Here is a 226,670-nt window from a genome sequence, read left to right on the forward strand (position 1 = left end):
CCTCGTCGTCCGCGCGACGTTCTCCCACACCACGGTCCTGCCCGAGTGGCGCGCGGGCATCAAGATCGAGAACCACCTCGGGCACCCCGCCTTCGGCATCGACAGCCGACAGCTCGAGACCCGTCACGACCCCCTGCGCGGGACCGCGACCGTCGAGTGGCACCTGCACGACCTGCGGCTCGGCGGCGGCCAGTACTTCGTGCACGTCTTCCTGGCGAAGCCGAACGGGGAGCACATCGTCATCCAGCGCGAGGCGGCGCGCTTCGTCGTCGTCGACGAGGACACGCAGTCCGGGATCGCCTGGACGCGGACCACCGAGCGCCAGGTCAGCTGAGGTGCGGGCACTCCCCGTGCTCGTCGACGCCACCTCGATCCCGCCGAACCGCGGCGGCGTCGCCCGCTACATCGCCGGGCTGCTGCAGGGCCTCGCCGAGCTGGACGTCCGTGTCGACGTGGTCGTCAAGCCGGGCGACCTCGCCTGGTTGCGCGGGATCGCACCCGGACACCGCTACCACGCGGCACCGCGGTGGACCGCCTCCCGCCCGCTGCGCCTCGTGTGGGAGCAGACGCTGCTGCCGGTGACGGCGCGTCGCGTCGGCGCCGAGGTCCTGCACAGCCCGCACTACACGTTCCCGGTGACCCGGGCCTCCCGGACGGTCGTCACCCTGCACGACGCGACGTTCTTCTCGGACCCGGCCGCGCACTCGCGCCTGAAGGTGCTGTTCTTCCGGACCTGGACCCGTCTCGCACGGCGACTGGCCCGACGGACGGTCGCGCCGAGCGCGGCCACCGTCGCCGAGCTCGACCGGTTGGCGGGTCGGTCCGCGCGTCCCACGGTCGTGGCCCACCTCGGGGTCGACCGCACGCTCTTCCGGGTGCCGACGGCCGCGGAGACGGCCGCCTTCCGTGCGGAGCACGCGCTCTGCGACGACGCGTGGATCGCCTTCCTCGGCACGGTCGAACCGCGCAAGCGGGTGCCGGAGCTCATCGCCGCGCACCGCGCGCTCACCGCACGGGCCGCCGACGGTGGCGGCGCGGCGGTGCCGGCGCTGCTGGTCGCCGGCGGACTCGGCTGGGACGAAGACGCACGCGCCGAGCTCACCGCCGCGGGTGACGTCCCCGGTGCCCCGGTCCGCTACCTCGGGTACCTGCCGGTCGAGGAGCTCCGCGCGTTCCTCGGGGGCGCGCGCGTCGTGGTCTACCCGAGCACCGCGGAGGGCTTCGGCCTGCCGGTGCTCGAGGCGATGGCCTCGGGCGCGGACGTCCTCACCACCCGTCGACTGGCGATCCCCGAGGTCGGCGGCGACGCCGTGACCTACACCGAACCGGACGCCGGCCCGATCGCGGACGCCCTCGCGGCGCTGCTCGCCGAGGCGCCGGAGGTCCGCGCCGAGCGGGTCGCACGCGCCGAGGCCCGCGCCGCGACCTTCACGTGGGCCGCGTGCGCCGAGCGCCACCTGGAGGTCTTCGCATGAGCACGGACACGCACCCCGCGCGGGTCGCCGTCGTCACGGTCACGTACGAGTCGGTCGACGTCCTCCCCCCGTTCCTCGCGTCGGTGCCGGCCGCCAGCGGACGCGACGTCGAGGTCGTCGTCGCGGACAACGACTCCACGACCGCCGACGAGCTCCGCGCGGTCACCGAGGCCGCCGGTGCCCGGTTCGTCGCCGTCGGTGCGAACCTCGGCTACGGTGCGGCCGTCAACCGGGCCGTCGCCACCCTCGCCCCCGAGGTGCGCTGGGTGCTCGTGTCGAACCCGGACGTCGTGCTCGAACCGTCCGCCCTCGACCGGATGGTCGCGACGGCGGAGTCCGACCCGACGATCGGCGCCGTCGGCCCGAAGCTGCTGGAGACGGACGGGCAGGTGTACCCGTCGGCGCGGCTCGTGCCGTCCCTCCGCACCGGTCTCGGGCACGCCGTGTTCGCGAACGTCTGGCAGGACAACCCGTGGACGAGGCGGTACCGGCAGGACGGCGACCACACCGGCCGCCGTGACGCGGGCTGGCTCTCGGGCGCGTGCGTGCTCGTCCGCCGCGACGTGTTCGACCGCCTCGGCGGGTTCGACGAGGGCTTCTTCATGTACTTCGAGGACGTGGACCTCGGCTGGCGGATCGGCCGGAGCGGCTACCGGAACGTGTACGAACCGGCCGCCGTCGCCACACACGTCGGTGGGACCGCGACCCAAGGGTCCTCGGACCGGATGCGCCGTGCGCACCACGAGAGCGCCTACCGCTTCCTCGCGCAGAAGTACTCGGCGTGGTGGCTCTGGCCGCTCCGCGTCGCGCTCCGGGTGGCGCTCACCGTCCGCGCCCGCGCCACGCACACGCGCTGAACCCCGATAACCTCTCAGGGAGCATCCCCACCCGAACCGGAGCGCACCCCATGATCCTCGCCGTCACCCTGATGGTCCGCGATGAAGCGGACGTCATCACCGCCTGGCTCGACCACCACGTCGCACAGGGCTTCGACGTCTTCGTCATCACCGACAACGGGTCGGTGGACGGCACGGCCGAGCTGCTCGCCGCCTTCGCCGAGCGGGACGACGTCACGGTGGACCTGCGACACGACCCGGTGCACCGGAAGCAGCAGGGCGTCGTCGTCACGACGATGGCGCGCGAGGCCGCATCGGTCCACGGCGCGGACTGGGTCGTCAACGCCGACGCGGACGAGTTCATCGTGCCGGTCGACCGGACGCGGACGGTCCGGCAGGTCTTCGAGGAGCTCGACCCGGTGGTCGGCGCGTTCTTCGTGCCCGTCGTCAACCTCACCGGCGCGATGGCCTCGTCCGGTGCCGGCCTCGAGCGTCTCCACTGGCGGGACGAGCGCTCCGTCGACGAGCTGCGTGCCGCCGGCCTGGTCGCTCCCCCGACCCCGAACACCGTCCACGTCGGCGACCCGGGCGTCACCGTCGTGCAGGGCAACCACCGGGCGAGCGTCGCGAACGGCGCACCCGTGCCGGCCGGGCTCGAGCTCGAGGTCCTGCACCTGCCGTGGCGGTCCTGGGCGCAGTACGAACACCGCGTCGACGTGAGCGGTCGGAGCTACGAGGCGAACCCGGACCTGACCCCGAGCCCCCGGCACCACGGCATGCGCGACTACCGGCGGCTGCAGGAGGGGGTGCTGCAGGCCGTGTTCTCGCTCCGCTTCGTCACCGACGAGGACGCCGCGACCGGCCCCTTCACCCGCGACGACACGATCGCCGAGGTGCTGCGTCGGGCCGGCTCGACAGCGCTCGACACCCCGGCCGAGCCCCTCGTCCCGGCCGACGAGCTCCACGAGCTGCAGGCCCTCGGGCGTGCGGTCGCGTCACGCGACCAGCGGATCGACGAGCTCGAGGACACCGTGCGCGCGGCCGAGGCGACCGCGACGACGCTGCGGGAGACCGTGCAGTTCGAGCGGGAGCGCGCCGAAGCCGCCCGGGCCGAGACGGCGGCGTTCCGCCAGCGCCGGATCGTGCAGGTGGCCGACCGGGCCGCCGGTCTGGCGCGCCGGGTCCGCTCGCGCTGACGTCGGACAGCGCCCGGGCCGAGCCCGGCTCGATGCGGGCCGGACCGGGTCAGGTCGTCCGGTGCTGCCGGTACTGCCGGACGGCGTCCACCAGCGTCTCCGCTCGCCGGCGGAAGGAGTGCTCGGTCCCGATCCGCGCACCGCGCTCGGCGCGTTCGTCGTCGGAGGCCGTGTCCCGCCGACCCAACAGCGTCCGCAGTTCGGCGACGCCGCGGTAGGGCAGGACCGCCCCGCCGAACAGCTCCTCGACGCCGGGCACAGGGTCCGTCACGACGAGCGCACCCGACGCGGCGGCGTCGAACAGCCGGTTCGACAGGAAGCCGTCCCGTGCCATGTCGTCCCAGTGGTCGTTGAGGACCACCCGGGCGCTCCGGTACAGGGCCGGCAGGTCCTCGTTCGGCACGAACGTCCCGCGGTGCACCCCCTCCGGCACCAGGCCGGCCCAGCCCTCGCCCCACACGGCCAGGTCCGCCCCCGCCTGCAGGGCGTCCGAGACGACCGGCCGGAACACCTGCCGGGTCTTGCCGACGAACACGGTGTCCAGGCCGGCGTACGCGTCCTCGGCGGCACCGGGGTGGAAGCGGGCCGGATCGGTCGCCTGCAGGAGCGGGGCCACCGGCAGGCCGGTCGCCGCCTCGGTCCGCTCGGCCCACACGGGCCCGGCCGCGAACCGCAGGTCGTACCGGGCGAGTTCCGCGGGCGTCACGAGGTCGGGGTGCGAGATGACCCAGAGCACGTTGGTGGCCGAGGGGTGCACCGGGGTGTCGTCGAGCCCGCGCAGCGTCAGGGTGACGTCGTCCAGGTGCTCCGACAGCGGACGGGCGTGCGACTCGCGGTGGTCCACCACGACCTCCTGCCCGAGGGACCGCAGGGCCGCGGCCAGGTCGCGCGCGAAGAACGTGTCCCCCCAGTCGTCGCCGCGCGGGCCGGGGTGTGCGGCGATCCGGACCGACCACCGGAGCCGCTCGCCGCGCTCACGCGCCGTCAGGCGCGACGGGCCACGTTCGGCTCGGAGGACCGGTTCGCGGAGGGCCACCGGTGCCGCGGCGGGGTCGGCGGCCACGGTGCCCACGGCGAGCTCGAGCGCGGCGAGCACCCGCTCGGCGCTGTCGTCGCCGCGGTCCCGCCACACCGCCAGGGCGTCCGCGCCGTCGGTGTCGATGCGCCGCTCACGGACGGTCCCGGTGCGGTAGACGCGACCGAGCGGGAGCACGACGCACGTGCCGCCGGCGGCGTCGGCGGTGTCCCGGGTCAGTCGGGCGACCGCGGTGCGGGTGTCGACGGTCCGGACCGGAAGCGCGAGGTGCGCTGTGCGTGCCGCGAAGCAGGGCTCGTCGCCGGCGAACACCGCGACACCGTCGGGGAGCCGCTCGGCGTCCTCCGCCGGGTGCCCACGCAGCAGGGCGGCCACCGGGGCGGTGCCCTGCACCAGCGCCGCGCCCGCACTCGCCACCACGTCGTCGGGGGTGCGGACGACGGGGACGGCGACGACGGCCTCCCGGTCGGATGGGACGGTGCCTCCCGCTCCCGCCGGCGCGACGGCGGCGACCAGTGCGGCGGCGGCGCCGTCCGGCAGCGCGATCGACGCGTCCTGCACGAGCACCAGCGGGGCGCGCAGCAGCGGCCGGGCGGCGGCGACCGCGCCGCCCCAGGTCGCCGCGACGGTGTCCCGGGACACGGTCCAGCCGTCGCCCGCCGTGACCGGCGGGTACGTGCTCGTGGGCCCGGCGTGGACGTCGTACACGGTGACGACGACGCGAGCTGCCCCCGCCGCTGTCAGCGCCCGCACGGTCGGCACGTGGGCGCCGTCCCGGTACGCACCCTCGGCCACCGTGACGACGGCGTCGAACGCTCCGGACGGGCCCGGCTCGACGACGGGCGACGCCGTCTCGAGTGACGTGTCGACCGGGAGGCGCGGCCCGGTCCCGTCGGACGGCCCCGCGTCCACAGCGCGCGCGTCCGACGTCGGCCGGACACCGGCCAGGGTGCGCCGGAGCCGGTCACGCAGCGCCACGGTCAGCCGCGGAGCAGGTTCTGCAGGTAGACGCCGTAGCCGCTCTTCGCGAGCGGAGCGGCGAGCGCCGCGAGGGCGTCGTCGTCGATCCACCCGTTGCGCCAGGCGATCTCCTCGATGCACCCGATCTTGTGGCCCTGGCGATCCTCGATGACCTTGACGTACTCGGACGCCTGCATCATCGACTCGAAGGTGCCGGTGTCGAGCCACGCGGTGCCGCGGTCGAGGACCTCGACGCCGAGCGTGCCCGCCTCGAGGTAGCGCTCGTTGACGGTGGAGATCTCGAGCTCGCCGCGGGCGCTCGGTTCGATGGTCTTCGCGATCTCGACCACGTCGTTGTCGTAGAAGTACAGGCCCGGGACGGCGTAGTTCGACTTCGGTTCGGCCGGCTTCTCCTCGATCGAGACGGCGGTGAAGTCGTCGTCGAACTCGACCACGCCGTACGCGGTCGGGTCGGCCACGTGGTACGCGAAGATCGTCGCGCCCTGCACGGTGTTGTTCTTCTGCAGGCTCGTGCCGAGGCCGGTGCCGTGGAAGATGTTGTCGCCGAGGACCAGGGCGACGCTGTCGTCCCCGATGAACTCCTCACCGATGACGAACGCCTGCGCGAGGCCGTCCGGGGAGGGCTGCACGGCGTACTGGATGTCCATGCCGAGCGCCGACCCGTCACCGAGCAACGCCCGGAACTGGTCGTTGTACTCCGGCGTCGTGATGACGAGGACCTCGCGGATGCCGGCCATCATGAGGGTCGACAGCGGGTAGTAGACCATCGGCTTGTCGTAGATCGGCATGAGCTGCTTGCTGATGCCCTTGGTGATCGGCCAGAGACGCGTGCCGGATCCCCCGGCGAGGATGATGCCCTTCATCGGCTGCCCCTCCTAGTTCTTCGTCCGGAGCGACTCGGTGTAGGCGATGCACTCCTCGTACGTCGGGAGGAGCCCCTGCTCCGCGGCCTGCTCGAGGGTCGGAGCGCTCGTGTCCTTCTCGGACAGGACCGGCTCGCCGATGCCGTCCGGCAGCTCCAGGCCCACCGTGGGGTCGAGGATGCTGATGCCCTTCTCGCGCTCGGGGTCGTAGTGCGCGCTGACCAGGTAGTTCACCGTGCTCTGGTCCTCCAGCGCGACGATGGCGTGGCCGAGTCCCTCGGACAGGTAGACGGCACGGCGGTCGACGTCGTCGATCCGGACCGCGTCCCACTGCCCGAACGTCGGGGAGCCGACGCGGATGTCGACGATGTAGTCGATGAACGCGCCGCGGACGGCGGTGACGTACTTCGCCTGGCTCGGTGCGACGAGGGCGTAGTGGATGCCGCGGGCGACGCCCTTCGACGAGATCGACATGTTCACCTGCCGCAGGTCGAGCGGGTGTCCGACCGTCTCCTCGAGCACGTCGGCGCGGTAGGCCTCGAGGAAGGCACCTCTGGCGTCGCCGTGCTGGACGGGCGTGAACTCCCACGCGCCGGGGATCTTCAGTTCGCGGATCTGCACCGCTGCAGCCTAGCAAGGGGCAGGTCCGCCGCGGGGAGCGCCCCCGCACGCCGTGCGGACGCCTCGCCCCGGCGACTCAGGACAGACCGAGCGCAGCCCGCCAGGCGCGTTCGCCGGGCTGGTCGACCCCGACCGTGCGCTCCGTCAGGACGTACCGGCGAGCGCGCGCCACCCGGTCGTCGGCCTCGCGGATGGCGGTGCGCAGGGCCTCCCGCCACGCCGCCGGGTCGTCGCCGGCGAGCAGGCCGCCGTGCCGGTCCGCGCCGCGGTAGGACGGCCGGTCGGACCCGACGAAGGGCAGCCCGAGCATCGTGTACTCGAGGAACTTGAGGTCGCTCTTCGCGTCGTTGAACCGGTCCTCGGTGAGCGGGGCGACCCCGGCGGACCAGCGTCCGGCGTGCGCGCGGAGGAACGCGACGAAGTCCGGGTAGTGGGTGGCGTCGCCCGGCAACGGCAGGCGGTCGAACCAGGTCGCGTCGTCCCCGGTCACGCCCACGACCTCGAGCCGGACCGGACGGCCATCGTCGTCCGTCGCCTCCGCGAAGACCGGGCGCAGCAGGTCGAGGTCGCCGCCGTGCGTGGCGCTCCCCATGTAGAGCACGCGACGGGTCCCGCCGGTGTCACGGGCGCGCGCCTCGTGCGCGTCGGCGTCCCAGAGGCCGGGTTGCACACCGTTCGGCACGACCACCGCGTCGACGCCCTCCGCGGCGAGCACCCGCCGGAGCGGCTCGGTGGACACCACGACCGCATCGGCGGACCGCACCACGCGGTCGACGGCGGCGAGGCGGTCGGGGTCGTACTCGGCCTGCGCCAACCGGGCACGGGCCTCCGGGGTGAAGAAGTCGTCGTCGACCTCCGCGACGACCCGGGTGCCCTCCCGCGCTGCGCGGGCGAGGGCGGCGTCGAGCGCGGCGAGCGGGAACGCGTCGCGCTGCACCAGGAGCACGTCGAGGTGCGCGGTGTCGGAGCCGTCCGCCCAGCGCACCGGGTCCACCTGCGCGACCCGTGCAGCGCCGGAGGCGGCGAGTGCGGTCATCCTGCCGGTCACGCGGACGTGCGCGGAAGCGGGGTGCACGCCACCTGCGCCGTGCACGACGAAGCCGACGAGCGGCGGGGTCGGAGCGGACGGGGTCGGAGCGGACGGGGTCGGGGTGGTCCGCCCCAGGAGACGGGCGACGGTCGACCGGAGGGCTGCCATGGCCCCATCGTGGCACGCGGGCACATGAGGCTGCATAGACTTGGCAGTCTGTGCGCCCACGTAGGATGGTCGCCGACTTCCCACACCCGGATCACCGCGCCGGCCGACGACACCAGGGACCCACCGACTCGTGAAACTGTTCGTCCAGATCCCCTGCCTCAACGAGGAGCAGACGCTCCCCTCGGTCCTCGAGACGATCCCGACCTCGATCCCGGGCATCGACGAGATCGAGGTCCTGATCATCGACGACGGTTCGACCGACCGCACGGTCGAGGTCGCGAAGGCGCACGGCGTCCGGCACTTCGTCCGGCACACCACCAACATGGGCCTCGCACGCTCGTTCCGCGACGGCGTCGACTACGCGCTCCTGCACGGTGCGGACATCGTCGTGAACACCGATGGTGACAACCAGTACCCGCAGGCGCACATCACCGAGCTCGTGCAGCCGATCCTGCGCGGCGAGGCCGACATCGTCATCGGTGACCGGCAGACCCGCACCATCGAGCACTTCTCCGGCTTCAAGAAGGCCATGCAGCAGTTCGGCTCCTGGGTCGCCAGCCGGGCCGCGGGCCTCGACCTGCCGGACGCCGCGAGCGGGTTCCGCGCGTACTCGAAGTACTCGCTCATCCGGCTCAACATCGTCACGCGCTTCAGCTACTGCATGGAGACCATCGTCCAGGCGGGCTACAAGCGCCTGGCGATCGCCAGCATCCCGATCACGACCAACGCGAAGACCCGCGAATCGCGGTTGTTCAAGAACATCTGGCAGCACATGTTCCAGTCCGGGTCGGCGATCGCCCGCGTGTACCTCATGTACCGCCCGATGGCCCTGTTCGCCTGGGTCAGCGCGATCTTCGGCGTCGCCGGGCTCATCCCCTTCGTCCGGTACCTGGTGCTCCTCTGGACCGACAGCGGCGGCAACCACCTGCAGTCGCTCATCCTCGGCATGGTGCTGATGATCAGCGCCCTGCTCTCGATCACCATCGGTGTGGTCGCGGACCTGACCCGGTTGAACCGGACGCTCGCCGAGGAGCAGCTCGACCTGCAGAAACTCGCGCGGTACGGGGACTGAGCGCCTCCTCCCCGGCGGCACGCCTCCCCCACTAGACTGCTGGCCGACCGCCGTCGGCTCCTCCGCCGACGCCCATCGGCCACCGAAAAGGAAACCAGCGTGAAGATCCTCGTCACCGGAGGGGCCGGCTTCATCGGCTCCAACTTCGTCCGTCGGACCCTGGAGGACGCCTACCCGGGTCTCGAAGGCGCCGAGGTCGTCGTCTACGACGCCCTGACCTACTCGGGCAACCTGGAGAACCTCGCCCCGGTGGCCGACTCCCCCCGCTACACCTTCGTGCAAGGCGACATCCGCGACGCCGCGAAGCTCGACGAGGTCGTCCCGACGGTCGACGCCATCGTGCACTTCGCCGCCGAGTCGCACGTCGACCGGTCGGTCCGCGACTCCGGGATCTTCGTCGAGACGAACGTCGTCGGCACCCAGCGCCTGCTCGACGCGGCCCTGCGCCACGGCACCGAGCGCTTCGTGCACGTCTCGACCGACGAGGTCTACGGCTCGATCAGCGAGGGCTCCTGGGCCGAGGACCGTCCGCTCGAGCCGAACTCGCCGTACTCGGCGTCGAAGGCCGGCAGCGACCTCCTCGCCCGCAGCTACCACCGCACGCACGGGCTGAACCTGTCGATCACGCGCTGCTCGAACAACTACGGCCCGTACCACTTCCCCGAGAAGGTCATCCCGCTCTTCGTCACGAACCTCATCGACGACCGGCACGTGCCGCTCTACGGCGAGGGCGACAACGTCCGTGACTGGCTGCACGTCGACGACCACACGCGCGGCATCGCGATGGTCCTGACCCGCGGTCGCGCGGGCGAGATCTACAACATCGGCGGCGGCACCGAACTCACGAACAAGGAGCTCACGCAGCTCCTCCTCGACGCCACCGGCAAGGACTGGTCCTACGTCGACCGCGTCGCCGACCGTCTCGGGCACGACCTGCGCTACTCGGTCGACATCTCGAAGATCCAGGCCGAGCTCGGCTACGAGCCGCAGGTGCCGTTCGAGCAGGGTCTGGCCGACGTGGTGCAGTGGTACCGCGACAACCGCGCCTGGTGGGAGCCGCTCAAGGAGCGCGCGGCCATCGCATGACCCGGTACCTGATCACCGGGGCGGCCGGCATGCTCGGCCAGGACCTGCAGCAGGCGCTCGCCGGTCGTGACGTCACCGCGCTGTCCCGGGCCGACCTCGACATCACCGACCAGGACGCAGTGGCCGCCGCCGTCGCCGGACACGACGTCGTCGTCAACGCCGCCGCGTACACCAAGGTCGACGACGCCGAGTCGCACGAGGACGACGCCGCCGCGGTGAACGCGCGGGGGCCGGCGGTGCTCGCCGACGCCGCGGTCGCTGCCGGTGCCCGGCTCGTGCACGTGTCGACCGACTACGTGTTCGACGGCAACGGGACGTCGCCCTACCGCGAGGACGAGCCGACCGATCCGATCGGCGCCTACGGCCGCACGAAGGCCGCCGGCGAGGCAGCGGTCCGCCGCATCGCTCCCGACTCGTCCATGGTCATCCGGGCCGCCTGGCTCTACGGTGCCGGCGGTCCGAACTTCGCGAAGACCATGATCCGGCTCGCCGGGTCGCACGAGACCGTGAGCGTCGTCACCGACCAGGTCGGGCAGCCGACCTGGACCGGCGACCTCGCCCGTCAGATCGTCGCGATGCTCGACGCCGAGGTCCCCGCGGGGATCTACCACGGCACGAACGGCGGGCAGGCGTCCTGGTACGACTTCACCCGTGCGATCTTCACCGAGGTCGGCCTGGACCCGGAACGCGTCCGGCCGACGGACAGCTCCGCGTTCGTGCGGCCCGCGCCGCGACCGGCGTACAGCGTGCTCGGGCACGACGCCTGGGCGCGGGTCGGGGTCCCGGCGATGCGGGACTGGCGGGAGGCCCTGCACGCGGCCGCCGAGGCCGGTGTCCTGACGGCCTGACGGCACACCACCGCGACACACACGAGCGGGGCGCCCGACCGACAGGTCGGGCGCCCCGCTCGTGTGCTGTGGTGCGCGGAGCGGTCGGGCGGACGCCGACCCGGCCGCGCACTCGCGGCGACCGGCGCTCCTCGACGTTCCCGGGCCTCCCGGCCGGCTGTCGGGTCGTCCGTCAGCCCGCGACGCGGAAGGTCATGTCCGCACGGACCTGCCGACCGTTGTCCGCGATGAACTGCAGTCGGGTCGTGCCCGCACGGGTCGGTGTCCCGGTGATCGTCTGCGACGCCGAGTCCCAGGTCAGCCCGGCCGGCAGCGGCTTCGAGAACGCCGTGACGATCGCGGGGAACGGGCTCTCCGCCTGCAGCTGGACCGATGCCGGCTCCCCGACCCGCAGGGACACGGTCGACGGGACGTCGAGCTGCGGCGGCAGCTTGACCTCGACGTTGCGGGTGTAGTTCAGCGTGTTGTCGTAGCTCGCGGCGGTGGTCAGGGTGCACTTCACGCCGTTGTCGCCCGGGTAGTAGAGCCCGACGCGCTTCGTGCAGCTGTTCGTCTCGATGCCCGGCTGGGTCCCGGACGTGATGGTGACCGGCACCGCGTCGTCCCCGTCGACCCACTCCGAGTACTCGGACGCGGCCAGGACTGTGTCCTCGATGACCATGCCGTTGATGCCCGCGCGGGTGAAGTCGGTGTCGGACAGCCGGGCACCCGTCAGGTCGGCCTTCGTCAGGTCGGCCTCGCGGAAGCGTGTGCCGGTCAGGTCGGCGCCGGTCAGGTCCGCGCCGTACAGGATGGCGCCGCTCAGGTCGGCGCCGCTCAGGTCCGCGCCCGACAGGTCGGCCAGGCGCAGGTCCACCCCGGCCAGGTCCTGACCGGCCAGGTCGTCGCCAGCGCACTCGCTGTGCTCGCTCGTGGACGCGCCGGGCACGATGCGGCAGGCGCCCACGGTGTGCACGCTCGGTGCCGACAGGAACTCGTACGCGACGGCCAGCACGACGAGCAGGACGACGACGAGCGCGATCGACCAGTGCAGGCGCGTCAACCGTGGTCGGACGGACCCGGTCCGGGTGGTGGAGCCGTCGCCGGCCTCCGGTGCGATCGCGTCGCTCAGGTCGGGCCCGGGGGGCATCGGTCGGTCGTCGGTCATGAGGACACCCCCGTCAGGAAACCGGGCAACAGGTGGAGGGCCATCGGCGTGTACCAGGACTCGCCCCGCGCGTAGGTGAAGAAGGCCACGGGTCCCGCGTACGTGACGAGCACGACGACGGCGAGGACCGCTGCCGGCACCGCGACCGTCCGGCGCAACCCCGGGGGCAGGGTCCGCCAGAGCGCGACCGCCGCGAGCACCGCGAACGCGAAGACGAGCGGCAGCACCGGGATGAGGTAGCGGCCGGAGAAGGCGTACTCGTTGTCCAGCCGCAAGAACGTCCGCAGGTTGAACAGGAACATCGCGACCACGTAGCTGCCGGCGACGACCATGCCCCAGATCAACGCCCGGGTACGCACGAGCGACCGGAAGGACACCAGGGTCGCGATCACGGCGATGACGAACGTGAGGGCGCCGGCGACCTGCACCCACGTCTCGACCTGCCAGGTCGTGTTCCGGCCCCGGTAGAAGAACATGCTCTGGAAGTAGGCGCTGATCCAGCTGCCCACGAACTCGAACACGTCGAACGGGGTCTGCGGCACCTGGTCGGCGATCGCCAGGTCGTGCGTCCGCTCCGCCCAGTAGTTGCGGCGGTAGATGTCGAAGGACAGGCACTCCTGGTGCGTGTGCAGCTTCGGGCAGGACGGGTTGAACTGGCCGTACAGCAGCAGGTTGCCGCCGATCCGTTCGACGAGCACCGCCATCGTCACGACGAAGAGCGCGGACCAGAGCGCCGAGGTCACCGGGTGCTCGACGAACGCCCGCCGGAACCGCTGCAGGGGGTGGGCGAAGGTCCGGAGCCCGTCGCGCTGCACGACGAGGACGACCGCCACCGCGACCGCGACGAGCACGAACGGAACGAACGTGTACTTGACGACGATCGCGGTCGCGCCGAACACGAGTGCCCGGAACAGGTCGGCGTACCCCTGTGCGCTCGACCGGATGAGCCGCGCGCAGTACAGCAGACAGAGGAAGAACAGCGTGTTCGCCGGGGTGTCGTAGGTGACGGCGGCGGCCTGCCACTCGTAGCGGCCGGTCCCGGCGAGCAGGAGGACGACGAGGGTGGCGACCCAGAGGGACATGCCCATCGAGCGGACCAGGCGGTGCACCACGAGGAGCCCGGCGGCTGCGATCAGGACGTTGAGGAAGCGGAGGGCCACGACGATGACGGAGTAGGGCGCGCCGACGTCGAGCATCGCCTTCACCGGGAAGCTCGTCACGTAGTAGTAGACGTAGCTCGGGAAGCGCTCGATTTCCCCCATCGACAGCAGCTGCGCGGGTGCGTCGGTGATGACCGGCCCGGCCCAGACGCTGCGGCCCGCGTAGTACAGGATGTTCGCGATGTGCCGGTTCTCGTCCGGGGCGATGGTGCCGACGTACGGCACGTGCCCGACGCCGTCGACGACCGGCATGTGGATCGCCACCGACAGCACCGCCCCGACGACGACGAAGAGTGCGATGGTGACGCGGGTCGTCCAGGAGTTCTCGAGGAGCCGGACGAGCCGGTTGACGTCGGTCAGGCCGCGGAGGTGCCGCGGTGCGATCGTGGTTGTCAAGGGTCCCCTTCAGTCCGTTCAACTCTAACGAACGACACGTCGTCGGCAGAACCGGGCCGAGGAGGTCGCTCCGGTCCGGCTGGTAGGGTCGGGGTCCGTTCACCAGCACCACGAGGAGCCGCCCATGCCCACACTCCGCGTGATCGTGGACCAGGTGATCGCACCGGTCCCCGGCGGGATCGGCCGCTACGCGGAGGAACTCACCCGGCAGCTCGTCGCCACCGCGCCGGACGGTTGCGACGTCGAGGCCGTCGTCTCCGCGGCGTCCGGAGCGGAGCTCCAGCGGCTCCGCACACTGCTCCCGGGTCTGAGCGGGCTGCAGCGGCTCGCCCTCCCCCGACGGGAACTCGCACTGGCCTGGCAGGCGGGTCTCGCCCACGGCGCCTCCGCCGGCATGGTGCACGCCCCGAGCGTCCTGGCACCCCTGGTCAAGCACGACCGGTTCCAGGACCTCGGCCACCAGACCGTCGTCACGGTGCACGACACCGTGCCCTGGACGCACCCGGAGACGCTCACCCCGCGCGGCGTGCACTTCCACAAGGCCATGGTGAAGCGGGCGTGGCGGCACGCCGACGCGGTCGTGGTCCCCACGCACGCGGTCGCGGCCGACCTCAACGCCATCCACCGGTTCGACGACCGGATCCGGGTCATCGGCGGCGCACCGGGCGGACGGCTCACGGTCCCCGTCGACGCGGACCTGCGGGCGGAACGCCTCGGCCTGCCCGAACGCTACGTCCTCGCCGTCGGGACACTCGAGCCGCGCAAGGGCCTCGCGTACCTGATCGAGGCGATGGCGCACCCCGACGCGCCCACCGACGTCCCGCTCGTGATCGCCGGCCCCGACGGCTGGGGCGACGTCGACGTGCACGGCACCGCCGAGCGGGTGGGTCTGGCTCCCGAGCGCGTCAAGGTGCTCGGGCGGGTGGACGACGCCGACCTCGCCGTCGCGTACGACCGCGCGTCGGTGTTCGTGTTCCCGAGCCTCGCCGAGGGCTTCGGGCTGCCCGTGGTCGAGGCGATGAGCTTCGGCACCCCGGTCGTGCACTCCGACGACGCGGCCGTGCGCGAGGTCGCCGCCGACGCGGGCGTCACCGTCGCCCGGAACGCGCTCGAGAGCTACCCGGAACGACTCGCGCAGGCGGTGTACCAGGTGGTCAAGGACCCGACCCTCGCCGCCCGGCTCGCGGTGGCCGGCCCGGACCGTGCCCGGATGTTCACCTGGCAGGACTCCGCCAACGAGGTCTGGCAGCTGCACGCCGACCTGTGACCGCACCGGGCACGCCGGCACGCGCGGTCGCCCGGCGTGGTGCTCGGGTCACGGGACGGCATCGCTTCCGTCGACGGCCGTGTCGGGTTCCCGGACGGCGCCGACCGGCTGCCATCATCGCTGGCATGAGCCGATCTCGTCGCACCCCGGTCCTCCTCACCTCGTTGACGCTCGCCGTCGGGCTGACGACCGTGCTGACCGCGTGCGCCGGTCCGGACCAGCCCGCGCCGACGCGGTCGGCGAGTGCGACCAGCACGCGGACCGCGACGCCGACCAGCACCCCCTCCGCCTCGGCCCCGACCGCCCCCGCGCCGACGACCGGGGGCGACGGCGCGTCCGCGGCGCCGGAAACCGGTGGCACCGCGCCCTCGACCGGTACGGGCGACGGCGGCGGTCAGAGCGACGGCAGCGGCCAGGGCACGGGCAACGGGAGCGGTGTCGACACCCCGGTCAGCGTGGACTGGTCGACGGTGACGGCCCAGGGCATCGCCGCGGCGGGCGGCGGCACCGTGGTCTCCCTCGCCGGCTCGGGTGACCAGTGGACCGTCCTGGTCGCGGGTCCGGACGGGTCGCTGACCCAGTCGGTCGTCTCCGCGACGCTGGGTCGCGTGACCTCGGGCCCGTTCCCCAAGGACGCCGACGCTGCCACGAAGGCCGCCAACGTCGCACGGACGGCGAACCTGCAGACCCGGGCGGACGCCGCCGCGGAAGCGGCGACCGGTGCCGTCGCGGGGAGCACCCTGAGCTCGCTCACGCTCGCGGGCACGGCGGCGGCGCCCTCGTGGACCGCCACGGTCAGCGCGTCCGGCACCACGAGCACCGTCCGCGTCGACGGCAGGACGGGCGCCGCCAGCGTCGGCTGACGCCGGGACACCACCGGGAGGCGCGCCCACCGTCGAGCGCACCGCCCCACTGTCGCCGGCCCAGCACGCGCCGCGCCGGACGTGCGCGGCGCGCGGACGTGCGGCGGGCCTCCCGTCCGGCTCCCGCTCCCCGGCGGACGCCGGTCCTGGCCGCTGGCCGCGGCGAGCACCCCGGACGACGGACACGCCCGGTACCATCGCTGCCGGAACGGCGGCGATCAGGGCCGCCACGACCGCAGCGACGACGCTGCGTCCTGGGGAGGACGACATGGGAACTCGACCACGCTTCCGTCGACGGTCCACGCTCGGGTTGACGCTCGTCTGTGCGTCGGCACTGGTCGGCGGGCAGGTGCTCGTGCCGGGCCTCGGCGCCGGCGCCGAGGCCGCCGGTGCGGCGACCGCGCCGGCCACGGCGACCACCGTCGCCGCCACCACGGGCCGGCCCGACCCGTCACTCGCGACGATGGACGCCGTCGGCGACCACGCGATGGGTGCGAGCATCGCAGCGCACGCGGCCCAGACCGGTGACGCCGCCGGCCGGGCCACGACCGTGCCGCAGGGGACGGTCGCACCCGAGTCGACGACCGCGGCCGGCGGCCCGCCCCCGGGCAAGGTGCAGGGCATGGACGTCAGCGCGTGGCAGCCCGACGTCGACTTCCGCGCCGCCTACCGCAACGGCGCGCGGTTCGCCTACGTGAAGGCGACCGAGGGCGTCACCTACCAGAGCCGGACGTACGTGCAGCAGTACGAAGCGGCGCGCGCAGCGGGGCTCGTCCGCGGCGGCTACGTCTACGCGCAGCCGAGCCAGGCCAGTGGGCGCGCGACCGCCGAGTTCTTCTTCAAGTCCATGGGCCAGTGGAACCCGGACGGGTGGACGCTGCCCCCGTTGCTCGACATCGAGTACGGCAGTGCCGCGCAGGGCACCTGCTACGGCCTGAGCTGGGAGCGGATGCGCACCTGGATCCGGAGCTTCTCGGACACCGTGCACCAGCGGACCGGTCGCTACCCGGCGATCTACACCACCACCGACTGGTGGAAGCAGTGCACCAACAACAGCATCCGGTTCGCCTCGAACCCACTGTTCGTCGCGATCTACCCCGTGCACGACTTCACCTCGCCGGGCACGCTCGGCCGGAGCTGGAAGCGGTGGACGTTCTGGCAGTGGGCCGCGAGCGGGGTGTTCCCCGGCGACCAGGACGTCTACTGGTCGTCGATGTCGAACCTGCGCGCGTTCGCCGCCAAGCGGGAGTGAAGGCGGGCCGCGCTGCGCCGCCGCCGCCGGCTCAGAGTGCGTCGCGCAGCGCCTGCGCCTTCCGCTCGACGACCTGCTCGAGGTCGGCCGCGTGCTCGCGCAGGGCTGCCGCGACCGCTGGGTCCGTGGAGCCTATGATCCGTGCGGCGAAGAGCCCCGCGTTGGCGGCACCGTTGATCGCCATCGTCGCGACGGGGATGCCCGCCGGCATCTGCACGATCGACAGCAGCGAGTCGAGACCGTCGAGACGAGCGAGCTGCACCGGCACGCCGATGACCGGCAGCGTGGTGACCGAGGCCACCATGCCCGGGAGGTGCGCGGCGCCCCCGGCCCCGGCGATGACGACCTGGATCCCGCGGTCGGCGGCCTCCCGTCCGAAGCGGATCATCTTGTCGGGCGTGCGGTGTGCGGAGACCACGTCGGCCTCGAAGGGGATGCCGAGCGCGTCGAGGGTCTCGGCGGCTGCGCGCATGGTGGGCCAGTCGGAGTCCGAGCCCATGATGATCGAGACGAGCGGTGCGGCGGTGGTGTCGGTCACCCGTCGAGCCTAGCCGCGCGGCTCCCCTGCCAGCGGCATCGTCTCCGCCGGGCGGTGAGCGGTCTGCGGTGCGCGCGGTCAGCGGACCCGGACCGTGTGGCAGCACGGTCTGCGGTCCGCGCGGTCAGCGGACCCGGACCGTGTGGCAGCCGAGCGACCGGTCGCCACCGGCCCCGATGCCCGTCACCGTGACGCAGACCGAGCGCCGCCCGGTCACGGCCGGCACCACGGCCGAGAAGCCGTGCGCCGTCCCGACGCCGTAGGAGCGGTCGACGTCCGCGCGCTCCGCGTCCGCGGTCACCGTGACGGCGGGACGACCCGAGACCCGGACGACGACCGCGGTGGCGCGGTCGGTCCGCTCCCGGTCGAAGGCCCAGCCGGAGACGGTGACCCTGCGGTGGCTCGCGGACACGACCTGCTCGAGCCGTGCGCGGGGCGCACTCGCGGCCACCACCACCCGCGTGCAGGTCCCCGTCGTGTCCGCGCCCGGGCCGACGTTGGTCGCACGGGCGCAGACCGTGTGCGTGCCGGCGCCCGCCGGGACGACGGCGTCGAAGCCGTGCGCGGTGCCGAGTCCCGCGAACGCCATCACGTCCGGGCGGGACCGGTCCGCGGCCACACTGCGGACGGCCTTCCCGCCGACGAGCAGTGCGGTCTGCACCGGGCTCGTCGGGTCGTCGGCGTCGGCGGCCCACCCCCGGACGCGGATGCCGCCCGCCACGACCGTCGCGGACTCGAGCACGACCGCGGGGTCGTGCCCGGTGACGCTCACCGTCTGGCACCCGAGCCGGGTGGTGACCCCCGCGACGGAGGTGGTGCTGACGCAGACCTCGTGACTCCCCGCAGCGGCGGGGAGCGTCAGGTCGTAGCCGTGGTCGGCGCCGACGCCGTAGGAGTCCGCGACGTCCTGCCGTGGCCGGTCGGCCGTCGTCGTGCCGGCGGTGGACCCGTCGACCCACACCCGGACGGGCAGCGGCGTCGTCGACGCCGTCTGGTCCGCCGCCCAGCCCGAGACACGGACGGTGGAGACACCACCGTCGACGCGGTCGACCGTCCCGATGGCGCTGGACGTCGTGGCGGTCGCGAGCGCGGCGTTCGCCACCAGGGCCTGTGCGTACGCGGAGTACCACTTGCCCGCTGCCGGTCCGCCGTTGCACGTGCCGTCGCTCGCGCCGGGTGTCTTCACCCAGAGCAGCGCGTCGAGTGCGGTGCCGTCCGTGACCACCCGCGGTGCGGTGCCCAGGCCGGCGCCCGGCGCGTTGCACCAGGTGCCGCGCCAGCCCTGCCCGTTCCGCGACGTGTCGATCACGTAGTGCGCGCCGCCGGTGAGCGCCGACACCTTCTGCGCGTACGCCTGCTCCTGCGCCGTCGGGTAGTAGTTGGCGACGTTGGTCGAGAACCCGCGCGCGTCCTGCACACCGGCCCGCTGCAGTCGCGCGGCCATCGTCGTCGGGGGCACCCAGTTCGAGTTGCCGGCGTCGAGGTAGGCGGGAACACCCGCCGCGGTGAAGGCGGCGACCGTGCGGGAGAGGATCCGGTAGCGCTGCTCGTCGAGCGTGGAGGTGCACGCCGCGTTGCTCAGCATCGCCAGCGAGTCCGGCTCGACGACCACCGCGGCCCGCTTGCCGGCCAGTCGGGCGACGATCTGGTCGACCCAGCCGTCGTACGAGCGCTCGTCGAAGCCACCCGCCGAGTAGCCGCCGCAGTCCCGGTCCGGGATCGCGTACACGACGAAGACCGCGGTCGTGCCGTTCGCCGCGGCGCCGGCGGTGGCGGTGTCGATCGTCTTCGTGAGCACCGAGCCCGTCGACCACTCGCCCAGCCAGGTCGCCACCGGGTACTGCGCGATGGTCGCCGCGGCGCGGGCACCGGCCGGGTCGGTGGTCTGCAGTGCGGTCGCGGCCTTCGCCGCCTCGCTCGTCGGGGAGCGGTACTGTCCGGCGCCGTAGAGCTGTGTCGACGTGGCCGTGCGCACGTCACGTGTCGCCGAGACCGCGGGGTCGGCCGGGACGACGGCGCCGACGAGCGACACGGCGGCCATGGCGGCGGCGGCGCCGACGACCAGGCGCGGGACGGAGGAGACGCGACGGAGGGTGCGGCGGGACACGGTGGGCTCCAGGACGGCGGACACGGACCGTCTCATCGCACCACTCCGGCCGGCACCTGACGAGTTCCCAGACCGGGTGCCACCCGCGCGGGTGACGTCGACGCGGGCGGCCCGCGAGTTCCCGTCCGACCGTCAGTCGTCGAAGTGCGCCGCGGCCGCCCGGGCCCGGTACACGACGTCGTCGACGTCCTGTCCGACGACCGTCACGTGGCCGACCTTGCGCCCCGGACGCGGGTCCTTGCCGTAGAAGTGGTACTTCGCCTCGGGGAACGCCTCGAGCGCCGCCGGGTAGCGAGCGGCCAGGTCACCGTCGGCGGGACCACCGAGCACGTTCACCATGACCGCGGCCGGCGCGTGCATCCCCGTCGCACCGAGCGGCAGGTCGAGGACCGCGCGGAGGTGCTGTTCGAACTGGCTGGTCGTCGCGCCGTCGATCGACCAGTGGCCGGTGTTGTGCGGCCGCATGGCGAGCTCGTTGACCAGGATCCGCTCGTCGTCGGTCTGGAACAGCTCGACCGCCAGCACACCGGTGACGCCGAGTTCCTCGGCGATCCGGACCGCGAGCGACTCGGCCTCGTCCGCGAGCCGCCCGGCACTCGCCGGTGCCGGCGCGATGACCTCCGCGCACACGCCGTCGCGCTGCACGGTCTCGACGAGCGGCCAGGCGACGACCTGCCCGGAGGGGCGCCGGGCGACGGACTGCGCGAGTTCCCGGGTGAACGGTACGAGCTCCTCGACGAGCAGGGCCTGCTCGGAGGCCGACTCGGCCACGGCGAGGAACCAGTCGTCGACGTCCGACGGGTCGTGGACCACCCGGACGCCCTTGCCGTCGTAGCCGCCGCGCGGCGTCTTCACGACCGCACGGCCGCCGTGCTCGTCGAGGAACGTGCGGAGCTCGGCCGCGTCGTGCACGACGGCCCAGTCCGGGACGGGCACGCCGAGGGCGGTCAGCCGGGTGCGCATCACGATCTTGTCCTGCGCCACCGCGAGCGCGTCCGGCCCCGGGTGCACAGCGACACCGGCGTCGACGAGCGTGCGGAGGACGTCCTGCGGCACGTGCTCGTGGTCGAAGGTCAGGACGTCGACGTCCCGCGCGAACGCGAGCACGGTCGCCGCATCACGGTGGTCGCCCTCCGCGGTGGCAGCGATCGCGGCGGACATGCCGGGACCCTCCGCGAGCACCCGGATGTCCAGACCGAGTTCGACGGCCGCGGGGACCATCATCCGGGCGAGCTGCCCTCCACCGACGACTCCGACGCGCAACGCCATCCTGTGTGTTCCTTCCGCCGTTCCCCGCGTGCTCCGGAGACCCGCTCGACTACACTCCTCCGAGGCCGATCGTCGATCCGCCTCGTCCCGACCCCGCTGGTCGGCCAGCGACAACTCTACGGACCAGGAGACCCCGTGCGCCGACTCATCGCACAGCTCGCGCGCTTCGGCGTCGTCGGAGCGGTCGGCTTCGTCGTCGACTTCTCGGTGTTCAACCTCCTCCGCGCCACCGTCCTCTCCCCCGAGCACGTCCACTCCGGGCCGTTCTGGGCGAAGGTCGTCTCCACGGCCGTCGCGATCGTCGTGAACTGGGTCGGCAACCGCTACTGGACGTTCCGGCACCAGCGCCGTTCGGTGGCCGCACGCGAGGGCGTCGAGTTCGTGATCGTCTCCCTCGGCGGCATGGTGATCTCGCTCGGCTGCCTCGGCGTCTCCCACTACGTGCTCGGCTTCACCTCGGCGCTCGCGGACAACGTCTCGGGCAACGTCATCGGACTCGCGCTCGGCACGGTGTTCCGCTTCTGGCTCTACAAGGTCTGGGTATACCACCCCGACCGCGTCGAGCAGGAGACCGCGCGACGCAGCACGGCCGGCACCGAGCCGGAGCGCGAACGGATGTCGGTCCGGGAGGGCTGACCGCCCGGCCAGGGCCCCATCGCGACGGTCCGCGTCGTGCTCTTCCGGCAGCCCCGAGGCGGCCGGACCGTAGGATGGCCCGGTGCTGACGACGACCGGACGCCGAGCCGACCACCCGCCCGCGACCCGGGCGGAACGGATCGCCGTGGCCGTCGTGACGGTGACCTTCGGCCTCTGGCTGCTCGTCTGGGCCCTCGTCGTCCCGGTCTTCCAGGCACCGGACGAGACCGCCCACATCGACGCGACCGTGCACCTGGCGATCGGCGATCCGTGGGTCGCGCCCGGCGAGATGCACGTCCTCAACGCCGTGCAGGCCGCCGCCGCACAGCAGGCGACCCTGCCGAAGTCCGAGTGGTCTGACTTCGCGGAACTGCTCGGCGGCGCTCCGGGCGAGTCGAGCACCGTGGACCAGATGACGCAGCACCCCCCGACCGCCTACCTCGTCGGTGCCGTCGTCCTCAAGGCGCTGCACTTCGCCGACCTCCGCTGGGACCACGCCGTCCTCGCCCTCCGGCTGGTGGACGTGGCCGCGGTGACCCTGCTGCCGCTGCTGACCTGGGCCTCCGTCCGTCGGCTCACCCGGTCCCCGCGGGCCGCGCTGATCGGTGCGCTCGCGCTCTTCGCCACCCCGCAGCTCGCCTCGATCGCGTCCTCCGTCTCGAACGACGCCCCGGTGATGCTGTTCGCCGGCGTCGTCGTCTGGCTGTCCGTGCGGCTGCTCACGGGCGACCTGGGGTGGCGCACGACGGTCGCGCTCGGCGTCACGCTCGGCGCCCTCATCTGGATCAAGGGGACGGGCCTGCCCGCGGTCCCCTTCGTGGCGCTGGTCGCGCTCGTCGCCGGTGCCGGGGCGCTGACGCTGCGTCGCCGAGTGCTCCGCACCGTCGTCACCGTCGGCGTCGCGGGTCTCATCGGGGCGTGGTGGTGGCTGCACAACATCGTCACGTACGGACGCGTGCAGCCGAACGGCTACACCGCCATGCGACCGCCCAAGGACTTCCCGCCCGGCGAGCACCCGACCCTCGCGCACTTCCTCGACGTCAGCTGGGGCACGCTCGCCAGGACCTTCTGGGGCAGCCCCGGGATCAAGGCGCAGGTGAGCATCGGTGACCTGCTGACGAGTCTGCTGACGCTGGTCGCGCTGGTCGTCGTCCTCGCCTTCGCCTTCCGACGCGCCCCCGACCGGCGCACCGTGCTGGTGCTCGCCGTGTTCCCGGCGCTCCTCATCGGCATCCAGACGTACACGAGCGCCCACGCCTACCTGACCACGACCGAGGTCGCCGCAACCCAGGGACGCTACTACTTCCCGGCGATCGTCTGCCTCGTGGCCCTCAGTGCGGTGGCCTGGCGCCGCCTCGCGCCCCGCGGTCGCGCGGGCGACGGCCTGGCGGTCGGGCTCGCGGTGGTGCTGCCCGGCATCGGGCTCTACGGCCTCGGCGTCGTCGCGAGCTGGTTCTGGAACGCCGCTCGGTCCCCCCCTGACCGCCGCCGGCGTCGCCCGGTACGAGGCGCTCGGCCCGGTGCCACCGGCGCTCGTCGCGGTCGTGCTGCTGCTCGTCGTGGCGGGTCTCGTCGCGACGGTGGTCGCGGTCGTCCGGACGGGAGGCCCGACCCGCCTCCCCGACGCCGCCGAGCGCACGACGACGGTCGTCTAGACCGACGCTCCGCCGAGCGCCCGGCACGGAGCCCGCCGCCGAGCACCCGGCACCGAGCACCCGGAGCGGAGCGGAACTGCTGACCGGGGTCGCCCGACGCGGCGCCGCTCAGTGGCCGGGCGCCGGCTCCACGTCGGCGGGTCCGACCTCGTCCTCGTGGCGTCGCCGCGCGAACCACGTCGGGACCGCCGCCGTCAGCAGGAACAGTGCGTCGACCGCGAGGCTCCAGACACGGGTGACGACCACGACCACGAGCGCGATCGGCACCGGCATGACGAGGCCGAGCAGCAGCGCCTGGACGCCCTCGCGGACGCCGAGCCCGCCCGGGGCGAACACCGCGAGCATACTGATGGCCGACGCCATGCTCGCGGCACCGATGACGAACGCGGCGTCGCGCACGTCGAGTCCCGGGTAGACCGCGAGCGTGATGAAGTAGTACGCCGTGCCGGACAGCACCGCGCCGGCCACGTAAAGACCGGCGCCACCGAGGACGGTCCCCAGGTTCGGCGCGACATCGGCGTCGAGCGGCGGACGGCGGAGGATCCGCAGTGCCGTGCTGATGAGGAAGACGAACACCTTCGGGACGAGGCACACGACGCACCCGACGAAGGCGACGACCATCAGCACGATGATCCACGGGTCCAGCTCGTGCGTCCTCGGGTCGATGAGCAGCAGGACGAGCGCGAGCGCGAGCGTGGCCGCGATCTGCAGTGCGCCCTCGAGCAGGCCGCTGACCCCGAGACGGGCGCGCGAGACGCCGTGCTTCGACGCGAAGTACACCTTGCCGATGATCCAGGTCGCGGCGCCCGGGATGTAGCGACCCATCCAGGACTTCGCGTAGACGAACGTCAGCGCGACGCCGCTGCCCTGCAGACCGGTGGCACCGAGCCGACGGAGCAGGAAGAACCAGATCCCGACGCCCCAGTAGCGGAAGCCGAGGCTGATCGCCGTCGCGACCGCGACCCACCACCAGTTCCACCGGATGCCGGCGAGCTGGCCCCAGTCGACACTGCGGACGTAGAGGAACAGGAAGAGCGCGAGCAGGACGTAGAAGACGATCGGGGCCGCGCGCCGCAGGACCTTCTTGGTCGTCGGACTCACGCGCCGCCCCCGGTGCCGCGCGCGAAGTCGGCGTGCAGCGCGTCGGTCATCCGGGTCACTCCGGCGGCGAGGTCGGTGACGACCCGGTCACGGTGCTCGTCGAGGTCCTCGAGCGACGCGACGACGTCGGCGACGAACGTCGGCGTGAGGGCGTCCTCGATCGGGCGGGCGTAGCGCTGCTGGCCGATCTGCTCGAAGAACAGCCGGCCCTTGTCGACGTAGTAGAGGACCGTGGCGGGCACGCCGGCGATGGTCGCGACGATCGCCGAGTGCAGACGGCTGGCGATGAACAGGCGGCTCCGCGACATCAGGCCCGCGTACTCGGCGGGCGAGAAGTCGTCCGCCTCGACGACGAACGTCCGGTCGCCGTGCCGCATGCCGGCGATGACCTCGCGGGCGAAGGCGGCGTCGCCCTCGGACGCCTCCATGTGCATCGGGTAGAACACGACGTCCGCGTCCCAGCGTTCCACGACGGTGTCGACGAGCTCGGCGAGTGCGGCACGGTAGGTCAGGAGGTCCGCCGACTCCTCCTGGGATCGGCGGAGGGCCTTCGGGATGAAGCGGAACGGGATCCAGCCGCTGCGCTTGTAGTGGAACCAGCGACGCACGCCGATGCCGACCGACCCGTCGAGGCGCTCTGCGGTGAGACCCGTGGCGCGTTCGAGGCGCGCGAGGACGTCGGCGTCGGGAGCGGTGACGGTGCCCACCACGGCCGGGTCGAAGGACGAGATGACCGGCGTCCGCACGCCCCAGGACAGCAGCTTGTCGCGCGACTCCTCGTCGCGCACGATGAACACCTCGGTCAGGTCGACGGTCGCGCGGATGAGCCGCTTGCTGATCGACGCCGTGGTCGGGCCGATGCCCTGGAAGGCGCCGACGACGTGCCGGTTGACCAGGCGCACGAGCAGGAACTTGAGCAGCCAGTACACGAGGCCGAGCTTGTTCGTGTAGTCCTTGAGGATCTCGCCGCCGCCCCACAGGACGACGTCGGCGGTGCGCGCGGCCCGCAGCAGCAGGAAGAGGTCGCCGATGCCCGTGCTGTACGGCGAGATCGGCAGGAAGCGGATGCCGAACCAGGCGCGGTCGCGGTCCGGGTACTGCGAGAGCGACACGATCTCCGCGCCGGGCCAGCGGCGCCGGGCGAGTTCGATGTTCCCGGCGAGGATCGCCCGGTCGCCTCGGTTGTGGGGCGAATCGCTATTGTGGATGAGTACGCGCACGGGTCTCCTGCTCCGGATCCGGCCGCGCCGCACACCGGTCGCGCCGCGGGCCTCCAGCAGGGTACCAACCCGACCAGGGCCGCCCGACCGCGATCGTCCGACGACCGGGAGGTCCCCCCTTGTCCGAACCCGCCCGCCCGGCCACCGCTCGGCCGCGCCTGCTCGTGCTCGCCTCGACGTTCCCGTCGCACCCCGACGACGGCGTCCCCGCGTTCGTGCTCGACCTCGCCCGACAGGAGGCCGTCGAGTTCGACACCGCCGTGCTCACACCGCGCGTCGCGGGTGCCGCCCGCGCCGAGACCGTCGACGGCGTCCGGGTCCGCCGGTTCGCCTACTTCCCGCGACGGTTCGAGGACCTCGCGGACGGCGCGATCCTCGACAACCTCAAGGCCGACCGGAAGCGTGTCCTGCAGGTCCCGGCGCTCGTGGCCGCGCAGTGGCTCGCGGTCCGTCGTGCCGTCCGCGCCGGGAAGCCCGACGTCATCCACGCGCACTGGGCGATCCCGCAGGCCTTCGTCGCGGCGCTCGCGGCCCCGGGCGTCCCCCTCGTCGTCACCACCCACGGCGGGGACGTCTACGCGCTTCGCGCCGCCCCGCTCGTCCGGCTCAAGCAGTGGGTGTTCGGGCGCTCCGCCCACGTCACGACGGTCAACGACGAGATGCGCGAGCGTCTGACGGAGTGGGGCGTGCCGGAGGACCGGTCGAGCGTGATCCCGATGGGCGTCGACCTCGGACCGGCCCGCGCCGCCCGCGAGCAGGCGACCCGCCGACCGGGGCACGTGGTGGCGGTCGGTCGTCTCGTCGAGAAGAAGGGCTTCGGGAACCTCATCGAGGCCCTCCGGGGCGTCGAGGACGTCCCGTGGTCGCTCACCGTCGTCGGTGACGGGCCGTGGCGGGAGCGCCTGGAACGGCAGGCCGCCGGTCTGCCGGTGACCTTCCTCGGGCAGCGCGGCAAGTCGGAGGTGCTCGCCACGCTCGCATCGGCGACCGTGGTCGCACTGCCCTCCGTCGCCGCCGCGAACGGCGACCAGGAGGGACTGCCGGTGACGCTGCTCGAGGCCGCCGCGGTCGGGGCCGCGATCGTCGCGAGCGACCTGCCCGGCATCCGTGAGGTCGTCCGGGACGACCGGTCCGGGCTGCTCGTGGCCCCCGGCGACGTCGACGCCCTGCGGGCCGCGCTCGTCCGGGAGTTGACCGACGACGAGGCACGGACGCGCCACGGGGCAGGCGCTGCCACTGCCGCCGCCGAGTACGCGACGGAGCGGATCGGCGCACGCTACCGCGACGTGCTCCGCTCGGCGCTCCGTGGCGGTCGGCGCTCCGGCTGACCCGGACGTCCTCGGCTGCGGGGCCACCCGACGGTGGTCCCGCAGCCGGTGACCGGTGCTGCGGTCAGCGCCCCATGCCGCGGTAGGTGAAGCCGGCGGCGCGCCAGGCCTCGCGGTCCAGGCAGTTCCGACCGTCGACGACGACCGGCGAGGACACGAGGGCCGCCACCGCCGTCGGGTCGAGTTCGCGGAACTCGTTCCACTCGGTCAGCACGAGCACCAGGTCGGCACCGGTGAGGGCGTCCGTGGCGGTCTCGGCGTAGTCGAGCTCGGGGTGCACGCGGCGTGCGGTGACCACGGCCTCCGGGTCGTACGAGGCGACCGTCGCCCCGAGGTCGCGCAGGCGTGCGGCGATGTCGAGGGCCGGCGAGTCGCGGACGTCGTCGGAGTTCGGCTTGAACGCGAGGCCGAGGACCGCGATCCGCTTGCCCGCGACGGCACCGCCGAGCAGCTCCTGCGCGAGCTCGACGACGTGCGCGCGACGACGGAGGTTCGTGGCGTCGACGTCGGCCAGGAACGCCAGCGACTCGCCGACCCCGAGCTCGTCGGCCCGGGCCTGGAACGCACGGATGTCCTTCGGCAGGCACCCACCGCCGAAGCCGAGGCCGGCGTTCAGGAACTTGCGGCCGATGCGGGCGTCGTGTCCGATGGCGTCGGCGAGCGCCGTGACGTCCGCGCCGACGACCTCGGCGATCTCGGCCATCGAGTTGATGAAGGAGATCTTCGTCGCGAGGAACGCGTTCGCGCTGATCTTCACGAGCTCCGCGGTCGCCAGGTCGACGACCAGGCGCGGGGTGCCGTCGGCGAGGGCCGTGGCGTAGACCTCGTCGAGCGCGGCGACCGCGCGCTGGCCGTCCTCGCCCTCCGGGACGCCGTACACGAAGCGGTCCGGCGTGATGGTGTCCTGCACGGCGAAGCCCTCGCGGAGGAACTCGGGGTTCCAGACGAGCGTGGCACCGGGGACGGCCGCGGTCAGGTCGGCGCCGAGTCGGGCGGCCGTGCCGACGGGCACCGTGGACTTGCCGACGACGAACTCGCCGGCGGAGACGAACGGCGTGAGCGAGGCCATCGCCGCGTCCACGTAGCGGAGGTCGGCGGCGCCGGTCGGGCCCTGCGGGGTGCCGACGGCGAGGAAGTGCACCTGGGCCCCGGCCACCTCGGCCATGTCGGTGGTGAACCGGATGCGCCCGGACGCGATCGCTTCGCCGAGGATCTCGGGCAGTCCCGGCTCGAAGAACGGTGCCTCACCGGCGGCGAGCCGTTCGATCTTCTCCGGGTCGACGTCGACGGCGACGACGTCGTGTCCGAGCTTGGCCATGGAGGCGGCATGCACGGCACCGAGGTAGCCGCAGCCGATGACAGAGATACGCACGCCACGACGCTACCGGTTCCCGGGCCGGTCCACGTGACGGTGGTCCGCGCGGCCGGCCACCCGACCCACGGAGCACTCACGCGTCGCGCGGTGCGGTGCCCCTGACGATGTCGTCCCAGTCCGGTTCCCGGTGCCGACGACGGGCTTCGTGCGCCTCGACGAGGTCGTGCAGCACCGCGACCACGAGGTCGGCGTGCGGGACGTCGGCGAGCACGAGCGCGGGGTCGTCCCCCGGGAACACGAGTACGTCCCCGGACCGGAACAGGCCCTGCGCACCACGGCGTCGCACGGTCACGTCGTACCCGCGGGAGTGCAGGAGCTCACGTCTCGTGCGCGTCCCGAGACCCTGCACGACGACGAGTCGCCTCGTGGTGACGACGTACCGCTGCGACAGCCAGCGCAGGAGCGGGACGACCCCGCCGAGCACGACGAGCGCGAGGGCCACCACGGCGACCACCACGTTCAGCCAGGCCAGCTCGGCCCGGAACACCCCGAAGCCGAACCCGCCGGCCGCGGCCGCGAGCACCACCGTCACCGCCGGACGGACGAGCCGTCGGGCGTGCGGTCGGAGCCGCGCCACGACCAGCTCGGGCGGCGGTTCGTCGGTCATGCCGTCATGCATAGCGCAGGTGGGTGACGTCCCCCACCGCGACGCCCCTGGGCACGCCGCTCCGGTCCCGGATCGTGATGCGCCCGTCGTCGTCGACACCGGTGGCGTCCGCCTCGACCGTCGAGCCGTCGGGCAACTCGAGCCGCACCTGCTGGCCCACGGTCCCGCAGACCGCCCGCACGTGGGAGCGGACCGCCTCGGCCGCCGCCCCGCCGGCGGCGAGCCCCGACACCGCGTCCTGGAGGCCCGTCCAGAGGTCCGCCAGGACCGTGTCGGCGAGCACTGCGGCCGGCTCGGTCGCGCCGGCGACCAGCAGGGAGGTCGCCGTCGGGGTGGGCAGGGCCTCCACCGGGATCGTCGTGTTCACGCCGACGCCGACGACGACGGACCCGTCGGACGCCACCTGGCAGAGGACGCCGGACACCTTGCGGCCGTCGACGAGGACGTCGTTCGGCCACTTCACCAGGACCCGCTGCCCGGTCGACCGAACCGGCTCGTCCGGCTGCCCCTGCTCCGGTGCCCGACCGGCGAGGACCTCGGCGACCGCGTCCCGGACCGCGGCGCCGGCCACGAGCGGCAACCACCCGCGGTCGCGGGGTTCGAGTCCCGCCCGCACGAGCACGCTGGCGGCGAGGGTCTGCCCCGCCGGTGCCACCCAGGAGCGGTCGAGTCGGCCCCGCCCCGCGGTCTGGTCGAGCGTGACGACGACACTGCCGTCCGCGAGGCCGGGTGCGTCACGGAGCAGGTCGGCGTTCGTCGAACCCGTCGTCGCGTGCACCACGAACGTCGCTCCGGCCGCTTCGACGAGGGCACGGGCACGGGGGAACGAGGGCGCGACCGGTGTGGACATGCACGCAAACCTACGGCGCGGAACCGTGGGGGTCCTCCAACGGATGCGGTCGGGACCGCCGGTAGGGTGAGCGGGTGACCACAGGAGACACCCCCGATCTCTCGACGACCGCCGGCCGTCTGGCCGACCTCCGCGACCGGTACCACGAAGCCGTGACCGCCGCTGGCGAGGCCGCGATCGCGAAGCAGCACGCCAAGGGCAAGATGACCGCCAGGGAGCGCATCGCGCAGCTCCTCGACGAGAACTCCTTCGTCGAGCTCGACGAGTTCGTCCGCCACCGCACCTTCGCGTTCGGGATGGAGTCGAAGCGCCCCTACGGAGACGCGGTCGTCACCGGACACGGCACGATCCACGGCCGTCAGGTCGCGGTCTACGCGCAGGACTTCACCGTCTTCGGCGGATCCCTCGGCGAGGTCGCCGGCGAGAAGATCGTCAAGGTGATGGAGCACGCCCTGAAGACCGGCGTGCCGATCATCGGCATCCTCGACTCCGGCGGCGCCCGCATCCAGGAGGGCGTGGTCGCGCTCGGCAAGTACGGCGAGATCTTCCGGCTCAACACCGCGGCCTCCGGGGTCATCCCGCAGATCTCCATCGTGATGGGGCCCGCGGCCGGCGGAGCGGTCTACTCCCCCGCCCTCACCGACTTCGTGATCATGGTCGACAAGACGAGCCACATGTTCGTCACCGGGCCCGACGTGATCAAGACCGTCACGGGCGAGGACGTCGGCTTCGAGGAGCTCGGCGGCGCCCAGACGCACAACGCCGTCTCCGGTGTCGCGCACTACCTGGCCGAGGACGAGACCGACGCGCTCGACTACGCGAGGTCGCTCATCGGCTTCCTGCCGGACAACAACCTGTCGGACCCGCCGAGCTACGACGTCGCACCGGAACTCGAGACGACCGACGCCGACCGCGAGCTCGACGTCGTCATCCCCGACTCGACGAACCAGCCCTACGACGTCACCACGATCATCGAGCACGTCGTCGACGACGGCGAGTTCCTCGAGGTGCAGCCCCTCTTCGCGCCGAACATCATGATCGGCTTCGGCCGCGTCGAGGGTCGTACCGTCGGCATCATCGCGAACCAGCCCCAGGCCATGGCCGGCACGCTGAACATCGACGCCGGCGAGAAGGCCGCGCGCTTCGTCCGCTTCTGCGACGCGTTCGGGATCCCGATCCTCACCCTCGTCGACGTGCCCGGCTACCTGCCCGGCACCGACCAGGAGTGGACCGGCGTGATCCGCCGTGGCGCGAAGCTGCTCTACGCGTACGCCGAGGCGACCGTGCCGCTCGTCACGGTCATCACCCGCAAGGCCTACGGCGGCGCCTACATCGTCATGGGCTCGAAGCAGCTCGGTGCCGACATCAACCTCGCGTGGCCGACCGCCGAGATCGCCGTCATGGGCGGTCAGGGCGCGGTGAACATCCTGTACCGCAGCGAGATCAAGCGGGCGGAGGAGGCCGGCGAGGACGTCGCCGCGGTCCGGACGAAGCTCGCGAACGAGTACACCTACAACGTCGCGTCGCCGTACCTGGCTGCCGAGCGCGGTGAGCTCGACGGCATCATCCAGCCGCACGCCACCCGGGTCTCGGTCATCAAGGCGCTCCGGGCGTTGCGGGGCAAGCGGGCGAGCCTGCCGCCGAAGAAGCACGGGAACATCCCGCTGTGACCGCGCGTCACGCTGCCGCCGTCCCCGCTGACGCCCCCGCGTCGGTCGCGGACGTCCGGGTCGTCGCAGGTGACCCGACGCCGGAGGAGCTCGCCGCCGTCATCGCGGTGCTGCAACGCCAGGCCGACGAGGCCGCGGCCGCCGGGCGCGCTCGCGCCGAGGACTCGCCGCGGTCGGGGTGGGACGCCTCCGCCCGCGGCATGCGCGTCCCTCTGCACCAGGGCACGTGGAGTCGGTCACTCCGCTGACCCGCGTGTACCCCGAGTGCAGCCGGTCGACAGCTGTCGCCCAGGTGCGCGTCCCGTCGGGGTCAGCGGCGGCGACACACCGTTCCGTCTCCCCTCACTCGGGGGACGTATGGGCCGCCGATCCGCGCAGATCCGCGCAATTGTCCCCCGAAATGACGACTGACACCCCGCGGCGGTGCGGGCAGGATTGTCCCTGTTCGGTGTTCTTCGATGAAGTGCATCGGCGGTCGGTGGCCGACTAGGGTACGAAGCCACCACCGTGACGAGTCAGGGCGATATTCGGGTTGTCGCTCTGACTCGGGTCGCGAACGGGCCGGTCGGTAGCTCCGACCGGCCCGTTCCCGTTTCCGGCACCCCGTGCAGCAGTGTGGGCGCGCCTGCGGCAGTGCTGCGCCCGCGGTAGTGCGCCCCCGCACCTGCGGCAGTGCCGACACGAGCCCGCGGCGGTACGGCTACGCGCCGCTCGCGGTCACCGGCGCCGCCCGCGGGATCTCCAGCCAGAGCGCCACCGAGTCGTCGTCCTCGTCGTCGTCCTCGTCCGCCGCGCCCAGGGCCGCCGACTCGCTCTCCGCCGCGTCGAGACGCAGCCCGACCACCGTCACGGCTTCGTCGGCGCCGTCCGGGACGGTCCGCACGATCACGTTGTCCGCCTGGGCAGCGAACGCACGCCGCAGTGCGTCCGCGAGTTCGGCATGCACGCGCGCCAGCTCGGTCGCGTCGAGGTCGTCGAGACCGCCGTCGTCGTGCAGCTGGACGACCGCGCCCCGGCGACGGAGGCGCATCACCTCGCCCCGGACGCCGTCGGACAGCAGGGAGCGTCCACGGATCTCGTCCCGGATCGCCTGCTCGAGGTGCAAGCTCTCCGCGCGCTCGTCCGCGTCGAGGTCGCCGCAGGTGTCGATGATGCGCTGCAGCATCGGCAGCGCCATCCGGGTGGTCTGCCCGAGGCGCACCTGACGCTCCGACACGTGCGCGTCCTGCGCCGCCTGCCAGTCGACCGTCTCCTGCTCGGCCCGGACGAAGTCCCGGGTGATCCGGTTGGCGTGGTTCATCGCGATCGCGAAGCCGGTCGCGACCGACAGCCAGATGACGCTACCGAGTGCGCCGAGCTCGCCGAGCGCACCGGGCCCGGCCCACGCGACCGAGTGCACGGTGCAGAACAGCACTCCGGCCCAGGCGAACGGGCCACGCTGCCGGACGGCGAGCACGACCATGAGCGTGCCGACCGCCGCGATCCACCACGTCGAGTAGGTCGGTGCGACGCTGAGGTCGACCGCCGGCGCACAGACGACGGGCATGACGATCGCGGTGGCGAGCGCGAAGCACGCGACCCACACCGGCAACACCGATCCGCGCACGAACAGCGCGAGTGCGGTGGCCGCGGCGTAGAGGACCATGCACGACACGACACGGGCAGCGTCGGCGGGGTCGGTGGGCAGCGTGGACACGGCGAGCACCAGGTGCACGAGCGAGAACAACGCGGCGAGCCCGGTCGCGCTGCCGGCCGTGACCGACGCCCTCACCGGAGTCCCTCCGTCCCGAGGGCCGGCTGCGGCGCGGGCCACCGGAGCACGACACGCGTCCCGGACCCCGGCGCCGACAGGACCTCGGCGACGCCGTCTGCCGCCGCCATCCGCTCGATGATCGACCGCCGGACGCCGAGTCGCTCGGCGGGGACCGTCCGCTGGTCGAACCCGGCACCGTCGTCGGCCACCTCGACCCGGACCCTGCCGCCCGCGGCGTCGATCGTCACCCACCGGTGCGCGTCCGTCCCCGCATGCTGGACGCTGTTGACCGCTGCCTGCAGTGCGGCGGACGCGAGGGCGTCGGCGGCGGAGGTCGGCACGGCGGGTCCGTCGGACGGGACGCTGCGTACCTCGACGGGAGCGGCGAGCGTGGTCACCGAGGTGACGATCCGGTCCCGGAGTGCGGAGAACGGCACCGCCGGGTCCTCCCCCGGGCCGTCCGCGGCCGCGGCGGCGAGGTGGTCGATCGCGTTGCGTGCCATCCGGGCCGCGAGTGTCTTCGCCTCGGGCGTGTCCGCCCGGGCTGCGGACAGCAGGGTCGTGAGCACGCTGTCGTGCACGATCGCGTCGACCTGGACGCGCTCGACCTCGGTGGCGTGCTCGCGGATCGCCCGCGAGTAGCGGCGCACCGCGGTCGCCTGGGCGACGTCCACGGCCGCGGCGGCCCGGCGCAGCACCACGATGAGCACGAGCGCCGCGGTGCCGAGGACGGCGGTGTACACGCCGTCGAGCAGCGCGCGCTGGAGGCCGACCGCCCCACCCGCCGGCGACAACCGCAGCACGATGTACACGATCGGGACGAGCGCGTTGTAGACGGCCGCCCGCCAGGTGGCGAAGCTGAGGGACGCGGCGATGGTGCCGACGTTGCAGAGCCACCACGGCCACGGGATCTCGGCCGCGGAGAGCGGTTCACGGACGGTCAGCGGGAAGGTCACCAGCGCGACGAAGAACAGCAGCGCGCAGAGGATCTGCGCGGGCTGCGCCCACCGCTGCGCGAACGCCGAGGCGCCGACCGCCAGGAGCGACAGCCCGACCACGATGGTCGTCGCCGGCGCCCAGAACGCATCGAGCAACGGCAGCTGCTTGAACAGCGACGGTGTGTTCACCGCGCCGAACCCGATCGCCGCGATCGCCATGAGGATCGTGAACGCCCGGTCCAGGGACGCCTGCGTGATCGTGGCGCGCACGGACCGGGACGGGTCCGCCATGGTGGAGGTCGACGTGACGACCGCCTCGGCCGTCACGAGGACCGCCGGGCGCAGACGTCGTCAGCGGCCATCGCCGTCGGGGTCGATGCCGGAGTCGAGCCCCGGCAGGATCCCGTCCTCCACCGCACGACGGAGGAGGTCGACCTTGGTCGGGGCCGGACGGCCGACCTCGACGTACTTCACGCGGATGCGGTCGAGGTACTCCCGCGCGGTCGAGTACCCGATGCCGAGCTGCTGGGCCGCGAGCTTGAGCGGCAGCCCCGATGCGTACAGGTGCAGGATCTCCCGCTCACGTCGGCCGAGCTGCGCCTTCGCGAAGTCCCGGTCGGCGTCGATCGCGCTCGCCCATTCGAGGTTGTTGAGGACGTCGCCACGAGCGACGGTCGCCACGGCCGCCATCACGGTCTTCGTGGCGGAGGACTTCGGGATGACGCCGGCGGCCCCTGCCGCCAGTGCCTCGCGCACGTTCGCGACGCGGTCGGCGATGCTGTGCACGAGGACGGCGGAGCCGGTGCCCTGCACGCCCTTGACGTTCTCGGTCACCGTCGAGCCGTCACCGAGCGACAGGTCGAGGACGACGACGTCGACCTCGCGTCCGCCGAGCTGTGCGATGTACTCCGGGACGCTCGCGGCGGTGAGGACCACCTCGAACCCCTCGTTCTGGCAGGCGGCCTGGATGCCCAGTCGGACCGACTCGTGGTCGTCCACGACCGCGACCCGGACCGGTCGTGTCCCGAGACCGGCAGTCCCTGTCGTGCCGGTCGATGTGCTGGTGGTGTCTCCCACGGTTGCCTCTCGTTGTGACGACGCACCGGGCCCTGTCCCGACGGCCGTCCAGACACCAAGGATACCCAGGTCAGGGTCAGCTTCGTACCCCGCGACGGAAGTGCCGGGCCGGATGCGCCGACCGGCTCAGGCGACCGGCACCAGACGGGCCACGGCCTCCAGGTGGTGGGTGTGCGGGAAGAGGTCGAAGGCGCGCAGGGCCTCCAGTCGGTAGCCGAGGTCGGCGAAGGTGGCCACGTCCCGTGCCAGTGCGACCGGGTCGCAGGCGACGTAGACGACCTGGGCCGGCTGCAGCGCCGCGACGGACACCACGACGTCCCGACCGGCACCGGCTCGGGGCGGGTCGAGCACCACGGTGCCGGCGCGGAAGCGGTCACGCTCCGGACGCGAGGCGTGCTCGACCGTGCGGGCCAACCAACGATCGACCCGGCCGGTCTCGGCACGGGCACCGATCCACTCGGCGAGGTTCTCCTGCGCGTGCTCCGTCGCCCGGGTCGCGCTCTCGACGCTCGTGACCCGGGCACGCGGCCCGGCGAGGTCGGCGAGCGCGGCGGCGAGGAGGCCGACGCCGCCGTACAGGTCGAGGTGCTGGCCCTCCGGGTCCAGGCGCGCGGGGTCGACCAGGTCGTGCACGGCGGCGGTGAGGACGGCGGGCGCCGCCCGGTGCACCTGCCAGAAGCCGGTGTCGTCCACGGCGAAGGTCCGGTCGCCGACGACCTCGTGCACGACGGTCGGGCGCTGGGCGTCGACCACGAGCCGGGCTCCCTCGGAGCCGCTCGGGCTGAGGACGTCGACGACCTCCGCCCCCGGCATCGAGCCGCGGGCGATCGGTGCGGACGCCTGCACGGCAGCGGTCGCGAGCGGCAGCGAGGTGACCGGGACGACGGTGTGCGACCGCGCAGCGAAGGGGCCGGGCGTGCCGTCGGCGTCGACGTGCAGCCGGATGCGGGTGCGCCACCCGAGGCCGTCCGCCTCGTCGTCGCCGGGCGCCGACTCCACGACGACGGGCGTGCCGAGCAGGTCGTCGAGGTCGACCCGGGCGAACCGCGAGAACGAGTCGACGAGGACGTCCCGCTTCAGGGTCCGCTGGTGGGCCAGGGCGATGTGCCCGAACTCGGCGCCGCCCGGGCGGACGGCGGGGTCACGGTCCAGGGCCGCCTCCGGCCAGACGTGGTCGACGCGGTGCTCGCTCGGCTCGAGGACCTCGACCGTGTCAGCGCGCCAGAACGACTTCTTCCGGTCCTCGGACACACGGGCGACGACCCGCTCCCCGGGGACGGCGTCCGTGACGAACACCACGCGTCCCTCGTGCCGTGCCACCGAGATGCCGCCGTGGGCGATCCCGGTGACGTCGAGTTCGAGCAGTGTGCCGACGGATTCACCCATGGTTCGATGTTCCCATGCGTCTGTACCTCGCGAGCACCTCCCCCGCCCGTCGTGCGCTCCTGGCGCAGTCCGGGATCGAGCCGGTGCTCGTGTCGCCGGGCGTCGACGAGGACGCGGTGGGCGCCGCGGAACGGGAACGGCTCGGGCGGGACCTGACCGGGCCGGAGCTCGTGGCGCTGCTCGCGGTCGCCAAGGCAACGGCGGTCGCCGACGGCTCGGTGACGGTCGACGACGGCGCTCCGCTCGACGGCGTCGTCTTCGGCGGCGACTCGGCGTTCGAGGTCGACGGGCGGCTGTACGGCAAGCCGCACGACCCGGAGGTCGCCCGGGAGCGCTGGCGACAGATGCTCGCCGCCGGTGGCGGGACGCTGTGGAGCGGCCACTGCGTCATCGACCGGCGGGCCGGCAGCGGACCGGCCGTGTCGGGGCCGGGAGGCGCGGGGCGGGCGGATGACGAGCCTCCCGTCCGATCCGCAGCACCGGCGCGGACCGGGTCCGGGACGTCGGCGTCGACCGACGCGGTCCCGTCGCTGGGCGCCGTCGCGCCCGGCGGGTCGGCACTCGTCGTCGACGGCGACCGCGTGGTCGCGGTCGACAGCGCCGTCCTCACCTTCGCCGACGACATGTCCCCGGCGGAGATCGACGCCTACGTCGCCACGGGCGAGCCCCTCGAGGTGGCCGGCGCGTTCACGATCGACGGCCGGGCGGCCGCCTACATCACGCGGATCGACGGGACTCCGTCCGCGGTCGTCGGACTCTCGCTCCCCGTGCTCCGGTCGATGCTCCTCCGGGGCTTCGGGCTCGCCTGGCACGACCTCTGGGCGCTGTAGACATCCACCTGCATCCCGAGGGGTTTCTTGTGGATGCCGGTCAAAACACGACCTCGGCACACGAATACGCTGATGTTCCATGCCCCGCATCAGCAAGGTCCTCATCGCGAACCGCGGCGAGATCGCCGTCCGCATCATCCGCGCGGCCCGCGACGCGGGCAAGGCCTCGGTCGCGGTCTACGCCGACCAGGACCGTGACGCCCTGCACGCACGCCTCGCCGACGAGGCCTACGCGCTGAACGGCACCACGAGCGCCGACACCTACCTGGTCATCGAGAAGATCATCTCGGTCGCCCGCCGCTCCGGTGCCGACGCCGTCCACCCGGGCTACGGCTTCCTCGCCGAGAACGCCGACTTCGCCCGTGCGGTCATCGACGCCGGACTCACCTGGATCGGCCCGTCGCCCGAGTCGATCGAGCGCCTCGGCGACAAGGTCTCCGCGCGGCACGTCGCCGAGAAGGTCGGGGCGCCGCTCGCCCCCGGCACCATCGAGCCGGTGCAGGACGTGTCCGAGGTCTTCGACTTCGTCGACCAGGTCGGCCTGCCCGTGGCGATCAAGGCCGCCTTCGGTGGCGGTGGGCGAGGCCTCAAGGTCGTGCGCGACCGTGCCTCCGTCGAGGAGCTCTTCGAGTCCGCGACGCGCGAGGCCATCGCCGCGTTCGGTCGCGGCGAGTGCTTCGTCGAGAAGTACCTCGACAAGCCGCGCCACGTCGAGACCCAGTGCCTCGCCGACGAGCACGGCAACGTCGTCGTCGTGTCGACGCGTGACTGCTCGCTGCAGCGTCGGCACCAGAAGCTCGTCGAGGAGGCCCCGGCGCCGTACCTGACGGACTCCCAGCAGGAGCGGCTGTACGCGTCGTCGAAGGCGATCCTCCGCGAGGTCGGCTACGTCGGCGCGGGCACGTGCGAGTTCCTCATCGGCGCCGACGGCACGGTGTCGTTCCTCGAGGTGAACACCCGTCTCCAGGTCGAGCACTGCGTGTCCGAGGAGGTCACCGGCATCGACCTCGTCCGCGAGCAGTTCCGCATCGCCGAGGGCGGCACGCTCGACTACGCCGACCCGACCCCGCGCGGGCACTCGTTCGAGTTCCGCATCAACGGGGAGGACCCGGGCCGCAACTTCTTCCCCGCGCCGGGTCCGGTGCACGTCTTCAACGCCCCGTCGGGCCCCGGCGTCCGGGTCGACTCCGGCGTGGTGTCGGGCGACGTCGTCTCCGGCTCGTTCGACTCGATGCTCGCGAAGCTCATCGTGACCGGCGCCACCCGCGCCGAGGCCCTCGAGCGCTCCCGCCGCGCCCTCGCCGAGTTCGAGGTCGCCGGGCTCCCCACCGTCATCCCGTTCCACCGCGCGGTCGTCAGCGACCCGGCCTTCGCGACCGACGACGCCACGCCGTTCTCGATCTACACGCAGTGGATCGAGACCGACTTCGTCAACGAGATCCCGGCCTGGAGCGGTGAACCCGAGGAGCTCCCGGTCCCCGGCGAGCGTGACAGCGTGGTCGTCGAGGTGCAGGGCAAGCGCATCGAGGTCACGATGCCGTCGATCGTCGGTGGCTCCGGTGGCGCCCGTCGTCCGTCCGGCCCCTCCGCGCCGCCCAAGCGCCGGTCCTCGGCGGTCAAGGGTGGACGCGCGGCGTCTGGTTCCTCGGTCGCGTCGCCGATGCAGGCCACCGTCGTGAAGCTCGCGGTCGCCGAGGGCGACACCGTCGTCAAGGGCGACCTGCTCGTCGTGCTCGAGGCCATGAAGATGGAGCAGCCCGTCCAGGCGCACAAGGACGGCGTCGTCACGGGGTTGAACGCCCCCGTGGGCCAGACGGTCTCCTCCGGGCACGTCCTGCTCGAGCTCGCGTAGCGCGGGCCGCGCGGCGTGCCCCGCGGCGCCGATCGGACCCGCACAACACGAACCGCCCCGAACCACGGCCATCCGTGGTTCGGGGCGGTCTTCGTTGTGCGGCGCCGATCCGCGCTGGGACCCCGCGGTGCCGCTGCCGTCGTTCACCGGATCGTCCGGAACCGTCGCTCCTCCAGCGGGAGGCCGAGGCCCACGAGCAGTGCCCGCAGCAGGCTCGTGTCCTGCGTCTCCGCCCAGCCGAACCGCCCGACCCGCCGCACCTCCGGGACGAGTCGGAGTCGGTCCTCGCGACGCTTCTCCTGGACGAGGACGTCCTCGGCGGTGAGGCCGGCAGCGCGCAGCGCCGGGTCCCAGTACTTCGCCGCGCCGTCGAACTCGAGGACGATGCCCTGGTCGGGGAACCAGAAGTCGACCCGCGCGACGAAACCCGCTCGGTCCTGGAAGTCGACCTGGAGTCGCGGCCGTGGTGCCCCGACCTCGTCCAGCGCCACCCGGGCGATCGACTCCCCCACCGATCCAGTGCGCTGGTCCGCGAACGCGATCGCGAACCGCGCACGGTCCCGGCCGTGGACAGCGGACCGGGAGCTGAGTTCCGCTTGGAGTGCCGCGCGGTCGGTGCCACGTTGCAACGCGACGTCGAGCACGGGGACGGAGCGCCGGAGTTCCTGCGTCAGCGCGATGTCCACGACCGTGGTCAGCAGGTCCGTGACCGCCCGACCGGACGGGGTCCGGACGACGCGTGTCGCCCGCCCCTTCCCGGGGTGCTTCCGCAGCAGTCGGAGCGACTGGGCGGTCTCGCGGTGCGGGTCGATGACGTCGACCACCTCGGGCAGTTCCCCGCTCCAGGGCAGTCCGTGCAGAGCGACGGCCGAGACGTGGGACACGACGAGCCGCTGCGCGATCCGGTCGTCGATCGCGTCGATCCGGGCGAGGTGGCGGGTCCGGGGGTCGGCCGCTCGCCACCGCTCGGCCTCGACGTACCTGCCGGGAGCGAGCCGGACGAGGACGCCTCGGTCGGCAGCCGCGACGAGGTCGGCTCCTCGTCGACCGGTGGGGTCGGCAGTGCCACCCCTGATGATGTGGAGTCGTTGCATCCCTGCAGCCTCGTGCGCTGCCCGTCCGGCGACGATCGACTCCACCCACCCTGTGGACACCAGCGGGGAAGCCGCCCGTCGTGGAGGACGAGCCCGGTTCCGGTCGCACCGACACAACGAGAACCCGCTCGAACCATCGGATCCAGTGGTTCGAGCGGGTTCTCGTTGTGCGCGTGCGCCGCGTGCCGGTTCACCCGCACCGCGCGCGTGCGCGGTGCGGAGCGCGCTACGACACGAGGGGGCGGACCGCCGCCGCCAGGCGGTCGGTCAGGGCGCCGGCCTCGGCCGACGTGTCCGCGACGGTGTCGATGTAGACCTTCACCTTGGGCTCCGTGCCGCTCGGGCGGACGATGACCCGCGCCCCGCCCTCCAGGTCGAAGCGCAGGATGTCGGACGGCGGGAAGCCCTCGACGCCGTCCAGGAAGTCGGTCACCGAGGTGATCGTGATGCCGCCGAGTTCCGTCGGCGTGGACGATCGCAGGGAGGCCATGATCTCCCCGATGCGCGACAGGTCGTCGACGCGGGTCGAGACCTGCCCGGAGGAGAACGCCCCGAACCGCTCGGCGAACGCGTCGAGCTGGTCGGCGATGGTCTTCCCGTCGGCAGCGAGTTCGGTCGCGAGCGACAGCAGTTCGAGTGCGGCGGAGATGCCGTCCTTGTCGCGCACGACCTGCGGGTCGACGAGGTACCCCAGAGCTTCCTCGTAACCGAACAGCAGGTCGGGGACGCGGGAGACCCACTTGAACCCGGTGAGGGTGTCGCGGTACCCGAGGCCGTGCTGTTCGGCGACGCGGGACAGCGCCGGCGAGCTGACGATCGAGGCGGCGAGGACCCCGGTCGAGCCGGCGGCGGCAGCACGGGCCGCGGCACGCCAGCCGAGGAGCCAGCCGACCTCGTTGCCGGAGAGTCGACGGTAGGAGCCGGCACCGTCGGGGATCGCGAGCGCCAGGCGGTCGGCGTCCGGGTCGTTGGCGATGACGAGGTCCGCTCCGAGTTCGGCACCGCGCGCGATCGACAGGTCCATCGCGCCCGGCTCCTCCGGGTTCGGGAAGGACACCGTCGGGAACGCCCCGTCCGGCTCGATCTGCTCGGGCACCACCGCGGGCTCACGGAAACCGGCACGCGTGAACACGGCCCGGGCCGTCTCCCACCCGACGCCGTGCATGGCCGTGTAGACGACGGAGGGCTGCGCCTCGACCGCGAGGAGCGGGGCCGGCACGGTCGCGGCCGTGGCGTCGACGTACGCCTGCACGAGGGTCTGGTCCGCGACGGTGTAGTCCGTCGCCCGGTCGAGCGACCGGATGTCCCCCGCGGCGACGACGTCGATCGCGGCGGCGATCTCGGCGTCGACCGGCGGCACGATCTGCGAGCCCGCGTCCGCACCGCCGAGGTACACCTTGTAGCCGTTGTCCCGCGGCGGGTTGTGGCTGGCCGTGACCATGACACCGGCACCGACGTCGAGGTGCCGGACGGCGAACGCGACGAGCGGCGTCGGCAGCGCGCTCGGGAGCAGCGTGACGTCGAGCCCGAGGCCGCGCATGACCTCGGCGGAGTCCCGCGCGAAGACGTCCGAGTTGACGCGACCGTCGTACCCGATCACGACGCTGCGGTCACGGCCGGAGTCGATGAGGAAGCGGGCGAGACCGGCGGCCGCCTGCGTGACGACGACTCGGTTCATCCGCAGCGGACCGGCACCGAGTTCGGCGCGGAGACCGGCGGTCCCGAACTGCAGCCGACCGGCGAACCGTGCTGTCAGTTCGTCCGTGTCCGCCGCGTCGACCAGCTCCTGCAGTTCCGCGCGGGTCTCCTGGTCGGGGTCCTGTTCGATCCACGCACGGGCGGTCGTCAGCACGTCCGGCGCACCCCCGTCGCCCAGGTCGCCACCGTTCCCCAGGTCGCCACCGTTCCCCAGGTCGCCACCGTTCCCCAGGTCGCCACCGTCGACGAGGTCGCCGTCCGCGAGGGCACCGTCGCTCGGGCCGTCGTAGGGGGTCACAGTGCGGCCACCACGCGGGCGAGCAGGTCCGCGATCACGGGCTCGGCCTGCTTGCCCGCCTCGAGCACCTCGGTGTGCGACAGCGGGGTCTTCTGGATGCCCGCGGCGAGGTTCGTGATGAGCGAGAAGCCGAGGACCTCCATGCCGGCCTGCCGGGCGGCGATGGCCTCGAGCGCGGTCGACATGCCCACGATGTGGCCGCCGATCGCCTTGGCCATCTGGACCTCGGCCGGGGTCTCGTAGTGCGGCCCGCGGAACTGCGTGTAGACGCCCTCGTCGAGAGAGGGGTCGACCGACTTCGCCACCGCGCGGAGACGGGCCGAGTACAGGTCCGTCAGGTCGATGAACGTCGCGCCCTCGAGCGGGCTGTCGGCGGTGAGGTTGATGTGGTCGCTGATGAGGACCGGCGTGCCGGGCGTCCAGGTCTCCTTGATGCCACCGGCGCCGTTCGTGAGCACCATGACCGAGGCACCCGTCGCGGCGGCGGTGCGGACGCTGTGCACGACCCGACGGACGCCGTGGCCCTCGTAGTAGTGCGTGCGGGCGCCGATGACGAGCGCGTGCCGGCCGTCGGCGAGCCGGATGGAGCGGACGGTGCCGGAGTGTCCGGGCACGGCCGAGGCGCTGAAGCCGGGGACGTCCGCCGCGGGGATCTCGGACACGGTCTTCCCGAGGAGGTCGGCGGCCTTCCCCCAGCCGGAGCCGAGCGTCAGGGCGACGTCGTGCCGCTCGATGCCGGACCGGGACGCGATGACGGCTGCGGCGTCACGGGCCACGTCGAAGGGGTCCACGGCGGGGTCGTTCAGGGGGTTGTCGGTGCTGACCATGCGCCGATCGTACCGGCCCGACCCCTACCCGAGCGCCCTGTCCACAGCCGCCGTGATCTCGCTCTGGTCGAAGTGGTTCCGGATCACGATGACCTCGGCGTACGTCGTCCCGATGGTCTCGACGAACTCCTGGCTCGTCAGGATGACGTTGGCGTCGTCGGCGACCTGCCGCACGGAGGCGACGTCCGCCGCGACCACCTCGGCCGTCAGTCCGAGCGAGGCGAGCGCCTTCTCCGCGTTGACCTTGAGGATGGCGCTCGCGCCGATGCCGGCACCGCAGATGGTCACGATCTTCATGCCGTCGTCACTCCCATGATGGCCCGGACCTCGTCGGCCGTGGCGGCGGCAGCGAGCCGTCCGGTGACCGAGGGGTCGTTGAACAGGTTGGCGATCGCGCCGATCGACTCGAGGTGTGTGCCGACCTCCGCGACGGCGAGCCCGAGCACGACCGACACCGGGTCGTTGTGCGGGTGCCCGAACACCACCGGCGACGCCAGCGTGACGACCGCCAGGCCGTCCCGCAGGACGCTCGACCCCGGCCGGGCGTGCGCGAACGCGAGCCCCGGCGAGATGACGATGTACGGCCCGTGCTCCTCGACCATGGCGGTCATGGCGTCGGTGTACGCCTCGGTGGTCGCTCCCGATGCGACGAGGGCGCCGCCGACCGCCCGCAGCGCGTCCCGCCACGAGGACGCGGACGCCCCGAGCACGACGGCCGGGTCCGGCAGTGGCGGCAGCCCCATCGGATCAGGCCTCCGCGTACCCGGCGGTGATCGCGGCGATGATCTCCTCGCGGTCCTCGAGCGGCAGGAACGACCCGAGCGCCGCGTTGATCTGGAACGCGGCGAGGTCGTCGAGGTCGTAGCCGAACGTGCCGGCGAGCAGCGCCAGCTCCTTCGACAGCGAGGTGTTGCTCATCAGGCGGTTGTCGGTGTTCACCGTGACGCGGAAGCCGAGCTGGTACAGGACGTCGATCGGGTGGTCGGCCAGGTCGTCGCCCCACGCGGCGACCGCACCGGTCTGCAGGTTCGACGACGGGGAGACCTCGAGCGGGATCTCGCGGTCCCGCACCCAGGACGCGACCTCGCCGAGCGTGGCGAGCATGGACCCGTCACCGCCGTCGGTCAGGGTGACGTCCTCGAACACGCGCACGCCGTGCCCGAGGCGGAGGGCGCGACCGTCGACGAGCGCCGACCGGATGGAGGCGAGGCCGTCGGCCTCGCCAGCGTGCACCGTCACGGGGAAGAGCTCGGAGGCGAGGTACTCGAACGCCGCCCGGTGGTTCGAGGCAGGGAAGCCCGCCTCGGCCCCGGCGATGTCGAAGCCGACGACGCCGCGGTCGCGGTGGCGCACGGCGAGTTCGGCGATCTCCATCGACCGGTCGGCGTGCCGCATCGCCGTGACGAGCTGCCCGATGCGGATCGACCCGCCGGCGGCGTCGACCGCCTCCTCGATGCCGGCCTGCACGGCCTCCACCGTCTCGTCGAGGGTGAGCCCCCGCTGCAGGTGCTGCTCGGGGGCCCAGCGGATCTCCCCGTAGACGACGCCGTCCGCGACGAGGTCCTCGACGAACTCGCGGGCGACGCGGGTGAGCCCGGCGGCGGTCTGCATGACGGCGGTGGTCACGTCGAAGGTCTTCAGGTACTCGACCAGGGAGCCCGAGTTCGACTGGTCCGCGAACCAGGTGGCGAGTTCGGCCGGGTCCGTGGTCGGGAGGTCGACCCCGTCGGTCGCCGCGAGCTCGATGACGGTGGCCGGACGGAGTCCGCCGTCCAGGTGGTCGTGCAGCGAGACTTTCGGCAGGTCGTTGATGACCGCTCCGGCGTCGGGCAGGCGGTAGGTCGTGGCGGCGTCGCTCATGCGTCCAAGGCTACCGGTCGCGGACGCGCCACCGCAGTCGCGGACCCACGGGACCGTGGACGACGGACCACCGCGTCCCCACGGTGGACGAGACGGACGGGAGGCCCGTCACAGCACGTGTGGCGGGCCTCCCGTCCGGCTGCTGGTCGCGTCGTTACTGGATCCGCTCGCGCACGATCGGACCGCGCTCCGGCGCGGAGTCCCCGATCGACCAGGCGCCCTCGAGCGACTCGAGCGCGCGCTCGAACCGCGCGGGCTCGTCGGTGTGCAGCGTCCACAGGGGCTGGCCGGCCGTGACGGTGTCACCCGGCTTGACGTGCAGCTCGATGCCGGCACCGGCCTGCACCGGGTCCTGTGCGCGGGCACGACCGGCACCGAGGCGCCAGGCCGCGATGCCGAAGGGCAGGGCCTCCTGCGTGGCGAGGACACCGGACTCGGTCGCGGTGACGACGTGGGTCTCCGCGGCGACCGGCAGCGCGGCCGAGGCGTCGCCGCCCTGGGCCTCGATCATCCGGCGCCACGTGTCCATCGCGCGGCCGTCGGCCAGTGCCGCCGCGGGGTCGGCGTCGGGCTGCCCCGCCAGACGCAGCATCTCGGCCGCCAGCGCGACCGTGAGCTCGACGACGTCCGCAGGGCCGCCACCGGCGAGGACCTCGACGGACTCGCGGACCTCGAGGGCGTTGCCGATCGTCAGGCCGAGCGGGACCTCCATGTCGGTGAGGAGCGCCGAGGTGGCGACGCCCGCGTCCTTGCCGAGGTCGACCATCGTCTGTGCGAGGAGCTTCGACTGCTCGAAGTCCTCCATGAAGGCGCCGGAGCCGAACTTCACGTCGAGGACGAGCGCCGCGGTGCCCTCGGCGATCTTCTTCGACATGATGCTCGACGCGATGAGCGGGATGCACTCGACCGTGCCGGTGATGTCCCGCAGGGCGTAGAGCTTCTTGTCGGCCGGGGCCAGGCCCGAGCCGGCGGCGCAGATGACGGCGCCGACCTGGTCGAGGATCTCCGTCATGCGCTCGTTTGAGATCGCGGCCTGCCAGCCCGGGATCGACTCGAGCTTGTCGAGGGTGCCGCCCGTGTGCCCGAGGCCGCGCCCGGACAGCTGCGGGACCGCGACGCCGAACGTCGCGACGAGGGGCGCGAGCGGCAGCGTGATCTTGTCGCCGACGCCGCCGGTGGAGTGCTTGTCGACCGTGGTCTTGCCGAGCGAGCCGAACGACATCCGCTCCCCCGACGCGATCATCGCGAGGGTGAGGTCCTTGATCTCCCGACGCTCCATGCCGTTCAGGAAGACCGCCATCGCGAACGCGGCCATCTGCTCGTCCCCGACGTAGCCGCGCGTGTAGGCGTCGACCAGCCAGTCGATCTCCGGCGTGGAGAGGGCGCCGTGCGAGCGCTTCGTGCGGATGAGGTCGACGGTGTCGAAGGGCTCGACTGCCATGGTCAGTGCTCCTGCTGGTAGGTGACGAGGGTCCGGGGGCCGAAGGCGTCCGGCAGGACCTCGTCGATGGTGCGGATGCCCGAGACGGTCTCGAGGAGCATGCCCTCGGCCGAGTGTTCGAACAGCAGTTGCCGGCAGCGGCCGCACGGCATGAGGGTCGCCCCGTCGCCGTCCACGCAGGTGAACGCGACGAGCTTGCCGCCGCCGGTCATGAAGAGCTGCGACACGAGCGAGCACTCGGCACAGAGGGTCACACCGTACGAGGCGTTCTCGACGTTGCAGCCGGACACGATCCGGCCGTCGTCGGTGAGTGCCGCGGCACCCACCGGGAAGGACGAGTACGGCACGTAGGCGCGGCCCATCGCGGTGGTGGCGGCCTCGCGGAGCGCGTCCCAGTCGACGTCGCCGTCGGCGGCCGCCGCCGTGCTCCCGTCGATCCGTGCGTCCGGGTCGGCCGGGAGGGTCGTGGCCGGGTCCGTCCAGGCCGGCTCGCCGGTCGCGGGGTCGGTCCCCACCCCGTCGTGTCCCGCAGCGTTCGTGTCTGTCATGTGCCGTGCCTCCCGGCTAGTTCTTGATGTACGGCTTGCCGGCGGCCGCCGGTCCCCGCGACTGCCCGACCAGACCGGCGACCGCAAAGATCGTGACGACGTAGGGCAGCATGAGCAGGAACTCGCTCGGCACCGGCGAGTTGATCGCGCCGAGGGTGTTCTGCAGGTTCGAGGCGAACCCGAACAGGAGCGCCGCGAGCGTGGCCCGGATCGGGTCCCACCGCCCGAAGATGACGGCGGCCAGGGCGATGTAGCCCGCACCGTCCGTCATGTCCTTCGTGAACGGTCCGACCGCGTCGAGTGTGAAGTACGCACCACCCAGGCCGGCGATCGCACCGGCGATCGAGACGTTCCAGAACCGCGTCCCGGTGACGTTGATGCCGACCGTGTCCGCCGCTTCCGGGTGCTCCCCGACCGCGCGGAGCCGCAGACCCCAGCGGGTCTTGAACAGGGCGAACGTCACGACGGCGACCGCGATGTACGCCAGGTACACGATGACGGTCTGCTCGAACAGCACCGGGCCGATCACCGGGATCTGGTGCAGGACGGGGATCTCGAAGCGCGGGAAGGTGACGCCGACGTTCAGGCGCTCCTCGTCCGGCGACAGCACCTGCGAGTACAGGAAGCCGGTGAGCCCGGAGATGAACGCGTTGATGACGACGCCGACGATGACCTGGTCGACGAGGTACTTGATGCTGAACGCCGCGAGGACGAACGACACGAGCACACCGGCGACGAGGGCGCCGACGAGACCGACCCACGCGGACCCGGTCAGCGACGCGATGAGCGCCGAGGTGAAGGCACCGGCGAGGAACTGCCCCTCGATGGCGATGTTGACGACACCGACCCGCTCGGAGATCACGCCGCCGAGCGCACCGAACACGAGCGGGACGCTCAGGCCGATCGCACCGACGAGCAGGCCGGGCAGCGGGACCGTCTTGTCCGCGGCCGCCCACGTGAGGAAGCCGATGACGAACACGACGGCGAACACGCTCGTCAGCCACAGCGGCACCGGACGGTACCGGCCGACCAGGACGAACGAGACGGCCGTGAGGAGCGACAGGACCACGACGACGACGACGCCGGTCGCGAGCGCGGGCAGGCCGACGTCCGGCAGCTGGACGAAGTCGCCGGCGTTGGCGAGCCGGAACGTGGTCGTGCCACCCCGGCCGACGCCGAGGAACAGCACGGCGGCGAGCACCGAGAAGACGACGAAGGCGACGGGCGCCTTCCAGCTCCTCGTGGTCTCGACGGGGCGGTCCGGGACGGGTGACGCCGGGACGGCGGTGGGGCTGAGGGTGCTCACGCGGCGACCGCCTTCCGCTTGGTGCTCTGCTTGGTGCGACGACGGGCGCCGGGCTGCGGGATCCGGAAGATCGCGCGCACGAGCGGCGGGGCCGCGATGAACAGGACGATGAGGGCCTGGATGACGTCGACGATGTCGATCGGGATCCCGTTGGCGGCCTGCATGGCGTAGCCGCCGTTCTTCAGCACGCCGAACAGGATCGCCGCCCAGAAGGTCCCCCAGGGCTTCGAGCGCCCGAGGAGCGCGACCGTGATCGCGTCGAACCCGATGCCGGCGTCGATGCCCGACGTGAACCCGGTCGTGACCGCGCCCTCGACCTGGTAGGCGCCGGCGATGCCGATGAGTCCACCGGAGATGACGAGCACCCAGATGGTGAGGCTCGGCACGCTCATGCCGGCGACGCGAGCGGCCCGCGGGTTCTCGCCGATGGTCCGGAAGCGGAATCCGAGCGAGGACTTGTTGAGCAGCCACCAGACGACGACGACCGCGATGACCGCGACGACGAAGCCGACGTTGATGCCGAAGCGCGGTCCGAACAGCGCCGGGAGCAGCGCACTGTCCTTGGTCGCCGGGGAGATCGGGTTCGGGCTCCCACCGGCCTGCAGCAGCCCGGGGGTCCGGAGCATGAAGGAGAGCAGGTAGAGGGCGACGTAGTTCAGCATGATCGTCAGGACGACCTCGTTGGCACCGGTCCGGGCCTTGATGACGCCGACGAGCCCGGCCCAGACCGCGCCGCCGACGATGCCGGCGAGGATCGTCAGCGGGATGTGCACCGCTGCCGGCAGGTCGAACGAGAACCCGACCCAGCCAGCTGCCGCGGCGGCGATGAGGACCTGCCCCTGGCCGCCGATGTTGAACAGGCCCGCGCGGAAGGCCACGGCGACGCCGAGCCCGGCGACGACGAGCGGCACCGCGTAGTCGACGGAGCGGGTGATCGGCGTGATCGCGCTCGCGAACGAGGGGGCGCCGAAGTTGACGACGGAACCCTGGAACAGCGACGAGTAGGAGCCGCCGACCGCGGTGCCGACGGCGCGCAGCATGTCGGTCGGTCGGGCGAAGAAGTACCCGGCCGCGGCCTGGACGTCCTTGTCGGTCAGCGCGATGAGGACACCGCTCGCGACGAGGGCGAGGACGACCGCGAGCACGGTGGTGAGGACGGAGCCGTTGACGATGCTGCGCATCGCGTCGCTCCAGCGCCCGTCGCCGCCCTCACGGCGTTCGCTGTCGGCTGCCGAGTCTGTCATCAGGTGCGGCGGTCCGGCCACTTCCTGCAGGCGGTCGTCGACCGCCGGTGTGGCATCGGACCCGGCCGGGAGGCCCGTGGTCCCGTCGACGGGGGTCGTGCTGCGGTTCGACGGCGGGGTGGCGCCGCCGTGCTCCGGCGTGGTGTCGCTCACGCGGCGAGCTCCGTTCCTGCGGGCAGTTCGCCCGCCATCATGAGTCCGAGGACGTCGCGGGGTGTGGACGCCGGGACGATGCCGACGATCGTGCCGCGGTACATCACGGCGATCCGGTCGGCGAGCGCGACGACCTCGTCGAGCTCGGTGGAGACGACGATCACCGGGACGCCGCTGTCGCGGGTCTCGACGATGCGCTTGTGCACGAACTCGATCGACCCGACGTCGATGCCGCGCGTGGGCTGTGCGGCGACGAAGAGCCGCAGGGGCCGGCTCAGTTCGCGGGCGAGGACGATCTTCTGCTGGTTGCCGCCGGAGAGCCGACCGGCTGCCGTGGTGCGTCCGGGCGTGCGGATGTCGAACTCGGCGATCTTCTCGTCGGCGAACGTGTCCCGCTCGGCGGCGCGGATGGTGCCGGCACGGACGAACTCGGTGGCGTCGGCACGGTCGAGCATGAGGTTCTCGGCGATCGTGAACTCCCCGACCAGCCCGTCCTCCTTGCGGTCCTCGGGCACGAAGCCGACGCCGGCGTCGAGGATCTGCTTGACGCTGCGGCCGGTGACCTCGCGCCCGTCGAGCGTGATGCGGCCGGAGCGGACGGGCTCGAGGCCCATGATCGCCTCGGTGAGCTCGGTCTGCCCGTTGCCCTGCACGCCGGCGATGGCGAGCACCTCGCCACGACGGACCGTGAACGACACGTCGTCGACGAGCACGATGCCGTCCGCGTCGGTGACCGTCAGGTCCTCGACGACGAGCGCGGCCTCCCCCGGGGCGGCCGGGGCCTTGTCCACCACGAGTTCGACGCTGCGGCCGACCATGAGCGCCGCGAGCTCGCTGTTCGACGCCGTCGGGGACGCCTCGCCGACGACCTTGCCGAGGCGGATGACGGTGATGCGGTCGGCGACCTCGCGGACCTCACGGAGCTTGTGCGTGATGAAGACGATGGCGGTGCCGGCTTCGCGGAGCTGGCGCATGATGCCCATCAGCTCGTCGGTCTCCTGCGGGGTGAGGACGGCCGTCGGCTCGTCGAACACCAGGACCGAGGCGTCACGGGACAGCGCCTTGATGATCTCGACGCGCTGCTGCACACCGACCGGCAGGTCGCCGACCCGTGCGTCGGGATCGACGTCGAACCCGAACCGGGCGGAGATCTCCCGCACGCGCTTCCGGGCGCCGGCGAGGTCGAGACGCCCGCCGAACGACGTCTCCTCCTGCCCGAGCATGACGTTCTCGGCCACGGTGAAGACCGGCACGAGCATGAAGTGCTGGTGCACCATGCCGATGCCGGAGCGCATGGCGTCGCCCGGCCCGTCGAAGTGCTGGACGACGTCGTCGAGCAGGATCTCGCCCTCGTCGGCCTGGTACATGCCGTAGAGGACGTTCATGAGGGTCGACTTGCCCGCACCGTTCTCGCCGAGGAGACAGTGCACCTCGCCCGGTTCGACGGTGATCGAGATGTGGTCGTTGGCGACCAGGGTGCCGAACCGCTTCGTGATGCCGCGGAGTTCGAGCTTCATGTCGGTGAGTCTATTTCTGTCTCGGGTGCGCGACGGTCCCCGTGCGCGCGAGAACGCGGGCGGAGGAGTGTTCCCCCGCCCGCGTTCGACGGACTACTTGACGGTGGCCTCGGTCTCGACCTTGATCGAGCCGTCGATGATGCCGGCCTTGATCTCGTCGAGCTCACCCTGCAGACCCGAGTCGACCTTGGACTCGTAGTCGTGGAACGGCGCGATGCCGACGCCGTCGTTCTCGAGCGTGCCGACGTACGGGGTCTTCGCGAAGTCGCCCTTGGCGGCCTGCTCGACGACGTCCTTGACGGCGGGCTTCATGCCCTTCTCGATCGAGGTGAAGGCGATGTCCTTGTAGCGGGGGTCGGCCTCGTAGAGGTCGCTGTCCGCGCCGATCAGGACGGAGCCGTTGTCGGCGTCCTTGATGGCCTCGGCGGCGCTCTGGTAGATCGGGCCACCGACCGGCAGGATCACGTCGGCGTCTTGGTCGAGCAGCGACTGCGCGACCGACTTCGCCTGGGTGCCGGCCTCGAAGCCACCGGTGAAGGAGCCCTTCTGGCTCGCGACGTCCCAGCCGACGACCTTGACGTCCTTCTTCTTCTGCTCGTTGTAGTACTCGACGCCGTCCGCGAAGCCGTCCATGAAGATGGTGACGGTCGGGATTTGCATGCCACCGAAGGTGCCGACGACGCCGGACTTCGAGTAGGACGCGGCCGCGTAGCCGGCCAGGAAGGCCGCCTGCGAAGTGTCGAAGGTGATCGGCTTGACGTTGTCCGCGTCGATCGAGTTGTCGTCGATGATCGCGAAGTCGGTGTCCGGGTTCGCCGCGGCCTGCTTCTTCGTCGAGGCGGCGAGGTTGAACCCGACCGTGACGACGAGGTTGCAGTTCTGGCTGACGAGCTGCTGGATGTTCGAGTCGTAGACGGTGGCGTCCTTGGACTCGGCCTTCTTGTACTGGGCGCCGAGGTCGTCAGCGGCCGAGACCATGCCCTCGTAGCCGAGCTGGTTGAACGACTTGTCGTCGAACCCACCGGCGTCGGACACCATGCAGGGCAGGAAGTCGGACTTCTTGGACGAGGTGGACTCGGACGGGGCGGACGCACAGCCGGCGAGCACGGCGACGGTGCCGACGAGCGCGAGGCCGCTCATGGCGATGCGACGGGAACGAGATGACACGGGGGGTTCCTCCGGGGAGATCGGGAGTCGGCCCGGAGTCACTGCGCACCGGGCGATCGTGAGGACAGTACACGACCGGCCGGGCGGTGCAGGACCCCTCTGGACGCCCTCCCGCATCGGTTACGTGATCGCGACCGCGCTGTAACGCGCCGGAAACGCTGCGCATGGGTCGTGGCCCCAGTTCGAGGGGTTTCGTGATGGAGCGCTACAGACGGGCTGCGGCCTGGAGGATCGCGCACGCATCCCGCACACCCGCCGGTCCGCGAGATGGTTCAGGAGCTGTCGTCCGCGTTGCCGGGGAAGCAGAGCGACGCGCTCTGGATGACGTAGAGATCCGGTGCAGCGGAGAAGCTGATGGCCCCCGTGCGATCGCCACCCCGGCCGATGACCGTCGGCTCCGTCTTCGTTCCCAAGCGTTCGAGGGCCATCCCCCTGGCCCTCCAACGCGCCTCGAGCTCGGCCACGTCCGCCGAGACGTCACCGGTTTGCGCGCGCGTGAGGAAGTACGTCCACTTGGCTCCGATGTCCCCGTCGGGCAGTTCGCAGGCTTCGGCGTAGTCCGGCCCGGACCGGACTCGCCGATTCCCACCGAGGCTCTCCGTCGCGTCCTCCACGACGTCGACCATCCGTTGCTGCGGGCTCTCGGGATCCACCGCAGGCGTCCTTCCTGGTCCAGCGGACGCCGCTCGCTGTTGAGCGCACGCTGTGGTCACACCGAGCACCAAGATCACCAGCACGACCTCGGCGCGACGTCGCAGTGGCGAGTCTGTCGTCATCGGTCTCCACTCCCGTGGTCCTCGGTTCCCGGCCGTCGCTGGTCGCGTTCCGTCATCGATACGGGGCCGATCGGCGTGCGCTCCTCGGTTCCGCCCGAAGGCGGCCACCTGGTCGCCCTCTCCGCCGTGTTCAGGCAGCACGTTCCGTGCTCGTCAGGCGAAGACCTCGCCAGCGTGCTCTCGTTGTGGCTAGAGCGCGTCAGGATCACCGGGGAAACAACGTGACAGCGCCTGGACGCCGTACTGGTCGTCCGTCACGGTCAAACTGATCGAATCCGTCACGGCGCTTCCCCGACCGACGACAGTCGGATGTGCCGCAGATCCCTGACGTTCGATCGTCATCCCTTGCTTCCGCCATCGCGACTCGACCTCGGCCAGGTCAGCAGGGACATCACCCACCGACGGCCGGGTCCTCAGATCCACCCACTGCGCTCCTGGTCGACCATCCGGGAGCACGCAGGCGTCGGCGTAGTCCGGACCTGTTCCTTGCTCCCAGGCGCCACCCAACTGCCCTGTGATGTCGTCCACAGCATCGATCATCTGCTGCTTCGCGGTTTCCGGGTCCACGCGAGGAGTCCTCTCTGAGGGGTTGGGTGGTGCAGGCTGTTGCGCGCAGCCCGCGAACAGCAAGCTGAGCGCCAGAAGCGTCGCGGTCCCAGCAGCCCCGCGGCGGATGTGCGAGTTCAGGGACGTCATCTCTGGACCGTCGGCATCCAGCGGGTCGTGATGCAGGACCGGTCGCGGTTCGGTCCCGTCGGGCGCCTGACCACCGTTCGCCCCGAAGGTCGTCGCACCGAATGCTGGCTTCGACGGATCGACACGATGCGAGGCTGAAGTTGCGCCCGACGGTGGCCAGCTGGTCACCGTCCCCGACCTCGTCAGGAAGCACGTTCCGTGCTTGTCCCGCGTAGACCTCGCCGGCGTGCAGGTCGTCGGCCGGGGTGACCGAGTCGGGCAGCCCGGCATATGCCGGGGCGAGAAGCGGTCGACGTGGATGTCGGACCGGGAGAGTGCAACCCCCGCGGTCGTGGTTCCGTAGGAATCCCCCGGGTCGTACTCGATGTCCGCCATGCTCGCTCCCCCGCTCGCAGTTCCCCCGAGACGACGACACCGCCGCTCCCCCGTCCGGTCGCCCCAACCCGGGCCATCGCACCCCGCTCGTCAGAGCACGTCGTCCCGCCCGCTGATCTTCAGCGCGTCCACCACGCCCTTGACCCGCTGCGCGTTCGCACTCGTGGTCACGAGCAACGCGTCCGGTGTGTCGACAACGACGATGTCCTCGACGCCGATCAGCGAGATGAGCCGGTTGCTCTGCGACACGACGATGCCGCTCGCGGAGTCGGCCAGGATGCGGGCGTTGTCGCCGAGCACCGCGAGGTTGTTCTTCCGCCCGCCCGACTGGAGCTTGGCGAGCGAGGCGAAGTCGCCCACGTCGTCCCAGTCGAAGTCGCCCGGCACGACCGCCATCCGCCCTGCCGCGGCTGCGGGCTCCGCGACGGTGTAGTCGATCGCGATCTTCTTCAGCCCCGGCCAGATCCGGTCGACGACGACACCGCGGGCCGGGGTGTCCCAGGCGGCCGCGAGTTCCTCGATGCCCGCCAGCAGCTCCGGCTCGGTGCGTCCGATCTCGGCGAGCAGCACGTCGGCGCGGGCGATGAACATGCCGGCGTTCCACAGATACGAGCCGTTCCGCAGGTACGCCTCCGCGGTCGCGAGGTCGGGCTTCTCGACGAAGGACCGGACGGCGTGTGCGGTCGGTGCACCGTCGGCGCCGAGGGCGTCGTCGGCGGCGTGGATGTACCCGAAGCCGATCGCGGGCTCGGAGGGCGTGATGCCGATCGTGGTGATGTACCCGGCCCGGGCGGCCGCGACGGCCTCGCGCACGGACCGGCGGAACCCGCGGGCGTCACCGATGACGTGGTCGGCGGCGAAGGAGCCGATCACGACGTCCGGCTCACGACGGTGCAGGATCGCCGCGGCGAGGCCGATCGCCGCGGTGGAGTCCTTCGGTTCGCTCTCGAGCACGACGTTGTGGTCCGGGACGCCGGGGAGCTGGGACTCGACGGCGGCACGGTGCGCCCGCCCGGTGACGACCATGATCCGGTCCGGTCCCGCGAGCGGCGCCAGGCGGTCCCAGGTCTGTCGCAGCAGCGAGGAACCGGAACCGGTCAGGTCGTGCAGGAACTTGGGGGCGTCGGCGCGCGAGAGCGGCCACAGGCGGGAGCCGATGCCGCCGGCCGGGATGATCGCGTAGAAGTCGTCGAGTGCGTCCGTCACGCGCCCACCGTACCGGCGGCCCGGGGAAGCAGCTGCGTGCGACCTGGACGTGTCGTGGACGGCTGCCCGGGGCGACGCACGGTCTGTTCACCCCTCGCGTGCGCCGCGTTCACGTCGCACCCCCCGCTCGTCCACGCGCCGCCCGGAACATGGGCCGTGCCATGAACGCACGCAGCGTGGAGCGAGGCACCGAGTCCCCCCGGACCGTGGCCGTCGTGACCGAGAGCTTCCTGCCCACCCTCAACGGCGTCACCACGAGCGTCCTCGCGGTGCTCGAACACCTCCGCCGACGCGGCCACCGGGCGGTGGTCATCGCCCCGGACGCCCCGGGTCTCGCCGCCTGGCGGTCGCGGTCGGAACAGGAGCGGCACCTCGGGTTCGACGTCCACCGCATCCCCGCGGTCGCGTACCGGCAGTTCCCCGTCGCACTCCCGCACCCGGTCCTCGACACCATCCTCGCCGCCTCCGGCGCCGACGTGCTCCACGCAGCCAGCCCCTTCCTGCTGGGGGGCCGCGCGATCACGGCGGCCGGGAGGCTCGGCATCCCCTCCATCGCCGTCTTCCAGACCGACGTGGCCGGGTTCGCCCGCCGCAACGGCCTCTCCGCGGCCGCCCCGCTGGTCCGCCGGGTCCTCGGGCGGATCCACGCCGGCGCCTCGCTGACGCTCGCGCCGTCCTCCGCGACCGCGGCGATGCTCGCCGAGGAGGGCGTGCCGCGGGTCGCCCGATGGGGCCGGGGCGTCGACACGGCGCTGTTCCACCCCGCTCGCCGGACGTCTGCCCACGTCCGCGCGATGCGCCGCCGCATCGCGCCGCGCGGCGAGACCATCGTCGGCTACGTGGGACGGCTGGCACCGGAGAAGGAGGTCGAGCGGCTCGCCGAACTCGGCGGCATGCCGGGCATCCGGGTCGTGGTCGCAGGAGGGGGACCCTCCCGGCCGTTCCTCGAGCGTCGACTCCGTCACCTGGACGTGACGTTCACCGGGCCGCTGCGCGGTGCCGACCTGGCCGACGCCTACGCGATGCTCGACGTCTTCGTGCACACGGGTGCGGCGGAGACGTTCGGGCAGACACTGCAGGAGGCCCACGCGGCCGGCCTGCCGGTCGTCGCCCCGGCCTCCGGCGGACCGCTCGACCTCGTCGCCCCGGGACTCGACGGCGAGCTCTACGACCCGGATGCCCCGCTGGCCCTGCGCGCCGCGGTCGCCCGGCTCCACGCCGACCGGACGCTGGCAGAGCGGATGGGGTCCGCCGGCCGCCTCCGCGTCGAGGGCACCACGTGGGAGGCGGTCGGCGACGAACTGCTCGCGCACCATGAGACGGCCCGCACGATCGGCGCTCCCCCGGCCCCCACGCGCACCGCCCGGACGGGGTGGAACGAGAAGGTCGGTGCTCGGACGTAGGATGGAGGTGTTCCACACGAACACGACGGCAACGGCGCGCCGATCGGTGCGCCGGCCCTACGGGAAGGCGAGCTCATGGCCGAGCAGACCGCAGGCGGGACGGCGACAGCCGCACCGCAGGTGACCATCGACGGTACGTCGATCGACGCACCTCGGACGCGTGTCCCGCAGGGAACGCTGTACCGCGGGAGCATCGGGATGTGGTCCTGGGTCCTACACCGGATCACCGGCGTCGCGATCTACTTCTTCCTGCTCGTGCACATCCTCGACACGGCACTGGTCCGGCTCTCCCCCGAGGCGTACAACGCCGTGATCGGCACGTACAAGACGCCGCTGATGAACCTCGGCGAGATCGCCCTCGTCGGCGCCATCGTGTTCCACGCGTTCAACGGGCTGCGGATCATCCTCATCGACTTCTGGTCGAAGGGTCCGAAGTACCAGCGGGCCATGTTCTGGGTCGTCCTCGTGCTCTGGGCCGTGGCGATCGCGGGTTTCCTGCCGCGCCAGCTCATGAACCTCGTCGCCGACTTCAACTGAGGGCTCCGTCATGACCACCGAGACCATCGCTCCGCCCCGCAGCGCCGACGCTGCCCGCCGCACCACCAACTGGGAGAAGTGGGGCTGGATCTACATGCGCGCGTCGGGCGTCCTGCTCGTCGTGCTCATCTTCGGCCACCTCTTCGTCAACATGGTCGCCGGCGAGGGCGTCAAGCAGATCGACTTCGCCTTCGTCGCCGGCAAGTGGGCGAGCCCGTTCTGGCGGATCTGGGACACCGCGATGCTCTGGCTCGCGCTCGTCCACGGGTCGAACGGCATGCGGACGATCATCAACGACTACGTGGCCAAGCCCGGCGTCCGCAAGACCCTGCTCGGCGCGGTGCTCCTCGCCTGCGTGCTCCTGATCGTCCTCGGCACGCTCGTGTGCTGGACCTTCGACCCGTGCCCCGCCGGCGCCGCCGCCGCGGACCTGCCGTCGTTCTGCCCCGCGCAGTAGCGACGCCTCGCGCACGACGTCCCGCACGCTCCACCTCCTGATCGAAAGACCCCTGTGACCGACATCACCGTCCACCACCACCAGTACGACATCGTCATCATCGGCGCGGGAGGCGCCGGCATGCGAGCCGCCATCGAGGCCGGGCCGAAGGCGAAGACCGCGGTCATCTCGAAGCTCTACCCGACGCGCTCCCACACGGGCGCGGCGCAGGGCGGCATGGCGGCAGCGCTCGCGAACGTCGAAGAGGACTCGTGGGAGTGGCACACCTTCGACACGATCAAGGGCGGCGACTACCTGGTGGACCAGGACGCTGCCGAGATCCTGGCGAAGGAGGCGATCGACGCGGTCATCGACCTCGAGAACATGGGTCTGCCGTTCAACCGCACGCCCGAGGGCAAGATCGACCAGCGCCGCTTCGGCGGTCACACGCGTGACCACGGCAAGGCACCGGTGCGCCGCGCCTGCTACGCGGCCGACCGCACCGGCCACATGATCCTGCAGACGCTCTTCCAGAACTGCGTGAAGCTCGGTGTCGAGTTCCACAACGAGTTCTACGCACTCGACCTCATCATGGTCGACGTCGTCGGGGACGACGGGGTCACGCGCAAGCAGCCCGCCGGCGTCGTCGCCTTCGAGCTCTCGACGGGCGAGCTGCACGTGTTCCACGCGAAGGCGATGATCTTCGCGACCGGCGGCTTCGGCAAGATGTTCAAGACCACGTCGAACGCGCACACGCTGACCGGCGACGGCGTCGGCATCGTGTGGCGCACCGGCCTGCCGCTCGAGGACATGGAGTTCTTCCAGTTTCACCCGACCGGGCTGGCCGGGCTCGGCATCCTGCTCACCGAGGGCGCCCGCGGCGAGGGCGCGATCCTCCGCAACGCCTCCGGCGAGCGGTTCATGGAGCGGTACGCACCGACGATCAAGGACCTCGCGCCGCGTGACATCGTCGCCCGGTGCATGGTGCAGGAGGTCGCCGAGGGGCGCGGCGCCGGCCCGAACAAGGACTACGTGCTGCTCGACTGCACCCACCTGGGTGCCGAGGTGCTCGAGACGAAGCTGCCGGACATCACCGAGTTCGCCCGGACCTACCTGGGCGTCGACCCGGTCGTCGAACCCGTGCCGGTGATGCCGACGGCGCACTACGCGATGGGCGGCATCCCGACGAACGTCAAGGCCGAGGTCCTCGCCGACAACACCACGGTCGTCCCGGGCCTCTACGCCGCGGGTGAGTGCGCCTGCGTCTCGGTGCACGGGTCGAACCGTCTCGGCACGAACTCGCTGCTCGACATCAACGTGTTCGGCAAGCGCTCGGGCAACAACGCCGCCGAGTACGTGCAGACCGCCGAGTTCCTGCCGCTGCCCGAGGACCCCGCGGCGAACGTGCGCGGCATGCTCGAGCAGCTCCGGGCCTCCACCGGGACCGAACGCGTCTCCGTGCTCCGCAAGGAGCTGCAGGAGGAGATGGACAAGAACGCGCAGGTGTTCCGGACCGACGAGTCGCTCGCACGGGTCACCGAGACGATCCACACGCTCCGCAACCGGTTCATGCAGGTGTCCGTGCAGGACAAGGGCAAGCGCTTCAACACCGACCTGCTCGAGGCCGTCGAGCTCGGCTTCCTGCTCGACCTGGCCGAGGTCGTCGTGTACTCCGCCCGGAACCGCAAGGAGTCCCGCGGCGGGCACATGCGCGACGACTACCCGAAGCGCGACGACGAGAACTACATGCAGCACACCATGGCGTACCTGACGGGCGATCCGCACTCGTCACTCGCCGACGACCACATCACGCTCGACTGGAAGCCCGTCGTCATGACGCGCTACGAGCCGATGGAGAGGAAGTACTGAGATGACCGACACCCTGGTCTCCGACGCACCCCGCACCGACACCGTGCAGGACGCGCCTCCTGGATCGTTCTCCGTCACGGTGATCGTCCGCCGCTTCGACCCGGACGTGGACGACGAGCCGCGCTGGCAGGACTTCGACGTCATGATGCTGCCGACCGACCGCATCCTCGACGCGCTGCACAAGATCAAGTGGGAGCAGGACGGATCGCTGACGTTCCGACGCTCCTGCGCGCACGGCGTCTGCGGCTCGGACGCGATGCGGATCAACGGGCGCAACCGTCTGGCGTGCAAGACCCTGATCAAGGACCTCGACATCTCGAAGCCGATCTACGTCGAGGCGATCAAGGGTCTGCCGCTCGAGAAGGACCTCATCGTGGACATGGAGCCCTTCTTCACGTCCTTCCGCGAGGTCCAGCCGTTCCTGCAGCCGAAGTCCGCACCGGAGAAGGGCAAGGAGCGCATCCAGTCCGTCGCCGACCGCGCACGGTTCGACGACACGACGAAGTGCATCCTCTGCGCCGCCTGCACGTCCTCGTGCCCGGTGTTCTGGACCGACGGGCAGTACTTCGGGCCCGCCGCGATCGTGAACGCACACCGCTTCATCTTCGACTCGCGGGACGACGCGGCCGACGTGCGCCTCGACATCCTCAACGACAAGGAGGGCGTCTGGCGCTGCCGGACGACCTTCAACTGCACCGACGCCTGCCCCCGCGGGATCCAGGTGACGAAGGCGATCTCCGAGGTCAAGCAGGCCGTGATGCGCGGCCGTGGCTAGCGGATCGACTCCGCCAGGAACGTCATGGGCGGGCGCGCTAGGCTCCCGCTCATGACGTTCGCGGACACTCGGCCCATCCTCGATCAGCTCGGCTACACGGTCCGGTACGTGCAGCTCCCCGGGGAGACCCTGCACGAGCCGCCGGTGGAGGGTGCGCTGCGGATCGTCCCCGCGGACGCCGACTCGTTCGCCATCGAGGTCGTCGACTACGGCACCGCACGACGGCTCGCCACCGCACGCGGTGAGGACGACGCGGTCGAGATGCTCCGCCGGTTCCTGAACCGTCCCTTCCCGGACGCGCGGGACATCCGCCGGTCCGACCTCGACCAGATGCGTGACCGGTCGGCGTCGACCTACCCGCAGCTGGCGCAGCAGGTCGCGGCGACCGGGGACGCCGGTCTGACGATCCAGATCCCGGCTGGCGTGCCGGTGGACCGCATCGGCGGCCCGGACGGGTACCTGCTGCACCCGATCGAGACCCCGCTCCACGCCCGGTCCCTGCCGCCGCACGCCACGGTCTCCCCCGAGGTGCACCGCTACGTGGTCGAGCGCCCGTTCCTCGTGACCGTCCGCTTCGTGCGTCCGTGGTTCGACCAGCCGGGCGGCGCGCTCCGCTTCGAGATCGCCGACCCGGCGACGACAATCCGCGACCTGGTCGTCGACGGATCGCTCGCGCGGGTCCGGGTCGTCTGACCCGCTCGGCACACGACGGAGCCCTCCTGCCCGATCGGGCAGGAGGGCTCCGTCGTGTGGTGGACGTCAGCCGCGCTCGGGGCGGTCGAACCGCTGCCCCTCCGGCTTCGACGGCAGGATCGTCAGCACGATCAGGATGATCCCGCCGAAGAACGGGATGACCGACAGGAAGAAGAAGAAGGGCCCCGCAAGGTTCGCGTCGTTGAGCCGACGCCAGGTGACCGCCAGGTTCGGGATGATCGTCGCGAGCGAGTAGAGGCCCAGGAGCACCGCGGCGATCCAGTAGAGCGCGTTCGGCGTCCCGGAGGTCGTCCCCGTGACCGGGTCTGTCCGGAAGTCCGACGTCGCTCCCCCGATGCCGATGAGGACGTAGAGCACGCCGATGACGATCGTCTGGGCGAGGGACCACCACCAGAACTCGCTGCGACTCGCACGCCCGTCGAACCGGACGTACTTCCGGAAGACCCGCTTGACCGCGTCAGCAAGGCGGCCAAGACGGGCTGGCCGCGCGCGGCCAGCCGCCGACACGACGACGGCGCCCTCCTCGTGGATGGAGGGCGCCGTAGTGACGCGACCGGCAGGCGCTCAGCGGTCCCCGGGTCGGTCGAACCGTGCGCCATCGGGGTTCGAGGGCAGGACGCCGAAGACGATGCCGACGATCCCGACGAAGAGCGCGATGATCCACAGTGCACCCGACAGGTTCGCGTCGTGCAGCCGACGCCAGCCGAGCGCGAGGGACGGCACGAGCGTCGCGAGCGCCCACAGCAGGCCGGCGATGAGGAACACGAAGGCGATCGGCGGTGCCGGGTTCTGCACCTCGTAGGTGCCGTAGTCCGTCTGGACCGTCCGGGTCGACGCGAGGGCGGCGGCGAGCAGGAATCCACCGCCGGTGAGCACCGTGGAGACGACGGCGGTGACGAGCGTCCACCACCAGAACTCGCTGCGGCTCGCGCGGCCGCTGAAGGTCGCGTACTTCCGGAAGAAGCGGCCGACGGCCTTCGGCAGTGAGATGCCGTACCAGGGCGCCCAGAGCGGCGGCTGCCCGTCCGGCCCGACGGGAGCCGCTGCACCCGGCGTCTGCTGTCCGTACTGCGGCTGTCCGTACTGCGGCTGGCCGTACTGGTGCTCGCCGTACGGCTGCTCGCCGTACGACTGCTTCCCGTACGGCTGCTGGCTGCCGGGCTGTCCGCCGGCGTCCGGCACGGGATGGTGATCGGTCACGAGGTCCCCCAGGGTGTCGATGATCGGAAGTGGTCAGCCGCGGTGCGGCTCGTCGAACCGTGTGCCGGCGGGCACGGACGGCAGGAGCCCGATGACGAGCGCGAAGACGGCGCCCACCGGCGGGATGATGAACAGCAGGGCGAGCAGGCCCGACATGTTGACGTCGTGCAGGCGTCGCACCGTCAGCGCGATGAAGCCGACGAGCGTCGCGAGCGCCCAGAGGCCACCGACCACGTTGGAGTCACTCCCGCCGATGGCCGTGTCGATCGTGCCCGTGACGATGTTGCCGATCGCCCACCAGAGTGCCCAGAACCAGAACTCGCTCCGGCTGGCGCGGCCGTCGAAGCGCACGTACTTCTTCCAGAACCGCGTGAAGGCCTTGGGGAACGGGATGCCGTACCAGGGCGCCCAGAGCGGCGGCTCACCCTGCGTCACCGGCTGCTGCCCGTAGGGCTGCTGCTGCGCCGGCTGCTGCCCGTACTGGCCAGATCCGTACGGCTGCTGCCCGTACGGCTGCTGCCCGTACGGTGACTGCCCACCCGAGGGCTGCCCGTACGGCTGCTGCCCGTACGGCGACTGCCCACCCGAGGGCTGCCCGTACGGCTGCTGTCCGTACGGCGACTGCCCGCCCGAGGCCTGCCCGTACGGCGACTGCCCGCCCGGGGCCTGCCCGTACGGCGACTGCCCGTCGGACCGCCCGTCGCCGGGTCGCTTGCCGTAGGGGTCCTGCGGTGGGTACTGGTCGCTCACGGGGTTCCTTCCGAAGACGGTGACGAGACGCCCGGGATCGTCCAGCGGTCTGCGGAGGCTGGACCTCCGCGACGTCGGTCACGGCCGCCCCACTCCCCCGCACGCTGGCCCGGCGCGCTGCACCCAGTGTGCCAGTGCTCGATGTCCGACGACGACCGACTTCAGGGCAGGAGGGCGATCTTCCCGCCCGGGTGCCCGGACTCGAGCAGGTCGAGCGCCGCGCGTGCCTCGGTGAGCGGGAACGTCCGAGCGACCGGGACGACGAGTTCCCCTCGACCGGCCAGGTCGACGAGCCGCTGCCGGACGGCGTCGCGGAAGGCCGCGCTCTCCGGCTGCGACCCGCCGATGGCCGTGATCCCCGCGTCCGGAGCGCGGGTGAAGGCCGCGATCGTCGCGATGCGTGCCCGGTCGGCGACCAACGCGAGTGAGACGTCGACGGCCTCGTCGGAGCCGACGCAGTCCAGGGCCACGTCGACGCCATGCGGCGCGAGGTCGCGGACCCGCGCTTCCAGGCCGTCGCCGTACGGGACCCACTCGCCGCCGGAGCGGCGGACGGTGTCGGTGTTCGCGGCGGAGGCGGTGCCGATCGCTCGCGCCCCGAGCATCCGGAGCTGTTGCAGCAGGCTGACGCCGACGGCCCTGGAGGCTCCGTGCACGAGCACGGTCTCACCGGCGGCGACGTCGGTCACCCGGATGAGGTCCGCAGCGGTCGTGCCGGCGAGCAGCAGGTTCGCGGCCTCCGCGAACCCCATCGCGGGCGGCTTCGCGAAGACGTCACGGGCTGGCAGGGTGACCGCCTCGGCCCATCCGCCCCGCACCCGGAACGCCAGGACCTCGTCGCCCGGTGCGACCGGGCCCGAGGCGATGTCCGTGTCCGGCCCGACCGCCGTGACGACGCCCGCGACCTCGTACCCGATCGGGAGCGGGAAGTCGGCGGGGTCGCCGTCCCGGGTGTGCTTGGCATCGGCCGGGTTCACACCGGCGGCCCGGACGCTGACGGTCACCTCACCGGGACCGGGCGCCGGGACCGCGACGTCCACCAGTTCGAAGGTCTCACTGCCACCGGGACGCGTCGCCACCCACTGCTTCGTCATGGCCGCGACGGTACTCGGAGCCGATCGCTCGGTCGACAGGCGATGCCGAGACGGACGGGAGGCCCGGTACCAGCTGGTACCGGGCCTCCCGTCCGTCTCGTGGTCGCGAGCGCTAGGCGCGCGCCGCTCCGACCCGTCCGGTGAAGGACGCGTGCAGCGGGTGTTCACCGCCGAGACCGGTGATCTCGGACGCGATGTCGGCGTCCGACCGGTCGGACCGCAGCAGTGCCTGGAGTTCGACGCTCTGCTCGTCGTCCGCGACGTCGAAGCGGAGCGCCGCTGCCATCGCGTCGAGCAGTGCCGTCGGCTCGGCGCCGTTCTCCGCCAGGGCCGCCGCCGGGGAGACGAAGCGCTCGTCGCGCGAGAGCTTCCGGAGGGGCTGCCGACCGACACGGGTGACCGTGTCCGGGAGGTGCGGGTTCTCGAAGCGGGCGATGATCGCCTCGACGTAGGCGCGGTGCACCTCGGGGTCGAGCTCGTGCCGGCGGACGAGCAGGTCGCTCGTCTCGGCGAGCACGGCCTCCAGCGCCGAGCGCACGGTCGGGAGGGCGACGGCGTCCGAGATCTTGTCCGCGCCGGCGAGGAAGCCGTGGTAGGCGACCGTGGCGTGGCCGGTGTTCACGGTGAAGAGCTTGCGCTCGATCGATGCGGCGAGGCCGTCGACGTAGTGCGCGCCGGGGATCGTCGGCTCGGCACCGGCGAAGGGCGTGCGGTCGATGGCCCACTCGAAGTAGGTCTCGACCGTGACGTCGAGGCCGCCGTCCGCGGGCTGCGCGGGCACGATCCGGTCGACGGCGGTGTTGGCGAACACGGCCTTGGCCAGCGCGCCCTCGCGCGCGTCCTCGGGCAGGGCGGCGACGATGAACTCGCGGAGGCGGTCCGTCGCGTTGATCGCGTTCTCGCACGCCATCACGACGAGCGGGGCGGCGTCGACGGAACGCTCCTGCAGGCCCTTCGCGATGACGGGTGCGATGAACTTGAGGACGGTCGGGCCGACCGCGCAGGTGACGATGTCGGCGGTCGCGATCTCGGCGACGACGCCGGCCTCGTCCTGCGCGCTGTTCACGGCGCGGAAGCCGGTGACCTCGTGGTCCTGCGCACCTGCGCCGACCTCGTGCACGGTGTACGTGTCGGCGGCGGCGAGGGCGTCGATGAGCGGTGCGGCGACGTCGGCGAAGACGACCTCGTAGCCGGCCTGGTGCAGCAGGAGGCCGACGAAGCCGCGGCCGATGTTGCCGGCGCCGAAGTGGACGGCGGTGCTCACTCGTTGACCTCACCGAGGATCGCGAGGACGGCCGCGGCGTCGGGCGCCTCGGTCAGGGCCTGGACCTGGTCCTCGTCGGAGAACACGATCGCGATCTTGCTGAGGATGTCGAGGTGCTCGTTGTTGACCCCCGCGATGCCCACGACGAACCGGACGTCGTTGCCGTCCCAGTCGATCGGGGTGGCGTACCGGACGAACGAGAGCGCCGACGCCTTGATGGCGTCCTTCGCGTCGTTCGTCCCGTGCGGGATCGCCAGGAAGTTGCCCATGTAGGTCGAGACGCTCTTCTCGCGCTCGAGCATGGCGGGGTAGTAGTCCGCGGTGACCGCACCGGCGTCCTGGAGGATCGCAGCCGCCTCCTTCATCGCCTCCGACTTGGTCGGCGCGGCGTCCTCGGTGTGGATGCGGATCTGGCTCTCCTGCAGGACGGGCATTCGGGGTCTCCTTGTTCGTGGGTGACGGCGGAAGAGGGGACGGTCGCCCGTCCCCTCTCCCATCGTGCTCTTGTCTTACTGGTTCTTGAGCTGGTCGACGACCTGGTCGTACTGCGGAGCGTTCATGAAGTTGCCGACCGAGACGTGCTGGGCGTTCGGGTTCTTCTGCTTCGCGCGGTCCGTGAGCTCCTCCTGGGTGATGATGAGGTCCTCGTCACCCGAGAGGTTCGCGATCGCCTTGTTGACGACCGTCACACCCTCGATACCAGCCTTCTTGATCTTGTTCCGCAGGACACTCGCACCCATGGCGCTCGAGCCCATGCCGGCGTCGCAGGCGAAGACGACGTTCTCGACGCGCGTCGCCGTGGCGGTGCCGGCGGAACCGACGCCGCCGAGCGAGGCCTGGGCCTCTTCCTCGTTGGCCGGGGAGTTGTCGCCGAGCAGGCCCGAGGTCGCGGCGTTGACGTCGCGGCCCTTGTTCTGCTGGAGCTTCGCCATGGCGGCGCTCATGTCGCCGGCGTTGCCCGCGGCGAGGTCACGCTTGCGGCTGGCGAGGAGGAAGAACGAGGCCACCGCGAAGGACACGGCCGCCGACAGGACCACCGAGAGGATGACGCCGACGTAGCTGTCCTTCGCCGTCGCGGTGAGGACCGCGATGATCGAACCGGGCGACGCCGGGGCGACGAGGCCGGACTGGAAGGCGACGTTCGTGGCGACACCGGTCGCGCCGCCGAGGATGACGGCGACGAACAGGATCGGCTTCTGCAGCACGTACGGGAAGTAGATCTCGTGGATGCCACCGAAGAACTGGATGAGGATCGCACCGGGAGCGGTCGAGCGGGCGATGCCGACACCGAAGAAGGTGAAGGCGAGGAGGATGCCGAGACCGGGACCGGGGTTCGCCTCGAGGAGGAACAGGATCGACTTGCCGGAGTCCTGGACCTGCTGCGCGCCGAGCTGGTCGAGCACGCCGTGGTTGATCGCGTTGTTGAGGAAGAAGACCTTGGCCGGCTCGATGATGACGCTGGCGAGCGGCAGCAGCGAGCTGTCGACGAGGAACTTCACCGCGGCGCCGAGGCCCTCGGCGATGAGCTTGAACAGCGGGGCGAGCCAGAAGAACCCGATCAGCGCGAGCACGAAGCCGAGGATGCCGGCCGCGTAGTTGTTCACGAGCATCTCGAAGCCGGGCTTGATCTTGCCGTCCCAGATCTTGTCGATCTGCTTGATGAGCCAGGCGCCGAGCGGGCCGCAGATCATCGCGCCGAGGATCATGATCGTGCCGTTGGCGCCGATGATGACGCCCATGGCCATGATCGAACCGACGACCGCGCCGCGGGTGTCGTAGACCATCCGGCCGCCCTGGAAGGCGATCGCGAGCGGGATGAGGTAGGTCAGGATCGGGCCGACGAGGCCGATGTTGGCCACGCCGTCCGTCTCGCCGAAGCCGCCGAGGACGCCGACGGGCGTCCAGCCGGTCTCGATGAAGAACGCGGTGATGAGGCCCCACGCGATGAAGATCGCGATGTTTGGCATCACCATGCCGGACAGGAACGTGCCGAACTTCTGGACGGCGACGCGAGCGCCACCCCGCGACTTGTCGCGGGTGTCTGGCGCTGCAACGGACGACGTTGTCATGTGCGTTGACTCTCTGTGTGTGTGCTGCTGCAGGGATCGGGAGTGGTGCGGGAGGGGGCGGGTCAGGCGGCGTGCACCGCGGCTGCGGCGGCGGACCGGGCGGTCGCTGCCGTGCTCGCGGCGAGTGCTGCCGTCGCCATCTCGCGGGCCTCGTCGAGGGTGTGCTGGCCGAGTTCGGCACGCACGTCGGCGAGGGCCGCGGGGGTCATGGAGAGGGTGGTGGCACCGAGTCCGACGAGGACGACGGCGAGCAGCGGGTCGGCTGCCGCCTCACCGCAGATGCCGACCGCCTTGCCGGCGTCGGCACCGGCCGCACCGAGCTGCGCGACGAGGCGCAGGACGGCGGGGTGCCACGGGTCCTGGTAGCTCGCGACGGTGCCGAGCATCCGGTCGGCGGCCATCGTGTACTGCGTCAGGTCGTTCGTGCCGATCGACACGAAGTCGGCGGAGCGGAACACCTGCTCGGCCATCAGCGCGAGCGACGGCACCTCGGCCATCACGCCGGCGGTGCGGATGCCGAGTTCGCGGGCGAGCCCGACGAAGTACTCGGTCTCCTCGGCGTCGGCGACCATCGGGGCCATCACCCAGAGGTCGGCCTCGGTCGCGGCGTCGGCCCGGGCGAGTGCGGTGAGCTGGTCGCGGAGGACCTGCTCCTGGTTCCGCAGGGCGCGGAGGCCACGACGACCGAGCGCCGGGTTCTCCTCGTCCTTGTCGGTGAGGAACGGGAGCGGCTTGTCGGCACCGGCGTCGAGCGCGCGGACCACGACCTTCTTGCCGGGGAACGCGGCGAGCAGCTGCTCGTACGACTTCTGCTGCGACTCCACCGTCGGCGCCGTCGGGGCGTCGAGGAACAGGAACTCGGTGCGGAACAGTCCGACGCCCTCGGCGCCGAGGTCCACCGCGGCCTGCGCGTCGGCGGGGCTGCCGAGGTTCGCCAGCAGCGGGACGACGTGCCCGTCGGCGAGCGCGCCCGCGGTGAGCGGTGCGGCGGCGGCGGCGCGCCGGTCGGCGATGCGCTGCTCGACGTCGGCGACGAGTTCGGCGGAGGGGTCGGTCACGACGGTGCCGGCGACGGCGTCGACGACGACCTGCTGCCCCTCGACCAGGTCGTCAGCACCGCTCACGCCGACGACGGCCGTGATGCCCTTGGCGCGGGCGAGGATCGCGGTGTGCGAGGTCGGGCCGCCGTCACGGGTGACGAGGGCGAGGACCTTGTCGAGGTCGAGGAGCGCGGTGTCGGCCGGTGCGAGGTCGCGGGCGACGAGCACGAACGGGGCGTCCGACTCAGGGACGCCGGGGGCCGGGACGCCGCGGAGCTTCGCGACGATGCGCTGGGCGACGTCGTCGAGGTCGGCCGCGCGCTCCCCCATGTAGCCGCCCATGCCGACGAGCAGGTCGCGGAACTGCGCGAACGCCTCGTACACGGCACGCTCGGCGTTCGTGCCGCCGTCGATGCGCGCGTGCACGTCGTCGAGGAGGGTCGGGTCCTGCGCCATGAGCGCCTGCGCCTCGAGCACGGCCTGGGCGTCGCCGCCTGCGAGCTGGCCGCGCTTCGTGAGGTCCTCGGCGACCGCGGCGAGCGCGGCGTGCACCGCCTGCTTCGCGTCCTCGGCCGAGCCCTCGAGCGGGGTGGTCGACGGCTCTCCCAGCGGGTCCGCCATCCGGAGCACCGGGCCGTGGGCAACGCCGCGACCGACGCCGGTTCCGAGCAGATCGGACATGGGGAGACTCCTTCATCTCACGCGCAGCAGCGGTGGGCGGTTCGGGGGCGGTGCTGCATCCGGGGCGTGCTGCATCCGGACGGCCTTGCAGCACCATACATCGCCCCGCGTTGACAAACAAACACATCCGGGGATAAAAATGCAGAAACAGATGCCCGTTTGCGTCTGCCGGGACGTCCGGCCGCGGGTCACTCGCGGCGATCGTGCCCGAGCCTGTCCGTTCCGATCCGACGAGGCACCGATGTACGCACCAGAACGCCACCAGCGCATCGTCGAACAGGCGCGCGCGCACGGCCGGGTCGACGTGAAGGACCTCGCCGAACTGCTCGCCGTCACGCCGGAGACCATCCGACGCGACCTGACGAGCCTGGAGCGCCGCGGGCTCGTCCGGCGTGCCCACGGCGGTGCGATCCCCGTCGAGCGGGTCACCCTGCACCCGGGCGTCGGTGACCGCGGCGGCATCAACCAGACGGAGAAGATGGTCATCGCCGAGGCCGCGCTCGAGGAGCTGCCCGAGAACGGGTCGGTGATGATCGACGCCGGCACGTCGACGATCTGCCTCGCCGAGCTGCTGCCGACCGACCGCGGCCTCACCGTCGTCACGCACTCGCTCCCCGTCGCGATGGCCGTCGCGAACCGGCCCGGCATCGACCTGCACCTGCTCGGTGGCAACATCCGCAGCGACTCGCTCGCAGGCGTCGGCACGTGGACGCACCAGCTCATCGGCATGGTGAGCGTCGACGTCGCGTTCGTCAGCATCAACGGCATCACGCCCGAGCGCGGCCTGACGACGCACAACATGGCCGAGGCGGCCGTGAAGAGCGCCATGATCAAGTCCGCCCGCCGGAGCATCCTGCTCGCCGACCACACGAAGTTCGGCCGTGAGGAGTTCGGTCGGGTCGCCCCGCTCGCCGCGATCGACACGATCATCACCGACCCCGGCGTCAACCTGGACCTCGTCCGCGAGGTCGAGGCCGCCGGAACCGAGGTCTTCTGGCCCGGGCGCGACTGACCGTCCCCGCACGTCGGCCGCCCGCGTCCACGAGACCCGGGAACCACCCGCCAGGCGCTCGCTAGCATGAGCGCACCACCCATCGACAGGAGTCCATCGATGTCCGAAGCCACCCGCACCGTCACCGTCGCGAGCGCGTCCGGCCTGCACGCCCGCCCCGCCTCGCTGTTCGTCCAGAACGTCACCGCGTCCGGCCACCAGGTCACGATCGCCAAGGGTGAGAAGTCGGCCAACGCCGGCAGCATCCTCGGCCTGCTCGGCCTCGGTGTGGAGAACGGCGACGAGGTCGTGCTGACCGTGTCCGGCGACGACGCCGAGACCACCGCAGACAGCCTCGTCGACTTCCTGCAGACGGACCACGACGCGGCCTGACGCGCGTCCGGCGTCCGCGCGACCACACGGTCGCCGTGCAGACGGGAGGCCCCTCACCAGCTGGTGACGGGCCTCCCGTCCGTCGTCCGGTCGCCCCTCCCGCGGGCACGTCCGGGGCGTCGGGGCGCGCCGGTAGGGTTGGTGCATGACACGCCTGCGCCTCGCGACCGTCAACGTCAACGGCATCCGTGCCGCGTTCCGGAAGGGCATGGGCGACTGGCTCGCCGAGCGCGACGTCGACGTGCTCGCCCTGCAGGAGGTGCGCGCCTCGACCGAGGACCTGACCGGCCTGCTCGGCGACGAGTGGGACGTCGTGCACGACCCCGCCACCGCCAAGGGCCGCGCCGGCGTCGCCATCGCCTCGCGGCACCGGGCCCACCTGCACCGGGTCGAGCTCGGGGCGGAGGACTTCGACTCCGCCGGCCGCTGGCTCGAGGCCGACTACGAGATCGGTGGCCGCACCGTCACCGTCGTGTCGACCTACGTGCACTCGGGCGAGGTCGACACCCCGAAGCAGGACGAGAAGTGGAAGTTCCTCGACGCCATGACCGAGCGCCTGCCCGCGCTCCGCGCGCACAACCCGCTCGCCGTGGTGGTCGGTGACCTGAACGTCGGCCACGACCAGCGGGACATCAAGAACTGGAAGGGCAACGTCAAGCGCGCCGGCTTCCTGCCGCGCGAGCGCGCCTACTTCAGCCGGTTCTTCGGGGCCGAGGGCGAGCAGGTCGAGGGGGCGGACGGCTCCACCGGTCCGGGTCTCGGCTGGGTCGACGTCGGCCGTGCCCAGGCCGGCGACGTCGACGGCCCGTACACGTGGTGGTCCTGGCGCGGTCAGGCGTTCGACAACGACTCCGGGTGGCGCATCGACTACCAGGTCGCGACGCCCGAGCTCGCCGCGACCGTGACCTCGTACACCGTGGACCGCGCCGCCGCGTACGACCAGCGATGGTCCGACCACGCCCCCGTGGTCGTCGACTACGACCTCTGATCCCCCGCTCGCTCCCCAGCACCAGGACTCTCCGCATGACCAGCACGCGCATCTTCTCCGGCATCCAGCCCTCGGCCGGTTCGCTCCACCTCGGCAACTACATCGGCGCCCTCATGCAGTGGCGCGACCTGCAGGACGACCACGACGCCATCTACTGCGTGGTCGACATGCACGCGATCACCTCCCCGCAGGACCCCGCGGAACTGCGGGCGAGCACCCGGGCGACCGCGGCGCAGTACATCGCCTCGGGCATCGACCCGTCGAAGTCGACGCTGTTCGTGCAGTCGCACGTCCCCGCGCACGCCGAGCTCGCCTGGGTACTGAACACCCTGACGGGCTTCGGCGAGGCGAGCCGGATGACCCAGTTCAAGGACAAGTCGGCGCGCCAGGGTGCGGAAGCCGCCTCGGTCGGGCTGTTCACGTACCCGATCCTGATGGCGTCGGACATCCTGCTCTACGACACGGCGGTCGTCCCGGTCGGCGACGACCAGCGGCAACACGTCGAACTGACGCGCGACCTGGCCCAGCGCTTCAACTCGCGCTTCGGCGACACGTTCGTCGTCCCGGAGGCCCGGATCGGTTCCGAGACCGCTCGCATCTACGACCTGCAGGACCCGACCAGCAAGATGAGCAAGTCGGCCGCGTCCGACAACGGCCTCGTCCGCCTGCTCGACGACCCGAAACGGACCGCGAAGAAGATCCGGTCGGCCGTGACGGACACCGAGCGCGAGATCCGTGCCGACCGGCAGGCGAAGCCGGGCGTGACGAACCTGCTCGCGATCCTGTCCGCCTTCACCGGCACCGCGGTCGCCGACCTCGAGACGTCGTTCACCGGCAAGGGCTACGGCGACCTCAAGGGTGCGGTGGCGGACGCCGTCGTCGCCGAGCTCGAACCGGTGCGCGCCCGCACCCTCGAACTCCTCGACGACCCGGCCGAGCTGGACCGCCTGCTGGCCGTCGGTGCCGAGCGCGCCGAGGCGATCGCGGACGCCACGCTCGCCCGCGTCTACGACGCCATCGGCTTCGTGCCGCGCGCCCGCTGAGCGCCCGTGCTCCCCGTCACGCTCGAGTCGGCGCGGGTCCAGCTCGACGTCCCCACCCGCACCGACGCGGCCGCGATCACGCAGGCATGCCAGGACCCGGAGATCGCGCGCTGGACGACGATCCCGCAGCCCTACCGACAGCAGGACGCCACGACGTTCGTCGACGCGCTGGTCGGGCCGGGGTGGGCCTCCGACCGTGAGTACACCTGGGCGATCCGTCGACCCGGTTCGACCTGGCTCGACGGGGTGATCAGCTACCGGACCGCCCGGCGGGACCTCGGGTTCTGGCTCGACCCGTCCGCCCGGGGCCTCGGGCTCGTGCACGACGCCGTCGAGCTCGTCGTCGGGTTCGCGTTCGACCGCGGCGCGCCCGACGTGTACTGGGAGTGCTACGTCGGCAACACCGCCTCGGCCGCGGTCGCCCGGCGCGCCGGCTTCGCGTACACCGGCACCGGCGACGCCCTCGTCCCGAACCGGGACGGGTCCCCCGCCGCCGCGTGGAAGGGGCTCCGTCGGGCGGACGGCACCCCGGCGTCGGACCTGCCCTGGCCGCCCGACTCGATGACGGGCCCCGCCGGTAGTCTCGCTCCGTGAGCGACTCCGCACCCGACACGACCCCGGTCCGCGACGTCGGGGTCCGCGACGTCGAGGTCCGCGCCATGCGCCGGGCGCTCGAGCTCGCCGCCCGCGGCCCCGCCGTCGGCGACCACGCCCGGGTCGGCGCCGTCCTCCTCTCCCCCGCGGGTGACGTGCTGGCAGAGGGCTGGCACAAGGGCGCCGGTACCGCGCACGCCGAGGTCGACGCGATGCGGAAGGTCGATCCGGCCCTGCTCCGCGGTGCGACCGCCGTCGTGACCATGGAGCCGTGCGACCACACCGGCCGGACCGGGCCCTGCTCGGTCGCGCTCATCGACGCCGGCGTCGGCCGGGTCGTGTACGCCGTCGACGACCCGGGGGCGGCGGCACACGGCGGGGCGGACCGGCTCCGTGCCGCCGGCGTCGACGTCGTGTCGGGGGTCCTCGCCGACGACGCCGAGGCGTTCCTCGAGCGGTGGCTGCTCTCGGTCCGGCTCGGGCGACCCTGGGTGACGGTGAAGTGGGCCTCCAGCCTCGACGGCCGCGCTGCGGCGGCGGACGGGTCGAGCCGGTGGATCACCGGTGCCGCCGCCCGGCAGCACGTGCACGAGCAGCGTGCCGCGCACGACGCCGTCCTCGTCGGCACCGGGACCGCGCTGGCGGACGACCCGAGCCTGACCGCCCGTGGCGACGCCGGGGAGTTCCTCGCCGACCAGCCCCTGCCCGTCGTCCTCGGCGACCGGCCGCTGCCCGCCGACGCGGCCCTGCACCGGCATCCCCGTGGTCTCGTCACGATCCCCGGCCACGACCTGGACAACGCACTCCGGTCCCTCCGCGAGCAGGGGGTGCACAGCGTGCTCGTCGAGGGCGGGCCGACCGTCGCGTCGGCGTTCATCGCGGCCGGGCTCGCCGACGAGCTGCTCGTCTACCTCGCCCCCGTGCTGCTCGGCGGTCCCCGGGTGGCACTCGACGACATCGGGGTGGGAAGCATCCAGGGAGCGCGGATGTTGCGTGTACTGTCGACGTCCAGCCTCGGCCCCGATCTGCTGGTCCGCGCCCGTCCGGTCCCCCAGCGGTCCGGTCACGCGGTCGACGGGGCCCCCACCGACCGGAGCACCCCATGACCGACGCACTGACCTCCGCCACCCCCGGGAGCCCGGTCCAGTTCGAGGTCGCCACGAAGGTCCCGACCACGCACGGCACGTTGGAGATGCGTGCCTACCGGGACCTCGTGACGAGCGCGGAACACGTCGCCGTCATCGCGACCGCTCCGGACGGGTCGGCACCGACCGACGGGGCGCTCGTGCGGGTGCACTCCGAGTGCCTGACCGGTGAGGCGTTCGGGTCGCTGAAGTGCGAGTGCGGTCCGCAGCTCGACGCGGCCCTCGACACGATCGCGGCCGAGGGCGGGGTCGTCGTGTACCTGCGCGGGCACGAGGGGCGCGGCATCGGGCTCATCAACAAGCTCAAGGCGTACCGCCTGCAGGAGGACGGGCTCGACACCCTCGACGCCAACCTCGCGCTCGGGCTCCCCGCCGACTCCCGCGAGTACGGCGGCGCGGCCGGCATCCTCGCCGACCTCGGCATCACACGCGTGCGGCTGCTGACGAACAACACCGAGAAGCGTCGGCAGCTCGTCGAGCACGGCATCGCGGTGGACGCCCTGGTCCCCCTCGTGGTCGGTGTCTCCGCGCAGAACGCCGGGTACCTCGACACGAAGCGCGACCGGATGGGCCACACGCTCCCCGACCACCTCGCGACCGGCGCGGCCAACTGACGGCTCCTTCCGGGCGGATTCGCAGGTGGGCGACATCCGTCGTACACTGAGGACCCCGTCACGAGCGGGACCACCACCCCGAACGCACCCGACCCGGTGTCCGCGCCACCCCGCGCGAACCGGTCGGCGTCCGCAGTCCGGCCCCACGCTGCGCTCCCCCGCGAGCGCGCGCACCGCGAAAGTGCCCTCACGCCCATGACCGCCGCACCGGCCACCCCGACGTCCGCCCCGAAGACGAACCCGCGCTCGCGCGTCGTCATCGCGAGCCTCGTCGGCACCTCCATCGAGTTCTACGACTTCTACGTCTACGCGACGGCCGCGGTCCTCGTGTTCCCGACGCTCTTCTTCCCGAACGAGGACCCGACCGCGTCGCAGCTGTCCTCCTTCGTCACCTTCGCGCTGGCGTTCTTCGCCCGCCCGGTCGGCTCCGTCCTCTTCGGCCACTTCGGGGACCGCATCGGCCGGAAGACCACCCTCGTCGCCTCGCTGCTCGTGATGGGGACGGCGACGTTCCTCATCGGCTGCCTGCCGACCTTCGACACGATCGGCATCTGGGCGCCCGTGCTCCTCGCCGTGATGCGCTTCGCGCAGGGCGTCGGCCTCGGCGGCGAATGGTCCGGCGCCGCGCTCCTCGCGACCGAGAACGCGCCGCAGGGCAAGCGCGGGGTGTTCGGCTCGATGCCGCAGCTCGGCGCCCCGATCGGGTTCCTCCTCGCGAACGGTCTGTTCATCGCGATCAACGCCGCCATGCCGGCCGGTGCGGACGGCACCCCGAACGCCGACTTCCAGGCCTGGGGATGGCGCATCCCGTTCCTGCTGTCCGCCGTGCTCGTGCTCATCGGCCTCTACGTGCGGTTCCGGCTCGTCGAGTCGCCCGCCTTCCGCGGCGTGCAGGAGACCGGCTCGGTCGCGAAGGTCCCGCTCGCCCGGGTGTTCCGCACCTCGTGGAAGGCCGTCGTCGTCGGCACCTTCGGCATGGTCGCCACGTACGTGCTCTTCTACTTCATGACGACCTTCACGCTGGCGTACGGCACCACCGCGACCTCGATGGTCCCGAAGGTCGGCCTCGGGTACACGCGCGGTGAGTTCCTCACCCTCCTCATGATCGGCGTCGTGTTCTTCGGGATCTTCACGCCGGTCGCCGGGATCCTCGCGGACAAGTTCGGACGTCGTCGCACGCTCATCCCGACCACGATCGGCATCGCGCTCTTCGGGCTGACCTTCCAGCTGTGGTTCGCCGCGTCGCAGGGCCCGATCACGGTCGTCACGTTCCTCATCGTCGGGCTGTCGCTGATGGGACTGACGTTCGGGCCGATGGGTGCCCTGCTGCCGGAGCTGTTCCCGACGAACGTCCGCTACACCGGCTCCGCGCTCGCCTACAACCTCGCGTCGATCCTCGGGGCGTCCCTGGCCCCGACGATCGCCGTCGCGCTGTGGAAGCCGGACGGGGACATCTTCCTGGTCGGCCTCTACCTGACGATCGCGGCGGTCGTCACCCTGGTCGCGCTCCTGCTCGTCCGCGAGACGCGCGGTACCGACCTCGACGAGGCCGAGGCGCGGCAGGCCGTCGCGGCCGGACGCGACGCGCGCTGACCGCGGCCTGATCGGACGGGAGGCTGCCCACCGGACCGGGGACAGCCTCCCGTCCGTCTGTCGGTGCAGCGGTGAGAGAATCGACGCACGATGAGCAACCCGTTCGCACGCCCGAAGCCGACCGACGGGCCCCGTGCCACCTTCGGCCGCCTGCTGTCCTACCTGTTCGAGAACAAGCCGGCGATGGTCGTCATCATCGTGCTGAGCATCCTCGGAGCCGCGGCGTCCCTCGCCCAGCCGCTGCTCGTCAACCAGGTCGTCACGGCGGTCCAGCAGGGCACCGGCATGTCGACGCTCGTGTGGGCGCTCGTCGTCCTCGTGCTCGTCGCCGGCGTCCTGAACGGTGTGCAGCACTTCCTGCTCCAGCGCGCCGGAGAGGGCGTCGTGCTGTCGACACGGCGGAAGCTCATCGCCCGCATCCTCAACCTGCCGATCTCGGAGTTCGACGTCCGCCGCACCGGCGACCTGGTGTCCCGCGTCGGCAGCGACACCACGCTCCTCCGCGCCGTCCTGACCCAGGGCCTCATCGAGTCGATCGGTGGTGCCCTCACCTTCATCGGCGCGGTCGTCGCGATGGCCGTCATCGACCCGCTGCTGCTCGTCGTGGTCGTCGTGATCGTCATCGTCGCGGTCGTCGTCGTCGGCGGCCTCAGCCGGCGCATCCGGGTCGCCTCGAAGGCCGCGCAGGAGAAGGTCGGCGACCTGACGGCGGCGGTCGAGCGGGGCATCGGCGCCGTCCGGACCATCCGCGCCGCCGGGGCCACCGCCCGCGAGGTCAGCGAGGTCGACGCACACGCCACCGAGGCCTACCGCCGTGGACTCGTCATCGCGCGCATGTCCGCCTTCGTCGTCCCGGTCGCGAGCATCGTCATGCAGGTCGCGTTCATCGCGGTGCTCGGCATCGGCGGCGCGCAGGTGGCGGCGGGGACGATCACGATCGCCACCCTCATCACGTTCATCCTGCTGCTCTTCATGATGATCATGCCGCTCGGGCAGGCGCTCGGCGCGGTCGTCGCCGTGGCGCAGGCCCTCGGCGCGCTCGGACGCATCGAGGAGATCCTCCACCTGCCGACCGAGGACCAGGGCGACACTGCCGTCCACCCCGCCGCCGCGGTCGCGACCGACGACGCCATCACCTTCGAGCACGTCACGTTCCGCTACGCCGCGACACCGGACGCCGTGGGGTCGGACGGCGCGGCCGGGTCGGGGGACGTCAGTGCCCCCGCTCCCACCGCCGGCGCCGGCGAACAGGCCGTCCTGCACGACGTGTCGTTCAGCGTGCCTCGTGGCACCCGGGTCGCCCTCGTCGGACCGTCGGGCGCCGGGAAGTCCACGACCCTGGCCCTCATCGAGCGCTTCTACGACCCCACCGAGGGCGTCATCCGCCTCGGCGGGCTCGACGTCCGCGGCCTCGACCGGGCCGAGCTCCGTGCCCAGATCGGCTACGTCGAACAGGACGCCCCGGTGCTCGCCGGCACGATCCGAGCGAACCTGCTGCTCGGCGCGCCGGACGCCCCGGAGTCCGAGTGCGTCCGGGTGCTCGAGGCGGTCAACCTCGGCGACGTGCTCCACCGCGACCCGCGCGGACTCGACGCGCAGGTCGGCGAGGACGGCGTGATGCTCTCCGGCGGTGAACGCCAGCGGCTCGCGATCGCCCGAGCGCTCCTCGCCGCTCCCCCGATCCTGCTGCTCGACGAGTCGACGTCCTCGCTGGACGGGGTGAACGAGCAGAAGATGCGGCTGGCGATCGACGCGGTTGCCGAGGACCGGACGCTGCTCGTCATCGCGCACCGGCTGTCGACCGTCGTGGACTCCGACGTCATCGTCGTGCTCGAGCACGGCCGCGTCGTCGGCATCGGCACGCACTCCGAGCTGGTGCAGAGCACCCCGCTCTACCGCGACCTGGCGAAGCACCAGCTGCTGGTCTGAGCGCCCCGCCCCGCCCCGCCCGCAGGGTCAGGCGGCGAAGGGGTCCGGGGTGAGCACGTACACGGTCTCCAGGTACTCCTCGAGGCCCTCGTGCGAGCCCTCGCGGCCCAGGCCGGACGCCTTGACGCCGCCGAACGGGAACGCGGCGTTCGACACCACGCCGGTGTTCCAGCCGAGCATGCCCGTCTCCAACCGCTCGGCCAGGCGCTGCCCGCGCCGCATGTCCTCGGTGAAGGCGTAGGCGACGAGCCCGTACTCGGTGTCGTTCGCGAGCCGGATGCCCTCCTCCTCGGTGGCGAACCGCGTGATCGAGACGACGGGCCCGAAGATCTCGGTCGTCAGGATGTCCGACCCCGGCTGGACGTCGTCGAGGAGTGTCGGCGCGTAGTACGTGCCCGCACGATCGACCCGCCGACCACCCGTCACCAGCGTGGCGCCACGCTCGACGGCGTCGTCGACGAGCCCGGCCGCCTTGTCGACGGCCCGGCCGTCGATGAGCGGGCCGATGTCGGTGCCGTCCTCGGTCCCGCGCCCGATGCGGAGTGCCTCGATCCGTTCGGTCAGGGCCGCCGTGAACGCGTCCGCGATGCCCTCCTGCACGAAGAACCGGTTCGCGGCGGTGCAGGCCTCCCCGACGTTCCGGAACTTGGCCTGCATGGCGGCGTCCACCGCACGGTCCAGGTCGGCGTCGTCGAACACGAGCAGCGGGGCGTTGCCGCCGAGCTCCATGCTCGTCTTCAGCACGGTGTCGGCCGCCTGCTTGAGGAGCGCGGACCCGACCGGCGTCGAGCCGGTGAAGGTGAGCTTCCGGAGTCGACGGTCCGCGATGACCGGTGCGGACAGCGCCTTCGCGTCCGAGGACGGCACGACGTTGAGCACGCCGTCCGGCAGTCCGGCCCGGCGGAACAGCTCGACGAGGTACAGGGTCGTCAGCGGGGTGAGGTCGGCGGGCTTCAGCACGACCGTGCAGCCGGCGGCGAGGGCCGGTGCGATCTTCCGGGTCGCCATCGCGAGCGGGAAGTTCCACGGGGTGATCGCGTAGACCGGACCGACCGGGCGCTTCAGCACGATGCCACGACCGGTGCCCTCCGGGTTCGTCCGGTAGTCGCCGCCGATGCGGACGGCCTCCTCGGAGAACCAGCGGAGGAACTCGGCGCCGTAGACGACCTCGCCGTGCGACTCGGCGAGGGGCTTGCCCATCTCGAGCGTCATCACCGCGGCGATGTCGTCGGCGTGCTCGTGCACGAGGTCGAAGGCGCGGCGGAGCAGGTCCGAGCGGCGGCGCGGGGCGGTGGCGGCCCACTCCTCCTGTGCGGCGACCGCGGCGTCGAGCGCGGCGATGCCGTCCTCCGGTGTGGCGTCGGCCACGCTCGCGAGGACGGCGCCGGTCGACGGGTCGCGGACGTCGAACGTCGCGCCGCCCGAGGCCGGTCGCCAGGAACCCCCGATGAACAGGCCGGTGGGGACGCCGGGGACGCTGACGTGCTCGTCGGCGACGGTCGTGTCGGTCGTGTCGGTCACAGGACCGCTCCTCCCGGGCGCTGCCGCCCCTCGTCCATGTCACTGCGTCCGGTGTGGCCGCCCTCGTCCCGGACCTCCTCGAGCGCCGCCTCGCTGGCCGCGCGGTCGACGCCGACGACGAGGTCCTCGTACACGAACACGTCCAGGCCCGCGTGCACGCCGTCGAGCGCCGATGCCCGCACGCAGTGGTCGGTGGCGATGCCGACGACGTCGACGGCGTGGACCTCGCGGTCGAAGAAGACGTCCACCAGGTCCGCGCCGGTGTCGGTCGTCCCCTCGAACGCCGAGTAGGCCGGCTCGCCCTGCCCCTTCCGCACGTGCACGTCCACGGCGGACAGGTCGAGCGCCGGGTGGTACTCGGCGCCCGGGCTGTCGGCCACGCAGTGCACCGGCCAGGTCGTCCGGAAGTCGGGGCCGTCCGGGCCGGCGAAGTGCCCGCCGTTGTCCCCGGTGGCGTCGTGCCAGTCGCGGGAGGCGACGACGAGGTCGTACTCGTCGGCGTGCCGTCGGAGGAAGGCGGTGATCCGTCCGGCCACCGCCGCTCCTCCGTCGACCGCGAGCGCGCCGCCCTCGGTGAAGTCGTTCTGGACGTCGATGATGAGCAGTGCCCGAGCCATGACCCCATCCAACACCTGGCACCAGAGCACCCGTTGACGGGGCACCCGTCCGGCCAGGTACGCCGGGGTCAGGACGCAGCAAGCGCCGGGTCAGGAGGCGGCGAGGGACCCGCCGCAGCGGTAGGCGGCGGCCGTCACGGCGTCGAGCGCCGGCAACGCGGCGGCCCGCTACGACCCGATGGCGTAGAACGCGAACGTCAGCTTCGTGCCGTCCGCGGCGTCGATGAAGCCGCCCAGGGTGTTCGCACTGTCGATCCACCCGGTCTTGGCGTGGACCTTGCCCCGGGCGTCGGCGTTCGCCCCCGTGAAGCGGCTCGACAACGTGCCGGAGACGCCGGACACCGGCAGGACCGATGCGAGCGTCCCGAGCCCTCGCTCACCCCGGGTCACCGGGACCATGAGGTGGGCGACGAAGGACGGCGACACGGCGTTGGCCGCACTCTCCCCGGACCCGTCGATGATCGTGATCCCGGCCGGGTCGACCCCGTAGCCGCGCAGGGCGGAGGCGTACACCCCGGTGAGCGACGCCGCGGTCCCCCCGGCACCGGCCTCCTTCGACGAGACCCGGGCGAGCATCTCGGCGAGGGTGTTGTCCGAGTTCGGGATCATCTGCCCGATGAGCGTGGAGACCGGCTGCGACTGCACCTGCGCGATCGTGGCCTGCGAGGTCGTCGCGCGCTTCGTGACCGGTGCCGTCGCGGCCCCGACGACCCCTGCGTTGACCAGGGCCGTCCGGAACGCGTCACCGGCCCGGCCGATCGGGTCCTCGGAGCGCGGTGAGGTGGCGGCGGCCGGGTTCGCACGGTCACCGTCGACCATGAGCGCGGTCACCTCGGGCTGGTAGCCGATCGTGCGCTCGCTCACCGGCCAGGTGGGGTGCCAGGCGTCGGCCTCGCTCCACCACGTGCCGTCCGCGACGATCGACCGGACGGGCGCGTCGCCGAGGCGGGCCTTCACCTGCTGCGCGAGCTGCTGCAGCGTGGGTGCACCGGGGTAGACGGTGCCGTTGCCCGCCGACAGGGTCGCGTCACCGTGCCCGACGAGGGCGATCGTGCCGTCGCCCTCGTCGGTGACGGTCGTCGGGATGGTGTGGTCGCCGCCGAGCACGGCGAGCGCGGTCGCGCTCGTGAGGGTCTTCATCACGCTGCCGGTCTGGGCCGGGGTGCCGCCGTCGCGGGAGAACAGTTCCTCACCGGTGGTCGCGTTCATCACGTACCCCTCGAACCGACCGAGGCCGCTCGCGGAGGCGGCACCGGCGATCGAGCAGGTCCGCGCGGCGGCACGGGCGCTCGGCGTCGGGGTCGGGGTCGGCTTCGCGGTGGGCGTGACGGTCGCGGTCGGCTCCGGGGACGTCGAGGGGCTCACGGTCGGCGTCGCGCTGGCGGTCGGCGTCCGGGCGGCGCTGGCGGACACCGCGGCTCGCGGCTGCTCCCCGCTCGCAGCACCCACGGCGACCGCGCCGCCGGACCCGACGACGAGGACCGCGACGAGCCCGCCGATCGCCCACGGGACCGGTCGGCGGTTCGCGGAGGCACGGAGCGCGGCGACGGAACGGGAGACGGGACCGCCGGCGGACGGCTCGGGTGACTGCTCGGACATCGGGACGATCCTACGAGACGCGCGGTCGGGCCTCCAGGGCGGGACCGGCCGTCGGGTGCGGGACCGGCCGTCCGGTGCGGGAACGGCCGGTCAGTCGGCGTCGTCGGCCGCGTAGCGGACGCCCACCTGGCGACGTGCCTCGTCCATGACCGCCATCACCGCGACGGTGTGGTCGATGCCGGCCGGACCGTCCTCCGCGGTCTCGACCGGTCCGCCCCCGGCGGGCGCCGCCGTGACCGCGGCCTCGAGCGCACGGGCCTCGTGCGCGTAGCCGGCGAGCTCCTCGCGCCCGTCGAACTCCTCGATCACTGCCCCGTCCGCGTCCCGGATGCGCCAGGTGGTCGGCGTGTACCAGGTCGGGTCGATGTCGATCCGCCCAGCCGTCCCGATGATCGACGCGCTGTTCGGGCTCCGCACGTCGAGCGCGAAGTGCACGGTCGACTGCGCACCGCCCTCGTGCGTCATCACGATCCCCATCTGGGTGTCGACGCCCTGGTCGCTGAGCGTACCGGCCGCCACGAGACCGGTCGGGACGCCGAGGACGTCGACCGCGAACGAGACGGGGTACACCCCGAGGTCGAGGAGGGCGCCGCCACCGAGCGCCGGGTCGTTGAGCCGGTGCCGCGGGTCGGTCGGGAGGGCCTGGTGGTGGGTCGCCTCGACCAACCGCGGCGTTCCGATCCGCCCCTCGGCGAGGACCCGGCGGATCATCGCGGTCTGCGGCAGGAACCGGGTCCACATCGCCTCGACGACGAGGACTCCGCGCTCGCGTGCGGCGTCGCGGACCCGCCGCGCCTGGGCCGCGGTGATCGTGAAGGCCTTCTCCACGAGGACGTGCTTGCCGGCCGCGATCGCGAGGAGGGCGTCCTCGGCGTGCCGGGAGTGCGGCGTCGCCACGTAGACGGCGTCCACCTGGTCGTCGGCGACGAGGGAGGCGTAGTCGCCGTGTGCACGCGGGATGCCGTGCTCCTCCGCGAAGGCACGGGCGCCCTCCTCGGTACGGGACCCGACCGCGACGAACTCCACCCCCGCGGCGGTGCAGTCCACCACGAAGGACCGGGCGATGCCACCGGTCCCGAGCACTCCCCATCGAACGGTCATGCGGCCTGTCTACCAGGCGCGCCGTGACGGGACCGGTGTCGCCTGCACCGAGCACCCGTCGGTCCGTGCTCGGTCAGGACGCGCGGCGTACCGTGCTGTCCACCAGGAGACGGACGGGAGGCCCGCACCGGGCGGGTGACGGGCCTCCAGTCCGACAGGTGGTTGGTCCGCGCGCCGAGCGCACGGACCGGACGCGAGGAGGCGCCGTGACCGGACCGGAACCGTGGTGGACGAGAGCCGTTGTCTACCAGGTGTACCCACGGAGCTTCGCCGACGGGAACGGCGACGGCGTCGGTGACCTCGCCGGGCTGCGCCGCCACCTCGACCACATCGCCGACCTCGGCGTCGACGTCGTCTGGCTCTCCCCCGTCTACCGCTCACCGCAGGTCGACAACGGGTACGACATCTCGGACCACGAGGACATCGACCCGCTGTTCGGCACGATCGACGAGTTCGACGCGCTGCTCGTCGAGGTGCACCGGCGGGGCATGCGGCTCGTCATGGACCTCGTCGTCAACCACACCAGCGACCAGCACCCCTGGTTCCGCGCGGCACTCCGATCGCGGACGTGCCCGAAGCACGACTGGTACATCTGGCGGGACCCGGTCGACGGGCACGAGCCGAACCGGTGGCGCGCCGCGTTCGGCGGCCCGGCATGGTCGTGGGACCCCGGCACCGGCCAGTACTACCTGCACATGTTCACGCCGCAGCAGCCGGACCTGAACTGGGAGAACCCGGACATGCGTGCCGCCGTGTACGACATGATGAACCGCTGGCTCGACCGCGGCGTCGACGGCTTCCGGATGGACGTCATCAACCACATCGCGAAGGACGACGACGCCCTGTCCGGCGACAGCGATGCCTACGTCATGCAGCCGCGGGTCCACGAGCACCTGCAGGAGATGCACGACCGGGTGTTCGCCGGCCGGGACGCGCTGCTCACCGTCGGCGAGATGCCGGGCGTCTCGGTCGAGGACGCCGTGCTGTTCACCGCCCCGGAGCGGCACGAACTCGACATGGTGTTCCAGTTCGAGCACGTCGGGCTCGACCACGCGCCGGCGTCGAAGTTCACCCGGCAGGAGACCGACCTACCGGCGCTGAAGGCCTCGCTCGCGCGGTGGCAGACGGCGCTCGAGCAGCGCGGCTGGAACTCGCTGTACCTGTCGAACCACGACCAGCCGCGGCCGGTGTCGCGCTTCGGGGCGGCGGCACGGGCGGAGTCGGACGACCCGTACGCCTTCCGCTACGAGTCGGCGACGGTGCTCGCCACCGTGCTGCACCTGCACCGCGGGACGCCGTACGTCTACCAGGGCGACGAGATCGGCATGGTGAACGCGGGGTTCACCGCGATCGAGCAGTACCGCGACGTCGAGTCGGTGAACTGGTTCCGCGGGGCCGTCGGCCGGGGCATGTCCGCCGCGTCGGCGCTCGAGGCGCTGGCGTTCCGCAGTCGTGACAATGCCCGGACGCCGATCCCCTGGGACGACAGCGAGCCCGCCGGTGGGTTCTCGACCGCGGAGCCGTGGATCGGGATGGGGCAGGGCTGGCCGCACGTCACCGTCGCGGCGGACCGCGCCGCCGGGGACCGGTCCGTGTACGAACACCACCGGCGACTCATCGCGCTGCGGCACCGGTCGCGGACCGTGCAGCTCGGCACCTTCACGCTCCTCGAGCCGGAGCACCCGGTGCTGTGGGCGTTCACGCGGGCACTCCCCGACGGGTCGACCCGGGACGAGGACGACCCACCGCTCGTCGTCGTCGCGAACCTGTCGTCGTCGGACCTCGTCCTGCCCGAGGGCATCGCGGGGCGGACGGGCGACCTCGTGCTCGGGAACCTCGGGGAGCCGGGCTCGACCGGGATGTTGCGTCCGTGGGAGGCGCGCGTGCACGTGTGCCGGTGACGGGGCTCCCGGCCGGCGACCCGGCCCGCGGCCCGGCCTGACGCCGGCCACCCTGGGAAGCACGAACCCCCTCGTTTCCGGAGGAACGAGGGGGTGGTCGGAGCCGCCTGTCGGAATCGAACCGACGACCTATTCATTACGAGTGAATCGCTCTACCGACTGAGCTAAGGCGGCGGACGCTCCGGATGACCCGGAGCGGCACGAGAAACAACTGTACAGGATCAGACGAGCGAGCGCGAAACGAGCGCGCCGAGATCGTCGAACGACCGCTCCAGCTCATCGGTCAGGTGCACCGCCGACCCCGGTTCGGACCACTCCCACCAGGCGTGCCGGAGTGCCGCCAGTCCGACGAGCGTCGCGAGCCGGGCACGTCGGCGGAGGGCCGGAGGGACATCGGCGTCCGCGGTGGCCTCGTCACCGCTCAGGGTGGCGTCGCGCTGGAGCCGCCGCTCGACCACCGTCTGGAGCTCGGCCTGGAACTCCTGCATCGAGGCCATCCGTCGACTGAACAGTTCCGGATTCGCACGGAGGACCTGCTGCCGCTCCCCGATCAGACCGCGCTCCTCGACGAGTTCACGCGCCGAGTGCACGAGCAGGGCGCCGAGGTCGGACAGCAGGTCGCCCGAGGGACCGCCGGCGACGAACACCTCGACCTCCTCCCCCTGCGGCAGCGTCGGGTCGTCGCCGAGGATCGCCTGTTCCTTGCTCGGGAAGTAGTTGAAGAACGTGCGGGGCGAGATGTCGGCACGGCGGGACACCTCGTCGACGGTGACCGCGGCGAGACCGTGCTCGAGCGCGACGTGCAGCGCGGCCTGCTGGATCGCCAGTCGGGTGGCGCGGCGCTTCCGCTCGCGGAGGCCCGGTTCGGCATCGGTCATGGGCACGATCCTCGCACGCGCACCGCAGAGGGCGGCATGAGAGGACGCGCGGGAACGGCCCGTGCGCACCCGATGGCGGCGCCGTCGGTCAGCGGACGGCGCGGGCCACCGTGACGAGCAGGGCCTCGAGCGCCAGGAGGGCCGCGACGTTCGCGCCGATCCGCTGTCGTGCGGTGGCGATCGCGTCGAGCACCTCCAGCGCGGCGGCCGGCGGCACGGACGGCAGCGCCCGCTCGAGCTCGTGCCGGATCGTCAGGTTCACCGGTTCCGCCGGTGCGCCGAGACCGAGGAGCAACAGATCCCGGTAGAGCGAGGAGACGTCCACGAGGATACGGTCCAACCCGTCACGGAGGCTCCGGGTCGCGCGCCGCTTCTGGTCTTCCTCCAGCGCACGCAGCTGCGACCGGAGCGCCGGCGGCACCGTCCCGCCCGGCTGCACGCCGAGCGACCGGAGCGCTGCGTCGCGTTCCTCGGCGTCACGTTCGAGCGTGATCGCCTTGGCGTCCTCGTCCGCCACGGCGAGCAGCGCGGCCGCGGCGTTCACGGCGTCGCCGACGCTCCGGATCCCGAGCACGGTCGTCAGGGTGCGACGGCGGCGGTCACGGGCGTCCTCGCTGGTGGCGAGCCGTTGAGCCATCCCGATGTGGCTCTGCGCCTGCCGGGCGGCGTCGGTCGCGAGGACCCGGTCCACACCGGTGCGGGCGACGATGAGGTCGGCCACAGACTCGATCCCGGGCACCCGCAGGCGCACGGAGCGGACGCGTGACCGGATGGTCGGGAGGAGGTCCGCCTCACTCGGCGCGCACAGGATCCACACGGTGCGCTCGGGCGGTTCCTCGAGCGCCTTGAGCAGCAGGTTCGAGGTGCGTTCGGTCATCCGGTCGGCGTCCTCGACGATCATCACGCGGTACCGGCCGACCGAGGGCGAGAAGTGCGACGAGGTGACGAGCGCACGGATCTCGTCGATGGTGATGATGACCCGCTGGGTGGTGAGCCGCGACACGTCCGGATGCGTGCCCGCGGCGATGAGCCGCAGCGTGTGGTCGTCGTCCGGACCGTTCCCCACAAGTGCTGCGGCGAAGGCGGCGGCGACGTTCGACCGTCCCGACCCGGGCGGACCGGTGATGAGCCACGAGTGCGTCATGCCCCCGGTGCCGTCGGTCGACTCCGCGGCACTGCGCAGTGCGGCCACGGACTCCTCCTGCCCGGTCAGGCCCTCCCACACGCTCACGAGGCGATCCTCCCAGCCGCCACCGACGGCCGACCGGTCGCGGGCATCAGGAGACCCCGACGAGGCCGGAGACCGCTGCGCGGATGTGTCCCTGCACCGTGTCGGCGGGTTCGGCGGCGTCGACGACGAGGAACCGCTCGGGCTCCGCCCCCGCCATCGCGAGGAAGGCCGCACGCACCGTCTCGTGGAACGTCTCCGCTTCGGACTCGAGGCGGTCGAAGACGTCGCCGCGGGCCGCGGCGACCCGGGCCCGTCCGATGGACACGTCGAGGTCGAGCAGCACGGTGAGGTCCGGCGTCAGGCCGTCGGCAGCCCAGGCCGAGACGGTCCGGATCTGCTCCGCACCGAGGCCGCGTGCGACGCCCTGGTAGGCCACCGAGGAGTCGATGTACCGGTCCTGGAGCACGACCGCACCACGGGCGAGTGCCGGACGGACGACGGTCTCGACGTGGTGCGCTCGGTCGGCCGCGTACAGCAGTGCCTCGGCGCGCGGGGCGACGTGACCACGCTCGTGCAGCACGATCTCGCGGATCCGCTGCCCGAGGGGCGTCCCGCCCGGCTCCCGCGTCCGGACGACCTCCAGGCCGTGGTCCACGAGCCACTGCTCGAGGCGCGCGGCCTGGGAGGTCTTGCCGGCGCCGTCGCCACCTTCGAGGGTGATGAACCACCCGCGGGCGGCGACGGGCGACGGTCCGGACACGGCGGCGTCCGGCGTCACTTCTTCTTGGCGGGGGTGCGTCGGGCGGGGGCCTTCTTCTTGACCGGACCCTTCGCGCGCTTGTCGGCGAGGAGCTGGACCGCGCGCTCGAAGTCGACCGCCTCGACCTCCTCGCCGCGCGGGATCGTCGCGTTCGTCTCACCGTCGGTGACGTACGGACCGAAACGGCCGTCCTTCACCTTGATCGGCTTGCCGGACACCGGGTCGGCGTCGAACTCCTTCAGCGCCGCGCTGGCGGCACGCTTGGCGCCGTACTTCGGCTGCGCGAACAGCTCGAGGGCGCCGGGCAGGTCGACGTCGAAGATCGCGTCCTCGCTCGGGAGCGTCCGGGTGTCCGTGCCCTTCTTGAGGTACGGACCGTAGCGGCCGTTCTGCGCCGTGATCTCCTCGCCGGACTCCGGGTCCGTGCCGACCGTGCGGGGCAGGTCGAGGAGCTTGAGCGCGGTCTCGAGGTCGACGGTCTGCGGGTCCATCGACTTGAACAGGGACGCCGTGCGCTCCTTCGGGGCTGCTGCCGCCTTCTTCGTCGTCTTCTTCGCCGCCGGGGTCTTCCCCTTGGCCGCCGTCTTCGTGGAGGTCTTCGTGGTGGTCGTCGTCGTCGTGGTGGCTTCCGCTGCCGCCGACGGGTCCGACTCGGCCGTCGCCGGCAGGACCTCGCCCGTCGCCGGGTCGACCGTCGGCTCGGGCTCCGGGGTGCGCTCGGTCACGTACGGACCGAAGCGGCCGTCCTTGGCGAGGACCTCCTTGCCGGTCTCCGGGTTGATGCCGACGACCCGGTCACCGATCACGGGTGCCTCGACGAGCTCCCGCGCCTTCTCGAGCGTGAGTTCGTCGGGGGCGATGTCCTCGGGGACGTTCACCCGCCGCGGCTTCTCGGGGTCGTCGCTCGGCGTCTCGATGTACGGGCCGTACCGACCGATGCGGAGGGTCAGTCCCGGTGCGAGTTCGACCGAGTTGATCTCGCGGGCGTCGATCTCCCCGAGGTTGTCGATGACCGTCCGGAGGCCGCGCTGGTCGTCGCCGCCGAAGTAGAAGCCCTTGAGCCAGTCGACCCGGTCCTCGTCCCCGCTCGCGATGCGGTCGAGGTCGCTCTCCATCTCGGCGGTGAAGTCGTACTGCACGAGGTCGCCGAAGTACTCCTCGAGGAGTCGGACGACGCTGAACGCGATCCAGTTCGGCACGAGGGCCGTTCCACGCTGCGTGACGTACCCGCGGTCCATGATCGTGGAGATGATCGCGGCGTACGTCGAGGGACGGCCGATGCCGAGCTCCTCGAGCGTCTTCACCAGGCTCGCCTCGGTGTAGCGGGGCGGTGCCGAGGTGTCGTGCCCCTTGGCGGCGACGTCGTGGACGCCGAGGTGGTCGCCCTCGGCCATCTGCGGCAGCTTGGCGTCGTCGGCGGAGTCCCCCGCGGCGCGCTCCTCGTCGCGACCTTCCTCGTAGGCGTTGAGGAACCCGCGGAAGGTGATGACCGTGCCGGACGCGGTGAACTCCACGTCGGTGCCGGACGCCGTGGACGCCAGGCCCTCCACCGGTTCGGTCGAGGTGATGCCGAGCACGACGGACGCGGTCGAGCCCTTGGCGTCCGCCATCTGCGAGGCGACGGTGCGCTTCCAGATGAGGTCGTACAGCCGGAGGTCGTTGCCGCGCAGGACGCCCTCCATCTGGGACGGCGTCTTGAAGGTGTCACCCGCGGGCCGGATGGCTTCGTGCGCCTCCTGCGCGTTCTTGCTCTTGCCGGCGTACGAGCGCGGCTTCGCCGGGACGGAGTCGGCACCGTAGAGCGCGGTCGCCTGCTTCCGCGCCGCCGAGACCGCCTGCTGCGAGAGCGAGGCGGAGTCGGTACGCATGTAGGTGATGTGACCGTTCTCGTACAGGCCCTGCGCGACGCTCATCGTCTGCCGCGCGGAGAAGCGGAGCTTGCGTGCCGCCTCCTGCTGCAGCGTCGACGTCGTGAACGGCGCGGCCGGTCGGCGGGTGTACGGCTTCGACTCGACGCTGTGGACGACCGCGTCGCCGGCGCGCTCGAGGACCGCGGAGAGCGCACTCGCCGACGTCTCGTCGAGCCGGACGACGTCGGACGTGGTCGCGCCGCGGTCGTCGAAGTCGCGTCCGGAGGCGACGCGCTTCCCGTGGATCCGGGCGAGGCGTGCGGTGAACGTCCCGTCGTCGGCCTTCTCGAACCGGGCGCTCAGGTCCCAGTAGTTCGCCGAGACGAAGGCCAGGCGCTCGCGCTCCCGGTCGACCACGAGTCGGGTCGCGGCCGATTGCACGCGGCCGGCGGACAGGCCCGGGCCGACCTTGCGCCACAGGACCGGCGAGACCTCGTACCCGTAGAGACGGTCGAGGATGCGACGGGTCTCCTGCGCATCGACGAGCGCGGTGTCGAGTTCCCGCGTGGCTTCCTGCGCGCGCTGGATCGCTTCCTTGGTGATCTCGTGGAAGACCATGCGCTTGACGGGCACCTTGGGCTTCAGGACCTGCAGCAGGTGCCACGCGATGGCCTCGCCCTCGCGGTCTTCATCTGTTGCGAGGTAGAGCTCGTCGGCGTCCTTCAGGGCGCGCTTGAGGTCGGCGACGGTCTTCTTCTTGGCATCGGAGACGACGTAGTACGGCTCGAACCCGTTGTCGACGTCGACCGAGAACTTGCCGAGGGAGCCCTTCTTGAGCTCGGCGGGCAGGTTCTTGGGCTCGACGAGGTCGCGGATGTGTCCGACGGACGCCTGGACTTCGTATCCGTCGCCGAGGTATTGCGCGATCGTCTTGGCCTTCGCGGGGCTCTCGACGATCACGAGCTTCTTCGTGCCTGGCACGTGTCTCCTTGATCGATGGTGCTGGTCAGCCGACGGACGTCGTGGATGCGTCCGGGTCGACCGGGAACTCGGTGACCGGCGGGCCGACAGGCACACCATACACACTCCGGTGGGGATGCCCGGCGGAGCCGGAGGTGGTCCGCGACCTCCGGCTGGACGACACGGCCGGTGTCCGTCGCCCCGGCCGAGGCGTCTGCGCCGCCGTGCGGTCCGGCGACCGCCACGGCCCCGACGGACAGCGGCCCGGACCCGACCACGACGGCGACACGCGCGACGGCCCCGGTGACGGAGCAGGTGCGGACCTCGGCCCGGACGGCCCGGGCGGAGCGGCGAGCAGCAGCGCACGGCGGGCCCGGCGCCAGTCCGACCGTCGCGGCCGCTGCGCTGAGTGCCGCGGTGTCCGCTGCCCCCTGCGCCCGAGCCGATGCGACGCGGAGGCCGGCGGCGGCGAGCGCCGACACGACGACGAGCGAGACGGCAGCGAGGACCGCGACGAGCACGACCGCCACCGATCCTCCGTCGTCTGCCCGCCCGGCGACCGACGGTCGAGACCGAACGGACAGGCACGCCGCTCCGCCCGACCGGGCACCGGGAGCGATCCGGATCGGCCGGGTCACGACGGGCCGCCGCGGTCGGGCCCGTCATCGGCCAGCCCGTCCGCGACGTGGTCACCCAGGTCGTGCTCGGCCGGGTCACGCTCGTCGACCGAGCAGGCGCTCCCCCGCAGCACGAGCGCCGCGAACGGACCCCTCCCCGCAGCCCGCCCGGCGTGCACACAGGCCAAGCCCTGGGTGTGGTCGATGCGGAACGACCCGGCTCCCGCCGTCCGGAGCGCCCGGCGGCCCGCGTCGTCGTCGCCGCGTCCGAACGCCCGGGCGGCCGTGACCGTCGCGGCCTGCAGACGGCCCTGCGTGTCGACGACCCGCACGCCGCCGATCCCCGCGGCCAGGACGGCGGCGACGACCGGTAGCGCGACGGCGAACTCGACGGTGACCGATCCGCGTTCGCCGGCGGGCGGGCGGGTCCGCCGCGGCCTCACGGCGTGAGCGCGGTGCGGACGAGTTCGGTGAGCAGGGCCTGTACCTCGCCGGACCGCATCACCGCGACCAGGACGCCGGCGAAGGCCACGGCCGCCAGGATGACCACCGCGTACTCCGCCGTGGCGGAGCCGTCGTCGTCGCGCAGCCGCGTCCTCCGACGCGCCGGTCGCGCCGCCGCCGGCGGCAGGTCCGCACTCGGGATGTCCTTCTCCATGTGGTGTCCTTCCTTCTCTCTTGTCTCGTGTGTCCGATCCGGGCCCGTCGGTCCCGGCTGGACGGTCTCGGACCCGCGGTTGCTGGACCAGCGGGCCGTGGTCCGAGTCTCGGCGAGGCGCCGGTCGTGTCATCGGCACCCGCGACCGTCCGTGGAGGGGTCAGCCGACGGCACCCGATGTGGAGGAGAGGATGCCCACGACCACGGGCACCACCCCCACCAGTACGAACGCCGGCAGGATGCACACCCCGAGCGGCAGCACGAGCCGTACCGCCAGCCGCTCGGCGCGCGCGAGACCCTCGGCAGCGGCGTCCGCCCGCCGGTCGAGGGCGCACGCGCGGAGGAGCCCGGCGGCCGCGACCCCGGCTCGTCCGGCGAGCGCCAGGGTCTCCGCGAGCCGGTCACGGTCCGGCTGCGGCCAGGACCGGTCGGCGAACACGGCGTCGACGGTGGCGCCGGCGTCGGTCCAGGCGCCACCGCCGGAGAGCGCCACGGCCCAGACGTCGAGCAGCAGCCCCGGCATCGGCTCGTTCTCCGCAGCGGAGGCCACGAGTCGCTGCGTCCACCGGTGCGCGACCGCGACGAGCACCACCGCCGTGACCAGGCAGACCGAGCCGACCGGGCTGCCCACCAGGACGCCGAGCGAGTCGACACCCCAGGCCCACCCGAGCAGCGCCCCGAAGACCGGGAGCGTCAACACGACCCGTGTGCTCGCGCGTGGACCGGCGAGCGCGGTGCGGATCGACCGTGCCGTCTGTTCGGCATCGCGCAGGGACGCTGCGAGCGCCCGGAGTGTCGGTGCCACCGGCGCCCCCGTCCGGGCCGCGACGGCGAGCACCCCCTCGACGTCCCGCTCGGTCGAGGGGTCCCACGACCCGCGACCGCCGCCCGCCGGGCCGCGTCCTCGTACCGTCCTGCGGGATGGACGGGTCCGGCGTCGGACCAGTCCCGCCCGACCCCGGCGCGGCTCCGGTTGGCCAGTGGCCGGGTCCGACCGCCTCTGGGTCGGTGCGGCTGCCGCCTCGGTCACGAGTGCCCACGCCCGCGGCGGTGGGACGCCGGCAGTGACCAGCACGGCGACCCGGTCCAGCGTCCGTGCGAGGTCCAGCGGTCGGCCGAGGGGTGCGGTCCTCGGTCCGGCGCGATCACCGGTCCGCGCGCGGGGCGTCGTCACGAGCCGTCTCGGTGACGTCGATGCGCCCCGCCTGTCCTCGGGCGGCACTGCTCGTCGTCGACCCGCCGCGCATCACGTCGCGCGTCGCCCGCGGGTCGGGAGCCGCTGCGGGGCGCCGACGAGCCGCAGCCATCGATCCGGGCCGGCCCGCCCGTCCTCGCGCACTCAGGTGCCGCCACCCGGTCCCCGCTGCTCGGCACGACCCGGCTCGGCACGACCCGGCTCGACGCCGCCCGGCTCGGCACGGCCTCGACATCGGCGACCACCAACCGTCCTGCCCGGTCGACGTGCAACCGACCGACCGCTGCCAACCGCCGCACCCCGTGCCGGCGCTCCACGTGCAGCACCAGGTCGAACGCACTCGCCGCCTGCCGCGCGAGCGACTCGGGTCCGAGCCCGGCCAGCGCACCGAGCGCTTCGAGTCGCGCGGCGACGTCGTCGAGGCCGTTCGCGTGCACGGTCCCCGCGCCCCCGTCGTGCCCGGTGTTGAGGGCCGACGTGAGCTCCCGGACCTCCGCGCCCCGGCACTCCCCCACGACGATCCGGTCTGGTCGCATCCGGAGCGCTTCGCGGAGCAGTCGACCGAGACCCAGCTCGCCGGCGCCCTCCGCGTTCGCCTGCCGGGCCTCGAGCGCGACGACGTGCGGGTGGTCGACCCGGAGTTCGGCGACGTCCTCCACCGTGATGATGCGTTCGCCGGCCGGCACCTGCGCGAGCATCGCTGCGAGGAGCGTGGTCTTCCCGCTCCCGGTGGCCCCCGTCACGAGCACGTTCTGCCGTTCGTGCACGGCCCGCTCGACGAGCCGGCGCGGCACCCGCTCGAAGAACCCTCGGTCGGCCAGGCGGTCGATCGTGGGTCGCTCGTCACGTGGCAGCCGGACGGAGATCGCCGTCCCGTGCACGGACACCGGGGCGAGCACCGCGTGCACACGGATCCCGTCTCCGTGCCGGACGTCGGCGCAGGGTGTGGTCTCGTCGACGTGCCGTCCGCCGCGGGCGACCAGGGCACGGGCGAGGTCGCGGGCGCGGTCCTCCGGCAGGACGAGTCCCGGCACGACGACCAGCCCGGCGCCCCGGTCGGTCCAGACGCTCCGTCCGCCCAGGACCAGTACGTCCGTCACGCGGTCGTCGGCGACCAGGGGCGCGAGCTCCTCGAAGTCGACCAACGACGCGGCACGCCGCCGATGGTGAGGAGGCGGAGACCCGGGCAGGAACGGAGCGCGATGACGGTGCATGGCGGCGACGGTACGGACGCGCTTCAGGTGATCCGCGCCTCCCGGCCGGACCGGTGGACAGCCCTGCCCGACGTCACGACCGTGAGCGATTTGTACCCCGACGATCGCCCTCGTACCCCGTTCCAGATGCCCGGGTGCTGCAGCGATCCGGCGCAGAGGTCGCGGGTCCGCCGAAGGGCGGACCGGGACGAGTGGGTCCCGATGAGCGCGACGAGACCGGCGTGGGGCGCGGGGCTGGGCCGACCGGTCTGTCCACGTCGGCCGCGTCCTGCTGCCGATCGGCGGCGTCGCGCCCGTTCCGTCCGACGCACGCCCGTGCGGTCCGGCCGGGAAGAAGAAGAGGCGGCACCTGTTGGGGGGAACGGGTGCCGCCTGGACACCGGGGTGATTGGGGGGAATCGTGACCGGTGCCACCGGGAACGAGCCCGGCAGGGAACACTGTACCCCACGAAGGGGATGCGCCGACACTCCTGGACGCGGAACGCGAGGACCTGCGCGGATCGACTGTCCCGCTGCGCGCCGGCAGGTCCGCGGTGACGGGCCGGACCGCAGGACGGCGCTCGCTGCCGGCACCGGGCCGGGTCCTCCGCCGGGAGCGCGGTCGGGAGTAGTCTCCGACTGCGCCCGGTCGTCGTCTGCCTCGGTGGTCCGACCGCGTCCCGGGCGGACGAGACGAAAGGACATCGATGACGATTCCGCAGCAGGCCGCTCCACAGCAGGCCGACACCTCCGACGACGCGACGACGTTCCCACCGTCGCCCGAGTTCGTCGCGGACGCCGTCGCCGACCAGGGCCTCCACGACGCCGCGAGCGCCGACCGGGTGGCGTTCTGGGCGGAGCAGTCCCGAGCCCTGCTGGACTGGCGGACGCCCTTCACGACGACGCTCGACTGGTCCGGGGCACCGTTCGCCCGGTGGTTCGCGGACGGGGAGCTCAACGTCGCCGAGAACTGCCTCGACCGGCATGTCCGGGCAGGCAACGGCGACCGCGTCGCGATCCACTTCGAGGGCGCGAACGGCGACACCCGCACCATCACCTACGCCGAGCTGACGGCGGACGTGCAGCGCGCGGCGAACATGCTGCAGGGTCTCGGCGTCGGGCGTGGTGACCGTGTCGTCGTGTACCTCCCCCTCATCCCGGAGGCCGTCGTCACGATGCTCGCGATCGCCCGGCTCGGCGCGATCCACTCCGTCGTCTTCGGCGGCTTCAGCGCCGAGAGCCTCCGTGCCCGGATCGAGGACGCCGGCGCGAAGGTCGTCGTGACCGCGGACGGCGGATGGCGTCGCGGTGCCGTCTCCCCGCTCAAGCCCGCCGTGGACGAGGCCCTGCAGGGCGAGGGCACGGGCAGCGTCGAGCACGTGCTCGTCGTGCAGCGCGGCGGCAACGAGATCGCCTGGACCGAGCGCGACCGGTGGTGGCACGACGAGTTCGCCGCCGCCGCTCCCGATCACGAGGCGCAGGCCTTCCCCGCCGAGACGCCCCTGTTCATCCTGTACACCTCGGGCACGACCGGGAAGCCGAAGGGCATCGTGCACACCTCCGGCGGGTACCTGACCCAGGCGGCCTACACGCACCGGAACGTCTTCGACATGCACCCGGAGAAGGACGTCTACTGGTGCACGGCCGACATCGGCTGGATCACCGGTCACACGTACGTCGTCTACGGTCCCCTCGCGAACGGCGTGACGCAGGTCCTGTACGAGGGCACGCCGGACGAGCCGCAGCCCGGTCGCTGGTGGGACATCGTGGACGCGTACGGGGTCACGGTCCTCTACACGGCACCGACCGCGGTCCGCGCCGCGATGAAGGCCGGTCGCCAGATCCCGGAAGCGCGCAGCCTCGAGTCGCTCCGGCTGCTCGGCAGCGTCGGCGAGCCGATCAACCCAGAGGCGTGGCAGTGGTACCGGCAGGTGATCGGCCACGACCGGACCCCGATCGTCGACACGTGGTGGCAGACGGAGACCGGCGCGATCATGATCTCGGCGCTGCCCGGCGTGACGAAGCTCAAGCCCGGCGCGGCACAGACCCCGCTGCCGGGGATCGTCACCGAGATCGTGGACGAGGACGGCACCCCCGTGGGTCCCGGCGGCAGCGGCTACCTCACCGTCACCGAGCCGTGGCCGTCGATGGCGCGCGGCATCTGGGGCGACGACGACCGCTTCGTCGAGACGTACTGGTCACGGTTCCCGGGCCGCTACTTCGCCGGCGACGGCGCCCGGCTCGACGGCCAGGGCGACATCTGGGTGCAGGGACGCGTGGACGACGTGATGAACGTCTCCGGGCACCGACTGTCCACCGCGGAGATCGAGTCCGCGCTCGTCGGGCACGAGGGAGTCGCCGAAGCAGCGGTCGTCGGTGCCGCCGACGAGACGACCGGGCAGGCCGTCGTCGCGTTCGTGATCCTCACCGCCGAGGCGGCCGAGGGCGTCGACCGCGAGGCCTCCGCCGCCGAGTTGCGCTCCTGGGTCGGCAAGCGGATCGGCCCGATCGCGAAGCCCCGTCAGGTCGTCATCGTCCCGGAGCTGCCGAAGACGCGGTCCGGCAAGATCATGCGCCGCCTCCTCCGCGACGCGGCCGAGGGGCGTCGCATCGGCGACACGACGACGCTGGCCGACCCGACGATCATGGCGACCATCGCGGACCTGATGTAGCCGGACGGACGCAGGAAGGGCCTCCCGTCACACCGGCCGGGAGGCCCTTCCTGCGTCCCGCGGACGCGTCGCGTCCGCAGGTGGTCAGGCCGTCAGCTCGACGACCAGCTCGACCTCGACCGGTGCGTCCAGCGGCAGGACCGCGACGCCGACCGCGCTGCGCGCGTGGACGCCCGCTTCGCCGAACACGTCGCCGACGAGCTGCGACGCGCCGTTCGCGACCGCCGGCTGCCCGGTGAACGAGGGGTCGGAGGCGACGAAGACCGTCACCTTGACGACCCGGGCGACCCGGTCGAGCGACCCGGCGACGCTCTGCACCGCGGCGAGGGCGTTGAGCGCCGCCACCCGGGCCTGCGCCGTCGCCGTCTCGGCGTCGACCGCTGACCCGACCTTGCCCGTCACCGGCAGGGCGCCGTCGACGAACGGCAGCTGCCCAGCGGTGAAGACGTGTGCGCCGGAGACGACGGCGGGGACGTACGCGGCGACGGGAGCCGCGACCTCCGGCACCGTGATGCCGAGCTCGGTCAGGCGCTCGGCGACGCTCATGCCTCGGCCTTCGGACGCTTCAGGTAGGCGACGAGCCCGCCCTCCGGGCCGGTGACGACCTGGACCAGTTCCCAGCCCTGCTCACCGAAGTTGTTGAGGATGGCGGTGGTGTTGTGGATGATCAACGGGGTCGTGAGGTATTCCCAGCGGCTCATGCGGTTCCTTGCCAGCCTTCCAGTCCGAGGTGTCGTTTAGGCTGCATCCTATGTCTGCCCAGAAGACGTCTGCCCGCCGGACCAAGCCCGTCTCCGCAGTCGGCGCCTTCGTCGGTTTCGTCGGTTTCAGCGCACTCGCCGGCCTGCTCGTCACCATCGGTGTCACGCCGGCGATCGCGGTCGCCGGTGTCACGACGACCTCGACGATCGGCGTCTTCGAGTCGCTGCCCGAGTACATCGAGCTCGGCGACCTGCCCCAGCGCAACGAGGTGCTGGCGTACTCGGGCGGCAAGCCGACCCACCTGGCGACGGTCTACGACCAGAACCGCCAGGAGCTGAAGTACGACCAGATCAGCGAGAACCTCAAGAACGCCGCGATCGACGGTGAGGACAAGCGCTTCTGGCACCACGGCGGCGTCGACATGACCTCGCTCGTCCGCGCCGGTGTCGGCACCGTCGCCGGGGGTGGCCTCGGCGACTCCGGCGGTGGGTCGACGCTCACCATGCAGCTCGTCCGCAACATCAAGATGCAGCAGGCACTCGAGCTCCCCACGCAGGAGCAGCGGATCAAGGCCTACAACGAGGCGACCAAGGTCTCCGTCTCCCGCAAGCTCGAGGAGATGAAGCTCGCGATCGGGCTCGCGAAGAAGTACCCGAAGAAGGACATCCTCACCGGCTACCTGAACATCGCCTACTTCGGTGACCAGACGTACGGCGTCCAGGCCGCGGCGCAGCACTACTTCGGCAAGAGCGCCACCGACCTCACCGCCGCCGAGGCCGCCTCGATCCTGGCGATCGTGCAGTCGCCGAACACGCGCAACCTGTCCGACCCGAAGTACTACGAAGCGAACGTCGCCCGGCGTGACGTGATCCTGAAGTCGATGTACGCCCAGAAGCACATCAACACCAAGGACTTCAAGGAGGCCATCGCCTCCAAGCCCGCCGACTACGTGCACCTGACCGACCCGACCCAGGGCTGCAAGGCCGCCGCCGGCAACGGATCCCAGTTCTTCTGCGACTACGCGGTGCAGGTCGTCAAGGAGATGTCCCAGCTCGGCTCGACCCAGAAGGCACGCGACGCCGCCTGGCGCAACGGCGGCTACACGATCCAGACCACGCTGAACCTGGACCTCAACAACGCGCAGAAGGACCTGATCAACGCCTACGCGCCGAACACCGAGGCCCGGCTCGCCCTGGGCGGGGTCCTGAACTCGGTGGAAGCCGACACCGGCCGCGTGCTCACGATGGTCCAGAACAAGAACTACAACCAGCTCGCGGGCTGCGGAACCGAGGGCGCCGACCCGAACGCCTGCGCTCCGGCGACCGACACGGGGATCAACTACAGCGTCGACGAGCGGTACGGCGGCGGTGAGGGCTTCCAGACCGGTTCGACGTTCAAGCCGTTCACGCTCCTCAACTGGCTGCAGAACGGCCACGGCCTCGGCGAGATCGTGAACGGCACCCCGCGCACCTTCACGAACTTCACGCAATGCGGTTCACCGCTCAACGTCAACTACCCGGTGTCGAACGACGCGCCCGGTGAGGGCGGCAACATGACCGTCGAGAACGCCACCTACCGCTCGATCAACAACTCCTACGTGCAGATGGCCCAGAAGCTCGACTTCTGCGAGATCCGCAAGACCGCCGAGAGCCTCGGCGTCCACCTGGCGAAGCCGCGCCAGACGTCGGCCGAGTACGCGGACGACATGTCGAAGCCGACGACCTCGGCGGTCCGCACGAATGCCTCGTTCGTGCTCGGCACGAACTACATCGCTCCGCTGACCATGGCCGCCGCGTACGCCGGCATCGCGAACAACGGCACGTTCTGCCGTCCCATCGCGATCGACAACGTGACGAACGCGGACGGCAAGTCCCTCGGCGGCCAGGCGAAGGACTGCACGCAGGCCATCGACCCGCAGGTCGCCGCGACGGCGATCTACGCGCTGAAGAAGGTCCTCACCATCGGCACCGCAGGCGGTGGACGGACGCCCGACGGCTTCGACGAGTTCGCCAAGACCGGCACCACGGACGACGCCGACCAGATCTGGCTGGTCGGGGCCACCACGAAGGTCGCGACCGCCGCGTGGCTCGGCAACACCGTCGGCAAGCAGAACCTGCGGTTCATCTACGGACCGAACGGCGCCTACGCCGGTTCTCGCACAGCACTGTGGCGCCAGGCACAGAGCATCGTGAACACCCAGTACCCGGGGGGTCAGTTCGCCGACCCGTCGCCCGCGTCGATCCGCGGCAACAGCGTGGCCGTGCCGAACGTCCAGGGTCAGACCCCGGAAGCGGCTCGCGCAGCGATCGCAGCGGCCGGCCTGACCTACGTGGACGGCGGCGTCCAGGCCGGCGGCGGTACGCCGGGCACGGTCCTCTCGACCAACCCGGCAGCCGGGCTGCAGCTCTCCAAGGGGTCGAGCGTGACCGTGTACACGACCGACGGTTCACAGACCGCCATCCCCGAGGTGACCGGCAAGCAGATCGGCGACGCGCAGGACGCCCTCGCCGACGCCGGGTTCACGAACGTCTCCGTGTCGAAGGACTACCCCAAGGGGAACGGCGACAATGAGTGCCTCGTGGCCGCGGTCGACCCCGGCCAGGGCACGGCGGTGTCGAAGGACACCGGGATCACCCTGTCCGTGTACGGCAACAAGAACGGCAAGTCGCCGAAGGGCTGCCGGTGACCCGAGCGCGTGGTGCCCTCGGCGTCCTCGCCGCGGGCGCCGCGCTCGGAGTCGCCTCCGCCGCCTGGGGCTCCCTCGTGGAGCGCCGCGCGTACACCCTCCGGTGGGAGACCGTCCCGGTGCTGCCGGTCGGCTCCCGCGACGTCACCGTCCTGCACCTGTCCGACATCCACATGGCCCCGTGGCAGGCGGACAAGCAGCAGTGGATCCGCGACCTCAGCCTGGTCGAGCCGGACTTCATCGTGAACACCGGCGACAACCTCGGCCACGCGACCGCGAACGCCGCCGTCGAGTACGCCCTCGAGCCGTTCCGCGGGATCCCGGGCGCCTTCGTCTACGGGTCGAACGACTTCTTCGCACCGTCACCCCGCAACCCCGCGCAGTACCTCGCCGGGCCGAGCACCATGCGGGCCCATGCCGAGCCGGCGAAGCTCGACGTGGACCGCCAGACGGCCTTCTTCGAGTCCCTCGGGTGGCTGGACCTCAACGACCACGCCCGTGCCGTCGAGATCCGCGGGTCGCGCTTCGAGCTCTTCGGCACGTCGGACGCACACCGCGACTGGGACCGGCTCGACCTCCTGCCGGCGAACGTCGACGAGATGCGCTCCGAGGTTCCGTGGTCGGAGGACGAGAGCGGCCCCTCCCCCGTCTCCATCGGCGTCACGCACGCGCCCTACCGTCGCGTCCTGGACGCCTTCGTGACACAGGGCGCGGACATCGTCTTCGCCGGGCACACGCACGGCGGCCAGGTGGCCGTCCCGGGCGTCGGCGCGCTCGTGACGAACTCGGACCTGCCGCGCCGGTACGCGAGCGGCCTGCACCAGTGGCAGAACCGCACGCACTGGTCCTGGTTGAACGTCTCGGCCGGACTCGGGACCTCGATCTACGCGCCCGTGCGGTTCGCCGTCCGGCCGGAGGCGGTCGTCGTCACGCTGACGGCCCGCACCTGACCGCTCCCCCGTCGATCGCGACGCGCCCGGCCGACACCGCGTGGTCGTGAGCACCCCCGATCATCGGATAGACTTCTGGGGTTGCTCCGGGAACGGAGTGATCACACCGCGGGGTGTGGCGCAGCTTGGTAGCGCGCGTCGTTCGGGACGACGAGGTCGCAGGTTCAAATCCTGTCACCCCGACATACAAGGCCCCGGCTTCTCAGGAAGCCGGGGCCTTCGCCGTTCCCGGAGCTCTCCGGCGCCGCCGGACTCCATCGGCACAACAGGAACCGGCCCGAGCCATGGGAGTCCGTGGTTCGGGCCGGTTCCTGTTGTGCACGTCCAGAACGCGCCACGCAAGCCTGCGTCGTGCAAGCCTGCGTCGTGCACACCGTGCAAGCTGCTCGCCGGCGCGTGCCCGGTCCGCGCGGCGTCAGGCGACGGCGACGCCCGGCCGGACGAGCCGCCCCTCGGCGTGCAGCCCCGCCACGACCTCGAGCGCCTGGTGCCGGTAGCGTGCCTGCGCGGCCCCGGGAGCGACGATCACCCCGTCGGCACCGGTCGACTCGACCAACTCGTTGATCTTCGCCGCGACCTGGTCCCGGGAGCCGTACGCCTGACGTTCCGTCCGGGCGGCGATGAACCGTCGCTCGAGGTCGGAGAACTCGTACGCGCGGGCCTCCTCCATCGAGACCGGCTCGGGCTTCGCGCCCTGACGCATGCGGATGAACGAGATCATCCCGGGCGCGCTCTGCTCGTCCACGACGGCCGGGTCCTCGTCGGTGACGACCTGCACGCCGATCAACGCGAGCGGCTCGGAACGGAAACGCGAGGGTCGGAACGCCTGGTGGTACAGCGCGAGCGCCGCCTCCGTGTTGTCGGACGCGAAGTGGTGCGCGAAGGCGAACGGTATCCCGAGCGCCCCGGCGACCTGCGCGCTGTAGCCCGACGAGCCGAGCAGCCAGAACTCCGGCACGTCGCCGTAGCCGGGGACGGCACGGATGCGGGCGAGCGGGTTCGACTCCTCCATACCGGTGAAGAAGCCGACGAGGTCGGCCAGCTGCTGCGGGAAGTCGTCGACGTCGAGCCGGTCCGTCCGGCGGAGGGCCATCGCGGTCGCGCCGTCCGTCCCGGGCGCGCGGCCGATGCCGAGGTCGACGCGGTCGCCGTACAGCGCTCGGAGGGTGCCGAACTGCTCCGCGATGACGAGCGGGGCGTGGTTCGGCAGCATGACGCCACCGGAACCGATGCGGATGGTGGAGGTCGCGGCACCGACGGCGCTGAGCAGGACCGCCGGCGCGGACGAGGTGATGCCCGGCATGCCGTGGTGTTCCGCGACCCAGAAGCGCTCGTAGCCGAGCTGTTCGGCCCGGACGGCCATGTCGATCGAGCCCTGCAGGGCCTCGGTGTTCGACTGCCCGTACTCGCGCGTCGCGAGGTCGAGGACGGAAAGGTGCAGGGGTGCGTCACTCATGTCCACACCAACGCGCCGCGCCGCGCGCCCATTCCGGCACGTGTGCGGGACGGGAGGCCCGGGATCGGTCCGGTCTGCGCCTCCTGTCCGGACCGGGCTCTCCTGTCCGGACCGGGCTCAGTGTCCGGTCTCGCCGTCCAACCGGCCGCCGGACTCGGTGAGGTAGCAGTTGGCGCAGAGCGACTCGTACTCGACGTCGACGCCGTCGATCGCGACCTGTGACCCGTCGAACACGAACCGGCCGTCGACCTTCCGGGCGTTGAACACGGCCTTGCGCCCGCAGCGGCAGATGGTCTTGAGCTCCTCGAGGGAGTGCGCGACCTCGAGGAGGCGACGGCTGCCGGGGAACGCCTCGGTGCGGAAGTCGGTGCGGATGCCGTACGCGAGGACGGGGATCTCGTCGAGGACGGCGATCCGGAGCAGGTCGTCGACCTGCCGGGGCGTGAGGAACTGCGCCTCGTCCACGAGCACACAACTGACCGGGCGGACCATGCCGTCGAGTGCTGCCGACTCCGGGTCGGAGGCGCCCGCCTCGGCCACCGCAGCACGGACGTCGGCCTCGGCGGGGAGCACGACGTCCACGGTCCGCGTCACACCGAGCCGCGAGACGATCTCGCGGTCGCCCTTGGTGTCGACGCTGGGCTTGGCGAGCAGGACGCGCTGGCCGCGCTCCTCGTAGTTGTACGCAGCCTGCAGGAGCCCGGTGCTCTTGCCGCTGTTCATCGCGCCGAAGCGGAAGTAGAGCTTGGCCACTACGCGAGGAACCCGTCCTCCGCCGCGCGACGGATGAGGTCGGACTTCTTCGACGCCGGACGGCCGACCTTCGCGTACTTCTCACGGACACGGCGGAGGTACGTCTTGGCGGTCTCGTACTGCACGTTCATCTGCGCCGCGACCTCGTTCGTCGAGTAGCCCGACACGTACAGGCGGAGCGCTTCCTCCTCGCCGTGGCTGAGCTTCGGACGCTGGTGGGCGCTCGCCCCCGTCGGCAGCGGACGCCATTCGCGCTGTGCCGGCGTCTCACGCGCGACGCCCATCACCTCACGCGCGATGTCCATCACCTCGCGCATCGGCAGGGACTTCGAGAGGAACGCCGCCGCACCGGCTGCGAGGGAGCGGTCGCGGGACTCGCGGGCGTCGACGCTCGACAGGACGATCACCTTCGCCCCGGCTGCTCGGCACGTGCGGACGCGGGCCTCGATCGACACCGGCTCCTTGAGCTGGAAGTCGAGGAACACCAGGTCGGTCGGGAAGCTGTCGCTGTGCACCATCTCGAGCCAGGTGTGTGCGGTGAGGGCCAGGTCGAAGTCGAAGGCGTTCACCGCGATCCAGCTCGACAGGCTGTCGAGCAGGACCTCGTGGTCGTCGAGGATGGCCAAACGCACCCGGCGGGAACCCGGGGCCGGCATGGCGGGACCGCCCTCCGGGAACCGGGTCGGGTCAGTGCTGGTCATACGAGAACCTTAATGTCAGGGACGATGGTCGGACGGCGACGTCGAGGTCCGGGAACGTCACGCGGAGCACGGCGACGTACGGATCGAACGCCCGGTGGATGCCGACGTCGGAGTCGGCCACGGCGACGTCGAAGGTCATCGTGACCGCGCTGCCCGCAGCCGAGGGGTCGGGAGGCGCGACCGTCACCCGGACGCCGGCCGGGTCGACGGTGTCGGCCGCGAGCACCACGCGCACGAAGGTCCGGACGACGGTCCGCTGGTCGGCGTCCATCCCCGCCGCGAGGCCGAGCGGGTCGACGACGGTGGCGGCGGGGTCCCCCGCGACGCGCACGGCGTACTCCAACCACGTGCGGTCCGCCTCGGCGACCATGACCTGCCGGATGCCGTCGGCGATGGCCCGTGCCCGCGCCCGGTCCGCGTCCGTCAGCGTCGTCCGCGTGCGGAGCTCGGCGAAGAAGGGGGCGACGTCCCGCGCGAGGATCGTCGACCGGTCCTGCTGCACGCTCGACGTGATGCCGTCGCGTTCGGCACGTTCCACCGAGTACGACCCCGCACGGATCTGCACGCGCTCCGCCAGACCGGCGAAGGTGTGGGCGAACACGGCCGACGCGGCGGTGAGGACGAGGGTCGGAGCGGCAGCCAGGAACGCCGCGACCGGCACCGGGACGCCCGCAGGGTGCACGAACGCGACCGCCCCACCGGTGGCGGCCCCCACGACGGCGAGGGCGAGACCGCCCGCGACGAGGTCCGTCCACGGACGGTACGGGGCGACGACCACGATGCCGATCGCACCGAGCAGCACCATGAAGTCGTTCACGAGCGACCGGTCGGGACCCCACTGCGCGGCCGCCGCGGTCACGGTCGCGAGCGCGAGCAGTGCGACGTGGGCGACGAACGCCCACCGGGTGAAGGGCGCCCGGAACGGACTGGAGGCGCTGAACACGACGACCGCGGAGGCGGCGAGCAACAGGACGGTCAGGGCGCTCAACGTCGGCGCGCCGACCACGTCCCGGTCGAGGATCGACACCAGGGAGGCCCAGAGCACGCCGCCGGCGCCGAGGACGACCGCGAGCGGTCGGGACCCCATCGCGCCGAGCGGGTCGTACTGCTGCGCGGTCCGTCGTCCCGGACCGCGGCGCGTGGTGCGGCTCACGAGGCCCGCTCCACGTCGTCGTGCGGTCGGAGGGGCACGGGAGCGTTCGCCGACCCGTACGGCACGCTCATCATGACGCTCGTCCCCGACCCGGGCGAGGACCACACCTGCACGTCCCCGCCGACCCGGCCGATGCGCTCGCGGACCGAGTTGCGGAGCCCCATGCGATCGGCTCCGGTGGCCTGTTCGTCGAACCCGCGCCCGTCGTCCACGACCATCACGGTGCACGCCAGGCCGTCGTCGAAGACGCTGACCTCGGCCGCGTCGGTGCCGGCGTGCTTGCGGACGTTCGTCAGGCACTGGGCGACCGCACGGAGCACCGCGGTCATCGCCTGTGGGTCGAGCCGGGCGACCGACACCGGGTCACCGGTCACGGTGATCTGCAACCCCGTGGATCGTTGCTCGTCGAGCATGCGGTCGAAGGCCGCGACCGCGACCGTGGTCGTGTCGTCGGCGCTGTCGTCCGCCGCCGGACCGTCCGCCGCGAGCCAGGCACGCCCGGTGAGCATCGCGACGTCCGCCTCCATCGTCTGCACGAGGTGCTCGTCCATCGGACCGGCCGGCGCCAACGCGATCGCGTTGAGGTGGTTCAGGACGGTGTCGTGCAGGATCGCCGCGGCTTCGGCCTCGATCCCCGCCCGGTACGCCGTCACGTGCTCTTCGCGGGCCGACCGCAGCAGCTCGGGTTGGATGCGCTCGGACCGCCTGGTCGACCGGTTCACCGCCACCACGAGACCGATGACGAACCCGAGCGTCACCCACGCGAGCACGAGCGGGTGGTCGGGGCCGCCGGCCTGCGCGGCGACGACCGACGTCACGACCCGGCCCACGACGAAGCCGGACACCGACCAGAGCACCACGCGGAGCGTCCCGCTGCCGGTGCCGCCGATGAGCACGAGCGGCACGACGACCAGGGAGAGCAGGTACGAGGTGACCCACGGGACCCCGGCGAGTTCGCGTTGCACGACGGTCGCGAACCAGTACGCGCAGATCCCCCCGACGACGAGGAACGCAGCCGCCGACCGCCAGGTGCCGACGTGGACGTGCACACCGATCATCACGAGCATGGGGACCACGGCGAGCACCGCGCCGAGGACGTGGTCCGTCGGAGCGTCGACGCGGTAGAGCAGCAGCAGGAGCGCAGCGGCGACGAGGGACCCGATCGCGGCTGCGTGGAAGGCGCGCACGGTCGACCACGCGTTCACCCGTGGGGCGAGATGCGTGGGGATGCCGAGCACCGGGGCTGTCCTTCCGTGCGGTCGAGGGGTCACGGAGCACTCGGACTCCGAGTGCTCACCGCCGCGTCAGACCGTGGGGTGGTCCGTCAGCGGCGGGGGCGCCGTCTTCGATCCAACCACGATGGGTGCTGGTGTGTACCCCGATCAGATCGCCAGGCGGCGGACTCGTCCATGGTAACGGCGACCACCGACGGGCCACTGTCCCCCGGAAGCGGGATCGACGATCAGAAGAGACGCGGTTCCGCCGTGCGGACCGCACCCGTCTCGCGGACCGCACCCGTCGGACGGGTCGCCTCCGTCAGCCGGGTCGGGCCCGTCGGCCGACCCGCCCCCGCCGAGGCCGGGGCAGAAGCGGCCACACCGGGGGCCCCGGCGCCCGGGCCGAGCCCGTTCGACGGCCGGTACTCGGCGCGGTGGGCGTACCCGGGGTCCGCGCGCTTGAGCGGCGACTGGTCCGACGTCCGGGGCACGGCGTCGTCCGAGAACCCCATCGATCCGGTCGCCGGGTCGACCTTCCCCAGGGACAGGCCGTGCTCGTGCAGGATCGGCCGGACCCGCTCGGCCAACCAGCGCCGGTAGTCCTTCGGCGCGTACGTGTTGTCGAGGTACATGGCCCGGTAGCGCCCCACGAGGTCGGGGTGCGTCCGGCCCAGCCACTCGTACCACCACGGCTTGATGCCGGGCTTGAGGTGCAGCGCCGAGTACATCAGGCTCGTCGCACCGGAGGCAGCCGCGCGCCCGACCGCGTGCTGCAGGTGCGCCCGCGTGTCCGTGATGTACGGCAGGACCGGCATGAGGAACACCGAGCAGTCGAGCCCGGCGTCGCGGACCGCCCGTACCGTGGCCAGGCGTGCAGAGGTCGTCGGGGTGCCGGGCTCGACGGACTGCTGCAGGTCGTCGTCGTACACCGCGATGGACATCGCGATGTCGACCGGGACGGACTTCGCGGCCTCGACCAGGAGCGGGATGTCCCGTCGGAGCAGACTGCCCTTGGTGAGGATGCTGAAGGGCGTGCCGGAGTCGGCCAGGGCGCGGATGACCCCCGGCATGAGCCGGTACCGTCCCTCTGCGCGCTGGTACGGGTCGGTGTTCGTGCCGAGGGCGACCGGGTGCCGGTCCCAGCTCGGCTTCGCGAGTTCCCGGGTGAGCACGTCGGCGACGTTCGTCTTCACGACGATCTGCTGGTCGAAGTCCGCCCCGCCGTCGAACTCCAGGTAGGTGTGGGTCGGACGGGCGAAGCAGTACACGCAGGCATGACTGCAGCCGCGGTACGGGTTGATCGTCCACCCCCACGTGCCGCCGTCCGCTCCCCCGACCTTGTTCAGCGCGGACTTCGCCAGGACCTCGTGGAAGGTCACCCCGACGAACTCGGGGGTCGTCACGCTCCGGACGAACCCGCTGTTCGACTCGAGTCCGGGGAGCATGTCGCTCCGCTCGGCCGTGATCGCCTGCCCGTCCCAACGCATGCTCCCATTCGAACACACGTTCGAACGAGGCGCAAGGAGGGGGATGTCAGCGGTGCAGGCCCAGCACCGCCGCCGTACGGTCCAACGTGGCGCTCGCCAGGGCCGCGTCGTCGCCGAGGTCCTGACCGTACGTCGGCACCATCTCGCGCACCGACGCCTGCCAGCCGTCCCACCGGTCCGGGAAGCACCGCTGCAGCAGCCCGAGCATGATCGGGACCGCGGTGGACGCTCCCGGGGAGGCACCGAGCAGCCCGGCGATCGACCCGTCCCCGGACGTGATGACCTGCGTGCCGAACTGCAGGACACCGCCCTTCTCGGGGTCCGGCTTGATGACCTGCACTCGCTGCCCCGCGGTGATGCGGTGCCAGTGCTCCGGCCGTGCGCTCGGCATGAACTCGCGGAGCGCGTCGAACTTCGTGCGCTTCGAGGCCAGGAGCTGCCCGACCAGGTACTTCACCAGGTCGAAGTTCGAGAACGCGACGGCGAGCATCGGTCGGAGGTTGTGCGGGCGGATCGACGTGAACAGGTCGAGCACCGACCCCTGCTTGAGGAACTTCGGGCTGAACCCCGCGTACGGTCCGAACATGAGCGACGCCTGCCCGTCGACGATGCGGGTGTCCAGGTGCGGCACCGACATCGGCGGAGCCCCCACGCTCGCCTTGCCGTAGACCTTCGCCGCGTGCTTCTGCACCACCTCCGGGTCGTCGGTGCGCAGGAACTCGCCGGACACCGGGAAGCCGCCGTAGCCGCGGATCTCCGGGATGCCGGACTTCTGCAGCAGCTGCAGCGCCCCGCCACCGGCGCCGACGAACACGAACTTCGCCGCGATGCGCTGCTTCGAGCGACCGACCTCGTTGCGGACGTCGAGCACCCAGCCGTCGGAGACCTTCGAGCGGGCGATCTTCGTCACGCGGTGCGACGGTTCGAACTGCAGGCCGTCGATCTCGAGCTGGTCGAAGAGCTGCCGGGTGAGGGACCCGAAGTCGACGTCGGAGCCCGCCGCCGAGTACGTCGCCGCGATCGGTTGGTCCTTCTTGCGCCCCGGGATGAGGGCCGGTGCCCACTTCCGGATCTGCTCGGCGTCCTCGCTGTACTCGAGCCCGGCGAAGAGCGGGTGGTCCTTCATGGCGTCGTAGCGCGCGCGCATGTACGCGACGTTGTCCGCGCCCCACACGAACGAGATGTGCGGCGTCGGGTTGATGAAGCTCGTCGGGTCGGGCAACGTCCCGTCCTCGACCAGGTGCGACCAGAACTGCCGGGACACCTGGAACTGCTCGTTGACCGTCACGGCCTTGGCGATGTCCACGCGGCCGTCGGGGAGCTCGGGCGTGTAGTTGAGCTCGCAGAGCGCGGAGTGGCCCGTCCCGGCGTTGTTCCACGGGTTGGAGGACTCCTGCGCCGCACTGCCCAGCCGCTCGTACACGCGGATCGTCCAGTCCGGCTCGAGCCGGTGGATGATCGCGGCGAGCGTGGCGCTCATGATCCCTCCGCCGACGAGGACGACATCGATGGGGTCCACCTGCTTCACTGCCACCCGTCGAGCCTACCGCCGCTGCCTGTCCGACGACGGGAGGCGCGGTACCAGCCGGCACCGTCCTTCCAGGCACGGCCGTCGCGCCGCTGGCGCGTCGCGCCGGTACCGGCTGGCGGGGCCCACCTCCCGTCCGTCGTGCGGCCGTCGGGTCAGACGGTGACCGTCCGCTTGGCGACCACCGTCTCGGCGATCTGGACCGCGTTGAGCGCGGCGCCCTTCCGGAGGTTGTCGTTGCTGACGAAGAGCGCCAGGCCGCGTCCCTCGGGCGCGGACTGGTCGGCACGGATGCGTCCGACGAAGGACGGGTCCTGCCCGGCCGCCTGCAGCGGCGTCGGGACGTCGGAGAGCTCGACGCCGGGGGCGGCGGCGAGCACCTCGGTCGCGCGCTCGGGCGACAGCGGACGGTCGAACTCGGCGTTCACCGAGATCGAGTGGCCGGTGAAGACGGGGACACGGACGCAGGTGCCGGCGACCAGCAGGTCCGGCAGGCCGAGGATCTTCCGGCTCTCGTTGCGGAGCTTCTTCTCCTCGTCGGTCTCACCCTCGCCGTCCTCGACGATGCTGCCCGCGAGTGGGACCACGTCGAAGGCGATCGGCCGGACGTACTTCGCCGGTTCCGGGAAGGTGACGGCGGACCCGTCGTGGGTCAGCGCCGCGGTGTCCTGCTCGAGCGCCGCGCGGGCCTGGCCGAGCAGTTCCTCGACCCCGGCCAGGCCACTGCCGGACACGGCCTGGTACGTCGTGGCGACGAGGCGACGGAGGCCGGCCTCGGTGTCGAGCACCTTGAGGACCGGCATGATCGCCATCGTCGTGCAGTTCGGGTTGGCGATGATGCCCTTCTCGGCGTCGTCGATCGCCTCCGGGTTCACCTCGCTGACCACGAGCGGGACCTGCGGGTCCATCCGCCACGCGCTGGAGTTGTCGATGACCAGGGCGCCGGCGGCGGCGAACCGCGGGGCGAGGGAGCGCGATGCGGTCGCGCCCGCGGAGAACAGGGCGATGTCGATGCCGGACGGGTCGGCCGTCTCGGAGTCCTCGACGACGATCTCTTCGCCACGGAAGGGCAGCGTCGTGCCGGCCGAACGGGCGCTGGCGAAGAACCGGACCGTGGTGGCCGGGAAGTCGCGCTCCTCGAGCAGCCGACGCATCACGGCGCCGACCTGTCCGGTGGCGCCGACGACGGCGACGGTGAGCTGGGTGTCGGTCATGGTCGTGCTCCTGCTCGGTTCAGCGGCCGGTGCCGGCGTAGACGACGGCCTCGTTGTCGGCGTCCAGCCCGAACGCCTCGTGCACGACGCGCATCGCCTCGTTGAGGGTGTCGGCACGGGTGACGACCGAGATGCGGATCTCGGAGGTCGAGATCATCTCGATGTTGATGGACGCGTCGTGCAGGGCCCGGAAGAGCTGCGCCGAGACACCCGCGTTGGTCCGCATGCCGGCACCGACCAGGGCGAGCTTGCCGATCTGGTCGTCGTACTGGATGCCCTCGTACCCGATGTCGGACTTGGACACCTCGAGCGCGGTGAGGACGCTCTGGCCCTGGTCCTTCGGCAGCGTGAACGAGATGTCGGTCCGCCCCGTTGAGGCCGCCGACACGTTCTGCACGATCATGTCGATGTTCGCCCCGGCGCGCGCCACGATCGTGAAGATCTCGGCCGCCTTCCCGGGCTGGTCGGGCACGCCGACGACGGTGATCTTGCCCTCGGAGAGGTCTCCGGCGATGCCGGTGATGATCGGTTCTTCCACGGTTTCCCCCTCGGCAGGGTTGTAGACGATGGTGCCCTCGACGTTGCTGAACGAGGAACGGACGTGCAGGGTGACGCCGTGCCGTCGGGCGTACTCGACGGCGCGGATGTACAGGACCTTCGCGCCGGACGCCGCGAGCTCGAGCATCTCCTCGGTCGTGACGCGGTCGATCTTCCGGGCCTTCGGGACGATCCGCGGGTCGGCGGTGAAGATGCCGTCGACGTCGGTGTAGATCTCGCAGACGTCGGCGTCGAGCGCGGCCGCGAGGGCCACGGCGGTCGTGTCCGAACCACCGCGTCCGAGCGTCGTGATCTCACCGGTGGTCCGGTTGAAGCCCTGGAAGCCCGCGACGATCGCGACGTGGCCGGCGTCGAGCGCCTCACGCACCCGCTTCGGGGTGACGTCCACGATGCGGGCCTTGCCGTGCTGCGCGTCGGTGAGCATGCCTGCCTGGCTGCCCGTGTACGACGAGGCCTCGACCCCGAGGCTCTTGATCGCCATCGCGAGGAGCGCCATCGAGATGCGCTCGCCCGCGGTCAGGAGCATGTCGAGTTCCCGCCCGGCCGGGATCGGGGTGACCTCGTGCGCCAGGTCGACGAGTTCGTCGGTGGTGTCCCCCATCGCGGACACCGCCACGACGACGTCGTTGCCGGCCTTCTTCGTCTCGACGATGCGCTTCGCGACGCGCTTGATGCTCTCGGCATCCGCGACGGACGAACCACCGAACTTCTGCACGATCAAGGCCACGGGCACGCACTCCTGGGGACGGTTCACCGCGACGTCACGCGGCTCGACGATCGTAGCCGGTGTTCCTCGGATGTTGCGTCGGAGCGGGTCGCGACGCAACGATCCCGCGCGGTCGGATCAGCCGCCGACGACCCGTCGACCCTCGAACGCACGGCCGAGCGTCACCTCGTCGGCGTACTCCAGATCGCCACCGACCGGCAGACCGGACGCCAGGCGGGTCGTCCGGATGCCCATCGGCACGAGGAGGCGGCTGAGGTACGTCGCCGTCGCCTCGCCCTCGAGGTTCGGGTCGGTCGCGATGATGACCTCGTCCACGGTCCCGTCCGCGAGCCGCACCATGAGCTGCTGGATGCGCAGGTCGTCCGGGCCGACGCCGTCGATCGGGCTGATCGCACCGCCGAGCACGTGGTAGAGCCCGCGGAACTCCCGCGTGCGCTCGATCGCCGAGACGTCCTTGGCCTCCTCGACCACGCAGATCGTGCTCGGCGACCGACGTGGGTCGCGGCAGATGCTGCACCGGACGTTCTCGGTGACGTTCCCGCACACCTCGCAGAACCGGACCTTCTCCTTCACCGTGCCGAGGAGCTCGGACAGCCGTGTCGGGTCGAAGGACTCGGTCTGCAGGATGTGGAACGCGATGCGCTGTGCCGACTTCGGCCCGATGCCGGGCAGACGCCCGAACTCGTCGATGAGGTCCTGCACGATGCCGTCGAACATCAGACACCCCCCTCGGTCAGCGACGTCTCCTCGATGAACTGCGCGCCGAGGATCTCACGCACGACGGCCTCGCCGTAGCGTCCGGGCACGGCGGTCCGGCGGACACCGGACTGGTTGCCGGCGGCCTGCTGCCCCTGCTGCCGCGGCTGCGCGGTGGGCTGCTGCTGGCCACCGGACGGTTGCGCGGTACGCGGCGGCGCCGACTGCTGACGGGGAGCGGTCTGCTGCTGCGGAGCCGTCTGCTGTTGCGGAGCCGTCTGCGCCGGGCGACCACCACCCGGACCGGGGTCCGGGAACGGCGCACCGTCGTCGAACGGCTCGTCGTCGAGCGGGTAGTCGTCGACCGGTACGGCATCCGAGGGGACGCCGGCTGCGGTCCGGGGTGCGTCTCGGCCGGGAGGCCCGCCCTGCGTGACCGCGTCGGCACGGATCGCCTGGTCGTCGCTCCCGGTTCGGGCAGGTGCACCGACCGGACCCGAGGCGGCGGGAGCAGCGTCCGGCGCCGGCTGCTGCGCCGTCCGCTCGGCCGGCGCGACGGCTGCGTCGGCGGGCACGGTACCGAAGGGGGCGGCCCACGACGGCTCGATGTCCTCGGGGACGGCACCGGCCGTCGGGTCCGAGGCGGGGATGGTCGCGACGGCCCACTCCGTGACCGGGCCGGCGTCCTGCGGAGCGGCGTCCCGCGGCTCGGCGTCCTGCCGGGCAGTGGCGTCCCGCTGCGGGGCGGTGCGCTCCGTCGGCCGGCCCTCCGAGCGGTCGACGGCCGGTGTCGAGCCGGAGCCCGACGGACGGTCCGCCGTCGTGCCCTGGCGGGCGGCGGGTCGCGATCCGGTGGACGGCGCCGAGGCACCGGCGCTCGGCGTCTCCTGCTGGGAGCGGGACACCGGGGCGCCGCTCGGGTCGCCCTGTCGGTCGGGCGCCGCCTGCGCCGGAGCGTCCTGCGTGCGGGCGGACTGCGCCGGAGCTGCCCGGCGTGCCTCGGCTCGCCCCGCACCGGCCTGGGGAGCAGCCTGCGTCCGAGCAGCCTGCGACGGAGCAGCCTGCGTCGGCGCGGCCTGCGTCGGCGGGCTCGGCGGTCGCGTCGCACCGGCCCCGGCTGCACCGCCTCCGGGCCCGCGGGCGACGAACTTCACCCGGAAGCCGAGCACGTCGTTGATCGCGGCACGCAGGTGCTCGCTGACGCTCGTGTTCGGGTCGCTCATCTCCTTGAACGACGCCACGTCCTGCTGGCTCGGGAAGGTCAGCGTGAGGACGTCGTCCTTGAGCGCGGTGACCTGCGCCGTCGCGACGACCGCCCACGCGGAGCGCTTGGCCCGTTGGACGTGCTCGACGATCTGCGGCCAGGTGTCGCGCATCTGCTGGAGGCCGACCGGGGTGACCGACCGCACGGCCGGCTCGTCACCGATCACGGTGCCGACACCGGTGGACGACGGCGACGCCTGGCCATCGCTGGTCTGCGGGGACGGGGACGCCGCCGGCGCAGGAGTGCTCTCGGGGACGGCGGCAGCCCACGAGGCCGCCGCGCTCCGGGCGGCGTCCACGGTCAGGGCTGCCTGCGGCGACCCGGCCTGCTCGGACGTCCCTGCGGCAGGGGCGGACCCGGCGACCGGAGTGGTCGTGCTGGTCGTCGAACCGGGGGCCGCCGACACGGGTGCCGACGTCGCGGGTGCCGCCGTCGCGGGTGCCGCCGTCGCGGGTGCCGCCGTCGCCTGCGTGGCCGTCGTCGCCGGTGTCGTCGTGGCCGGCGCCGGCCAGGCGGGAACAACAGCAGGTGCGACGGCGGCAGGAGCGGCCGTCGGCAGCTCCGCCGGTCCGGCCTGGTGGCCCCCGGCGTCGCCGACGCCGACGCGACGCTCGAGCCGTTCGACACGTGCGAGCGCACCACGCTGGGTGTCGTCGGACTCCGGCACGAGCATGCGCGCGACCATGAGTTCGAGGTGCAGTCGCGGCGAGGTCGCCCCGGTCATCTCGGTGAGCGCACGGTTGGCGATGTCGGCTCCGCGGGACAGCGCCGTCGCGCCGAACACCCCGGCCTGCCGGGACATCGTGTCGAGCTCCTCGGGCGAGACGCCGCGCAGCACGGCGCCCGCGCTCTCGTTCGTGGCCGCGACGACGATCAGGTCGCGGAGGCGTTCGAGCAGGTCCTCGACGAAGCGCCGCGGGTCCTGTCCGGTCTGCACGACGCGGTCGATCGCCGAGAACGCCGATGCCGGGTCGGCCACGGCGAGCGCGTCGACGACGTCATCGAGCAGTGCGGCGTCGGTGTACCCGAGGAGCGCGACCGCCCGCTCGTAGGCGATCGCACCGTCCTCGCTGCCGGCCATGAGCTGGTCGAGCAGGGACAGGGTGTCGCGCACGGACCCGCCGCCGGCGCGCACGACGAGCGGCAGCACGCCCGGCGCGACCGACACCGACTCCTGCGCGCACAGCTGCTCGACGTACTCGAGCATCGTCGCGGGCGGGACCAACCGGAACGGGTAGTGGTGGGTGCGCGAGCGGATGGTGCCGATGACCTTCTCGGGCTCGGTCGTCGCGAAGATGAACTTCACGTGCTCCGGCGGCTCCTCGACGAGCTTGAGCAGGGCGTTGAAGCCCTGCGGCGTCACCATGTGCGCTTCGTCGAGGATGAAGATCTTGTAGCGGTCGCGAGCGGGCGCGAAGACCGCACGGTCGCGGAGGTCGCGGGCGTCGTCGACGCCGTTGTGGCTCGCGGCGTCGATCTCGATGACGTCGAGCGATCCCCCGCCGCCGCGGGCGAGTTCGACGCAGCTGGGGCAGACGCCGCAGGGCGTGTCGGTCGGCCCCTCCGCGCAGTTCAGGCAGCGCGCGAGGATCCGCGCCGAGGTGGTCTTGCCGCAGCCGCGCGGCCCGCTGAACAGGTACGCGTGGTTGACGCGGTTCGTCCGGAGCGCCGTGCGGAGAGGGTCCGTCACCTGCGACTGCCCGATGAGTTCGGCGAAGTTCTCGGGCCGGTAACGGCGATACAGGGCGGTGACCACGCGACCAGGGTAGTCGGCACCGCCGACACCTCGGCACCGCTCTCCACAGCCCCGGTTCCCCCGCAACGGCTCCCTCGGAGAACGAAGAAGACCCCTCACGCACGGAACCGGCACAGCCCCGGTTCCCCCGCAACGCCGCCCCAGGAAATGAAGAAGACTCCTCACGCACGGAACCGGCACAGCCCCGGTTCCCCCGCAACGCCGCCCCAGGAAATGAAGAAGACTCCTCACGCACCCGCCAGAGCCCGGTTACCCTTGCTGCGTTTCCGCCCTGGGGGAGTTGGCCTGGATGGCGTCACGTGAGGAGCCGCTGAACACTGTACCGGACGCGAGGAGCAGCATCGAACGCATGAAGATCGCCATCGCCGGAGGCCACGGGCAGATCGCCCTGATCCTCGAACGGCTCATCACCGAAGCCGGCCACGACGCCGTCGGCATCGTCCGCAACCCAGCACACGTCGCCGACGTCGAACAGACGGGCGCGAAGGCGCTCGTCGCCGACCTCGAGCAGCTGTCGGAGGAGGACCTCGCCCTCCGCCTCCGCGGCTTCGACGCGGTGGTCTTCGCCGCCGGTGCCGGGCCGAACAGCGGCGCCGAGCGGAAGCTCTCGGTCGACCGGGACGCGGCCGTGCTGCTCGCGGAGGCCGCGGTGCGCCTCGACATCGACCGCTACGTGATGATCTCGGCGATGGGCGCCGACTCGTACGACCCCGAGGCCGCGAGGTTGCCCGCCGAGGACGAGGACGGCGTCTTCCAGGTCTACCTCCGCGCGAAGGCGGAGGCGGACGCCAACGTCCGGATGCGCCGGTTCCGGTGGACGATCGTCCGTCCCGGCGCCCTGCTCGACACCCCGCCGCAGGGCACGGTCTCGGTCGGCAGGACGGTGCCGCGTGGCTCGATCCCCCGCGCCGACGTGGCGGCGGTGGTCCTGCACGCGCTCCTCGACGACAGCGCGGTGGGCCAGCAGTTCGAGGTCACGAGCGGGGACACGCCCATCCCGGCGGCCCTGCACGCGCTCGGCTGACCGAGCCGACCCGACGACGGCTAGGAGGCCCACCACCGGACCGGTGGACGGGCCTCCTGGCCGTCCGCTGCGGACGCCGCTGACGCCGGCCGCGCGTCAGAGTGCGACGGCCGCCGACTGCCGGGCGATCTCGAGTTCCTCGTTCGTGGGGATGACGAGGACGGCGACGCGGGACGCGTCCGTGGAGATCCGACGTGCCTCCTTCGAGTGGAGTTCGTTGCGGTCCGGGTCGACCTCGATGCCGAGGTGTTCGAGACCGGCCAGCACACGACGCCGGAGCAGCGCGTTGTTCTCCCCCACACCCGCGGTGAAGACGACCGCGTCCAGCCCGCCGAGCTGCGCGGTGTACGCGCCGACGTAGCGACGGATCCGGTGCCGGTACACGGCGAGCGCCGCCTCGGCCGTCTCGTCGCCCTTCGTCGCGGCGTCCTGCACGTCGCGCATGTCACCGCTGCCGGTCAGGCCGAGCAGACCGGACCGCTTGTTGAGCATCGTGTCGAGGTCCTCGATCGACATGCCGGCTTCGCGGTGCAGGTGCACGAGCACGGCGGGGTCGAGGTCGCCCGAGCGGGTGCCCATGACGAGACCCTCGAGCGGGGTGAGACCCATCGACGTCTCGATCGACCTCCCGCCGTCGATCGCCGCGGCGGACGCCCCGTTGCCGAGGTGCAGCACGATCGTCTTCAACTCGGACAACCGTCGGTCCAGGAACACCGCGACCTGCTCGGACACGTACTTGTGGCTCGTGCCGTGCATGCCGTAACGGCGGATCTGGTACTGCTCGGCCAGGTCGGCGGGGATCGCGTAGGTGTAGGCGTGCGGCGGCATGGTCTGGTGGAACGCGGTGTCGAAGACCGCCACGTGCGGGACGTCCGAGAACACCTGCTTCGCGGCCCGGATCCCCTCGAGGTTGGCCGGGTTGTGGAGCGGTGCGAGGCTCGACAGGTCGTCGATCTGCTGCTCGACCTCGTCGGTGACGACCGTGGCGGCGTCGAAGCGGGTGCCGCCGTGCACGACGCGGTGCCCGACGACGGCCGGCGGGTGCTCGTCGAAGGACGGGCCGACCTTCCGGAAGGCGTCGATCATCGCCTGGAAGCCGGCAGCGTGGTCGGGCACCTCGGCGCTGTCGTTCGACGAGGTCTCCCCCGTCAGCGCGTTCGTGTGCTTCCACGAGCCGGTCGACTCGCCGATCCGTTCGACCAGGCCGGAGGCGAGGGTGCGCTCGTCCTCGAGTTCGACCAGCTGGTACTTGAACGAACTCGAGCCGGAGTTGACGACGAGTGCTGCGCTCACGAGGGGTCACCTTCTGTGCGGGGTGCGGGGGCCGCGGTGCCGGCCTGGATGGCGGTGATCGCGACCGTGTTCACGATGTCGCTGACGAGGGCCCCGCGCGAGAGGTCGTTGATCGGCTTGCGGAGCCCCTGCAGGACGGGACCGACCGCGACGGCGCCGGCGGACCGCTGCACGGCCTTGTACGTGTTGTTGCCCGTGTTGAGGTCGGGGAAGATGAACACCGTCGCCTGACCGGCCACCGGGGAACCCGGCATCTTCGCGCTCGCGACCGTCGGGTCGGCTGCGGCGTCGTACTGGATCGGCCCCTCGACGAGCAGGTCCGGCCGACGCTCCCGCACGAACGCGGTGCCCGCGCGCACCTTGTCCACGTCGGCGCCGGACCCACTGTCGCCGGTGGAGTAGCTGAGCATCGCGACGCGCGGCTCGATGCCGAACTGCGTCGCGGTCTCGGCGGACGAGATCGCGATGTCCGCGAGCTGCTCGCTCGTCGGATCGGGGATCACCGCGCAGTCGCCGTAGACGAGGACCCGGTCGGCGAGGGCCATGAGGAACACGCTCGACACGATGGAGGTGTCCGGACGGGTCTTGATGATCTCGAACGACGGCCGGATGGTGTGGGCCGTGGTGTGCTTCGCGCCGGAGACCATGCCGTCGGCGAGCCCGAGCTGCACCATCATCGTCCCGAAGTACGACACGTCGGTCACCGTGTCGCGGGCGAGCTCGACGCTCATGCCCTTGTGCGCCCGCAGGACCGTGTACTCCTGCGCGAACCGCTCGCGGAGCCCGGGGTCGAACGGGGACAGCAGCTGGGCGCCCTCGAGGTCGAGTCCGAGCTCGGTCGCCCGGGCCCGGATCGCGCCCGGGTCGCCGAGGATCGTGAGCGCGCACACCTGGCGCTGCAGGAGCGTGGAGGCCGCGCGGAGGATGCGGTCGTCGTCGCCCTCCGGCAGGACGATGTGCTTCCGGTGCTCGCGGGCCCGGTCGATGAGCCCGTGCTCGAACATGAGCGGTGTGACGACACCCGACGGCGTGAGCTGCAGACGGGCGCGCAGGGCCTCCGCGTCGACGTGCCGCTCGAACAGCGCCAGTGCCAGGTCGGCCTTGCGCGGGGAGTCGGCGGCGAGACGACCACGGGTCTGCGTGATCCGCAGCGCCGTGTCGTACGTGCCCAGGGCGTTCTGCGCGATCGGTAGGGAGCTCGACAGGCCCTCGAGCAGCCGGGAGACCTGCGGGGCGGTCTCGAACCCGCCGTTGAGGATGACGCCGGCCAGGCTCGGGAACGTCTCCGACTGGTTCGCGAGCAGCGTGGCGATGAGGACGTCGTTCCGGTCGCCCGGCACGACGACGATGCCGCCCTCGATGAGCCGCGGCAGGACGTTCTCCATGCTCATGCCGGCGACGACGGTGCCGAGGGCCTCGCGGTCGAGCAGCGCCTCGTCACCGCGGACGAGCGTCGCGTCGGTGGCCGCGAGGAGCGCACGCACGGTCGGGGCGACCAGGACCGCGTCCTCCGGGATCGCCCACACCGGGGCGTCCGGGTGGTGGTCGTGCACGGCGGTGCTGACGCTCGCGACGATCGCGTCGAGGGCGTCCGGGTCGGCGCGGTTCACGACGACGCCGAGGAGCTGGGCGTGCTCGGCGCGGAGTTCGCTCGTCGTGACGTCGGCGACCTGCGCCATGCCGTCCGCCGATCGGGCCGCGCGCTCCGCCGAGTCGCGCCCGCCGAGCACGAGCAGCACGGGTGCGCCGAGGTTCGCCGCGACCTTGGCGTTGAACGACAGCTCCGTCGGGCTGCCGACGTCGGTGTAGTCGGAGCCGAGGACGACGACGGCGTCACAGCGGCGCTCGACCCCGGCGAAGCGGGTGAGGATGGTGGCGAGCGCGGCGTCCGGGTCCGCGTGCACGTCGTCGTACGTGACACCGACGGCGTCGTCGTAGGGGATGTCGACGCCGGTGTGCTGGAGCAGCAGCTCGAGCACGTAGTCGGGTTCGTCGACCGACCGAGCGACCGGTCGGAAGACCCCCACACGCCCCACGGTCCGGGCGAGGGTCTCGAGCACCCCCAGTGCGACGGTGCTCTTGCCGGTGTGTCCCTCTGCTGACGTGATGTAGATGCGGCTCGACACGTGACCCAGGGTAGCCCTCGTCCCCGGACGGACCCGGGGCGCTCGACCTCGGCCGAGGACGGGTCCGACGGGCGCCCGGCCGGGGTGGTCGTCAGCACCCTCCGGGACCTGTACCATGGGGTGTCGTCACCGCGAGGTGGCGCCCGGAGGATTCGCCTAGTGGCCTATGGCGCACGCTTGGAAAGCGTGTTGGGTGCAAGCCCTCGGGGGTTCGAATCCCCCATCCTCCGCACCACGAACCGGAACCCCCGCCCTGTGCGGGGGTTCCGTCGTTCCGGCTCATCACCGCGGGCGGTGGCCGTGCCGGGAGGCCCCGGGCGCGCCCGCCAGGCCGGTCACGCTGGTCCCGTCGGTTCCGCCGGCGTCGATCCGGCTGGTCCCGCTGGTCCCGCTGGTCCCACTGGTCCCCCAGGCGGCGGACCCGCGCGCACCCCGTCGCGGACCGACCCTCCGGAAAGCGGCCGACCGCCTGTCCCCGCCGCGACCACTCCCCTATGCTGACCGGACGAGCGCGCCGGAGGGACCCGACGCACTCGACCAGCATCGGACGGCAGGGGCGCCGTCGCGGGCCCGGCGCTCCGCCGCGCCCGTGCACTCCGGGGACGAGGAGACCTGCCGTGGGGGACACGACGGCGCGAGCGACACCGCTCGACACGAGCACGGCCGAGGAACTCGTGCGACCGCGGGCGGCACTCGTCCGCTCCACCGGACTGAGCATCGGCTTCTCCGCCCTGCCGATCGCGGTCGCGGTCGTCTGGTCGGCGGTCCCGACGGGACTCGGCGCCGTGGTCGCCGCGGTCGTGCTCCTGCTCGCCGCGGTGGTCGCCGCCGCCTACCTCCGGCTCCGCACCGCGTTCGTCGCGGTCCACCAGGACAGCGTCACGATCCGCGGCGTGCTCACCGGGACCCGGACGGTCGCCCGCTCCCGCGTGCACGACGTCCTGCTCGTCACCCGGCACGGCGCATCGGCGGAGCGCGCCAGCCGTGACCTCGTCGCGCTCGACCCCGCGGGCGAAGCGCTGTTCCGTGTCCGGGGCGACGTGTGGGGCGACGACGGTGTCGAGCGGCTGGTCGATCGGTTCGACGTCCGGACGGAGCGCCTCCCCGGCACGATGTCGGCCCGGGAGTTCTCCCGTCGCTGGCCCCGGCTCCGCCAGTGGTACGAGCGACCTGCGGCGGTGGTGGTGGTCGGCGGCGCGGCCGTGCTGACCGTCGGCGGACTGCTCGTCGCGGAGACGGTCGGCCTCGTCCGGAAGTGACCGCCGGGTCACCGCCCGCCCTCAGTGAGTGAGGGCCGGGACCGTCCTCGGGCGGACGACGAACCACAGCACGAGGATCGCGACGAACGCGGTCGTCCCCATCACCATGGCCATCGGGGTGGCCGTCGAGATGCCGAGCAGACCCACGACCGGCGAGATGATGCCGGCGACGCCGAAGTTCAGCGCGCCGAGGAGGGACGCCGCGGTGCCGGCCTCCTTGCCGTGCGACGCGAGACCGATCACCTGCACGAGCGGGAACGAGAACCCGCACGCCGCGATGTAGAACCAGAGCGGGACGAGCACGCCGACCAGACCCGCGTCGAGTTGGTCCAGCACGACGATCGCCAGCGCGGCCAGGAAGAGCGTCGCGGTCGAACAGGCCAGGATCCACTGCGGTCCGACGCGCTGCGCCAGCCGCGAGGAGATCTGCACGCCGAGGACGACGCCGACCGAGTTCACGGCGAAGAGCAGGCCGTACTGCTGCGCGTCGAGGCCGAACACCCCCTGGAACAGGAACGGCGACGCACTGAGGTACGAGAACAACCCGCTGAACACCATCGCACCGATGAGTGCCACCCCGACGAAGATCCGGTCGGAGAACAGCGCGCGGTACCGCTGGCCGATGGTCGAGTGCCCGGCCTCCTGCCGGCGTTCTTTCGGCAGCGTCTCGACGATGAGCAGGATCGAGGCGATGACGACCGCCAGGCCGTAGCAGGCGAGGAACACGAAGATCCCGCGCCACGGGAAGAACCGGAGCATCTGCGAGCCGATGAGCGGCGCGAGGATCGGGGCCAGCCCGTTCACCATCGCCAGTCGCGACAGCATGCGCACCAGCGGCTTCCCGCCGAACAGGTCACGCACGGTCGCCATCGCGACGACGCCACCGGCCGCGGCGCCCATGCCCTGCAGGACACGGAACAGCGCGAGGACCTCGACGTTCGGCGCGAGGGCGGCGCAGACCGAGGCGGTGACGTGCAGGCTCGTCGCGATGATGAGCGGGAGTCGGCGGCCCACCTTGTCGCTCCACGGACCGACCAGGAGCTGCCCGATCGCGAAGCCGATCGTGGTCGCGGTGAGCGTGAGCTGCACCGCGCCGGCGGAGATGCCGAGGTCCCGCTCGAGCGACGGGAACGCCGGCAGGTAGAGGTCGATCGTGAACGGTCCGAGCGCCGTGAGCGCGCCGAGCACGAAGACGTAGACGAGTCGCTGCGCCCGGGTGAGCGAGTCGCCCGGGTGCAGGATGACCTTGAGTGAGCCGGTGGTCGCAGGCGCGGACACGACGAGATCCTCCGAAAGGCAGGCGGTGGGGTGGGATCGGCCGCTCGAATCGATTCGGTCCGTTCCATCATGGTACGGGTCGGTGCGACACGACGACAAGCGCGGACGCGGACGTCCGCGCGTACCGGACGCGCGGACCGGACGCGCGGCCGTCGCTCGGCTCCGGTTCCCCCGGCCGGGAGGCCCGGCGCGCGTCCACACGAGGGTGCGGCGGACCGGTGGCGCGGCCCGACGGTGCGGTAGCGTCGGACTCCCGGCCGAGGTGCGCCGGGAGCACCGCGAACGAGATGGGAGGAGCGTCATGGTCGACGCTCGGATCCTGCACACGACGGCTGCCCTCAAGGAGGCCGTGCTCCGACTCGCTGCCGACCGCCCGGTGTCGCAGATCACGGTCGCGGACGTCACCCGCGCCGCCGGCATCAACCGTGCGACGTTCTACTCGCACGCGGTGTCCCCCGGGTCGTTGCTCGCCGACGTGCTCACACCCGAACTCGACCGCATCCGTGCCGACGACGCCGAGGCGCACCGCGCAGCCGTCGAGCGGGGAGCCGGTCCCGACGAGCTCGCCACCATCACCCGCCGCGGCATCGAGGCCGTCATCGACCACGTGACGGCCCACCGGGACGTCTACGCCCTCGCGCTCCCCGACCCGAACGACGCCTCACTGCATCGTCTGCTGGTCGGGCACTTCACCGTGTCGAGCGCCATGCACATCGACGAGCTCGACCCCGCGGTGAAGCCGGACATCATCGACGAGGTGGCCGCCGGCTTCGTCGCGCAGGGGTTCGTCGGTGCGATCGAGGCGTGGCTCGGCGGTCCTCGACGCTCCCGGAAGGCCCTCGTCGAGACGATCACGCGCTCGTTCCCGGCCTGGTGGCGCTGACGCGTCCCTGTCGCCGGCCCGTCCCCTGGAGGCGCTGCTTGAACGCCCTGGTGGCACACTGCCCCGTCCCGACGTCGCGGACCGCCCACGGGCCTCCCGGCCCACCGCGCCGGCGGTCGGACGCGGCGCTACTGCGCGGGGTCGTCCCCGTCCCGCGGCTCCTCGCCGCGCTGCAGTGACGACACCATCGCGACGCTCCGGCTGACGAGGTCGGCGTCCGAGTCAGCGCCGTCGATGCGGTAGTCCGACGCGAGTCCGTCGTTCCCGCCGCCCGAGGACGGCAGGGCACCGCCGAGCGCCACGACCACGACGCCCGCGTCGTGTGCGTCGCGGAGCTCCGTGCGGAGCGCGCCGGGGTCCGCTGCCCGGACGACGAGCGCCTTGGCGCCGGTCCGGACCAGGTCGTGCACGGCCGCCCGCTGTCGGGCGGGCTGGTCGGCCCCCGCGACCCGGACATCCGGGCGGAACCCGGCCTCGGTGAGTTCCTCGCGGAACCGGGTCGCCAGCGAACGGCCGTCACCGGAGTCGGTCGGCGTCGCCGCGTCAGCCGTCAGCACGACCCCGATCACGGCGTCCTCGGCGAACCCGCCGTCCGAGCTCGTGAGGTCGGTGCTCCGCACCGGCGTCGGAGCCGTCGTGGTCGTCCCGCTGCACCCCGTGAGCACGAGGGCACCGACCGCCAGCGTGGCGGTCAGCACGACTGCTGCGGTGCGACGCACGGGTCCTCCTCGGTCCGGGTCTGCCAGGCTACCCGCCCGGTGCCTCCGGTGACGGCGACCGCGGCGGCGCCGGGACCGGTCCGAGCCGCCGCACCGCCACGAGCCCGACGAGGGCGACCACCGTCATCGCGGCGAACACGAGCGCGAAGGCAGTCGGCTCCTCCCGGCCGCCCGCGGTCGTGAACAGCAGACCGGCGATCGCCAACCCGACGACGCTGCCGGACGCGTCCGCGATCGTCAGGGCGGAACTGGCGAATCCGTCGTCGCCCTCTCGCGAGAACCGGAGCGTGAGCATCGACGTCCGCGGGTACGCCACCCCCATGCCGGCGCCGCCGACGAACCAGCCGGCGACGAGCACCCACACGGGCAGGTCCACCAGGGCGACCGCGAGCGCGGACAGCAGGCTCACCAGGACGAGCCCCAGTCCGGCGCCGAAGGCCCGTGTGGCCGGGAGGCGCTGCTCCCCCAGGCGGCCGTGCAACCAGCTCGCACCGGCCCAGCTCAGGGCGGCCACGGTGAGCGCGAGTCCGGCCGCCGAGGGTTCCAGGCCGTGCTGCGTCTGGAGCAGGAAGGGGACGTACGCCTCACTGCCGAAGAACCCGGCGGCGAGGACCCCGCGGAGGAGCACGACCGACGGCAGGCCCGCGCCGCCCGTGAACGTGCGCCGGGGCAGGAGCGGACGGAGCGCCGTCCACGCGCCGACCAGTCCCACCCCGACCGCCACGAAGCGGACGGCGAGGGGCAGGTCGGGAGCGGTGTTGAGCAGGAGCACGGCGGCGGACGCGGCCACCGACCAGGCGATGCGCCGACCCTGCCAGGGCGGTCGGGCCTCCGGTGCGGGCGGCCGCAGGTGCCGCAGCGTCGGGACCAGGCACGCGAACGCGACGACGGCGATCACGAGGGCCCCGGCGAACACCCAGTGCCAGCCCACGGCGTCCGTCACGATGCCGGCCACCGCCGGTCCGACGAGGGCGGGCACCACCCAGGCGGCCGCGAACCCGGCGAACACCGAGCCGTGCAGGTCGGCCGGGAAGACCCGGGCCACGAGGACGTAGAGCACGACGTCGATCGCACCCGCACCGAAGCCCTCCACGAGTCGACCGGCCAGGAACACCGGCATCGTCGGAGCGACCATGACGACCGCCGTGCCGATCGCGAACAGGGACGCGGACACCCACGCGACGACCCGCCCGCCCGCGCGGTCCGTCCAGTTCCCGGCGAGGACCATACCCGGGACACCGGCGGCGAGGGGCGCGGCGAAGCTCAGCGAGTACAGCGTCTCACCGTGCAGCTCCTCGGAGATGACCGGCATGATCGTCGTCATCGCCAGGTTCTGGAACGCCGAGACCGCGACGATCGCGACCATGCCGATCGTCGCCACGAGGTACCGCGGCGCGAACACGCTCGTCCGGGTCGCCGTCGTGGAGGTCACCCGGTCATCGTAGGACGCCGGGTCCCGCGTCCCGAGGTGCGGGGCCCCTCGGTGCGGGGCCCCGAGGTGCGGGGCCCCGCGGTGCGGGATCCCGAGGACCCCGGTCCCGAGGTCAGCGGTCGAGCGCCTGCTGCACGTCCGCGACGAGGTCGCCGGCGTCCTCGATGCCGACCGACAGGCGGACGACGTTCTCCGGCACCGCCAGCTCGGTGCCCTTCACCGACGCGTGCGTCATCTCGCTCGGGTAACCGATGAGCGACTCCACACCGCCCAGCGACTCCGCCAGGGCGAACAGCTCCGTGGACTCGGCGAAGCGCTTGGCCGCCTCGGCACCGCCGGTGAGCGCCACCGAGAGCATGCCGCCGAAGCCGCGCATCTGCTTCGCCGCGATGTCGTGGCCGGGGTGCTCCGGCAGGCCCGGGTAGTACACGTGCTCGACGGCCGGGTGCGCGAGCAGCGCCTCGGCGACGGCCTGCGCGTTCGAGGAGTGGCGCTCCATCCGGACGCTGAGCGTCTTGATCCCGCGGATCGTCAGCCAGGCGTCGAACGGCGACGAGATCGCACCGCCGCCGAACTGCACGAACTGCACCGCGTCGGCCAGCTCCCGGTCACGCAGCACCACGGCGCCGCCGACGACGTCGGAGTGGCCGCCGAGGTACTTCGTCGTCGAGTACACGACCACGTCGGCGCCGAGCGACAGCGGCTGCTGCAGGGCCGGCGAGGCGAAGGTGTTGTCCACGACGACGAGCGCGCCGGCCTCGTGTCCGATCGCGGCGAGGGTCTCGATGTCCGCGATCTTCATGAGCGGGTTCGTCGGCGTCTCGACCCAGAGCACGGTCTTCGCGGGGCTGTCGGCGAGCGCGGCGCGGACCCGGTCCGGCTCGCTCATCTCGACCGTGACGAGCTCGATCCCCCACGGCACGTGCAGTCGGTTCGCGAGCCGGTGCGTGCCGCCGTAGACGTCGTTGCCCATCACGATCCGTGCTCCCGGCTCCAGGTAGGCACGGAGGAGGGCGTCCTCCCCCGCCAGCCCGGACGAGAACGAGTACGCGGCGACGCCACCGTCCAGGTCGGCCAACAGCGTCTGCAGCGAGTCGCGGGTCGGGTTGCCGGAGCGGGAGTACTCGTACCCGCCGCGCAGGCCGCCGACGCCGTCCTGCACGTAGGTCGAGGTCAGGAACAGCGGCGGGATGACGGCGCCGGTGGCGGCGTCGGGCTCCTGGCCGGCGTGGATGGCGCGGGTGCTGAACTCGGTCATGTCGCGGGTGCCCCTTCCTGGAGGCTCGGTGCGGTCTGTGTGGTCGTCTCGCTGTGAGTGGGCGGGCGGTGGGCCGGACGGCCATCGCTCGTGCCCGTGTCGGCGGGGCTCGGCGGTGCGTCGCTCACGTCCCGTACCGGCGCGGCTGACATGGGGCGCCGTCCGTGGTCGGTGACGCGGGCGCGGCGGTGCCGCCCGCCGTCACTCGGAGAGGTACGTGAGCACGTCGTGGCGCGTCAGCACCGTGACCGGCTTGCCGTCGCCGACGACGAGCAGGGCGTCCGCCGACTCGAGGGCCCGGCGTGCGACCGACACGGACTCCCCGATCCCGATGAGGGGCAGCGGGTCGCCGACGAACGGGGTGAGCGCATCGGCCATCCCCGCGGCACCGGTGAACACGTGCTCGAGCAACGTCTTCTCCTCGACGGCCCCGACGACCTCGCCCATGACGACGGGCGGCTCGGCGCTCAGGACGGGCATCTGCGAGACGCCGTACTTCGTCATGATGTCGACGACGTCGCGGACGGTGTCCGACGGGTGGGCGTGCACGAGGTCCGGCAGCCGTCCGTCCTTGCCGGCGATGAGGTCGCCGACGCTCCGCTCGTCCTCGGTCTCCGCGAAGCCGTAGGAACGCATCCACCGGTCGTTGAAGATCTTGCCGAGGTACCCGCGGCCGCCGTCCGGCAGCAGCACCACCACGACGTCGTCCTCGGTCAGGTCCTTCGCGGCCCGCAGCGCGGCGACGACGGCCATGCCGCTCGAGCCACCGACGAGCAGACCCTCCTCGCGCGCCAGGCGGCGGGTCATCGCGAACGAGTCCGCGTCCGACACGGCGATGATCTCGTCCGGGACGCCGGCGTCGTAGGCGGCGGGCCAGAAGTCCTCACCGACGCCCTCGACCAGGTAGGGGCGGCCGGTCCCGCCGGAGTACACCGAGCCCTCCGGGTCGGCGCCGATGATGCGGACGCCGCCGTCGGACGCTTCCTTGAGGTAGCGGCCGGTGCCCGAGATCGTGCCGCCGGTGCCGACACCTGCCACGAAGTGTGTCAGGCGCCCCTCCGTGTCGCGCCAGATCTCCGGCCCGGTCGTCTCGTAGTGGCTGCGCGGACCGTTCGGGTTCGCGTACTGGTTCGGCTTGTACGCGCCGGGTATCTCGCGCACGAGCCGGTCGGACACGGAGTAGTAGGACTCCGGGTCGTCGGGCGCGACGGCGGTCGGCGTCACGACGATCTCGGCGCCGTACGCGGTGAGGACGTTGCGCTTGTCCTCGCCGACCTTGTCCGGGAGGACGAACACGCACCGGTAGCCGCGCTGCTGGGCGACGAGCGCGAGGCCGACGCCGGTGTTCCCCGAGGTGGGCTCGACGATCGTGCCGCCGGGGAGCAGCTCGCCGGATGCCTCGGCCGCGTCGAGGATCCGCGTCGCGATGCGGTCCTTGGCCGAACCACCCGGGTTGAAGGACTCGACCTTCACCAGGACGGTGGCCCGGATCCCCTCGGTGACGCGGTTGAGCTTGACGAGCGGTGTGTCGCCGACGAGGTCGATGACGGAGTTCGCGTAACGCACCAGGAGAGTCTAGGTCGCGTGCCCCGGTGTGCGACGTCCCGCGACGAACACCCAGCCGGTGTCAGCCGAGGGCGAACGAACGGCCCGGGCGTCCCGGCACGCCGCGCCGGACCAGCAGCGCCCACGAGGGCCGCCGGTCACTCGCGGGCGGCCACCACGGGGTCGCTCTGCTGCTCGTGCAGGGTCGCGTAGGTACCGCCGAGGGCGATGAGTTCGTCGTGCGTCCCCTGCTCGACGATCTGCCCGTGGTCGAGCACGAAGACCACGTCCGCGTCCCGGATGGTCGACAGGCGGTGTGCGATCGAGATCGTCGTCCGTCCCCGCGCCGCGGTGTCCAGTGCCGCCTGCACGACCCGTTCGGAGATGGAGTCGAGCGCGCTCGTCGCCTCGTCGAGCACGAGGACGGGTGGGTCCTTGAGCAGCACGCGGGCGATGGCGATGCGTTGCTTCTCCCCGCCGGACAGCCGGTAGCCCCGCTCCCCCACGACCGTGTCGTACCCGTCCGGGAACGAGGCGATCGTCTCGTGGATGTTCGCGGCACGTGCCGCCCGTTCGAGTTCGGCGTCGGTCGCCCCCGGCTTGGCGTACCGGAGGTTGTCACCGATGGTCGCGTGGAACAGGTAGGTCTCCTGACTCACGATGCCGATGTGCGCCATGAGGTCCTCGTGCACGAGGTCGCGGACGTCCTGCCCGGCGAACCGGACCGAACCGGCGGTCGCCTCGTACAGCCGCGGCACCAGGTACGAGATCGTCGTCTTGCCCGCGCCGGACGGTCCGACGAAGGCCGCGAACTGTCCGGGCTGCAACTCGAACGAGACGTCGCGCAGGGTGGGCTTGTCGGCTTCGCCGTCCGGGTACGAGAACGAGACGTGGTCGAACGCCACGTGCCCCACCCGTCGTTCGTCGACCGGCTTCGCGGTGGCCGCGTCCGTGATCGCCGGCTTCAGGTCGAAGTACTCGAAGATGCGGGCGAACAGCGCCCCCGACGTCTGCAGGTCGAGCACGACGCGGAGCAGGCCGACGGTCGGGAACAGCAGCCGGGACTGCACGGTCGTGAAGGCCACGATGGTGCCCGCCGTGATCGGGACGCCGCCGAGGACGAGGTACGCGGCCACGAGGTAGATGACCGCCGGGATGATCGACAGGAAGATCTGCACGATGGCGAAGAACCACTGACCGGACATCTGCTGTCGGACCTGCAGCCCGATCTGGTTGCGGTTCTCGTCCCCGTAGCGGTGGATCTCGGCACGCTGCTGGTTGAAGCTCTTCGCGAGCAGGATCCCCGACACGCTCAGGGTCTCCTGCGTGATCGCGGTCATGTCGGACAGGGACTCCTGGGTCTGCGCGGCGATGCGGGCGCGGACCTTGCCGACCTTGCGCTGGGCGATGACGAGCAGGGGCAGCAGGACCACCGCCACCAGGGTCATCTGCCAGCTCAGGAGCAGCATCGCGACGACCGCGGCGATGACCGTCACGGTGTTGCCGAGGACCGACGAGATCGTGTTGTTCAGGACGCTCGCGACGCCACCGACGTCGTTCTGCAAGCGGCTCTGGATCACGCCGGTCTTCGTCCGGGTGAAGAACGCGAGTTCCATCCGCTGCAGGTGCCCGAACAACCGCATCCGCATCGCGCCCATGACCTTGTTGCCGACGGTGGCGGTCAGGTACGTCTGCCACACGCCGATCCCGGCGCTCGCGATCCACAGCCCGATCATGGCTGCGACCAGCACGGCGAGCACCGGCACGTCCGGTCTGCCCTCCGGCGGGAACAGCCCGCGGTCGAACGCCTGCTGGGTCAGCAGCGGCGGGATGACCGAGAGAGCGGCTCCGACCAGCACGAGCACGACCGTCAGGACGATCGCGCGTCGGTGTGGGACGAACAGTCCGGCGATGCGACGCAGCAGGTGCGGGATCTGCGGCGCCTCGGCGTTCGCTGCGCGCTGCGCGTCCGGGTCGCCACTCGAGATCCGGCCGCGGGGTCCACCGCCGCCGCCACCGCGCATCCCGCCGCCGCCGGCGACCGCGTCCATCCGACTCATCCGCACCCTCTCCGCGCCGTCCGGCGCCGTCCTCGGATGAATGTACGCCCGCGGACGGGCCCGGCCCGACGCGTTCGCCGAGGGCTGTGGACGGAGGCGGTCCGGGCCTCCCGTGTGGAAGGAGGGACCGTCTGGTTTGGACCCCGTCCGAGGGCCGTGGGACGATGTCGCGTCCACCGCAAGCGCCCCCGTGAGGTCCCATGTCGTCCGCGCCGTCACTCGCCCACCAGCTCCTCCGGCGCAAGCCGGTGGACCAGCTCCGCGCGGAGGCTGCCGAAGGCGTCGACGGGCAGCCGCTCCGACGGACACTCGGGGTCTGGCACCTCACGATGATCAGCGTCGGCGCGACGCTCGGCACCGGCATCCTCGTCGTCCTCGGGACGGCCGTCCCGCTCGCCGGACCCGCCGTCTGGATCTCGTTCGTGATCGCGGGTGTGGCGGCGCTCCTGTCGGCGCTGTCCTACGCCGAGATGGCAGGCGCCGTCCCGACGTCCGGGTCGAGCTACTCCTACACCTACGCGACCATGGGCGAGGGGATCGCCTGGGTCTGCGGGTGGTGTCTGGTCCTCGAGTACGCGGTGTCGGTCGCGGCGGTCGCCGTCGGCGCCAGCGAGTACGTCGACGAGACGCTGCGGGTCTTCGGGCTGCACCTGCCCACCGTGCTGTCCGCGCCTCCCGGCGACGGCGGCTTCGTGAACCTGCCCGCGGCCGCGCTCGTCGTCATCGCGATGCTCGTCCTGCTCCCCGGGGCGAAGGAGAGCGCCTGGGTGAACACCCTCATGGTGCTCGTGAAGATCGCCCTCCTGGTGTTCTTCGTCGTCGTCGCGTTCTCGGCGTTCCGCGCCGGGAACTTCGAGCCGCTGGCGCCCATGGGTGCTGCCGGGGTGAGCGCGGCTGCCTCCCGGCTGTTCTTCTCGTACATCGGCTTCGACGCGGCCTCCACCGCCGGCGAGGAGGCGAAGGACCCCCGCCGCGACCTGCCCCGCGCCATCATCGGGTCGATCGCGCTCATCACCGCGCTGTACATCCTGGTCGCGGTCGCCGCCATCGGTGCTCGGTCCTGGACGTCGTTCTCCGCTGACGAAGCCTCGCTCGTCCGCATCGTCGTCGACGTCACCGGGCAGCCCGTCGTCGCCCTCGTGTTCTCGATCGGGGCCGTGGTCGCGATCGCGAGCGTGGTCCTCACCGTGCTCTACGGACAGACTCGCATCCTGCTGTCGATGGCTCGGGACGGCCTCGTGCCGAAGGTGTTCGGGCGGGTGTCGCCCCGGACGGGCACCCCGATCGCGAACACGCTCATCGTCGGCATCGTCGTGACGATCGTCTCCGCGCTGGTCCCGCTCGGGGAACTCGCGGACGCCACGAGCATCGGGACGCTCATCGCCTTCGCCCTCGTGAACATCTCGGTGATCGTGCTCCGCCGGACGCAGCCGGACCTCGACCGCTCGTACCGCGTGCCGTTCTTCCCGGTCGTGCCGGTGCTCGGCGTGCTGTTCTGCCTGTTCCTCGCCGTGACGCTCGGCGCGGGCACGTGGATCGCCTTCGGCATCTGGATGGTTGCCGGCGCGGTGCTGTACCTGGCCTACGGCCGCCGCCACAGCACGCTCGCGTAGGCGGGTCGAGAGGGACGTCGTCGCGAAACCGACACTTCGGCGCAGGAGTTCCGCGGCGGAGTGTCGGTTTCATGGCCTGAACTCGGTCAGGTCGTGTCAGGTCACCGGCAGGGCACGCCGTGCATGCGGAACAGGGTCCGCAATCGCTCCGGGTCGACGAGGTGCCACCAGGTCACGCGGATGAACCCGCGGACGTCACCATCTGCTCGGATGTCGTCCTCGCGCAGCTTCTCGCTCCACAGGACGTCGTCAGCGGTACCGGGCACAGCTCCGTGGTCCCGGTACTTCTGACGGCCGTCGAACTCGAGCACCAGCCCGAGCGACGGCATCCAGAAATCGACGCGGTAGGTCTTCCCGCCCGGTCGGACGAACTGCACCTGCGGCTCCATGTACGGCGCTCGGAGTTCGTGGCAGCGAGCCGCGAAGAAGGACTCGCCCACCGATTCATGCCGCTCGTCCGCGACACCGAGCGCGTTCGCGACACGGACCCGCCCCCAGTCGGGACCGCTGTCCAGCATTCCTTCCAGTTCTCGGCGCTGTACGCCGCTCCGCAGCGCATGGTCCACCGCCACGACCGCTCCGCTGAGACTCGAACGCCGAGACGTCTCGACGACGGTCTCCGCCAGACTCGCCACCGGTACCCCGTGGAAGCGTCCGGCCTCTGCGGGCCGTCTTCCGGCGTGCAGGGTGAGTCCGACCCGACGACGGTCGGCGTCCAAGGCCGGGACCGTCACGTGCACGTGCTCTGGCCACGAGGTCAGGCGGGGCACGTTGAGAACGGCTGCCGCGGAGTCGCGCGTGAAGACCGCCCCGATCGGGAGCAGCGGCACAGCAGCGCGCATCCGGACGAGGTACCGGGACCGCCCGTCGAGCGCCGCCCAGGCTGCAGCCGGGACGTACACTCCGTGCCGCACCCGGACGAAGTGGCCGTCTGCCGCTCCCCGTTGCAGCGTGCGCGCCCGTGACGGATCGGCCTTCGTCGTCCGCAGGAGTTCGATCGCATCGGCAGGGTGCACGCGGCACAGCATGGCCTCGCCACGAGGCGCGGATCGCACGGCGAGCAGATCTGTGGACGGTCCCGGTCCTCCACACCGAGGCAACAGTTCGTCCGATGCCGCTTCCCAGGCGCCGAACCGACAGATCGGGGGCGAAGTTCGGCGCAGAACTGTCGGTTTCGCGCCCAAGCCCCCGCGCCCGCCGCCGCGCCCCGCGCACGACGAAGGCCGCCGCCCCGAGGGGCAGCGGCCGTCGTGACCAGAAGGTCGGACTCAGACGAGCTCGACGGTGGCGCCAGCGGCCTCGAGGGCAGCCTTCGCCTTGTCGGCAGCTTCCTTGTTCGCACCCTCGAGGATCTTCGCGTCGGCGGTCTCGACGAGCGCCTTGGCCTCGCCCAGGCCGAGCGACGTGAGGCCACGGACCTCCTTGATGACCTGGATCTTCTTGTCACCGGCCGACTTGAGCACGACGTCGAACTCGGTCTTCTCCTCGACCTCCTCGGCGGGGGCAGCAGCGCCACCGGCCGCGGCGACCGCGACGGGGGCAGCAGCGGTGACCTCGAAGACCTCTTCGAACTTCTTCACGAAGTCCGAGAGCTCGATGAGCGTGAGCTCCTTGAAGGCCTCGATGAGCTCGTCCTGCGAAAGCTTCGCCATGATTTTCTCCTACTACTTACTGATGCGTGGTGTGGTTGTGGAACGCGTGCCTGGTCAGGCCGCGGACTCCTGCTTCTCACGGAGGGCGTCCACGGTGCGGACGGCCTGCGAGAGGGGTGCCTGGAACAGGTACGCAGCACCGAACAGCGAGGCCTTGAAGGCGCCGGCGAGCTTGCCGAGCAGGACTTCACGGGACTCGAGGTCGGCGAGCTTGTCCACCTCGGTCGCGGTGAGCGGGTTACCGTCGAAGTAACCGCCCTTCACCACGAGCTCGGGGTTCGCCTTGGCGAATGCACGCAGCGACTTCGCGACGGCGACGGTGTCACCGTGGACGAAGGCGAGAGCGGACGGACCGGCGAGCTCGTCGTCGAACGACGTGATGCCTGCCTCGTTGGCCGCGATCTTGGTCAGCGTGTTCTTCACCACGGCGTACGTGGCGTGCTCACGGATCGAGTTGCGGAGCTCCTTGAGCTGCGCGACCGTGAGACCGCGGTACTCGGTGAGCAGAACGGCGTTCGAGCTACGGAAGGACTCCGTGAGCTCGGCGACCGCAGCTTCCTTGTTCGCCATGGTTCTCCTTGGGGTTCTTGCTGGCAGCCCCGGGTCCCATGGCTGTGGTGAACACAACCCGCACATGAAGAAAGCTCCGGCGCAGAGGCTCGGAGCTGCTCCCGCACGATGTGTGGGAGTGGTTCTGAACACCTGCGCGGGCTGCCTCGTGACGAGGACCTTCGGCCACTGTCCGAGCGTGAGCACGGCAGCGACGACCAGCGGTCTTTGGCTGAGAAGAACCGTACCACACCAGGGTCACGTGCCGGAACCCGCAGGTGCTCCCACCGGCTGCCGCGTCCGGTCCGGCAGGTGCACCGTGAACACCGTGTCCCCGGGCTCGCTCGTCACACTCACCCGACCGCCGTGCGCCTGCACGACCGCGTCGACGATCGCGAGGCCGAGTCCCGTCGACCCGGCGGTCCGCGAGCGCGAGCTGTCCGCCCGCGCGAACCGCTCGAAGAGCTTGGGCAGGAAGGCCGGGTCGATGCCCTGCCCGTCGTCGCGCACCGTCAGGTCGACGCCGCCGCCGTCCGCCGGCGGTACCGGAGCGATCCCCACGGTGATCCGCGTGCCGTCCGGCGTGTGGGTCCTGGCGTTCGTGACGAGGTTGACGATCACCTGATGCAGCCGGGCCGCGTCGCCGAGGACCTCGACGGGCTCGTCCGGCAGGTCGACCTCGATCGGGTGGTCCGGCGACGCGGCGTGGGCGTCGTTGACCGCGTCGAGCACCAGGCCGGTCAGGTCCACGTCCGCGAACTGGATCTCCCGGCCCTCGTCGAGTCGGGCGAGCAGCAGCAGGTCCTCGACCATGGAGGTCATCCGGATCGACTCGGACTCGATGCGGCTCATCGCGTAGACGACGTCCTGCGGCAGGTCCCCGCCGATCCGCCGGGTGAGTTCGGCGTACCCGCGGACGGACGCGAGCGGCGTCCGGAGTTCGTGCGAGGCGTCGGCGACGAACTGCCGCACCTTCTGCTCGGAGCGCTCACGTGCCTGCATGGCTCCCGCGATGTGTCCGAGCATCCGGTTGAAGGCCGTGCCCACTCGGCCGACCTCGGTCGCGGGGTCGGCGTCGGGCACCCGCACGCCGACGAGCGCGTCGCTGCGCTCGAGCGGCATCCCGGCGACGGCGGACGCGGTCTCGGCGACGCGGTCGAGCGGCCGGAGGGCGCGACGGACGGCGGCCGTCGCGACGAGGGTCGCGGCGAGCAGGGCGAGCCCGGTCACCACGAGCACCACGCCGAACAGCTTCCACACGCTCTCGTAGACCGGGCCGAGCGGCAGCCCGACGACGAGCACGGCCGGCCCGACGGTGGCGGCCGTGACCCGGTAGCGCCCGAGGTCCGCACCGAGGTCGATGGTGTGGGCCCTTCCGTCGAGCCGGAGTCCGCCGAGGGGGTCGACCACGTCCGCCCGCAGCCGGTCGACCCGTCCGGCGTTGTCGAGCACGTTGCCGACGACGACGTTCCCGTCGAGGACGTACACGGTCAGCGTGCCGGCCGCCTGGCCCGAGGGTCGCCCGAACTCGGCGCCGTTCGGCCCCTCCTGCTCGACGGACCGCTGGGCGCGGCTCGTCGCGTACTGCAGCTGCTCGTCGATCGCGGAGCGCTGGATGGAGAACAGCGCGATGATGCTGCCGCCCCCGATCACGGCGCTGACGGCGACGACGAGGGCGACGATGCTCAGGACGAGCCGGCGACGGAGGGTCATGCGTGGCAGTCCGGGATCAGGAGGTGGGCTTGATGACGTAGCCAACGCCGCGCACGGTGTGGATCATCGGCTGCTCCCCGACGTCGATCTTCTTGCGCAGGTAGGAGATGTAGATCTCGACGACCGACGACTTGCCGCCGAAGTCGTACGACCAGACACGGTCGAGGATCTGCGCCTTCGACATGACGCGGCGTGGGTTGCGCATGAGGAACCGGAGCAGCTCGAACTCGGTCGCGGTGAGCTCGATCGCCCGCCCGGCGCGCGAGACCTCGTACGACTCCTCGTCGAGGACCAGGTCGCCGACGACGATGCGCGAGTCGCCGGCTTCGGACACCGAGATCTGCGAGCGCCGGATGAGCCCGCGCAGGCGTGCCACGACCTCCTCGAGGGAGAACGGCTTCGTGACGTAGTCGTCCCCGCCCGCGGTGAGCCCGGTCACGCGGTCCTCGACGGAGTCCTTCGCGGTGAGGAACAGCACCGGGGTGTCGTCGTGGTTCTGACGCAGCCGGCTGAGCACCTGCAACCCGTCGAGGTCCGGCATCATGACGTCGAGCACCATCGCGTCGGGCCGGAACTCGCGGGCCTTCGTCAGGGCGTCCTGGCCGCCGTTCGCACTCCGCACGTCCCACCCCTCGTAGCGCAGCGCCATCGAGAGCAGGTCGGTGAGACTGGCTTCGTCGTCGACGACGAGGATGCGCAACGGCGAACCGTCGGCACGCGTGAGGCGCGGGGCTGTTGAGGGCTGGGAGATGGTCACGTCTCTGAGTATGGAGAGCTTCCTATGAAGCCCCTGTGGCGCATCCCGATGCGCCCTGTGGATCGAACGGGAGACCGACCCGAGGGTCGGCGGGGGACGGGGCCGAGCCGAACGGCTCCGCCACACCTCCGGCGACGCGACCTCGGCCCCTCACGATCCTCATAGGGCACGGAATGGAGGCCCTTGGCACCCCTTCCTAGGTTCTCCCCGTCGGCCCCCGCCGCGCGATCCGCGTGACCGGTGTTCCCGGAGCCGACCCCCACCGAGGAGAACCATGTTCCTGACCTACCTCAGGCGCGAACTCACGAACCGCAGGAAGCAGACGGTCGTCATCGCGGTCGGGATGGCGTTGGCCATCGCGCTCGTCGTGATCGTGTCGTCCATCGCGAGCGGCGTGCAGTCCGCCCAGTCCAGTGTGCTGCAGTCCGTGTACGGCGTCGGCACCGACATCACCGTCACGAAGACCGAGACCCCCACGTCGAGCAGCACCGGACGGCCGTCGTTCGACTTCGGCGCTGACTCGTCGGACGCTGACTCGTCGGACGGCGGGTCCACCGACGACAGCGGCTCGACGGACCTGTCCCAGTCCCGCCTGGCCGTCTCCCGCGGAGCCGGGACACTGAGCGCCGCGGATGTCGAGACGGTCGCCGGCACCGACGGCGTCGCGGCTGCGACGGGTGTCCTGACGCTCGAGAACAGCACGTTCTCCGGGCAGGTGCAGCAGAGCGACAGCAGCGACAGCAGCGGCGCGGCGCAGGGTGCCCCGCCGAGCGACGGTGGCCAGGGCGGTGGCGGGTTCGGCGGCGGCTCGTTCAGCGTCGACTCGTTCACCGTGACCGGCATCCCGGTGTCCGGCGACACGGTCGGCCCGCTCACCAGCACCGAGACCACGAAGGGCCGCACCTTCACCACGGCGGACGCCGGCGAGGACGTCGTCGTGCTCGACTCCGCGTACGCGACGAGCGAGTCGAAGGCCGTCGGTGACACGATCTCGATCGGCGGCGAGGACTTCGACGTCATCGGCATCGTCGCCTCGACCGGTTCCGCGTCGACCACGGGATCGAACACGTACGTCCCGCTCGACACCGCGCAGGAGCTCGCCGACCTCGACGGCGAGGTGACCTCGATCTACGTCTCCGCCGGGTCGTCCTCGGACGTCGCGACCATCAAGACCGCGCTGCAGGACGAGCTCAGCAGCGCGACCGTGTCCACCGAGTCCGACCTCGCCTCGAGCGTCTCCGGCTCCCTCGCCACGGCATCGACCCTCGTGTCGAACCTCGGTCGGTGGCTGTCGATCGTCGTCCTGGCGGCGGCCTTCCTCATCGCGATCCTGTTCACGATCTCCGGCGTCACCCGACGGACGCGTGAGTTCGGCACCCTCAAGGCGATCGGCTGGTCGAACGGCCGCATCACCCGACAGGTCGCCGGCGAATCGCTCGTGCAGGGCCTGATCGGCGGCGTCATCGGCGCGGCAGCCGGACTCGTCGGCATCCTCGTCGTGAACGTGATCGCCCCGACGGTCTCGGCGAGCGCGGCCGGCAGCAGCCGGACCGGTCCCGGCGCTGGCGGCGGCATGCCGGGCAACGCGGCGAGCGCGGCGGCGGGCAGCAGCACGAGCGGGGGCGCTCCAGCCGGCGGGTTCGGCGGCGGCGGTCAGAGCGCCGCGACCACCGACGTCGTCCTGCACGCACCCGTCACGGTCGAGGTGATCCTGCTCGCGATCGGACTGGCGGTCCTCGGCGGGCTGCTCGCCGGCGCGATCGGGGGGTGGCGAGCCTCCCGTCTGCGTCCCGCGGCAGCGCTGCGGAGCGTGGCGTGATGCCGCGACGTCCCACCTCCACGACCTCGACACCAGCACCCTCGACGACTGCCCCAGGAGCATCCATGACCACCACCGAGAGCGCGCCCACCCGGGGCGACGTGCCCACCGCCTCCCAGCCCGCGTACCGCCTGTCGGGCGTGACGAAGACCTACCGGCAGAAGAACCGGACCGTCACCGCCCTGGCGGGGGTGGACCTCGAGATCCCGCAGGGGCAGCTCGTCGCCGTGCAGGGGCCGACCGGTGGCGGCAAGTCGACGTTGCTGCAGATGCTCGGCGCGCTCGACCGGCCGAGCACCGGGTCGGTGCAGCTGGGCGACCGGGACCTCGCGACGCTCGGCGACCGGGCACTCACGGACGTCCGGGCCACCGAGATCGGCTTCGTGTTCCAGGGCTTCAACCTCATCCCGACGCTGACGGCCCTCGAGAACGTGGAGACCGCGTTCGCCGGGTCCCTCGCGAACCGCTCGCGCGCCGAGGTCCGCGAGCGGGCGACCGCCGCACTGCGCGAGGTCGGCCTCGGTGAGCGCCTCGACCACCTGCCAGCCGAGCTCTCCGGCGGGCAGCAGCAGCGGGTCGCGATCGCCCGCGCGCTCGTCAAGGACCCGAGCGTGCTCCTCGCGGACGAGCCAACCGGCGCGCTCGACGAGGGGACGCGCGACGAGATCATGGGCCTCATCGAGCGGCAGTGGCGGGACCGCGGGCTGACGGTCGTCATCGTGACGCACGACTCAGGGGTGGCGCGGCGCGCGGAGCGCCGGTTGCACATCGCGCAGGGCCGGGTGCGTGACGTGTAGCCGAGCGGACCGGTCCGGGCGTGGCCGAACACGCCCCGGGTCGTTCGTCGAGGTGTCACGTCCTGTCGTCCCGGCACGCTGCGAGCGACCGGACGTGACACCTCGACGGACCTGAGCGGGGTGTCGTGACCGCTCGGCAGGCGGCCGACTGGCGACGGGCGGCGGCGGCCGGCGCTCAGTCGGCGACCGGGTAGTCGCAGTAGGCGAACCACGACGAGTCCGGCGCCCACGGCGGCACGTTGACCGTCCCCTGCCCGCCGTCGAGTGCCACGAGCGTCTCCGGCAGGACCGCGATGCGTGCCCCGGAGGCCAGGACACCGGGCAGCAGTCGGAGCTCCACGCGGTGGTCGGCCGGGTGCCCCTGCACGCCCGGCTCGTACGACAGGTAGAGCAGGTGCGCGCCGTCCGGGGAGACGTGCGGGAACCAGTTCACCCGCTCGTCGCCGGTGATCGGCACGGGGCCGGTCGATCCGGCTCCGTCCGGTCCGGCTCCGTCCGGTCCGGTCCGGAGCGCCGCGATCTGTGCGGTGCCGGGCGTGAACCGCTCGGTGTTGAACAGGAGCGTGCCGCCGTCGGGCGTCCAGGCGCAGCCGTCGTCGGGGTGCTCGTCGCGGGTCACGAACGTCGTCGCTCCGGTACCCGGGTCGACGACGGCGACGTCCGTCGTCCACACGCCGGCCTCGGTCCGTTCGCCCACGATCGCCGCCAGGGCGGAACCGTCGGGAGCGATGCCGTGCAGGTAGTACTTCCGCACCACGGGCAGGGCCGCGGCCGTGTCGGTGATGCGGGACCCGGGACCGCCGGCCGGCAGCGGCACGCGGTACAGCTCACCGTCGCGGGCGCTCACCACGACCGACTCCCCCGACGGATCGAGCACGTGGTCGTTGTTGATCTCCGGCACGCCGCCCATCGGCACCGGCACGAGTGCGGTCTCGTCGAGCACCGTCCCGGGCGGCGGCACCGGCAGGAGCCACAGGTCGCCGTCGCCGTTCAGCACGAGGGTGTCCACGTCGAGGACGTTCGGCGCCTCGACGAGCACGGAACGGGACTCGAAGACGAGGCGGGCGCTCCGTCCCTCGACGTCGTACACGTGCACGCGGCTGGTCTGTCCGGTCAGCAGCTGCCGCCCGCGGGTCTCCGTCATGCGTCCATCCTGTCGTCTCGTCGGGCAACGCGGACGGGAGGTGCGGTGCGGGCGGACCCGCACGGCACCTCCCGTCAGGGGGTCGTGGCTACTTCACCGCGCCGGCGGTCAGGCCGGCGACGAACTGGCGCTGGACCACGAGGAACGCGATCACGACCGGGATCGACACGACGAGCGAGGCCGCCATGATCTGGTTCCAGTACACGTTCGTCTGCGTCGAGTACTGCTGCAGACCGACCGCGAGCGTCGACCCGAGGCCGTTCGTCATGACCGAGGCGAAGAGCACCTCGCCCCACGCGGTCATGAAGGAGTAGATCCCGACCGCGACGAGACCCGGGCGGGCCGACGGCAGGATGATCCGGAACAGGGCACCCATCGGGCCGGACCCGTCGACCATCGCGGCCTCGTCGAGCTCGCGCGGGATCGTCTCGAAGTAGCCCGCGAGCATCCAGATCGAGAACGGGAGCGTGAACGTCAGGTACGTGATGATGAGCCCGAGCCAGCTGCCGACGAGCTGGATGCCGAGCGAGTTGCCGAGGTTCGTGAAGATCAGGAACAGCGGGAGCAGGAACAGGACGCCGGGGAACATCTGGGTCGACAGCACCGTCGTCGTGAAGGCGCTCTTGCCCTTGAAGTTCCAGCGCGAGACCGCGTAGGCGGCGAACGTCGCGATGATGAGCGAGAACACCGTGGCGACCGTGCACACCACCAGGGAGTTCACGAAGTACCGCGCCAGCGGGACCGTCGACCACATGTCGATGAACGGCTGGATGGTGATGTTCGACGGGATCCAGGTGAAGTCGTCCTGCACGTCGCCGAGCGGCTTGATCGCGGTCGTGACCATCACGTAGAGCGGCACCACCGTGAAGACGGTGAGCAGCGCGATGACGATGATCTTGAAGGACTTTGCGCCCACTGTTTCACGCACGGACGGACCTCCGGTTGGTGACGGCCAGGTAGATGCCCGTGACGACGAGCAGGAAGAGGAGCAGCAGCACGCTCATCGCGGCGCCGGACCCGAAGTTCCAGGTGATGAACGAGGCGTTGTAGATGTGGAAGCTCAGCAGGTCCGCGGCCGGGGGCTGCGCGGTCGACCCGAACAGCACGAACGGCGTGTTGAAGTCGTTGAACGTCCAGAGGAACATCACGAGCACGAGGGTGACGTTGACCGGGCGGACCATCGGCAGGGTGATCGAGCGCCACTGTCGGAACGGCTTCGCACCGTCGACCGAGGCGGCCTCGTACACGTCGGCCGGGACGGACTGCAGGCCCGCCATGAGCATGAGGAACGCGAAGGGCCAGGTCTTCCAGATGGCCACGACGACCACGGCCACGAAGGCGTTGTTGCCGATGAGCCAGAACGGGGCACCGCTGCCGAACAGGTGCAGCTGGTCCACCAGGACGTGGTTGATGGCACCGGAGTCACGCTGGAACATGAACTTCCACGTGATGACGCCCGCGTACATCGGCAGGGCGTAGGGGATGAGGAACAGCGTGCGGAAGAGCCCGCGGCCGGCGAACGGCTTCTGCAGTGCGACCGCGGCGGCCATGCCGAAGCCCCAGGACAGGCCGACGACCAGGATCGTGAACCCGCAGGTGATGAGGAACGAGCTGAGCAGTCCGCGCCCGATGGCCTGGTCGAAGTCCACCGCGACGGAGTAGTTGCGCAGGCCGGCGAACGGGGCGGCACCCCAGTTCGCGATGAAGTACTTGGTGAGCTGCACGAAGCTGATCCAGATGCCGACGAGCATCGGCACGATGTGGATGAGCAGCTCGAAGAGGATCGCGGGACCGACGAGCGCGTACGGGAGCCACGTGACGCCACGCTTCCCGCGGGGCGACGGACCCGAGAGGGTCGGCGCCTTGGTGTGCGTCAGGTCGATGGCCTCGGAGTCTGGCAGGACCGTCGTGGACATGGGCAGGCCTTCCGGCTGGGTGGGAGGGTTCGAGGAGGGGGGCGGGAGGCCCGGACGCGACCTGTCGGACGCGTCCGGGCCTCCCGTCAGGTCAACCTGCGGCCTGGGAGACCTGGTCCTGGGCCGTCTGCAGGGCGTCCTTGATGTCCTTCTCGGACACCGTCGAACCCGTGGCGATCTTGGCGAACATCTCGTTCATCGCCTTGCCGACCGTGGACTCGAACTGGTCCTCGGCGGGGACCAGCGGGAGCGGCTTCGCCTTGTTGTTGTAGATGTCGAGGAACGTCTTCGTCTGCTCGTCCGAGACGGAGTCAGCAGCTTCGGCGAGCACCGGCAGGGCCGAGTACGGCTTGTCCAGCGTCGTCTGCGTGTCCATGCTCGTCATGTACTTGACGAACTTCAGCGCGCCGTCCTTGTTGTCGGTGTTCTTGAAGATCGACAGGTTGATGCCGGCCGGGAAGCTGGCGATGTCCTCGCCACCGGTCGGCGCCGGGAGCGGCACGACGCCGAACTCGTCGGACTTCATGCCGAGCGACTCGATCGTGGTGTTCGCGTTGTTCTGGTTGAGGATCATCGCGGCCTTCTTGTTCGCGAAGTCCGCGACCGACTGGTTCGCGTTGTCGTACTGCGCGTTCGACGGGTTGGCCGCCTTGCTGTCCTGCATGAGGTCGAGGTAGCGCTTGATGCCCTCGACGTTCTCCTTCGACGTGAAGGTCGGCTTGCCGTCCTTGTCGAACCACTCGCCGCCGTTCTGCGCCGAGTTGATGAACGCGAAGTGCGCGTTCTCGGTGTAGGACCCACCGGCGAGGCTGAAGCCGTACTTGCCGTCGGTCGTCAGCTTCTCGGCGGCCGAGACGAGGTCCTCCCAGTTGGTGGGCGGCTCGACGCCGGCGTCGGCCAGCATCTGCTTGTTGTAGAACAGGCCGTACGCGAGGCCGTAGAGCGGGACGCTCGTGACGGTCTGACCCGGTGCGCCACCGGTCGAGAGCGCGACCTTGCCGAACTTGTCGGCACCGCCGATGGCCTTCATCTCCGCGTCACCGAACTCCTGGAAAGCGCCGGTGGCCTGGAGCGAAGTCGCCCACGTGTTGCCGATGTTGACGACGTCCGGGCCCTGGCCCGAGGTGACGGCGGTCTGGATCTTCGTCTGCAGGTCGTTCCACCCGATGACCTGGAGGTCGACCTTGATCCCGGTCTCGTCGGTGAACTTCTTGAGGACGGGGGTCAGCACCTCCTTGTCGTTCTCGAGGGAGGTGCCCTGGTTCGACGCCCAGTAGGTGAGCGTCTTCGAGTCGCCCGATGCGCCGGAGGACCCGGAGGAGCAGGCGGCGAGGCCCGACACGGTGAGTGCCGCGGCCGCGGTGATGGCCAGTGCGCGGATGGCAGTGCGCATGACTCTCTACTTTCTCGTCGTTGAGATGGTGCAGGAAGTGGTGCTGGATCGTGCTGGGTGCTGCTGTGGAGGGTGGGGCAGGCTGGTCAGACCAGGGTCTGCTCCGCGGGGTCCCAGCCCTCGGGGAGGGTCGGGGAGGGTTCGACGGTGCTCTCGACGAGCACGGTCTCACCACGTTCGGCGGCCTCGGCGATGGAGACCATCACGTCGAGGACGTGGAAGGCGAGGGCGCCGGGGACCCGGTTCCCTTCGCCGGCACGGAGGGAGCGGGCCAGGTCGACCACGCCCGTCCCCCGCGAGTAGGTGGACCCGACGGCCGGGATCGTCTCGGGTTCCTCGGCGCCGAGCGCGTACAGCTTCGTGTCGCCGTCGAACTCGTTCGGGTCGGGGAACACGACGGTGCCGGTCTCCCCCGCGATCTCGACGAAGCCGGTGCGGCCGCGGTCGGACTCGAACGAGAACACGCTCTGCGCGCTCCCGCCGTTCTCGAACTGGATGAGCGCGGAGTGGTTCGTCGGGACCTCGACGGGGAACTCGGTGCCCGCCTTCGGCCCGGAGCCGATCGTGCGGGTGGCGCGGGACCTGGACGCGGTGGCGGTGACCTTCGCGACGGGTCCGAACGCCTGCACGAGCGTCGTGATGTAGTACGGACCGATGTCGAAGAGCGGGCCGGCGCCGTAGGCGAAGAGGAACTCGGGGCTCGGGTGCCAGGACTCCGGGCCGGGGCTCTGGAAGAGGGTCAGCCCGTTCAGCGGCGTGCCGATGCGACCGTCGCGGATCGTGCGGAGTGCGGTCTGGAGGCCCGCCCCCAGGAACGTGTCCGGCGCGACCGACACGGTGCGGCCGGCCGCGACCGCGGCGTCGCGCAGCTCCGCCGCGCTCTGCCGGTCGAGCGCGTAGGGCTTCTCGCCCCAGACGTGCTTGCCGGCGCGGAGCGCCTGCAGCGCCACCTCGACGTGCGCCGCGGGGATCGTGAGGTTCACGACGATCTCGATGTCGTCGATCGCCAGGAGCTCCTCGACGGTGCCCGATCCGGCGACGCCCCACTTCTCGGCCTGCGAGGCCGCCCGGGGCAGGTCGATGTCGGCGATGAACAGCACCTCGACGTCGGGGAAGACGGTGAGGTTCGACAGGTACTGGTCGGAGATGACCCCGGCGCCGATGACGCCGACGCCCACGCGGCCCGCGACGCTCATGCGTCCGCTCCGGCGAGGAAGGCGTACGAGTCGCGGACGGCCTGGACGACGTCGCCGTCGTGGTCGTCGAGCTCGATGACCTGCTGCGCCTGGGGCGCGGCCGCGATGATGTCCCGGACCGGCATGACGCCGGTGCCGACGGCGACCTGCTGCTTGTCGTCGTGCGAGCCGTCGCCGTCCTTGACGTGCAGGAAGCGGACCTGGTCGCCGAGCCGCCCGAGGACGGCCACCGGGTCGTCCCCGCCGACCTTCGCCCAGTAGGTGTCGAGCTCGAGGACGACGTCGGCGGCGAGGGCGCCGGCGAAGACCTCGAAGGCGCTCGTGCCGTCGATGCGGTTCGAGAACTCGAAGGCGTGGTTGTGGTAGCCGAGCACGAGGCCACGGTCGGCGGCGCGCGGGACCAGTTCGTTGAACTGGCGGGCGATCGCCTCGACGTCCTCGCGGGTGGTCCAGCGGGCCTCGTCCACGTGCGGGTCGATGAGCGTGCCGAGGCCGACCGTGACGCTCGCGGCGAGGATGCGCTCGAGGTCCTGCTCGTCGGCGTCCAGGAGACGTGCGTGCCCGCTCGGCGCGACCAGGCCGGCCTGCTGCAGGGCGGCCGCGTACTCGTCCGCACGGTCGACGAAGCCGAAGAGTTCGACGTTCGTGAAACCGATGTCGGCGATCGTCGCCAGGGTTCCGGGGAGGTCCGCCGACAGCGCGTCACGCACTGTGTACAGCTGGACCGAGAGCGGTTGGGTCACCGTGTGTTCTCCTCATCGAGACGTGGTCGTCACTGACCGATCGTCACACTATGGGTGCTTCTGTCGGCGGTCAAGCAGAAGTTCGAACGAGTTCGACGACCTTCGTTGCGTGGCTCGGAGGATGTGTGGTTCACTCCGGACATGGTCGACATGACTCGGACGGCAACGTCGCCGCCGGTCGGGACGAGTGAGCTCTTCCAGATCCTGCGTGACGGTGTGCCGCGGACCCGTGGCGAGCTCGCCGCCCTGACGGGGATGGCCCGCTCGACCATCGGCGTGCGGCTCGACGCCCTCGCCGACGTCGGACTCGTCGGGGCGGTCGACACCGCGGCGTCCACGGGCGGTCGTCCACCCGCCCAGATCGCCCTCCGTCCCGCCGCGCGGCTCGTCGTCGCAGCCGACCTCGGCGCCTCGCACGGCCGGGTCGCGGTGACGGACCTCGTCGGCACCCCGCTCGCGACGCGTGACGCCAGCATCGACATCGCGGCGGGGCCCGTCCCGACGCTCGAGTGGCTGATCGGCGTCGTCGACGAGCTCCTCGACTCGGTCGGCCGGGCACGCGACGACGTGATCGCGATCGGCATCGGCCTGCCGGGCCCCGTCGAGTTCTCCACCGGTCGCCCTGCGAACCCGCCGATCATGCCGGGCTGGGACGGCTTCGACGTGCCCGGTTGGCTCCGGCAGCACGTCCGCGCGCACGTGCTCGTCGACAACGACGTGAACATCGCCGCACTCGGCGAGCGGGCGCACGGCTGGCCGGACCTCGACCACCTGCTGTTCGTGAAGGTCGCCACCGGCATCGGCTCGGGCATCGTGTCTGAGGGACGGTTGCAACGCGGCGCCCAGGGCACCGCCGGGGACATCGGGCACGTCCGGGTCTCGCGCGCCGGGGACGTGCCCTGCCACTGCGGCAACACCGGGTGTCTGGAGGCCGTCGCCTCCGGCCCGGCGATCGCCAGGGCCCTCCGCGCCAAGGGACACGACGTGCACACCAGCGCGGACGTCATCGACCTCGTGGGCCGTTCGGACATCGACGCGATCGGTGCCGTCCGGCAGGCCGGCCGCGACATCGGGGAGGTGCTCGCCACGTGCGTCTCGCTCATCAACCCGTCGGTCATCGCGCTCGGTGGCTCGATCACGCAGGCCGGAGAGCACCTGCTCGCGGGTGTCCGGGAGGTCGTGTACTCCCGGTCGATGCCGCTCGCCACCGAACACCTCGTCATCGCGCAGTCCCGCGCCGGCTCGATCGCCGCGCTGCAGGGCGCGGCAGCCCTGGCCATCGCGTACGCCCTCTCCCCCGCCGGCGTGGACGAACTGGTCACCCTGTCCGAGGGGCGGCAGCTCGTTTCCTGAGCGCGGCGACCTGCCGGCGCGCCGGATCGGCCGCGCGCCGGTTTCGCCGGTGCCGGTGGTCGGGTGGACAATCATCCGGTGACGATCGTGCAGCCCACCCTGTGGGGCGACCTGGATGACGGGTGGGAGGCCCAGCCCGGCTCCGGCACGTCACCGTCCGCGCCGGCACGGCCGAGCCGCAACGCGTTCACGTCCCTGCGCGGGCACACCGAGCGCATCGTCGCGCATTCGTCGGACCGGGTCGCCTGGCTCCGTGCGCGGGCGATGGGGATCACCGCCACCGACGTCGCACGCCTCGCCTCGCTCCGCGCCGTCGACGCCGTCGTCGCGGACAAGCGCTACGGCTCCCGGTTCGCCGGCAACGTCTACACCGAGCACGGCAAGGAGCGGGAGCCCGTCATCGCCTCGTGGGTGGCCGCCACGCACGGGATCCTGCCGTCGGCCCACCTGTTCCACGCCGCCACGAACCGAGCGCACCTGGCGACGCCCGACGGTGTCGGACAGGACCGTGACGGCCGGCTCCTCCTCGCCGAGATCAAGACGACCTCGTCCGGCTGGAAGCGCGTCCCACGGCACTACATGCGACAGGTCTGGTGGCAGCAGTACGTGCTCGGCGCGGACCGCACGCTGTTCGTCTGGGAGACGCACGACGACTTCGTGCCGGTCGCCGACGAGCCGGAGTGCCGTTGGATCGACCGCGACGACGACGCGATCCGCGGGCTCATCGTGCTCGCCGACCTCGTGCTCGACCGCCTGCGCGACGCTCGCTGACCCGCACCACCCGGAGCTGACTCAGCGCCACGACGACGAGTCCCATGAGCCCGATGAACACGGCCACACCGAGGCAGTACAGCGCCACTGCCCCGTAGCCGGATGCGGGGTCGAGGAATGGATACGGCACCCAACCGTCGGTGGCGCCGCGGGTGACGACGACCACGATCCAGACCGCCGGGTAGACGAGGAACCACCACACGTCCCGGAACAGCAGCCGGCTCCGGTCCGAGAACAGCACCCAGTCGAGCACCACGATCAGCGGCACCCAGCGGTGCACGACGTCGTTCGACCAGGACGCCCCCAGCGGTTGGCCGACCTCTGCCAGGAGCGTGTTGTAGACGAGCCCGGTCGTCGCGATGTACACCGTGGCCGCACCGCGGAACAGGTCGAGCCGTCGGCCGGTCGGACGGTCGCCGAACGCCGCGACGACGGTCAGCGTCCACACCACCGCGACGAGCAGGTTCGACTGGTTCGTGAAGTACCCGAAGAAGTCCCAGAACACGAAGTCGTCGCGCAGCGCCCCCTGCAGGTCCGTCACCACCGCGGCGACGGCGACGACGGCGACCACGAGTCGCAGGCTGTTCACGAAGGTCCGCACCCCACAACGGTAGCGGGGACGCCGAGGGCGTGCGGAACGACGAACGGCCCGCACCTTCCGGTGCGGGCCGTTCGTGTGGAGCCGTGGATCAGGCCAGGACGTTGACGTCCAGCGGGATGCCCGGGCCGAAGGTCGTCGAGACGGCGCCCTTCATGATGTAGCGGCCCTTGGCAGCGCTCGGCTTGAGGCGGACGACCTCGTCGAGCGCGGCGGTGATGTTCTCGTCGAGCTGCTCCGGGGTGAACGAGGCCTTGCCGACGACGAAGTGCACGTTCGCGTGCTTGTCGACGCGGAACTCGATCTTGCCGCCCTTGATGTCGTTCACGGCCTGGGCCACGTTCGGCGTCACGGTGCCGGTCTTCGGGTTCGGCATGAGGCCGCGCGGGCCGAGGACCTTGCCGAGACGACCGACCTTGCCCATGAGCTCCGGGGTCGAGACCGCGGAGTCGAACGAGGTGTAGCCCTCGGCGACCTTCGCGATGAGCTCGTCGCCACCGACCTCGTCGGCGCCGGCGGCGATGGCGGCCTCAGCGGCTGCACCCGTCGCGAAGACGATGACGCGGGCGGTCTTGCCGGTGCCGTGCGGGAGGATGACGGTGCCGCGCACCATCTGGTCCGCCTTGCGGGGGTCGACGCCGAGCTTCAGCGCGACCTCGACGGTGGAGTCGGTCTTCGCCGAGCCGGTCTCCTTCGCGAGGGCGACTGCCTCGGTCGGGGTGTAGAACTTGTCGGCCTCGATCTTCGCGGCCGCGGCGCGGTACGCCTTGGACTTCTTCGCCATGGTGGTCTCCTTGCGAGATACGTGGTTGGCGAGCCGGCGCGGCTCTCCCACGGTGAGTACTGGGGTGTGTGGGGTGAGGCTCAGGCCTCGACCGTGATGCCCATCGAACGAGCGGTACCGGCGATGATCTTCGTCGCCTGCTCGATGTCGTTGGCGTTCAGGTCGGCCTGCTTGGTCTCGGCGATCTGACGGATCTGGTCCGCCGTGATGCGTCCGGCCTTCACCGTGTGCGGCGTCGCGGAACCCTTGTTCACACCCGCTGCCTTCTTGATGAGCTCGGCGGCCGGCGGGGTCTTGAGGATGAACGTGAACGAACGGTCCTCGTAGACGGTGATCTCCACCGGGATGACGTTGCCGCGCTGCGACTCGGTCTGGGCGTTGTACGCCTTGCAGAACTCCATGATGTTCACGCCGTGCTGACCGAGCGCCGGACCGATCGGCGGTGCCGGGTTGGCGGCGCCCGCGTTGATCTGCAGCTTGATCAGGCCCGTGACCTTCTTCTTCGGTGCCATGTTCCGTTTCCTCCTGGATTCGAACGCACGGGGACCCGTGCACTCTCCCGCGTCTCCGGCGGATCCGGATCGCGGTCACGGATCCGCAGCGCACGAGGCGCGCGGACCCAAACTCAGACAGTGTACTGGACGTTCGCCAGTACTAGAGCTTCGTGACCTGGTCGAAGCTGAGCTCGACCGGGGTCTCGCGCTCGAACAGCGAGACGAGGACGGTGAGCTTGCCGCTCTCCGGCTTGATCTCGGAGATCGAACCCGGCAGGCCCGCGAACGAGCCTTCCTTGATGGTGATGGTCTCGCCGACCTCGAAGTCGACCTCGGCCTGCGGCTGGGCCTGCGCGGCACCGCCGGACTTCGAGCCGCCCTTGGTCGGAGCGGCCTCGGCGACCTGCACCAGGGACTTCAGCATGCCGAACGCCTCGTCGAAACGGAGCGGCGTCGGGTTGTGGGCGTTCCCCACGAAGCCGGTGACACCCGGGGTGTGCCGGACGACGGACCACGAGTCCTCGTTGAGGTCCATGCGGACGAGCACGTAGCCGGGGATCCGGACGCGGGTGACCAGCTTGCGCTGCCCGTTCTTGATCTCGACGACGTCCTCCATCGGGACCTCGGCCTGGTAGATGTAGTCCTCCATCGACATCGAGACCATGCGGTTCTCGATGTTCGCCTTCACGCGGCGCTCGAAGCCCGCGTAGGAGTGGATGACGTACCACTTGCCCGGCTTCATCCGGAGCTCGGCCTTGAAGGCGTCGTACGGGTCGGCCTCGACCGGCTCGGCGTCCGCGTCGTCCTCGAGCGCGTCGGCGGCTTCCTCGGCCGCGATCGTGGCGTTCGCCTCCGCAGCGGTCTCGTCCTCGAGCTCGGACTCCTCCTCGTCCTCGACGGCCTCGACGGCGGCCTCTGCCTCGTCGGCGGTGTCGATCTCGAGCGCGTCGTCGACCACCGCGTCGGCCTCGGGGTCGCGGGCCTCGGCCAGGGCGCCCAGCGTCTCGTCGAGCTCGGCGGCGACGGTGCCGTCGTCCGGCTCGTCGCTCAGGCCGAGGGACTCGTCGTCCTCGTCCTCGTCGTCGACGGAGATCGCGCGCTCCTCGGCGGAGTCCGTCGAACGGAGCTCGCTCGTCTCGACGTCGCCTTCCTGGTTCTCCTCGACCTCGGAAGACTGCTCGGCAGCGGTCGCGAGGTCGATGTCGTCGCGGGAGTAGTCAGACACAGTCGGTTCTTTCCGTTCGATGGTGCGGATCGGGTTGGCACTCGCGTTCCGGGCGGGGAACGGGTCGCCGTCTCCGGGAGACCGTACCCCGAGGAGGACCGGAACGGTCGGACCTGCGGTCAGTCCGGGCGCGCCAGGGATGCGGTGCGCCGGGGTTCATGCCGGCTGGGTCAGGCGGTGGGGCCGTTGCCGAACACGTAGCCGACGCCGAGACCGAACACGAAGTCGAGGACCGACACGAGGATCATCATGACGACGACGAACACGAGCACGACGCCCGTGTAGCTGAAGAGTTCCTTGCGGGTCGGGGTGACGACCTTGCGCAGCTCGCCGAAGACCTGGCGGATGAACAGCGCGATCGCGGCGAACGGACCGCGCCGCTGAGCGCGATCGACCTTCGCCTGGGCGACGACGTCGTCCGTCGTCTCCACTTCTTTGCTCGCCACTTCTACCCTTCCCGATGTGCAGGGCGGACAGGACTTGAACCTGCAACCTGCGGTTTTGGAGACCGCTGCTCTACCAATTGAGCCACCGCCCTTCGGAACGACCCACCCCTGGGGGTGCCGGATGTTCCTGGTGGCGAGTCCGTCGACCCGGGAGGGGCCTCCGGATCTGCGACGGAGCGCATGATCCGGCGGACTTCGACCGCCGCAGGACAGTGTACGGGAGTCGCGGCGACGGTGTCCACTTGGCGGGTGCTCCGGCGCGGCGCGTCGCTAGGCTGGCCCCGTGAGCACCGACGCCGTCAACCCGCAGCCCACCGACCGCCCGACCACCGACGCGGCCCCGACCACCGATCGGCCGCGCATCGCGTCGCGGATCGCCGCCATCGCGGAGTCGGCGACGCTGAAGGTCGACTCCAAGGCCAAGGCGCTCAAGGCCGCCGGCCGTCCGGTCATCTCCTTCGCTGCCGGTGAGCCGGACTTCGCGACCCCGCAGCACGTGGTCGACGCGGCCGTCGCGGCGGCACAGGACCCGGCGAACCACCGGTACACACCGGCGACGGGCCTGCCGGAGCTCAAGCGTGCGATCGCCGACAAGACGGCCCGCGTCTCCGGCATCACGGTCGACCCCGCCCAGGTGATCGTCACGAACGGCGGCAAGCAGGCGGTGTACCAGGCGTTCCAGACCGTCGTGGACGAGGGCGACGAGGTCCTCCTCCCCGCGCCGTACTGGACCACCTACCCCGAAGCGGTCCGGCTCGCCGGTGGTGTGCCCGTCGACGTCTTCGCCGGCAGCGACCAGGGCTACCTCGTGACCGTCGAGCAGCTCGAGGCCGCGCGCACCCCGCGGACGAAGGCCCTGCTGTTCTGCTCCCCCTCGAACCCGACCGGCGCGGTGTACTCCGCCGAGCAGACCCGCGCCATCGGCGAATGGGCGCTCGAGCACGGGATCTGGGTGATCAGCGACGAGATCTACCAGGACCTGGTCTACGACGGCATCCGGTTCTCCGGCGTCCTCGAGCAGGTGCCCGCGCTCGCGGACACCACGATCCTGGTGAACGGTGTCGCCAAGACCTACGCCATGACCGGCTGGCGGGTCGGCTGGATGATCGGCCCGGCCGACGCCGTGAAGGCCGCGTCGAACCTGCAGTCGCACCTGTCCTCGAACGTGTCGAACGTCTCGCAGCGTGCGGCGATCGCGGCGCTCACCGGGCCGCAGGAGCCGGTCACCGCCATGCGCGACGCCTTCGACCGTCGCCGGAAGGCCATCGTCGCCGGGCTCAACGCCATCCCCGGGTTCGTGACGCCGGAGCCGGAGGGCGCCTTCTACGTCTACCCCGACGTCACGGCACTGCTCGGTCGTGAGTGGGCCGGTTCGACGCCGACGACCACGCTCGAGCTGGCCGATCTCGTCCTCGAGCACGCCGAGGTCGCGGTCGTCCCGGGCGAGGCGTTCGGTCCGTCCGGGTACCTCCGCCTGTCCTACGCCCTCGGCGACGACGACATCGCCGAGGGCGTGGCGCGCCTGGCCCGGCTCTTCGGCTGACCGTCGGGAACGCGCTCGTTCAGTCGAGCAGGTCCCCGACGACGACGGGCTCCGGCACCAGGGTGACGCCGAAGCGGTTCGCCACGGTCACCTGCACGTAGCGGGCGAGCTCGGCGACCTGGGCAGCCGTCGCTCCCCCGCGGTTCGTCAGGGCGAGCGTGTGCTTCGTGGAGATCGCCGCGGAGGAGCCCGGCACGCCGTAGCCGCGGTGCACGCCGGCGTGTTCGATGAGCCACGCGGCACTGAGCTTCACGTCGTCCCCGGCGGGCCACCGCGGCGCGTCGAGCGGCATGGTCTCGGCGAAGCCCCGCGAGACGATCGGGTTCGTGAAGAACGACCCGGCGCTCCAGGTGTCCGGGTCGGCGTCGTCGAGGACCATGCCCTTCGAGGAGCGCAGACGGAGGACCTCGGCCCGGACGTCGGCCGGCGCGACCCGGGTGCCGAGCTCGACACCGAGCGACCCGGCGAGCTGCGCGTAGCGCACCGGCACACCGTCCGCGGTCGCGGTCCCGAGCCGGAACTCGACCGTCAGGACGGCGCCGCGCCGCCCGTGCTTGAGCGTGCTCGTGCGGTAGCCGAGCGCGAGCTCGGCCGCCGGGACCCAGGACCGCTCGCCGGTCTCGGCGTCGAGGAACTCGACCGCGGTGAGCACGTCGGACAGCTCGACCCCGTAAGCACCGATGTTCTGCACGGGGGACGCGCCGACCGTGCCCGGGATGCCGCTCAGGGCCTCCAGTCCGGTCCACCCGCGCGCCACGGTGGTGGCGACGAACTCGTCCCACGGCTCCCCCGCCGCCACGCGCACGGTGACGCCGTCCTCGTCCGCCTCGTGCGTGACGCCCCGCGTGCGGACCACCACGACGGTCCCGGGGAAGCCCCCGTCGGCCACGAGCAGGTTGCTGCCGCCGCCGACCACGAGCCAGTCGTCGTCCGACCAGGCGTCGACCACGTGCGCGACGAGGTCCTCGGTGGTCTCGGCGACGAGCAGGCGGCCGGCGGGACCGCCGACGCGGAGGGTGGTGAGCTCGGCGAGCGTCGTCTCCGCCACGGTCAGTGGAACGCCACCGTGACCTGCGCCTTGCCGAGCACGGTCTGCCCGGCGGCGGTCACGGTGAGGTCGATGCGGCGGGGGCGGCCCTGCTCGTCGAGCGTGCCGACCTTCGCGACGACGCCGACGTCGGCACCGTCCCGCGGGTCGACGACGACGGGGCGGGTGAAACGGACGCCGTAGGAGGCGACCCAGCCGCGGTCGCCGAGCCACTCGGACACCGGCTGGACCGCGAGGCCCATGGTCAGCATGCCGTGCGCCAGGACACCGGGGAGGCCGACCTCCGCCGCGACGTCGTCCCGGTAGTGGATGGGGTTGAAGTCCCCCGAGGCCCCGGCGTAGCGGACGAGCGAGTCGCGGGTGAGGTGGACCTGCCGCTCGGCGACGACCGCACCGACCTCGAGCCCGGACGTGGTGTCGGTCATGCCTCATCTCCTCGGACGACCAGGGTGGACGTGGCGGTGACGACGGGCGCGCCGTCCGCGTCGACGACCGCGGACTCGGCGGTGACCATGGCGTTGCCGCCGAGGGTCTTCACGCTCGTCACCCACAGTGTGGCGGTGAGCTCGTCCCCGGCGACGATCGGACGCTCGTAGGCGAACTCCTGCGCACCGTGCACGACACGGGAGAAGTCGATGCCACCGTCCGGCTCGGCGAGGAGCTGTGCGAGCGTGGCCTCCTGCACGACGACCGCGAAGGTCGCCGGCGCGACCACGTCGGCGTGACCCGCAGCACGGGCGGCCTCGGGTTCGGAGTGGATCGGGTTGGTCGCGAAGACGGCACGGGAGAACTCACGCACCTTCTCACGACCGACCAGGTACGGCGGGGCCGGCGGGAACGTCCTGCCGACGAGCTCGGGGTTCACTGACACCACGGCAGTCTACCGAGCCGCTCGGACACGGGGCTTAGATGAGTTTGCATCGGTTATGCTGGCGACACCGGTCGGGGGGCGGCCGGGCGGGTCCGGCGGGAGTGGCCATGGAGACGACGACCGAGTACGCGGTGCGCGAGGACGACCGGGGCACCGCCGTCGAACTCGTCGGGACGGCCCTGCGCGCCGACGGCCATCGTGTCACCCACGGGGGCGACCGACTCGTCGTGTCGAGCGGCGACCGTGTCCTCACCGCGCTCCTCGGCGCCCTCGTGCACCCCGCGCGGCAGTACCGCCGGTACGAGCTCGCGCTGTCGTCGACCCCGGGGCACGCCGTGCTGACGCTGCGGCACGCCGACCACGGCGCCGCGGTGGCCGGCGGACCGATCGGCGCCCGACGTCGCCACGCAGCCTGGCACCGGACGGCCGCCCTGGTCGAGGCGAGCCTGCACGACGGCGGGGTCCTGGTGCACCGGACGGACCGGCTGGACACCTCCGGCATCACGGTCCGCGACCACTGAGCGGCGACGCGCCGGCGCGACCTGGGGTCGGACCGCCGGCAACGACGAAAGCCCGGCGCTGGTGCGCCGGGCTTCCCGTCGTTGCGATCGTTCTGCACGGTACCGACCGCGCCGGTACCACTGGTAGCGAGGGCGGGACTTGAACCCGCGACACCACGATTATGAGCCGTGTGCTCTAACCAACTGAGCTACCCCGCCAGGGATCCGCGGTGATCAGCACTGCGGGAGTGATCACACTGCGAGTCGGAGCCCCGAGTCAGGATTGAACTGACGACCCCTTCCTTACCATGGAAGTGCTCTACCACTGAGCTATCGGGGCGAGTACCGCGAGCGGCACCACACGAGGATAGCAGACCCCCGGCGCTGGTCTGGAACCGACCGTGACGCCCGGGCGCGCCGTCCTCGTGGACACCGACCGCGTGCACGTCGTGCGTGCGGACGGCGTCCGTGCGGACTACTCCGCGTTGGCCTCGAGCCACGCCAGCGGGTCCACGGGGACGCCGTCGATGCGGATCTCGAGGTGCAGGTGCGGGCCCGTCGAGTTGCCCGTGCTGCCGACGAGACCGAGGATGTCCCCGACCTTCACCTGCTGGCCCTGGACGACCTCGAACGAGTTGTCGAGCATGTGTCCGTAGACGCTGACGAACTTCTTGCCAGCGACGTCGTGCTGGACCCACACGTCGTTGCCGAACGCACCGTCGTTCGCCTGGACCTTGATGACGGTGCCGTCCGCGACGACGCCGATCGGCGTGCCGGCCCCGGGAGCGAAGTCGACACCCTGGTGGAAGGTCGAGCAGAACGAGCAACCGGCGACCTGGCGACCGCCGAAGCCGGAGGAGATCGGCACGGCCGTCGGGAACGGCCAGCGGATGGCGCCCGACGTGTCCCCGGCGACGCTCGTGCCGGGAGCGGTGGCCACCCCCGCTGCGCCGGCGACCCCGCTCGTGGCAACGCCGGACTTGGGGCGGACGACGCGCTGCACCTGCGAGACCGTGTAGGCGTCGCGGTCGACCGAGCCCTCGACGGCGTCGCCGACGGAGAGTGACTGGACCTCCTGCACGGAGGCACGGACGGTCGCGGCGCCGGGCTGCGGCACGTAGAGCGCCTGCGCGGGGAGCGAGGTCGACACGACGAGCCCCGCGGTGAACAGGAGCGCACCGACGACCGTGACGCCCGAGGCCGTCCGGCGGAACGAGGCGCCGTGGCCCGGACGCGGGGTCGCCGCGGTGGAGCGGGCGATGTGCCGGGTGGCCCGGTCGACGCGGGCACCGGCGGCGGGCGTCGTCCGAACCGCTGCACGCGCCGTCGTGCTCGCGGCGCGCTTCGGTCCGACGGGACGTCCGGCACGCTTCGCTCCGGAGGAACGCTGCGCGCCGACGCCGCGCTCCCGGGCGGCGGACCGCTCCGAGGACGTCGGGCGGTCGGACACGGCACCGAGCGGAGCCGTGGCGGCACGACGGGACACCGGGGCGGCCTCCGCCAGCGGAGCGACCACCGGGGACGCCGGCGCCGGCGGGGTGCGGGGTGCCGCACTCGAGGCGGGGAGCACCGGGGACGAGGGAGCCGGCGGGGTCACCGGACCGGAGTCCTGCGAGGTCGACCCGTTCGACGCGGTCGCTGCGGGACGGACAGCATCGTTCCGACGACGGCTCGGCTTGGCGGCAGCGCGTTCGGCTTCGATCCGAGCTCGTCTCGTCAGGTGCACGGACGGCGTCGCCTGGGAGGCGTCGCGGTCGATGGTCGTGGGCGTCTGCGAGGAGTCGAGCATGTGTTCGGTAGCGATCCTGAGTTCGAGGCACGGGCGCTCGTCGGTAACGAGCAGGTAACGGGACTCCAGAACGCTAGCAAAGGTCGGTGCTCCCCGCCAGTCGTGTGGTCGTCCGTGCAGGACCCCCAGAGCGGGTGGCGTCGCTCAGTCCCCGAGGACGTCCTCCTCGAGCGTGCGGACGAGGGTGACGAGGTCCTCCGCGATGCTCGGCGCGGCGAACAGGAAGGACCGCGTGTCGCCGGCCTCCCACGTCCGGACGACGGCCCCCGCGGCAGCGGCGACGATCGAGCCGGCCGCCATGTCCCACGGGTTGATGCCCCGCTCGTAGTAGGCGTCGACCGTCCCGGCCCCGACCGCGCAGCAGTCGAGCGCGGCCGCTCCCCCGCGGCGCACGTCCCGCACCTCGGTGATGAGCCCGGCGAGGACCGCGGCCTGCTCCCACCGCCGGTCGGCGGTGTAGCCGAAGCCGGTCGCGACGAGGGTCTCCGCCAGGGACGCCGGGGCGGCGACCGCGAGGGGCCGCCCGTCGAGGGTCGCTTCGCCGTCGGCCACCGCGCGGTACACCTGCCCGGTCGCGGGCGCGATGACGACCCCGGCGACCGGTTCCCACAGTGCCGGGTCGGGGACACCGCGCACGACCGCGATGCTCACCGCGTAGGCCGGGCTGCCGTACAGGTAGTTGACCGTGCCGTCGATCGGGTCGACCACCCAGGTGAGACCGGACGCACCGGCGGCGGCCCCGGACTCCTCGCCGAGGAAGGCGTCGTCAGGCCGGGCCGCGGCGATGCGTCGCCGGATCAGGGCCTCGACCTCGCGGTCGGCGGCGGTGACGACGTCGGCGATGCTCGACTTGCGGTCGGCGACCTCGACACCTTCCGCGCGTCGACGCACGGCGAGCGCGGCGGCCTCGCGGGCGATCGACTCGGCCAGGTCGGCGAGGGCGTCAGGGGCGTCGGTGACGATCTGGGCGTCTGTCATGCCCTCGATCCTGCCCCAGGCCGCCCGCGGACCCGCCGGGACGCGGACGGACCGCCGTCGAACAGAGCCGCGGGAACGCGGATGGCACCGCGAACACGGGAGGCACCGGGGACACGGGAGGCACCGGGATCACGATCGGGGGCGGGAACACGAACGGCCCCGTCCGGAGACGGGGCCGTGCTCCCAGCTTCCTGCTGGACGGTGGCGAGTGAGGGATTCGAACCCCCGGAGGCATACGCCGGCTGATTTACAGTCAGATCCCTTTGGCCGCTTGGGTAACTCGCCATGTGCGCACCCGGCCCGTGTCGTCACCGACCGAAGGCGCGGTGAAGAGCATAGCCGATGTCCGGCGGTGCTCGCGACCACGGTCGCCGCCGCAGCCGCGAGACGGGGCGGACCGGGCCTCCAGGCGGCCCGTCCCGGACCGGACCGGCGTTCTCCACAGCCGTGCGGCCCGGAGGAACGCGGCGTCGTGCTGCCGGATAGGCTGTCGGGCATGGCAGACAGCTCCTTCGACGTGGTCAGCAAGGTCGACAAGATGGAGGCGGAGAACGCCCTCAACCAGGCGGCGAAGGAGATCGAGCAACGCTACGACTTCAAGGGCGTTGGTGCATCGGTCGCGTTCAGCGGCGAGGACGTGCTCATCAAGGCCTCGACCGAGGAGCGTGCCCTGGCCGTCCTCGACGTGCTCCAGACGAAGGCGATCAAGCGCGGCATCAGCCTGAAGAGCCTCGACGCGGGTGACCCGTACCCGTCCGGCAAGGAGTTCCGCATCGACGTGTCGTTCAAGAACGGCATCGAGCAGGACGTCGCCAAGAAGATCGGCGCCTTCATCCGGGCAGAGGCGCCGAAGAGCGTGAAGAGCCAGGTGCAGGGCGACGAGCTCCGCGTGTCCTCGAAGAGCCGCGACGACCTCCAGCAGACGATCCAGCTGCTCAAGGGCGAAGACTTCGACGTGCCGCTCCAGTTCATCAACTTCCGCTGACCGCCCGCTCCTCCCCGCACCCGACACCGTGGAGCACTGGCTCGTCGTCGCACTCGTCGTCGTCCTCATCCTGTTGGACCTGGCGGTCCGGGCGTTCTCGCTCGTCTACGTCCCGATCGACCGCAAGCCGCAGACCGCGACCGCCTGGTTGCTCGCCATCTTCCTGATCCCGTACATCGGGTTCATCCTGTTCCTCGTCCTCGGGTCGACGAAGCTGCCCCGCTCCCGTCGGGAGAAGCAGACCGAGATCAACCGCTACATCCTCGAGCAGACCGAGGGCATCGAGCGCGTCCGCCGCGACCACCCCTGGCCGGCGTGGCTCGAGAGCATCACCCGCCTGAACCGTCAGCTCGGGGCGATGCCGCTGGTCGGCGGCAACCAGGCGGAGCTGTACCCGCACTACGACGACGCGTTCGCCGAGATGACCAACGCCGTGGACGACGCGCGACGGTTCGTGCACGTCGAGTTCTACATCGCCTCGCTCGACCCCACCACACGGCCGTTCTTCGAGTCCCTGGCGCGGGCGCGGGCTCGCGGCGTGACCGTCCGGTTCCTCATGGACCACTGGGCGAGCAAGAGCTACCCGCACTTCAAGGAGACGCTCGCGTTCCTCGACGCGGCCGGCATCGAGTGGAACCTGATGCTGCCGCTGCAGCCGTTGCAGGGGAAGTTCCAGCGTCCCGACCTCCGCAACCACCGCAAGATCCTGGTCGTCGACGGTTCGGTGGCGTTCACGGGATCCCAGAACCTCATCGACCGGTCGTACGACCTCAAGGCGAACATCGACCGTGGCCTGCGCTGGCGCGACCTGTTTGCCCGCTTCGAGGGTCCGGTCGTCGCCGGCATCAACGCGCTGTTCGTCACGGACTGGTACAGCGAGACCGACGAACTCCTGCTGCGCGAGAGCGATCCCGTGCACCGTGCCGACCGCGCGGACGCCCTGGACTGCCAGGTCGTCCCGTCCGGTCCCGGGTTCGACGGCGAGAACAACCTCCGCCTCTTCAACGCACTGCTGTACTCGGCGCAGGAGCGGGTGACGATCACGTCGCCGTACTTCGTGCCGGACGACTCGATGCTCTACGCCATCACGACGACGGCCCAGCGCGGGGTGCAGGTCGAGCTGTTCGTCGGGGAGATCGGCGACCACGCCATGACCTGGCACGCTCAGCGCTCCTACTACGAGGGCCTGCTGCGTGCGGGCGTGCGGATCTGGCTGTACCGCGCGCCGACGGTGCTGCACGCGAAGCACTTCACGATCGACGACGACGTCGCCGTGATCGGGTCGAGCAACATGGACATGCGCTCCTTCACGCTGAACCTCGAGATCTCCGTCATGGTGCGCGGCCGCACGTTCGTCCAGGCCCTGCGCGGGGTGCAGGACGACTACCGTGCGGCGAGCCGCGAGCTCACGCTCGACGAGTGGCTCGCGCGGCCCCGCCGGTCACGGGTCTTCGACAACATCGCACGGCTCACCGCAGCGCTGCAGTAGCGGGGCGAAGGGGCACCACCGACGCGACGGCTGCGGTCAGCCGTTCGAGCGGTCCGCGGCCGAGGAAGGTCCACCAGGCCATCGCGAACAGCACGGCCCCGACGGTGAACGCCCACCAGGTCGTCGGCCCGTGCGGCAGCTCCGGCCACGCCGCGATGACGACGAGGTGCAGCGCGTAGACGCTGAGCGGCATCGACCCGACGGCGGCCAGCGGGAACGCGACCCGCGCGAGGACCGGACCGTGTCCGTCGAACACGAGGCGGCACAGGGCGATCACGGCGACGGCGACCGCGGCCGTGCCGACGACGTCGACGATCGACGACGAGTGGTCCCGCGGGGACAGGAACACCTGCGCGACCGCCTGCCCGGTGTCCGAGCCAGCCGGCACGAAGGGCACCCCCGGGAACGTACCGGTGGTGTCCGCGGGCACGGGCGCGGCCACAGCACCGACGACGTACGCGGCAGCGGCGACCCCGGCGGCCGCCAGGAGGAGCACGACGTGTCGCACCGTGTCGGTCCCGTCCGCTCGTGAGCGGGTGCGCGCGACGGCGAGGCCGACGAACACGTACGCAGCGAACGTGACCACCGGGTAGACGAGTCCGAGCTGCACCCCGGCCATCCCGGCATCCGCGTACACGGGCAGGACCGCGATCACGACCGGTGCGGACGCGAGCGCACACGCCGCGGCGAGCACGAGCAACGCCCACGGCCGCCAGCGGAGGACGGGCAGCGCGAGCAGGAACAGCGCGCCGTACGTCGGCAGGACCACGTAGACCGGCGTGCCGAGCGTCATGAGCAGCAGCCCGACGGCGACCACGACCACGGCCCGGAGCGCCAGGCGGGCCCGGATCCGTCCGATCGTCGGCGGGCCGGGAGGCGCCTCCCGGCCGCTGACGAGTCCGATCGACACCCCGGCGAGGACGGCGAACAGCGCCGCCGAGCGACCGTTCACCACGGCGCTCCAACTCGCCGGGTCGGCCCAGTCGACCTGCTCGGCCACGTCGCCGACGTGCGCCGCGATCATGCCGAGCAGTGCGACCGCACGAGCGACGTCGACACCCACCAGGCGCCCGGACGACGGCGCGCCCGGCACCCCGGTGTGGGGTGCCGGGCGCGTTCCGGTCATGCTCAGCCCTGGGACCCGGCGCGGTTGCGGCGGAGCGAGACGTCGATCATCTCGTCGCGCGGTACGACCTTGACGCGTGCGCGGCCCTCCGCCTCGCCGAGCGCGATCTCGTGCTCGTCGAGCGCGTGCCATCCGTCCAGGTCGGTGAAGTCGACGCCGCGTTCGCGGAGGAGCGCCGGGACGGCCTCCTCGGACGGGTCCTCCGGCGTCCACCAGCTGCCCTGGTCGGTGACGATGTGCTGCACGGTCTCCATCGCGTCGGACTTCGTGTGGCCGATGAGGCCGACCGGACCACGCTTGATCCAGCCGGTCGCGTAGACGCCCGGGATCGGGGTGGCGTCGGCGTCGAGCACCTGACCCTCGTGGTTCGGGATGACGCCGTAGCGCTCGTCGAACGGGACGCCGGGCAGCGGCGAACCGACGTACCCGACGGCGCGGTACAGCGCCTGGATCGGCAGCTCCCGGACCTCTCCCGTGCCCTCGACGCCGCCCCGCCCGTCCGGACGGGTGCGCTCGTAGCGGATGGCGCGGACCTTCCCGTCCTCGTCACCGAGCAGTTCGAGTGGCTTCGCGTAGAAGTGCAGGTGCAGGCGGCGGCTGGCCGTGCCGACCTCGCGCTTCCGCCACTGCTGCAGGACACGGTCGATGACGGTGACCTGCTTGTTCGTCTGGATCGCGAGCTTCGAAGCCTCGTCGTGGTCGAAGTCCTCGTCGTACACGACCATGTCGACGTCGCGGAGTTCGCCGAGCTCGCGGAGCTCCAGCGGCGTGAACTTCACCTGCGCGGGACCACGGCGACCGAACACGTGCACGTCCGTGACCGGCGAGGACCGCAGGCCCTCGTAGACGTTTGCCGGGATCTCGGTGGGCAGCAGGTCCTCGGCGTGCTTGGCGAGGATGCGGGAGACGTCGAGGGCCACGTTGCCGTTGCCGATCACCGCGACGCTCTCCGCCGTGAGCGGCCAGGTGCGCGGGACGTCGGGGTGCCCGTCGAACCAGCTGACGAAGTCCGCGGCGCCGTACGACCCGTCCAGGTCGATGCCCGGGATGTCGAGGTCGGCGTCCTTGATGGCGCCGGTCGAGAAGACGACCGCGTTGTAGTGCCGCTTCAGGTCGTCGAGGGTGATGTCCTGACCGAACCGCACGTTGCCGAAGATCCGGATGTCACCCCGGTCGAGCACGTCGCGGAGCGCGTTGACGATGCCCTTGATGCGCGGGTGGTCGGGCGCGACGCCGTACCGGACCAGCCCGTACGGGGCCGGGAGTTGCTCGAAGAGGTCGATCGAGACGTCGAAGCCACGCGCCTCCCGCAGGAGGATGTCCGCGGCGTAGATGCCGGCCGGACCGGCGCCGACGATGGCGAGTCGGAGGGTGGGCACTGATCGGTCTCCAGTTCGTTCAGGTCAGCGGACGCGGCCGAGGACCGCCGCCGCGGGTCAGCGGCTACGGTCGACGACCGTCTCCGCGAACCGGGTGAGGGCTCGTTTCACCGTGCCGTCCGGCAGCGGGGCCAGCGCGGCCACCGCTTCGTCGGCCCAACCGGCGGCGAGGGCCCGGGTGGCCCGTGTCGCCTCGTGGTCGTGGAGTTCGGCGACCGCGCTCTGGTACGCCTCCGAGTGGACGGCGTCGTCGGGGGCGTCCCGCACGTCGCGCTCGATGCGCGCGAGCAGCGCCGCTGCGCCCGGGTCGGCCGAGGCGCGACGGCGGAGCTGGAGCAGCGGCAGCGTGTCGACACCGGCGCGGAGGTCGTTGCCGGCGATCTTGCCGGTCTTGTCCTTCGCCGGGGCGAGGTCGATGACGTCGTCGACGAGCTGGAACGCGACGCCGACCTTCTCCCCGAACGTGCCGACGGCGTCGAGCAGCGAGCGGTCCGCCCCGGAGAACATCACGCCGGCCCGGGCTGCGGTGGCGATGAGCGAGCCGGTCTTGTCGCTGAGGACCTGGATGTAGTGCTCGACCGGGTCGTCGTCGGGCTGCGGGCCCGTCGTCTCGTGCAGCTGCCCCATGCAGAGGCGCTGGAAGGTCTCCGCCTGCATGCGGATGCCCTCCGGCCCGAGGTCCGCCGTGATGAGCGAGGCGCGGGCGAAGAGCAGGTCGCCCGTCAGGATCGCGATGTTGTTGCCGTACGTGACGTGGGCGGCCGGGACACCGCGGCGCACCGGCGCCTCGTCCATGACGTCGTCGTGGTAGAGCGACGCCAGGTGGGTCATCTCCACGCTCACCGCGGCCTTCACGACGTGGTCGGTCACGCCGTCGCCGAGCTGGGCGATGAGGAGCGTCAGGGTCGGGCGGATGCGCTTGCCGCCGGCGGAGAGCAGGTAGCGGCTGGTCGTGTCCGCCAGCGTGTCGGCGGAGCGCATTGCGTCCTCGAGCCCCTGCTCGACGAGCTCGAGACCGTCGTCGACCGCGGCGATGAAGCGCCGGTCCGCGGGGGTGGCGAACAGCCGCTCCCCGATGCCCAGGGAGGCTCGGAGACTCGGCGCGCGTCGTGCGACCGGGACACTCGGGTTCAACTGCTGCTCCGTACTCGCAGGTGGCGGTGGGGACCTGGGCCGCGGGGCCTAGGCCTGGGCCTCGGGCTCGACGCGGGGCTGCTCGCCCGTCGGCTGGTGGTCCCGACGCGCCTTCGCACGACGGGCAGCCGACTCGCGGACGCTGCCGGCGACGGGCTTCCGGCCGCGGTGCAGCGCGACGATACCGGCGGTCAGGTTGCGGTGCGCCACCATCGTGAAGCCGACGCCGCGGAGCCACTGGCTGAGGATCTGCTGCTCGGGCCATGCCTCGATCGACTCGGCCAGGTAGCGGTACGCGGCCGGGTTGCTGCTGGAGAGCTTGGCGATGCCCGGCAGCACGCGCTTGAGGTACGTGTTGTAGCCGAACCGGAGTGCGGCGAACGGCGGCGTCGAGAACTCGCAGATGACGAGCCGGCCACCGGGCTTGAGGACGCGGAGCATCTCGGTGAGTGCCTGCATCGGGTCGTTGACGTTGCGCAGCCCGAACGAGATCGTGACCGCGTCGAAGGACTCGTCCTCGAACGGCAGGTGTTCCGCGTCGCCCTCGACGAAGGTGATCTCGGGGTGGCGCTCACGACCGACCGCGATCATGCCGGACGACAGGTCGAGTGCCGTGACCTCGGCACCCTTCTTGGCGAGGGCCGCCGAGCTCGTGCCCGTCCCCGCCGCGAGGTCGAGCACGCGCTCGCCCGGCTGGGGGTCGACGGCCTTGACCGTCGCGACGCGCCACAGCGGGGCGTTGCCGGCCGACAGGATGTCGTTGGTCAGGTCGTACTTCGCCGCGACGTCGTCGAACATGGCCGCCACTTCGTCCGGCCGCTTGTGCATGTCCGCTCTGCTCACCCGGTCATCCTAGAGCCCGCGACCCGGCGCTTCCCGGCAGCCGTGCAGGAGTGGAGCACCCCGGGCGCGTCCCGCACGGGCGTGGCGGTGTGCACACCCGCCCCGGGACCCGGCGGCCGCCGTGCGGGTCGGCGCGTAGCATCGGTCCGTGACCCGTCCCGCCACAGCGGTGCAGCCGCTCACGGTCTCGACCCGGATCCTCGACGACCCGGGCGCCGTGCTCCGCCACACCCTCGCCGAACACCCGCTGGCCTTCGTGCGGAACGGGGACGGGATCGTCGGCATCGGCGAGGCGCTCCGGTTCGAGTTCTCCGGCCCGGGTCGGATGCGCGAGGCGTCCGCCGTCTGGCGCGACGTCACCGCCGCCGCCACCGTCGACGACCCGGTGCGCATGCGGGGCAGCGGACTGGTGGCGTTCGGGGCGTTCGCCTTCGCGGACGACTCCGACGCGACGAGCGTGCTCATCGTGCCGCGTGTCGTGGTCGGCCGTCGGCGGGGTCGCGCGTGGATCACCGCGATCGACACGACGGACTCCCCCGCACCCCTGCCGTTCTCGAGCACGTCGGTCCCGGTCCCCCGCGTCGGCCCGCACGTCTCGGTGCCGCTCCGCCCGGGTGCGGTGGACGAGGACGCGTACGCCGCCTCGGTCGCCGCCGCGGTCGGCGCCATCGCGGACGGCCGCGCGCAGAAGGTCGTGTTGGCGCGGGACCTGGTCGGGACGCTGCCGCCCGGCGCCGACCGCCGCGCGGTCCTGCTCGACCTGGCGGCCGCGTACCCGTCCTGCGTCACCTTCGCGGTCGACGGGCTCGTCGGCGCCACCCCCGAGACGCTCGCCCGCACCGAGGGCCGGACGCTGACCGCACGGGTGCTCGCCGGCAGCGCTGCCCGCGGTGCCGACGCGGAGAGCGACCGCGTGGCCGCGGAGACGCTCGCCGCCAGCGTGAAGGACCTGCAGGAGCATGCCTTCGCGATCTCGAGCCTCGTCGCCTCGCTGCGTCCGATCGCTGCCGACCTCCGCGTCGACCCGCAACCGTTCCGGCTGCAGCTGCCGAACCTGTGGCACCTCGCCAGCGACGTCGAGGCCGTGCTGCCCGCCGGGGTCACCGCGCTCGACGTGGCCGACGCGCTGCACCCGACCGCCGCCGTCGCGGGCACCCCGACCGACGTCGCCGTCCGCCTGGTCGCCGAGCTCGAGGGCATGGACCGCGGTCGGTACGCCGGTCCCGTCGGCTGGCTCGGGGCCTCCGGTGACGGCGAGTGGATGCTCGCCCTGCGGAGCGCGCAGATCGAGGACGACGGGACCGTCCGTGCCTGGGCCGGTGCCGGGATCGTCGCCGGTTCGGACCCGGCGCGCGAGGTGGCGGAGACGCGGCTGAAGTTCCGACCGATCACGGACGCCCTGGCCTGAGCGCCGGGACGACCGGCCGGGCGTCGGGGCCGCCGGGCTGGCTGGCCTCAGGGACGGCGCCCCCCGGACCCCGTCAGTCCGCCAGCGGCACCTCGATGACCACACGTCCGGCGGGGTCGGTCAGCACGCGCTCCAGGTCCCCCCACGTCGCCGCGCGCCGGTACTCCCACCCGAGCCCGGTCACGACGCGCTCGACGTCGACGGACTGCGGCGTCGTCATCATCCGCCGCATGTCCTCGGGTGCCGTGGTCGCGGCGACCTCGAGTCCGCGGAAGATCGCGCCGCCGCCGTCGTTCCCCACGACGACCTGGAGTCGTGGGCGGTGTTCCTCGGTCCCGGTGACGAGACCCCCGAGGTCGTGCAGGAACGTGAGGTCCCCGACGACGACGCGGGTCGTGCCGACCGTGCCGGCCGCGGCCTCGAGCGCGGTCGCGATGCCGAGCGCCGTCGAGATCGTCCCGTCGATGCCCGCCAGACCCCGGTTCGCGTGCACCTGGATCTTCTTGCCCGGGACGGTCATGTCGGCCTCGCGGATGATCTGGGACGCCCCGAAGACCAGTCGGTCGTGCGGCCACGTCGCTCCCCACACGGCCTCGGCGAGCATGGCCCGGTCCACCGGACGACGGCGCAGCGCGACCTCGTCCTTGAGGAACCGGTTCCGTTCGGCGCGGTCCGCGGACCGCTTCGCGTCGAGGTCCGGTCCGGCGTCGCCGCCGCCGAGCAGCGACCGGCTCGCCGCCACCCAGCGTCCGACCCAGGCGCGGTGCGCGGGGCCGGTCGGTCCGGTCACGCGGACGTCCGAGACGACCCGCGTGGACGCCGACGGCCGGGAGGCCCGTGCCGGGTCGTACACGTCAGCACCGGCTCCGCGGACCACGATCGTCTCGACGTCCGCGCGCTGCAGGAGCGCCGGCACCTCGCGGCTCAGCGTCGGGTGCCCGAGCACGACGGCCCGACGCACACGACCGCCGAAGGACTCGTCCCGGAGGAGGTCCCGGTAGGCCGCTACGGCGTTGCGTCCGAAGCGCGCCCCGCTGGAGACCTCGGCGAGCAGTGGCGCTCCGAGCTCCCACGCGATGCGCTCGGCGTCGACGCCGGCGTCGTGCCCGGCGATCACGACCGTGGCCGGCTCGTCGTCGGGGGCGAGTTCCGCCGCCGGCAGCGCTGCGGCCGTGCGGCGGAGCGCGTACTCGCGGTCGACCTCGTCGTCCGGGACGCCCTCGACGCCGTCGAGTCCGGCGGAGAGCGGTTCGCGGAACGCGAGGTCGAGCTGGACCGGGCCGGGCTGCCCTGCGTGACCGGCGGCAGCGGCCACGGCCTCCCGGACCAGGGCCCGGACGGTGGCGCGCACGTCGTCGTCCACCCCGTGGGTGCTCGGCGCCTGGACGTCCCGGACGAAGTCGACGGCCGACCCGAACATGCCCGGCTGCACGGTGGTCTGGTTGCTGCCGATCCCGCGGAGTTCGGCGGGCCGGTCGGCCGAGACGACGATCATCGGCACGCCGGAGTGGTGTGCCTCGAGCACGGCAGGGTGCAGGTTCGCGACCGCGGTGCCCGAGGTCGTGACGACCGCAGCGGGTCGACCGGACTCGACCGCGAGACCGAGCGCGAAGAACCCGGCCGTCCGCTCGTCGAGGCGCACGTGCACGCTGATGCCGCCCGCGCGCTCGAGGGCGACGGCCGCGAGTGCCAGGGCCTGCGAACGGGAACCGGGACTCACGACGACATCGGTCACGCCGGCCCGCGCGAGCTCCTGCAGGAACGCGAGTGCGAAGTCGGTCGCGGGGCTGCCGGACGCGACGCTGCCGTCAGCGGACGGTCCGTCGGCGGACGGTCCGTCAGCGATCGGGGCGGCCGTCGTCGTCGCCGTCGTGGAACTGTTCTTCGAGGGATCGGAGGGTCGCGTCGTCCTGGTCCTTGTCATCGCTCAGCAGCCCGGGAGGCGTCGTGCCCCCGAGGAAGTCCGGGTCGTCTTCGGGACCACGGTACCCGGCACCGCCGCCGCCGCCACCGCGCTGCCCGCGCGCCGGCGTCCGGCCGAGCAGGAACCACAGCACGCCGCCGACGACCGGGAGCACGAGGACGAGCAGGATCCAGATGCCCTTCCGCAGCGACCGCACGCGGGACCGGGGCATGGTGGCGCAGTCGATGAGCGCGAACACCGTGAACGCCACGGCGGCGACGACGATGACGAGCCACAGTCTGACCATCTCCGGAGTCTAGGTCGGCAGCCTGTGACCGCCCTCCGACCGTCACGGCGACGCCGAGCCGTGCGTCCGTACACTTGCAGGGTGAAAGCGTGGCTCGTCTACACCCTCGCCCGGCTCGGCATCTTCGCGGCGGCGCTCCTCCTGCTGCTGCTGGTCGGCCTGCCCTGGTACTGGGCGGCGATCGGCGCAGCCCTGATCGGCCTGCTCGTGTCGTACATCGCGCTGCCCGGACTCCGGAGCGCCGTGACCTCGTCGATCGCCCAGCGCCGGGCCCGCCCGGAGCGCGACGCCGACAGCGACTTCGAGGACGACTTCGTCGACGCCGCCGACTCCGATCCCGCCCACGAGGCGGGCCGCACCGGCACGGGCGGCACCGACACCGCGAAGCAGTAGCGGCAGCGCAGGCGTCCGGCCGCTACGGCTGGACGGCGAGCGTCGCGGCGAGCACGACACCGAACGCCAGCGCCGAGAACGACGACAGCTGCAACGCCGTGATGAGTTCCCGGGGCTTGCGCGAGGACACGCCGATCGCCAGCGCCGGCAGCGCGAGCAGGAGCGAGAAGTACGTGTACCCGCTCCGGAAGTAGAGCAGCACGAACCAGACGAGCACGACGTACGGCAGCATCAGGAAGAGCGCGAACAGCACGCGGGCGACCGGCCGACCGACCACGACCGCCAGGGTGCGCTTGCCCGCCGCGGTGTCCTCGTCGATGTCACGGATGTTGTTCACCATGAGCACGGCGCACGCGAACAGGCCCGCGGCGACCGCTGCGGCCCAGCCGCTCAGGGTGACCTGACGGATGAGCACGAACTGGGTGCCGAGCACCGCGACCAGCCCGAAGAACACGAAGACGAAGACCTCGCCGAGCGCGTTGTACCCGTAGGGCTTCTTCCCACCGGTGTAGAACCAGGCGGCGACGATGGCTGCTGCTCCGACGAAGAGCAGCCACCACAGCTGGGTGAGCAGCACGATGACGAGGCCGGCGACCGCCGCGAGACCGAAGAACGTCAGCGCCACCGTCAGGACCGTCCGCGGTCGGGCGAGCCCCGATCCGGTGAGCCGGGCCGGACCGACCCGGAACTCGTCCGTGCCGCGGACCCCGTCCGAGTAGTCGTTGCTGTAGTTGACGCCGATCTGCAGGAACAGCGCCACGGCGAGGGCGAGCAGCGCGATGGCGACGCGTCCGTCCGCCGACAGGAAGGACCCGAAGTCACCGGGGACCCGGCTGTCGACGTAGGCCACCCCGGTTCCGAGGACCACCGGGACGACGCCGAGCGTCAGGGTCCGCAGCCGTGCTCCGCCGATCCAGTCGCTCGCGGTCGCGCGGCGGGTGTTCCGCTGCGGCGCTGCCGCCTTCGCCGGGTTGCCGGACCTGCCCTTGGGACGTGTCGTCTTCTTCGCTCCTGCCACGACCGCCCATCGTATCCGCGCGTGGTGCGTCCGTCGCACGACCACCACCGGTGGGAGGACCCGGCGGGTCAGGAGCGCGAGCTGCTCAGGCGTCCGGGTCGGCCAGCGCGCGGACGGCTCGTCGGTCGGGCTTGCCCGACGGGAGCATCGGCATGCGGTCCACGACGAGCACCGCGGCGGGACGTGCGGCACGGCCGAGTGCGTCGCCGACGCGGGCCCGGACGACCTCGAGCGGCACGGCCCGCTCCGTCACCACGACCGGCACCTCGCCCCACTCCCCCGACGCCCGGCGCGTCACGACCGCGCCGTCCTGGCCCGGCAGCTCGCGCACGGCCCGCTCCACCGCGCCGAGCGGGACCTTCTCCCCGCCGGAGACGACCACGTCGTCCAGTCGACCGGACACCCGGACGCGTCCGTCCTCGATCGTCGCGGCGTCGCCGGTGCGGTACCAGCGGCGGCCGTCACGCTCGGTGAAGACGGCCGCCGTCCGCTCGTCGTCACCGAGGTACCCCTCGGCGAGCATCGGTCCGGTCAGCTGCAGCTCGCCGTCGAGCACTTCGGCGTGGACGGTGTCGAAGGGGACGCCGTCGTAGACGCAGCCCCCGCTCGTCTCGCTCGCGCCGTACGTCGTCACGACGCGGACACCGGCACCGCGCGCCCGGTCGGCCAGTGCGGCGGGGGTCGCCTGCCCGCCGACCAGCACCGCGTCGAACCGCGCGAGGGCCGCGGTGGCCCGGGGGTCGTCGAGCACGCGCGCGAGCTGGACGGGCACGAGCGAGGTGTACCGACGCGGGCCTGCCGGGCCGACCTCGAGCCGGTCCGCTGCGTCGGCGAACGCCCCGGCGTCGAAGTGCCCGGGCGGGACGACGACCGGGGTCGTGCCCGCGACGATCGACCGGGTCAGCACGTTGAGGCCCGCGATGTAGTGGGTCGGCAGGGCGAGCACCCAGCCGCCCGGACCGCCGAGGGCCGCGTCCGCGGCGGCGGCACCGGCGAGCAGCGCCGCCGCAGACAGCGCCACGCGCTTGCCCGTCCCGGTGGAGCCGCTCGTCTCGACGACCAGGGCCACCCCCTGCGGCACGTGGGTCGGCGCGCGCGTCGGCAGCGGCGGACCGTCCACCGCGACGGGGAGCAGTGCGGGGCCGCCGGTCAGGGCGGCCTCCAGTCCGCGGAGCACGACCAGCGGGTCGGCCGCGCTCGTCGCGACCAGCGGACGCGGCATCAGTAGTGCCAGGGGAACGCGGTCCAGTCGGGCGAGCGCTTCTCGAGGAAGGAGTCGCGGCCCTCGACGGCCTCGTCCGTGCCGTACGCCAACCGCGTGGCCTCGCCGGCGAAGACCTGCTGACCGACCATGCCGTCGTCCACCGCGTTGAAGGCGTACTTGAGCATCCGGATCGCGGTCGGCGACTTGCCCAGGATCGTCTCGCCCCAGCGGATGGCCTCGCGCTCCAGGTCCTCGTGCGGCACGACCTTGTTCACGGCGCCCATCTCGTAGGCACGCTGGGCGGAGTACTCCTCGGCCAGGAAGAAGACCTCACGCGCGAGCTTCTGGCCGATCTGCTTCGCGTAGTAGGCGCTGCCGTAGCCACCGTCGAAGGAGCCGACGTCGGCGTCGGTCTGCTTGAACTTCCCGTGCTCCGCGCTCGCGATGGTGAGGTCGCAGACCGCGTGCAGCGAGTGCCCGCCGCCCGCTGCCCATCCGGGGACGACCGCGATGACGACCTTCGGCATCATCCGGATGAGGCGCTGCACCTCGAGGATGTGCAGCCGTCCCATCGACGCCTGGGCGGCAGCGGGGTCGACGCCCTCCGGCGGTGCGCCCTCGTCGCCCACGTACTGGTAGCCGCTTCGGCCCCGGATGCGCTGGTCGCCGCCGGAACAGAACGCCCACCCGCCGTCCTTCGGGCTCGGTCCGTTGCCGGTGAGCAGGACCACGCCGACGCGGGGGTCCTGGCGGGCGTCGTCCAGTGCCCGGTGGAGCTCGTCGACCGTACGCGGGCGGAAGGCGTTCCGTACCTCGGGGCGGTCGAACGCCACCCGGACGATGCCGCCGGAGACGTGCTTGTGGTAGGTGACGTCGGTGAACCGCTCGGCGATCGGAGCAGCGGTCCAGACGTCGGGGTCGAACAGGTCGGAGACGGCAGAGGGCATGTCCCGAACCTACCGCGGGCCCCGGTGGCCAGGTCCGCTCCCGCCCGGTCGGACCGCTCCTACTGCATGCCGGCGAGCATCTCCGGCGCGACGATGACGACGAGCACGATGAGGATCACCGGGTTCGCGAAGAAGGCGAGCACGACCCCGACGACCCCGTACCAGCGGCCGAACGACCCGACGGCCGAGATGAAGCCGAGGACCGCCGCGACCAGGGTGAGGAAGACGACCACGAAGCAGATGCCGAACGCGAACGTGGTGTCCCCGCCCATGAAGACGGCGAAGGCGCTCGCGTCCACCGCCGCTGCGACGACGGCCAGGCCGAGCGCGATCTTCCCGATGACGGGGTTGCGGCGACGGCGGTCGGCAGGTTGACGGCGGACGTCGACGGTGCCCTGGCGCATGAGCCGCGCGAACTCGTCGGTCGCCACCGGGCCTCCTCGTCGATCCACCTCGTCGCTCCACGGTCGGCTCCGTGGACGGTGCCGACCCGGCCGACCGGTGGTCGACCGGAGCGATGGTAGTGCGCTGCCCTGGCGGTCCCCTCGGAACAGCCGGGAGGACACATGGAGCGTGCTGCGAGGATGGCGGCGTGCCCGATGTGACCCCGCCGACCGCTCCGTCATCACCGTCCGACCGCGGCGCGCCGTCGTCGTCCACAGCCGCCGTCCCCGACCTGGACGACCTGCTCGCGACCGCCAGGGTCGTCGCCCTGCCGATGCGGGTCCGCTTCCGCGGCATCACCGTGCGCGAGGCACTCGTCCTCCGCGGCCCCGAGGGGTGGACCGAGTTCTCCCCCTTCGTCGAGTACGACGACGCCGAGGCCGCCGCGTGGCTCCGCGCCACCATCGACTTCGGGTGGACGCCGCGCCGACCGGCGGCCGACTCGGTCCCGGTCAACGCGACGGTGCCCGCGATCGCCGCGGCGGACGTCCCCGACCTGCTCCGGCGCTACCCCGGGTGCACCACCGCGAAGGTGAAGGTCGCCGAGCCCGGGACGGGCATCGAGGACGACGTCGCCCGGGTCGCCGCCGTCCGCCGCGCGATGGGCGAGGACGCCGCCGTCCGCGTCGACGCGAACGGGCTCTGGTCGCTCGACGACGCGACCCGCGCCCTGGAACGGCTCGCTCCGTTCCGCCTGCAGTACGCCGAGCAGCCGGTCGCCTCGGTCGCGGACCTCGCCGCCCTCCGGTCGCGCGTGGCGGGCCTCGGTGTCCTGATCGCGGCCGACGAGAGCGTCCGCAAGGCCGCGGACCCGCTGGCCGTGGCCCGGGCCGGAGCCGCCGACGTCCTCGTGGTCAAGGCGCAGCCACTCGGCGGCGTCACCGCGGCACGCGCGGTGATCGCCGAGGCCGGCCTGCCCTGCGTGGTCTCCAGCGCGCTCGACACCTCCGTCGGGCTCGGGATGGGCGCGTTCCTCGCCGCCGCTGCGATGGCCCCCAGCTACGCCGCCGGACTCGGCACGGGCGTGATGCTCACGGGCGACGTGACCGCCGACCCGCTGGTGCCCGTCGACGGGCGGATCGCCGTGCGCCGGGTCGAGGCGGACACCGCCCTGCTCGAACGCTGGGCTGCGGCCCCCGACCGCACCGCGTGGTGGGAGGCGCGACTGCGTCGGGTGCACGCGCTCCTGACCGCGCGGTGACCACGCCGCCCACACGACGGACGGGAGGCCCGACACCAGCTGGTGTCGGGCCTCCCGTCCGTCCGGAGCCGCGTCGGCGACGCGCCGGTGTCAGAGCCCGGAGTAGCTGTGCAGCCCCTTGAAGAAGACGTTGACCACCGAGAAGTTGAACATCACGGCCGCGAAGCCGATGAGCGCCAGCCACGACGAGCGCGCACCACGCCACCCACGGGTCGCGCGGGCGTGGATGTACCCGGCGTAGAGCACCCAGATGATGAAGGTCCAGACCTCCTTGGTGTCCCACCCCCAGTACCGGCCCCAGGCGCGCTCGGCCCAGATCGCGCCGGCGATGAGCGTGAAGGTCCAGAGCACGAAGCCGACCAGGATCACGCGGTAGCTGAGGACCTCGAGGCGGTCCGCGTCGGGCAGCGTCGCCATGAAGCGCAGCTTCCGCGACTCCGGACGTCCCAGGCGGTACGTCTGGACGAGCTGCGCGACCGCGAGTCCCGCGCCGAGGGCGAAGAACCCGGTGCCGGCGATGGCGACGAAGACGTGGATGACGAGCCAGTACGACTGCAGCGCGGGCTGCAGCGGCACGACGGGCACGTAGTAGTTCACCGTCGCGATGCCGAGCAGGATGATCGTCAGGCCGGTGATGAACACACCGAGGAACTTGAGGTCCTGCCAGAACTGCACGAGCAGGAACACCAGGATGATGAGCCCCGTGCCCGTGAGCGAGAACTCGAACATGTTGCCCCACGGCACTCGCTCGGCCGCGATGCCCCGGAGGACGATCGCGCCGACGTGCACCACGAGGGCGAGCACCGTCATGGCCATGCCGACCCGTTCGAACCGGGATCCGCGCTGACCGCCGCCCGGGCTCTGCTGCTCGACTCGCTCCAGGACGACGGTGCCGCCCTGCACGGTCGCCACCGTGGCCGCTGCCCCGTCACGCGAGGCGGTTCCGGTCGCCGAGCCGGCCGCGCCGACGTCTCCGGCGCGCTTGGCCATGTCGAGCGCGAACGAGATGAACGCGATGACGTAGACCGCCATCGCGGAGTACGTCAGGACCACCGAGTAGGTGGCGAGGGTTGTCGTGTTCACTGGGCGATCCTAACTCCGAGGTCCGACATGTGCCGCTGGGCGATGTCCGCCACCGCCCGCTCGAGGTTCGGGTCCTCACCGCGGGCCAGACCCGCGTACTCGAGGTCGAACTCCCCGTGCTCCGCACCCGTCCGCCGCACGGCCTTGACCCACACGCGTCGGCGCGGGACGAACAGCGAGGTGAGCAGGCCGAGCACGGAGAGGATCGCGAAGGCGGCGACCCAGAGCTGCGACGGGTCGTGGTGCACGTCGAGGGACACGTAGCGCTTCACCCCGTCGAAGGTGATCGACCCGGCGCCGTCCGGGAGCTGCTTCGTCTCGCCGGGCTTCATCGAGATGCTCGGGGTGTCCGCCTGCCGGCCCGCGATCTGCGTCAGCCCCTTCGTCGAGAGCTGGTAGACGCTCTGCGGGACACCGTCGTCCAGGCCGAGGTCGCCCGTGTATACCTGCAGCGACAGCATCGGGTTCTCGGTGTCCGGGTACGCCGACGCGAAGGCACCGGTGCTCTGCTTCACCGCGGTCGGGTAGAAGAACCCGATCATGCCGAGCTGATCCGGTGACGCGTCCGGGACCTTGATGACGCCGGTCGAGGTGTAGTTCGCGTCCTCGGGCAGGAAGGGCACGACGTCCTGGAACGCCACGTCGCCCTCGCCGTCCCGCACCGTGACCTGCATCGCGTAGCCGTTGCCGAGCAGGTACACGTTCGTCCCGCCGATCGCGAGCGGCTCGTTCACGCCGAGTCGGCTCGTCTTCTCCGCGCCGTCCCGGGTCCGGCCGGTCACGGTCGCGGAGTAGTCGGTCGCCTGCCCGAGTGCGTCGAGGTTGGTCTCCTCGTACTTCGTCTCGAAGTCGTCGAGCGTCAGGTTGTAGCCCTGCAGGTCCGACTGCGAGAACCAGCGGCCGGGGTTGAACGAGTCGTACGAGCCGAGGACGTTCGTGAAGGTCTGCCCCTCGACGAGCAGTCGCTGGCCGGTGTAGCTGAACCCGCCACCGAGGCCGACGGCCAGGAGCACACCCACGAGGGCCGCGTGGAACACCAGGTTGCCGGTCTCGCGGAGGTACCCGCGCTCGGCGCTGACGGAGTCCCCGAACCGCTCGACGCGGTAGCCGGAGCGCTTCAGCTGCGCCATCGCGGACGTCACGGCGTGGTCGACGGACGGGAGGCCCGGGGCGGCGTCCGCCCCGGCGGTCGCGGCCACGCCCTCCGCGCCGGCACCGGTCGCGGTGGCACGGACCGTCTCGGGGGTCACCGCGACGGTGCGGAAGCCGGCGAGCCGACCGAGTCGCGCCGGCGTCTTCGGGGGCCGTGTCCGCAGCGCCTGCCAGTGGTGGCGGGTGCGCGGCACGATGCAGCCGATGAGCGAGACGAAGAGCAGCAGGTAGATCGCCGAGAACCAGACGGACGTGTAGGTGTCGAACACCTGCAGCTTGTCGAGCACCGGGAAGAGCGTCGGGTGGTCGTTCTCGTACTGCACGACGCCGTTCGGGTCCGCCTGCCGCTGCGGCACGAGCGACCCCGGGATGGCCGCGAGGGCGAGCAGCATGAGCAGGAAGAGCGCCGTGCGCATGCTCGTCAGCTGACGCCAGGCGAAGCGGAGGTACCCGACGACACCGAGCTTCGGCTGCGCGATCCCGTCGTCCCGGGCGCTCGACGCGGCCGGGGTCCCGTCGACGTGGTCGGACGGTCGCTGGGGGTCCGACGTGCGGTCGGCACCGGTCCCGGCCTCGTCGACCAGGTCGTCCTCGTTGCGCTCAGACCGCGGGGACAAAGCTCTGGATCACCGCCCCGACGCTCGACATGACGGCCGACCAGATGCCGGTGACCATGAGCAGACCGATGACGATCAGGATCGCTCCTCCGATGATGTTGACGGTGCGCATGTGCCGCTTGACGACGCCGATCGCGCCCGAGGCCCATCCGGCGCCGAGTGCGACGAGCAGGAACGGGACGCCGAGTCCGATGCAGTACGCGATGCCGAGCACGACGCCCTGCCAGGCGCTGCCGGACTGGAAGCTGATGAGGTTGATCGCCGCCAGGGTCGGGCCGATGCAGGGCGTCCACCCGAGCGCGAACACGATGCCGAGCAGCGGGGCGCCGAGCAGCCCGGTGCGCGGGGTGAAGGACGACTTGACGGTCCGCTGCAGGAACGTGAACCGTCCGATGAAGACCAGGCCCATCGCGATCACGACGATGCCCATGAGCTGCACGATGAGGTCCCGCCAGCGCACGAGCCAGAAGCCGACCGCGCCCGCCGCAGCGGACCCCAGGACGAAGACGACGGTGAAGCCGAGCACGAACAGGAGCACGCCGAGGAGCACGCGTCCGCGCGAGTGCCGCGAGCCGTCGGCGATCCCGCCCACGTACCCGAGGTAGCCCGGCACGAGGGGCAGCACGCACGGCGACAGGAACGAGACGAGCCCGGCGAGCGCCGCCACGGGCAGCCCGACGAGGAGCTGCCCGCTGAAGATCGCGTCGGCGAAGGGGTTGCCGCTGGACACCGGTCAGGACACCTTGCCGGACAGTTCGTCGTCCACCAGGGTGGTGAGGATGCCCGGTCCGTCGACCGCACCGAGGACCCGCGCTGCGACCCGGCCCTGCTCGTCGAGGACGATCGTCGTCGGCACGGCGTTCGGGGCGATCTCACCGGAGAGCGCGAGCTGCATGGTGCCGGTCCGGGCGTCGAGGACCGTCGGGTAGTCGACGCCGAACTTGCGCTCGAAGGCCTCCGCGGTACCGGCCTCGTCACGGACGTTGACGCCGACGAACTGCACGTCGTCGTCGGCGAACCGGTCGTGCACGGTGTTGAGGTGCTTCGCTTCTGCCCGGCACGGCGGGCAGCCGGCGTACCAGAAGTTGATGACGACGACGTCGCCGCGCATCGCCTTCGACGACAGCTCGTCGCCCGTGATCGACTCAGCGGTGAAGTCGACGGGGTCGGAGCGGTCGGCTGCCGCGACCTCGGTCACCGCACCGGTCCCCGAGATGTAGTTCTGGGTGCTGCCGTTCCCGTACTGCTTCGACAGGGAGTCGTTGCTCGAGGAGCAGCCGACGAGCACGAGCACCGTCGCGATCGCGATCGCTGCAGCACCGGCGGTCCGGGTCCGGGTGCGGGTTGTGCGCATCACACTGCTCCTTCGTCGATGGCCGAGGCGCGGAGCTCTGCCGCCGGGTCCGCGTACCCGACCTCGGTGAACCGGACGGCCGCGGTGCCGGGGGTCCGCACGAGGGTCGTGATGCTCGAGAGGTCGCACCGGCGCTTCCGGGGGTCGTGCCAGAGGGGCTCCCCCGCCAGCCGACGGTGCACCATCCAGATCGGCAGCTGGTGGCTCACGAGGACGACGTCGCCCTCGTCGACGCTCTCCCACGCGGTCGTGACGGCGGCGAGCATCCGGTTGGCGATCGACTCGTACGCCTCGCCCCAACTCGGGCGCATGGGGTTCGCGATCCACGGCCACTCACTCGGCCGACGGACCGAGCGCTTGGTGAACCCCGGCGGCTGGCCCTCGTAGCGGTTCGTCGGCTCGATGAGCCGTTCGTCGATGCGGACGTCGAGGCCGTAGACCGCCGCCCACGGCGCGGCCGACTCCTGCGTGCGCTGCAACGGCGAGGCGACGATCGCCCGGACGTCGATGCCGGCGTCCTTCCAAACGGTGGCCGAGGCCTGGGCCATCCGGGTGCCGAGCTCGCTCAGACCGAAGCCCGGGAGCCGCCCGTAGAGGACACGGTCGGGGTTGTGGACCTCGCCGTGCCGCACGAGGTGGATCTTGGTCGCGGGCATGGGTTCCAGTGTAGGTCGGTCCCGCTCGTCCACCGGCCCCACAGCGGATCCACGGACTTCGGGACCGTTCAGTCGAGGTGCCCGGACAGCCGACCGTGCAGGGCGGTCGAACCGGTGTTCAGGTTGACCACCTCCACCGTGGACCCGTGCTTCGCGAACCGCTGCTCGACCCCGTCCAGGGCGGCCACCGTGCTCGCGTCGAACACGTGCGCCTCGGACATGTCGACGACGACGTACTCGGGGTCCTCGGCGTAGGAGAACCGGTTGACGAGGTCGTTCGAGGACGCGAAGAACAGTGCCCCGCGCACCCGGTAGCGGACCGTGCGCTCGTCGACCGGTTCGCGCACGACCTCGACGACGTGAGCGACCCGGCGGGCGAACACCAGTGCTGCGACGACGACCCCGACGAGGACCCCGGTGGCGAGGTTCTCGGTCGCCACGACGACCAGCACGGTGATGACCATGACGGCGGTCTCGCCGAGGGGCATGCGGCGGAGGGTGCGCGGCCGGATGCTGTGCCAGTCGAACGTGGCGACGCAGACCATGAGCATCACCGCGGTGAGCGCCGCCATCGGGATCTGTGCGACCAGGTCGTGCAGGACGATCGTCAGGACGAGGACCGCTGCCCCGGCGACGAAGGTCGAGACCCTGGTGCGGGCACCCGCGGTCTTGACGTTGATGACGGTCTGCCCGATCATCGCGCACCCGCCGGTGCCGCCGAAGAAGCCCGAGGCGACGTTCGCGATCCCCTGACCCCACGACTCCCGCCAGGCACTCGAGCGGGTCTCGGTGACGGCGTCGACGAGCTGCGCGGTGAGCAGCGTCTCGATGAGGCCGACGATCGCGACACCGAAGGCGTACGGCGCGATGATCCGCAGGGTGTCCAGGGTGAACGGGACCGTGATGCCGGTGAACCCCGGCAGGGCGGTGGGGAGCGAGCCCTCGTCGCCGACGGTGGGGACCGCGATGCCGAACACCATCGTGATCGCCGTCACGACGACGACGGCGATGAGCGGTGCCGGGACGGCCTTGGTGAGGAACGGGACGCCGACGATGAGCGCGACGCCGAGGGCGGTCAGGGGCCACACGACGGGTGGCACTCCGTCGCCGAGGAGGTTCGGCAGCTGCGCGGTGAAGATGAGGATCGCCAGCGCGTTGACGAACGCCAGGTTGACGCTCCGTGGGATGAAGCGCATCAGCCGCGCGACGCCGAGGAACCCGAGCACGAGTTGGAACACGCCGCCGAGCACGATCGCCGGGACGAGGTACGCGACGCCGTGGTCCCGCACGAGGGGTGCGATCACGAGCGCGACCGATCCGGCAGCGGCGGAGATCATCGCCGGCCGGCCGCCGACGACCGAGATGACGATCGCGAAGACGACGCTCGAGAAGAGGCCGACCGCGGGGTCGACGCCCGCGACCACGGAGAACGAGATCGCTTCCGGGATGAGGGCGAGCGCCGTGACGACCCCCGCCAGGACCTCCCGGGTGAGGAGGCGCGGGGACCGCAGGGCGGTGCGGACGCTCGGCGTGACGGGAGCAGCGGTGGAGATCGACATCGCCGCAACCCTACCCTCACGTGAGGGTAGGGATGACGACGCCCCGACAGCACGAGCGCGGCGACCAGCGGGAGGGCAGCGCGGCCGGGCGTCCCGCTGGCGGGCGCGGCCGCGCGGTCAGCCTCCCACCCACCGGGCTCTGCCACGATGTCGGACATGACCGTTCCCGACGTCCCCGCGACCATGCACATCGGCGAACTCGCCGAGCGCACCGGGATGTCACTCCGGTCCATCCGGCACTACGACGAGGTCGGGCTCCTCGTCCCGAGCGGCCGCACCGCCGGCGGGTTCCGCGTCTACACGGCCGGTGACCTGGAGCGGTTGCTCGTCATCCGGCGGATGAAGCCGCTCGGGTTCACGCTCGAGGAGATGGCCGGGCTCCTCCGCGTCGTCGACGGACTGACGGCCGGCGACCCTGCCGAGGCCGCGGACCTCGCCGCCCGGCTCGACGCGTTCCTCGAGGACGCCACCGCCCGGCACGCGAAGCTGTTGGAGCGGGCGGCCATGGCCGAGGAGTTCATCGGCACACTCGGGTCCTTGCGCGCCTCGCTGCCCTGATCCGTCCTCTCCCGTCTGCTGGGACGTCCGCCTGACGCGGGCGCGCTCGTCCGGCACGAGCGAGAGGGGTGACCAGGTCGCAGCACCTTCCCGGACCCTCCGTCACGGGTACCGCCCCGTTCGTCCTACGACCTGGCCACGACGACGACGCTACGGACGTCGCCGGGCCGGCACGGGCCTCCCGGCCGGACTGTGGACAGCCGAGCGACGAGTCGCGGCTGTGGGCGGAAGGCCACCTCCCGGACCCGGGTTCTGCACAGGCGACGCCGTTCCCGCGCCCGGCCGGTAGACTCGACGACCGTGATCGAACGCACCCGCATCGCCGACCTGGCAAGCCTCCCCGACGGCCCCGTCTCCGTGGCCGGATGGGTCGAGACCGTCCGCGATCAGAAGAAGGTGCAGTTCGTCGTGCTGCGCGACGAGACCGGCGCCGTCCAGCTCGTGAACCCCGCGACGCGTGAAGCGGCCGAGGGCGACGACGCGTCCGCTGCGGCCCTCGCGACCACCGAGACGATCTCGGGCCTCGCGCACGGCTCGTTCATCCACGTCGCCGGCACGCTCAAGGCGGACGAGCGCGTGAAGCTCGGCGGGCTCGAGGTCAAGGTCGGCGAACTGACCGTCGTCAGTGCCGCCATCCCCGAGACCCCGATCGCGGACGACTCCTCGCTCGACAAGCGCCTCGACTGGCGCTTCCTCGACCTGCGCAACCGCAAGCAGAACCTGATCTTCCGCATCCAGACGACCCTCGAGCACGCGTTCCGCACGTACTGGGTCGAGCGCGACTACATCGAGATCCACACCCCGAAGCTGATGGCCTCCGCATCGGAGTCCCGCGCCGAGCTCTTCCAGCTCGAGTACTTCGAGACGACGGCGTACCTGGCGCAGTCGCCGCAGAACTTCAAGCAGATGGCACAGCCCGCGGGCTTCGGCGCCGTGTTCGAGATCGCCGACGCGTTCCGCGCCGACCCCTCGTTCACCAGCCGGCACGCCACGGAGTTCACCAGCGTCGACGCCGAGTTCTCGTGGATCGAGTCGCACGCAGACGTCATGGCGATGCACGAGGAGGTCCTCGTCGCCGGCATCACGGCCGTCAAGGAGAAGTACGGCACCGCGATCGAGGAGGTCTTCGGCTTCGAGCTGCAGGTCCCGACGACGCCGTTCCCCCGTGTGACCCTCGCCGAAGCGCGGAAGATCGTCGCGGACAGCGGCTACGAGGTCGTCCGCGCCGACGGTGATCTGGACCCCGAGGGCGAGCGCCGCGTCTCCGCATGGGCGAAGGAGCACCACGGCTCCGAGTTCGTCTTCGTCACCGACTACGACGCCTCGATCCGGCCGTACTACCACATGCGTCACGCCGACGACCCGACGCTCACGAACAGCTACGACCTGCTGTTCAACGGCGCCGAGATCTCCACGGGCGCGCAGCGCGAGCACCGCGTCGACGTGCTGACCGCGCAGGCGGAGGAGAAGGGCCTGGACCCCGCCGAGCTCGGCTGGTACCTGGACTTCTTCCGCTACGGCGTCCCGCCGCACGGTGGGTTCGGGATGGGCCTCGCGCGCGTGCTCATGCTCATGCTCGGCGAGCCGTCCATCCGCGAGGTCACGTACCTCTTCCGCGGCCCGACGCGCCTCACGCCGTAGCGCGCCTCACGCCGGAGCCCGGCGCGGAGCGCCGCCGACCGGCGCCGACCGGCGCCGACCGGCGCCGACCGGCGCGGGAGCGGCGCCGACCGGCGCCGCACAACGAGAACCGGCTCGAACCACGGACGTCCGTGGTTCGAGCCGGTTCTCGTTGGGCCGGTCCGACGCGCGCCGGCAGCAGCGGCGCGCGCCGGCAGCAGCGGCGCGCCGGCAGCGACGCGCGCCGGCAGCGACGCGCGCCGGCAGCGACGCGCGCTGGCAGCAGCGACGCGCGCCGACAGCAGCGACGCGCGCCGACAGCGGCGACCCGCGCCGCTCAGTCCTGCCAGTCGATGGCCGCCCGCGCGGTGACGAGACCGCGGATCTCGGCGGCGGCCGCCTGGTGGTCGGGGTGCACCTGGTACTCGTCGAGACCGGCCAGGTCGTCGAACTCCGCGACGACGGCGACGTCCTGGTTCTTCCCCGGGTAGGCGACGTTCTCGACCACCTGGAGCGACCTGATGGACGGGATGACCCCGACGAGCCCCGTCAGGAGTTCTCGGATCCGGGCCACGGCGTCGTCGCGGTCCAGGTCCTCGCGCAGGGTCCAGGAGACCACGTGGCGGATCATGCGCGGGCCTCGGCCTGCTCGAGCGCCCGGGCGAGTCGCTCGGGATCGACGTGCCAGTTGCTGTGCACCCGTCCGTCGACGAGCACGACGGGGATGTCCTCCGCGTACTCCAGGCGGAGGGCGTCGTCGTCGAGGATCGACCGCTCCTCGAACGTGACCCCGGGACGGTCGGCGACGACACGTTCGACGATCGGACGGGCGTCGTCACAGAGGTGGCATCCGGGCTTGGTGAGGAGCGTCACGGCTGGCATGCGACCAGGCTACCCGCGCCGGTGCGGGCACTCCCGATGTGCTGACGGGCCTCCAGGCGGCGTGTGCGGCGGCGACGTCCCGGTGCGGTCGTCGACGAGCCCGGGAAACGCAAGAGCCCCGGCGGACCGGGGCTCTTGCTGCGGGTCTCTCGACCTACTTCTTGTTGCGACGCTGGTGGCGCGTCTTGCGAAGGAGCTTGCGGTGCTTCTTCTTCGCCATGCGCTTGCGACGCTTCTTGATGACAGAACCCATGTGGACCTCGCTCGGACTGATGCTGATGTACGGACACCGGGCCGATGAAGCCGCGGAAAATCAACCTGCCCGAGTCTACCGGCTGGCTGCTGCGATGTCGAACGGCGCCGGAACGGACGGTGGACGCCCGGTGTGGAACGGTCGTGCTTCGTGCGGGTCAGCCGACGTCGGCGATGCCGCCGCGCAGGAGTTCCGCGACCGCCGACTCCGGCACCCGGAAGGACCGGCCGAAGCGGATGGCGGGGAGCTCCCCCGCGTGGACCATGCGGTAGACCGTCATCTTGGAGACGCGCATCATCTCGGCGACCTCCGCGACGGTGAGGAAGCGCACGTCGTCGAAACTGCCGGTCATGGTCCGCCTTCGGGCTGGCTCGTGGTGTGACCTGTGTGGTCCCTGGTCACTGTAGGGGCGCGTGCAGCCCGGTGTCCAGCAACTGTTCAGTCGTCCTCGGGCCGCTTCGTGAAGCGACGCCGGCTCCGGTCGACGACCCGCTCCCAGCCCTGCTGCGCACCGGTGATCGCGACCGTCGCGCGGTGCGACGCCTCGGCCATCACCCGGCCGAGTTCGGTGCCCACCTCCACGGTCGCCTTGCCGGCCGCACCGCTCCTCCGGACAGACACCGGCTGACCGTCCGGCGTCCACGACGTGGTCGCGGGCGTGCCGTCGGCGTCCACGGCGTTCGTGAAGGGGACGACCCACTCCTCGATGCCGAGCAGGGGCTCCGGGTCGAGCCGGTAGTAGCGGTGCTGCCCCTCCTCCCGGCTGGTCACGAGACCGATGTCGCGGAGGACGCGGAGGTGCTTCGAGACGGTCGGTTGGCTGACCCCGAGTCGCAGGACGAGTTGCCCGACGCTCAGTTCGCCACCGGTCGCGTCGGCACCGAGGGCGGTGAGGAGCTCGCCCAGCAGCGCCCGGCGCGTCGGGTCCGCGACGACGCTGAAGATGTCGGCCATGCGGCAAGGCTAACGGCGGCCGTGCGGATGTACCATGACGAACCGTCCCGCCCATGTCCCCGGAGGCATACGATGCTCGACCGCACCGAGCCGGTCCCCACCGTCGGGGACCTGTCGGGTCAGCGCCGCCCGGGGAAGCTCGTGACGGCCCTGCGCTCGTCGCCCTCGCGGCTGGCGATCCTCGTCTTCATCGTGCTCATCTTCCTGTTCACGGCGCTGTTCATGACCCCGATGGCGTCGGCGGACGGGACCGTGACGCACTTCTCCGACGCCCTGTTCACCGCGGCGAGCGTCGTCTGTGTCACCGGCCTGGCGACGGTCGACATGGCGACGCACTGGTCGGTGTTCGGCAAGGTCCTCGTCGTCATCGGGACGCAGATCGGTGCGCTCGGCGTGCTCACCTTCGCCTCGATCCTCGGGCTCGTTGTCACCCGCCGCCTCGGGCTGCGCGCCAAGCTCATCGCGGCCGGGGACTCGAACCCGCTGCGCACGCACCACGGCGCCGTGCCGGAGGGCCAGGCGGTCCGCCTCGGCGACGTCGGCACGCTGCTGCTCACCGTCGCGGTGAGCACACTGACGATCGAGGTCGTCATCGGTCTGCTGCTCCTGCCGAGCGTGCTCGTCACCGGTGTGCCGTTCTGGACGGCGGTCGGCGACTCCTTCTACTACTCGGCGATGGCCTTCACGAACACGGGCTTCGCGCCGAACGCCGACGGTCTCGACCCGTACGCCCACGACTACTGGTTCCTCAGCCTCCTGATGGTCGGCGTCGTGGCCGGGTCGATCGGGTTCCCGGTCATCCGGACCTTGACGAAGCAGCTCCGGTCCCCCCGCCGCTGGCCCATCCACGTGAAGCTCACGCTCGCGACGAGCCTCGTGCTGCTCCTCGGCGGCACGGCGGCGTACATCGCCCTCGAGGCGTCGAACCCCGAGACGTTCGGACAGGAGGGCGCCGGGCGCACCGCGTTCCAGGCGCTCTTCCTGTCGACGATGACGCGGTCGGGTGGGTTCTCGCTCGTCGACTTCGACGAACTGAACGGCTCGAGCCTGCTCGTCACCGACATGCTCATGTTCATCGGTGGCGGCTCCGCCTCCACCGCCGGCGGCATCAAGGTCACCACGCTCGCCGTGCTCTTCCTCGCGGCCGTCGCGGAGGCCCGTGGCCGGCAGAGCATGGAGGTGTTCGGCCGTCGGATCCCGAGCGACGTCCTGCGCGTGGCGGTCGCGATCGTCCTCTGGGGGGCGACCATCGTCGCGGTCGCCACCGTCGTGCTGCTGCAGATCACGCACGAGCCGCTCGACCGCGTCCTGTTCGAGGTGATCTCGGCCTTCGCGACGTGCGGGCTGTCCTCCGGGGTGTCCGCGGACCTGCCGGAGTCCGGGAAGTACGTGCTCGCCGCCACGATGTTCCTCGGTCGTGTCGGTACAGTGACCATCGCCGCCGCGCTCGCCGCCAGTCAGAGCCGGCAGCTGTTCCGCCGTCCCGAGGAGAGGCCGATCGTTGGCTGACCGACACCGTCCGCACGCCCAGCAGGGTCCCGTCAGCCACGACGCCCCGGTCCTCGTGATCGGTCTCGGGCGGTTCGGTGCCGCGACCGCCGGGCAGCTCGAACGGCAGGGGCGTGACGTCCTCGTCGTGGACACGGACGCCGCGCTCGTGCAGAAGTGGTCGGACCGGGTGACGCACGCGGTCCAGGCCGACGCGACCGACATGGACGCGCTCAAGCAGATCGGCGCGCAGGACTTCGCCATCGCGGTCGTCGGCACCGGTTCGGACCTGGAGTCGAGCGTGCTCATCACGGCCAACCTGGTCGACCTCGGCGTCCCGCAGATCTGGGCCAAGGCGATCAGCCGCTCGCACGGCACGATCCTCAGCCGCATCGGCGCGAACCACGTGGTCTACCCCGAGCGGGAGGCCGGCGAGCGTACGGCGCACCTGGTGTCCGGTCGGATGCTCGACTTCATCGAGTTCGACGACGACTTCGCCGTGGTGAAGATGTTCCCGCCGCGGGCGGTCCGCGGGCGGGACCTGGCGACCACGGTCATCCGGACGCGGCACGGCCTGACGGTGCTCGGCATCAAGCCGCCCGGTCAGGCGTTCGTGCCGGCGACGCCGGACAGTGTCATCGGCGAGGACGACGTCATCATCGTCTCGGGCACGGAGACGGACCTCGAACGGTTCGCGGCGCTCGAGTAGCCCCGCCGGGGGGCGGGCTCAGAGCCGCGACAGCTCCTCGGCCCTGGCGATCGCGGCCCGGGCGGCGTGTTCGAGCACGTCGGCCAGGTCGGCGTCCTGCAGCACGGCCACGGCACGCTCGGTCGTGCCCTTCGGGCTGGTCACCGCGCGGCGCAGGTCGGCCGGCTCACTGCCGGACCGCGCGAGGAGCTCGACCGCCCCGCGGACCGTGCCCTGCACCATCGTCCGTGCCTGGTCGGGGCTGAACCCGAGCGCCTCCGCGGACCGCTGCCACTGCTCGACGAACAGGAAGACGTAGGCGGGGCCCGACCCGGACACCGCGGACAGCGCGTCGAGCTGCGCCTCCGGGACGTCGAGGACGTCCCCGGACACGGCGAACACGGACGATGCGAGGGCGACCGCCTCGGCGTCGGCCGACGCGCCGGCACTGATCCCGGTGACCCCGAGGCCGACCCCGATCGGCGTGTTCGGGAGGGCACGGACGACACGGACGCCGGCAGGCACGTGGGCCTCCATGGAGGCGGTGGTCACGCCGACGGCGACGCTCACGACGACCGCGTCCGGCTCGAGGTCGGCGGCGACCTCGTCGAGCAGGTCCACGACGCCGAAGGGCTTCACGCCGAGCACCACGACGCCGGCCCCGCGCACGGCGGCCCGGTTCGCGTCCGGGTCCACCTCGGACGCGACGGCGTGCAGCCCGGTGAACCGGTGTGCCGACGCGGACGCCTCGGACCGGGTGGTGACGGCCACGGAGTCCGGCGAGACCCCGGCGGCGAGGAGCCCCTGCAGGACCGCGCCGGACATGGAACCGACGCCGAGCATGGCGACGCGGGGCAGTGCGATGGTCATGGCCCGACCCTACCGACGACCGGGACCGTCCCGACGGCCGGCGGCCCAGTATCGTGGTCGAGGTCGGTACGAGAAGGGGTCGGACAGCCACATGAGCGCTTCCGGAGGGACCAAGGCGATCTTCGCCGCACTCGGTGCGAACGTCGGGATCGCGATCGTGAAGTTCATCGCGGCGGCGATCAGCGGGTCCGCGTCGATGCTCGCGGAGGGCGTGCACTCCCTCGCCGACTCCGCGAACCAGCTGCTCCTGCTGCTCGGCGGCCGGCGGGCGAGGAAGGCCGCCGACGAGGAGCACCCCTTCGGTCACGGCCGTGAGCGGTACGTGTACGCCTTCGTCGTCTCGATCGTGCTCTTCTCGGTCGGCGGCGTGTTCTCGCTGTACGAGGGCATCGAGAAGTTCGCCCACCCGCACCCGCTCGAGAACTGGTGGCTGCCGATGGCCGTGCTCGTCATCGCGATCGGGCTCGAGGGCTTCTCGCTGCGCACGGCGCTCGGGGAGGCACGGCCGCACAAGGGCGACCAGTCGTGGGTGCAGTTCGTCCGCCGCGCGAAGGCCCCGGAGCTGCCGGTCGTCATGCTCGAGGACACCGCGGCCCTGATCGGCCTCGTCTTCGCGTTCTTCGGCGTCGGCCTCACCGTGCTCACCGGCAACGGGGTCTTCGACGCGATCGGCACGGTGCTCATCGCGGTGCTGCTCATCGCCGTCGCGCTCGTGCTCGGTGTCGAGACGAAGAGCCTTCTCGTCGGCGAGGGCGCCAGCTCCGGTGACGTCGCCCGGATCAAGCAGGCCGTGCTCGACGGCCCCGAGGTCGATTCGGTGATCCACCTGAAGACCCTGTACCTGGGTCCGGACGAGCTCATGGTCGGCGTCAAGGTGGCGGTCGACGGCGACCGTCGTCTCGGGGACGTCGCCGCCGGCATCGACACGGTCGAGGAGCGCGTGCGCGCCGCGGTGCCGATCGCCCGGGTCATCTACATCGAGCCGGACGTCCGACGGGACGGGCCGCACCCGTCGACCGAGGCGATCGTGCTCCGCGCCGCCGACTGACGGACCGGTCCCGGCGGCCGCCCGGGCTCGTCAGCGGCGCCCGGCGAAGAAGGCGTCGAGGAGCGCCGCGCAGTCCTGCTCGAGCACCCCGGCGACGACCTCGGCGCGGTGTGGGAGCCGACGATCACGGGCGATGTCGTAGACGCTGCCGCTCGCGCCCGCCTTGGGGTCCCACGCTCCGAAGACGATCCGTGGCACGCGCGCGGCGAGCAGTGCCCCGGCGCACATCGGACACGGTTCGAGCGTGACGACGAGCGTGTGCGCGGTCAGGTGCCAGTCCCCCGTGACCGCGGCGGCCGCGCGCAACGCCAGGACCTCGGCGTGCGCGGTCGGGTCCTGACGGGCCTCCCGTTCGTTGCGACCCACGGCGACGACGTCCCCCGCGGCGTCGAGCACGACGGCACCGACCGGGACGTCGCCGGTGGCCAGGCACGCCCGCGCCTCCGCCAGCGCCAGCTCCATGGCGGGGACGAACGGTCGTCCGGCCGGGTGCTCCACACGTCCTCCACCCCGACGCCGACGACGGCCGCGACCGCCGGTCGGGGTGCGGCGCGGTACGCTCGACCCTATGCGAGTCCATGTCGCCGACCACCCGCTCATCACCCACAAGCTCTCGGTGCTCCGCGACCGGACCACTCCCTCCCCCACGTTCCGTGCCCTGACCGAGGAGCTCGTCACGCTCCTCGCGTACGAGGCCACGCGCAACGTCCGGGTCACGGCGACGCCGATCAGCACGCCGGTCGCGCAGACCATGGGCGTGGCCATCGCGAAGCCCCGTCCGCTCGTCGTGCCGATCCTCCGCGCCGGACTCGGCATGCTCGAGGGCATGGTCAAGCTCGTCCCCACGGCCGAGGTCGGCTTCCTCGGCATGGCCCGCGACGAGGAGACCTTCGAGCCGCAGACCTACGCCGAGCGGCTGCCGGACGACCTGTCGAACCGCCAGTGCTTCGTGCTCGACCCGATGCTCGCGACCGGTGGGACCCTCGCCGCGGCGATCGAGTTCCTCTTCGACCGCGGTGCGGTCGACGTCACGTGCGTCTGCATCCTGGGCGCGCCCGAGGGCCTCGCCGCCCTCGAGAAGGCGGTCGGCGACCGTGACGTCACGATCGTCCTCGGCGCGCTCGACGAGCGCCTCGACGAGAACGGGTACATCGTCCCGGGCCTCGGCGATGCGGGCGACCGCCTCTACGGTCTGGCCGACTAGCGACCGCACCACCTGACGGACGGGAGGCACTCCATCGGACGGATGGAGGGCCTCCCGTCCGTCACGTGGCGGCACTGTCCGCGCACGTCACCGTCCGTGCGGACGGTTGACACGGCGTTGGTACACCACGGATACTCGGGCCATGACTGCAACCCCGTCCACCCGAGCCCTCCGCGAGGCCAAGGGGACCGTCGGCATGATGATGCCGACCACGGCGGTCATGCGTTGTCGAATGTGTGCCTGATCGGTACCCGTTCCAGCCGGATCCTCCGCGACACCACCCCCGTCGCGCGAGCGTGATCCCGCGGTGACGACCCCGTCGACGACGCGCACCACCGTCACGAGGTCGGACCCCGTTCCCCCGGATGAGCCCCGGTCCCGCACAGGGACCGCAGGGCAGATCGGCGTACCGCCGACCCGGGCCGACGCATTCGACACCGGCCGATGCTCCACCACTCCGCTCGGCCGCACCACCCGGAGACCGCACCATGTCGCTCACCATCGCCCAGCCCCGCACCGCCCACACCGACGCCGCCCGTGACCGGAGCGTCGCCGGGCTCCGGACGACCGCGTCCGCGCCGACCGACCTCGGCCACGTGACGCCGATCGGGACACGTCGCACTCCGGTCGCCCAGCCCGTGCGGCCGGTCGCCGACCGGACGGCCGTCCCGACCAGCCCCGTCGTCGCCCCGCAGCGCAACCGCGCACTGCCCGAGGGCACGGAGGCGCGCGGGTTCGCGCTGTACGTCGGACTCGACGAGGCCGCGGCAGCTGCGGCCGGTACGACCCTGGCTGCCGTCGTCGAGCAGCTCAAGGCGCTCACCGCTCAGCTCGTGCCGTCGGCGGAGACCTACGCCGCCGTCGCCGTCGCCGCGGAGGGGTCCGGCGGACGAGACGTCGACGTGGTCCGGCTGGCGCTGCAGGACCGGTCGGCGGTGGCCGCGCGCAAGCAGGCCGAAAAGCCGGAACCGGAGGAGACCGGTGTCGTCATCGACATCTCGCGCAAGCGGGTCGTCCTCGACGGCGAGACCGCGCCGCTGACCTTCAAGGAGTTCGAGCTGCTGCAGTTCCTCGTCCTCCGCGAGGGGCGCACGGTCGACCGTTCGGCGATCATCGAGGGCCTCTGGTCCGCCGGCGACGACGAGACGCCGAACGAGCGCACCATCGACGTCCACGTCCGCCGTCTGCGGGCGAAGCTCGGCGCCTTCGAGGAGATCGTGCGGACGGTCCGCGGTGTCGGGTACCGCTTCGACCGGCACGCCGACGTCTCCGTGCGCTACGCCTCCACGCCGTCGCCCGACCTCTTCTGAACCGACGCTCGACGAGCGCTCGGGCAACTCGCAGGAACAGGCGGCGTGGCCGCCTTCCCTGGCGTTACCGCTTCGTTATACAGTCGGACGTGCAGTCGGTGTTTGCTGTGGCACCGGCTGTGGAATGTGATTGCAGGAATCTCCCGGTGCAAGGGAGCGGGCCGGTCGTCCACTCGGGCGGCCGGCCCGCGTTCCTCGTCGGTACCCCTCGGTAGGGTGGGGGTCCACCGACCGGAGGGACACAACCGTGAGCGATCACCGCAGCGAGAAGGCCACCGCGGTCGCGGCGTGGGAGGCACTGTTCCGCGCGCAGGTCACCGTGATGCGGAACCTCAACAGCGAGTTCCCCTCGGCCGAGATCTCCTTCAACGAGTACGACGTCTGCTTCAACCTGTCGACCCAACCCGGCCGCCGCTGCCGGATGCGCGACCTGACGGGCCACCTGCTCCTGACGCAGCCGAGCGTCAGCCGCCTGGTCGACCGCCTCGCGTCCAAGGGGATCGTCGAGAAGCAGCCCGACCCGACCGACGCGCGCGGGGTGATCGTCGCCCTCACCGCGCACGGCTACGACGTGTACCGCACCGTCGCCGTGCAGCACGCGGCCACCATCGCGGCGCAGGTCGGCGCCGGGCTCGACGACGCCGAGCTGCGGACGCTCACCGAGCTCTGCACGAAGCTCCGCGTCGCCGCCGCCGCCACACCCGCCACGCGCAGGTCGGTCGCGACCGTGCCGGATCGGGCGTCGGCATGAGCGGCTCGGTCGTCTGGCTGCGCGACGACCTCCGGATCGCGGACAACCCGGCGCTCCGCTCGGCGGTGGACCGCGGGGGCCCGGTCACGGTCGTCTACGTGCTCGACGAACAGAGCGAGGGGATCCGCCCGCACGGCGCCGCGGCCCGGTGGTGGCTCCACCAGTCCCTGGCCGCACTCGGCACCGACCTCCGCGCGCACGGCACCGCGCTCGTGCTCCGGCGGGGTGCCGCGGCCGACGTGATCGCGGACCTCGTCGCGGAGTCCGGCGCGGACGCCGTGTTCTGGAACCGTCGCTACGGCCGCGTCGAACGGGAGATCGACGCGGGCATCAAGGCCGGCCTCGTCGCCGGCGGCGTCGAGGCGCACAGCTCCGCCGGCACCCTGCTCTGGGAACCGTGGACGGTCCTGACCGGGAAGGGCGAACCGTTCAAGGTGTTCACGCCGTTCTGGCGCGCCGCGCAGGCGATGCCGGAGCCGCGGCACCCCTGGCCCGAGCCGGAGACGATCGCCCCGCCTGCGGACGTCGCCTCCGACACGCTCGAGGACTGGGCACTCCTGCCGACCGCGCCGGACTGGGCGGGTGGCATGCGGGATGCCTGGACGCCCGGCGAGCACGGCGCGTGGGATCGCATTGAACGGTTCATCGACGAGGCACTCGCGGACTACGACCAGCGGGACGAGCCCGCGCAGGCAGCGACCAGCAGTCTCTCGCCGCACCTGCGCTGGGGCGAGATCAGCCCGTACCAGGTCTGGCACCGCCTGCACGAGACGCTCGAACCCGACCAGCGCCGCGCGGCACCGGCCTTCCTCCGGCAGCTCGCCTGGCGGGAGTTCAACTGGAACGAGTACTTCCACTGCGACGACATCGCCCGGACGAACGTGCGGCGGGAGTTCGACGCGTTCCCGTGGCGGGAGGCCTCGGACGCCGAACTCGACCGGTGGCGACACGGCACGACCGGCTTCGACCTGGTCGACGCAGGGATGCGCGAACTCTGGCACACCGGCGCGATGCACAACCGGGTGCGCCTGGCCACGGCGAGCTTCCTCGTCAAGAACATGCTCGTGGACTGGCGCATCGGCGAGCAGTGGTTCTGGGACACCCTGGTGGACGCCGACGCGGCGAACAACGCGGCGAACTGGCAGTGGGTGGCGGGCTCGGGCTTCGACGCCGCGCCGTACTTCCGGGTGTTCAACCCCGACCGTCAGCTCGAACGGTTCGACCCGCACCGCGAGTACGTCCGCCGGTGGGTGCCCGCGGACGAGGACCGACCGGAGCCGATGCTCGACCTCAAGACGAGTCGGCAGCGGGCACTCGACGCCTACGCCGAGATGCGCCGGGCATGAGCCGGCTGAGTCCGGGCGTGCTCGGCGCCGTCGACGCGATGCACCGGCAGCGCGTCCTGGACGGCATCGCGCCGAGCAGCGTCTGGGGCGTGTTCGACCGGGACGGGCTCGTCGCCTCGGGCGGACACGGGGACCGCGGGGACGGCCGGGCACCCGATGCCGACACCGTCTACCGCATCGCCTCGTGCACGAAGAGCGTCACCGCCGCGACCCTGCTCGGCCTCGTCGCGGACGGCCTGGTGTCCCTCGACACCCCGGTCACGGAGTTCGTCCCCGCGTTCGCCGCGGTCCGGCTGCCCACCGCGGACTCCCCCGCGCCGACCCTCCGGATGCTCCTCACGATGTCCGCGGGCTTCCCGACGGACGACCCGTGGGCGGACCGACAGGAGGCGCTCCGGGACCAGGACCTGGACGACGTCCTCCGCAGCGGTCTGCTGTTCGACTCCGTGCCGGGGACCGGGTTCGCCTACTCGAACCTCGGCTACGCACTCCTCGGTCGGGCGGTGTCGGTCGTCGCCGGGGCGCCCTTCCCGGCCGTGGCGACCGAACGTGTGCTCCGCCCGCTCGGACTCGACGACACCGTGTTCGCCGCGGCCGAAGCCCCTGGTCTCGTGGTCACCGGCCACCGCCGCGCCGACGACGACTGGGAGGCGTTGAGGACGACCGGCCCGGGCGCGTTCTCGCCGATCGGCGGCCTGTTCTCGACCGTGCGGGACCTGGCCCGGTGGGGTCGGTGGCTGGCGGCGGCGTTCGACGGGACCGCCGCACCGTTCGCGGAGGCGGGCAGTGCCGGATCCGACGTCGGACCCCTCACCACGGCGGAGCGTCGCGCGATGCAGCAGGCGATGCGGGTCCTCCCGCCCGGGAGCCTGCCCGGGTCGACCCGGACCGCCGGGTACGGCTTCGGGCTGTTCGTGGAGCACGACCCGGCGGTCGGCCCGATCGTGTCCCACTCCGGCGGCTACCCGGGGTTCTCCGCCCACATGCGCTGGTCGGTCTCGACCGGACTCGGCGTGGTCGCGTTCGAGAACGCCACGCAGGCGAAGGTCTCCGTGGCCGCGACGCGTGCACTCGACCTCCTCCTCGCGGACGCCGTCCCGGGTGTCGCGGTCCCGCACGCGGTCGCCGCCGCGACCGGCGCGCCCGTGACCCGGTCGCGGGACGACGAACGAGCTCCCGGCAGCGAACCGGTCCTGCCGTCGACGCGTGCTGCGCAACGGTCCGTGACGCGTCTGCTGGCGGACTGGTCCGATGCGGAGGCCGGCGCGGTCTGCGCCGAGAACGTCCCGCTCGACGTCCCGTGGCACCGTCGACGAGCAGCGATCGACCGCGCCGTCGCGGAGGTCGCCGCCGAGCTGTCCGCACCGCCCGTGGCCGAACGGTCCGTGACGCCGACGCACCTGCGTTGGTGGGTGCCGGGCTCCCGCGGCCGGCTCCGCGTGGAGATCCGACTCGCCCCGCTCGCGTCCGGCCTCGTGCAGACCCTCGTCGTGCGGGCGGAACCGGACGAGGTGGTGCCCGCGGAGGCCGCGGCAGTACCCGCGCACACGGCGGCAGCACCGACCGACCCGGCGGCAGCGCCGACCGAGCCGGTGGCACCAGACCCGACGGCCTGATCCCGTCGTCTCGGAGCCCCCCTCCCGCAACCGGTTCGAACGCGGCCGCGGACGTGTCCGGTAACATGCTGCATGTCCGCTCGGCCTCGTGGCGGTCGTCCGCCTGTTCCTCGCTCGGGAGAGACCATGCCTCGTCAACCGGACCCGTCCCTGAAGCCGGCGATCGTCGCCAAGGTCACGGACCACCTGCACGGCACCTGTCTGCAGGACGTGTCTGTGCGGAGCCTCGGTCGCGTCCTCGGGACGAGCGCGTACCCGATCGTGTACCACTTCGGGTCGCGTGACGGCCTCATCGACGCCGTGGTGCAGCACCTCAGCCGGCACGTGTCCGGCATCGGCCTCGACCCGGACGCCGACGAGCAGGCGCTGACGGAGTACCTGCTCGCGGTCTTCGGCGGCCTCGAGGACCCGGACCGCTTCCTCGCAGCCCGGCTGACGTTCGAACTCGGCGCCGTGGAGGCACTGACCGGGCACGACCGGCACCGGTGCCAGCACCGGGCACACGTCGAGACCATCGCGTCATGGTGCCGGACACACGGAGCGGACGGCAGTACGGCGCTCCGGGCCGCGAGCGCGGCGGTCCTCGCCTGTCGCGGGGCCCAGTGGGGTGCCGTCCTCGACGGCGACGTCACGGCCGTCGAGGTCACCCTCCGGGACGTCGCGCGCCGGTTGGCAGCCGAGATCGGGTCGCTCGACCCGTGCACCCGTCCCGGCGAGGCCGATCACGTCGGCGAGACCGTGGCGTCCCGGGTCGGCGCAGTCCGCTCCTGAGTCCGGGCGCAGGGACGGGGACGACGGACGGGAGGCCCGGTACCAGCTGGTACCGGGCCTCCCGTCCGTCGTGGGGTCGCGTTCCGCGACCCGCACCGTCACGTCAGCACGTGGTCCACGAGGTCCCGGTGCTCAGCGTGGTGGTGCTCAGAGCGTGACGAAGCTCTGCGACTTGGCGTTCTCGAAGCGGGCGGCGACGTTCTCCCAGTCGACGATGTTCCACACGGCCTTGACGTAGTCCGCCTTGACGTTGAGGTAGTCGAGGTAGAAGGCGTGCTCCCACATGTCGAGCATGAAGATCGGCACGAGACCGAACGGGATGTTGCCCTGCTGGTCGAACAGCTGGAAGGTCGTCAGCTTCTGGCCGACGACGTCCCATGCCAGGACGGACCAGCCGGAGCCCTGGATGCCGTTGGCGACCGCGGCGAACTGCGCCTGGAACTTCTCGAACGAGCCGAAGAACTCGTCGATCGCGGCGGCGAGCTCGCCCTCCGGGACCTTCGTGTCCGGGCCGAGGTTGGTCCAGAAGATCGAGTGGTTGACGTGGCCACCGAGGTGGAACGCGAGGTCCTTCTCGAGCTTGTTGACGTTCGCGAAGTTGCCGGACTCGCGGGCCTCGCCGAGCTGCTGCAGCGCGGTGTTGGCACCGGTCACGTAGGCCTGGTGGTGCTTGTCGTGGTGCAGCTGCATGATCTTGCCGCTGATGTGCGGCTCGAGGGCGGCGTAGTCGTAGGGGAGCTCGGGCAGGGTGTACTCAGCCATGTGCGGTCCTTTCGATCGGTGATGTGCGGTGCGGGGTTCCGCGGCTCACGAGAGCCGGGAACGATCGGTCAGGGAGTGGAATTCCCGGTTGTGGTAGACCAGCGGCTCGCCGCGGTCGAGGCCGACGACGATGTCGAGCACCTCGGCGACGACGACGGTCGAACTGCCGATCGGGGTCGTCGACAGCGGACGGCAGCGCAGGGCACTGGCGGCGTCGGGCAGGTAGCGGTCGCCGCTCGGGAGCGCGCCCCAGATCGGGTCGTCCGCGGCGGGGCTGCCGGTCGACGCGAAGCGCTTGGCCAGCGCGACGCCGCGGGCGTCCATCAGGTGCACCACGAAGACCGGGGCACCGAGGACGACGCCGGCGGACCCGGAGTTCGTGGAGAGCGAGAAGACCAGGACCGGCGGGTCGACCGCGACGGAGGCGACGCTCGAGGCGGTGAGACCGGTCGGACCGTCCGGGCCTTCCGCGGTGATGACCGCGACACCGGCGGGGTGCCCGCGGAAGGCCGCCTTGTACGCGGCGGCCATGTCGGCCTGGGGGACGTCTGCCTGCGGGAGGTCGGCGGCGTCGGGCATGTCAGTCGTGGTCGTTCCTCGTTCGGGGGGACGGCCACGGACGTCGCGGCCATCTCCCAACGTAGGACCTGCGGCATGGTGCGGGTCCATGTTTCACAGGTTCGGCCCATCCCGGGCGTGCCGTCACGCGGCCGTGCCCGCTCGGGACCGCACCGGACGACCGAGCGGCACGGCGCAGGCCGACGGCTCGGGCTGCCTGCTCGGGCCGACGGCTCGGGCTGCCGGCACGGGCCCGCGCAAGCTGACGTCGCGGGCTCACGGCCCGCACCCGCGCGAGCCGACGGGGCTCAGTGCCGCCGCAGCATCACGACCGCACCGGCGGCCGCGACGACCATGAGCGCCGCGGCGACGCCCGCCGTCGTGGTCACGCCGGAGTCGAAGGCGGCCCGCGCGGACTCGAGCAGCGCCTGCCCCGCCGGTCCACCGAGTTCGGCGGCCGCGGCGACCGCTCCGCCGAGGGTCTCCCCCGCCGCGGTGTGCGCGGTGGACGACAGCCCCTCGGGGACGACGACGTTCGCCCGGTACGCCGACGCGAGGATCGTCCCGAGGACGGCGGTCCCGAGCACGGCGCCGATCTCGTACGCGGTCTCCGAGATGGCCGATGCCGCTCCGGCCTTGTCCGCCGGGGCGGTGGAGATGATCAGGTCGTTCGTGACCGTCTCGGACGCACCGATGCCGATGCCGAGCAGCACGAAGGCGAAGGCGAGCGCGGCGATGGTCGCGTGGTGCCCGAGCCCGGCGACGAGGGCGTACGCGACCGCGGAGAACAGCAGCGACACCGAGACGACCCAGCGCGGCGCGACCCGGGCGACGACCGGCACGACGACGAGCCCGGCGACGATGGTGAGCACCGCACCCGGCACGAGGACGAGCCCGCTCGCGAAGGGGTCCAGGCCGGCGACGAGCTGCAGGTGCTGGGCGACGAAGAAGAGGAAGCCGGTGAGGGAGAACATCGCGGCCATGTTCATGAGCACGCTGCCGGTGAAGGCCGTGCTGCGGAAGAGGCGCATGTCGAGCATCGGCGTGCGGGTACGCAGCTGCCGCCGGACGAACGCGATGCCGCACAGCACACCGACCGCGACCATGGCGACGGCCAGACCGCGTTCCTCGGGGTGCACGAGCGACTTGATCGCCCAGACGAGCGGGCCGAGGGCGCCGAGGGAGAGCAGCATGCTCGGGACGTCGACGGGCCCGGGCTCGGGGTCGCGGGACTCCGGCACGCAGAACGGTACGGCGACGAGCATCACGACGAGGATCGGCACGGCGACCAGGAACACGCTGCCCCAGTGGAAGTGCGCGAGCAGGACGCCGCCGACGAGCGGGCCGAGGGCGTTGCCCGCCGCGAACATGGTCGACCAGACGGCGAGCGCGAGGCGCCGCTCCCCCGCGTCCGGGAAGACGTTCCGGATGATCGAGAGCGTGGCGGGCATGAGCATCGCGCCGAAGACGCCCATCGCGAGCCGGGCGGCGACGAGCATCCAGGCCTCGGTCGCGAACGCGGCGGCGACGGAGAGCACGGCGAACCCGGTCGCTCCGGTCACCAGGATCCGACGGCGACCGATGCGGTCACCGATGCTGCCCATGACGACGAGCAGGCCGGCGAGGACGAGCGGGTAGGCGTCGACGATCCAGAGCTGCGTGGTCGCGTCCGGGTGCAGGGCGCGCGCGATGGAGGGCAGCGCGAAGCTCAGGACGGTGTTGTCGACCGAGATGAGCAGCACCGGCAGCATGAGCACCGCGAGCGCCGCGAACCGGGAGGCGCGGCTCGCGGTGATCCGGGTGGCGACGGGGCTGGTGAGCAGTGCGGACATGGCGGACTCCAGGACTTCGAGCATGTCGCGCCGCTGGTCCTCCCGGACCGGCGCAGACGAGACGGGACGCGGAAGTCGTCACGCGTCCCGTCAGGGTCCCGTTAGTGTACCGTCCGGACGGTCACGGTTGCAAATGCAACCAACTGGCGGCCGGGAGGCCCGGTGACGAGCCGTCCCGTGCCTCCCGTCCGACAGGCGGTCGCGCCGCGGCGTCAGCGGACCCTCAGGCCTCCCCAGCCGCGGGGGTGTCCTCCGCCGCGGGGGTGTCCTCCGCCGCCTCCGCTTCGAATGGGTACCGCAGCCCGATCGCCGCGCGCCAGCGGTCGAGCGTCCGCGCGGTGGCCAGGGTCTCGTCGGTCGTCATCTGCGGTGCGTCGACACGGCCGGCCAGCAGGGCGTCGATCGTGGCCGCGGCCTCGAGTCCGTACGGGGCCACGTCCGGGAAGGACCGCTCCGTGCCGGCGTCGTCGACGGTCTGCACGGCGATGACCGGCTCCCCGCCGATGGTCCACGGATCCCGGAGGGTGATGGTGCCCCGGCTCCCGTGCACGACGACGGCGTTCGCGTCCTCGACGCGGATGCCGGTGCGGAGGCTCGCGGTGATGCCCGACGCGTACGTCGCACTCGCCACGGTCCACTCGTCGACCCCGGTCGGACCGATCGTCCCGACGGCGGAGAGCTCCACCGGCTCGGCGGCCGCCGTCCCCGTGGCGGCCTGCACGATCGCGGCCGTCATCGTCACCGGGTAGCACCCCACGTCGAGGATGCCGCCGCCGGCGGTGGCGACGTCGAACAGGCGCCCGGAGCGTTCCTCGACCCGGAACGCGAACGCGGCGTCGACGTGGGTGACCGTACCGACCGCGCCGTCCCGCACGAGGTCGAGCAGCGCCGCCGTCTGCGGGTGGAAGCGGTACATGAACGCCTCGACGAGCGGCAGCCCGGCACGGCGGGCCGCGTCGACGAGCACCGTCGTCGTGCGGTGGTCGGGCGTCAGCGGCTTCTCGCACAGCACGGCCTTGCCGGCCCGCAGCGCCGCGAGCACCAGGTCGGCGTGCCCGGTGTGCACGGTCGCGATGTACACGGCGTCGACGCGGGGGTCGGCGAGGACCTCGTCGTAGGTGCCGGCGGTCACGTCCGGGAAGCCGTGCTCCCCGGCCTCTGCCGCGAAGGCCCGGGCACGCTCGACCGAGGAACTCCCGGCGGCGACGAGCACCCCGCCGCTCGCGGAGAGCTGGGACAGGAAACGCCGGGCGATGCTGCCCGGTCCGAGGACGGCCCATCGGGGGTCCGCGGGCGGGATCGGGCTCGGGGTGGTCGCGGTCTGCGCTGACATGCGGCTCCTGTTCGTGGTGGACCTCGACGGTCTCGGTGAGGCTATCCGCCCCCGACCGGCACGGCCACGGCGTGTGTCCGTCTCCGGGCGCCGCGGAGCGCCGGGTGTCCCTAGACTCAGCGCATGGCCAGTGCTCGCGACCGCGTCCTCGACAGCTTCGTCGCCATCGTGTGCGAAGAGGGTGAACGTCCCGCGACGCTCGATGCCGTCGCCGCACGCGCCGGTGTCTCGAAGGGCGGACTGCTCTACCACTTCGGGTCGAAGGCGGCCCTGGTCGAGGGGCTGTGCGAGCGGCTCGCCGACCTCTCCGCTCTCGACGTCGAGCGCATGCGTGCGGCCGAGGACGGACCCGCCCGCTACTTCGTCGAGAACTGCCAGTTCGTCGGCAGTGAGCTCGACCTCGCGCTGTTGGCCGCGTCCCGCCTGCAGCAGGCCGGGTACGAGGAAGCCGGCCGCACGCTCGACGAGACCGAGAACGCCTGGCTCGCGACCCTCGTCGACGCCCTCGGGGACGTGCCGACCGCGCAGGCCGTGAAGCTCCTCGGCGACGGGCTGTACCACGCCGCGTCACTCGGGGCGGCGAGTGAGGTCCGGCCCGACCGCGGCACCGTCGACATGGCCGCCCTGCTCGAGGTCGTCGACCGCCTGATCGCGACGAAACCGTCCCGGTGAACGGTCGCGCCCGGTCCTGGGGATAGACTGGGTGCGATCCACCCGCTGATTCCCGGAGGTACCACCGTGGGCCGCGTCCTCGCCGCTGTTTTCTCGATCCTGCTGCTGCTGGTGTCGATGTACCTGTTCGGGTTCGCGTTCCAGCTCGACTCCGGGCAGGGCTTCGTGTTCATCGCCGGTGTGCTCCTGATGAGCCTCTCCTTCTTCCTGCCGATCCACGTGTTCGGCAAGCGGTAGTCACCTCCCGCAGCAGAACGGCCCCGCACCGGACGGTGCGGGGCCGTTCTGCGTCGTCCGGACCGGAGTCCAGGTCCGGAGTCAGGTCCGAGCCAGGACCGGCGGCGCTACGCGGGCGTGCGCAGCCCGCGCAGCGTGACGGCCGTGGCGACCGCGGCGTGCGCGGCCTCGGCGCCCTTGTCCTCCTTGGACCCGGGCAGCCCGGCGCGGTCGATCCCCTGCTGCTCGTCGTCCAGGGTGAGCACCCCGAATCCGACGGGCTTGCCGGTGTCGATCGCGACCCGGGTCAGGCCGCTCGTCGCCGCGTCCGAGACGTACTCGAAGTGCGGGGTCCCGCCGCGGATGATCACGCCGAGGGCGACCGCCGCGTCGTAGCCGGCCTCGAGGGCGGCCTTCGCGACGACCGGCAGCTCGAAGCTCCCGGGGACGGGGAACACCTGGCCGGTCGCTCCGAGCCGTTCGATCTCGCGCTGGGCGCCGTCGAGCAGCCCCGCCGCGATGACGTCGTGCCACTGGCCGGCGACGATCGCGACCCGGATGCCGCTGCCGTCGACGTGCTCGCGCTCCGCCGCTCCTGCTCCGCTCATGCGTGTGTCCCTTCGGTGTGGGCGGCGTCGTCCGCCGTCCGGTCGGCCGCGTCCAGCCAGGAGGCCAGCGCGGCGATGGTGATGACGGGGACGCCCTCGCGTTCCCCGAGTCCGACGAGCTGCGGCAGACGCATCATGTCCCCGCGCTCGTCGACGATCTCGCAGATCGCCGCGGCCGGCCGCAACCCCGCGGCGGTGACCAGGTCGATGGCTGCCTCCGTGTGCCCCGCGCGCTCGCGGACGCCGCCCGGTCGCGCACGCAGCGGGACGATGTGCCCCGGGCGGTGCAGGTCGTCCCGGACGGACGCCGGGTCGGCGAGCACCCGGAGCGTCCGTGCCCGGTCGTGGGCGCTGATGCCGGTGGTGACCCCGACGGCGGCGTCCACGGTCACGGTGTAGGCGGTCCCGCGGACGTCCTCGTTGTGCTCCACCATCGGCGGCAGGTCGAGGGTGTCGGCGATCGCGGCGCTGACCGGCGCGCAGATGAAGCCGGACGAGTGCGCCACGGTCCAGGCGATCCACTCCGGGGACGCGAGCTCGGCGGCGAGGACGACGTCGCCCTCGTTCTCGCGGCGCTCGTCGTCGGCCACGATGACCGGTCGGCCTGCGGCGATCGCGGCGAGGGCATCTTCGACGGTCGACAGTCCGGAGGTCGGCCGGGATCCGGTCGGGCGCGCACCCGTGGTCGGCCCGGCGTTCGTGACGGGGGCGGTCTCGGCGGTCATCACCGGGCCTCCGCTCCGGCGCCGGCCACGCCTGGTGCCGCCGCGGCGGCGTCGAGGCGCAGCATGCGGCGGACGTGCCGTGCCAGGACGTCGGTCTCGATGTTGACCCGGTCGCCGGGCACCCGTGCGCCGAGGGTCGTCGCCGCGAGCGTCTCGGGGATGAGGCTGACCTCGAACCACGCGGCATCCGGGGCGGTCGACTCCAGGGACACGGCGCTCACGGTGAGCGAGACGCCGTCGATCGCGACCGATCCCTTGTCGACCACGAGCGGGCTCAGCTCCGGGGTCAGCGCGAAGCGCACCCGTCGCCACCCGTCGCCGTCGTCGGTCCCGAGCACGGTCGCGGTGCCGTCGATGTGTCCCTGCACGATGTGTCCACCGAGCCGGTCCCCCACCGAGGCCGCTCGCTCCAGGTTGACGCGGTCGCCCGACCGCAAGGACCCGTGCGCGCTCATGTCGAGCGTCTGCTTCATGACGAACGCCGTGAAGGTCTCCGGGGTCTGCTCGACGACGGTCAGGCACACGCCCGAGACCGAGATCGAGTCGCCGTGCCGAGCGTCGGAGACGACGAGCGGACCGCGGACGGTCAGGGCGACGGAGTCGCCGCGTTCGTCGACGGCGGTGACGGTGCCGAGTTCCTCGATGATGCCGGTGAACACTGGTGTCCTCTCAACGGGACTCCGGGTGCGCGCGACGGTCGTCGGCGGACGGGAGGCTGGGGTCGCGGAACGACCGTCACCTTCCGTCAGCGCTTCCTCCCGTCCGGACTCTCACCGTCGGTCCTGGGATTGCACCAGGTCAACCCCGCACCGGGCGGACCCGGCGCGGCGCTCGTGGACTGTCACCACCGGTTCGGACTTGCACCGACCCCGGAGCGCTTGCGTGCTCCCGACGATACCCCAGGCCCCCGACCGCTGCCTCCGGCGCTGCACCGGACGTCACACAGCGTCGCGGGCGGTGGCCGGAGCGGCCGTCCTCGAGGTGTGTCTCACCTCACGTGCGCCGGTCCGAGCGACCGTCCTGGAGGCGCGACCCGCTGCCACGCACCCGGGTCGAGCCTCCCGGACTGCCCGTCTCGACAGCATGTCCTGTGGTGCGTGCGCAAGTCGCGCCTCCGGACGACGTGACCCGGCGGCACGTTCGGTCGCGATGCACCGGACGCGGCATCGGCCGGAGCGCAGGTGGGTGCGGAGCGCCGGTCACCCGGCGCTCCGCACCCGCTCTCATCGGGCCGTCAGTGGCGGCGTCGCAGGGCGAGCGTCCCGAGGCCGGCGAGCAGCAGCAGGAGCGCCGCCAGTGCCGGGAACGCCGGGTCGTCCGCGCCCGTGTAGGCGAGGGCACCGTCGGCGTCCGCCGTCGCACGGTCGGCCGTCGCTGCCGGTGCCGCAGGACCTGCGGTGACCAGCGTCGCGGTCGACCGGACCCCGTCGGTCACGAGGACCGGGGTGGTGCCGGCGTCCACGATCGGGACGGTGTCGGTGACCGGGGTGGTGCGGACGCCGGGAGTGGTGCCCACGACCGGGTCCGTGTCGACGTCGGGCGTGCTGCCCGTGCCGCCGGGGGTGGTGCCGGTGTTCGGCGTCGAGCCCGGGACGGTACCCGGGTCGGTGCCCGGCGTCGTGCCCGGGTCGGTGCCCGGCGTCGTGCCCGGGTCGGTGCCGGGCGTCGTACCCGGGTCGGTGCCGGGCGTCGTGCCCGGGTCGGTGCCCGGCGCCGTCACGATCGGGGTCGTGGAGCCGTCGCCGATGATGCCGATGCCGTTGTCGCCGATCGTGATCGGGACGTCCACGACCGGGATCACCTGGGTGCCGGAACCGATGCCGTCCTCACCCGAGGTCGTCCCACCAGCCGCCGGAGCGGTACCCGTCGTCGGGGTCGAACCGGTCGTCGAGCCACCGGTGCTCGTACCGTCACCGACGACACCGATCCCGTTGCCACCGACCGTCACCGGGACCGACACCACCGGCGACACCTGCGTACCGGAACCGATGCCGTCCTCACCCGAGGTCGACCCACCAGCCGCCGGAGCAGTACCCGTCGACGGGGTCGAACCGGTCGTCGAGCCACCGGTGCTCGTGCCATCACCGACGACACCGATCCCGTTCCCCGTCACCGTGATCGGGACCGAGACGGTCCCGAGCAACTGCGTGCCGGAGATGAGCCCGTCCGACCCGGAGGTCGAGCCGCTCGTCGTGCCACCGGTCGGAGCTGCCGGGGCCGCGGAGGTCCCGGTGGCCGATCCGTCCCCGAGCACGCCGATCCCGTTGCCCGAGACCGTGATGGGGACCGTGATGTCCGGCAGGACCTGGGTGCCCGAGAGCACGCCGTCCTCCCCGGAGGTCGAGGCGGTCGTCGTGTCACCGGCCGGAGCTGCCGGAGCCGAGGACGACCCGGAACGTGTGCCGGTGGCGGCAGCGTCACCGAGGACACCGACGGCGTTGCCGGTCGCCGTGACCGGCACGTCCACCGCACCGGCGACCTGGGTGCCCGAGAGCACGCCGTCCTCGCCGGACGTGGTGGGCGAGGAGGCCACCGGAGCAGCCGGCGCGGGAGCGGGAGCAGCCGGCGCGGGAGCCGGGGCAGCCGGCGCAGGGGCCGGAGCCGCCACCGCGTCCCCGACGACGGCGACCGCGTTGCCGGTCACGTCGACGGGAGCGCTGACGTCGGGTACGACCTGGGTGCCGGACGCGAGGCCGTCGGCCCCGCTGGTGGTGGGCGCTGGTGCTGCCTGCGCGGGGTCCGCGGGTGCCGGCGCAGGTGCCGCCGGCGCAGGTGCGGCCGGAGCGGTCGTGGAGACCGCGTCGCCGACGATGCCGAAGGCGTTGCGGGTGACGGAGACGGGCGCGTCGACGGTCGGCGCGACCTGGGTTCCGGAGACGGTGCCGTCCTCACCGGTGGTCGTCGCCGCGTTCGCCGCGACGGCTCCACCGAAGGTCAGCCCGCCCACACAGAGGGCGAACCACAGCCCTCGGGAGACGTTCTTGTTCATGGTCGTTCACTCCTGATCGAGATGGATGGTCGACCGCACACAGAGGCGGTCGGTGGCGCGTCCTGCCGTGACGGGCAGGTGCACCGATCTCAATCGGGAGCGACGTCGTGGTCGCCGGTGACCGACGCTGGGAGGGCGTCGTCGGAGACCGAGCCGCGGAGGCCCGCGGCGAGGGGGGTGGTGTGGTCCTCGACACCGACGGTGCCCAGGATGTTCGCGCCGGCGGAGCCTCCGGAGGTGCTGCCGCCCGTGGTGCCCACGGTGCCGCCGTCGAAGGGCGTGTGCGCCGGTGCGCCGCCCTCGGGGAGGACGAGGGCCTCGCCGCCGAACGTCGCCGTCACGGGAGCCGGGACGAGGACCTCGTCAGCGACCGTCCCGACCGTCGACCGCGACGAGTCGTCTGCTGCGACGGCGGCGGTCGCCGAGCGCTGTCCCACAGCGGGCGTCACGGACGCATCGATAGTCATCGCCACCGACGGCACGACGACCCCGACCTCGCCGCCGTCGCGGCCGACAGGACCCTCGCGGTCGACCGGAAGGGTCGGGGCCGGCCGGGGCCCGAGGACCGGGGCCCCCGGCAGCGCACCGCCGGAGCCGGGGAGCACCGGGCGGACGGGGACGTCGACGACGGGGAGCGGGCCTCCAGGCAGGAGCCCACCACCGACGGACGGGAGCCCGCCGACGACCTCGGGCACCCCGGCCACCACGTCCGGCACGACGCCGACGGTGTCCCCGACGGTGCCGAGGGTCCCGTCGACGATGCCGGTCACGGGGTCGGTCACCCCGCCCAAGGCGTCGTCGCCGAGCAGCGTGCCGACGACCGGGAGGCTCCCGACCACCCGGTCGACGGTCGCCACGATGGAGGTCACCGGGCCGACGGCCGTCACGGTCTGCACCGTCCCGGTGACGGGGGCCAGTGCCCCGGAGACGCCGTCGGCGACCGGCCGGGAGGCACTGGTCACGTCCGACACGAGGCCGTCGACGAGCGACGTGTCGGGACGGAACGGGTCCGGACGGGACGGGCCCGGACGGCTCGTGTGCTCCGCCGGAGTGCCGGCGGCGGTGGTCACGGGTGCCGCTGGCGCGGGCCCGGAGTCGTCCCCGACCGGCCGGGAGGTCGTCGGTGCTGCAGGCGTCGCCTCGGCCACGGGGGTCGTGACGGGGGCAGCGGGGGCCGGCGCGACGGGAGCCGGCGCAGGTGCCGCCGGGGCGGATGCGACGGGTGTCGGAGCGGCCGGCGCGACGGGGGCCGGGGCCACAGGAGCCGGAGCGGCCGGTGCCGGGGCGACCGGGCGCGGAGCCGGCGGAACGGGGGCAGGAACGGCGCTGCGGACCGGTGCCACGGCGCGGTCGACGACGTCGCCGACCCCGCTCGTCACGCGCTGGGCAGCGCTGCCGACGCCGGAGACCACTCCGCCGACCAGGCCGTCGGGCCGCGGTGCCGCCTGGGTCTGCGCCCCGCTCCCGAGCAGGGGACCACCGACAGCGGCAGCCGGGCGGGCGCCGAGGACGATCGAGAGCAGCACGACGGCTGCGACGATCCCGCAGGCCATGAGCGCCCATCGCAGGACCGTGCGCCAGGGTGCACGCATCGTCGCGTCCATGCGCTCACCTCCTGATCTCGGCTGCGCACGTAGAGTGGTTGACCGGCACGGTAGACCAGCACCGGTGCCCTGCTCCTCATTCACATCGAACAGTCAGGAACGGCGTGACCTCGACCTTCAGTGCCCCCACTCGCAACCTCGACATCGTCACGCTGCACGAGATCCTCCGTCTGCGGCAGGACGTGTTCGTGGTCGAGCAGGAGTGCGCCTACCCGGACATCGACGGCCGGGACCTCGAGCCGGGCACGGTGCAGTTCTGGGCCGGGACCGGGTCCGTCGACGCCACCCTGCGACTCCTCCGCGAGCCCGACGGTACCGAGCGGATCGGCCGCGTCGCGACCGCGGCGCACGCCCGCGGCAAGGGGCTCGGGGCGGCGCTGATGACGGCGGCGATCGCCGAGAGCCGGTCCCCCAGCATCGCGATCAACGCGCAGGCACACCTGGGCGAGTGGTACGCGCAGTTCGGCTTCGTGCGCTCGGGCGAGGACTTCCTCGAGGACGCCATCCCGCACACCCCCATGGTCCGCACGCGCTGACCCGGCCGGAGCGGCTGCGGCGCTAGGCCTGCCAGCGGCGCAGCTCGCCGTACGAGCGGGCCTGGTGCTCCCGGTCGGCGACCAACCGTTCGAACACGATCGAGGTCTGCGTCGTCGCGACCGAGGGGTCACCGCTCAGCTCGTCGGCGACGAAGTCCCGCAGTTGCTCGGTGGACGTGCACGCGATGTGCACGAGGAAGTCCTTGTCGCCGGCCAGGAACGACACGTCGAGCACCACCGGCACCCGGAGCAGGCGCTTCGCGAACTCCCGGAGCTCGTGGCGTGCGGCTGCGTGCACGCGCACGGACACCATCGCCTCGATCGAGAACCCGAGTCGGGCGATGTCCACGTCGGCCCGGTAGCCCGCGATGACGCCGGCGTCCTCGAGCGCTCGGACCCGGACCAGGCACGTCGACGGTGCGATGCCGACCGCTGCTGCGAGCCGGTTGTTCGGGATCCGGGCATCGGCCGCCAGCACCCAGAGGATCCGCTCGTCGACCTCGTCGAGTCGGGGCGACGGAGCGTCGGGGCGGCGGACGATGCGGTCGGACACCACGCAACCGTAACGCGGTGCTCCCGTGACGCCGGGCAACCGCGTCGGCGGGACCGGGTCACATCGCCAGGGTCATCCCGACGACGGCGACGGTCATGGCGAACACCTCGCCGCTGCGGACGGCACGGCGGTCCTCCCGGGCCCACTCGTACCGGAGCAGCCAGCCGCTGAAGGCGCAGTACCCGATCACCCCGGCTCCGAGCACCGCCGTCAGGACGAGCGCGTGCGCGTGCACGGCACCGCCGACGAGTTCGGAGGCGTGACCCATGAACAGCATGCCGGCCATGACCACCGCCGAGAGCGCCCGGTGCACGTCCATCGGTTCCGCGCGCCGGCCGTCACCCCGACGCCGTCGCACGACGGGCAGCGGCGCGAGGAACAGCAGCAGCGCCGCGGCGAGGATCGTCCACGACGGCCCGGCCTGGACCACGGGCATGAGCATGGCGACGAGCATGACCGCCGCGGGCACGATGACCCCGGGCCGCGGGCGGTACCGGTCCCCGACGATGCAGCAGACCGAGGCGAACTGCGGCACGACGAGCACCGCGTCGGCGACGGTCGCGTGCATCGGGGGTGTCAGCCCTCGGTGCGGGCGGCGCGCTCCTGCTTCACGCGCACGTTCTCGGAGCGGACCGCGGCCTGCGTCGAGCGCTCGCGGACGAGCCACTCGGGCATCTCCTGCAGCAGCTGCTTGATCTGCTCGGTGGTGAGGACGTCGTCGACGCCGGCGCGGGCGAGTCCGGAGATCGAGACGCCGAGGCGCGCGGCCACGACCGGGCGGGGGTGCGGCCCGTCGCGACGGAGGTCCTGGAGCCACGTCGGCGGCTCGCTCTGCAACTCGTCGAACGTCGTGCGAGCGATCGGGCCCGCGCGGAACGACTCCGGGGTCGCCGAGAGGAGGACGCCGAGCTTCTTGGCAGCGGTCTCGGGCTTCATGGTCTGTTCCTGGGCCATGGTGACAAGGGTACGGCCCGTATGCTCGGGTGCATGACCGCGCTCGCCATCGCCTTCGTACCCGGGGTCTCCCCCGCCAAGTGGGTGCGGGTGTGGCGGGAGCGTCGTCCGGACGTCGACCTGGTGCTCCTGCCCGTGGAGGCCGACGGCGTCACCGCGGCGATCGAGGGCGAGGCGGACATGGTGTTCGCCCGGATGCCCGTGCCCGAGCAGCACCACGCGATCCCGCTCTGGACCGAGACCGCGGTCGTCGCTGCCCCGAAGGACTCCCCGCTCGCCGACCTCGACGAGGTGACCGAGGCGGACCTCGCCGACGTCACGGTCCTCGACGCCGGCCCGGTGCCGCCGGACGTGTCCGCTGCGCTCGACCTGGTCGAGGCGAACGTCGGCGTCGTCGTCCTACCGCAGTCGCTCTTCCGCGCGGCGAGCCGGAAGGACCTCGTGTCCCGACCGCTGGCCGGCTCCCCCGGCACCCGCGTCGCCCTGGTCTGGCGCGACGAGGACGCCTCCGAGCTGACCGAGGAGTTCATCGGCGTGGTCCGCGGCCGCACCGCCAACAGCTCTCGGAACCAGGCGGACCAGCCGGGAGGCCCGGATCCCGACACCGCGGACCGTGCCCGCCCGGCGAAGGGCGGTGGCAAGGCCACGGCGTCCAACGCGAAGACCGTCGCCAAGCGGAGTGCGACGAAGGGCACCGGCGCGAAGAGCGGCGGCGGGAAGAACTCCACGGGTCGCGGCCGGACGCCGCGCGGCATGTCCGGCAAGCCGAAGCGCGGCTCGAAGGGCAACCGGTGACGGCCCCGGACGACGGGCGAGCGGAGCGGCCGATGCGTGCCGTCCGCCTCGTGGCGATGCCCGCGGACCGACTCCCCGGGTGGCTCGACCGTTCGATGGCGGAGTACGTCGAGTCCCGCGTGCGGTCCGGTGAGAGCCGCGAGCAGGCCGAGGCGAACAAGCAGCGCTCCCTCGACACCTGGTTCCCCGGCGGGTCACCCGCGGCGGGGCACCACGTGTGGGAGCTGACCGACCAGGACGACACGGTCGTCGGGCACCTCTGGATCGGCCCGTTCACCCCGGGCAGCAGCGACTGGTGGGTGTTCGACATCGAGGTCGACGTCGACCACCGCCGGCAGGGGCACGCGCGACGGGCGTTCGAGCTCGCCCACGAGGTCGCCCGCAGCGAGGGCGCGACGAGCATCGGTCTCAACGTCTTCGGCTACAACACCGGCGCGCGCGAGCTCTACGAACAGCTGGGGTACGAGGTCGCCTCGCTGCAGATGCGGCTCCCGCTCGACTGACGCCGGCGCGGACGGGCTCGTCAGTCGGGCCAGACGCCCGACGTCCCCCGGCGGTGGCTGCCGACGAGGTGCGTGTCCACGATCCCCAGCGCCTCCATGAGCGCGTGCATGGTGGTCGGTCCGACGAAGGCGAACCCGCGTTTCCGCAGCGCCTTCGACAGCGCGGTCGATTCGGGACTGGTGGTCGGGACCTCGGCGACGGTCCGTGGCCTCGGGGTGTCGGCGGGCCGGAAGGACCAGACGAAGTCCGCCAGCCCGCCGTCCGCCCGCAGCGCGATGGTCGCGCCGGCGTTCGTGATCGTCGCGGCGATCTTCGCCCGGTTCCGGACGATGCCCGCGTCACCGAGCAGCCGTGCGACATCGTCCTCCCCGAACCCGGCGACGACGTCGGGGTCGAAGTCCGCGAAGGCCGCCCGGAACGCCGGGCGCTTGGCCAGGATCGTCCGCCACGACAGGCCGGACTGGAACGCCTCGAGCGACAGCCGCTCGAAGACGCCTCGTTCGTCCCGGACGGGCATGCCCCACTCGGTGTCGTAGTACTCCCGCAGCATCGGGTCGACCGATGCCCACAGCGGTCGGGCGCGGCCGTCCTCGCCGGTCACGAGATCCGTCGTCATCGTCCCATCCTGGCGGACGGCACGACCGGTGCGGCGTCAGTCGGCGTGCGGGCCGTCCTCGGCCGCGGCCGGGTCCATCCAGACGTACTCCCAGCGGTGGCCGTCCGGGTCGACGAAGCTGCGCTGGAACATGAACCCGAGGTCCATCTCCGGTCGGTCCTCGGTCCCGCCGGCCTCGACCGCGGCGTCGACGATCCGGTGGACCTCGTCCTTCGTCTCGGCGCTCAGGGAGTTGATGACCTCGATCGTGTCCGACGCGGCGATGGTCTTGTCCGTGAACTCGGAGAACTTCGCGTGCGTGAGGAGCATCACGTACACGGTGTCGCTGATGACGATGCTCGAAGCGGTGTCGTCACTGAACACCGGGTTCAGTGGGTAGCCGAGTGCCCGGTAGAACCCGGTCGCCCGGTCCAGGTCGGACACCGGCAGGTTGATGAACACCATGGTCGACATGTGCGGTCCCTTCGTCGAGACCAACCTGACCCCTCGTGCCCGCTCGCGCAACCGTTCCGTGGCGGAACCGCCCCGGCCACGGCCGCTCGCTAGGCTCGGAGCATGCGCATCCTCGTCCTCAACGGCCCGAACCTGGACATCCTCGGCCGCCGTGACCCGGAGCAGTACGGCACGGTGACGCTCGCCGAGATCGAGGCGATCGTCCACACCGAGGCCGCGGTGCACGAGCTCGAGGCCGACTTCCGACAGACGAACCGCGAGGGTGAACTCGTCGAGTGGCTGCACGAGGCGCTCGACGACTTCGCGGGCGTCGTCATCAACCCCGCGGCGTACGCGCACACCTCGATCGCACTGCACGACGCCGTCGAGGCACTGCGCGTCCCCGTCATCGAGGTGCACCTGTCGAACACGTGGAAGCGCGAGCCGTTCCGGCACGTCGACCACGTCGCCACCGCGGCGACCGCCGTCATCGCCGGTGCGGGCGCCGACGGGTACCGGCTGGCCGTCGCGCACCTCGCGTCGCTGCTGCCCCGCTGACGGCGGCGTCCCGCCGAGACGCCGCCACGTCGTCGCGGCGCCGCCGGATCCGGAGCCGTTTCGCGCCTCCCGGGGCGTCTCACCGTGACGGGGGCGTTCCGCGAGCCGGCCGGGAGGCCCGTCAGAAGTCGGCCGGCCGCCGCACGTCGTCGACGCCGGCGGCGACGAAGCCACCGCGGATGATCGGCAGCGCCCGACGGACGGCCTGGTCGATCCGCAGCTCGAGGTCGACGCTCGCGATGTCGTACCCGCCGGCCCGCTTCGTGAAGTCGCGCTCGTTCCCGAACACCGCGAGCGGGAGCGTCGTCGACTGGAAGAACCCGAACAGCGGTCGCATCTGGTGCTCGACGAGGAGCGCGTGGCGGTCGCTGCCGCCGGTCGCCGTGAGCAGCACCGGGGTGTCGACGAGGTCGTACTGGCCGATCCAGTCGAAGAACAGCTTGAACGCACCGGAGTAGGCGGCGCGGAACGCCGGGCTCCCGACGACCAGGACGTCCGCCCCCTCCACCGCCGCCAGTGCGGCCTGGGTCTCGGCGGCCATCTGCTCCCGCCCGGCGGCGGCACCGAGGTCGGCCAGGAGCGGCCCGATCTCCACGGTGACGGACTCGGCGTCGGGCAGCTCGGCCACGAGCCGCTCCACCGTCGCCCCGACGAGCGTCGAGGTACGGGACGGGTCCGATGGGCTGCCGCTGACACCGACGACGAGGGTTCCGCTCATGCGCTCGATGCTCACACGTGCCCGCCGAGCAGGGTGTCGTTGTGACGACTTGTGTCGGTTCCCGGCCCGCCGGCGTACCGTCCGACAGATGCAGACCTTCCTGCCGTTCGCGGACTTCCGTGCCTCTGCCGAGGTGCTCGACGACAAGCGTCTCGGCAAGCAGCGGGTCGAGACGCTGCAGGTCATGCGTGCGTTGACGCTGCCGGACTACGGATGGCAGCACCACCCGGTCACGGCGATGTGGCGCGGCTTCCGGCCGGCGCTGATGGCGTACCAGGACGCGACGTGCCGGGTCTGGCTCGAGCGCGGCCATGCGGACACGTGCCTCGAGAAGACCCTCGCGGACCTGGCCCTCGTGCCGGAGGACCTCGTGGCGTACGAACGCGGGGACTTCGAGGTCCCGTCGTGGAACACCGACGAGCGGGTGCACCTGTCGCACCGGTCCAAGCTCGTGCAGAAGGCGCCCGAGCACTACCGACCGTTGTTCCCCGACGTCCCGGACGACCTGGACTACCACTGGCCCGGCACCGTGGCGCACCGCACCTCGGCCTGACGGGACCGGACCCGCCGCAGATCTCAGGGGGAACGGGAGCGATCGTTCAGGGGTCGATCGTCCCGGATCCGCAGCGGGCCCGGTCGTTCCGGGAGCAGCACGGCAGGGGCCGGCGTCCCGGCCGGACGCGCATCAGGGGGTGCGTCCGGTCCAGCGCACCGCCAGCACGGCGGTGCAGACCTCGGGTGGTCAGGGGTGGAGCCGGCCCTCCCGGTACCGGTCGGCCTCCGTCGGCGCCGCCATGGACCGTCCAGCCCGGTCCAGGTGCGCCGGCAGCAGGGCACTCGCGAGGGTGGCGAGGGCACCGACGACGGCGATGACGCCGAGGGGCAGCGCATCGAGACCGTGTGTTGCGCCGACTGCCAGCGCGAGGACCGTGGCGGGCGCAGGCAGGAGCTGGACCGCTCGGAAGCGGTCGTCCTGCGTCGCCGGTCGGATCGTCACGTTGGCCATGTGACCACTCTGCCGGACACCTCCTGTCCGCAGAAGGGGGGACACGGCCCCAGAGCTGGAGTAGAACGTCTAGTACACCCGCTCAACCGAGCATCCGGACCGCCGCGACGGCCGCCACGACGGCGTCCACCACCTGCTCGCCGTCCGCCCGGGTCAGCGTCTCGTCGAAGGTCAACCGCACCGCCGAGCGGGCCACGTCCTCCGGCAGGCCGAGCGCCGTCAGCACGTGTGACGCCTCGGTGCTGCCCGCGGCACAGGCGCTCCCCGACGACGACACGACGTCCCGGCGCTCGAGTTCGAGCAGCACCGTCTCGCCGAGCACCCCCGGGAAGCAGAACGACGCGTGTCCCGGCAGTCGGCGGTCCGGCGACCCGGTCAGCACGGCGCCGGGCACCCGGGCGAGCACCCCGGCGACGACGGCGTCCCGGACCGTGGTGGCCGTTCCCGCCGCTGCGTCCCGTCCGGCGAGGACACTCCCCCACGCCGCCGCGAGACCGACCGCGCCCGCGACGTCCTCCGTGCCCGAACGTCGGCCGCGCTCCTGTCCACCGCCGTGCAGGAGTGGCTCGAGCGCGACACCGGCCCGGACCGCCAGGGCCCCGATGCCCTTCGTCGCACCGAGCTTGTGCCCGGACACCGAGACCGCGTCGACCCCGAGCACGTCGAGCCCGACCGGCAGCCACGGTGCGGACTGCACGGCGTCGGTGTGGAACCGCGCACCCACGGCGTGCGCGACCTCTGCGAGTGCCCGCACGTCCTGCACCGTGCCGATCTCGTTGTCCGCGTGCGCGACGGTCACGAGCGTCGTGTCCGGGCGGAGTGCCGCGCGCAGGGTCTCGGGCAGGACGGTGCCGTCCGCCGTGACCGGCACGACCGTGACCGTGAAGCCGTGGTGCCGTTCGAGGTACCGGCAGCTCTCGAGGACGGCCTCGTGCTCGACGGCGCTCGTCACGACGTGCCGCCCGCGGGGTGCACCGAGCGCGATGCCCTTCACCGCGGTGTTCGCACCCTCGGTGCCGCCGCTCGTGAAGACGACCTCGCCGGGCCGACAGCCGAGGGCGCGGGCGACCGCCGAGCGCGCACCTGCCAGGCCCCGGGCCGCGGCGTCCCCGACCTCGTGCGTGGAGGACGGGTTGCCGAAGGTGCCGGTCAGGTACGGCCACATCGCCTCGAGGACCTCGCGGCGGACGGGCGTCGTCGCGGCCCGGTCGAGGTAGAACACGGCGTCAGACCGGGCGGACGTCGACGTCGAGCCCGAGGTCGAGCGCCCGCGCCGAGTGCGTGAGGGCGCCGACGGACACGAGGTCGACCCCGGTCGCGGCGATCGCGGCCACCGTGTCGAGCGAGACCCCGCCCGACGCCTCGACGAGCGCGCGGCCCGCCACGAGGGCCACGCCCTCCTCGAGCATCGGCACGGTGAAGTTGTCGAGCATGACTGTGTCGACGCCCGCGGCGACGACGGGTTCGATCTGGTCGATGCGGTCCACCTCGACCTCGAGGTGCACGGTGTGCCCGAGACGCCGTCGTGCGGCCCGGATCGCGTCGCCGATGTCCGTGCCGCCGGCCAGGAGCACCGCGAGGTGGTTGTCCTTCGCCAGGACCGCGTCCGACAGTGACGTCCGGTGGTTGTGGCCGCCACCGCAGCGCACCGCGTGTCGTTCGAGCGCGCGGAGACCGGGCGTGGTCTTCCGGGTGTCGACGACCCGGGTACCGGTCCCGGCGACGGCGGCGACGTACTGCGCGGTGAGGGTCGCGATCCCGGACATGCGCTGCACGAGGTTGAGGGCGACCCGCTCGGCACGGAGCACGGACCGGGCCGACCCGGTCACGCTCGCGATGACGTCCCCCGCGGCGAAGACGTCCCCGTCGCGGAGTGCCACGGACACGGCGAGGTCGGGGTCGACGGCATGCATCACGGCGACGAACACCTCGCCGCCGGCGAGCACGCCGGGCTCGCGCGCCGCGAGGGTCGCGGCCGCGGTCGCCGTCGCGGGGATGAGGGTCTCGCTCGTGACGTCACCCCACGGCGCGTCCTCCTCGAGCGCGGTGTCGATCACCCGCCGGAGCACGTGCGGCGGGACCGTGCCGGGGTCGGTGTCGGCGGGCACGGCCGGGGCGGTGGGAGCGGCCTGGGCGGTGGGAGCGGCCTGGGCGGTGGGAGCGGCCTGGGCGGTGGGAGCGGTCATGCGAGTGCCTCCTGCAGGGCGGTGGGCGCGGCGTCGGACGGGCCGGCCGGTCGTGCCCGGACCCATGCGGTCGTCATCGGCGCGGTCGGGTCGGTGTCGGGGTGGTCGGTCCGGGCGTGGGCACCGCGGGACTCGGTCCGGGCCTCGGCGGCGAGCGCCGTCACCCGGGCGAGGTCGAGCAGCGCCCGGTCCTCGGCACGGCGCACGGTCGTCGGCAGCGGCGCCGGCACCGCGGCGAGCACCCGCCGGCCCTCCGCCAACCCGGCGGCGTCGCGCAGCAGGCCGACGTGCTCGGTCATCACGGACTGGACCGCGTCGCGGACGGCGGTGTCGGTGCCGACCCGGCCCGGGCCTCCCGGCCGGTCGCCGCCCGACAGACGCACGCCGTCCACCGGACGGGAGGCCCGCCTGCCGTCCAGCGGATCGGCCACGACGGTCGGCAGGAGCGTCGCGTCGCCGCGGAGCCGCGGCCGGTCGGGGCGCGGGGACCCGAGTGCGTCGGCGGCGCGGACCGCGAACACCAGGCCCTCGAGCAGCGAGTTCGAGGCGAGGCGGTTGGCCCCGTGCACGCCGGTGCAGGCGACCTCCCCGACGGCGCAGAGCCCGGGCAGGCTGGTGCGGCCCTCGGTGTCGGTCGCGACACCGCCCATGGCGTAGTGCGCGGCGGGCGCGACCGGGACGCCCTCCCGGGTCCAGTCGACGCCGGCCGCCCGCGTGGCCCGGGTGAGGCCGGGGAACCTGGCGAGCAGGAACGCGGGGTCGAGCCCGGTCGCGTCGAGGAGCACGGGGCGCCCGCCCTGGGCACGCATGGCGCTCGCGATCCCCCGCGCGACGACGTCCCGCGGCGCGAGCTCGGCGTCCGGGTGCACGTCGCGCATGAAGCGGTGCCCGCGCTCGTCCCGCAGGACGGCTCCCTCACCGCGGACGGCCTCGGAGACCAGCCCACCGCCGGGCACGGCGAGACGCGTCGGGTGGAACTGGACGAACTCGAGGTCGGCGAGCACGGCGCCGGCCCGCCAGGCCGCGGCAGCACCGTCCCCGGTGGCGACGAGCGGGTTGGTCGTCTCGCGGTACAGGTGGCCGGCTCCCCCGGAGGCGAGCAGCACCGCGTCCGCGTCGATCCGCCGCGGTTCGCCGAGCAGGTCGAGGACGTCGACGCCGACGACCTGTCCGTGGCGGACGACGAGGTCGGTGAGGCACGTCCGCTCGAGGATGGTGACGTGCCGCCGGTGCAGGGCGGCGACGAGGGTCCGTTCGACCGCGGCCCCGGTCGCGTCCCCGCCCGCGTGCAGGATGCGCCAGCGCCCGTGGGCGGCCTCGCGCCCCCGCGCCAGGTCGTCGCCGTACCGGTCGAGTGCGGCCGGGTCGGTCGTCCGGTCGAACGGCACCCCGAGGGCGAGCAGGTCGCGCACGCGGGCCGGACCGTCGGTGCAGAGGACGTCGACGGCGCGGGCGTCCGCCGTGCGCGCGGCCGCGACGTGCGTGTCGTGCTGGTGGAGGGCGGCGGTGTCGTCGGCCCCCAGGGCGACCGCGATGCCACCCTGCGCGGACGCCGTGGCGCCGTCGGTCAGGGTGCCCTTCGTGACGAGGGTGACGTCGTGCTCGGTGCTCGCGCGGATCGCGGCGGTCAGGCCGGCGATCCCCGACCCGACGACGACGACGTGCATCAGGCCCGGGTCCCCAGCGGGCGGGGCTTCGCGGCGAGCATGCGTTCCAGTGCGACCTTCGCGTCGACCTGGACGTCGGCGGGGACCACGATCTCGTTGAGCACGACACCGTCCACGAGCGCCTCGAGCACCCACGCCAGGTAGCCGGGGTGGATGCGGTACATGGTCGAGCACGGGCACACCACCGGGTCCAGGCACGTGATCGTGTGCTGCGGGTACTCGGCGGCGAGCCGGTTGACCATGTTGACCTCGGTGCCGATCGCGAACGACGTCGGCTCGGTGGCCGCGGCGACGGTCTTCCGGATGAGGTCGGTGCTGCCGGCGACGTCCGCGGCGTCGACCACGGCCATCGGGCACTCCGGGTGCACGATCACGCGCACGTCGGGGTCCTCGCGCCGGGCCTGCTCGATCTGGTCGACCGTGAAGCGGCGGTGGACGGAGCAGAACCCGTGCCACAGGACCACCTGGGCGTCGAGCAGCTCGGCGGCGGTGTTGCCGCCCCCGGCCAGGCGCGGGTTCCACATCGGCATCCGGTCGGTGCTGATCCCCATCGCCTTCGCGGTGTTCCGGCCCAGGTGCTGGTCGGGGAAGAACAGCACGCGCTGCCCCCGCTCGAACGCCCACTCGAGCACCGTCGCTGCGTTCGACGACGTGCACACGATCCCGCCGTTCCGACCGCAGAACGCCTTGAGGTCCGCGGCGGAGTTCATGTACGTGACCGGGATGACCGGGACACGGCCGTCGGCGTCGGGCTCGGAGCCGTACAGCGCGGTCAGCTCCGCCCAGGCGGCCTCGACGCTGTCGATGTCGGCCATGTCCGCCATCGAGCACCCGGCGGCCAGGTTCGGCAGGATGACGCGCTGGTCGTCCCGCGCCAGGATGTCCGCCGTCTCGGCCATGAAGTGCACACCGCAGAACACGATGGCCTCGGCGTCGGGCTTGGTCAGGGCGGCGTTCGCGAGCTGGAACGAGTCGCCGAGGAAGTCCGCGTGGCGCACGACCTCGTCCCGCTGGTAGAAGTGCCCGAGGACGACCACCCGGTCGCCGAGGGTCGCCTTCGCCCGCTCGATCCGCTCGTGCAGCTCCTCGTCGGGCGCGTGCTTGTACTCGTCCGGCAGCACACCCTGGCGGGGCGCCGTCGTCGGGATGACGTCGGACATCGACGACCCGGGGCCGTACCCGGGCACGGCGTCGAAGTCCCAGGTGGGAGCGGCGAGGTCGGGCGTGCAGGTGGTGCCGGCCGCCCGGCCGTTCGAGATCAGTTCGATGGTGGTCGCGATGGACACGGTTCCGTCCCCGTTCATTGCGCGGTGGTGGGTCGGGTCGTCAGCGGGCCGTTGTCCGCGTACGACAGGTCGGGGTTCGAGCGGTACAGGCGGGCCGGTCGGTGCCGGTCGCCGCTCGTGGTCTCGTCGGTGGGCAGGACCGCGTTGCTCTGCGCGACCTGCCGCCGGAAGTTCGCCGGGTCGAGCGTCCGGCCGAGCACGGCCTCGTAGACACCGCGGAGCTCGGCGAGGGTGAACCGGTCGCCGAGGAACGCCTGCGCGATCCGCGAGTACGACACCTTGTTCCGGAGCCGCCAGAGGGCGTACTCCACGATGCGGTCGTGGTCGAACGCGAGCGGCGGGTGCTCGTCGGCGAGGAACCACCGCACGTTCCAGTCGTCGGGAACGACGTTCGCCTCGTCCGGGTGCACGAGCGCCCAGTAGACGACCGACACCACCCGGCTCGGGGAGCGGCCGACGTCCCCGAACGCGTAGAGCTGCTCGAGGTACCGCGGCTGCACCTTCGTCGTCTCGCGGAGGCGCGCGGCCGCGGAGTCGTCGAGGCCCTCGTCCGCGCCCACCCATCCGCCCGGCAGCGCCCACGAGCCCTCGTGCGGTTCGGTCACGCGGCGGACGAGCGGCATCCAGAGTGCGGGGACGCCGGTGTCGGGATGTGGGCGGAGCGCCACGATGACGGTCGAGACGGCGACGCGGATCCCGGGCTCGGACATCGCGATGCCCCCTCTTGTTCAGGTCCTACTGACCCGATCTGTTCGGGTACTGATGACCGTATCACGAGGGTCACCGCACCGGAACGTAGCCGGAACGTTGGCGAAACACACCCCGCCTAGCATCGGCCGCATGGGCAGCACGACCACGAGGAAGCACGCCGTCGTCAGTGGCACGGTGCAGGGCGTCGGGTTCCGGTGGTGGACCGCGCGGAAGGCCGACGGACTCGAACTCGCCGGGTACGCCCGGAACCTGTTCGACGGCACCGTCGAAGTCGAGGCCGAGGGCCCCGCACCCGCGGTCGCCGCGCTGGTCGTCATGCTCCGCTCCGGCCCGCCCTCGGCGAGCGTCACCGACGTGGCCGTGCGGGAGGTCGCGCCGCACGGCGACGAGGACGGCTTCCGCATCCTGCACTGACCGTCCACACGCCGTTCCACCCGACGTTCCCCGGCTCGGGAATGATCGGGACCCGTCAGTGCTTCCAGCCTCGGTACCCGTCCGTCCGGGTGCGCCACACCACGATCCTCCAGGAGCCCCCTTGACCCAGGCCGTCGACTCCGCGCCCCGTACCGGGAGCCTCGAAGCCCCCTCCCCCGCCGGCACCCGACTCGTGATCGGGCTGCTGCTCGTCTCCGCGTTCGTCGTCATCCTCAACGAGACGATCATGGGTGTGGCGCTGCCGCGGCTCATGGACGACCTCGGCATCAGCGCCGCCACCGGCCAGTGGCTCACCACCGGCTTCCTCCTGACGATGGCCGTGGTCATCCCGGTCACCGGCTACCTGCTGCAGCGGTTCGACACCCGCCCGGTGTTCGTCTGGGCGATGAGCCTGTTCTCCGCGGGCACCCTCGTCGCGCTGCTCGCGCAGGGCTTCACGATGCTGCTCGTCGGGCGCATCGTGCAGGCCAGCGGCACGGCGATCATGATGCCGCTGCTCATGACCACCGTCCTCACCCTCATCGAGCCCGCGCACCGCGGCCGCGTGATGGGCAACATCTCCATCGTCATCTCGGTCGCCCCGGCGATCGGGCCGACGATCTCCGGCCTCATCCTCAACGCCTTCTCGTGGCGCTGGCTGTTCGGCTTCGTGCTCCCGATCGCGCTCGCCGCGCTCGTGCTCGGCATGATCAAGGTGCGCAACGTCTCGACACCCCGCAAGTCGGCCATCGACGTGGCCTCGGTCATCCTGTCGGCCTTCGCGTTCGGCGGGATCGTCTACGGCCTGTCGAGCATCGGCGAGAGCGGCACCACCGGCCCGGCGCTGCCGATCACCTCGCTCGTCGTCGGGTTCGCAGCCCTCGCGGTGTTCATCGTCCGCCAGACCCGACTGCAGCGTCGCGACGCCGCCCTCCTCGACCTCCGCACCTTCAGCACGAAGGGCTTCACGATCCCGATCGTCGCGATGGCGATCAGCTTCATGGCGATGTTCGGCACGCTCATCCTGCTGCCGATCTACCTGGAGCGCGTGCTCGGTCTCGAGGTCCTCAGCGTCGGCCTGCTGCTGCTCCCGGGTGGGCTGCTCATGGGCCTGCTGTCCCCGATCGTCGGTCGCATCTACGACCGTCGCGGACCGCGCGTCCTGCTCGTCCCGGGCTCCGTCATCATCAGCGCCGTGCTCTGGGCGCTCTCGACCGTCACGGCGGACACCAGCGTCTGGTTCGTGCTCGGTGCCCACGTCGTGCTGAGCCTCGGCCTCGCGCTCACCTTCACGCCGCTGTTCACCTCGGCGCTCGGCGGACTCCCGCCGCGGCTGTACTCGCACGGCAGCGCAGTGCTCGGCACCGCCCAGCAGCTCGCGGGCGCCGCGGGCACGGCACTGTTCGTCACGCTCCTCACGATCGGGGCCACCAGCGCGGCCACGAGCGGTGACGCCGCGGACACGGCGACGGCCACCGCGTCCGGAGTGCACCTGGCCTTCCTGGTCGGCGCCGTGATCTCCCTGTTCGGGATCGTCGCCTCGTCGATGGTCCGGAAGCCCGTCACCCCCGAGGGCGCCCCGGCACCCGTCATGCACTGACGCTCCCGACCGCACACGAGGCGCACCACGCGCCCCGGCACGCACATCGCGCCCCGTCCCGACGGGGCGCGATGTGCGTCCGGGGGCGCGATGCCGGGTCACGCCGTGGCATCGTGGGCGCATGCGGTCGACGACGAGCGAGCTGAACTGGTCCGGCACGGTCACCTACACGGCCGAGCGCGTCGTCCGGCCGACCTCGCTGGACGACGTCGCCGACCTCGTCGCCCGGAGCCCGCGCGTCCACGGGATCGGCACACGGCACTCGTTCAACGACGTCGCGGACACCCCCGGCGTCCTGCTCGACCTCACCGCCGTGCCCACCGACCTCGTCGTCGCCGAGGACCGCCGCACGGCCACCATGGGAGCCGGCACCCGGTACGGCGTCGTCGCACCCGACCTCGACGCCGCCGGCGTCGCCCTGCACAACGAGGGCTCGCTGCCGCACATCTCGCTCGGCGGTGCGGTCGCGACCGGGACGCACGGCTCCGGCACCGCGCTCGGGTCGCTCAGCACCGCGGTCGCCGCCCTCGAGGTCGTCGGACCGCACGGCACCACGAGCACGATCCGCCGCGGTGACCCGGCGATGCAGGGCGCCGCGATCCACCTCGGCCTGCTCGGCATCGTCACGCGGGTCATCGTCGACGTGCAGCCCTCGTACCGGATGCGGCAGGACACGTACGGCCCGATCGCCTGGGACACCTTCACGGCCGGTGCCGCCGAGGTCTTCGCCGCCGGGTACTCGGTCTGCGCGTACACGGTGTTCGGCGACACCGTCTCCGAGGTGCTCGTGAAGTCCCGCGTGCCGGACGGTGCCGACGACGTCGCGGTCCCCGCCGACCTCCTCGGTGCCCCACGTCTGCCGGGTGCCCCGGGCGACGGCCACCACACGGCGCGGGACGGCTCGGTCGGGCCGTGGTGGGACCGCCTGCCGCACTTCCCGATCGACGCCGTGCCCTCCGTCGGGTCCGAGGTGCAGAGCGAACACTTCGTCCCGCTCCGGCACGCCGCCGCCGCGCTCGACGCCCTGCGGGGGCTGGCCCACCGGATCCAGCCGCACCTGCACGTGTCGGAGCTCCGCACCATGGCCGCGGACGACCTCTGGCTCAGCCCGACACAGGGCGAGGACGTGCTCTGCATCGCGTTCACCTGGAAGAAGCACCCCGCGGAGGTCGCCGCCCTGCTGCCCGACCTGGAGGCGCGACTCGCCGCGTTCGGCGGTCGCCCGCACTGGGGGAAGATGAGCTCCCTCGACGCCACGGCGGTCGCGGCGCTGTACCCACGACTGCCGGACTTCCGCGCCCTGGTCGCGACCCGCGACCCGGACCGGAAGTTCGCGTCCGCGTTCGGTGAGCGGGTGCTCGGGACCTGAGCCGGGCCTCCCGGGAGGGCCGTGGCGCGACCGGTGCGTCGGCCGCGGCGACCTGACGGAGCGCCTGCGACCGGTCGCAGGCGTCAGCCGACGGTGGTGACCGTCTTCGTCTCCCCGTCCCAGTGACGCACCCCGGCGACGCCGAGCTCCTCGGGGAGCGGCACGGCCGCGAGCACCTCGAGCATCCGGGGCAGGTCGACGTCCCGCGGGTGCCGGGCGAGCGTCAGGTGCGGTGCCCACCGGCCGGGCAGCGAGGTGTCGACGCCACCGGGGGCCACGCGGTGCACCGCCTCGTGGAAGGCGGCGAGCGCGCGGTCGACCACGACGCCGACCCCGAGCACGTGCCGACCGGGGCCGGCCGGGAAGAGCAGGAGCCCGGCGGGGCGCACGGTCGACGGCAGCGCCACGTCGAAGCCGGGCGGCACGGGCAGGGTGTCCCCGGCCGCGAGCGTGACGTGCGGCGTGTTCGTCGCCGAGGTGTGGCGGCCCATGCTCGGCAGGTCGGCGTCGACCAGCGCATCCCAGAGGTCGCGCACGGCCCGCTCGGCGGCCGGGTCGAGGACGAGTTCGATGCTGCGCACACTCCGAGCCTGCCCGCCGCGGACGCCGCCCGTAACACGACGGAACGCGAATCGACCGTGTCGGCGTCGCCGTGCACACTCGTGGAGTCCCCGCCGGACGACACCGGACCGAGGACCCGACAGCACCCGTCCCTGCCACCAGGGCGACCCCCTCACGAGGAGCACCCATGACCGCCGCACCCGTCCTGCCCGACCGTCCGAAGCGCAAGCGCCCCATCGGGTGGATCGTCGCGGCCGCAGTCGTCGTCGTCGCGATCGTCGTCGCCCTCGTGGTCGTCGCCGTCCGCGGTGGCGGCTCCGAGCAGGCCGGAGCCGCCGGGTCCGGGTCCGACCGGAAGGCCCAGACCGTCACCATCGGCGTCGCGGACAAGGCGCTGCCCTACTGGAAGACCTACACGGAGCTCGCGAAGGAACGGTTGAACGTCACCGTGAAGCTGACGAACTTCGCCGACTACTCGCTGCCGAACCCCGCGCTCAAGGACGGGCAGGTCGACATCAACCAGTTCCAGCACATCCAGTACCTGGCGAACTACAACGTGACCTCGAAGGACGACCTGCAGCCGATCGGCTCCACCGCCGTCTACCCGCTCCCGCTGTACGCGACGAAGGTCGACGAGCCGTCCGACCTGCCCGAGGGCGCGAAGGTCGCCATCCCGAACGACGCCATCAACGAGGCCCGCGCCCTGCTCGTGCTGCAGGCCGCGAAGCTGCTCGAGTTGCAGGACGGCGGCAGCGCCTTCTCGACCACGGACGACATCGAGTCGGCGAAGGTCGACGTGCAGCCGCTCGACGCCTCGCAGACCGCGAACGCCCTGCAGCAGGGTTCCGTGCAGGCCGCCGTCGTCAACAACAACTTCGCGACCGCCGCCGGGCTCCCCGCGTCGGACAAGGTCTTCACCGACGACCCGACGAGCTCCTCCGCCGCCCCGTACGTGAACGTCTTCGCGGTCCGCAACGAGGACAAGACGAACAAGACGTACCTCGAACTGGCCGAGCTGTTCCAGGACGACGCCGTGCAGAAGGCGTTCAAGCAGGACTACCCGGACGCGGTCTCCCGCGACCAGGACGCCGCCGAGCTGCAGGACGAGCTCGCCACGGTCGAGCAGGACGCGAAGGCGGCAGCGGAGTAGTGGCCGCCCTCGTCGAACTCCGCGGCGTCACCAAGAGCTACCGCCGCGCCGACACCGGAGAGACCGTCACCGCGGTCGAGGGTGTCGACCTCGACGTCCACCAGGGAGAGGTCCTCGGCGTCATCGGCTACTCCGGTGCCGGCAAGTCCACCCTGGTCCGACTCGTCAACGCACTCGAGCTGCCCACCTCGGGCACGGTCACCGTCGCCGGTCAGGAACTCACCGCGATCCCCGAGCGCGACCGGCGCACCGCACGTCGCCGGATCGGGATGGTCTTCCAGCAGTTCAACCTGTTCCGCTCCCGCACGATCGCCGGCAACGTCGCGTACCCGCTCAAGGTCGCCGGCGTCGCCAAGGCCGAACGCGACCGCCGCGTCGCCGAGCTGCTCGACTTCGTCGGCCTGCTGGACCGTGCACACGCCTACCCGGAACAGCTGTCCGGCGGTCAGAAGCAGCGCGTCGGCATCGCCCGGGCCCTCGCCTCGAACCCCGAGCTGCTCCTCGCCGACGAGGCCACGAGCGCCCTCGACCCGGAGACCACGTCCGAGGTGCTCGCGCTCCTCCGCCGCGTGAACCGCGAGCTCGGCGTGACGATCATCGTCATCACGCACGAGATGGACGCCGTCCGCCGGATCGCCGACCGGGTCGCCGTGATGGAGCAGGGCCGGGTCGTCGAGGTCGGGGACGTGTACGACGTGTTCTCCGCCCCGACCACCGGCGCTGCCCAGCGCTTCGTGCGCACCGCACTCCACGACCGCCCGTCCGCCGAGACCGTCACACGGTTGCGCGAGCGCCACCCGGGACGCCTCGTGTCCGTGCGGATCACCGACGAGACCGGTCTGCAGGCGCGCATCGACCAGGCGTTCCGCGATGCCGGGGTCACCGCGGAGCTCGTGTTCGGCGGGGTCACCGAGATCCGGGAGCGCCGGATCGGGTCGCTCACCTACGAACTGGGCGGGTCCGACACCGCCACCGACCGAGCCGTGGCAGCACTGCGAGCCGGCGGCATCACCGTCGACGAGGAGGCACGCGCATGAACAACTCGTTCCAGAGCGTCATCGACACCTTCGACGTGTTCCTCGCCGCGATCCGCGACACGATCGTCATGTCCCTCGTGTCACTCGTCATCGCCGGGGTCATCGGACTCGCGCTCGGCCTGCTGCTCTACGCGACCAGACCGGGCAACCTGCTCGGCAACCGCGGCGCGTACACGGTCATCAACCTGGTCGTGAACCTGGTGCGACCGATCCCGTTCGTGATCTTCCTG

At 72.1% G+C, this 226,670-nt stretch carries 213 protein-coding genes, 7 tRNA genes, 1 other RNA gene, 2 pseudogenes and 1 riboswitch (1 of these 224 running past the window's edge); of the genes and pseudogenes, 77 read left to right on the forward strand and 146 right to left on the reverse strand.

Annotated elements, in window-relative coordinates; genetic code table 11:
- The 4 genes from DEI95_RS00005 to DEI95_RS00020 form a co-directional block, all read left to right on the forward strand.
- Positions 1-334: Wzt carbohydrate-binding domain-containing protein (locus DEI95_RS00005; protein WP_146243555.1), on the forward strand; the 334-nt coding region annotated here is incomplete at its 5' end.
- A gap of 1 nt (position 335) precedes the next feature.
- On the forward strand, positions 336-1,475 hold the full coding sequence (locus DEI95_RS00010) for a glycosyltransferase family 1 protein (RefSeq protein WP_220036607.1): 1,140 nt from the start codon (positions 336-338) through the stop codon (positions 1,473-1,475).
- Positions 1,472-2,332, forward strand: a complete 861-nt coding sequence (locus DEI95_RS00015; RefSeq protein WP_110824513.1) for a glycosyltransferase family 2 protein — start codon at positions 1,472-1,474, stop codon at positions 2,330-2,332. The genes DEI95_RS00010 and DEI95_RS00015 overlap by 4 nt, the downstream gene beginning before the upstream one ends.
- Positions 2,333-2,382: 50 nt before the next feature.
- Entirely contained in the window at positions 2,383-3,507 is a 1,125-nt protein-coding gene (locus DEI95_RS00020) for a glycosyltransferase family 2 protein (protein ID WP_111059013.1), read from the forward strand.
- A 49-nt stretch (positions 3,508-3,556) separates the two neighbouring features.
- Here DEI95_RS00020 and DEI95_RS00025 read toward each other — a convergent pair whose 3' ends face one another.
- The 4 genes from DEI95_RS00025 to DEI95_RS00040 form a co-directional block, all read right to left on the reverse strand.
- The gene (locus DEI95_RS00025; protein WP_111059014.1) at positions 3,557-5,521 is read right to left on the reverse strand and encodes a glycosyltransferase; all 1,965 of its coding nucleotides are present in this window, start codon (positions 5,519-5,521) and stop codon (positions 3,557-3,559) included.
- A gap of 2 nt (positions 5,522-5,523) precedes the next feature.
- Positions 5,524-6,387 (reverse strand): glucose-1-phosphate thymidylyltransferase RfbA, encoded by an 864-nt coding sequence (rfbA, locus tag DEI95_RS00030; protein WP_110889936.1) that lies wholly within the window; start codon positions 6,385-6,387, stop codon positions 5,524-5,526.
- Positions 6,388-6,399: 12 nt separating this feature from the next.
- On the reverse strand, positions 6,400-7,008 hold the full coding sequence (locus tag DEI95_RS00035; RefSeq protein WP_110824517.1) for a dTDP-4-dehydrorhamnose 3,5-epimerase family protein: 609 nt from the start codon (positions 7,006-7,008) through the stop codon (positions 6,400-6,402).
- Positions 7,009-7,084: 76 nt separating this feature from the next.
- On the reverse strand, positions 7,085-8,206 hold the full coding sequence (locus DEI95_RS00040) for a glycosyltransferase (RefSeq protein WP_110824518.1): 1,122 nt from the start codon (positions 8,204-8,206) through the stop codon (positions 7,085-7,087).
- Positions 8,207-8,336: 130 nt separating this feature from the next.
- Between DEI95_RS00040 and DEI95_RS00045 the strand changes: the two genes are divergently transcribed.
- The 3 genes from DEI95_RS00045 to rfbD all read left to right on the forward strand — a co-directional run bounded on the left by DEI95_RS00045 (position 8,337) and on the right by rfbD (position 11,212).
- Positions 8,337-9,278, forward strand: coding sequence for a glycosyltransferase family 2 protein (locus DEI95_RS00045; protein ID WP_111059015.1), 942 nt, complete (start codon positions 8,337-8,339; stop codon positions 9,276-9,278).
- A gap of 99 nt (positions 9,279-9,377) precedes the next feature.
- A complete protein-coding gene (rfbB, locus tag DEI95_RS00050) occupies positions 9,378-10,364 on the forward strand; it encodes a dTDP-glucose 4,6-dehydratase (protein ID WP_110824520.1) in 987 nt (328 codons plus the stop codon).
- The gene (rfbD, locus tag DEI95_RS00055) at positions 10,361-11,212 is read left to right on the forward strand and encodes a dTDP-4-dehydrorhamnose reductase (protein WP_110824521.1); all 852 of its coding nucleotides are present in this window, start codon (positions 10,361-10,363) and stop codon (positions 11,210-11,212) included. Before rfbB ends, rfbD begins: the two co-directional genes overlap by 4 nt.
- Positions 11,213-11,384: 172 nt before the next feature.
- Here rfbD and DEI95_RS00060 read toward each other — a convergent pair whose 3' ends face one another.
- Together DEI95_RS00060 and DEI95_RS00065 are read right to left on the reverse strand one after the other, a co-directional pair.
- Positions 11,385-12,359, reverse strand: a complete 975-nt coding sequence (locus DEI95_RS00060) for a pentapeptide repeat-containing protein (protein ID WP_110824522.1) — start codon at positions 12,357-12,359, stop codon at positions 11,385-11,387.
- Complete coding sequence (locus DEI95_RS00065) at positions 12,356-13,915, reverse strand: hypothetical protein (protein ID WP_111059016.1); 1,560 nt, start codon at positions 13,913-13,915, stop codon at positions 12,356-12,358. The genes DEI95_RS00060 and DEI95_RS00065 overlap by 4 nt, the downstream gene beginning before the upstream one ends.
- A 124-nt stretch (positions 13,916-14,039) precedes the next feature.
- Between DEI95_RS00065 and DEI95_RS00070 the strand changes: the two genes are divergently transcribed.
- The 3 genes from DEI95_RS00070 to DEI95_RS00085 all read left to right on the forward strand — a co-directional run bounded on the left by DEI95_RS00070 (position 14,040) and on the right by DEI95_RS00085 (position 17,297).
- Positions 14,040-15,182, forward strand: coding sequence for a glycosyltransferase family 1 protein (locus DEI95_RS00070; protein ID WP_111059017.1), 1,143 nt, complete (start codon positions 14,040-14,042; stop codon positions 15,180-15,182).
- 125 nt (positions 15,183-15,307) lie between these two features.
- A complete protein-coding gene (locus DEI95_RS16510) occupies positions 15,308-16,045 on the forward strand; it encodes a hypothetical protein (protein WP_181436144.1) in 738 nt (245 codons plus the stop codon).
- A 268-nt stretch (positions 16,046-16,313) separates the two neighbouring features.
- Positions 16,314-17,297, forward strand: coding sequence for a GH25 family lysozyme (locus DEI95_RS00085; RefSeq protein WP_111059020.1), 984 nt, complete (start codon positions 16,314-16,316; stop codon positions 17,295-17,297).
- A 31-nt stretch (positions 17,298-17,328) separates the two neighbouring features.
- Here DEI95_RS00085 and purE read toward each other — a convergent pair whose 3' ends face one another.
- The 3 genes from purE to DEI95_RS00100 form a co-directional block, all read right to left on the reverse strand.
- Positions 17,329-17,835 carry a 5-(carboxyamino)imidazole ribonucleotide mutase gene (purE, locus tag DEI95_RS00090; RefSeq protein WP_258367369.1) on the reverse strand — a complete coding sequence of 169 codons (507 nt, stop codon included), beginning with the start codon at positions 17,833-17,835 and terminating at the stop codon, positions 17,329-17,331.
- Positions 17,836-17,959: 124 nt separating this feature from the next.
- Positions 17,960-19,966, reverse strand: coding sequence for a glycoside hydrolase family 6 protein (locus tag DEI95_RS00095; RefSeq protein ID WP_181436145.1), 2,007 nt, complete (start codon positions 19,964-19,966; stop codon positions 17,960-17,962).
- A gap of 108 nt (positions 19,967-20,074) precedes the next feature.
- On the reverse strand, positions 20,075-21,211 hold the full coding sequence (locus DEI95_RS00100) for a 5-(carboxyamino)imidazole ribonucleotide synthase (protein WP_111059022.1): 1,137 nt from the start codon (positions 21,209-21,211) through the stop codon (positions 20,075-20,077).
- Between the two features lie 135 nt (positions 21,212-21,346).
- On the opposite strand from DEI95_RS00100, the gene DEI95_RS00105 reads away from it, so the two are divergent.
- The gene (locus tag DEI95_RS00105; protein WP_111059023.1) at positions 21,347-21,847 is read left to right on the forward strand and encodes a GtrA family protein; all 501 of its coding nucleotides are present in this window, start codon (positions 21,347-21,349) and stop codon (positions 21,845-21,847) included.
- An 82-nt stretch (positions 21,848-21,929) separates the two neighbouring features.
- Complete coding sequence (locus DEI95_RS00110; protein ID WP_111059024.1) at positions 21,930-23,585, forward strand: DUF2142 domain-containing protein; 1,656 nt, start codon at positions 21,930-21,932, stop codon at positions 23,583-23,585.
- Between the two features lie 25 nt (positions 23,586-23,610).
- Here the strand turns inward: DEI95_RS00110 and DEI95_RS00115 are convergent, their stop codons facing one another.
- Together DEI95_RS00115 and DEI95_RS00120 are read right to left on the reverse strand one after the other, a co-directional pair.
- A complete protein-coding gene (locus tag DEI95_RS00115; protein WP_111059025.1) occupies positions 23,611-24,603 on the reverse strand; it encodes a lysylphosphatidylglycerol synthase domain-containing protein in 993 nt (330 codons plus the stop codon).
- Complete coding sequence (locus DEI95_RS00120; RefSeq protein ID WP_181419567.1) at positions 24,600-25,823, reverse strand: polysaccharide pyruvyl transferase family protein; 1,224 nt, start codon at positions 25,821-25,823, stop codon at positions 24,600-24,602. The genes DEI95_RS00115 and DEI95_RS00120 overlap by 4 nt, the downstream gene beginning before the upstream one ends.
- 119 nt (positions 25,824-25,942) lie before the next feature.
- On the opposite strand from DEI95_RS00120, the gene DEI95_RS00125 reads away from it, so the two are divergent.
- Positions 25,943-27,151, forward strand: a complete 1,209-nt coding sequence (locus DEI95_RS00125) for a glycosyltransferase (protein WP_110824533.1) — start codon at positions 25,943-25,945, stop codon at positions 27,149-27,151.
- A gap of 64 nt (positions 27,152-27,215) precedes the next feature.
- Here the strand turns inward: DEI95_RS00125 and DEI95_RS00130 are convergent, their stop codons facing one another.
- From DEI95_RS00130 to DEI95_RS00140, 3 genes are all read right to left on the reverse strand, one after another.
- Complete coding sequence (locus DEI95_RS00130) at positions 27,216-28,523, reverse strand: UDP-glucose/GDP-mannose dehydrogenase family protein (protein WP_110900570.1); 1,308 nt, start codon at positions 28,521-28,523, stop codon at positions 27,216-27,218.
- A 76-nt stretch (positions 28,524-28,599) separates the two neighbouring features.
- Entirely contained in the window at positions 28,600-29,133 is a 534-nt protein-coding gene (locus tag DEI95_RS00135; RefSeq protein WP_110889952.1) for a PH domain-containing protein, read from the reverse strand.
- 4 nt (positions 29,134-29,137) lie between these two features.
- Complete coding sequence (locus DEI95_RS00140) at positions 29,138-29,983, reverse strand: biotin--[acetyl-CoA-carboxylase] ligase (RefSeq protein WP_110824536.1); 846 nt, start codon at positions 29,981-29,983, stop codon at positions 29,138-29,140.
- Between the two features lie 74 nt (positions 29,984-30,057).
- On the opposite strand from DEI95_RS00140, the gene DEI95_RS00145 reads away from it, so the two are divergent.
- Positions 30,058-31,653, forward strand: a complete 1,596-nt coding sequence (locus DEI95_RS00145; protein ID WP_110824537.1) for an acyl-CoA carboxylase subunit beta — start codon at positions 30,058-30,060, stop codon at positions 31,651-31,653.
- Positions 31,650-31,901: an acyl-CoA carboxylase subunit epsilon gene (locus DEI95_RS00150; protein ID WP_110824538.1), complete on the forward strand. Its 252-nt coding sequence runs from the start codon at positions 31,650-31,652 to the stop codon at positions 31,899-31,901. The genes DEI95_RS00145 and DEI95_RS00150 overlap by 4 nt, the downstream gene beginning before the upstream one ends.
- A gap of 452 nt (positions 31,902-32,353) precedes the next feature.
- Here DEI95_RS00150 and DEI95_RS00155 read toward each other — a convergent pair whose 3' ends face one another.
- From DEI95_RS00155 to DEI95_RS00170, 4 genes are all read right to left on the reverse strand, one after another.
- The gene (locus DEI95_RS00155) at positions 32,354-33,424 is read right to left on the reverse strand and encodes a hypothetical protein (RefSeq protein WP_110824539.1); all 1,071 of its coding nucleotides are present in this window, start codon (positions 33,422-33,424) and stop codon (positions 32,354-32,356) included.
- Entirely contained in the window at positions 33,421-34,671 is a 1,251-nt protein-coding gene (locus tag DEI95_RS00160; RefSeq protein ID WP_110824540.1) for a sensor histidine kinase, read from the reverse strand. The genes DEI95_RS00155 and DEI95_RS00160 overlap by 4 nt, the downstream gene beginning before the upstream one ends.
- Before the next feature lie 24 nt (positions 34,672-34,695).
- Positions 34,696-35,421 carry a response regulator transcription factor gene (locus DEI95_RS00165; protein WP_181419566.1) on the reverse strand — a complete coding sequence of 242 codons (726 nt, stop codon included), beginning with the start codon at positions 35,419-35,421 and terminating at the stop codon, positions 34,696-34,698.
- A gap of 126 nt (positions 35,422-35,547) precedes the next feature.
- Complete coding sequence (locus tag DEI95_RS00170) at positions 35,548-36,807, reverse strand: class I SAM-dependent RNA methyltransferase (protein ID WP_110824542.1); 1,260 nt, start codon at positions 36,805-36,807, stop codon at positions 35,548-35,550.
- Positions 36,808-36,821: 14 nt separating this feature from the next.
- Here DEI95_RS00170 and DEI95_RS00175 point away from each other — a divergent pair, with 14 nt between their 5' ends.
- The gene (locus tag DEI95_RS00175) at positions 36,822-37,637 is read left to right on the forward strand and encodes a nucleoside triphosphate pyrophosphatase (RefSeq protein WP_111059026.1); all 816 of its coding nucleotides are present in this window, start codon (positions 36,822-36,824) and stop codon (positions 37,635-37,637) included.
- 79 nt (positions 37,638-37,716) lie between these two features.
- Positions 37,717-39,489 (forward strand): biotin carboxylase N-terminal domain-containing protein, encoded by a 1,773-nt coding sequence (locus DEI95_RS00180; RefSeq protein WP_110824544.1) that lies wholly within the window; start codon positions 37,717-37,719, stop codon positions 39,487-39,489.
- A gap of 143 nt (positions 39,490-39,632) precedes the next feature.
- Here the strand turns inward: DEI95_RS00180 and DEI95_RS00185 are convergent, their stop codons facing one another.
- The 15 genes from DEI95_RS00185 to DEI95_RS00250 all read right to left on the reverse strand — a co-directional run bounded on the left by DEI95_RS00185 (position 39,633) and on the right by DEI95_RS00250 (position 55,695).
- Positions 39,633-40,583 carry a hypothetical protein gene (locus DEI95_RS00185; protein ID WP_146243556.1) on the reverse strand — a complete coding sequence of 317 codons (951 nt, stop codon included), beginning with the start codon at positions 40,581-40,583 and terminating at the stop codon, positions 39,633-39,635.
- Positions 40,584-40,809: 226 nt separating this feature from the next.
- The gene (locus DEI95_RS00190; protein ID WP_258367395.1) at positions 40,810-42,435 is read right to left on the reverse strand and encodes a phospho-sugar mutase; all 1,626 of its coding nucleotides are present in this window, start codon (positions 42,433-42,435) and stop codon (positions 40,810-40,812) included.
- A gap of 140 nt (positions 42,436-42,575) precedes the next feature.
- Positions 42,576-43,406, reverse strand: a complete 831-nt coding sequence (locus DEI95_RS00195) for a purine-nucleoside phosphorylase (protein ID WP_111059028.1) — start codon at positions 43,404-43,406, stop codon at positions 42,576-42,578.
- 24 nt (positions 43,407-43,430) lie between these two features.
- Entirely contained in the window at positions 43,431-43,703 is a 273-nt protein-coding gene (locus DEI95_RS00200) for a PTS sugar transporter subunit IIB (RefSeq protein ID WP_110824547.1), read from the reverse strand.
- The gene (locus tag DEI95_RS00205) at positions 43,700-44,149 is read right to left on the reverse strand and encodes a PTS sugar transporter subunit IIA (protein ID WP_110900562.1); all 450 of its coding nucleotides are present in this window, start codon (positions 44,147-44,149) and stop codon (positions 43,700-43,702) included. Before DEI95_RS00205 ends, DEI95_RS00200 begins: the two co-directional genes overlap by 4 nt.
- 4 nt (positions 44,150-44,153) lie before the next feature.
- A complete protein-coding gene (locus DEI95_RS00210; protein WP_110889963.1) occupies positions 44,154-45,266 on the reverse strand; it encodes an adenosine deaminase in 1,113 nt (370 codons plus the stop codon).
- Positions 45,267-45,420: 154 nt separating this feature from the next.
- Positions 45,421-46,707 carry a thymidine phosphorylase gene (locus tag DEI95_RS00215; RefSeq protein WP_110889964.1) on the reverse strand — a complete coding sequence of 429 codons (1,287 nt, stop codon included), beginning with the start codon at positions 46,705-46,707 and terminating at the stop codon, positions 45,421-45,423.
- Between the two features lie 2 nt (positions 46,708-46,709).
- Positions 46,710-47,144 carry a cytidine deaminase gene (locus DEI95_RS00220; protein WP_258367396.1) on the reverse strand — a complete coding sequence of 145 codons (435 nt, stop codon included), beginning with the start codon at positions 47,142-47,144 and terminating at the stop codon, positions 46,710-46,712.
- Between the two features lie 127 nt (positions 47,145-47,271).
- The gene (locus tag DEI95_RS00225) at positions 47,272-48,561 is read right to left on the reverse strand and encodes an ABC transporter permease (protein ID WP_110824552.1); all 1,290 of its coding nucleotides are present in this window, start codon (positions 48,559-48,561) and stop codon (positions 47,272-47,274) included.
- Positions 48,558-49,958 (reverse strand): ABC transporter permease, encoded by a 1,401-nt coding sequence (locus DEI95_RS00230; protein WP_375342332.1) that lies wholly within the window; start codon positions 49,956-49,958, stop codon positions 48,558-48,560. Before DEI95_RS00230 ends, DEI95_RS00225 begins: the two co-directional genes overlap by 4 nt.
- Positions 49,955-51,475, reverse strand: coding sequence for an ABC transporter ATP-binding protein (locus tag DEI95_RS00235; RefSeq protein WP_110824553.1), 1,521 nt, complete (start codon positions 51,473-51,475; stop codon positions 49,955-49,957). The genes DEI95_RS00230 and DEI95_RS00235 overlap by 4 nt, the downstream gene beginning before the upstream one ends.
- A gap of 93 nt (positions 51,476-51,568) precedes the next feature.
- On the reverse strand, positions 51,569-52,642 hold the full coding sequence (locus DEI95_RS00240; RefSeq protein ID WP_111059030.1) for a BMP family protein: 1,074 nt from the start codon (positions 52,640-52,642) through the stop codon (positions 51,569-51,571).
- A 272-nt stretch (positions 52,643-52,914) separates the two neighbouring features.
- The gene (locus DEI95_RS00245) at positions 52,915-53,295 is read right to left on the reverse strand and encodes a hypothetical protein (protein WP_111059031.1); all 381 of its coding nucleotides are present in this window, start codon (positions 53,293-53,295) and stop codon (positions 52,915-52,917) included.
- A 312-nt stretch (positions 53,296-53,607) separates the two neighbouring features.
- Positions 53,608-53,985 (reverse strand): hypothetical protein, encoded by a 378-nt coding sequence (locus DEI95_RS16385; protein WP_146243557.1) that lies wholly within the window; start codon positions 53,983-53,985, stop codon positions 53,608-53,610.
- 594 nt (positions 53,986-54,579) lie between these two features.
- On the reverse strand, positions 54,580-55,695 hold the full coding sequence (locus DEI95_RS00250) for a mannose-1-phosphate guanylyltransferase (RefSeq protein WP_111059032.1): 1,116 nt from the start codon (positions 55,693-55,695) through the stop codon (positions 54,580-54,582).
- Between the two features lie 215 nt (positions 55,696-55,910).
- Here DEI95_RS00250 and DEI95_RS00255 point away from each other — a divergent pair, with 215 nt between their 5' ends.
- The 6 genes from DEI95_RS00255 to DEI95_RS00280 all read left to right on the forward strand — a co-directional run bounded on the left by DEI95_RS00255 (position 55,911) and on the right by DEI95_RS00280 (position 61,408).
- Entirely contained in the window at positions 55,911-57,098 is a 1,188-nt protein-coding gene (locus DEI95_RS00255; RefSeq protein ID WP_309146509.1) for a glycosyltransferase family 1 protein, read from the forward strand.
- 75 nt (positions 57,099-57,173) lie between these two features.
- On the forward strand, positions 57,174-57,635 hold the full coding sequence (sdhC, locus tag DEI95_RS00260; protein ID WP_110889973.1) for a succinate dehydrogenase, cytochrome b556 subunit: 462 nt from the start codon (positions 57,174-57,176) through the stop codon (positions 57,633-57,635).
- A gap of 10 nt (positions 57,636-57,645) precedes the next feature.
- Positions 57,646-58,092 carry a succinate dehydrogenase, hydrophobic membrane anchor protein gene (gene sdhD, locus DEI95_RS00265; RefSeq protein ID WP_110889974.1) on the forward strand — a complete coding sequence of 149 codons (447 nt, stop codon included), beginning with the start codon at positions 57,646-57,648 and terminating at the stop codon, positions 58,090-58,092.
- Between the two features lie 54 nt (positions 58,093-58,146).
- Positions 58,147-59,940 (forward strand): succinate dehydrogenase flavoprotein subunit, encoded by a 1,794-nt coding sequence (gene sdhA / locus DEI95_RS00270; RefSeq protein ID WP_110824559.1) that lies wholly within the window; start codon positions 58,147-58,149, stop codon positions 59,938-59,940.
- Position 59,941: 1 nt separating this feature from the next.
- On the forward strand, positions 59,942-60,715 hold the full coding sequence (locus DEI95_RS00275) for a succinate dehydrogenase iron-sulfur subunit (protein WP_110824560.1): 774 nt from the start codon (positions 59,942-59,944) through the stop codon (positions 60,713-60,715).
- A gap of 51 nt (positions 60,716-60,766) precedes the next feature.
- Positions 60,767-61,408, forward strand: coding sequence for a TNT domain-containing protein (locus DEI95_RS00280; RefSeq protein WP_181419565.1), 642 nt, complete (start codon positions 60,767-60,769; stop codon positions 61,406-61,408).
- A gap of 66 nt (positions 61,409-61,474) precedes the next feature.
- Here the strand turns inward: DEI95_RS00280 and DEI95_RS00285 are convergent, their stop codons facing one another.
- The 8 genes from DEI95_RS00285 to ptsP all read right to left on the reverse strand — a co-directional run bounded on the left by DEI95_RS00285 (position 61,475) and on the right by ptsP (position 69,527).
- Positions 61,475-61,936, reverse strand: a complete 462-nt coding sequence (locus DEI95_RS00285) for a DUF805 domain-containing protein (RefSeq protein ID WP_258367372.1) — start codon at positions 61,934-61,936, stop codon at positions 61,475-61,477.
- A 57-nt stretch (positions 61,937-61,993) separates the two neighbouring features.
- Entirely contained in the window at positions 61,994-62,629 is a 636-nt protein-coding gene (locus tag DEI95_RS00290) for a DUF805 domain-containing protein (RefSeq protein ID WP_258367373.1), read from the reverse strand.
- Positions 62,630-62,662: 33 nt separating this feature from the next.
- Complete coding sequence (locus DEI95_RS17030; RefSeq protein ID WP_309146511.1) at positions 62,663-63,379, reverse strand: DUF805 domain-containing protein; 717 nt, start codon at positions 63,377-63,379, stop codon at positions 62,663-62,665.
- Between the two features lie 161 nt (positions 63,380-63,540).
- Positions 63,541-64,473: an NADP-dependent oxidoreductase gene (locus tag DEI95_RS00300; protein ID WP_111059036.1), complete on the reverse strand. Its 933-nt coding sequence runs from the start codon at positions 64,471-64,473 to the stop codon at positions 63,541-63,543.
- 112 nt (positions 64,474-64,585) lie between these two features.
- Entirely contained in the window at positions 64,586-65,737 is a 1,152-nt protein-coding gene (locus DEI95_RS00305) for a mannitol-1-phosphate 5-dehydrogenase (protein ID WP_111059037.1), read from the reverse strand.
- Positions 65,734-66,171: a PTS sugar transporter subunit IIA gene (locus DEI95_RS00310; protein ID WP_110824566.1), complete on the reverse strand. Its 438-nt coding sequence runs from the start codon at positions 66,169-66,171 to the stop codon at positions 65,734-65,736. Before DEI95_RS00310 ends, DEI95_RS00305 begins: the two co-directional genes overlap by 4 nt.
- 75 nt (positions 66,172-66,246) lie before the next feature.
- Positions 66,247-67,806: a PTS mannitol transporter subunit IICB gene (locus DEI95_RS00315; protein ID WP_181436146.1), complete on the reverse strand. Its 1,560-nt coding sequence runs from the start codon at positions 67,804-67,806 to the stop codon at positions 66,247-66,249.
- A gap of 62 nt (positions 67,807-67,868) precedes the next feature.
- Complete coding sequence (ptsP, locus tag DEI95_RS00320; RefSeq protein ID WP_110824568.1) at positions 67,869-69,527, reverse strand: phosphoenolpyruvate--protein phosphotransferase; 1,659 nt, start codon at positions 69,525-69,527, stop codon at positions 67,869-67,871.
- Positions 69,528-69,768: 241 nt separating this feature from the next.
- On the opposite strand from ptsP, the gene DEI95_RS00325 reads away from it, so the two are divergent.
- The 9 genes and pseudogenes from DEI95_RS00325 (at position 69,769) to DEI95_RS00365 (ending at position 78,817) form a co-directional block, all read left to right on the forward strand.
- Entirely contained in the window at positions 69,769-70,539 is a 771-nt protein-coding gene (locus DEI95_RS00325) for a DeoR/GlpR family DNA-binding transcription regulator (RefSeq protein WP_110824569.1), read from the forward strand.
- Positions 70,540-70,638: 99 nt separating this feature from the next.
- The gene (locus tag DEI95_RS00330; protein WP_110824570.1) at positions 70,639-70,911 is read left to right on the forward strand and encodes an HPr family phosphocarrier protein; all 273 of its coding nucleotides are present in this window, start codon (positions 70,639-70,641) and stop codon (positions 70,909-70,911) included.
- A gap of 145 nt (positions 70,912-71,056) precedes the next feature.
- Positions 71,057-71,899 (forward strand): exodeoxyribonuclease III, encoded by an 843-nt coding sequence (locus DEI95_RS00335; protein ID WP_110900545.1) that lies wholly within the window; start codon positions 71,057-71,059, stop codon positions 71,897-71,899.
- A gap of 35 nt (positions 71,900-71,934) precedes the next feature.
- The gene (gene trpS / locus DEI95_RS00340) at positions 71,935-72,942 is read left to right on the forward strand and encodes a tryptophan--tRNA ligase (RefSeq protein ID WP_111059039.1); all 1,008 of its coding nucleotides are present in this window, start codon (positions 71,935-71,937) and stop codon (positions 72,940-72,942) included.
- Between the two features lie 6 nt (positions 72,943-72,948).
- Entirely contained in the window at positions 72,949-73,536 is a 588-nt protein-coding gene (locus DEI95_RS00345; RefSeq protein WP_111059040.1) for a GNAT family N-acetyltransferase, read from the forward strand.
- 65 nt (positions 73,537-73,601) lie between these two features.
- The gene (ribD, locus tag DEI95_RS00350; RefSeq protein ID WP_111059168.1) at positions 73,602-74,642 is read left to right on the forward strand and encodes a bifunctional diaminohydroxyphosphoribosylaminopyrimidine deaminase/5-amino-6-(5-phosphoribosylamino)uracil reductase RibD; all 1,041 of its coding nucleotides are present in this window, start codon (positions 73,602-73,604) and stop codon (positions 74,640-74,642) included.
- Between the two features lie 29 nt (positions 74,643-74,671).
- A pseudogene (gene ribA / locus DEI95_RS00355) lies at positions 74,672-75,295 on the forward strand (GTP cyclohydrolase II); the annotation flags it as partial.
- A gap of 195 nt (positions 75,296-75,490) precedes the next feature.
- Positions 75,491-76,888, forward strand: a complete 1,398-nt coding sequence (locus tag DEI95_RS00360) for an MFS transporter (protein ID WP_110900542.1) — start codon at positions 75,491-75,493, stop codon at positions 76,886-76,888.
- A gap of 90 nt (positions 76,889-76,978) precedes the next feature.
- Entirely contained in the window at positions 76,979-78,817 is a 1,839-nt protein-coding gene (locus DEI95_RS00365) for an ABC transporter ATP-binding protein (RefSeq protein WP_111059042.1), read from the forward strand.
- A gap of 27 nt (positions 78,818-78,844) precedes the next feature.
- Here the strand turns inward: DEI95_RS00365 and DEI95_RS00370 are convergent, their stop codons facing one another.
- The 4 genes from DEI95_RS00370 to DEI95_RS00385 all read right to left on the reverse strand — a co-directional run bounded on the left by DEI95_RS00370 (position 78,845) and on the right by DEI95_RS00385 (position 83,655).
- Positions 78,845-80,338, reverse strand: a complete 1,494-nt coding sequence (locus DEI95_RS00370; protein WP_110911117.1) for an NAD-dependent succinate-semialdehyde dehydrogenase — start codon at positions 80,336-80,338, stop codon at positions 78,845-78,847.
- Positions 80,335-80,955, reverse strand: a complete 621-nt coding sequence (locus DEI95_RS00375) for an isochorismatase family protein (RefSeq protein WP_110824578.1) — start codon at positions 80,953-80,955, stop codon at positions 80,335-80,337. The genes DEI95_RS00370 and DEI95_RS00375 overlap by 4 nt, the downstream gene beginning before the upstream one ends.
- Positions 80,956-81,123: 168 nt before the next feature.
- The gene (gene dacB, locus DEI95_RS00380; RefSeq protein ID WP_111059043.1) at positions 81,124-82,554 is read right to left on the reverse strand and encodes a D-alanyl-D-alanine carboxypeptidase/D-alanyl-D-alanine-endopeptidase; all 1,431 of its coding nucleotides are present in this window, start codon (positions 82,552-82,554) and stop codon (positions 81,124-81,126) included.
- 90 nt (positions 82,555-82,644) lie between these two features.
- Positions 82,645-83,655: a Gfo/Idh/MocA family protein gene (locus DEI95_RS00385; protein ID WP_110824580.1), complete on the reverse strand. Its 1,011-nt coding sequence runs from the start codon at positions 83,653-83,655 to the stop codon at positions 82,645-82,647.
- Between the two features lie 206 nt (positions 83,656-83,861).
- Between DEI95_RS00385 and DEI95_RS00390 the strand changes: the two genes are divergently transcribed.
- The gene (locus DEI95_RS00390) at positions 83,862-85,556 is read left to right on the forward strand and encodes an alpha-glucosidase (protein ID WP_111059044.1); all 1,695 of its coding nucleotides are present in this window, start codon (positions 83,862-83,864) and stop codon (positions 85,554-85,556) included.
- Positions 85,557-85,657: 101 nt separating this feature from the next.
- On the opposite strand, the gene DEI95_RS00395 is transcribed toward DEI95_RS00390, so the two are convergent.
- From DEI95_RS00395 to DEI95_RS00440, 9 genes are all read right to left on the reverse strand, one after another.
- Positions 85,658-85,730: transfer RNA gene (locus DEI95_RS00395), tRNA-Thr, on the reverse strand.
- Positions 85,731-85,777: 47 nt separating this feature from the next.
- Positions 85,778-86,434 carry a TetR/AcrR family transcriptional regulator gene (locus DEI95_RS00400; protein WP_111059045.1) on the reverse strand — a complete coding sequence of 219 codons (657 nt, stop codon included), beginning with the start codon at positions 86,432-86,434 and terminating at the stop codon, positions 85,778-85,780.
- A gap of 88 nt (positions 86,435-86,522) precedes the next feature.
- Positions 86,523-87,665 carry a DNA polymerase III subunit delta' gene (locus tag DEI95_RS00405; RefSeq protein ID WP_110824583.1) on the reverse strand — a complete coding sequence of 381 codons (1,143 nt, stop codon included), beginning with the start codon at positions 87,663-87,665 and terminating at the stop codon, positions 86,523-86,525.
- A gap of 46 nt (positions 87,666-87,711) precedes the next feature.
- Positions 87,712-88,383: a dTMP kinase gene (tmk, locus tag DEI95_RS00410; RefSeq protein ID WP_258367374.1), complete on the reverse strand. Its 672-nt coding sequence runs from the start codon at positions 88,381-88,383 to the stop codon at positions 87,712-87,714.
- Positions 88,380-91,196 carry a type I DNA topoisomerase gene (gene topA / locus DEI95_RS00415; protein ID WP_111059046.1) on the reverse strand — a complete coding sequence of 939 codons (2,817 nt, stop codon included), beginning with the start codon at positions 91,194-91,196 and terminating at the stop codon, positions 88,380-88,382. The genes tmk and topA overlap by 4 nt, the downstream gene beginning before the upstream one ends.
- 613 nt (positions 91,197-91,809) lie before the next feature.
- The gene (locus DEI95_RS00425; protein ID WP_111059047.1) at positions 91,810-92,235 is read right to left on the reverse strand and encodes a TadE/TadG family type IV pilus assembly protein; all 426 of its coding nucleotides are present in this window, start codon (positions 92,233-92,235) and stop codon (positions 91,810-91,812) included.
- On the reverse strand, positions 92,232-92,450 hold the full coding sequence (locus DEI95_RS00430) for a DUF4244 domain-containing protein (RefSeq protein ID WP_110889990.1): 219 nt from the start codon (positions 92,448-92,450) through the stop codon (positions 92,232-92,234). Before DEI95_RS00430 ends, DEI95_RS00425 begins: the two co-directional genes overlap by 4 nt.
- A 160-nt stretch (positions 92,451-92,610) precedes the next feature.
- Positions 92,611-93,255 carry a type II secretion system F family protein gene (locus DEI95_RS00435; protein WP_146243558.1) on the reverse strand — a complete coding sequence of 215 codons (645 nt, stop codon included), beginning with the start codon at positions 93,253-93,255 and terminating at the stop codon, positions 92,611-92,613.
- Between the two features lie 365 nt (positions 93,256-93,620).
- The gene (locus tag DEI95_RS00440) at positions 93,621-94,859 is read right to left on the reverse strand and encodes a CpaF family protein (RefSeq protein ID WP_111059049.1); all 1,239 of its coding nucleotides are present in this window, start codon (positions 94,857-94,859) and stop codon (positions 93,621-93,623) included.
- Positions 94,860-95,545: 686 nt separating this feature from the next.
- Between DEI95_RS00440 and acs the strand changes: the two genes are divergently transcribed.
- Entirely contained in the window at positions 95,546-97,510 is a 1,965-nt protein-coding gene (acs, locus tag DEI95_RS00445; protein WP_110911126.1) for an acetate--CoA ligase, read from the forward strand.
- Positions 97,511-97,594: 84 nt separating this feature from the next.
- Here acs and DEI95_RS00450 read toward each other — a convergent pair whose 3' ends face one another.
- Positions 97,595-98,056: a RidA family protein gene (locus tag DEI95_RS00450; protein ID WP_110889994.1), complete on the reverse strand. Its 462-nt coding sequence runs from the start codon at positions 98,054-98,056 to the stop codon at positions 97,595-97,597.
- Positions 98,053-98,211 (reverse strand): hypothetical protein, encoded by a 159-nt coding sequence (locus DEI95_RS16515; RefSeq protein ID WP_181419563.1) that lies wholly within the window; start codon positions 98,209-98,211, stop codon positions 98,053-98,055. Before DEI95_RS16515 ends, DEI95_RS00450 begins: the two co-directional genes overlap by 4 nt.
- A gap of 50 nt (positions 98,212-98,261) precedes the next feature.
- On the opposite strand from DEI95_RS16515, the gene DEI95_RS00455 reads away from it, so the two are divergent.
- The 3 genes from DEI95_RS00455 to DEI95_RS00465 all read left to right on the forward strand — a co-directional run bounded on the left by DEI95_RS00455 (position 98,262) and on the right by DEI95_RS00465 (position 102,031).
- The gene (locus tag DEI95_RS00455; RefSeq protein ID WP_111059050.1) at positions 98,262-100,898 is read left to right on the forward strand and encodes a transglycosylase domain-containing protein; all 2,637 of its coding nucleotides are present in this window, start codon (positions 98,262-98,264) and stop codon (positions 100,896-100,898) included.
- Positions 100,895-101,848 carry a metallophosphoesterase gene (locus DEI95_RS00460; RefSeq protein ID WP_111059051.1) on the forward strand — a complete coding sequence of 318 codons (954 nt, stop codon included), beginning with the start codon at positions 100,895-100,897 and terminating at the stop codon, positions 101,846-101,848. Before DEI95_RS00455 ends, DEI95_RS00460 begins: the two co-directional genes overlap by 4 nt.
- Before the next feature lie 109 nt (positions 101,849-101,957).
- Positions 101,958-102,031 (forward strand) — tRNA-Pro (locus DEI95_RS00465).
- A gap of 232 nt (positions 102,032-102,263) precedes the next feature.
- Here DEI95_RS00465 and DEI95_RS00470 read toward each other — a convergent pair.
- The 12 genes from DEI95_RS00470 to ffs all read right to left on the reverse strand — a co-directional run bounded on the left by DEI95_RS00470 (position 102,264) and on the right by ffs (position 116,670).
- Positions 102,264-103,304 carry an LLM class flavin-dependent oxidoreductase gene (locus DEI95_RS00470; protein ID WP_110911136.1) on the reverse strand — a complete coding sequence of 347 codons (1,041 nt, stop codon included), beginning with the start codon at positions 103,302-103,304 and terminating at the stop codon, positions 102,264-102,266.
- 117 nt (positions 103,305-103,421) lie between these two features.
- Positions 103,422-104,057 (reverse strand): thymidine kinase, encoded by a 636-nt coding sequence (locus tag DEI95_RS00475; RefSeq protein WP_111059052.1) that lies wholly within the window; start codon positions 104,055-104,057, stop codon positions 103,422-103,424.
- A complete protein-coding gene (locus DEI95_RS00480; protein WP_258365935.1) occupies positions 104,057-104,758 on the reverse strand; it encodes a response regulator in 702 nt (233 codons plus the stop codon). Before DEI95_RS00480 ends, DEI95_RS00475 begins: the two co-directional genes overlap by 1 nt.
- Positions 104,745-105,911: a hypothetical protein gene (locus tag DEI95_RS00485; protein ID WP_111059053.1), complete on the reverse strand. Its 1,167-nt coding sequence runs from the start codon at positions 105,909-105,911 to the stop codon at positions 104,745-104,747. The genes DEI95_RS00480 and DEI95_RS00485 overlap by 14 nt, the downstream gene beginning before the upstream one ends.
- Entirely contained in the window at positions 105,908-107,149 is a 1,242-nt protein-coding gene (locus tag DEI95_RS00490) for a sensor histidine kinase (RefSeq protein ID WP_111059054.1), read from the reverse strand. The genes DEI95_RS00485 and DEI95_RS00490 overlap by 4 nt, the downstream gene beginning before the upstream one ends.
- Positions 107,150-107,373: 224 nt before the next feature.
- Positions 107,374-108,615, reverse strand: a complete 1,242-nt coding sequence (locus DEI95_RS00495; RefSeq protein WP_111059055.1) for an Rv2578c family radical SAM protein — start codon at positions 108,613-108,615, stop codon at positions 107,374-107,376.
- A gap of 46 nt (positions 108,616-108,661) precedes the next feature.
- A complete protein-coding gene (locus DEI95_RS00500) occupies positions 108,662-110,149 on the reverse strand; it encodes a malate:quinone oxidoreductase (RefSeq protein ID WP_110824598.1) in 1,488 nt (495 codons plus the stop codon).
- Positions 110,150-110,298: 149 nt separating this feature from the next.
- Positions 110,299-111,357 (reverse strand): aspartate-semialdehyde dehydrogenase, encoded by a 1,059-nt coding sequence (locus tag DEI95_RS00505; protein WP_111059056.1) that lies wholly within the window; start codon positions 111,355-111,357, stop codon positions 110,299-110,301.
- 19 nt (positions 111,358-111,376) lie between these two features.
- Positions 111,377-112,642: an aspartate kinase gene (locus DEI95_RS00510; protein WP_110824600.1), complete on the reverse strand. Its 1,266-nt coding sequence runs from the start codon at positions 112,640-112,642 to the stop codon at positions 111,377-111,379.
- A 117-nt stretch (positions 112,643-112,759) separates the two neighbouring features.
- On the reverse strand, positions 112,760-113,359 hold the full coding sequence (gene recR / locus DEI95_RS00515) for a recombination mediator RecR (RefSeq protein ID WP_111059057.1): 600 nt from the start codon (positions 113,357-113,359) through the stop codon (positions 112,760-112,762).
- Positions 113,359-116,358: a DNA polymerase III subunit gamma and tau gene (locus tag DEI95_RS00520; protein WP_111059058.1), complete on the reverse strand. Its 3,000-nt coding sequence runs from the start codon at positions 116,356-116,358 to the stop codon at positions 113,359-113,361. The genes recR and DEI95_RS00520 overlap by 1 nt, the downstream gene beginning before the upstream one ends.
- 215 nt (positions 116,359-116,573) lie before the next feature.
- An RNA gene (gene ffs / locus DEI95_RS00525) (signal recognition particle sRNA small type) lies at positions 116,574-116,670 on the reverse strand.
- 37 nt (positions 116,671-116,707) lie between these two features.
- Between ffs and DEI95_RS00530 the strand changes: the two genes are divergently transcribed.
- Positions 116,708-117,382 (forward strand): NAD(P)H-binding protein, encoded by a 675-nt coding sequence (locus DEI95_RS00530; protein WP_110824603.1) that lies wholly within the window; start codon positions 116,708-116,710, stop codon positions 117,380-117,382.
- 96 nt (positions 117,383-117,478) lie between these two features.
- Here DEI95_RS00530 and DEI95_RS00535 read toward each other — a convergent pair whose 3' ends face one another.
- Together DEI95_RS00535 and pta are read right to left on the reverse strand one after the other, a co-directional pair.
- Positions 117,479-118,675: an acetate/propionate family kinase gene (locus DEI95_RS00535; protein WP_111059059.1), complete on the reverse strand. Its 1,197-nt coding sequence runs from the start codon at positions 118,673-118,675 to the stop codon at positions 117,479-117,481.
- On the reverse strand, positions 118,672-120,801 hold the full coding sequence (gene pta / locus DEI95_RS00540; protein WP_111059060.1) for a phosphate acetyltransferase: 2,130 nt from the start codon (positions 120,799-120,801) through the stop codon (positions 118,672-118,674). Before pta ends, DEI95_RS00535 begins: the two co-directional genes overlap by 4 nt.
- Before the next feature lie 145 nt (positions 120,802-120,946).
- On the opposite strand from pta, the gene DEI95_RS00545 reads away from it, so the two are divergent.
- Positions 120,947-121,031, forward strand: a tRNA-Ser gene (locus DEI95_RS00545).
- A 387-nt stretch (positions 121,032-121,418) separates the two neighbouring features.
- On the forward strand, positions 121,419-122,060 hold the full coding sequence (locus DEI95_RS00555) for a hypothetical protein (protein WP_111059061.1): 642 nt from the start codon (positions 121,419-121,421) through the stop codon (positions 122,058-122,060).
- Positions 122,061-122,081: 21 nt separating this feature from the next.
- Here the strand turns inward: DEI95_RS00555 and DEI95_RS00560 are convergent, their stop codons facing one another.
- Positions 122,082-123,338 carry a multidrug effflux MFS transporter gene (locus tag DEI95_RS00560; RefSeq protein ID WP_110890008.1) on the reverse strand — a complete coding sequence of 419 codons (1,257 nt, stop codon included), beginning with the start codon at positions 123,336-123,338 and terminating at the stop codon, positions 122,082-122,084.
- Between the two features lie 301 nt (positions 123,339-123,639).
- Here DEI95_RS00560 and DEI95_RS16520 point away from each other — a divergent pair, with 301 nt between their 5' ends.
- Entirely contained in the window at positions 123,640-124,221 is a 582-nt protein-coding gene (locus tag DEI95_RS16520) for a TetR/AcrR family transcriptional regulator (RefSeq protein ID WP_181419562.1), read from the forward strand.
- A gap of 128 nt (positions 124,222-124,349) precedes the next feature.
- Here the strand turns inward: DEI95_RS16520 and DEI95_RS00570 are convergent, their stop codons facing one another.
- The 5 genes from DEI95_RS00570 to DEI95_RS00590 form a co-directional block, all read right to left on the reverse strand.
- On the reverse strand, positions 124,350-124,940 hold the full coding sequence (locus DEI95_RS00570) for a substrate-binding domain-containing protein (protein ID WP_181436147.1): 591 nt from the start codon (positions 124,938-124,940) through the stop codon (positions 124,350-124,352).
- A gap of 28 nt (positions 124,941-124,968) precedes the next feature.
- Complete coding sequence (locus DEI95_RS00575; protein ID WP_111059063.1) at positions 124,969-126,372, reverse strand: MFS transporter; 1,404 nt, start codon at positions 126,370-126,372, stop codon at positions 124,969-124,971.
- A gap of 112 nt (positions 126,373-126,484) precedes the next feature.
- Positions 126,485-127,630 carry a cystathionine gamma-synthase gene (locus tag DEI95_RS00580; RefSeq protein WP_110890012.1) on the reverse strand — a complete coding sequence of 382 codons (1,146 nt, stop codon included), beginning with the start codon at positions 127,628-127,630 and terminating at the stop codon, positions 126,485-126,487.
- Between the two features lie 201 nt (positions 127,631-127,831).
- Entirely contained in the window at positions 127,832-129,196 is a 1,365-nt protein-coding gene (locus DEI95_RS00585; RefSeq protein ID WP_111059064.1) for a cystathionine beta-synthase, read from the reverse strand.
- Positions 129,197-129,333: 137 nt separating this feature from the next.
- Positions 129,334-131,226 (reverse strand): ABC transporter ATP-binding protein, encoded by a 1,893-nt coding sequence (locus DEI95_RS00590; protein WP_258367397.1) that lies wholly within the window; start codon positions 131,224-131,226, stop codon positions 129,334-129,336.
- Between the two features lie 209 nt (positions 131,227-131,435).
- Between DEI95_RS00590 and DEI95_RS00595 the strand changes: the two genes are divergently transcribed.
- Positions 131,436-132,848 carry an APC family permease gene (locus DEI95_RS00595; RefSeq protein WP_110900509.1) on the forward strand — a complete coding sequence of 471 codons (1,413 nt, stop codon included), beginning with the start codon at positions 131,436-131,438 and terminating at the stop codon, positions 132,846-132,848.
- Positions 132,849-132,949: 101 nt separating this feature from the next.
- On the opposite strand, the gene DEI95_RS00600 is transcribed toward DEI95_RS00595, so the two are convergent.
- The 5 genes from DEI95_RS00600 to DEI95_RS00620 form a co-directional block, all read right to left on the reverse strand.
- Positions 132,950-133,864, reverse strand: a complete 915-nt coding sequence (locus DEI95_RS00600; protein ID WP_146243559.1) for a hypothetical protein — start codon at positions 133,862-133,864, stop codon at positions 132,950-132,952.
- Between the two features lie 252 nt (positions 133,865-134,116).
- On the reverse strand, positions 134,117-134,500 hold the full coding sequence (gene rplL / locus DEI95_RS00605; RefSeq protein ID WP_110824614.1) for a 50S ribosomal protein L7/L12: 384 nt from the start codon (positions 134,498-134,500) through the stop codon (positions 134,117-134,119).
- Between the two features lie 54 nt (positions 134,501-134,554).
- The gene (rplJ, locus tag DEI95_RS00610) at positions 134,555-135,070 is read right to left on the reverse strand and encodes a 50S ribosomal protein L10 (protein WP_110824615.1); all 516 of its coding nucleotides are present in this window, start codon (positions 135,068-135,070) and stop codon (positions 134,555-134,557) included.
- A gap of 237 nt (positions 135,071-135,307) precedes the next feature.
- Entirely contained in the window at positions 135,308-136,762 is a 1,455-nt protein-coding gene (locus DEI95_RS00615) for a cell wall metabolism sensor histidine kinase WalK (RefSeq protein ID WP_111059066.1), read from the reverse strand.
- A 16-nt stretch (positions 136,763-136,778) separates the two neighbouring features.
- Positions 136,779-137,519: a response regulator transcription factor gene (locus DEI95_RS00620; protein ID WP_181419560.1), complete on the reverse strand. Its 741-nt coding sequence runs from the start codon at positions 137,517-137,519 to the stop codon at positions 136,779-136,781.
- 274 nt (positions 137,520-137,793) lie between these two features.
- Between DEI95_RS00620 and DEI95_RS00625 the strand changes: the two genes are divergently transcribed.
- Positions 137,794-139,338, forward strand: a complete 1,545-nt coding sequence (locus tag DEI95_RS00625; RefSeq protein ID WP_111059067.1) for an ABC transporter permease — start codon at positions 137,794-137,796, stop codon at positions 139,336-139,338.
- A 65-nt stretch (positions 139,339-139,403) separates the two neighbouring features.
- Complete coding sequence (locus DEI95_RS00630; protein ID WP_111059068.1) at positions 139,404-140,135, forward strand: ABC transporter ATP-binding protein; 732 nt, start codon at positions 139,404-139,406, stop codon at positions 140,133-140,135.
- A gap of 175 nt (positions 140,136-140,310) precedes the next feature.
- Here the strand turns inward: DEI95_RS00630 and DEI95_RS00635 are convergent, their stop codons facing one another.
- The 6 genes from DEI95_RS00635 to DEI95_RS00660 all read right to left on the reverse strand — a co-directional run bounded on the left by DEI95_RS00635 (position 140,311) and on the right by DEI95_RS00660 (position 146,527).
- Positions 140,311-141,279: a hypothetical protein gene (locus DEI95_RS00635; protein ID WP_111059069.1), complete on the reverse strand. Its 969-nt coding sequence runs from the start codon at positions 141,277-141,279 to the stop codon at positions 140,311-140,313.
- An 88-nt stretch (positions 141,280-141,367) separates the two neighbouring features.
- The gene (locus DEI95_RS00640; RefSeq protein ID WP_110890020.1) at positions 141,368-142,207 is read right to left on the reverse strand and encodes a carbohydrate ABC transporter permease; all 840 of its coding nucleotides are present in this window, start codon (positions 142,205-142,207) and stop codon (positions 141,368-141,370) included.
- Positions 142,200-143,195: a carbohydrate ABC transporter permease gene (locus tag DEI95_RS00645; RefSeq protein WP_110824620.1), complete on the reverse strand. Its 996-nt coding sequence runs from the start codon at positions 143,193-143,195 to the stop codon at positions 142,200-142,202. Before DEI95_RS00645 ends, DEI95_RS00640 begins: the two co-directional genes overlap by 8 nt.
- A gap of 91 nt (positions 143,196-143,286) precedes the next feature.
- On the reverse strand, positions 143,287-144,588 hold the full coding sequence (locus DEI95_RS00650) for an ABC transporter substrate-binding protein (RefSeq protein WP_110824621.1): 1,302 nt from the start codon (positions 144,586-144,588) through the stop codon (positions 143,287-143,289).
- Between the two features lie 86 nt (positions 144,589-144,674).
- Positions 144,675-145,784, reverse strand: a complete 1,110-nt coding sequence (locus tag DEI95_RS00655) for a Gfo/Idh/MocA family protein (RefSeq protein ID WP_111059070.1) — start codon at positions 145,782-145,784, stop codon at positions 144,675-144,677.
- Positions 145,781-146,527: a sugar phosphate isomerase/epimerase gene (locus DEI95_RS00660; protein ID WP_111059071.1), complete on the reverse strand. Its 747-nt coding sequence runs from the start codon at positions 146,525-146,527 to the stop codon at positions 145,781-145,783. The genes DEI95_RS00655 and DEI95_RS00660 overlap by 4 nt, the downstream gene beginning before the upstream one ends.
- Positions 146,528-146,668: 141 nt before the next feature.
- Between DEI95_RS00660 and DEI95_RS00665 the strand changes: the two genes are divergently transcribed.
- Together DEI95_RS00665 and DEI95_RS00670 are read left to right on the forward strand one after the other, a co-directional pair.
- The gene (locus DEI95_RS00665) at positions 146,669-147,880 is read left to right on the forward strand and encodes an ROK family transcriptional regulator (RefSeq protein WP_258365934.1); all 1,212 of its coding nucleotides are present in this window, start codon (positions 146,669-146,671) and stop codon (positions 147,878-147,880) included.
- 78 nt (positions 147,881-147,958) lie between these two features.
- On the forward strand, positions 147,959-148,651 hold the full coding sequence (locus DEI95_RS00670) for a YqaJ viral recombinase family protein (protein ID WP_181419559.1): 693 nt from the start codon (positions 147,959-147,961) through the stop codon (positions 148,649-148,651).
- On the opposite strand, the gene DEI95_RS00675 is transcribed toward DEI95_RS00670, so the two are convergent.
- The 6 genes from DEI95_RS00675 to DEI95_RS00700 form a co-directional block, all read right to left on the reverse strand.
- A complete protein-coding gene (locus DEI95_RS00675) occupies positions 148,602-149,252 on the reverse strand; it encodes a Pr6Pr family membrane protein (protein WP_111059072.1) in 651 nt (216 codons plus the stop codon). The genes DEI95_RS00670 and DEI95_RS00675 overlap by 50 nt on opposite strands.
- An 88-nt stretch (positions 149,253-149,340) precedes the next feature.
- The gene (gene rplA / locus DEI95_RS00680; protein ID WP_110824625.1) at positions 149,341-150,033 is read right to left on the reverse strand and encodes a 50S ribosomal protein L1; all 693 of its coding nucleotides are present in this window, start codon (positions 150,031-150,033) and stop codon (positions 149,341-149,343) included.
- A gap of 80 nt (positions 150,034-150,113) precedes the next feature.
- Positions 150,114-150,545 (reverse strand): 50S ribosomal protein L11, encoded by a 432-nt coding sequence (rplK, locus tag DEI95_RS00685; RefSeq protein ID WP_110824626.1) that lies wholly within the window; start codon positions 150,543-150,545, stop codon positions 150,114-150,116.
- Between the two features lie 142 nt (positions 150,546-150,687).
- The gene (nusG, locus tag DEI95_RS00690) at positions 150,688-151,752 is read right to left on the reverse strand and encodes a transcription termination/antitermination protein NusG (protein ID WP_111059073.1); all 1,065 of its coding nucleotides are present in this window, start codon (positions 151,750-151,752) and stop codon (positions 150,688-150,690) included.
- 170 nt (positions 151,753-151,922) lie between these two features.
- Positions 151,923-152,198 carry a preprotein translocase subunit SecE gene (secE, locus tag DEI95_RS00695; protein WP_110824628.1) on the reverse strand — a complete coding sequence of 92 codons (276 nt, stop codon included), beginning with the start codon at positions 152,196-152,198 and terminating at the stop codon, positions 151,923-151,925.
- A gap of 19 nt (positions 152,199-152,217) precedes the next feature.
- A tRNA-Trp gene (locus DEI95_RS00700) sits at positions 152,218-152,290 on the reverse strand.
- Between the two features lie 269 nt (positions 152,291-152,559).
- On the opposite strand from DEI95_RS00700, the gene DEI95_RS00705 reads away from it, so the two are divergent.
- Positions 152,560-153,741: a pyridoxal phosphate-dependent aminotransferase gene (locus DEI95_RS00705; RefSeq protein WP_111059171.1), complete on the forward strand. Its 1,182-nt coding sequence runs from the start codon at positions 152,560-152,562 to the stop codon at positions 153,739-153,741.
- Positions 153,742-153,760: 19 nt separating this feature from the next.
- Here the strand turns inward: DEI95_RS00705 and DEI95_RS00710 are convergent, their stop codons facing one another.
- The 3 genes from DEI95_RS00710 to DEI95_RS00720 are packed head-to-tail and all read right to left on the reverse strand — an operon-like array spanning position 153,761 to position 155,660.
- Positions 153,761-154,789: a UDP-N-acetylmuramate dehydrogenase gene (locus DEI95_RS00710; RefSeq protein WP_110890025.1), complete on the reverse strand. Its 1,029-nt coding sequence runs from the start codon at positions 154,787-154,789 to the stop codon at positions 153,761-153,763.
- 2 nt (positions 154,790-154,791) lie between these two features.
- Complete coding sequence (locus tag DEI95_RS00715) at positions 154,792-155,214, reverse strand: MaoC/PaaZ C-terminal domain-containing protein (RefSeq protein ID WP_110824630.1); 423 nt, start codon at positions 155,212-155,214, stop codon at positions 154,792-154,794.
- Complete coding sequence (locus tag DEI95_RS00720; protein WP_111059172.1) at positions 155,211-155,660, reverse strand: MaoC family dehydratase N-terminal domain-containing protein; 450 nt, start codon at positions 155,658-155,660, stop codon at positions 155,211-155,213. The genes DEI95_RS00715 and DEI95_RS00720 overlap by 4 nt, the downstream gene beginning before the upstream one ends.
- 107 nt (positions 155,661-155,767) lie before the next feature.
- Here DEI95_RS00720 and DEI95_RS00725 point away from each other — a divergent pair, with 107 nt between their 5' ends.
- On the forward strand, positions 155,768-156,181 hold the full coding sequence (locus tag DEI95_RS00725) for a hypothetical protein (RefSeq protein WP_110900497.1): 414 nt from the start codon (positions 155,768-155,770) through the stop codon (positions 156,179-156,181).
- Between the two features lie 121 nt (positions 156,182-156,302).
- Here DEI95_RS00725 and DEI95_RS00730 read toward each other — a convergent pair.
- The 5 genes from DEI95_RS00730 to DEI95_RS00750 form a co-directional block, all read right to left on the reverse strand.
- Positions 156,303-156,379: transfer RNA gene (locus DEI95_RS00730), tRNA-Met, on the reverse strand.
- Between the two features lie 49 nt (positions 156,380-156,428).
- A tRNA-Thr gene (locus tag DEI95_RS00735) sits at positions 156,429-156,500 on the reverse strand.
- Between the two features lie 135 nt (positions 156,501-156,635).
- Positions 156,636-157,949 carry a M23 family metallopeptidase gene (locus DEI95_RS00740; protein WP_111059074.1) on the reverse strand — a complete coding sequence of 438 codons (1,314 nt, stop codon included), beginning with the start codon at positions 157,947-157,949 and terminating at the stop codon, positions 156,636-156,638.
- 144 nt (positions 157,950-158,093) lie between these two features.
- Positions 158,094-158,927, reverse strand: coding sequence for an inositol monophosphatase family protein (locus DEI95_RS00745; protein WP_111059075.1), 834 nt, complete (start codon positions 158,925-158,927; stop codon positions 158,094-158,096).
- Positions 158,928-159,129: 202 nt separating this feature from the next.
- Positions 159,130-159,212 (reverse strand) — tRNA-Tyr (locus DEI95_RS00750).
- Positions 159,213-159,423: 211 nt separating this feature from the next.
- Here DEI95_RS00750 and DEI95_RS00755 point away from each other — a divergent pair.
- Positions 159,424-159,912: a YajQ family cyclic di-GMP-binding protein gene (locus DEI95_RS00755; protein WP_110824634.1), complete on the forward strand. Its 489-nt coding sequence runs from the start codon at positions 159,424-159,426 to the stop codon at positions 159,910-159,912.
- A 28-nt stretch (positions 159,913-159,940) separates the two neighbouring features.
- Positions 159,941-161,401 carry a cardiolipin synthase gene (cls, locus tag DEI95_RS00760; RefSeq protein ID WP_110824635.1) on the forward strand — a complete coding sequence of 487 codons (1,461 nt, stop codon included), beginning with the start codon at positions 159,941-159,943 and terminating at the stop codon, positions 161,399-161,401.
- On the opposite strand, the gene DEI95_RS00765 is transcribed toward cls, so the two are convergent.
- From DEI95_RS00765 to DEI95_RS00780, 4 genes are read right to left on the reverse strand one after another with little or no spacing between them, the layout of a single operon-like run.
- Positions 161,382-162,527 carry a heparan-alpha-glucosaminide N-acetyltransferase domain-containing protein gene (locus tag DEI95_RS00765; protein ID WP_181436148.1) on the reverse strand — a complete coding sequence of 382 codons (1,146 nt, stop codon included), beginning with the start codon at positions 162,525-162,527 and terminating at the stop codon, positions 161,382-161,384. The two genes, cls and DEI95_RS00765, sit on opposite strands and share 20 nt — an antisense overlap.
- Before the next feature lie 2 nt (positions 162,528-162,529).
- A complete protein-coding gene (locus tag DEI95_RS00770; RefSeq protein ID WP_111059077.1) occupies positions 162,530-163,906 on the reverse strand; it encodes an FAD-dependent oxidoreductase in 1,377 nt (458 codons plus the stop codon).
- A 57-nt stretch (positions 163,907-163,963) separates the two neighbouring features.
- The gene (locus DEI95_RS00775) at positions 163,964-165,040 is read right to left on the reverse strand and encodes a polyprenyl synthetase family protein (RefSeq protein WP_110890033.1); all 1,077 of its coding nucleotides are present in this window, start codon (positions 165,038-165,040) and stop codon (positions 163,964-163,966) included.
- A gap of 48 nt (positions 165,041-165,088) precedes the next feature.
- Positions 165,089-165,883, reverse strand: a complete 795-nt coding sequence (locus tag DEI95_RS00780; protein WP_111059078.1) for a demethylmenaquinone methyltransferase — start codon at positions 165,881-165,883, stop codon at positions 165,089-165,091.
- Positions 165,884-166,031: 148 nt separating this feature from the next.
- Between DEI95_RS00780 and DEI95_RS00785 the strand changes: the two genes are divergently transcribed.
- The gene (locus DEI95_RS00785; RefSeq protein ID WP_111059079.1) at positions 166,032-167,291 is read left to right on the forward strand and encodes an isochorismate synthase MenF; all 1,260 of its coding nucleotides are present in this window, start codon (positions 166,032-166,034) and stop codon (positions 167,289-167,291) included.
- Positions 167,292-167,364: 73 nt separating this feature from the next.
- On the opposite strand, the gene menD is transcribed toward DEI95_RS00785, so the two are convergent.
- Entirely contained in the window at positions 167,365-169,215 is a 1,851-nt protein-coding gene (menD, locus tag DEI95_RS00790) for a 2-succinyl-5-enolpyruvyl-6-hydroxy-3-cyclohexene-1-carboxylic-acid synthase (protein ID WP_111059080.1), read from the reverse strand.
- Positions 169,130-169,501 carry a PLDc N-terminal domain-containing protein gene (locus tag DEI95_RS00795; protein WP_110824642.1) on the reverse strand — a complete coding sequence of 124 codons (372 nt, stop codon included), beginning with the start codon at positions 169,499-169,501 and terminating at the stop codon, positions 169,130-169,132. The genes menD and DEI95_RS00795 overlap by 86 nt, the downstream gene beginning before the upstream one ends.
- Before the next feature lie 81 nt (positions 169,502-169,582).
- Between DEI95_RS00795 and DEI95_RS00800 the strand changes: the two genes are divergently transcribed.
- A complete protein-coding gene (locus tag DEI95_RS00800) occupies positions 169,583-169,894 on the forward strand; it encodes a DUF4229 domain-containing protein (protein ID WP_110824643.1) in 312 nt (103 codons plus the stop codon).
- A 22-nt stretch (positions 169,895-169,916) separates the two neighbouring features.
- Here DEI95_RS00800 and DEI95_RS00805 read toward each other — a convergent pair whose 3' ends face one another.
- From DEI95_RS00805 to DEI95_RS00820, 4 genes are all read right to left on the reverse strand, one after another.
- Entirely contained in the window at positions 169,917-170,912 is a 996-nt protein-coding gene (locus DEI95_RS00805) for a 1,4-dihydroxy-2-naphthoate polyprenyltransferase (protein WP_258367376.1), read from the reverse strand.
- Between the two features lie 85 nt (positions 170,913-170,997).
- The gene (locus DEI95_RS00810; RefSeq protein ID WP_181436149.1) at positions 170,998-172,134 is read right to left on the reverse strand and encodes an AMP-binding protein; all 1,137 of its coding nucleotides are present in this window, start codon (positions 172,132-172,134) and stop codon (positions 170,998-171,000) included.
- A complete protein-coding gene (locus DEI95_RS00815) occupies positions 172,134-173,063 on the reverse strand; it encodes a 1,4-dihydroxy-2-naphthoyl-CoA synthase (protein WP_110824645.1) in 930 nt (309 codons plus the stop codon). The genes DEI95_RS00810 and DEI95_RS00815 overlap by 1 nt, the downstream gene beginning before the upstream one ends.
- A gap of 59 nt (positions 173,064-173,122) precedes the next feature.
- Positions 173,123-173,494 carry a hypothetical protein gene (locus DEI95_RS00820; protein WP_110824646.1) on the reverse strand — a complete coding sequence of 124 codons (372 nt, stop codon included), beginning with the start codon at positions 173,492-173,494 and terminating at the stop codon, positions 173,123-173,125.
- A gap of 245 nt (positions 173,495-173,739) precedes the next feature.
- Here DEI95_RS00820 and DEI95_RS00825 point away from each other — a divergent pair, with 245 nt between their 5' ends.
- Entirely contained in the window at positions 173,740-174,708 is a 969-nt protein-coding gene (locus tag DEI95_RS00825; RefSeq protein WP_258367398.1) for an o-succinylbenzoate synthase, read from the forward strand.
- Positions 174,709-174,798: 90 nt separating this feature from the next.
- Here the strand turns inward: DEI95_RS00825 and ccsB are convergent, their stop codons facing one another.
- The 6 genes from ccsB to DEI95_RS00855 all read right to left on the reverse strand — a co-directional run bounded on the left by ccsB (position 174,799) and on the right by DEI95_RS00855 (position 181,129).
- Positions 174,799-175,740, reverse strand: a complete 942-nt coding sequence (ccsB, locus tag DEI95_RS00830) for a c-type cytochrome biogenesis protein CcsB (RefSeq protein WP_110824841.1) — start codon at positions 175,738-175,740, stop codon at positions 174,799-174,801.
- 47 nt (positions 175,741-175,787) lie between these two features.
- Positions 175,788-177,560, reverse strand: a complete 1,773-nt coding sequence (locus DEI95_RS00835; RefSeq protein ID WP_110890039.1) for a cytochrome c biogenesis protein ResB — start codon at positions 177,558-177,560, stop codon at positions 175,788-175,790.
- The gene (locus DEI95_RS00840; protein ID WP_110824648.1) at positions 177,544-178,290 is read right to left on the reverse strand and encodes a cytochrome c biogenesis CcdA family protein; all 747 of its coding nucleotides are present in this window, start codon (positions 178,288-178,290) and stop codon (positions 177,544-177,546) included. The genes DEI95_RS00835 and DEI95_RS00840 overlap by 17 nt, the downstream gene beginning before the upstream one ends.
- Before the next feature lie 3 nt (positions 178,291-178,293).
- The gene (locus DEI95_RS00845; protein ID WP_111059081.1) at positions 178,294-178,914 is read right to left on the reverse strand and encodes a TlpA disulfide reductase family protein; all 621 of its coding nucleotides are present in this window, start codon (positions 178,912-178,914) and stop codon (positions 178,294-178,296) included.
- Positions 178,914-179,570, reverse strand: a complete 657-nt coding sequence (locus tag DEI95_RS00850; protein WP_111059082.1) for a histidine phosphatase family protein — start codon at positions 179,568-179,570, stop codon at positions 178,914-178,916. The genes DEI95_RS00845 and DEI95_RS00850 overlap by 1 nt, the downstream gene beginning before the upstream one ends.
- A 68-nt stretch (positions 179,571-179,638) precedes the next feature.
- A complete protein-coding gene (locus DEI95_RS00855) occupies positions 179,639-181,129 on the reverse strand; it encodes a SulP family inorganic anion transporter (protein ID WP_110911504.1) in 1,491 nt (496 codons plus the stop codon).
- A gap of 156 nt (positions 181,130-181,285) precedes the next feature.
- On the opposite strand from DEI95_RS00855, the gene DEI95_RS00860 reads away from it, so the two are divergent.
- Both DEI95_RS00860 and aspS read left to right on the forward strand, forming a co-directional pair.
- Positions 181,286-181,687 (forward strand): MerR family transcriptional regulator, encoded by a 402-nt coding sequence (locus DEI95_RS00860; protein WP_110890043.1) that lies wholly within the window; start codon positions 181,286-181,288, stop codon positions 181,685-181,687.
- Between the two features lie 300 nt (positions 181,688-181,987).
- Positions 181,988-183,328 (forward strand): aspartate--tRNA(Asn) ligase, encoded by a 1,341-nt coding sequence (aspS, locus tag DEI95_RS00865; protein WP_111059083.1) that lies wholly within the window; start codon positions 181,988-181,990, stop codon positions 183,326-183,328.
- A 316-nt stretch (positions 183,329-183,644) separates the two neighbouring features.
- On the opposite strand, the gene DEI95_RS00870 is transcribed toward aspS, so the two are convergent.
- The 5 genes from DEI95_RS00870 to DEI95_RS00890 all read right to left on the reverse strand — a co-directional run bounded on the left by DEI95_RS00870 (position 183,645) and on the right by DEI95_RS00890 (position 185,396).
- Positions 183,645-183,938 (reverse strand): Dabb family protein, encoded by a 294-nt coding sequence (locus tag DEI95_RS00870; RefSeq protein WP_110824654.1) that lies wholly within the window; start codon positions 183,936-183,938, stop codon positions 183,645-183,647.
- Entirely contained in the window at positions 183,935-184,189 is a 255-nt protein-coding gene (locus DEI95_RS00875) for a glutaredoxin family protein (RefSeq protein WP_110824655.1), read from the reverse strand. The genes DEI95_RS00870 and DEI95_RS00875 overlap by 4 nt, the downstream gene beginning before the upstream one ends.
- 154 nt (positions 184,190-184,343) lie before the next feature.
- Positions 184,344-184,442 carry a 30S ribosomal protein bS22 gene (locus DEI95_RS00880; protein ID WP_003792170.1) on the reverse strand — a complete coding sequence of 33 codons (99 nt, stop codon included), beginning with the start codon at positions 184,440-184,442 and terminating at the stop codon, positions 184,344-184,346.
- Between the two features lie 157 nt (positions 184,443-184,599).
- On the reverse strand, positions 184,600-184,794 hold the full coding sequence (locus DEI95_RS00885) for a helix-turn-helix domain-containing protein (protein ID WP_058729786.1): 195 nt from the start codon (positions 184,792-184,794) through the stop codon (positions 184,600-184,602).
- 86 nt (positions 184,795-184,880) lie between these two features.
- A complete protein-coding gene (locus tag DEI95_RS00890) occupies positions 184,881-185,396 on the reverse strand; it encodes a helix-turn-helix transcriptional regulator (protein ID WP_111059084.1) in 516 nt (171 codons plus the stop codon).
- A 72-nt stretch (positions 185,397-185,468) separates the two neighbouring features.
- Between DEI95_RS00890 and DEI95_RS00895 the strand changes: the two genes are divergently transcribed.
- Together DEI95_RS00895 and DEI95_RS00900 are read left to right on the forward strand one after the other, a co-directional pair.
- Positions 185,469-186,905 carry a TrkH family potassium uptake protein gene (locus tag DEI95_RS00895; protein WP_110824658.1) on the forward strand — a complete coding sequence of 479 codons (1,437 nt, stop codon included), beginning with the start codon at positions 185,469-185,471 and terminating at the stop codon, positions 186,903-186,905.
- A complete protein-coding gene (locus tag DEI95_RS00900) occupies positions 186,898-187,593 on the forward strand; it encodes a TrkA family potassium uptake protein (protein ID WP_110824659.1) in 696 nt (231 codons plus the stop codon). Before DEI95_RS00895 ends, DEI95_RS00900 begins: the two co-directional genes overlap by 8 nt.
- A gap of 18 nt (positions 187,594-187,611) precedes the next feature.
- Here the strand turns inward: DEI95_RS00900 and proC are convergent, their stop codons facing one another.
- A complete protein-coding gene (gene proC, locus DEI95_RS00905) occupies positions 187,612-188,442 on the reverse strand; it encodes a pyrroline-5-carboxylate reductase (RefSeq protein WP_111059085.1) in 831 nt (276 codons plus the stop codon).
- A gap of 91 nt (positions 188,443-188,533) precedes the next feature.
- Here proC and DEI95_RS00910 point away from each other — a divergent pair, with 91 nt between their 5' ends.
- Complete coding sequence (locus tag DEI95_RS00910; protein WP_110824661.1) at positions 188,534-189,490, forward strand: cation diffusion facilitator family transporter; 957 nt, start codon at positions 188,534-188,536, stop codon at positions 189,488-189,490.
- 30 nt (positions 189,491-189,520) lie between these two features.
- Here the strand turns inward: DEI95_RS00910 and DEI95_RS00915 are convergent, their stop codons facing one another.
- Positions 189,521-189,952, reverse strand: coding sequence for a nucleoside deaminase (locus tag DEI95_RS00915; protein ID WP_110890187.1), 432 nt, complete (start codon positions 189,950-189,952; stop codon positions 189,521-189,523).
- A gap of 106 nt (positions 189,953-190,058) precedes the next feature.
- On the opposite strand from DEI95_RS00915, the gene upp reads away from it, so the two are divergent.
- The 6 genes from upp (at position 190,059) to DEI95_RS00945 (ending at position 196,488) form a co-directional block, all read left to right on the forward strand.
- Positions 190,059-190,694, forward strand: coding sequence for a uracil phosphoribosyltransferase (upp, locus tag DEI95_RS00920; RefSeq protein ID WP_110890048.1), 636 nt, complete (start codon positions 190,059-190,061; stop codon positions 190,692-190,694).
- A gap of 488 nt (positions 190,695-191,182) precedes the next feature.
- Positions 191,183-192,004, forward strand: a complete 822-nt coding sequence (locus tag DEI95_RS00925; RefSeq protein WP_258367377.1) for a winged helix-turn-helix domain-containing protein — start codon at positions 191,183-191,185, stop codon at positions 192,002-192,004.
- Between the two features lie 247 nt (positions 192,005-192,251).
- The gene (locus DEI95_RS00930) at positions 192,252-192,755 is read left to right on the forward strand and encodes a MarR family winged helix-turn-helix transcriptional regulator (RefSeq protein ID WP_258367378.1); all 504 of its coding nucleotides are present in this window, start codon (positions 192,252-192,254) and stop codon (positions 192,753-192,755) included.
- Positions 192,752-194,101: a deoxyribodipyrimidine photo-lyase gene (locus DEI95_RS00935; protein ID WP_111059086.1), complete on the forward strand. Its 1,350-nt coding sequence runs from the start codon at positions 192,752-192,754 to the stop codon at positions 194,099-194,101. Before DEI95_RS00930 ends, DEI95_RS00935 begins: the two co-directional genes overlap by 4 nt.
- Positions 194,098-195,717, forward strand: a complete 1,620-nt coding sequence (locus DEI95_RS00940) for a serine hydrolase (protein WP_111059087.1) — start codon at positions 194,098-194,100, stop codon at positions 195,715-195,717. The genes DEI95_RS00935 and DEI95_RS00940 overlap by 4 nt, the downstream gene beginning before the upstream one ends.
- Before the next feature lie 126 nt (positions 195,718-195,843).
- Positions 195,844-196,488, forward strand: a complete 645-nt coding sequence (locus DEI95_RS00945; protein WP_111059088.1) for a hypothetical protein — start codon at positions 195,844-195,846, stop codon at positions 196,486-196,488.
- A 147-nt stretch (positions 196,489-196,635) separates the two neighbouring features.
- Here DEI95_RS00945 and DEI95_RS00950 read toward each other — a convergent pair whose 3' ends face one another.
- The 4 genes from DEI95_RS00950 to DEI95_RS00965 form a co-directional block, all read right to left on the reverse strand.
- Positions 196,636-197,250 (reverse strand): superoxide dismutase, encoded by a 615-nt coding sequence (locus tag DEI95_RS00950; protein WP_110890052.1) that lies wholly within the window; start codon positions 197,248-197,250, stop codon positions 196,636-196,638.
- Between the two features lie 45 nt (positions 197,251-197,295).
- Positions 197,296-197,829, reverse strand: a complete 534-nt coding sequence (locus DEI95_RS00955; RefSeq protein WP_258365926.1) for a flavin reductase family protein — start codon at positions 197,827-197,829, stop codon at positions 197,296-197,298.
- A 287-nt stretch (positions 197,830-198,116) separates the two neighbouring features.
- Positions 198,117-199,640 carry an MFS transporter gene (locus DEI95_RS00960; protein WP_111059178.1) on the reverse strand — a complete coding sequence of 508 codons (1,524 nt, stop codon included), beginning with the start codon at positions 199,638-199,640 and terminating at the stop codon, positions 198,117-198,119.
- Between the two features lie 223 nt (positions 199,641-199,863).
- Entirely contained in the window at positions 199,864-200,973 is a 1,110-nt protein-coding gene (locus DEI95_RS00965; protein WP_111059089.1) for a Gfo/Idh/MocA family protein, read from the reverse strand.
- Between the two features lie 123 nt (positions 200,974-201,096).
- On the opposite strand from DEI95_RS00965, the gene DEI95_RS00970 reads away from it, so the two are divergent.
- Together DEI95_RS00970 and DEI95_RS16525 are read left to right on the forward strand one after the other, a co-directional pair.
- Positions 201,097-201,645, forward strand: a complete 549-nt coding sequence (locus DEI95_RS00970; RefSeq protein WP_110824668.1) for a TetR/AcrR family transcriptional regulator — start codon at positions 201,097-201,099, stop codon at positions 201,643-201,645.
- A gap of 66 nt (positions 201,646-201,711) precedes the next feature.
- The gene (locus DEI95_RS16525; protein ID WP_181419557.1) at positions 201,712-201,882 is read left to right on the forward strand and encodes a hypothetical protein; all 171 of its coding nucleotides are present in this window, start codon (positions 201,712-201,714) and stop codon (positions 201,880-201,882) included.
- Positions 201,883-201,989: 107 nt separating this feature from the next.
- Here DEI95_RS16525 and ribH read toward each other — a convergent pair whose 3' ends face one another.
- From ribH to DEI95_RS16530, 5 genes and pseudogenes are all read right to left on the reverse strand, one after another.
- Positions 201,990-202,469 (reverse strand): 6,7-dimethyl-8-ribityllumazine synthase, encoded by a 480-nt coding sequence (ribH, locus tag DEI95_RS00975; protein ID WP_110824669.1) that lies wholly within the window; start codon positions 202,467-202,469, stop codon positions 201,990-201,992.
- A gap of 41 nt (positions 202,470-202,510) precedes the next feature.
- A pseudogene (gene ribB, locus DEI95_RS00980) lies at positions 202,511-203,113 on the reverse strand (3,4-dihydroxy-2-butanone-4-phosphate synthase); the annotation flags it as partial.
- An 80-nt stretch (positions 203,114-203,193) separates the two neighbouring features.
- Positions 203,194-203,853, reverse strand: a complete 660-nt coding sequence (locus DEI95_RS00985; RefSeq protein ID WP_111059090.1) for a riboflavin synthase — start codon at positions 203,851-203,853, stop codon at positions 203,194-203,196.
- Positions 203,854-203,940: 87 nt separating this feature from the next.
- Positions 203,941-204,074: riboswitch (FMN riboswitch) on the reverse strand.
- Positions 204,075-204,428: 354 nt separating this feature from the next.
- Complete coding sequence (locus DEI95_RS00990; protein ID WP_111059091.1) at positions 204,429-206,183, reverse strand: chaplin family protein; 1,755 nt, start codon at positions 206,181-206,183, stop codon at positions 204,429-204,431.
- An 89-nt stretch (positions 206,184-206,272) separates the two neighbouring features.
- Positions 206,273-207,787, reverse strand: a complete 1,515-nt coding sequence (locus tag DEI95_RS16530; RefSeq protein WP_181436150.1) for a hypothetical protein — start codon at positions 207,785-207,787, stop codon at positions 206,273-206,275.
- A gap of 104 nt (positions 207,788-207,891) precedes the next feature.
- Between DEI95_RS16530 and DEI95_RS01000 the strand changes: the two genes are divergently transcribed.
- Positions 207,892-208,323, forward strand: coding sequence for a GNAT family N-acetyltransferase (locus DEI95_RS01000; RefSeq protein ID WP_110824673.1), 432 nt, complete (start codon positions 207,892-207,894; stop codon positions 208,321-208,323).
- A 22-nt stretch (positions 208,324-208,345) separates the two neighbouring features.
- On the opposite strand, the gene DEI95_RS01005 is transcribed toward DEI95_RS01000, so the two are convergent.
- Genes DEI95_RS01005 through DEI95_RS01015 form a run of 3 tightly spaced genes read right to left on the reverse strand, consistent with a single transcriptional unit; the run spans position 208,346 to position 209,830 of the window.
- Positions 208,346-208,876: an Lrp/AsnC family transcriptional regulator gene (locus DEI95_RS01005; protein ID WP_111059179.1), complete on the reverse strand. Its 531-nt coding sequence runs from the start codon at positions 208,874-208,876 to the stop codon at positions 208,346-208,348.
- Between the two features lie 58 nt (positions 208,877-208,934).
- Positions 208,935-209,444 (reverse strand): hypothetical protein, encoded by a 510-nt coding sequence (locus DEI95_RS01010; RefSeq protein WP_110824674.1) that lies wholly within the window; start codon positions 209,442-209,444, stop codon positions 208,935-208,937.
- A gap of 8 nt (positions 209,445-209,452) precedes the next feature.
- On the reverse strand, positions 209,453-209,830 hold the full coding sequence (locus tag DEI95_RS01015) for a DUF5997 family protein (protein WP_110824675.1): 378 nt from the start codon (positions 209,828-209,830) through the stop codon (positions 209,453-209,455).
- Positions 209,831-209,863: 33 nt separating this feature from the next.
- Between DEI95_RS01015 and DEI95_RS01020 the strand changes: the two genes are divergently transcribed.
- Both DEI95_RS01020 and DEI95_RS01025 read left to right on the forward strand, forming a co-directional pair.
- The gene (locus tag DEI95_RS01020) at positions 209,864-210,625 is read left to right on the forward strand and encodes a LysR family transcriptional regulator substrate-binding protein (protein ID WP_181436151.1); all 762 of its coding nucleotides are present in this window, start codon (positions 209,864-209,866) and stop codon (positions 210,623-210,625) included.
- A 32-nt stretch (positions 210,626-210,657) separates the two neighbouring features.
- Complete coding sequence (locus DEI95_RS01025) at positions 210,658-211,128, forward strand: GNAT family N-acetyltransferase (protein WP_146243560.1); 471 nt, start codon at positions 210,658-210,660, stop codon at positions 211,126-211,128.
- Between the two features lie 20 nt (positions 211,129-211,148).
- Here the strand turns inward: DEI95_RS01025 and DEI95_RS01030 are convergent, their stop codons facing one another.
- Together DEI95_RS01030 and DEI95_RS01035 are read right to left on the reverse strand one after the other, a co-directional pair.
- Entirely contained in the window at positions 211,149-211,745 is a 597-nt protein-coding gene (locus tag DEI95_RS01030) for a DNA-3-methyladenine glycosylase I (protein WP_110824678.1), read from the reverse strand.
- Positions 211,746-211,781: 36 nt separating this feature from the next.
- Complete coding sequence (locus tag DEI95_RS01035; RefSeq protein WP_110824848.1) at positions 211,782-212,198, reverse strand: VOC family protein; 417 nt, start codon at positions 212,196-212,198, stop codon at positions 211,782-211,784.
- A 102-nt stretch (positions 212,199-212,300) separates the two neighbouring features.
- Here DEI95_RS01035 and aroQ point away from each other — a divergent pair, with 102 nt between their 5' ends.
- Positions 212,301-212,735, forward strand: coding sequence for a type II 3-dehydroquinate dehydratase (gene aroQ / locus DEI95_RS01040; RefSeq protein WP_110890059.1), 435 nt, complete (start codon positions 212,301-212,303; stop codon positions 212,733-212,735).
- Between the two features lie 121 nt (positions 212,736-212,856).
- Here aroQ and DEI95_RS01045 read toward each other — a convergent pair whose 3' ends face one another.
- Complete coding sequence (locus tag DEI95_RS01045; RefSeq protein WP_111059180.1) at positions 212,857-213,453, reverse strand: NAD(P)H-dependent oxidoreductase; 597 nt, start codon at positions 213,451-213,453, stop codon at positions 212,857-212,859.
- Positions 213,454-213,541: 88 nt separating this feature from the next.
- Here DEI95_RS01045 and DEI95_RS01050 point away from each other — a divergent pair, with 88 nt between their 5' ends.
- On the forward strand, positions 213,542-214,006 hold the full coding sequence (locus DEI95_RS01050) for an MSMEG_6728 family protein (protein ID WP_110824680.1): 465 nt from the start codon (positions 213,542-213,544) through the stop codon (positions 214,004-214,006).
- 189 nt (positions 214,007-214,195) lie between these two features.
- Here DEI95_RS01050 and DEI95_RS01055 read toward each other — a convergent pair whose 3' ends face one another.
- The 6 genes from DEI95_RS01055 to DEI95_RS01080 all read right to left on the reverse strand — a co-directional run bounded on the left by DEI95_RS01055 (position 214,196) and on the right by DEI95_RS01080 (position 220,308).
- Entirely contained in the window at positions 214,196-214,459 is a 264-nt protein-coding gene (locus tag DEI95_RS01055; protein ID WP_110890060.1) for a hypothetical protein, read from the reverse strand.
- Between the two features lie 82 nt (positions 214,460-214,541).
- A complete protein-coding gene (locus DEI95_RS01060) occupies positions 214,542-215,681 on the reverse strand; it encodes a cysteine desulfurase family protein (RefSeq protein WP_110890061.1) in 1,140 nt (379 codons plus the stop codon).
- Positions 215,682-215,685: 4 nt separating this feature from the next.
- Complete coding sequence (nadC, locus tag DEI95_RS01065; RefSeq protein WP_111059094.1) at positions 215,686-216,645, reverse strand: carboxylating nicotinate-nucleotide diphosphorylase; 960 nt, start codon at positions 216,643-216,645, stop codon at positions 215,686-215,688.
- Positions 216,642-218,312 (reverse strand): L-aspartate oxidase, encoded by a 1,671-nt coding sequence (locus tag DEI95_RS01070; RefSeq protein WP_111059095.1) that lies wholly within the window; start codon positions 218,310-218,312, stop codon positions 216,642-216,644. Before DEI95_RS01070 ends, nadC begins: the two co-directional genes overlap by 4 nt.
- Positions 218,312-219,616: a quinolinate synthase NadA gene (nadA, locus tag DEI95_RS01075; RefSeq protein WP_111059096.1), complete on the reverse strand. Its 1,305-nt coding sequence runs from the start codon at positions 219,614-219,616 to the stop codon at positions 218,312-218,314. The genes DEI95_RS01070 and nadA overlap by 1 nt, the downstream gene beginning before the upstream one ends.
- Complete coding sequence (locus DEI95_RS01080; protein ID WP_111059097.1) at positions 219,613-220,308, reverse strand: NUDIX domain-containing protein; 696 nt, start codon at positions 220,306-220,308, stop codon at positions 219,613-219,615. Before DEI95_RS01080 ends, nadA begins: the two co-directional genes overlap by 4 nt.
- A gap of 130 nt (positions 220,309-220,438) precedes the next feature.
- Here DEI95_RS01080 and DEI95_RS01085 point away from each other — a divergent pair, with 130 nt between their 5' ends.
- From DEI95_RS01085 to DEI95_RS01095, 3 genes are all read left to right on the forward strand, one after another.
- Entirely contained in the window at positions 220,439-220,723 is a 285-nt protein-coding gene (locus DEI95_RS01085) for an acylphosphatase (RefSeq protein WP_111059098.1), read from the forward strand.
- A gap of 121 nt (positions 220,724-220,844) precedes the next feature.
- The gene (locus DEI95_RS01090) at positions 220,845-222,323 is read left to right on the forward strand and encodes a DHA2 family efflux MFS transporter permease subunit (RefSeq protein ID WP_111059099.1); all 1,479 of its coding nucleotides are present in this window, start codon (positions 220,845-220,847) and stop codon (positions 222,321-222,323) included.
- Between the two features lie 121 nt (positions 222,324-222,444).
- Positions 222,445-223,692: a D-arabinono-1,4-lactone oxidase gene (locus DEI95_RS01095; protein WP_111059100.1), complete on the forward strand. Its 1,248-nt coding sequence runs from the start codon at positions 222,445-222,447 to the stop codon at positions 223,690-223,692.
- Between the two features lie 83 nt (positions 223,693-223,775).
- Here DEI95_RS01095 and DEI95_RS01100 read toward each other — a convergent pair whose 3' ends face one another.
- A complete protein-coding gene (locus DEI95_RS01100; RefSeq protein ID WP_111059101.1) occupies positions 223,776-224,273 on the reverse strand; it encodes a 2'-5' RNA ligase family protein in 498 nt (165 codons plus the stop codon).
- A gap of 167 nt (positions 224,274-224,440) precedes the next feature.
- On the opposite strand from DEI95_RS01100, the gene DEI95_RS01105 reads away from it, so the two are divergent.
- The 3 genes in view from DEI95_RS01105 to DEI95_RS01115 are tightly spaced (each overlapping or abutting the next) and all read left to right on the forward strand, a layout consistent with a single transcriptional unit that may run on beyond the window.
- Positions 224,441-225,403: a MetQ/NlpA family ABC transporter substrate-binding protein gene (locus DEI95_RS01105; RefSeq protein ID WP_111059102.1), complete on the forward strand. Its 963-nt coding sequence runs from the start codon at positions 224,441-224,443 to the stop codon at positions 225,401-225,403.
- Positions 225,403-226,440: a methionine ABC transporter ATP-binding protein gene (locus DEI95_RS01110; RefSeq protein ID WP_110824692.1), complete on the forward strand. Its 1,038-nt coding sequence runs from the start codon at positions 225,403-225,405 to the stop codon at positions 226,438-226,440. The genes DEI95_RS01105 and DEI95_RS01110 overlap by 1 nt, the downstream gene beginning before the upstream one ends.
- Positions 226,437-226,670, forward strand: the beginning of a protein-coding gene (locus DEI95_RS01115; protein ID WP_110824693.1) for a methionine ABC transporter permease. It continues 438 nt past the right edge of the window; the window shows 234 of its 672 coding nt (coding positions 1-234); its start codon is at positions 226,437-226,439; its stop codon lies beyond the right edge, outside the window. The genes DEI95_RS01110 and DEI95_RS01115 overlap by 4 nt, the downstream gene beginning before the upstream one ends.

Source organism: Curtobacterium sp. MCBD17_008 (assembly GCF_003234475.1).
In the GTDB taxonomy this organism is placed as follows: Bacteria; Actinomycetota; Actinomycetes; order Actinomycetales; family Microbacteriaceae; genus Curtobacterium.

Excerpts from the sequence above, each read along its gene's own strand:
- DEI95_RS00015 (WP_110824513.1), top strand. The coding sequence starts at position 1,472 with ATGAGCACGGACACGCACCCCGCGCGGGTCGCCGTCGTCACGGTCACG.
- DEI95_RS00020 (WP_111059013.1), top strand. The coding sequence starts at position 2,383 with ATGATCCTCGCCGTCACCCTGATGGTCCGCGATGAAGCGGACGTCATC.
- rfbA (WP_110889936.1), bottom strand. The coding sequence starts at position 6,387 with ATGAAGGGCATCATCCTCGCCGGGGGATCCGGCACGCGTCTCTGGCCG.
- DEI95_RS00040 (WP_110824518.1), bottom strand. The coding sequence starts at position 8,206 with ATGGCAGCCCTCCGGTCGACCGTCGCCCGTCTCCTGGGGCGGACCACC.
- rfbD (WP_110824521.1), top strand. The coding sequence starts at position 10,361 with ATGACCCGGTACCTGATCACCGGGGCGGCCGGCATGCTCGGCCAGGAC.
- DEI95_RS00060 (WP_110824522.1), bottom strand. The coding sequence starts at position 12,359 with ATGACCGACGACCGACCGATGCCCCCCGGGCCCGACCTGAGCGACGCG.
- DEI95_RS00070 (WP_111059017.1), top strand. The coding sequence starts at position 14,040 with ATGCCCACACTCCGCGTGATCGTGGACCAGGTGATCGCACCGGTCCCC.
- DEI95_RS16510 (WP_181436144.1), top strand. The coding sequence starts at position 15,308 with ATGAGCCGATCTCGTCGCACCCCGGTCCTCCTCACCTCGTTGACGCTC.
- DEI95_RS00085 (WP_111059020.1), top strand. The coding sequence starts at position 16,314 with ATGGGAACTCGACCACGCTTCCGTCGACGGTCCACGCTCGGGTTGACG.
- DEI95_RS00100 (WP_111059022.1), bottom strand. The coding sequence starts at position 21,211 with ATGGCGTTGCGCGTCGGAGTCGTCGGTGGAGGGCAGCTCGCCCGGATG.
- DEI95_RS00135 (WP_110889952.1), bottom strand. The coding sequence starts at position 29,133 with ATGACCGACGAACCGCCGCCCGAGCTGGTCGTGGCGCGGCTCCGACCG.
- DEI95_RS00140 (WP_110824536.1), bottom strand. The coding sequence starts at position 29,983 with ATGTCCACACCGGTCGCGCCCTCGTTCCCCCGTGCCCGTGCCCTCGTC.
- DEI95_RS00170 (WP_110824542.1), bottom strand. The coding sequence starts at position 36,807 with ATGGGTGAATCCGTCGGCACACTGCTCGAACTCGACGTCACCGGGATC.
- DEI95_RS00175 (WP_111059026.1), top strand. The coding sequence starts at position 36,822 with ATGCGTCTGTACCTCGCGAGCACCTCCCCCGCCCGTCGTGCGCTCCTG.
- DEI95_RS00180 (WP_110824544.1), top strand. The coding sequence starts at position 37,717 with ATGCCCCGCATCAGCAAGGTCCTCATCGCGAACCGCGGCGAGATCGCC.
- DEI95_RS00185 (WP_146243556.1), bottom strand. The coding sequence starts at position 40,583 with ATGCAACGACTCCACATCATCAGGGGTGGCACTGCCGACCCCACCGGT.
- DEI95_RS00195 (WP_111059028.1), bottom strand. The coding sequence starts at position 43,406 with ATGGTCAGCACCGACAACCCCCTGAACGACCCCGCCGTGGACCCCTTC.
- DEI95_RS00200 (WP_110824547.1), bottom strand. The coding sequence starts at position 43,703 with ATGAAGATCGTGACCATCTGCGGTGCCGGCATCGGCGCGAGCGCCATC.
- DEI95_RS00205 (WP_110900562.1), bottom strand. The coding sequence starts at position 44,149 with ATGGGGCTGCCGCCACTGCCGGACCCGGCCGTCGTGCTCGGGGCGTCC.
- DEI95_RS00210 (WP_110889963.1), bottom strand. The coding sequence starts at position 45,266 with ATGAGCGACGCCGCCACGACCTACCGCCTGCCCGACGCCGGAGCGGTC.
- DEI95_RS00215 (WP_110889964.1), bottom strand. The coding sequence starts at position 46,707 with ATGGCAGTCGAGCCCTTCGACACCGTCGACCTCATCCGCACGAAGCGC.
- DEI95_RS00235 (WP_110824553.1), bottom strand. The coding sequence starts at position 51,475 with ATGAAGCTCGAACTCCGCGGCATCACGAAGCGGTTCGGCACCCTGGTC.
- sdhC (WP_110889973.1), top strand. The coding sequence starts at position 57,174 with ATGGCCGAGCAGACCGCAGGCGGGACGGCGACAGCCGCACCGCAGGTG.
- sdhD (WP_110889974.1), top strand. The coding sequence starts at position 57,646 with ATGACCACCGAGACCATCGCTCCGCCCCGCAGCGCCGACGCTGCCCGC.
- DEI95_RS00275 (WP_110824560.1), top strand. The coding sequence starts at position 59,942 with ATGACCGACACCCTGGTCTCCGACGCACCCCGCACCGACACCGTGCAG.
- DEI95_RS00280 (WP_181419565.1), top strand. The coding sequence starts at position 60,767 with ATGACGTTCGCGGACACTCGGCCCATCCTCGATCAGCTCGGCTACACG.
- DEI95_RS00300 (WP_111059036.1), bottom strand. The coding sequence starts at position 64,473 with ATGACGAAGCAGTGGGTGGCGACGCGTCCCGGTGGCAGTGAGACCTTC.
- DEI95_RS00310 (WP_110824566.1), bottom strand. The coding sequence starts at position 66,171 with ATGCCCGTCCTGCAGGAGAGCCAGATCCGCATCCACACCGAGGACGCC.
- DEI95_RS00315 (WP_181436146.1), bottom strand. The coding sequence starts at position 67,806 with ATGACAACGTCGTCCGTTGCAGCGCCAGACACCCGCGACAAGTCGCGG.
- ptsP (WP_110824568.1), bottom strand. The coding sequence starts at position 69,527 with ATGTCCGATCTGCTCGGAACCGGCGTCGGTCGCGGCGTTGCCCACGGC.
- DEI95_RS00325 (WP_110824569.1), top strand. The coding sequence starts at position 69,769 with ATGTACGCACCAGAACGCCACCAGCGCATCGTCGAACAGGCGCGCGCG.
- DEI95_RS00330 (WP_110824570.1), top strand. The coding sequence starts at position 70,639 with ATGTCCGAAGCCACCCGCACCGTCACCGTCGCGAGCGCGTCCGGCCTG.
- DEI95_RS00335 (WP_110900545.1), top strand. The coding sequence starts at position 71,057 with ATGACACGCCTGCGCCTCGCGACCGTCAACGTCAACGGCATCCGTGCC.
- trpS (WP_111059039.1), top strand. The coding sequence starts at position 71,935 with ATGACCAGCACGCGCATCTTCTCCGGCATCCAGCCCTCGGCCGGTTCG.
- ribD (WP_111059168.1), top strand. The coding sequence starts at position 73,602 with ATGCGCCGGGCGCTCGAGCTCGCCGCCCGCGGCCCCGCCGTCGGCGAC.
- DEI95_RS00360 (WP_110900542.1), top strand. The coding sequence starts at position 75,491 with ATGACCGCCGCACCGGCCACCCCGACGTCCGCCCCGAAGACGAACCCG.
- DEI95_RS00365 (WP_111059042.1), top strand. The coding sequence starts at position 76,979 with ATGAGCAACCCGTTCGCACGCCCGAAGCCGACCGACGGGCCCCGTGCC.
- DEI95_RS00375 (WP_110824578.1), bottom strand. The coding sequence starts at position 80,955 with ATGGCTCGGGCACTGCTCATCATCGACGTCCAGAACGACTTCACCGAG.
- dacB (WP_111059043.1), bottom strand. The coding sequence starts at position 82,554 with ATGTCCGAGCAGTCACCCGAGCCGTCCGCCGGCGGTCCCGTCTCCCGT.
- DEI95_RS00385 (WP_110824580.1), bottom strand. The coding sequence starts at position 83,655 with ATGACCGTTCGATGGGGAGTGCTCGGGACCGGTGGCATCGCCCGGTCC.
- DEI95_RS00400 (WP_111059045.1), bottom strand. The coding sequence starts at position 86,434 with ATGACCGATGCCGAACCGGGCCTCCGCGAGCGGAAGCGCCGCGCCACC.
- DEI95_RS00430 (WP_110889990.1), bottom strand. The coding sequence starts at position 92,450 with ATGGAGAAGGACATCCCGAGTGCGGACCTGCCGCCGGCGGCGGCGCGA.
- DEI95_RS00440 (WP_111059049.1), bottom strand. The coding sequence starts at position 94,859 with ATGCACCGTCATCGCGCTCCGTTCCTGCCCGGGTCTCCGCCTCCTCAC.
- acs (WP_110911126.1), top strand. The coding sequence starts at position 95,546 with ATGACGATTCCGCAGCAGGCCGCTCCACAGCAGGCCGACACCTCCGAC.
- DEI95_RS00450 (WP_110889994.1), bottom strand. The coding sequence starts at position 98,056 with ATGAGCGTCGCCGAGCGCCTGACCGAGCTCGGCATCACGGTGCCGGAG.
- DEI95_RS16515 (WP_181419563.1), bottom strand. The coding sequence starts at position 98,211 with ATGAGCCGCTGGGAATACCTCACGACCCCGTTGATCATCCACAACACC.
- DEI95_RS00455 (WP_111059050.1), top strand. The coding sequence starts at position 98,262 with ATGTCTGCCCAGAAGACGTCTGCCCGCCGGACCAAGCCCGTCTCCGCA.
- DEI95_RS00470 (WP_110911136.1), bottom strand. The coding sequence starts at position 103,304 with ATGAGTGACGCACCCCTGCACCTTTCCGTCCTCGACCTCGCGACGCGC.
- DEI95_RS00480 (WP_258365935.1), bottom strand. The coding sequence starts at position 104,758 with ATGACCAGCACTGACCCGACCCGGTTCCCGGAGGGCGGTCCCGCCATG.
- DEI95_RS00495 (WP_111059055.1), bottom strand. The coding sequence starts at position 108,615 with ATGCGTTGGGACGGGCAGGCGATCACGGCCGAGCGGAGCGACATGCTC.
- DEI95_RS00505 (WP_111059056.1), bottom strand. The coding sequence starts at position 111,357 with ATGACCGACACCCAGCTCACCGTCGCCGTCGTCGGCGCCACCGGACAG.
- recR (WP_111059057.1), bottom strand. The coding sequence starts at position 113,359 with ATGTTCGACGGCATCGTGCAGGACCTCATCGACGAGTTCGGGCGTCTG.
- DEI95_RS00530 (WP_110824603.1), top strand. The coding sequence starts at position 116,708 with ATGAAGATCGCCATCGCCGGAGGCCACGGGCAGATCGCCCTGATCCTC.
- DEI95_RS16520 (WP_181419562.1), top strand. The coding sequence starts at position 123,640 with ATGGTCGACGCTCGGATCCTGCACACGACGGCTGCCCTCAAGGAGGCC.
- DEI95_RS00580 (WP_110890012.1), bottom strand. The coding sequence starts at position 127,630 with ATGACCGAGTTCAGCACCCGCGCCATCCACGCCGGCCAGGAGCCCGAC.
- DEI95_RS00590 (WP_258367397.1), bottom strand. The coding sequence starts at position 131,226 with ATGGACGCGGTCGCCGGCGGCGGCGGGATGCGCGGTGGCGGCGGCGGT.
- DEI95_RS00595 (WP_110900509.1), top strand. The coding sequence starts at position 131,436 with ATGTCGTCCGCGCCGTCACTCGCCCACCAGCTCCTCCGGCGCAAGCCG.
- rplL (WP_110824614.1), bottom strand. The coding sequence starts at position 134,500 with ATGGCGAAGCTTTCGCAGGACGAGCTCATCGAGGCCTTCAAGGAGCTC.
- rplJ (WP_110824615.1), bottom strand. The coding sequence starts at position 135,070 with ATGGCGAACAAGGAAGCTGCGGTCGCCGAGCTCACGGAGTCCTTCCGT.
- DEI95_RS00615 (WP_111059066.1), bottom strand. The coding sequence starts at position 136,762 with ATGACCCTCCGTCGCCGGCTCGTCCTGAGCATCGTCGCCCTCGTCGTC.
- DEI95_RS00625 (WP_111059067.1), top strand. The coding sequence starts at position 137,794 with ATGTTCCTGACCTACCTCAGGCGCGAACTCACGAACCGCAGGAAGCAG.
- DEI95_RS00630 (WP_111059068.1), top strand. The coding sequence starts at position 139,404 with ATGACCACCACCGAGAGCGCGCCCACCCGGGGCGACGTGCCCACCGCC.
- DEI95_RS00635 (WP_111059069.1), bottom strand. The coding sequence starts at position 141,279 with ATGACGGAGACCCGCGGGCGGCAGCTGCTGACCGGACAGACCAGCCGC.
- DEI95_RS00645 (WP_110824620.1), bottom strand. The coding sequence starts at position 143,195 with ATGTCCACGACGGTCCTGCCAGACTCCGAGGCCATCGACCTGACGCAC.
- DEI95_RS00650 (WP_110824621.1), bottom strand. The coding sequence starts at position 144,588 with ATGCGCACTGCCATCCGCGCACTGGCCATCACCGCGGCCGCGGCACTC.
- DEI95_RS00655 (WP_111059070.1), bottom strand. The coding sequence starts at position 145,784 with ATGAGCGTCGCGGGCCGCGTGGGCGTCGGCGTCATCGGCGCCGGGGTC.
- DEI95_RS00665 (WP_258365934.1), top strand. The coding sequence starts at position 146,669 with ATGGTCGACATGACTCGGACGGCAACGTCGCCGCCGGTCGGGACGAGT.
- rplA (WP_110824625.1), bottom strand. The coding sequence starts at position 150,033 with ATGGCGAAGAAGTCCAAGGCGTACCGCGCCGCGGCCGCGAAGATCGAG.
- rplK (WP_110824626.1), bottom strand. The coding sequence starts at position 150,545 with ATGGCACCGAAGAAGAAGGTCACGGGCCTGATCAAGCTGCAGATCAAC.
- DEI95_RS00715 (WP_110824630.1), bottom strand. The coding sequence starts at position 155,214 with ATGACCGACACCACGTCCGGGCTCGAGGTCGGTGCGGTCGTCGCCGAG.
- DEI95_RS00725 (WP_110900497.1), top strand. The coding sequence starts at position 155,768 with ATGGAGACGACGACCGAGTACGCGGTGCGCGAGGACGACCGGGGCACC.
- DEI95_RS00740 (WP_111059074.1), bottom strand. The coding sequence starts at position 157,949 with ATGCTCGACTCCTCGCAGACGCCCACGACCATCGACCGCGACGCCTCC.
- DEI95_RS00745 (WP_111059075.1), bottom strand. The coding sequence starts at position 158,927 with ATGACAGACGCCCAGATCGTCACCGACGCCCCTGACGCCCTCGCCGAC.
- DEI95_RS00755 (WP_110824634.1), top strand. The coding sequence starts at position 159,424 with ATGGCAGACAGCTCCTTCGACGTGGTCAGCAAGGTCGACAAGATGGAG.
- DEI95_RS00765 (WP_181436148.1), bottom strand. The coding sequence starts at position 162,527 with ATGACCGGAACGCGCCCGGCACCCCACACCGGGGTGCCGGGCGCGCCG.
- menD (WP_111059080.1), bottom strand. The coding sequence starts at position 169,215 with ATGACAAGGACCAGGACGACGCGACCCTCCGATCCCTCGAAGAACAGT.
- DEI95_RS00795 (WP_110824642.1), bottom strand. The coding sequence starts at position 169,501 with ATGGTCAGACTGTGGCTCGTCATCGTCGTCGCCGCCGTGGCGTTCACG.
- DEI95_RS00810 (WP_181436149.1), bottom strand. The coding sequence starts at position 172,134 with ATGCCGCGTCCGCTGGTCGCGACGAGCGCGGCCGACCCGCTGGTCGTG.
- DEI95_RS00815 (WP_110824645.1), bottom strand. The coding sequence starts at position 173,063 with ATGCCCTCTGCCGTCTCCGACCTGTTCGACCCCGACGTCTGGACCGCT.
- ccsB (WP_110824841.1), bottom strand. The coding sequence starts at position 175,740 with ATGGCGGTCTACGTCATCGCGTTCATCTCGTTCGCGCTCGACATGGCC.
- DEI95_RS00845 (WP_111059081.1), bottom strand. The coding sequence starts at position 178,914 with ATGCGCACAACCCGCACCCGGACCCGGACCGCCGGTGCTGCAGCGATC.
- DEI95_RS00850 (WP_111059082.1), bottom strand. The coding sequence starts at position 179,570 with ATGCCCGCGACCAAGATCCACCTCGTGCGGCACGGCGAGGTCCACAAC.
- DEI95_RS00855 (WP_110911504.1), bottom strand. The coding sequence starts at position 181,129 with ATGTCGATCTCCACCGCTGCTCCCGTCACGCCGAGCGTCCGCACCGCC.
- DEI95_RS00860 (WP_110890043.1), top strand. The coding sequence starts at position 181,286 with ATGACCGTTCCCGACGTCCCCGCGACCATGCACATCGGCGAACTCGCC.
- DEI95_RS00870 (WP_110824654.1), bottom strand. The coding sequence starts at position 183,938 with ATGATCCGCCACGTGGTCTCCTGGACCCTGCGCGAGGACCTGGACCGC.
- DEI95_RS00875 (WP_110824655.1), bottom strand. The coding sequence starts at position 184,189 with ATGCCAGCCGTGACGCTCCTCACCAAGCCCGGATGCCACCTCTGTGAC.
- DEI95_RS00880 (WP_003792170.1), bottom strand. The coding sequence starts at position 184,442 with ATGGGTTCTGTCATCAAGAAGCGTCGCAAGCGCATGGCGAAGAAGAAG.
- DEI95_RS00885 (WP_058729786.1), bottom strand. The coding sequence starts at position 184,794 with ATGACCGGCAGTTTCGACGACGTGCGCTTCCTCACCGTCGCGGAGGTC.
- DEI95_RS00890 (WP_111059084.1), bottom strand. The coding sequence starts at position 185,396 with ATGGCCGACATCTTCAGCGTCGTCGCGGACCCGACGCGCCGGGCGCTG.
- DEI95_RS00895 (WP_110824658.1), top strand. The coding sequence starts at position 185,469 with ATGCTCGACCGCACCGAGCCGGTCCCCACCGTCGGGGACCTGTCGGGT.
- proC (WP_111059085.1), bottom strand. The coding sequence starts at position 188,442 with ATGACCATCGCACTGCCCCGCGTCGCCATGCTCGGCGTCGGTTCCATG.
- DEI95_RS00910 (WP_110824661.1), top strand. The coding sequence starts at position 188,534 with ATGAGCGCTTCCGGAGGGACCAAGGCGATCTTCGCCGCACTCGGTGCG.
- DEI95_RS00915 (WP_110890187.1), bottom strand. The coding sequence starts at position 189,952 with ATGGAGCTGGCGCTGGCGGAGGCGCGGGCGTGCCTGGCCACCGGCGAC.
- upp (WP_110890048.1), top strand. The coding sequence starts at position 190,059 with ATGCGAGTCCATGTCGCCGACCACCCGCTCATCACCCACAAGCTCTCG.
- DEI95_RS00925 (WP_258367377.1), top strand. The coding sequence starts at position 191,183 with ATGTCGCTCACCATCGCCCAGCCCCGCACCGCCCACACCGACGCCGCC.
- DEI95_RS00935 (WP_111059086.1), top strand. The coding sequence starts at position 192,752 with ATGAGCGGCTCGGTCGTCTGGCTGCGCGACGACCTCCGGATCGCGGAC.
- DEI95_RS00940 (WP_111059087.1), top strand. The coding sequence starts at position 194,098 with ATGAGCCGGCTGAGTCCGGGCGTGCTCGGCGCCGTCGACGCGATGCAC.
- DEI95_RS00945 (WP_111059088.1), top strand. The coding sequence starts at position 195,844 with ATGCCTCGTCAACCGGACCCGTCCCTGAAGCCGGCGATCGTCGCCAAG.
- DEI95_RS00950 (WP_110890052.1), bottom strand. The coding sequence starts at position 197,250 with ATGGCTGAGTACACCCTGCCCGAGCTCCCCTACGACTACGCCGCCCTC.
- DEI95_RS00955 (WP_258365926.1), bottom strand. The coding sequence starts at position 197,829 with ATGCCCGACGCCGCCGACCTCCCGCAGGCAGACGTCCCCCAGGCCGAC.
- DEI95_RS00960 (WP_111059178.1), bottom strand. The coding sequence starts at position 199,640 with ATGTCCGCACTGCTCACCAGCCCCGTCGCCACCCGGATCACCGCGAGC.
- DEI95_RS00965 (WP_111059089.1), bottom strand. The coding sequence starts at position 200,973 with ATGTCAGCGCAGACCGCGACCACCCCGAGCCCGATCCCGCCCGCGGAC.
- DEI95_RS00970 (WP_110824668.1), top strand. The coding sequence starts at position 201,097 with ATGGCCAGTGCTCGCGACCGCGTCCTCGACAGCTTCGTCGCCATCGTG.
- ribH (WP_110824669.1), bottom strand. The coding sequence starts at position 202,469 with ATGAGCGGAGCAGGAGCGGCGGAGCGCGAGCACGTCGACGGCAGCGGC.
- DEI95_RS00990 (WP_111059091.1), bottom strand. The coding sequence starts at position 206,183 with ATGAACAAGAACGTCTCCCGAGGGCTGTGGTTCGCCCTCTGTGTGGGC.
- DEI95_RS16530 (WP_181436150.1), bottom strand. The coding sequence starts at position 207,787 with ATGGACGCGACGATGCGTGCACCCTGGCGCACGGTCCTGCGATGGGCG.
- DEI95_RS01010 (WP_110824674.1), bottom strand. The coding sequence starts at position 209,444 with ATGCACGCGACCGTCGCCGACGCGGTGCTCGTCGTGCCGCAGTTCGCC.
- DEI95_RS01015 (WP_110824675.1), bottom strand. The coding sequence starts at position 209,830 with ATGGCCCAGGAACAGACCATGAAGCCCGAGACCGCTGCCAAGAAGCTC.
- DEI95_RS01020 (WP_181436151.1), top strand. The coding sequence starts at position 209,864 with ATGACCGCGCTCGCCATCGCCTTCGTACCCGGGGTCTCCCCCGCCAAG.
- DEI95_RS01025 (WP_146243560.1), top strand. The coding sequence starts at position 210,658 with ATGCGTGCCGTCCGCCTCGTGGCGATGCCCGCGGACCGACTCCCCGGG.
- DEI95_RS01030 (WP_110824678.1), bottom strand. The coding sequence starts at position 211,745 with ATGACGACGGATCTCGTGACCGGCGAGGACGGCCGCGCCCGACCGCTG.
- DEI95_RS01035 (WP_110824848.1), bottom strand. The coding sequence starts at position 212,198 with ATGTCGACCATGGTGTTCATCAACCTGCCGGTGTCCGACCTGGACCGG.
- aroQ (WP_110890059.1), top strand. The coding sequence starts at position 212,301 with ATGCGCATCCTCGTCCTCAACGGCCCGAACCTGGACATCCTCGGCCGC.
- DEI95_RS01045 (WP_111059180.1), bottom strand. The coding sequence starts at position 213,453 with ATGAGCGGAACCCTCGTCGTCGGTGTCAGCGGCAGCCCATCGGACCCG.
- DEI95_RS01050 (WP_110824680.1), top strand. The coding sequence starts at position 213,542 with ATGCAGACCTTCCTGCCGTTCGCGGACTTCCGTGCCTCTGCCGAGGTG.
- DEI95_RS01055 (WP_110890060.1), bottom strand. The coding sequence starts at position 214,459 with ATGGCCAACGTGACGATCCGACCGGCGACGCAGGACGACCGCTTCCGA.
- nadC (WP_111059094.1), bottom strand. The coding sequence starts at position 216,645 with ATGACCGCTCCCACCGCCCAGGCCGCTCCCACCGCCCAGGCCGCTCCC.
- DEI95_RS01070 (WP_111059095.1), bottom strand. The coding sequence starts at position 218,312 with ATGCACGTCGTCGTCGTCGGGTCGGGGATCGCCGGCCTGACCGCCGCG.
- nadA (WP_111059096.1), bottom strand. The coding sequence starts at position 219,616 with ATGAACGGGGACGGAACCGTGTCCATCGCGACCACCATCGAACTGATC.
- DEI95_RS01080 (WP_111059097.1), bottom strand. The coding sequence starts at position 220,308 with ATGTCCGAGCCCGGGATCCGCGTCGCCGTCTCGACCGTCATCGTGGCG.
- DEI95_RS01085 (WP_111059098.1), top strand. The coding sequence starts at position 220,439 with ATGGGCAGCACGACCACGAGGAAGCACGCCGTCGTCAGTGGCACGGTG.
- DEI95_RS01095 (WP_111059100.1), top strand. The coding sequence starts at position 222,445 with ATGCGGTCGACGACGAGCGAGCTGAACTGGTCCGGCACGGTCACCTAC.
- DEI95_RS01105 (WP_111059102.1), top strand. The coding sequence starts at position 224,441 with ATGACCGCCGCACCCGTCCTGCCCGACCGTCCGAAGCGCAAGCGCCCC.